The organism is Mesorhizobium sp. WSM4841, from assembly GCF_055811515.1.
Map to the genome: position 1 here is coordinate 186,563 of NZ_JBVVQC010000003.1, position 169,965 is coordinate 356,527.

General features: G+C 62.0%; 156 protein-coding genes, 1 tRNA gene, 2 pseudogenes and 1 riboswitch (1 of these 160 running past the window's edge). Of the genes and pseudogenes, 80 read left to right on the forward strand and 79 right to left on the reverse strand.

Going from position 1 to position 169,965, the window contains the following annotated elements; translation table 11 throughout:
* The 3 genes and pseudogenes from AC0L14_RS04805 to AC0L14_RS04815 form a co-directional block, all read left to right on the forward strand.
* A protein-coding gene (locus AC0L14_RS04805; RefSeq protein WP_473486535.1) for a glutathione synthetase crosses the window boundary here: on the forward strand, positions 1-626 show its 3' portion. The gene continues 421 nt to the left of window position 1, outside the view; 626 of the gene's 1,047 nt are visible here — the last part of the coding sequence; its start codon lies off the left edge, out of view; the stop codon is at positions 624-626.
* A gap of 437 nt (positions 627-1,063) precedes the next feature.
* The gene (locus tag AC0L14_RS04810; protein ID WP_473748782.1) at positions 1,064-1,972 is read left to right on the forward strand and encodes a tyrosine-type recombinase/integrase; all 909 of its coding nucleotides are present in this window, start codon (positions 1,064-1,066) and stop codon (positions 1,970-1,972) included.
* Positions 1,973-1,974: 2 nt separating this feature from the next.
* A pseudogene (locus AC0L14_RS04815) lies at positions 1,975-2,607 on the forward strand (IS91 family transposase); the annotation flags it as partial.
* Between the two features lie 308 nt (positions 2,608-2,915).
* On the opposite strand, the gene AC0L14_RS04820 reads toward AC0L14_RS04815, so the two are convergent.
* Entirely contained in the window at positions 2,916-4,001 is a 1,086-nt protein-coding gene (locus AC0L14_RS04820) for an FAD-binding oxidoreductase (RefSeq protein WP_473748783.1), read from the reverse strand.
* A gap of 87 nt (positions 4,002-4,088) precedes the next feature.
* Positions 4,089-4,946 carry a LysR family transcriptional regulator gene (locus tag AC0L14_RS04825; protein ID WP_473748784.1) on the reverse strand — a complete coding sequence of 286 codons (858 nt, stop codon included), beginning with the start codon at positions 4,944-4,946 and terminating at the stop codon, positions 4,089-4,091.
* 133 nt (positions 4,947-5,079) lie between these two features.
* Here AC0L14_RS04825 and AC0L14_RS04830 point away from each other — a divergent pair, with 133 nt between their 5' ends.
* From AC0L14_RS04830 to AC0L14_RS04855, 6 genes are all read left to right on the forward strand, one after another.
* Entirely contained in the window at positions 5,080-6,162 is a 1,083-nt protein-coding gene (locus tag AC0L14_RS04830) for an amidohydrolase family protein (protein WP_473748868.1), read from the forward strand.
* A 12-nt stretch (positions 6,163-6,174) separates the two neighbouring features.
* Positions 6,175-6,528 (forward strand): Rieske (2Fe-2S) protein, encoded by a 354-nt coding sequence (locus AC0L14_RS04835; RefSeq protein WP_023797723.1) that lies wholly within the window; start codon positions 6,175-6,177, stop codon positions 6,526-6,528.
* A gap of 113 nt (positions 6,529-6,641) precedes the next feature.
* Positions 6,642-8,249 (forward strand): ABC transporter substrate-binding protein, encoded by a 1,608-nt coding sequence (locus AC0L14_RS04840; protein WP_473748785.1) that lies wholly within the window; start codon positions 6,642-6,644, stop codon positions 8,247-8,249.
* A 74-nt stretch (positions 8,250-8,323) separates the two neighbouring features.
* Positions 8,324-9,370 (forward strand): ABC transporter permease, encoded by a 1,047-nt coding sequence (locus tag AC0L14_RS04845; protein ID WP_095488652.1) that lies wholly within the window; start codon positions 8,324-8,326, stop codon positions 9,368-9,370.
* Positions 9,367-10,251: an ABC transporter permease gene (locus tag AC0L14_RS04850; protein WP_473597981.1), complete on the forward strand. Its 885-nt coding sequence runs from the start codon at positions 9,367-9,369 to the stop codon at positions 10,249-10,251. Before AC0L14_RS04845 ends, AC0L14_RS04850 begins: the two co-directional genes overlap by 4 nt.
* Positions 10,241-11,893, forward strand: a complete 1,653-nt coding sequence (locus AC0L14_RS04855) for an ABC transporter ATP-binding protein (RefSeq protein WP_473748786.1) — start codon at positions 10,241-10,243, stop codon at positions 11,891-11,893. Before AC0L14_RS04850 ends, AC0L14_RS04855 begins: the two co-directional genes overlap by 11 nt.
* Positions 11,894-12,226: 333 nt before the next feature.
* Here AC0L14_RS04855 and AC0L14_RS04860 read toward each other — a convergent pair whose 3' ends face one another.
* From AC0L14_RS04860 to AC0L14_RS04870, 3 genes are all read right to left on the reverse strand, one after another.
* The gene (locus AC0L14_RS04860) at positions 12,227-13,258 is read right to left on the reverse strand and encodes an aldose epimerase family protein (RefSeq protein ID WP_473748787.1); all 1,032 of its coding nucleotides are present in this window, start codon (positions 13,256-13,258) and stop codon (positions 12,227-12,229) included.
* Positions 13,259-13,344: 86 nt separating this feature from the next.
* The gene (locus AC0L14_RS04865; RefSeq protein WP_473748788.1) at positions 13,345-14,802 is read right to left on the reverse strand and encodes an NAD-dependent succinate-semialdehyde dehydrogenase; all 1,458 of its coding nucleotides are present in this window, start codon (positions 14,800-14,802) and stop codon (positions 13,345-13,347) included.
* Positions 14,803-15,130: 328 nt separating this feature from the next.
* Positions 15,131-16,078, reverse strand: coding sequence for an AEC family transporter (locus AC0L14_RS04870; protein ID WP_473486546.1), 948 nt, complete (start codon positions 16,076-16,078; stop codon positions 15,131-15,133).
* Positions 16,079-16,245: 167 nt separating this feature from the next.
* Between AC0L14_RS04870 and AC0L14_RS04875 the strand changes: the two genes are divergently transcribed.
* Positions 16,246-16,794, forward strand: coding sequence for a histidine phosphatase family protein (locus AC0L14_RS04875; RefSeq protein ID WP_473748789.1), 549 nt, complete (start codon positions 16,246-16,248; stop codon positions 16,792-16,794).
* Between the two features lie 688 nt (positions 16,795-17,482).
* Here AC0L14_RS04875 and AC0L14_RS04880 read toward each other — a convergent pair.
* Positions 17,483-17,935, reverse strand: coding sequence for a hypothetical protein (locus AC0L14_RS04880; protein WP_473748790.1), 453 nt, complete (start codon positions 17,933-17,935; stop codon positions 17,483-17,485).
* On the reverse strand, positions 17,932-18,171 hold the full coding sequence (locus AC0L14_RS04885; protein WP_473638033.1) for a hypothetical protein: 240 nt from the start codon (positions 18,169-18,171) through the stop codon (positions 17,932-17,934). The genes AC0L14_RS04880 and AC0L14_RS04885 overlap by 4 nt, the downstream gene beginning before the upstream one ends.
* 266 nt (positions 18,172-18,437) lie before the next feature.
* On the opposite strand from AC0L14_RS04885, the gene AC0L14_RS04890 reads away from it, so the two are divergent.
* The 7 genes from AC0L14_RS04890 to AC0L14_RS04920 all read left to right on the forward strand — a co-directional run bounded on the left by AC0L14_RS04890 (position 18,438) and on the right by AC0L14_RS04920 (position 25,272).
* Positions 18,438-18,507, forward strand: a tRNA-Pro gene (locus AC0L14_RS04890).
* A 441-nt stretch (positions 18,508-18,948) separates the two neighbouring features.
* Positions 18,949-20,094 carry a slipin family protein gene (locus AC0L14_RS04895; RefSeq protein ID WP_473748791.1) on the forward strand — a complete coding sequence of 382 codons (1,146 nt, stop codon included), beginning with the start codon at positions 18,949-18,951 and terminating at the stop codon, positions 20,092-20,094.
* 175 nt (positions 20,095-20,269) lie between these two features.
* The gene (locus AC0L14_RS04900; protein ID WP_473748792.1) at positions 20,270-20,551 is read left to right on the forward strand and encodes an acyl carrier protein; all 282 of its coding nucleotides are present in this window, start codon (positions 20,270-20,272) and stop codon (positions 20,549-20,551) included.
* 38 nt (positions 20,552-20,589) lie between these two features.
* Positions 20,590-21,777: a beta-ketoacyl-ACP synthase gene (locus AC0L14_RS04905; protein WP_473748793.1), complete on the forward strand. Its 1,188-nt coding sequence runs from the start codon at positions 20,590-20,592 to the stop codon at positions 21,775-21,777.
* 19 nt (positions 21,778-21,796) lie between these two features.
* Positions 21,797-23,068 carry a beta-ketoacyl-ACP synthase gene (locus tag AC0L14_RS04910; protein WP_473748794.1) on the forward strand — a complete coding sequence of 424 codons (1,272 nt, stop codon included), beginning with the start codon at positions 21,797-21,799 and terminating at the stop codon, positions 23,066-23,068.
* A 142-nt stretch (positions 23,069-23,210) separates the two neighbouring features.
* Positions 23,211-24,239, forward strand: a complete 1,029-nt coding sequence (locus tag AC0L14_RS04915) for a zinc-binding dehydrogenase (RefSeq protein ID WP_473748795.1) — start codon at positions 23,211-23,213, stop codon at positions 24,237-24,239.
* Between the two features lie 37 nt (positions 24,240-24,276).
* Positions 24,277-25,272, forward strand: a complete 996-nt coding sequence (locus AC0L14_RS04920) for a lipid A biosynthesis lauroyl acyltransferase (protein WP_473748796.1) — start codon at positions 24,277-24,279, stop codon at positions 25,270-25,272.
* A 218-nt stretch (positions 25,273-25,490) separates the two neighbouring features.
* Here AC0L14_RS04920 and AC0L14_RS04925 read toward each other — a convergent pair whose 3' ends face one another.
* A complete protein-coding gene (locus AC0L14_RS04925; protein ID WP_473748797.1) occupies positions 25,491-26,360 on the reverse strand; it encodes an SMP-30/gluconolactonase/LRE family protein in 870 nt (289 codons plus the stop codon).
* A gap of 1,507 nt (positions 26,361-27,867) precedes the next feature.
* On the opposite strand from AC0L14_RS04925, the gene AC0L14_RS04930 reads away from it, so the two are divergent.
* Entirely contained in the window at positions 27,868-29,781 is a 1,914-nt protein-coding gene (locus AC0L14_RS04930) for an adenylate/guanylate cyclase domain-containing protein (protein ID WP_473529078.1), read from the forward strand.
* Here the strand turns inward: AC0L14_RS04930 and AC0L14_RS04935 are convergent.
* From AC0L14_RS04935 to AC0L14_RS04950, 4 genes are all read right to left on the reverse strand, one after another.
* The gene (locus AC0L14_RS04935; RefSeq protein ID WP_244602995.1) at positions 29,778-30,305 is read right to left on the reverse strand and encodes a YHS domain-containing (seleno)protein; all 528 of its coding nucleotides are present in this window, start codon (positions 30,303-30,305) and stop codon (positions 29,778-29,780) included. The two genes, AC0L14_RS04930 and AC0L14_RS04935, sit on opposite strands and share 4 nt — an antisense overlap.
* A gap of 300 nt (positions 30,306-30,605) precedes the next feature.
* On the reverse strand, positions 30,606-31,385 hold the full coding sequence (locus AC0L14_RS04940) for an ATP-binding cassette domain-containing protein (RefSeq protein ID WP_473748798.1): 780 nt from the start codon (positions 31,383-31,385) through the stop codon (positions 30,606-30,608).
* A complete protein-coding gene (locus AC0L14_RS04945) occupies positions 31,378-33,633 on the reverse strand; it encodes an ABC transporter permease (protein ID WP_123150748.1) in 2,256 nt (751 codons plus the stop codon). The genes AC0L14_RS04940 and AC0L14_RS04945 overlap by 8 nt, the downstream gene beginning before the upstream one ends.
* A gap of 83 nt (positions 33,634-33,716) precedes the next feature.
* Positions 33,717-34,799, reverse strand: coding sequence for a substrate-binding domain-containing protein (locus AC0L14_RS04950; RefSeq protein ID WP_473549418.1), 1,083 nt, complete (start codon positions 34,797-34,799; stop codon positions 33,717-33,719).
* A 248-nt stretch (positions 34,800-35,047) separates the two neighbouring features.
* Here AC0L14_RS04950 and AC0L14_RS04955 point away from each other — a divergent pair, with 248 nt between their 5' ends.
* Both AC0L14_RS04955 and AC0L14_RS04960 read left to right on the forward strand, forming a co-directional pair.
* Positions 35,048-36,451 (forward strand): selenium-binding protein SBP56-related protein, encoded by a 1,404-nt coding sequence (locus AC0L14_RS04955; protein WP_258116342.1) that lies wholly within the window; start codon positions 35,048-35,050, stop codon positions 36,449-36,451.
* Positions 36,452-37,117: a hypothetical protein gene (locus AC0L14_RS04960; protein WP_473748799.1), complete on the forward strand. Its 666-nt coding sequence runs from the start codon at positions 36,452-36,454 to the stop codon at positions 37,115-37,117.
* Here the strand turns inward: AC0L14_RS04960 and AC0L14_RS04965 are convergent.
* Complete coding sequence (locus tag AC0L14_RS04965) at positions 37,114-37,539, reverse strand: L,D-transpeptidase (RefSeq protein WP_473549420.1); 426 nt, start codon at positions 37,537-37,539, stop codon at positions 37,114-37,116. The two genes, AC0L14_RS04960 and AC0L14_RS04965, sit on opposite strands and share 4 nt — an antisense overlap.
* A gap of 239 nt (positions 37,540-37,778) precedes the next feature.
* Here AC0L14_RS04965 and AC0L14_RS04970 point away from each other — a divergent pair, with 239 nt between their 5' ends.
* The 6 genes from AC0L14_RS04970 to AC0L14_RS04995 all read left to right on the forward strand — a co-directional run bounded on the left by AC0L14_RS04970 (position 37,779) and on the right by AC0L14_RS04995 (position 45,381).
* The gene (locus AC0L14_RS04970) at positions 37,779-39,059 is read left to right on the forward strand and encodes an acetylornithine deacetylase/succinyl-diaminopimelate desuccinylase family protein (RefSeq protein ID WP_473486562.1); all 1,281 of its coding nucleotides are present in this window, start codon (positions 37,779-37,781) and stop codon (positions 39,057-39,059) included.
* Positions 39,060-39,189: 130 nt separating this feature from the next.
* Positions 39,190-40,671, forward strand: coding sequence for an ABC transporter substrate-binding protein (locus AC0L14_RS04975; RefSeq protein ID WP_473486563.1), 1,482 nt, complete (start codon positions 39,190-39,192; stop codon positions 40,669-40,671).
* Between the two features lie 439 nt (positions 40,672-41,110).
* Entirely contained in the window at positions 41,111-42,058 is a 948-nt protein-coding gene (locus AC0L14_RS04980) for an ABC transporter permease (protein WP_473486564.1), read from the forward strand.
* The gene (locus AC0L14_RS04985; protein WP_473486565.1) at positions 42,055-42,924 is read left to right on the forward strand and encodes an ABC transporter permease; all 870 of its coding nucleotides are present in this window, start codon (positions 42,055-42,057) and stop codon (positions 42,922-42,924) included. The genes AC0L14_RS04980 and AC0L14_RS04985 overlap by 4 nt, the downstream gene beginning before the upstream one ends.
* On the forward strand, positions 42,921-44,585 hold the full coding sequence (locus AC0L14_RS04990; protein WP_473748800.1) for an ABC transporter ATP-binding protein: 1,665 nt from the start codon (positions 42,921-42,923) through the stop codon (positions 44,583-44,585). The genes AC0L14_RS04985 and AC0L14_RS04990 overlap by 4 nt, the downstream gene beginning before the upstream one ends.
* Positions 44,586-44,637: 52 nt before the next feature.
* A complete protein-coding gene (locus AC0L14_RS04995) occupies positions 44,638-45,381 on the forward strand; it encodes a CPBP family intramembrane glutamic endopeptidase (RefSeq protein WP_473486567.1) in 744 nt (247 codons plus the stop codon).
* 92 nt (positions 45,382-45,473) lie between these two features.
* On the opposite strand, the gene AC0L14_RS05000 is transcribed toward AC0L14_RS04995, so the two are convergent.
* Positions 45,474-45,905: a tellurite resistance TerB family protein gene (locus AC0L14_RS05000; protein ID WP_123150746.1), complete on the reverse strand. Its 432-nt coding sequence runs from the start codon at positions 45,903-45,905 to the stop codon at positions 45,474-45,476.
* 206 nt (positions 45,906-46,111) lie between these two features.
* Between AC0L14_RS05000 and AC0L14_RS05005 the strand changes: the two genes are divergently transcribed.
* The 4 genes from AC0L14_RS05005 to AC0L14_RS05020 all read left to right on the forward strand — a co-directional run bounded on the left by AC0L14_RS05005 (position 46,112) and on the right by AC0L14_RS05020 (position 48,586).
* Positions 46,112-46,897, forward strand: coding sequence for a TSUP family transporter (locus AC0L14_RS05005; RefSeq protein ID WP_473486630.1), 786 nt, complete (start codon positions 46,112-46,114; stop codon positions 46,895-46,897).
* Between the two features lie 51 nt (positions 46,898-46,948).
* Entirely contained in the window at positions 46,949-47,119 is a 171-nt protein-coding gene (locus tag AC0L14_RS05010; protein WP_084646958.1) for a hypothetical protein, read from the forward strand.
* Between the two features lie 99 nt (positions 47,120-47,218).
* Positions 47,219-48,052, forward strand: a complete 834-nt coding sequence (locus tag AC0L14_RS05015) for a helix-turn-helix domain-containing protein (protein ID WP_473748801.1) — start codon at positions 47,219-47,221, stop codon at positions 48,050-48,052.
* A 114-nt stretch (positions 48,053-48,166) separates the two neighbouring features.
* A complete protein-coding gene (locus AC0L14_RS05020; RefSeq protein WP_473486569.1) occupies positions 48,167-48,586 on the forward strand; it encodes a VOC family protein in 420 nt (139 codons plus the stop codon).
* Between the two features lie 371 nt (positions 48,587-48,957).
* Here AC0L14_RS05020 and AC0L14_RS05025 read toward each other — a convergent pair whose 3' ends face one another.
* Together AC0L14_RS05025 and AC0L14_RS05030 are read right to left on the reverse strand one after the other, a co-directional pair.
* A complete protein-coding gene (locus AC0L14_RS05025; RefSeq protein WP_473748802.1) occupies positions 48,958-50,427 on the reverse strand; it encodes a cobyric acid synthase in 1,470 nt (489 codons plus the stop codon).
* Positions 50,427-51,041 carry a dimethylsulfonioproprionate lyase family protein gene (locus AC0L14_RS05030; RefSeq protein WP_473748803.1) on the reverse strand — a complete coding sequence of 205 codons (615 nt, stop codon included), beginning with the start codon at positions 51,039-51,041 and terminating at the stop codon, positions 50,427-50,429. The genes AC0L14_RS05025 and AC0L14_RS05030 overlap by 1 nt, the downstream gene beginning before the upstream one ends.
* 151 nt (positions 51,042-51,192) lie before the next feature.
* Here AC0L14_RS05030 and AC0L14_RS05035 point away from each other — a divergent pair, with 151 nt between their 5' ends.
* The 5 genes from AC0L14_RS05035 to AC0L14_RS05055 all read left to right on the forward strand — a co-directional run bounded on the left by AC0L14_RS05035 (position 51,193) and on the right by AC0L14_RS05055 (position 57,032).
* A complete protein-coding gene (locus AC0L14_RS05035; protein ID WP_473486572.1) occupies positions 51,193-52,359 on the forward strand; it encodes an isobutyryl-CoA dehydrogenase in 1,167 nt (388 codons plus the stop codon).
* A gap of 11 nt (positions 52,360-52,370) precedes the next feature.
* A complete protein-coding gene (locus tag AC0L14_RS05040; RefSeq protein WP_473748804.1) occupies positions 52,371-52,688 on the forward strand; it encodes a four helix bundle protein in 318 nt (105 codons plus the stop codon).
* Positions 52,689-52,745: 57 nt separating this feature from the next.
* Positions 52,746-53,630, forward strand: coding sequence for a 3-hydroxyisobutyrate dehydrogenase (gene mmsB, locus AC0L14_RS05045; protein ID WP_473486574.1), 885 nt, complete (start codon positions 52,746-52,748; stop codon positions 53,628-53,630).
* Positions 53,631-54,349: 719 nt separating this feature from the next.
* Positions 54,350-56,374, forward strand: a complete 2,025-nt coding sequence (locus AC0L14_RS05050; protein ID WP_473748805.1) for an ABC transporter ATP-binding protein/permease — start codon at positions 54,350-54,352, stop codon at positions 56,372-56,374.
* Between the two features lie 211 nt (positions 56,375-56,585).
* On the forward strand, positions 56,586-57,032 hold the full coding sequence (locus tag AC0L14_RS05055) for a winged helix-turn-helix transcriptional regulator (protein ID WP_473748806.1): 447 nt from the start codon (positions 56,586-56,588) through the stop codon (positions 57,030-57,032).
* Positions 57,033-57,170: 138 nt separating this feature from the next.
* Here AC0L14_RS05055 and AC0L14_RS05060 read toward each other — a convergent pair whose 3' ends face one another.
* The 3 genes from AC0L14_RS05060 to AC0L14_RS05070 form a co-directional block, all read right to left on the reverse strand.
* Positions 57,171-58,550 (reverse strand): aspartate aminotransferase family protein, encoded by a 1,380-nt coding sequence (locus tag AC0L14_RS05060; protein ID WP_473748807.1) that lies wholly within the window; start codon positions 58,548-58,550, stop codon positions 57,171-57,173.
* A gap of 71 nt (positions 58,551-58,621) precedes the next feature.
* Positions 58,622-58,744, reverse strand: coding sequence for a capsid protein (locus AC0L14_RS05065; RefSeq protein ID WP_095494560.1), 123 nt, complete (start codon positions 58,742-58,744; stop codon positions 58,622-58,624).
* A gap of 47 nt (positions 58,745-58,791) precedes the next feature.
* A complete protein-coding gene (locus tag AC0L14_RS05070; protein WP_473529092.1) occupies positions 58,792-60,855 on the reverse strand; it encodes a prolyl oligopeptidase family serine peptidase in 2,064 nt (687 codons plus the stop codon).
* 146 nt (positions 60,856-61,001) lie between these two features.
* Between AC0L14_RS05070 and AC0L14_RS05075 the strand changes: the two genes are divergently transcribed.
* Positions 61,002-61,538: a hypothetical protein gene (locus AC0L14_RS05075; RefSeq protein ID WP_473486580.1), complete on the forward strand. Its 537-nt coding sequence runs from the start codon at positions 61,002-61,004 to the stop codon at positions 61,536-61,538.
* 26 nt (positions 61,539-61,564) lie between these two features.
* On the opposite strand, the gene AC0L14_RS05080 is transcribed toward AC0L14_RS05075, so the two are convergent.
* Both AC0L14_RS05080 and AC0L14_RS05085 read right to left on the reverse strand, forming a co-directional pair.
* On the reverse strand, positions 61,565-62,725 hold the full coding sequence (locus AC0L14_RS05080) for an MFS transporter (RefSeq protein ID WP_473529093.1): 1,161 nt from the start codon (positions 62,723-62,725) through the stop codon (positions 61,565-61,567).
* 126 nt (positions 62,726-62,851) lie between these two features.
* Entirely contained in the window at positions 62,852-64,720 is a 1,869-nt protein-coding gene (locus AC0L14_RS05085) for a phospholipase D-like domain-containing protein (RefSeq protein WP_473748808.1), read from the reverse strand.
* A 227-nt stretch (positions 64,721-64,947) separates the two neighbouring features.
* On the opposite strand from AC0L14_RS05085, the gene AC0L14_RS05090 reads away from it, so the two are divergent.
* The 4 genes from AC0L14_RS05090 to AC0L14_RS05105 all read left to right on the forward strand — a co-directional run bounded on the left by AC0L14_RS05090 (position 64,948) and on the right by AC0L14_RS05105 (position 72,407).
* On the forward strand, positions 64,948-66,525 hold the full coding sequence (locus tag AC0L14_RS05090) for a trimethylamine methyltransferase family protein (RefSeq protein WP_473748869.1): 1,578 nt from the start codon (positions 64,948-64,950) through the stop codon (positions 66,523-66,525).
* A gap of 178 nt (positions 66,526-66,703) precedes the next feature.
* Positions 66,704-69,277, forward strand: a complete 2,574-nt coding sequence (locus AC0L14_RS05095; protein ID WP_473748809.1) for a GcvT family protein — start codon at positions 66,704-66,706, stop codon at positions 69,275-69,277.
* Between the two features lie 90 nt (positions 69,278-69,367).
* Entirely contained in the window at positions 69,368-71,062 is a 1,695-nt protein-coding gene (locus AC0L14_RS05100; RefSeq protein WP_473748810.1) for an ArnT family glycosyltransferase, read from the forward strand.
* 25 nt (positions 71,063-71,087) lie between these two features.
* A complete protein-coding gene (locus AC0L14_RS05105) occupies positions 71,088-72,407 on the forward strand; it encodes a M24 family metallopeptidase (protein ID WP_473748870.1) in 1,320 nt (439 codons plus the stop codon).
* Between the two features lie 6 nt (positions 72,408-72,413).
* Here AC0L14_RS05105 and AC0L14_RS05110 read toward each other — a convergent pair whose 3' ends face one another.
* Positions 72,414-73,256: a phosphate/phosphite/phosphonate ABC transporter substrate-binding protein gene (locus AC0L14_RS05110; RefSeq protein WP_473529097.1), complete on the reverse strand. Its 843-nt coding sequence runs from the start codon at positions 73,254-73,256 to the stop codon at positions 72,414-72,416.
* A gap of 41 nt (positions 73,257-73,297) precedes the next feature.
* Positions 73,298-74,299 (reverse strand): fatty acid desaturase, encoded by a 1,002-nt coding sequence (locus AC0L14_RS05115; RefSeq protein WP_473486587.1) that lies wholly within the window; start codon positions 74,297-74,299, stop codon positions 73,298-73,300.
* A 238-nt stretch (positions 74,300-74,537) separates the two neighbouring features.
* On the opposite strand from AC0L14_RS05115, the gene AC0L14_RS05120 reads away from it, so the two are divergent.
* Both AC0L14_RS05120 and bmt read left to right on the forward strand, forming a co-directional pair.
* A complete protein-coding gene (locus AC0L14_RS05120; RefSeq protein ID WP_473486588.1) occupies positions 74,538-75,380 on the forward strand; it encodes a helix-turn-helix domain-containing protein in 843 nt (280 codons plus the stop codon).
* A gap of 89 nt (positions 75,381-75,469) precedes the next feature.
* Positions 75,470-76,486: a betaine--homocysteine S-methyltransferase gene (gene bmt, locus AC0L14_RS05125; protein WP_473486589.1), complete on the forward strand. Its 1,017-nt coding sequence runs from the start codon at positions 75,470-75,472 to the stop codon at positions 76,484-76,486.
* A 112-nt stretch (positions 76,487-76,598) separates the two neighbouring features.
* Here bmt and AC0L14_RS05130 read toward each other — a convergent pair whose 3' ends face one another.
* The 4 genes and pseudogenes from AC0L14_RS05130 to AC0L14_RS05145 form a co-directional block, all read right to left on the reverse strand.
* On the reverse strand, positions 76,599-78,713 hold the full coding sequence (locus AC0L14_RS05130; RefSeq protein WP_473748811.1) for a vWA domain-containing protein: 2,115 nt from the start codon (positions 78,711-78,713) through the stop codon (positions 76,599-76,601).
* Between the two features lie 2 nt (positions 78,714-78,715).
* Positions 78,716-79,276, reverse strand: a complete 561-nt coding sequence (locus tag AC0L14_RS05135; RefSeq protein WP_473486632.1) for an RNA polymerase sigma factor — start codon at positions 79,274-79,276, stop codon at positions 78,716-78,718.
* 162 nt (positions 79,277-79,438) lie between these two features.
* Positions 79,439-80,127 (reverse strand): annotated as a pseudogene (locus AC0L14_RS05140) (hypothetical protein).
* An 89-nt stretch (positions 80,128-80,216) separates the two neighbouring features.
* Positions 80,217-81,791, reverse strand: coding sequence for a trimethylamine methyltransferase family protein (locus AC0L14_RS05145; RefSeq protein WP_473486592.1), 1,575 nt, complete (start codon positions 81,789-81,791; stop codon positions 80,217-80,219).
* A gap of 270 nt (positions 81,792-82,061) precedes the next feature.
* Between AC0L14_RS05145 and AC0L14_RS05150 the strand changes: the two genes are divergently transcribed.
* A complete protein-coding gene (locus AC0L14_RS05150) occupies positions 82,062-82,760 on the forward strand; it encodes a corrinoid protein (RefSeq protein ID WP_095494578.1) in 699 nt (232 codons plus the stop codon).
* Between the two features lie 1,345 nt (positions 82,761-84,105).
* A complete protein-coding gene (locus AC0L14_RS05155; protein WP_473748812.1) occupies positions 84,106-84,300 on the forward strand; it encodes a hypothetical protein in 195 nt (64 codons plus the stop codon).
* A 169-nt stretch (positions 84,301-84,469) separates the two neighbouring features.
* Here the strand turns inward: AC0L14_RS05155 and AC0L14_RS05160 are convergent, their stop codons facing one another.
* From AC0L14_RS05160 to AC0L14_RS05170, 3 genes are all read right to left on the reverse strand, one after another.
* Positions 84,470-84,838, reverse strand: a complete 369-nt coding sequence (locus tag AC0L14_RS05160) for a hypothetical protein (RefSeq protein ID WP_473748813.1) — start codon at positions 84,836-84,838, stop codon at positions 84,470-84,472.
* Between the two features lie 408 nt (positions 84,839-85,246).
* Positions 85,247-85,462: a hypothetical protein gene (locus AC0L14_RS05165; protein WP_473748814.1), complete on the reverse strand. Its 216-nt coding sequence runs from the start codon at positions 85,460-85,462 to the stop codon at positions 85,247-85,249.
* Positions 85,463-85,742: 280 nt separating this feature from the next.
* Positions 85,743-85,883 carry an EncA/B family entericidin gene (locus tag AC0L14_RS05170; protein WP_473486595.1) on the reverse strand — a complete coding sequence of 47 codons (141 nt, stop codon included), beginning with the start codon at positions 85,881-85,883 and terminating at the stop codon, positions 85,743-85,745.
* A gap of 64 nt (positions 85,884-85,947) precedes the next feature.
* Between AC0L14_RS05170 and AC0L14_RS05175 the strand changes: the two genes are divergently transcribed.
* Positions 85,948-86,577: a DUF1638 domain-containing protein gene (locus AC0L14_RS05175; protein ID WP_473748815.1), complete on the forward strand. Its 630-nt coding sequence runs from the start codon at positions 85,948-85,950 to the stop codon at positions 86,575-86,577.
* 8 nt (positions 86,578-86,585) lie between these two features.
* On the opposite strand, the gene AC0L14_RS05180 is transcribed toward AC0L14_RS05175, so the two are convergent.
* Positions 86,586-87,509 carry an NAD-dependent epimerase/dehydratase family protein gene (locus AC0L14_RS05180; RefSeq protein ID WP_473748816.1) on the reverse strand — a complete coding sequence of 308 codons (924 nt, stop codon included), beginning with the start codon at positions 87,507-87,509 and terminating at the stop codon, positions 86,586-86,588.
* 123 nt (positions 87,510-87,632) lie between these two features.
* On the opposite strand from AC0L14_RS05180, the gene AC0L14_RS05185 reads away from it, so the two are divergent.
* From AC0L14_RS05185 to AC0L14_RS05225, 9 genes are all read left to right on the forward strand, one after another.
* Positions 87,633-88,205 (forward strand): DUF4893 domain-containing protein, encoded by a 573-nt coding sequence (locus AC0L14_RS05185; protein ID WP_473748817.1) that lies wholly within the window; start codon positions 87,633-87,635, stop codon positions 88,203-88,205.
* Between the two features lie 282 nt (positions 88,206-88,487).
* Entirely contained in the window at positions 88,488-89,399 is a 912-nt protein-coding gene (locus AC0L14_RS05190) for a fatty acid desaturase (protein WP_473748818.1), read from the forward strand.
* Positions 89,400-89,639: 240 nt separating this feature from the next.
* Entirely contained in the window at positions 89,640-89,942 is a 303-nt protein-coding gene (locus tag AC0L14_RS05195; RefSeq protein ID WP_473748819.1) for a virulence factor, read from the forward strand.
* Positions 89,935-90,534, forward strand: coding sequence for a methylenetetrahydrofolate reductase C-terminal domain-containing protein (locus AC0L14_RS05200; RefSeq protein WP_095494586.1), 600 nt, complete (start codon positions 89,935-89,937; stop codon positions 90,532-90,534). Before AC0L14_RS05195 ends, AC0L14_RS05200 begins: the two co-directional genes overlap by 8 nt.
* Entirely contained in the window at positions 90,531-91,622 is a 1,092-nt protein-coding gene (locus tag AC0L14_RS05205) for a methylenetetrahydrofolate reductase (protein WP_473486601.1), read from the forward strand. Before AC0L14_RS05200 ends, AC0L14_RS05205 begins: the two co-directional genes overlap by 4 nt.
* A gap of 79 nt (positions 91,623-91,701) precedes the next feature.
* A complete protein-coding gene (locus AC0L14_RS05210) occupies positions 91,702-92,676 on the forward strand; it encodes a methyltetrahydrofolate cobalamin methyltransferase (protein WP_077383680.1) in 975 nt (324 codons plus the stop codon).
* Positions 92,627-94,756: an ASKHA domain-containing protein gene (locus AC0L14_RS05215; RefSeq protein WP_473748871.1), complete on the forward strand. Its 2,130-nt coding sequence runs from the start codon at positions 92,627-92,629 to the stop codon at positions 94,754-94,756. Before AC0L14_RS05210 ends, AC0L14_RS05215 begins: the two co-directional genes overlap by 50 nt.
* Positions 94,757-94,947: 191 nt before the next feature.
* Positions 94,948-95,133, forward strand: coding sequence for a hypothetical protein (locus AC0L14_RS05220; protein WP_473486602.1), 186 nt, complete (start codon positions 94,948-94,950; stop codon positions 95,131-95,133).
* Positions 95,134-95,401: 268 nt separating this feature from the next.
* Entirely contained in the window at positions 95,402-96,385 is a 984-nt protein-coding gene (locus tag AC0L14_RS05225; RefSeq protein WP_473748820.1) for an alpha/beta hydrolase, read from the forward strand.
* 1 nt (position 96,386) lies between these two features.
* On the opposite strand, the gene AC0L14_RS05230 is transcribed toward AC0L14_RS05225, so the two are convergent.
* Entirely contained in the window at positions 96,387-97,286 is a 900-nt protein-coding gene (locus AC0L14_RS05230) for a LysR substrate-binding domain-containing protein (RefSeq protein ID WP_029351948.1), read from the reverse strand.
* Positions 97,287-97,518: 232 nt separating this feature from the next.
* Here AC0L14_RS05230 and AC0L14_RS05235 point away from each other — a divergent pair, with 232 nt between their 5' ends.
* From AC0L14_RS05235 to AC0L14_RS05245, 3 genes are all read left to right on the forward strand, one after another.
* Positions 97,519-97,707: a hypothetical protein gene (locus AC0L14_RS05235; protein WP_077383673.1), complete on the forward strand. Its 189-nt coding sequence runs from the start codon at positions 97,519-97,521 to the stop codon at positions 97,705-97,707.
* A 321-nt stretch (positions 97,708-98,028) separates the two neighbouring features.
* Complete coding sequence (locus AC0L14_RS05240; RefSeq protein WP_163602974.1) at positions 98,029-98,175, forward strand: hypothetical protein; 147 nt, start codon at positions 98,029-98,031, stop codon at positions 98,173-98,175.
* A gap of 293 nt (positions 98,176-98,468) precedes the next feature.
* Complete coding sequence (locus AC0L14_RS05245) at positions 98,469-99,470, forward strand: GlxA family transcriptional regulator (protein ID WP_473486604.1); 1,002 nt, start codon at positions 98,469-98,471, stop codon at positions 99,468-99,470.
* Positions 99,471-99,520: 50 nt separating this feature from the next.
* On the opposite strand, the gene AC0L14_RS05250 is transcribed toward AC0L14_RS05245, so the two are convergent.
* The 4 genes from AC0L14_RS05250 to AC0L14_RS05265 form a co-directional block, all read right to left on the reverse strand.
* Positions 99,521-100,369, reverse strand: a complete 849-nt coding sequence (locus AC0L14_RS05250) for a DUF1194 domain-containing protein (protein WP_473486605.1) — start codon at positions 100,367-100,369, stop codon at positions 99,521-99,523.
* Between the two features lie 128 nt (positions 100,370-100,497).
* A complete protein-coding gene (locus AC0L14_RS05255) occupies positions 100,498-103,059 on the reverse strand; it encodes a GcvT family protein (RefSeq protein ID WP_473486606.1) in 2,562 nt (853 codons plus the stop codon).
* Between the two features lie 279 nt (positions 103,060-103,338).
* Entirely contained in the window at positions 103,339-103,590 is a 252-nt protein-coding gene (locus AC0L14_RS05260) for a hypothetical protein (RefSeq protein WP_473748821.1), read from the reverse strand.
* Positions 103,591-103,609: 19 nt separating this feature from the next.
* Positions 103,610-103,873 carry a hypothetical protein gene (locus AC0L14_RS05265; RefSeq protein ID WP_023798910.1) on the reverse strand — a complete coding sequence of 88 codons (264 nt, stop codon included), beginning with the start codon at positions 103,871-103,873 and terminating at the stop codon, positions 103,610-103,612.
* 184 nt (positions 103,874-104,057) lie between these two features.
* Here AC0L14_RS05265 and AC0L14_RS05270 point away from each other — a divergent pair, with 184 nt between their 5' ends.
* Positions 104,058-104,471: a hypothetical protein gene (locus AC0L14_RS05270; RefSeq protein ID WP_473748822.1), complete on the forward strand. Its 414-nt coding sequence runs from the start codon at positions 104,058-104,060 to the stop codon at positions 104,469-104,471.
* Positions 104,472-104,518: 47 nt separating this feature from the next.
* On the opposite strand, the gene AC0L14_RS05275 is transcribed toward AC0L14_RS05270, so the two are convergent.
* Entirely contained in the window at positions 104,519-107,008 is a 2,490-nt protein-coding gene (locus AC0L14_RS05275; protein ID WP_473748823.1) for a mechanosensitive ion channel domain-containing protein, read from the reverse strand.
* Positions 107,009-107,226: 218 nt separating this feature from the next.
* Here AC0L14_RS05275 and AC0L14_RS05280 point away from each other — a divergent pair, with 218 nt between their 5' ends.
* From AC0L14_RS05280 to AC0L14_RS05295, 4 genes are all read left to right on the forward strand, one after another.
* On the forward strand, positions 107,227-108,486 hold the full coding sequence (locus tag AC0L14_RS05280; RefSeq protein WP_473486610.1) for a sarcosine oxidase subunit beta: 1,260 nt from the start codon (positions 107,227-107,229) through the stop codon (positions 108,484-108,486).
* 88 nt (positions 108,487-108,574) lie between these two features.
* Entirely contained in the window at positions 108,575-108,871 is a 297-nt protein-coding gene (locus AC0L14_RS05285) for a sarcosine oxidase subunit delta (protein ID WP_473486611.1), read from the forward strand.
* Positions 108,868-111,861, forward strand: a complete 2,994-nt coding sequence (locus tag AC0L14_RS05290; protein ID WP_473748824.1) for a sarcosine oxidase subunit alpha — start codon at positions 108,868-108,870, stop codon at positions 111,859-111,861. The genes AC0L14_RS05285 and AC0L14_RS05290 overlap by 4 nt, the downstream gene beginning before the upstream one ends.
* On the forward strand, positions 111,854-112,456 hold the full coding sequence (locus AC0L14_RS05295) for a sarcosine oxidase subunit gamma (protein WP_473748825.1): 603 nt from the start codon (positions 111,854-111,856) through the stop codon (positions 112,454-112,456). The genes AC0L14_RS05290 and AC0L14_RS05295 overlap by 8 nt, the downstream gene beginning before the upstream one ends.
* A gap of 24 nt (positions 112,457-112,480) precedes the next feature.
* Here AC0L14_RS05295 and AC0L14_RS05300 read toward each other — a convergent pair whose 3' ends face one another.
* Complete coding sequence (locus AC0L14_RS05300) at positions 112,481-113,185, reverse strand: nitroreductase (RefSeq protein ID WP_473549472.1); 705 nt, start codon at positions 113,183-113,185, stop codon at positions 112,481-112,483.
* A gap of 298 nt (positions 113,186-113,483) precedes the next feature.
* On the opposite strand from AC0L14_RS05300, the gene AC0L14_RS05305 reads away from it, so the two are divergent.
* Genes AC0L14_RS05305 through AC0L14_RS05325 form a run of 5 tightly spaced genes read left to right on the forward strand, consistent with a single transcriptional unit; the run spans position 113,484 to position 121,095 of the window.
* On the forward strand, positions 113,484-114,077 hold the full coding sequence (locus AC0L14_RS05305) for a helix-turn-helix domain-containing protein (protein WP_473486615.1): 594 nt from the start codon (positions 113,484-113,486) through the stop codon (positions 114,075-114,077).
* A 16-nt stretch (positions 114,078-114,093) separates the two neighbouring features.
* Positions 114,094-116,547, forward strand: coding sequence for a GcvT family protein (locus AC0L14_RS05310; RefSeq protein WP_473748826.1), 2,454 nt, complete (start codon positions 114,094-114,096; stop codon positions 116,545-116,547).
* Complete coding sequence (locus AC0L14_RS05315) at positions 116,544-117,443, forward strand: homocysteine S-methyltransferase family protein (protein ID WP_473748827.1); 900 nt, start codon at positions 116,544-116,546, stop codon at positions 117,441-117,443. The genes AC0L14_RS05310 and AC0L14_RS05315 overlap by 4 nt, the downstream gene beginning before the upstream one ends.
* Positions 117,443-118,624: a pyridoxal phosphate-dependent aminotransferase gene (locus tag AC0L14_RS05320; RefSeq protein WP_473486618.1), complete on the forward strand. Its 1,182-nt coding sequence runs from the start codon at positions 117,443-117,445 to the stop codon at positions 118,622-118,624. The genes AC0L14_RS05315 and AC0L14_RS05320 overlap by 1 nt, the downstream gene beginning before the upstream one ends.
* Positions 118,621-121,095 carry a GcvT family protein gene (locus AC0L14_RS05325; RefSeq protein WP_473748828.1) on the forward strand — a complete coding sequence of 825 codons (2,475 nt, stop codon included), beginning with the start codon at positions 118,621-118,623 and terminating at the stop codon, positions 121,093-121,095. The genes AC0L14_RS05320 and AC0L14_RS05325 overlap by 4 nt, the downstream gene beginning before the upstream one ends.
* A gap of 1 nt (position 121,096) precedes the next feature.
* On the opposite strand, the gene AC0L14_RS05330 is transcribed toward AC0L14_RS05325, so the two are convergent.
* Genes AC0L14_RS05330 through AC0L14_RS05360 form a run of 7 tightly spaced genes read right to left on the reverse strand, consistent with a single transcriptional unit; the run spans position 121,097 to position 127,653 of the window.
* Positions 121,097-121,684 (reverse strand): NAD(P)H-dependent oxidoreductase, encoded by a 588-nt coding sequence (locus AC0L14_RS05330; protein WP_473748829.1) that lies wholly within the window; start codon positions 121,682-121,684, stop codon positions 121,097-121,099.
* Positions 121,684-122,265, reverse strand: coding sequence for an NAD(P)H-dependent oxidoreductase (locus tag AC0L14_RS05335; protein WP_473486621.1), 582 nt, complete (start codon positions 122,263-122,265; stop codon positions 121,684-121,686). Before AC0L14_RS05335 ends, AC0L14_RS05330 begins: the two co-directional genes overlap by 1 nt.
* Positions 122,265-123,662, reverse strand: a complete 1,398-nt coding sequence (locus tag AC0L14_RS05340; RefSeq protein WP_473486634.1) for an FAD-binding oxidoreductase — start codon at positions 123,660-123,662, stop codon at positions 122,265-122,267. The genes AC0L14_RS05335 and AC0L14_RS05340 overlap by 1 nt, the downstream gene beginning before the upstream one ends.
* Positions 123,662-124,969 carry a cytosine deaminase gene (locus AC0L14_RS05345; RefSeq protein ID WP_473486622.1) on the reverse strand — a complete coding sequence of 436 codons (1,308 nt, stop codon included), beginning with the start codon at positions 124,967-124,969 and terminating at the stop codon, positions 123,662-123,664. The genes AC0L14_RS05340 and AC0L14_RS05345 overlap by 1 nt, the downstream gene beginning before the upstream one ends.
* Before the next feature lies 1 nt (position 124,970).
* Complete coding sequence (locus AC0L14_RS05350; protein ID WP_473748830.1) at positions 124,971-125,822, reverse strand: ABC transporter permease; 852 nt, start codon at positions 125,820-125,822, stop codon at positions 124,971-124,973.
* Positions 125,809-126,639 (reverse strand): ABC transporter ATP-binding protein, encoded by an 831-nt coding sequence (locus AC0L14_RS05355; protein ID WP_473486624.1) that lies wholly within the window; start codon positions 126,637-126,639, stop codon positions 125,809-125,811. The genes AC0L14_RS05350 and AC0L14_RS05355 overlap by 14 nt, the downstream gene beginning before the upstream one ends.
* 9 nt (positions 126,640-126,648) lie before the next feature.
* Entirely contained in the window at positions 126,649-127,653 is a 1,005-nt protein-coding gene (locus AC0L14_RS05360; protein WP_473486625.1) for an ABC transporter substrate-binding protein, read from the reverse strand.
* 255 nt (positions 127,654-127,908) lie between these two features.
* Here AC0L14_RS05360 and AC0L14_RS05365 point away from each other — a divergent pair, with 255 nt between their 5' ends.
* From AC0L14_RS05365 to AC0L14_RS05375, 3 genes are all read left to right on the forward strand, one after another.
* Positions 127,909-128,292: a RidA family protein gene (locus tag AC0L14_RS05365; RefSeq protein WP_473486626.1), complete on the forward strand. Its 384-nt coding sequence runs from the start codon at positions 127,909-127,911 to the stop codon at positions 128,290-128,292.
* A 156-nt stretch (positions 128,293-128,448) separates the two neighbouring features.
* Positions 128,449-129,252: a creatininase family protein gene (locus tag AC0L14_RS05370; RefSeq protein WP_473485383.1), complete on the forward strand. Its 804-nt coding sequence runs from the start codon at positions 128,449-128,451 to the stop codon at positions 129,250-129,252.
* A gap of 158 nt (positions 129,253-129,410) precedes the next feature.
* Complete coding sequence (locus tag AC0L14_RS05375; protein WP_473748831.1) at positions 129,411-129,914, forward strand: GNAT family N-acetyltransferase; 504 nt, start codon at positions 129,411-129,413, stop codon at positions 129,912-129,914.
* Positions 129,915-129,982: 68 nt separating this feature from the next.
* Here AC0L14_RS05375 and AC0L14_RS05380 read toward each other — a convergent pair whose 3' ends face one another.
* Both AC0L14_RS05380 and cobD read right to left on the reverse strand, forming a co-directional pair.
* Complete coding sequence (locus AC0L14_RS05380) at positions 129,983-130,492, reverse strand: tyrosine phosphatase family protein (RefSeq protein WP_473485381.1); 510 nt, start codon at positions 130,490-130,492, stop codon at positions 129,983-129,985.
* On the reverse strand, positions 130,489-131,538 hold the full coding sequence (gene cobD / locus AC0L14_RS05385) for a threonine-phosphate decarboxylase CobD (protein ID WP_473485380.1): 1,050 nt from the start codon (positions 131,536-131,538) through the stop codon (positions 130,489-130,491). The genes AC0L14_RS05380 and cobD overlap by 4 nt, the downstream gene beginning before the upstream one ends.
* Between cobD and cbiB the strand changes: the two genes are divergently transcribed.
* Positions 131,537-132,505: an adenosylcobinamide-phosphate synthase CbiB gene (cbiB, locus tag AC0L14_RS05390; protein ID WP_473485379.1), complete on the forward strand. Its 969-nt coding sequence runs from the start codon at positions 131,537-131,539 to the stop codon at positions 132,503-132,505. The two genes, cobD and cbiB, sit on opposite strands and share 2 nt — an antisense overlap.
* Before the next feature lie 26 nt (positions 132,506-132,531).
* Here the strand turns inward: cbiB and AC0L14_RS05395 are convergent, their stop codons facing one another.
* The 5 genes from AC0L14_RS05395 to AC0L14_RS05415 form a co-directional block, all read right to left on the reverse strand.
* Positions 132,532-132,846 (reverse strand): hypothetical protein, encoded by a 315-nt coding sequence (locus AC0L14_RS05395; protein WP_473485378.1) that lies wholly within the window; start codon positions 132,844-132,846, stop codon positions 132,532-132,534.
* Positions 132,847-133,224: 378 nt separating this feature from the next.
* Positions 133,225-133,839 carry a cob(I)yrinic acid a,c-diamide adenosyltransferase gene (cobO, locus tag AC0L14_RS05400; RefSeq protein ID WP_473526670.1) on the reverse strand — a complete coding sequence of 205 codons (615 nt, stop codon included), beginning with the start codon at positions 133,837-133,839 and terminating at the stop codon, positions 133,225-133,227.
* A 1-nt stretch (position 133,840) separates the two neighbouring features.
* Positions 133,841-134,338 carry a bifunctional adenosylcobinamide kinase/adenosylcobinamide-phosphate guanylyltransferase gene (gene cobU, locus AC0L14_RS05405; protein ID WP_473748872.1) on the reverse strand — a complete coding sequence of 166 codons (498 nt, stop codon included), beginning with the start codon at positions 134,336-134,338 and terminating at the stop codon, positions 133,841-133,843.
* Positions 134,339-134,360: 22 nt separating this feature from the next.
* Complete coding sequence (locus AC0L14_RS05410; RefSeq protein WP_473636774.1) at positions 134,361-135,128, reverse strand: CbtA family protein; 768 nt, start codon at positions 135,126-135,128, stop codon at positions 134,361-134,363.
* Positions 135,129-135,143: 15 nt separating this feature from the next.
* Positions 135,144-135,323, reverse strand: coding sequence for a CbtB domain-containing protein (locus AC0L14_RS05415; RefSeq protein ID WP_473485375.1), 180 nt, complete (start codon positions 135,321-135,323; stop codon positions 135,144-135,146).
* 37 nt (positions 135,324-135,360) lie between these two features.
* A riboswitch (cobalamin riboswitch) is annotated at positions 135,361-135,577 on the reverse strand.
* A 351-nt stretch (positions 135,578-135,928) separates the two neighbouring features.
* Between AC0L14_RS05415 and AC0L14_RS05420 the strand changes: the two genes are divergently transcribed.
* Both AC0L14_RS05420 and AC0L14_RS05425 read left to right on the forward strand, forming a co-directional pair.
* Positions 135,929-136,921 (forward strand): acetyltransferase domain-containing protein, encoded by a 993-nt coding sequence (locus AC0L14_RS05420; protein ID WP_473636773.1) that lies wholly within the window; start codon positions 135,929-135,931, stop codon positions 136,919-136,921.
* Complete coding sequence (locus tag AC0L14_RS05425; protein ID WP_473526666.1) at positions 136,918-137,424, forward strand: methyltransferase family protein; 507 nt, start codon at positions 136,918-136,920, stop codon at positions 137,422-137,424. Before AC0L14_RS05420 ends, AC0L14_RS05425 begins: the two co-directional genes overlap by 4 nt.
* An 87-nt stretch (positions 137,425-137,511) precedes the next feature.
* On the opposite strand, the gene AC0L14_RS05430 is transcribed toward AC0L14_RS05425, so the two are convergent.
* Positions 137,512-137,898 carry a MerR family transcriptional regulator gene (locus tag AC0L14_RS05430; RefSeq protein ID WP_023685221.1) on the reverse strand — a complete coding sequence of 129 codons (387 nt, stop codon included), beginning with the start codon at positions 137,896-137,898 and terminating at the stop codon, positions 137,512-137,514.
* Between the two features lie 149 nt (positions 137,899-138,047).
* Complete coding sequence (gene mgtE / locus AC0L14_RS05435) at positions 138,048-139,478, reverse strand: magnesium transporter (protein ID WP_473636772.1); 1,431 nt, start codon at positions 139,476-139,478, stop codon at positions 138,048-138,050.
* Between the two features lie 551 nt (positions 139,479-140,029).
* Here mgtE and AC0L14_RS05440 point away from each other — a divergent pair.
* Both AC0L14_RS05440 and AC0L14_RS05445 read left to right on the forward strand, forming a co-directional pair.
* The gene (locus AC0L14_RS05440) at positions 140,030-141,367 is read left to right on the forward strand and encodes a glycosyltransferase family 4 protein (RefSeq protein ID WP_473748832.1); all 1,338 of its coding nucleotides are present in this window, start codon (positions 140,030-140,032) and stop codon (positions 141,365-141,367) included.
* Positions 141,364-142,137 carry an HAD-IIB family hydrolase gene (locus AC0L14_RS05445; protein ID WP_473748833.1) on the forward strand — a complete coding sequence of 258 codons (774 nt, stop codon included), beginning with the start codon at positions 141,364-141,366 and terminating at the stop codon, positions 142,135-142,137. The genes AC0L14_RS05440 and AC0L14_RS05445 overlap by 4 nt, the downstream gene beginning before the upstream one ends.
* A 22-nt stretch (positions 142,138-142,159) precedes the next feature.
* Here AC0L14_RS05445 and AC0L14_RS05450 read toward each other — a convergent pair whose 3' ends face one another.
* Together AC0L14_RS05450 and AC0L14_RS05455 are read right to left on the reverse strand one after the other, a co-directional pair.
* Positions 142,160-143,875, reverse strand: a complete 1,716-nt coding sequence (locus tag AC0L14_RS05450; RefSeq protein WP_473748834.1) for a GH32 C-terminal domain-containing protein — start codon at positions 143,873-143,875, stop codon at positions 142,160-142,162.
* 332 nt (positions 143,876-144,207) lie between these two features.
* Positions 144,208-145,227: a phosphatase PAP2 family protein gene (locus tag AC0L14_RS05455; RefSeq protein ID WP_473748835.1), complete on the reverse strand. Its 1,020-nt coding sequence runs from the start codon at positions 145,225-145,227 to the stop codon at positions 144,208-144,210.
* On the opposite strand from AC0L14_RS05455, the gene AC0L14_RS05460 reads away from it, so the two are divergent.
* The 3 genes from AC0L14_RS05460 (at position 145,226) to AC0L14_RS05470 (ending at position 147,914) form a co-directional block, all read left to right on the forward strand.
* Entirely contained in the window at positions 145,226-145,549 is a 324-nt protein-coding gene (locus AC0L14_RS05460) for a cupin domain-containing protein (RefSeq protein ID WP_473748836.1), read from the forward strand. The two genes, AC0L14_RS05455 and AC0L14_RS05460, sit on opposite strands and share 2 nt — an antisense overlap.
* A 22-nt stretch (positions 145,550-145,571) precedes the next feature.
* Entirely contained in the window at positions 145,572-146,483 is a 912-nt protein-coding gene (locus tag AC0L14_RS05465) for a dihydrodipicolinate synthase family protein (protein WP_473748837.1), read from the forward strand.
* A gap of 1,206 nt (positions 146,484-147,689) precedes the next feature.
* The gene (locus tag AC0L14_RS05470; protein ID WP_473748838.1) at positions 147,690-147,914 is read left to right on the forward strand and encodes a hypothetical protein; all 225 of its coding nucleotides are present in this window, start codon (positions 147,690-147,692) and stop codon (positions 147,912-147,914) included.
* On the opposite strand, the gene AC0L14_RS05475 is transcribed toward AC0L14_RS05470, so the two are convergent.
* Positions 147,904-148,227, reverse strand: coding sequence for a hypothetical protein (locus tag AC0L14_RS05475; protein WP_473748839.1), 324 nt, complete (start codon positions 148,225-148,227; stop codon positions 147,904-147,906). The genes AC0L14_RS05470 and AC0L14_RS05475 overlap by 11 nt on opposite strands.
* A gap of 91 nt (positions 148,228-148,318) precedes the next feature.
* On the opposite strand from AC0L14_RS05475, the gene AC0L14_RS05480 reads away from it, so the two are divergent.
* The gene (locus tag AC0L14_RS05480; RefSeq protein WP_473748840.1) at positions 148,319-148,573 is read left to right on the forward strand and encodes a hypothetical protein; all 255 of its coding nucleotides are present in this window, start codon (positions 148,319-148,321) and stop codon (positions 148,571-148,573) included.
* Between the two features lies 1 nt (position 148,574).
* On the opposite strand, the gene AC0L14_RS05485 is transcribed toward AC0L14_RS05480, so the two are convergent.
* From AC0L14_RS05485 to AC0L14_RS05525, 9 genes are all read right to left on the reverse strand, one after another.
* Complete coding sequence (locus AC0L14_RS05485; RefSeq protein WP_473748841.1) at positions 148,575-149,456, reverse strand: ATP-dependent DNA ligase; 882 nt, start codon at positions 149,454-149,456, stop codon at positions 148,575-148,577.
* 142 nt (positions 149,457-149,598) lie between these two features.
* Positions 149,599-149,940 (reverse strand): hypothetical protein, encoded by a 342-nt coding sequence (locus AC0L14_RS05490; RefSeq protein WP_473748842.1) that lies wholly within the window; start codon positions 149,938-149,940, stop codon positions 149,599-149,601.
* A 121-nt stretch (positions 149,941-150,061) separates the two neighbouring features.
* The gene (locus tag AC0L14_RS05495; protein ID WP_473748843.1) at positions 150,062-150,598 is read right to left on the reverse strand and encodes a hypothetical protein; all 537 of its coding nucleotides are present in this window, start codon (positions 150,596-150,598) and stop codon (positions 150,062-150,064) included.
* Positions 150,598-150,933: a hypothetical protein gene (locus tag AC0L14_RS05500; RefSeq protein ID WP_473748844.1), complete on the reverse strand. Its 336-nt coding sequence runs from the start codon at positions 150,931-150,933 to the stop codon at positions 150,598-150,600. Before AC0L14_RS05500 ends, AC0L14_RS05495 begins: the two co-directional genes overlap by 1 nt.
* A gap of 102 nt (positions 150,934-151,035) precedes the next feature.
* On the reverse strand, positions 151,036-151,230 hold the full coding sequence (locus tag AC0L14_RS05505; protein ID WP_473748845.1) for a hypothetical protein: 195 nt from the start codon (positions 151,228-151,230) through the stop codon (positions 151,036-151,038).
* The gene (locus AC0L14_RS05510; RefSeq protein ID WP_473748846.1) at positions 151,220-151,717 is read right to left on the reverse strand and encodes a hypothetical protein; all 498 of its coding nucleotides are present in this window, start codon (positions 151,715-151,717) and stop codon (positions 151,220-151,222) included. Before AC0L14_RS05510 ends, AC0L14_RS05505 begins: the two co-directional genes overlap by 11 nt.
* A complete protein-coding gene (locus tag AC0L14_RS05515; protein ID WP_473748847.1) occupies positions 151,714-152,061 on the reverse strand; it encodes a ubiquitination-like system serine protease family protein in 348 nt (115 codons plus the stop codon). The genes AC0L14_RS05510 and AC0L14_RS05515 overlap by 4 nt, the downstream gene beginning before the upstream one ends.
* Positions 152,061-152,717: a hypothetical protein gene (locus AC0L14_RS05520; protein WP_473748848.1), complete on the reverse strand. Its 657-nt coding sequence runs from the start codon at positions 152,715-152,717 to the stop codon at positions 152,061-152,063. Before AC0L14_RS05520 ends, AC0L14_RS05515 begins: the two co-directional genes overlap by 1 nt.
* Positions 152,717-153,580: a glycoside hydrolase family 19 protein gene (locus AC0L14_RS05525; protein WP_473748849.1), complete on the reverse strand. Its 864-nt coding sequence runs from the start codon at positions 153,578-153,580 to the stop codon at positions 152,717-152,719. The genes AC0L14_RS05520 and AC0L14_RS05525 overlap by 1 nt, the downstream gene beginning before the upstream one ends.
* A gap of 312 nt (positions 153,581-153,892) precedes the next feature.
* On the opposite strand from AC0L14_RS05525, the gene AC0L14_RS05530 reads away from it, so the two are divergent.
* Entirely contained in the window at positions 153,893-154,105 is a 213-nt protein-coding gene (locus AC0L14_RS05530) for a Flp family type IVb pilin (protein ID WP_473748850.1), read from the forward strand.
* Positions 154,106-154,242: 137 nt separating this feature from the next.
* On the opposite strand, the gene AC0L14_RS05535 is transcribed toward AC0L14_RS05530, so the two are convergent.
* The 13 genes from AC0L14_RS05535 to AC0L14_RS05595 all read right to left on the reverse strand — a co-directional run bounded on the left by AC0L14_RS05535 (position 154,243) and on the right by AC0L14_RS05595 (position 169,909).
* Positions 154,243-156,006, reverse strand: coding sequence for a hypothetical protein (locus tag AC0L14_RS05535; protein WP_473748851.1), 1,764 nt, complete (start codon positions 156,004-156,006; stop codon positions 154,243-154,245).
* Between the two features lie 9 nt (positions 156,007-156,015).
* Positions 156,016-156,423 carry a putative Ig domain-containing protein gene (locus AC0L14_RS05540; RefSeq protein WP_473748852.1) on the reverse strand — a complete coding sequence of 136 codons (408 nt, stop codon included), beginning with the start codon at positions 156,421-156,423 and terminating at the stop codon, positions 156,016-156,018.
* A gap of 2 nt (positions 156,424-156,425) precedes the next feature.
* Positions 156,426-157,301 (reverse strand): DUF2793 domain-containing protein, encoded by an 876-nt coding sequence (locus tag AC0L14_RS05545; protein WP_473748853.1) that lies wholly within the window; start codon positions 157,299-157,301, stop codon positions 156,426-156,428.
* Complete coding sequence (locus AC0L14_RS05550; RefSeq protein ID WP_473748854.1) at positions 157,298-160,660, reverse strand: GTA baseplate fiber-binding domain-containing protein; 3,363 nt, start codon at positions 160,658-160,660, stop codon at positions 157,298-157,300. Before AC0L14_RS05550 ends, AC0L14_RS05545 begins: the two co-directional genes overlap by 4 nt.
* Positions 160,648-161,055, reverse strand: a complete 408-nt coding sequence (locus tag AC0L14_RS05555; RefSeq protein WP_473748855.1) for a C40 family peptidase — start codon at positions 161,053-161,055, stop codon at positions 160,648-160,650. Before AC0L14_RS05555 ends, AC0L14_RS05550 begins: the two co-directional genes overlap by 13 nt.
* The gene (locus AC0L14_RS05560) at positions 161,055-161,222 is read right to left on the reverse strand and encodes a hypothetical protein (RefSeq protein WP_473748856.1); all 168 of its coding nucleotides are present in this window, start codon (positions 161,220-161,222) and stop codon (positions 161,055-161,057) included. Before AC0L14_RS05560 ends, AC0L14_RS05555 begins: the two co-directional genes overlap by 1 nt.
* 4 nt (positions 161,223-161,226) lie before the next feature.
* The gene (locus tag AC0L14_RS05565; RefSeq protein WP_473748857.1) at positions 161,227-162,294 is read right to left on the reverse strand and encodes a baseplate hub domain-containing protein; all 1,068 of its coding nucleotides are present in this window, start codon (positions 162,292-162,294) and stop codon (positions 161,227-161,229) included.
* Positions 162,295-162,951: a phage distal tail protein, Rcc01695 family gene (locus AC0L14_RS05570; protein ID WP_473748858.1), complete on the reverse strand. Its 657-nt coding sequence runs from the start codon at positions 162,949-162,951 to the stop codon at positions 162,295-162,297.
* Entirely contained in the window at positions 162,948-167,228 is a 4,281-nt protein-coding gene (locus AC0L14_RS05575; protein ID WP_473748859.1) for a phage tail length tape measure family protein, read from the reverse strand. Before AC0L14_RS05575 ends, AC0L14_RS05570 begins: the two co-directional genes overlap by 4 nt.
* Entirely contained in the window at positions 167,225-167,521 is a 297-nt protein-coding gene (locus tag AC0L14_RS05580) for a hypothetical protein (protein WP_473748860.1), read from the reverse strand. The genes AC0L14_RS05575 and AC0L14_RS05580 overlap by 4 nt, the downstream gene beginning before the upstream one ends.
* A gap of 56 nt (positions 167,522-167,577) precedes the next feature.
* A complete protein-coding gene (locus AC0L14_RS05585; protein WP_473748861.1) occupies positions 167,578-168,015 on the reverse strand; it encodes a hypothetical protein in 438 nt (145 codons plus the stop codon).
* A gap of 27 nt (positions 168,016-168,042) precedes the next feature.
* A complete protein-coding gene (locus AC0L14_RS05590) occupies positions 168,043-168,345 on the reverse strand; it encodes a hypothetical protein (protein WP_473748862.1) in 303 nt (100 codons plus the stop codon).
* A 97-nt stretch (positions 168,346-168,442) separates the two neighbouring features.
* Entirely contained in the window at positions 168,443-169,909 is a 1,467-nt protein-coding gene (locus AC0L14_RS05595) for a phage tail tube protein (protein ID WP_473748863.1), read from the reverse strand.
* Between the last annotated feature and the right edge of the window lie 56 nt (positions 169,910-169,965).

The window sequence follows — 169,965 nt, forward strand, 5'->3', positions numbered from 1 at the left end:
ACTTTCCCAAAGCCGTGCGACCGGTCACGCTGATTTCCAAGAGCATCGAAGAGATCCGCGCCTTCATCAAGCAGCAGCCCAAAGGCGCTATCGTCAAGCCACTGCAAGGATCCGGCGGCAGGAACGTCTTCAAGATCGACTCGCCAAAGGACGCCAACCTCAACCAGATCTTCGAAGCGGTCAGCGGGGAAGGCTATCTGATTGCGCAGGGCTACCTGCCCGAAGCCAAGGCCGGCGATGTCCGTCTCTTCGTGATGAATGGAAAGGCGCTGGAACGCGACGGCAAATATGCCGCCTTTCGCCGCGTGCCTGCAAAGGGCGAGGTTCGCTCCAACATCCACGTCGCGGGCACCGCCGAGAGGGTGGAGGTAACGAACAACATGCTTTCCGTCGCCGAGATGGTGCGACCGAAACTCGTTCAGGACGGGATGTTCCTCGTTGGGCTCGATATTGTCGGAGACAAGCTCCTGGAGATCAATGTGTTCACTCCTGGCGGGCTTTCGAGCATGTCGGAAATGTACCAAACAAATTTTGCCGAGAGCGTGATCATCTCCCTCGAAAACAAGCTTTCAATACGAGCCGCTTATCCCGCCTCGATGTCCAATCGAGAACTGGCGGCATTATGAATTGTCGGGGAACCACAAGTAAAACTGTAACGCGACAGAGCGTTCGGCCAAAAGACGCTCTAATGCATGTCGCGCAAAAGTGCGCAGCGGTTTTGCGATAACGACATGCATAAAAACAAGAGCTTAAAGCGCGTCGCATGAATCCGTTCGAACGCGACGCGCTTTAGTGGTGAAATCCTGACGCTTGGTACCGTTTGTGAAAAGCGGAAATGGGTGATTTCGTGCGGTCGATTGCCGACTGGAAACGAGCAACCAGCGCCAAAAGCGGTCATCCACCGCCAGTTCTCGAATGACCGCAGTGAGGCCGAGGAACGAACCCGCTGCGCGGGATGGGCGCGCGCGGTGAGGTAGAGGTCACGATCCGGTTGCCGCGCCCGCATTGAGCGTCGTTCGGCGGCGGCAGAGCATCACAGGCTTCTTCAACAAGGAGCCTGACCATGCCCCATCCTGTTCTCGATGCACAGATCAGCCCGCTGCGCCAACGGTTGATTGACGACATGACCATGCGGCGGTTCAGCCAGGAGACGCAGCGCAACTACGTCCGCGATGTCGGGCGGTTCGCAAGCTTCCTTGGCCGATCGCCGGACACGGCCACAGCGGATGACTTGCGCCGGTTCCAGGTCGGGCAGCAGGAAGACGGCGTTCCCGTGCCGACCATGAACAGCATCGTGTCGGCCCTGCGCTTCTTCTTCACCCACACGCTCGACCGCCCGGACCTGGCGCGCAGGCTGGTCCGCCTGTCGCATCCGCGCAAGCTGCCGGCGGTCCTGAGCCGCGACGAGGTTGCCCGTCTCCTCAACGCCACCACCTGCCTCAAGCACCAGGCCGCGCTGTCGGTCGCCTATGGCGCGGGCTTGCGCGTCGCCGAGGTGTCGACGCTGAAGGTCACCGACGTCGACAGCGAGCGCATGCTGCTGCGCGTCGAACATGGCAAGGGCGGGCGGTACCGCAATGCCATGCTGTCGGCCGACCTGCTTGCCCTGCTGCGCCAGTGGTGGAAGGTCGGGCGGCAACAGGGTGTGATGCATCGCGACGGCTGGCTGTTCCCGGGGCAGCACGCGATGAAGCCGATCAGCACGCGGCAGCTCCATCGCATCGTCGTCGAGGCTGCACAGGCCGCCGACATCGCCAAGCGGGTCGGACCGCATACGCTGCGTCACAGCTTCGCCACCCACCTGCTGGAGGACGGCACCGACATCCGGGTCATCCAGGTCCTGCTCGGGCATGCCAAGCTCGACAACACGGCCCTCTACGCCAAGGTCGCGACCCGGACGGTACGCTCCGTAACCAGTCCGCTCGACAAGCTTGGCCTGTTCAAGCCGGGAGAGATCTCGCCCGACGGCTGAGCGTGCACGCCTCGATCGAGGTCGCCGACATCTTCCGTGCTGCCGGGCCTGCCTACCGGGTCGCCCATGCAGGGCAGCTCAGCCTACAGCAGCTCAAGGTCATGTCGGCAATCGAACTCTGCCGCACCGCAGCGCTCGGCGGCCACGTCGAGGCCTGCGCGGACTGTGGCCAACGGCGGATCGCGTACAACAGCTGCCGCAACCGGCACTGTCCGAAGTGCCAGGGCGCGGCCGCGAGGACATGGCTTGCCGAGCGGGAGGCCGACCTGCTGCCGGTCGGATACTTCCACGTCGTGTTCACGCTGCCGGCCGAGGTCGCCGAGATCGCCTTCCACAACAAGGCGCTGGTCTACGACCTGCTGTTCAAGGCGGCATCGGAGACGATGCTGACGATCGCGGCCGATCCCAGGCATCTCGGCGCGCGCATCGGCATCGCCGCCGTGCTCCACACATGGGGATCGGCGATGACCCACCATCCCCATGTCCACATGATCGTGCCGGGCGGCGGCATCGCGCCGGACGGGAGCCGCTGGATATCGTCGCGGCCGGCCTTCCTGCTCCCGGTCAGGGTACTCGGCAAGTTGTTTCGCCGCCTGTTCCTCACCCGGCTGATCGCCCTCCACGACGCCGGCCGCCCGCGGGTTCCTTCCTCGGGGACTTTCGTACGCCTGCCGGCGCCCGAAACTCTTCACGAATGCTGACTGGCAGCTTTGAGGCTCGGATTATAAGAAGCGGCCCTTCAGGCCCCCGCGGGTACCGACGTGATCTGACCCAATCCGACCATTCCCGCCGCACGATGCCGCCCGAAAGCCGACATTCAAAGGATCCAGCGGCCAAGCGCAGGTTGCCGGAACCGACTCATGAGTGCGCGCGCCGTTTATCCAATCATGTGAGCCACCGGCATGCCCGCAGCGCCGGGCTTGGCCATCAATTCGACATGAGGTCAGAGATCGAGGCAAACGGTGCCTTGCGGCCGGCTGCAGCAAGCCAGCACATAACCAGCCGCCTTCTCTTCAAGGCTGAGTCCTCCAAGGTCGTCGATCACGACGTCACCTGAGAGCTTGACCGTCCGACAGGTTCCGCAAATGCCCTGCTGGCATGCGGTAGGAATGTAGAGGCCGCTATTGCGCGCCGCATCGAGCAGAGTCTCTCCAGGCGCACACAGATGCTCCACGCCAGACCGGGCGAAACGGACACAAGTTGGGCCAGCGGCAGCCGATTTCGGAGGCATGGAATTGCCCACGGCGCCGCCGAAACTTTCCTCGTGATACTGCGAGGGTGCGATGCCGATCTCCGCGACACAGGCCCGAACCGTTTGCATAAACGGCTCGGGGCCGCAAACGTAAGACGTGCGCTGGTGAAGGTCCGGAGCGAGCCGCAAGAGCATGGGGCCGTCGATCCGACCCATAGGGCCCTGCCACGCCGAACCTTCCTGGCTGCAGATGAAGCTTACATCGACATTAGAGAACCGCGCGGCGAGCGCCTCCAACTCGGAGCGGAAGGCGATGTCGTCCGCCGTCCGAGCGCAGTGAATGAAACGGATGTCATGGCCAGATGCCCGGTCGGTTAGCGTCCGCAGCATCGACATAACGGGAGTGATGCCGCTGCCGCCCGAAAGGAAAAGCGGCTTCTCGCATGGTAGATCGTCGAAGTTGAAACGTCCGACCGGCCCTTCGATTTCAATGTCGTGGCCCGGCCGGAGATTGTCGTGAAGCCAATTGGAAACAAGTCCGCCCTTCACCCGCTTCACCGTGATCTGCAGGTCGAGCGGTCGAGTCGGCGGCGACGACACCGAGTACGATCTTGTTACCCGGATGCCGTCGATCGTCAGGTGCAGGACTAAATACTGGCCTGCACTGAAGCTGAACATGTGGCCAGAAGCGGCTGAAAAGACGAATGTTTTAACGTCGTGCGTCTCATCGATGACGCCCCGGCAGCGCACGAACTGTCTTGAGTTCTCCGCCCATTGCCGTTGACGCAGCGCTGGAGCGAAATCGGTGGTCGAAAAGGGAACGTGCGCGTTCATCATTTGACTCTGTTTTGCCTCGGCCAGAATGGCAGCCGGGATACTTTCAAAAAAGCGGCAGATGTCGGCTTTACAATCGGATATTTCGATCTAGCTTTCCATGGACATAACGGCCAGATGGAGCGCGCGAATCCCTCTACGGATGATCGGCTCGTGCTTGCGGCGCGCCAGAATAGCGGTGTGGACGGGCTGCTGAAGCGCGGGCGCACCCTCGACCACAAAAGACGGCCGCTCGGCGGTATACCGCCGAGCGTCGTCACTGCGCATATAGCAAGTGCCACCCATGCGCCGCAGCATCGCTTCGGCGAGCGTTTCCGAGCCCATCGAAAGACGGCCTATCGCCAATTGCGGCAGCGCCTCGGCGTGGGCTTTTTCAAGCGCGACCGTGTAGCCCGGCCGGATATACGTATCCGGGCTGACCTCCGACAGCATCCTGGCCGTCGTAGACACCATCACATATTCTTCGACCATGAGAGGATCGTAGGAGATTTCAGGGAGGTATCGGGGCGCGTATACCACAGCAATATCAAGGTTTCCCAAGCTCAAATCGGAAATCATCTGCGGCGAGTAGTCGGACTCTACGTGAATTGACGATTTCGGCAGCACCTGGAACAGAGTTTCCACCCAACCCGGCAATATCGATCGTGTCATCCCGACCTGCGCAGCGACGCGCAAGGTGCCCTCGAACCGGTTGAATGCCCGAACGTCATGGCGGGCCTGAGACCATGTCGAGAGCATGGCGCGCGCATAGGCTTCGAAACGTCGCCCCGCCGCAGTCGGTTCGGCGCCGGCGCGTCCCCTCAGGAAGAGCTCCGAACCAATGGCCTGCTCCAGGTTCCTGATGCGGGTGCTCACCGTCGACTGCGTGACCCCTAGCCGATCGGCCGTACGGTTAAAATTTCGTGACTCCATGATGTCGAGGAAGGTCTCGATGTGATCCAGCTGCATGTCGCCTCGCAATCGAAAAATCCGATCGTATTACCCCAGATCACAAGCTTGATCAAATAATTCCCAAGGCGGAAGCTGCGATTGAAGAAGCCGGCTAGGTTAGCCGGCCTGCGGCGCCAGGGAGTTGGATAAGGTGTTCATAGTCGATTGCGATTGTCACAATTACTGGTCGAGCGCGACGGTGCTCGAGCCCTATCTTTCCGGCGTCTGGAAAGACATGTTCACAGAAGGCGAGAAAACTGGTCCGAGAGGCGCCTTCCCGCACGGGCACCGTCCGTGGTTTCACCCGCAGGACTTTTCCCGCAAGGACGTCAGGCCCGAGACGGAGGCCGACAATTATCTCATAATGAAAGAAAAGCACCTCGACAAATACAATGTCGGGGCCGCTATCCTGACCGGCGACGAGCCGATCGAAGCCTCCACGCTGGCAAATCCTTATTACGCCAGTGCGCTGGTCAGCGCCTATAACGACTACCAAATCGCCGAATGGCTTCCCAAAGACAGTCGCTTTATGGGTTCCATCATCATCGCGCCGCAGGATCCGCAGCTCGCAGCAGCCGAGATCCGCCGCCTCGGCAACCATCCCCGTATGGTACAGGTTCTGGCCTCCCAAGGCTCGGTCAAACCCTACGGCGATCCGTTCTACCATCCTATTTTCGAGGCTTGCGCCGAAGTCGGGCTGCCATTTGCGATTCACCTGGGCGGCCATGGCGGCATCAATTGGAACGCGGTGGCGCCGGCTCCGACGACCTTTTTCTGGGAGACGCACGCTATTCTTCACATGTCGGCCTTGTCGCACGTGGCAAGCATGATCGCGCATGGCGTTTTCGAAAAATGGCCGGATCTGTATTTCGTGATCATCGAGTGCGGCGTGGCTTGGGTTCCGTCGGTATTGTGGCGTCTGGACGCAGACTACAAAGCGCTGCGTAAGGAAACGCCGTGGCTGAAGATGCTGCCCTCGGAGTATTGCCGGCGCAACATCCGCTTTTCCACGCAGCCGCTAGAGCAGCCAGCGAACGTTCAACATCTCTGGGCCACTCTCGAAGCGATGGACGGCGAGAATACGCTGATGTTTGCCTCCGACTACCCGCATTGGGATTATGACGATGCCAACACGCTGCACATCCCGCCTGCCTGGAGGAGCAAGATTATGGGATTGAATGCGCTCGAGGTCTATAAACGCATTCCCCGCACGCAAGCGGCGAATGCCGCCTGACGGGAGCAGACAATGGCTGAGAAGACATACATTTGCCGGGTCGACGAAATCGAGACCGGGACTCCCTACATCGCCAAAATCCGCAGCCTTTCAGTCGGGGTCTTCCGCATCGGAGATTCATTCCATGCCTTGCTGAACGTTTGTCCGCACCGCGGCGCTCCGCTTTGCGAGGGACCGCAATGCGGAACCACGGCGCCGGTCGACCAAGCGCAATTCATCTATCACCGCGAGAACGAGATCGTGCGCTGCGCCTGGCACGGTTGGGAATTCGACATAAAAACCGGTGCGGCCCTGGTCGATCCGGGCGTACGTGCCCGAACATTCCCGGTCACGGTGGAAGCTGGTGAAATCTATGTAACGGCGTAAGATTTGCGTCGAACCGCGGAAAAACCGAAAGGAGGCAAATCGCCTGAATCCGCCAGATCTGCTCGGTAAATGCCAACAACAAGAATGCGGGAAATCCGCAATGGGAGGAAGCAGTGTCGGAATCTGAATATAAACTGCGCTTGGCGCAAAACCTGATCGGCCGCGGCAAGGTTTCGCGCCGTGATTTCATCCATCTAGGGCTGGCGGCAGGCCTGACGGTCGCCGCCGCAGATATGCTCTTCGTGAGCGTGGCGCGGGCCGCACCCAAGCAGGGCGGCTTCGCCAAGCTCGGCATGGCGCATGGCGCGACGACCGATTCGATCGATCCGGCCGGCTATCCCGATACCTTCACGCAAACCGCCTTTTCGGGTGCCATGTCCAACAGCCTGACCGAGGTCGACGCGAAAGGCAGCATCCAGCCAGACCTTGCCGAGAGCTTCGAGACCTCGGACGACGCGACGACATGGGTCTTCAAGCTGCGCAAAGGTGCGACCTTCCACAACGGCAAGACCATCACGGCGGACGACGTGGTCGCCTCTATGCAATATCACATGGGAGCCGACACCAAATCGGCGGCGAAGTCGCTGCTCGAATCGGTGACTAACATCAAGGCGGACGGCCCGGAAACGATCGTTTTCACGCTAAACAGCGGGAATGCAGACTTTCCCTACATCATGAGCGACTATCACCTTGTCGTCATGCCTGCCAAGGACGGAAAGGCCGACTGGGAATCGGGCGTCCGGACCGGCGCCTTCGTGCTTGAGAACTTCCAGCCAGGCGTCTCGGCGAAGCTCAAGCGCAATCCCAATTACTTCAAGAACGGCAAACCCTATTTGGACGAGGTGGAGTTTATCGCCATTACGGACCTCGCCGCGCGTATGGCCGCGCTGTCAACCGGCGAGGTTGATTATATCGGCCGCGCCGACCTGAAAACGCTCGGCATGCTGAAGCGCAAGCCGAATATCGATATCCTTGAGGTCACCGGCTACGGCCATTACACGCTGCCTATGAACGTGACGGTTGCCCCATTCGACAACCCCGATGTGCGCATGGCCCTGAAATGGGCGATCGACCGCGAGGAAATCGCGCAGAAGATCTTCCTTGGCCATGCAACCGTTGGGAATGACAACCCGATCGCACCGGCTATCAAGTTCGCCATCAATCCGGAGCCGCAGCACAAGTTCGATCCTGAAAAGGCGCGCTTCCATCTGAAAAAAGCGGGTATGGAAAATCTCAAGGTCGACCTTTCCGTCGCCGACGCCGCTTTCGCCGGCGCCGTGGACGCAGCCGCCCTCATCCGCGAGACGGCGGCCCAATGCGGCATCGATGTCAATGTGGTGCGCGAGGCCGAGGACGCCTATTGGGACAATGTCTGGCTCAAGAAACCGTGGTGCGCCTCCTATTGGAGCGGTCGTGCAACGGCCGACTGGATGTTCACGCAGGCCTACTCGGCGGATTCCAGCTGGAACGAGACGTTCTGGAAAAATGCCCGCTTCAACGAACTGCTGATCCAAGCACGCGCGGAGACCGACGAGGCCAAGCGCTCCGCGATGTATGCCGAAATGCAGCAGTTGACGCATGACGACGGCGGCGCCATCGTCCTGGTCTTCAACAATTTTGTCAGCGCCAAGTCCAAGAAACTGGCGCACGGCGAGTTGGCGCCGAACTGGGAGAATGACGGACTGAAGATGGCCGAGCGCTGGTGGGTAGCCAACGCGTGACGTTCGCCAGGCGAGAACCGCCCGCGGCGCGGGCGGTTCGCTCTTTTCAGGGGAAACGCTCGAAGGCACCGCCCATGAATCCGGTCGTTAGGACGGTTCTGCAGCGCCTGGGTCTCGGCCTGATCACGCTGTTCATCGTCACCATCATCATCTTTTCGGCGATTGCCATGCTTCCGGGCGATTTCGCCAAGGCGATGCTCGGGCAATCCGCGACGCCCGAGACGGTCGCCGCATTCCAGCGCGAGATCGGCATCGATCGTCCGCCGGTTGAGCGCTATTTCGCCTGGGTCGGGCAGATCGTGCAGGGGGATTTCGGCTCTTCCTTCGCAAGCCGCACCGGCTACCGGCGCACAGTCGCCGAGATCATTGCGCCCCGGCTCTACAACACGATGTTCCTTGCCGTGATGACCGCCCTTATAGCGGTTCCACTCGCGCTGGGACTCGGCATTCTCGCCGCTCTCTACCGCAATAGCTGGTTCGACCGTGTGGTGAACACGGTGACGCTGACGACGATTTCATTCCCCGAATTCTTCGTCGCCTATATGCTGGCCTATCTCATCATCTCGCGCGACACGTTCATTGGAACCGAATTCGCACAATCCCTGCCCGAGTGGCTCGCGGCTTCGATCAACTGGGTCCTGAACCTGGTTCCCAAATTTCCGACACTGGCGAACATCAGCGACCGAACGCCGTTCTGGGAGCACGTCTGGCGCGCAGCGCTGCCGTCCATCACCCTCACGCTGGTGATTGTTGCCCATATGATGCGTATGACGCGCGTTGCGATTATCAACATGCTGGCAAGCCCCTATATCGACATGGCGCGGCTCAAGGGAATGTCGCCGATGGCAATCGTTCTCAGACACGCCCTGCCCAATGCCTGGGCGCCTATCGTCACGGTAATTGCGTTCAACCTCGCTTATCTCATCGTAGGCGTGGTCGTCGTCGAGGTGGTGTTCGTCTATCCCGGCATCGGCCAATTGATGGTCGATGCGGTGAAGTCCAGGGATGTTCCGGTCGTGCAAGCCTGCGCCCTAATCTTCGCAGCAACCTACATCCTGCTCAACCTGACCGCCGACATCATTTCCATCGCCACCAATCCGAGGCTTTTGCATCCGCGATGACCAGCACCGAACATGTCGTGGCGGTTCCGAGACAGAGGCGCACACGCGCCTCCCGGGTAAAAACCGCACTCAAAAAGGCTCCATTCAGCGCTTGGTTCGGCATCGTGGTCATCCTTGGCTATGTCTTCGTCGCGCTGTTAGCGCCCTGGATAGCGCCGTACGGAGAAACGCAGGTTTTCACCGAGGCTTTCGCGCCTTGGAGCCAGGAGTTCATCGTCGGGACCGACCAACTCGGTCGCGACGTGCTCACCCGGCTGATCTATGGCGCGCGCAATACGATCGGCATCGCCTTCGCGACTACGCTTCTGTCCTTCGCGGTCGGCGTCACGCTCGGTTTGCTGGCCGCGATGTACCGGGGGTGGCTCGACCAGATTCTGTCGCGCGCGGTAGATGTGCTGATGTCGATCCCGAGCCTCATCTTCGCGCTGATGTTGCTATCCATTTTCGGTTCGTCGGTCACCAGCCTGATCCTCATCATCGCCCTGCTCGATTCGACCCGCGTATTCCGGCTGGCGCGCGCGGTCGGGCTGAATGTTGCCGTCATGGAATATGTCGAAGCCGCGCAACTGCGTGGCGAAGGGCCGAGATGGATTCTGACCAAGGAGATCCTGCCCAACGTGCTGCCGCCGCTGATCGCGGAATTCGGCCTGCGCTTCTGTTTCGTTTTCCTCACCATCGCCGCGCTCTCCTTTCTCGGCGTCGGCATCCAGCCGCCGACAGCCGACTGGGGCTCGATGGTGCGGGAAAACGCCACCCTCATCACCTATGGCGACATCACTCCGCTCTTGCCGGCAGGCGCGATTGCCCTTCTCACGGTGTCGGTGAATTTCGTTGTCGACTGGTTCTTGCACGTGACAAGCGGGTTGCGCGATGAAAAGTAAGAATTCTGGCCAACGCGAAAAGGGAACGAAACTCCTCAGCATTCGCAACCTTCACGTCGAAGGGTTTTCCGACGAGCGCTGGCATCCGATCGTTCGCGGCGTGGATCTCTCGCTAAAGCGCGGTGAGGTTCTCGGCCTCATAGGCGAGTCCGGCGCCGGAAAGTCCACTATTGGGCTTGCCGCGATGGGATATGCCAAGCCAGGTTGCCGAATTACGCAAGGGTCGATCCTGTTCGACGGGATCGACCTCCTCGCCATGAGCGAAACCGCACGACGGCGGCTCCGAGGCTCGCGCATCGCCTATGTCGCACAAAGCGCGGCCGCTTCCTTCAACCCGGCGCATCGGCTCCTCGATCAGACCGTCGAAACGGTCGTGGCTCACGGGATCGCCAGTCGCGAGGCAGCGAATCGGGATGCCATCGAGCTTTACCGGCGTCTTCACCTGCCGGATCCGGACACCATCGGCTTCCGCTATCCTCACCAAGTCTCCGGAGGGCAGTTGCAGCGAGCAATGACGGCGATGGCGATGGCCTGCCGCCCCGACCTGATCATCTTCGACGAGCCGACGACGGCGCTCGACGTGACCACACAGGTCGAGGTCCTCGCCTCGATCCGCAAGATTGTCGAAGAGTTCAACACTGCCGCGATCTACGTCACGCATGATCTGGCCGTGGTTGCGCAGATGGCGGACCGGATCATGGTTCTGCGCCATGGCCGTACTGTGGAGGAGGCCGAAACACGCCAGATGCTTGCGGCGCCGACCGCAGACTATACGAGGACGCTCTGGGCGGTGCGAAAGCTAGCCAAACCCGAAGTGCCGGCCGCAGACCATCTGCTCACGATCGATAACATCACCGCCGCCTACGCCGGGAAAGTCAAGGTTCTGCAGGATGTATCGATCAAGGTGCCGCGCGGACGGACAGTAGCGGTCGTCGGTGAATCTGGTTCCGGTAAATCGACGCTCGCCCGCGTCATAACCGGCCTGCTGCCGCCGGTCTCGGGCTCGATCTCGTTTGCGGGACATCGTCTGCCAAAAACACTGAAGGAGAGGCCCAAAGACATTCTGCGCCGCATTCAGATGATCTACCAGATGCCCGACAACGCGCTCAATCCGCGTCAGACCGTCGAGGAAGTCATCTCCCGGCCGCTCGAGTTCTATCTCGGCCTCAAAGGGGCGGCGTGCGACCGCCGCGTTGGCGAACTCATGCACATGATCGAGATGGACGAAAGCTTCCTCGACCGTCTGCCGGGCGAACTTTCGGGCGGTCAGAAGCAGCGCATCTGCATTGCCCGGGCGCTAGCTGCTAATCCGGAGCTCATCATCTGCGACGAGGTGACCTCGGCGCTCGACCAGATCGTACAGGAAGAGATCCTGAAGCTCCTTATGCGGCTGCAACAAGAATTCGGAGTCAGCTATATTTTCATCACGCACGACATCGCGACGGTGCGGGCAATCGCCGACGAAATTGTCGTCATGCACCAAGGCAAAGTCGTCGAGCAGGGGCTCAAGACCGAAATCCTGACGCCGCCGCATGCTCCGTATACCGAACTGCTTCTCTCCTCCGTGCCGGAGATGGATCCAGACTGGCTGACGAAGCTGCTGGAAACCCGGGAGCGCAAGCGGGTCGGCGCGGCGAACTGAATCCCAACCTATTGACCGCTTGAGACTCCGGCTCCAGTTCTCGCGCGAACGTCCGATATTGAGGGATGGCGGGAATCACCGGTTATGCCGCAACCGCGACGTCCAGAATGGTCGCAACAATGTCTCCTTTCAGGCAGTAGCAACGGACACCTCAACGGCCGATATCAGGCGCAAAGCTGCCGTTCGCGGCGTGGAAGACGTACGTCTGCTTTGGGTCATGGGCGTGAATTCGGCCGGTGGCGAACGAACTTCCGCCAAGGGGCCATCTTCCGCCATTCCGCGCCGGTACTAACCGAAGGTCGGCGCAGCAAAAGCCGGTACCGGCTTCCGGGCTCAGGCGCCAGGCAGTCGGAACCGGTATTCCGTCACATGGTGGTAGATCTGGCCCGGCCATAGTGTTGCCTGCGGGAAATACGGCCGGTTCGGCGCGTCCGGCCAGACCTGCGGCTCCAGGCAGAAGCCCGAAAAAGCCTTGTAATGACGTCGTTCGAGCCCCGGCGAAGGCGGCGCCAAATACTGGCCGGTATAGAGCTGGACGCCCGGTTCCGTGGTCCAGAGCTCCATCTCGACGCCGGAAGTCGCGCCTTGCGCCCATGATGCCAGCTTGAGCGGCCCGCGTGTCGAGGCAAGGCAGAAATTCTGGTCGTAGGGGAGCTGGCTGCCCTCGCTTTCCATGCGCAGCGGCCGTGCCTGGCGGAAATCGAACGGCGTGCCGTCGACCGGCTTCACGACGCCGGTTGGAATCAGGTCGCCATCGACTGGCAGATAGGCGCCGGCGTTCAGCATCAGCCGGTGGTCGAGGATGTCGCCGGCGCCGCCGTCATCCAGGTTGAAATAGGAATGCTGGGTGAGGTTGCACAGCGTCGGCTCCTCGCAGGTGGCGGTCACCTCGACGCTGAGCGTGCCGGGGATTTTCAGCCTGTAGGTGCAGGTCACGTCGAGCGCGCCGGGAAAGCCCATCGTGCCGTCGGGATCATGCAGCGTCAGCGTGACAAAATCCCTGCCATGCAGCGAAACCTCCCAAGCCCGGTGCGAAAAACCTTGCGAGCCGCCATGCAGCGTGTGTTTGTCGAGAAAGTTGCGCTCGGTCTGGTAGCGCTGGCCGGCGATGGTGAAACGGCCATCGCGGATGCGGTTGGCGTAGCGTCCGACGACGGCGCCCAAGAAGGCGGTATCCGTTTCATAGGGCTTGAAACTGCTATAGCCGAGCACAAGCGGCGCATCGTGGCCGGCCAGGCGCAGATCCTGGATGATGGCGCCCAGCCCGATGATGTTGGCGGTGAGGCCGCCGCCGCGGATGCTGAAGCGGCGGATGGCCTCGCCAGCTTGCGTCGTGCCAAAAACCTCGCCGTCCTTCATCGCCATGTCCGAAACGCCAGTTGGTTGATCGATCCCGGCTGGCCGCCTTTCGGCCGGCTTGGGTCTGTTGATAGTCGACAGGCCCTACCCGATCAGAGGCCGAGGCCGCCGATGCAGACATATTTGGTGTCGAGATAGTCCTCGATGCCCTGATGTCCGCCTTCCTTGCCGAGGCCCGATTCCTTGACGCCGCCGAACGGCGCCTCAGGCGTGGTGATGAGGCCTTCATTGACGCCGACCATGCCGTATTTCAGCCCTTCCATGACCCGGAAGGCGCGGCCGAGATCGCCGGTGTAGAAATAACAGGCGAGGCCGAATTCGGTATCGTTGGCGAGTGCCACGGCTTCCTCTTCGGTTTCGAACTTGAACACCGGCGCGACCGGGCCAAAGATCTCTTCCTTCATGAAGCGCATCTTCGGCGTCGCATCGGCGATCACCGTCGGCTGGAAGAACGAACCGCCGAGCGTATGGCGCTTGCCGCCGGCGACGACCTTGCCGCCCTTGGCGGTGGCATCGGCGATCAGTTCCTCAACCTTTTCCACAGCCTTCTCGTCGATCAACGGGCCCTGCTGCACGCCATCATCGAGGCCGGAGCCGACCTTCAGCTCGTTGCTGGCGGCGGCGAGCTTCTCGACGAACTTGTCGTAGATGCCGGCCTGAACCAGGAAGCGGTTGGTACAGACGCAGGTCTGGCCGGAATTGCGGTATTTGGCGGTGATCGCGCCGGCGACGGCACGCTCAATGTCGGCGTCGTCGAAGACGAGGAACGGGGCGTTGCCGCCGAGCTCCATCGACACCTTCTTGACGGTGACGGACGACTTCTGGATCAGAATCTTGCCGACCTCGGTCGAGCCGGTGAAGGTGATCTTCTTGACCAGCGGGTTGGCGCAGATCTCGTCGCCGATCTCGCCGGCGGCACCGGTCAGGATGTTGATGACACCCTTGGGGAAGCCGACCTCCTCGGCGAGCGCGCCCCAGGCGAGGCCGGAATAGGGCGTCTGCGAGGCCGGTTTGACGACCGCCGTGCAGCCGGCGGCAAGTGCTGGGCCGAGCTTGCGGGCCAGCATCGAGGACGGGAAATTCCACGGCGTGATGGCGGCAATAACGCCGACCGGCTCCTTGGTCACCAGGATGCGGCGGTCCGCCCAGGGCGACGGCACGACATCGCCATAGGTGCGGCGGCCTTCTTCGGCGAACCACAGGATGTAGGACGCGGCCGAACCGATCTCGCCCTTCGATTCGAACAGCGACTTGCCCTGCTCGATGGTCAGCAGTTCGGCCAGCACATCCTGATTGTCCATCATTGCGTCATGCAGCTTGCGCAACAGCTTCGAACGCTCGAGCGCTGTGGTCCTGCGCCATGTCTTGAAGGCGGCGTCGGCGGCTTCGATGGCGCGGCGCGTCTCGACCTTGCCCGACTTCGGCACGGTGCCGATCTTGAGGCCGGTGGCCGGATTGTTGACGTCGACCGTCTGGCCGCTATCGGCCTGCACCCACTCGCCATTGATAAGATTGGCCTGGCGCATGAAATGGCTGGTTTTCTGAAGCATGGTCTAGCCTCCGTTCGGCGCACTGACGGGCCGCTATCTGGATTTCTTTAGCGGGCGTGCGCATTGACATCGATGCCGGCACGCCTGGAGCCACTGCTCTTTACCTAGGGCAAGCCCCGCAATCAATCGCAAGATGGCATATAGGGTTTGGGCCAGCGCAAGGCGAGGCCAAGTTGCGCTTCTGATGTTGCTTGAGGGTGTGTTCAGGTTCAGGTCAGGCCGCGCCGAGAAGGGTGCGTTCCGAAAATCGGAACGGAGCGTAACGTTTGGGTAAATGAGTACCGGAAGTACTAGGCCGTTCGCCGGCATTACCTAGATATCGACATGCCTATCTAAACACGTGGACCACCACAGTCAGCCAGAACGCCGTGGTGACGACCGCGCAGGCGGTGGCGATGGTCATCTGGTTCGATGCCAATGCCTGGCCGGTGTTGAACTGCGTGGCGATCAGGTAGGAATTGACCCCGGATGGCAGCGCGGCGGCCACAACCGCGATCTTCGCTGACAGCGGCGGCAGGCCGAACAGCCAGACCAGGCCGAGCGCGACGGCCGGCATCAGCATCAGCTTCAGCGCCGACAGCGCCAGCGCCGGCCGCACGTTGCCGGAGATGCCGAAACGGCACAGGCCAAGCCCCATGGCAAACAGCGCGACCGGTCCGGCGATATTGGCCAGCGCGTCGACCAGCCGGACGGCCAGCGCCGGCAATGGCAGGCCGGTGATACGCCATACCCATCCGGCCAGGATGCCGATGATCAGCGGATTGGAGAGCAGCTTTCGAAAGAAGCGCCGGATAATGCGCAGCGGATGCACATGCTCGTCACCGCGGCCAAAGATTTCAAACAGGATGATAGACGCCATGATCATCGTCGGCAGATGCACGGAAATCAGCAGCGACAGCACTTCGAACCCACTTGGCCCGAATGTGCCGAGGACGAACGGAATGCCGAGCAGGACGAGATTGGAAAAAGCCGACGACACGCCGCCGACGACCCCCGCACGCGCGTCGCGCCCGAACACCCGCGTGATGACCAGGTGGCCTGCGGCCCATGTGACTGCGGCGGCCGCGAAATAGGCTCCCCAGAACAACCAGGGCGCGGTGCCGTGGAAATCGGCGTTCACCATGGTGCGGAACAGAAGCAGCGGCATCGCCACCCCGACGGCGAATTCGGCGATGGCCTCGCCCGCCTCGGCCTTCAGATAGCCGGTGAGCCCGGCCAGATAGCCGAGCGCGACAAGGCCGAAGACAAAAAGGACGGTTTCGATGAGTGGAGACATTTTTCTCCTGATAGGCGAGCCGGGATTGCAGCGCAATCGCCCCGCCTTGCGAAGCGGTCCGTTCTCGCAAACAGCCGGGATTGGTCGTGCCTTGTTTTTCAGCCGGCTTTGCCGTCCCTATATGCGGTCACCGGAACCCACCTCCGGTGACCGGAAAAGGACGCCTGATGCTTCGATCTGTGCTGGCTCTATTGCTGCTCGTCATTCCCGCCGCGGCCCATGCGACCGAAGCCGGCTGGGCGCTGTTGCGCGACGGCGGACATGTCGTGCTGCTTCGCCATGCCATGGTCACAGGCACCACCGATCCGGCGAATTTCGACATCGAGAAATGCGCGACCCAGGTCAATCTCTCGACGCGCGGCAAGCAGCAGGCACGCAAGATCGGCGCGCTGTTCGGCGCCCGGGCGGCGCCGATCGAGCGTGTGCTGTCCAGCCGCTATTGCCGCTGCCGCGACACCGCCCGCATCGCTTTCGAAGCAGAGCCCGAGCCCTTCGCCCCGCTTGACCTGCTGAAGACCGACGCGAGCGAGAAAGCCGCCCAGCTCGCTGCGGTCGTGAACGAGATCCGCGGCTATTCCGGCTCCGACAATCTGGTCATGGTCACCCATCTGGAGAACATCGTGGCCCTCACCGGCATCTCGCCGCGTGAAGGCGAAGCGGTGATCGTCGAGCCGCAAGGCGACGGCCTGCGCGTGCTCGGCCGCGTCACCTTTTAATCTGCGCTGGAGCCGGTTGAAGCGCATTGGGTCACGGCTTCCCCTTCAATTTTCTCCGAAGGAAGGCGGAGAAGGGTCGAACCCGGTATTCCGCTTAGGGTACCAGCGCTAGATTTTCACCACTCGCGAACGGCTTTCAGTGCGAGCGTCGCTTGCTGGAGCTGCGTTAGTCAGTCGGAGGCTAATGGTATTTTTAATGGAACGCTAATATACATGGATGCTCGAACGGGCGGCGGCCTGCCAAACTTGAGGAATGCCATGCGAAGATTCTTCTTCACGGCAATGTGTATCGCCGCCGCAACAGCCGCTAACGCCCATGATTGGTACGAAGACAAGGTTGACCCGCAGACGAAATTCCGGTGTTGCGGTGGTTCTGATTGCCGTGCCATACCTCGGTCTTCGGTGCGGTCCAGGATCGACGGTGGTTACACTTACTTGCCGCATAATTTCAACATCCCACGGGACCGTGTGCAGGAATCCCCAGACGGCCAATACCATATCTGCGAGAATACCTATGTCGTAACTAATCAGCTGTATTGGCGCTGCTTTTTCGCACCTCGTGCCACGGTCTCTCTACTTCTCTCACGTTAAGGATTGTCCGCCTCTAGCGCACTGGGTTCGTTCCAGCAACCAATGCGGATGACAGCAAACCACACCCAAGATCGCAGTTAGTTTAAGTTGCCTGGGGCTAAGTTTTCGCCGCCACCAGCCAAGCGTCGATACGGAGCTTCCATCCCTCGATCATGTGCGCGAATGCCTCCTCCGTCAGTTCGGACAGATACGATCTTCCTGCCGTGCTCAAGGCAGTGATAGTATAGGCAATCGACGCCTCCGTGCCTCCGTCAGCGGTCGAGCGGCAGGCCACCTCGACAAATCCGAAACGCGAATCCGGCGTCACCCGGACATAGCGGATGCGATTTGCCACGGGGTCCCAGTCCGTGCAGGCCCAGAGCGTGGTCTCATCACCGTGAGCGGTCCTGAAGACCATGCCCTGGCGCGTCTCCCCGTCTTGTGGATGCAGAAATTCCGGATCCCAGCCGTCCACCCACAGGGTCTCCCCAGTCGGCGTGAACAGCGGAAAGACGCGGTCGACCGGCCCCGAAAGCACGATGCTATGAGTGCGCTCAAGATGGTTCGTCACTCGTCCTCCCCGCTCGTTTCCGAAAAACGGTGGCTGTCTGCCGCACTGAGCTCCAGCCCGTAGATGCGCTTCAATTGGCCGATTGTTTCCAGGGTCGCCGCGGAGAACGGCGTCTGGCCTTCGAAGGCATGCAGCACGATGCCCTCGATGAGGTCACCCAGGCTCATGTCGCGATGCTCGGCCAAGGCCTTGAGCACCTTCACCAATCGTTTTTCTAGGCGCACCCCGGTCTGCACGCGTTCTATCATTCTCACATTTTACCATGGTACGTTGGTACCAACAACCAGTTGCCCCGCGCCAATCGTAGGTGTTGCAAAAATACCACCGCTGAAAGAAGCCGCGTCCAGCCACGACTATGCCGCTTGCGACAACCGGTCGCAGCGGCTATAGGCGCGCTCCCGGTCACGAAAACCGAAGCGAGCACAAAGGTTGGAGCTTTTGCCTCCGCCCGCGCAGCCGGCATTGCCGCCCTGTGTACGGCGCCGTTTCGGGGATTGGGATCGCGGATGTAGCTCAGCGGAAGAGCGCCGGACTGGGTCCGGAGGTCGGGGGTTCAATTCCCTTCATCTGCACTTCGGATAGCTCAGTTGGTTAGAGCATCAGATCGATAATCTGACTGTCGAAGGTTCAAATCCTTCTCCATGGCCTCGAAAGCCAGCACCTTCAGGTGGTGTTATCTGAAACGGTCCGGGGACTGGAATGCGAAAGACCTGACGGACGGCCCACGCCCTTGGGCGCGGGCCGGACCCGAAAGTCTGACGCCATCGGCTCGCGGCCAGGCCCGCGGTGACGATCAAGGCGCACCAATGCCGGCAAGCGAGGTCAAGGCCTCCGGCGCCCGCTTCGGTGCCTCGCGATCCGCTCCCGAAGGCCCGCCACGGGCGGATGCCACCGGTCCCCCGATCATTCGTGCCCGGAGTGAAGCAAGAAGCGACGTGAAACGAGAAACGAAAGGACGATCGACGCATGATTTGACGCCTCGGGAGGGGCCATGCCCGACAGGAGTGAAGACCATGACGACCATTCTCGATAGGATTCTTGGGCGCGAGCGCGTCCTCGTAAGGGAAAACGAACGTGCCATCACGCTCTACAAGGGTGAGATCAAGGCTGTTCTGGTGCCGGGCGAGCATTGGCTCGCCAACCGGCGTCGGAGCCTTGAAGTGTCGCGGCACGATCTGAAGAACCCGGAATTCGTTTCGGCGTACGAGAAGGCGTTGTTCGACAAGCTCCCGGATGCGGCCGCGCGTCATTTCACCGTCGTTCGCACCGGGCGCACGGAAGTTGCAGTCATCGAGCGTGACGGCGGCCTCCATGCCGTTCTGGCGCCGGACCGCAAGCTCGTCCTGTGGACGGATGCCGGACCGTGGAAGGTGACGGTGATCGATACGGCCACTGACCTCGCGATCGATCCGGCTGTGATGCGCCGGCTCGGCCAGGCCCGAAAGGCGGAGCTGATGTCCGTCCATCCGGTCGTGGACGGGCAGGCCGGACTGCTGTTCGTCGACGGCGCTCTCGTGCGGACGCTGACGGCGGGCGTGCACGGCTTCTGGAACGTCGGGCGCATGGTGCAGATCAAGGTCGTCGACCTCAAGCGCCAGTCGCTCGACGTCGCCGGGCAGGAAGTGCTGACCAAGGATCGTGTCACGGTCCGCGTCAACATCGCCGCCGAATACCGTGTCGTCGATGCGGTGCAGGCGGTGAGTGCTGTGAAGGACTTCTCCGAAGCCCTCTACCGCGCCCTGCAATACACCTTCCGCAAGACGCTTGGCGCGCTGACGCTCGATCAGATCCTCGAAAAGAAGGTGACGGTCGATGAGGAAGCCGCCGGGAAGGTCCGTGCCGACATGGCCGAGATCGGGATCGAGGTCAGCGATATCACCCTCAAGGATGTCATCCTGCCGGGCGAGATGCGCGAGATCCTCAACCAGGTGGTGTCGGCCGAGAAGCAGGCCGAGGCCAACGTCATCCGCCGTCGCGAGGAGACGAACGCCACGCGTTCGCTGCTCAACACGGCCAAGGTGATGGCCGAGAACCCGGTGATGCTGCGGCTGAAGGAGCTCGAAGCTCTGGAAACCATCGCCGGCAAGGTCGAGCGGCTGACCGTCCACAACGGAACGGGCGGGCTGCTGAACGACCTGGTCAAGCTCCGCGACAGCTGAGCGGAAGCAACATCATGGGAAGGGCCGCCGGGCCAACTGGCGGCTCTTTCTTGCGTTTACGAAGTGGGTATCCCATCTGCGCCCGGCGTTCAGGCCTTTTCCTGCCCGGAAAAACCGATTAGACAGCGCGCAAACACATGCGGACAGATTCCGCCCGCAACCGAAGGAAAAGCCGTTGTCCACCACGTTCGCCAAAGTCGCCAAGATCATCGCCGACACCAGTGAGATCGATATCGACACGATCACCCCTGAAAGCCACACCATCGACGATCTCGGCATCGACAGCCTCGACTTCCTCGACATCGTCTTTGCCATCGACAAGGAATTCGGCATCAAGGTGCCGCTGGAAAAGTGGACGCAAGAGGTCAATGACGGCAAGGCCTCGACCGACGAATACTTCGTCATGAAGAACCTGTGCGCCAAGATCGACGCACTGGTCATGGCCAAGAACGCCTAAAATGGTTCGTTTTCAAGCCTGACCCACAACAGCCGCCCATGAACGCCCACGACGTCATCATATCAGGCATCGGCCTTGTCTCTTCGCTGGGAGAAGGCCCGGATGCGCATTGGCGCAAACTCGTCCAGCCCGGCCTGGAACCGGTGCTCGAAGCCGCGCGCTTCTCGCCCTACACCGTTCACCCGCTGCCGGAGATCGACTGGAACCTGCAGATCGCCAAGCGCGGCGACCAGCGGCAGATGGAAACCTGGCAGCGGCTCGGCACCTACGCCGCCGGCATGGCGCTGGACGACGCCGGCATCAAGGGCAATGACGAACTCTGCACGACCATGGACATGGTGGTGGCTGCCGGCGGCGGCGAGCGCGACGAGGCGGTCGACGCCGATATTCTCGCCGCCTCGGAAAGCCGCAACGACCGCGACGTGCTGCTCAACGAGAAACTGACAACCGAATTGCGGCCGACGCTGTTTCTGGCGCAGCTTTCCAACCTGCTCGCCGGCAACATCTCGATCGTCCACAAGGTGACCGGCTCGTCGCGCACCTTCATGGGCGAGGAAGGTGCCGGCGTCGCCGCCGTCGAGACGGCCGCCGCGCGCATCCGCTCCGGCCAGTCGACGCATATCCTGGTCGGCGGCGCCTTCCAGACCGAACATTCCGACATGCTGCTTGGCTATGAATTGGCCGGCTACCTGCATCGCGGCCCCTGGAGACCGGTCTGGCAAAGACAGGGCCTGGACGGCGGCGGCGTGGTGACCGGATCCGGCGGCGCGTTTCTCGTCCTGGAACAGCGCGAACATGCGATCAGCCGCGGGCGAAAGATCTATGCCGAACTCGGCCCAGTCATATCCGGACGCGCAAAACGCCGGCAGGGCGAACTCGATGGCGAGATTGCCGCGCTGCTCAGGCAGGCGGCATTGCCGAACGGCGAGTTGCTGACGATTTCAGGCGCTTCAGGTGCCCATGCCGCTACTGCTGCCGAGAAATCGGCGCTCGACGCCAATCCGGCGATTGCAGCACGCGGCTTTTCGACGCTGACCGGCCACATGAAGGAAGCGCAGTTTCCCTTCGCCGTGGCGCTGGCGGCACTGGCTGTCGAGCATAAGGCCGCCTACCCGGCTTTTGACGCCGCCACCGAAAAGCCGTTCAACGGCGTTCCCAGGACCGTGCTTGCAACGGCGATCGGCTATCACCAATTCGAAGGCTTGGCGTTGGTCAACGCCGCCTAAAGGGTGTCAGGATAAAAATATGGCCAATCTGAACGATCACATGGGCAGGCCGATCGTCGCCGTCACCGGTATCGGCGTGGTGACGTCGCTGGGCGTCGGCAAGGCCGACAATTGGGCAGCGCTCACCGCGGGCAAGTCCGGCATCCATCCGATCACCCGCTTTCCGGTTGACCATCTGAACACCCGCATCTCCGGCATGGTCGATTTCCTGCCGTCGAGCTCAAAGGGCGCCAGCCTTCTTACCTACGATCTCGCCGAGATCGCCGCGCAGGAAGCCGTGGCCGAAGCCGGCCTCGATTCGGGCGATTTCGGCGGGCCGCTTTTCCTCGCCTCGCCGCCGGTCGAACTCGACTGGAGCGAGCGCTTTTCGCTCTACAATTCCGACAACCACGACATCGGCGCCGAACGGCTGCTTCGCGTGGCGCGCGGCTTGAAGGAACTGGATGTCTTCGAGACCACCCAATTCGGTTCGATCGCCGACCGGCTCGCCGACCGTTTTGGGACACGCGGCCTGCCGATCACGCTGTCGACGGCCTGCGCCTCGGGCGCCACCTCGATCCAGCTCGGCGTCGAGGCGATCCGCCGCGGCGAATGCGATAGGGCGCTGTCGATCGGCGCCGACGGCTCGGCGACCGCCGAGGCGCTGATCCGTTTCTCGCTGCTTTCCGCGCTCTCCACGCACAACGACATCCCTGAAAAGGCGTCCAAGCCGTTCTCCAAGGATCGCGACGGTTTCGTGCTGGCCGAGGGCTCGGGCGCGCTTGTGCTGGAATCGCTGGAGGCCGCGCTGGCCCGCGGCGTGACCATCCTTGGCATCCTGCGCGGCTGCGGCGAGAAGGCCGACGATTTCCATCGCACCCGCTCGAAGCCGGACGGCTCACCGGCGATCGCGGCGGTTCGCGCCGCCCTCGCCGATGCCGGCTTGGGCGAGGACGAGATCGACTATGTCAACGCCCACGGCACCTCGACGCCGGAAAACGACAAGATGGAGCATCTGTCGCTGTCGACCGTCTTCGGCGAGCGGATCGGCTCGATGCCGATCTCGTCGAACAAGTCGATGATCGGCCACACGCTGTCGGCGGCCGGCGCCGTCGAAGCCGCGTTTTCGCTGATGACCATGCGCGAAAGCGTCATCCCGCCGACCATCAATTACGACAATCCCGATCCGGCGATCGTGCTCGACGTGGTGCCGAACCAGAAGCGCAACGCCGAGGTCGGCACGGTGCTGTCGAACTCCTTCGGCTTCGGCGGCCAGAACACCTGCCTTGTCATGGCGCGGGAACCGGTCTAATGCATGTCGCCCAAAAGTGCGAAGCGGTTTTGGGACAACGACATGCATAAAAAACAAAAACTTAAAGCGCGTCGGCCGAATCCTTTTCAACGCGGCGCGCTTTAAGCGAGCCTTTTCCCGCTCAACAGAACCGACAGGCTCCATGCGCGCATTGCAACTTATCGAGGACCGCCGCCTTGAAACGGTGGACCTGCCGCCTCCGCCGCAGCCTGCGCTGGGCGAAGTGATGCTGCGCATCAAGGCCGTGGCGCTCAATCATATCGACGTCTGGGGCTGGCGCGGCATGGCCTTCGCCAAGCGCAAGCTGCCGCTGGTCGTCGGCGCCGAAGCTTCAGGCGAGGTCGAGGCGGTCGGCCCCGGCGTCTCCAACCTTGTGCCCGGGCAGCTTGTGTCGATCTACGGCGCGCGCACCTGCGGGCTTTGCCGCGCCTGCCGCGAAGGCCGCGACAACCTCTGCAAGCATGTCTCGGGCGTACACGGCTTCCATCTCGACGGCTTTGCGCAAGAGAAGATAAACCTTCCGGCGCGCCTGCTGGTCCCTGCCCCGCCCGGCGTGACCGACATTGGGGCGGCCGTCGCGCCCGTCACCTTCGGCACGGTCGAACACATGCTGTTCGACAATGCCAGGCTGCAGCCCGGCGAAACCATCCTGATCCATGCCGGCGGCTCGGGTATCGGCTCCGCCGCGATCCAGCTGGCGAAGAAAATGGGCTGCACCGTGATCACCACGGTCGGCTCGAACGACAAGATTGACAGGGCGAAGGCGCTTGGCGCCGACCACGTCATCAACTATCGCGAGGACCGTTTCGAAGGCGTCGTGCGCAAGCTGACGAAGAAGAAGGGCGTCGACGTCGTCTTCGAGCATGTCGGCGCCGACACCTTTGCCGCCTCGATGCTGTGCCTGAAACGCGGTGGCCGCCTGGTGACCTGCGGCTCGACCTCGGGCGTGTCGACACAGATCAATCTGATGCAATTGTTCCAGCAGCAGCTGAAGCTGCTCGGCTCCTTCGGCTGCCGCATGCAAAACATGGCCGACGCCATGCAGAAAATGGCGGCGGGGCTGGTTTCTCCGGTCATCGACACCGAAGTCGACTTCGACGGCATCGACGCCGCGCTGAAGCGCATGGAGGGCCGTGACGTGTTCGGCAAGATCATCCTGCGCATCGGCTGACCATGATGTTGCTGTCTAAAAACATCACGGTCTAGGAATGGTCGGCAACGCCTTCAAGAAGCTCCGCCGGGACTTGGCGTTCCGCCACGGCAGGCGGATGCGCCAATTCAACTACTGGTTGCTTGCGCGCGTCGCGATGACGATAATTTGGCTGCTGCGTCTGCTGCCGGTCGACAGCGCGCTCAATTTCGCCGACCGCGCCGCCCGTCGCATTGGCCCGTGGGTGGGGCGCCACAACGTCGCCATCGCCAATCTGCGCAACGCCTATCCGGAAAAGAGCGACCGCGAGATCCAGGCCATCGCGTCCGACATGTGGGGCAACATGGCTCGGCTCGCCGCGGAATACATCTTTCTCGACGCCCTGTTCGACTACGATCCCGCCGCGACGAAACCGGGCCGCATCGAGGTCAAGGGGATCGAGCACTTCGTTCATATCGCCGAGGAACCGAAGCCGCATATCATCTTCACCGGGCATCTCGGCAATTTCGAACTGCTTCCGGTCGCGGCAGCCACTTTCGGCATGAACATCACGGCGCTGTTTCGCCCGCCCAACAACCCCTATCTTGCCGACTACATCCTCTCGACTCGCCGCTCGACCATGGGATCGCTTCTGCCCTCCTCGACCGGGGCTTCATTCGCGCTGGCGGCCATCCTGGAGAAAGGCGGCAATATCGGCGTGCTGGTCGACCAGAAATTCTCGAGCGGGCTCGAAACGACGTTCTTCGGCCGCCCATGCGAGAGCAACCGGGTCCTGGGCACCCTGGCGCGGCACTATGATTGCGATGTCTATCCGGCGCGCTGCGTGCGCCTGCCGGGCAACCGCTTCCGGCTCGAGATCGAGGACAGACTGAAGTTGCCGCGCACCGCCGGCGGCAGTGTCGACGTCCATGCCACCACCCAGCTGCTCAACGACGTGGTCGAGCGCTGGGTGCGCGAGGATCCCGGCCAGTGGATGTGGTTCCACAAAAGGTGGGAGATCAGCGGCCCGCGCGGAAAGCATCGCCGGGCGAGACAGCGCGGCGAAGCCGCCTGAGCGGCAGGACAACGAAACGCAGCGCAGCGCGAATCGATTGCCCTGCAACCGTGGGTAGTCTCAGCTTGACAGGTGACGGCAGTTATGCTAGGAATTTAAGTATAATGCTGATCTGCGCCCGCCCACTGAGGCGGGTTTTTTGTTTCGGCCGGATCGCTCGACCGCCGCCCTGTTCGGCCAATTGGGGAGAGGACAATGCGAGCCTCTTCTCAAGTTGCTCAATCCAATCGAGTTGCGACCAGCTTGCCGTCCATCATCATCGGGATGATTGCCAGCTTCTTTTCTTCCAGAAATTCCAGATCGGCGCTGCCTTGATTGAGGTCCATCAGCAGCTCGACTTTTCCATCCGGATGAATGCGAAAGAGCACCCCTGCGACCCAATCCGTGACCAGCCAATTCCCGGCTCCGTCCGATTCTAGACCATCTAGATTTCCAACAGGCTCGCCGGACCCGATGTCAGAGATAGCCTTCGTGTTCAGGTCAATCGCGATAAGGTGGCCAGGTGTCTTGGACGAAAAATCCGGCTGGATATCGCGACCCCAGCCGGCGACGAGGAGGCGACCGTCTTCGACGCGCAGACCGTTCGGATGCAGAAGATCCTCGCTCTCGAGCCAGACGGAGAGAGCATCATTGTCCAGAACATAAATCCTGTTCGCCAGCATGTCGGAAGCAAAGACACGACCCGCCTCGTCGACAGCGGGATCATTGAGGAACTGAGCGCCTTCTGCAGGCCACGTTCCAGTGATCTGACCGCTTTCGACGTCGACGGCCATAAGCCGATCGATGTCGGTGACGAAAAGCGTATCGCCCTGCATCACCAATCCCTTGGGCGCGTTAAAGCCGGTCACCCACTCGGCTGCCTGCAACTTTCCGTCAGGCGACACCTTCGAAAGGTATCCAACCCCATCCCTGCCGGCGGGGTCGCCAGCAATGTTGGAGACGTAGAAGACATTCCGGTTAGCGTCGAAAAGTACGCTCTCGGGGGCCTTGAACCCGTCAAGCGACCAGACCTCCTCCGCTTTCGCATGTGAACCCGCCAATCCTAGTAGTAGAATTATAAATAAACCTGACTGCAGCCTGATCATCATAGCCTCCCTGTGTTGTTTATCTGACGCGTTCAGGCAAAGTGCAACCGCACATTGCACAGGTGGTTTTGCAACTCTTACGGTTGACGCTTCGATTGCTCTGACGAGTCTGTTTGCCAAGCGGCATCTGCTTAGCCTTGTGAGCTTTATAATTCCCCAGATGAATGCCAGTTCCAACATCCCTGGAAGTCGACGTCGGACACACCTCATCGGCGGTTTGTTCGACCTTGCCAACCTCGGCTCACATGATCGCCGAGCGATTGCCTACCTCTGGTTGCGATGCCGACGCGGGGCCGCCAACGACAGGTCGTGCTTCTGACTAAGGCTTGAATTGCCTCGACAACTCCGAGGCGGGCAGCGGCCCAGAGAGCTGGCACAGATGTTAAAGAGGCCGCTGATGCGCCCCTTCAGTGGTGTTCAGTTCGCCATGAGGGCAACTTAGGGCTGCTCGGGGTTCTCGTCGGCCAGTTCCTGCTCTCGCCGCTCAAGCTGCTTCTGAAGCTCCACCGCTAATGCGAAAAGCTTTGGTGGCAGAGTTTGGTCGGCCTCCATGCTCAATCGCTTACGTAGCTTCCGACGATTATCTTCCGAACTGATCAATTCCCGGAAGGCATGATCCCCATTTCGAGTTGCCATAACGGTTACCTTTAGTTTTGTGCGTAACTCATCGATTACTGAAGAGTTCCATAAAAGGTCCGAAATGTTTGCTAGGAGCTTCCGAGCGATATCAGCTAACTACGCTGGATTGAACGGAAAGCTACGAACAGGCCCAGGGCAGTAGCCGCCTCGACAATAGCCTCGGTTATCTCGTCTTGGATGCGACCAAATCAGGCGCAGCCTGCCGAATTTGGTTCAATGCCGCTTTAATCGAGACGGTGTCCCCATAGTCTGCCCTATTGAGGGTTGCGGTAATCGCCTAATCTAGAACTGGACTGACCCTTTGGACGATGCTCATCCACTTCCCCCCGGATAGCGATGGGGCAACAATAACGTGTCCGAAGCCAACGCGCGAAATTTCGGCTCACGACCCCAAGCGGTCATCTGCGGTGCAGGCGATGAACGTCTCAATTGAGCCCATTCCAGACCTTCCGGTGCATGCACAGCAAAGGGCCTTGCGGCGATACAATGCCTCCGACTTCTGCTATGGTGCATTCCTCGGGCATAGGTGGTCTTAAAGAACGCCGTCGTGGATCGCAAGCTTGCTGCCATTCTTGCTGCCGATGTGCTGGGCTACTCCGCGCTGATGGAGCGTGACGGCCAAGCAGGCGGCCGACGCGCGCATGTGGGCCGGGGTCCATTTTCGCTCCGATGTGGTTGCGGGCCAAAAGATCGGTGAGGGTGTGGCCGAGCAGGTCATAGCGTTCGCGGTTCCACCGCCCCAGCGGTGGGCGCGACGCTCGCCTTCGATTGGGGGCTCCTTGGGGCTAAGCACTACGGAGCCCTAGGTTCCGTAGTGCTTAGCCCAGAGCTATCGGAAAAAGGTGGCCGAAGCGCACGGGGGAGAGTCGGATTGTCAACCGAGCATGTAGAGCGGCGACTTACGGCCATTCTAGCGGCCGACATCTCCGGCTACAGCCGGCTGATGGGCAACGACGAGGAAGGTACGCTCGCCCAGCTGAAGGCGCATCGGCGTGCTCTGGTCGACCGAAAGATCAACGAACACCGCGGGCGGATTGTCAAGACCACCGGCGATGGGATGCTGGTCGAGTTCGCGAGTGTGGTCGAGGCCGTGCGCTGCGCCGTCGAGATCCAGCGCGGCATGGCGGAACGCAATGTCGCGGTGCCGGCAGGACAACGTATCGAGTTCCGCGTCGGCATCAATGTCGGCGACATCATCATCGAGGATGACGACATTTTCGGGGATGGCGTCAACGTGGCGGCTCGCTTGGAGGGGCTCGCGGAGCCTGGCGGCATCTGCGTCTCGGGCCGCGTGCAGGAAGACGTGCAAGGCAAGCTCGACATTGCCTTTGAGGATATCGGCGAACAGAAGCTCAAGAACATCGCTCGGCCGGTGCGCGCATTTCGCGTGCGGCTCGACGCCACGGCCGCTCCGGCGCCCGCCGGCTGGCGCCGGGGATTGTTCGCCGCTCTGGCTCTGATGATTTTGCTTATTGTAGGCGCGCTGTGGGCCGGTCTTGGCTCTGAGTGGAAATTTCTCAGCATTCTGCGCTCTGGCGATCAATTCACAAAGAGTGCTGAAGTCAGCACGAAACCCGCGATCGCCATTCTCCCGTTCCTGAACCAGAGCGACGATTCGGCTCGTCAGTATTTCGCGGATGGATTGACGCAGGATATCATCAACGCACTGGGTCGGTTCTCCGCGCTGACCGTGATGTCGTGGAACGCTGTCTTCCCCTACAAGGGAAAGCCCGCAAGCCCGGAGGAGATCGGCCGCGGTCTCGCCGTCAGCTATCTGGTCGAAGGCAGCGTCCGCCAGACCGGCGACCGCGTGCGGGTCATCGCGCAACTCGTCGACACAAGGCAGGGACAGGTGATTTGGTCTGCACGCTTCGAGGAGGCGCTGGCGGACGTGTTCGCGCTGCAGGACAACATTGTCACTCGCATCGTCAGAGTCCTGGCGATTCGCGTGACCCAGATCGAACAAAATCGGGTGTTCGCGAAGCCAACCGAAAATCTCGCAGCCTATGATTACGTGCTGCGCGCCAGGCCGGCATTGCAGAGCCCGACGCATGCAAACAATGTGGAGGCGCGCGCCCTGCTCAGACGCGCCATCGAGCTTGACCCGAACTACGCTGCTGCATATGCGGCACTTGCCGAAACCTATCACATTGCCAGCTCGATGGGCTGGGCGGAATCGCCAACCGCCTTCCTGAGCCGTGCCGAGGAACTGGCAATCAAGGCGCTGAGCCTTGATGATTCCGACGTGCGCGCGCGCATCACTCTCGGCCACATCCACCTCTTTCGTCAGAGATACAACCAGGCAGAGGTTGAGATCGAGCGCGCCATTGCGATCAATCCGAACGATGCTCACGGCCTCGCCGGGCGCGGCACCATCCTGTTGTGGCTGGGACAGACGGATGCGGCGATCGAGGCCTTGGAGCAGGCGCAGCGTATCGACCCCGATCTCAATGCGATCGATCGCTTTGCGCTGAGCCTGGCCTACTATCTGAAACGGCGTTACGACGCGGCGATCGAACAGGCGGAACTTAGTCTTCGAACAACCGCAGGCGCGAACTTCAGCCGTATCCTGCTGGCGGCCGCCTATGCACAAGACGATCGAGCGGAGGACGCCGCGCGTGTCGTGACGATGATACGCCGCATCGACCCAACCTTCGACCCGCAGGAGTTCGGAACCAAGTTTCTAAGCTCTGGCGATCTCGAACATCTGCGCGACGGATTCCGCAAGGCCCGCCTCTACCCCGTCACAGGCGACCTGCCACCGGCCGAGAGAATGAACCGCTAATGTCCTTGAAGTAGCGCGCGGTTCTGGTTGGCCTTCGCGATGTTCGCAGCAAGGTCCTGCTGGAAGAGCGCGGGTCCCATCGGGGCCGGTTTGCCGAAAATATAAAGCTTTCCGTCGCTGATCAGCCAGTTCTCCGGGTTGGCCTCGTCGAGCTCGCCCAGGGCCAGCGCCATTGCACAAAAATTTCCGAACTCTGGCGCGTAGCGAACAGGATCGGCCTTGAAAAGCTCGCGATGTTCGGCGTTCGCGAAGAGGTAGCGGTGCTCATCCCATTCGTACTCGATCTCCGGCAGCCCGCGCGTGGGGCTTCCGATGGTGAAATAGGCGACCGGGTCATAACCCTTGATCGCCAGCGGAACCGCTTCCGTGGCAAAAGAGGGCATCGAGGTCGCAAACAGGGCGGCTGTGACCGCCAGAACGAGGCGAATGGCATTTCGCCGAGAGACATTGTGCATGGCGAATTCCCTGATTTGACCGTCCCGGGCCGCTACCAGCCCCGCGGCAAGCGAAGCCGTCTGCGTCATTCCGTTCGGGCACTAATTATCGCTCTTGTAGCGCTCGGCCGCAACACGTTTCGGAGATTTTCGGAGTTCGAGTGTGGTGAGGCCAGCGCCCATTGCAGGGGCGCCGGGCTCCATTCTTCGTCTGCTTAGTCCGCATCGCGGTCATCGTGCTCATCGCATTGAGGGACTGCTTCCCACCCTTACCCGACATCCGGCATTCTTCGAGTGAACGACCAATCTCGGGCCACAATCTCGATGGACTTAGAGCGGGTGGTTTTAGCCGCATTTCTGCGACGCCAGCAGAAAAGTGATCCTGATCGGTCAAAGCATTGCCTCATCGGCCGTAAGTGCATGCTCTCGCGTGCCGGAGACGATGATCTCCAGGACCTCATGCTCGTCGGTGTTTTTGATGTAGCGATCGCCGACGTTCTCGCCGCGCTTCAGCACCATCACGCGGTCGCCCACAGCGAAGATGTCAACGAGGCGATGGGAGATGATGATCTGGGCAACGCCCTGCTTCTTCAGTTCCAGCATGGTTTCGAGCAGCCGCTCGGTCGCCATCACCGAGAGATTGGCGGTCGGCTCGTCGAGTATCACCACGCGCGGCTGGAAGGAGATAGCGCGGGCAATCGCCACCGATTGCTGGCGGCCGCCCGAAAGGCTCTCGACCTTTTGATAGACGGAGTTCACGTCGACCTTGAGCCGCTTCAGCACACTGTCGGCTTCCGCGTACATTTTCCGCCGATTGACGAAAAGGCCCCTGAGCGGCCAACGGCCAAGAAAGATATTCTGACCGACATCCATATTCCCGCAAAGAGCGAAATCCTGGTAGATCATCTCGATGCCGGCGTCGCGGCTTTCGTGCGGGCTCTTGAAGTGCACCGGCTGCCCGGCGACGGAGACCTCGCCGGCGTCGCGCTGGTAGGCGCCGGTCAGGATCTTCATCAGCGTCGACTTGCCGGCCGAGTTGTCGCCGACGAGGCCCAGGATCTCGCCGGGATAGAGCACGAGGTCGACGTTGCGGAGCGCCTGCACCGCACCGAAGGCTTTTTCGATGCCCCGCATTTCTACGATCGGTGCAGGCGTGGTCGGGTCACGCATGGGTGGTCTCCGCCGTTTTTGTGCGCCGCGCGAGGCGCGCCCGCAGGCGGCCGAAGATGTTGGCCTGGCGCACCCAGATGTCGATCAGCACCGCCACGATCAGGATGCCGCCGATGAAGACGTTGATCCAGTGCTGCGGCATCGTGAAACCCTGAACGTTGAGCTGCAGCAGCGCCCGAATCAGGGTGATCACCGCCGCCCCGGCGAGCGCCCCGATCACGGTGCCGTAGCCGCCGAAGATCGAACCGCCGCCGATGATCACCGAAGCGATGGCGTCGAGCTCGCGGAACTGGCCGGCCACCGGGTTGAAGCTGCGGAAGTAGGCGACGTTGATGATCCCGGCCATTGTCGCGCAGAGCGCCGCCAGAATAAGCGCGAGAAAACGCACCCGGTTGGTATTGATTCCGGCATAAGCGGCGGCGCGAATATTGCCGCCGGTCGCATAGACCTTCTGCCCGAACGGCATGTAGGCGAGCACGACGCCGGCGATGAGGGCGACGAACAGCATCCAGATGGTCTGGACGCTCACCACCTCGGCGATCGAGCGCAGCAGCCCGTCCGGCAGCGAGATGCGGTAGTGCAGCAGGATGTCGTTCACCTTGCGGCCAAGCAGGTTGTAGCCCTCGGGCCAGCCGGTGAGCTGCTGCCCGGCTACGAACCAGGCGGCGAGGCCGCGGGCGATGTAGAACATGCCGAGCGTGGCGATGAAGGCCGGCAGCTTGAAGCCGACGGTGACGATCGCGTTGACGAGGCCGGCGCACATGCCCGCGAGCAGGCCCATTGCCACGGCGGTCACGGGGTCGGCGCCAAGGACCTTGAGGAAATAGGCGGCGGTGCTGCCGGCGAGAGCGAGCACCGCCCCGACGGAGAGATCGATATCGCCGGCGGCGATGACGTAGGTGAGTCCGATGGTGATCAGCGCAAGCTCGGTGTAGTTGAGCAAGATCGCGAAGCTGTTGGACAGGTTCCACCAGTAGTCCGGCCGGAGCGCGAGGCCGGTCAGCCACAGGAGCGCGGTCAGGATGATGGCGAGCGCGTCGCGCCGGGCGAGGAACTTGCCGAACCCGGTGGCCGACAACGCCATGTCGGTCGCCATCGCCCCCTTGGTCTGCACCCCCTCGATCGCGATGCCGCCGATCTCGTAGGCCGGTGGCGGCGGCCGGTCGCGGAGCCAGGCCCAGAGGCGCCCTGCCACCTGGCGGCGGATGAGATAGGGCTCGATGAGCACCGCGACGACGAGCAGCAGCCCGAGGAACACCGGCACCGCGCCGACCGGTAGCGAGAAAACGGCATTGACCGTGATCTCCTCGTCGCCGATCTTGATGATGCGCGTGATCGGCCAGCCCTCGCGCAATACCTTGTCGAGCAGCACCACCAGCAGGGCGCCAAGGCAGGATCCGGCGACCCGGCCGCGGCCGCCGAGGATCGAGGCGCCGCCGATGATCACGGCGGCAATGACGGTCAGCTCACCGCTGACGCCGTAGAGGGGCGTCACGCCCTTGTCCTGGGCAGCTGACATCAAGCCGGCCAGCGCCGCGCAGAGCGAGGAGATCAGGAAGGCTCGGATGCGCACCCAGTTGGTCGGGATGCCGGCATAGGACGCCGCCTGCTCGTTGCCGCCGGTGGCGAAGGTCTCGTAGCCCCAGCGCGTCTTGGCAAGCACATAGGCGCCGATCACGGCGACAACGAGGAAGATCACGATCTGGTTGTTGAAGCCGAGGAGGTTGGTCTCGCCGAGGTGAAAAAAACCCGGATAGCCGGTCGCCTTGGCAGGGTAGTAGATCGCCTGGCCGTGAGTGAGCGCCAGCACGAAGCCGCGGCCGATGAAGAGGACGGTCAGCGTGGCGATGAACGCCGGCACCTTCAGGATGGTGACGAGCACGCCGTTGATCAGCCCGATCAGCGTGCCGAGCAGCAGGCAGAGGATCGCCGACGTGACGACGCCGAGGTCAAGGAAGTTCGGCGCGAACAGCCTGGCAAAGACGACGGCGACTAGGCCGTAAGTTGAACCGACTGAAAGATCGAGGTCCTTGTTGACGATGACGAAGGTCACTCCGACCGCGATGATGGCAACCCGCGAGGTGTCGCGGAGCAGCGAGTGAAACGCTCCTGTTGACCCGAAGAACGCGGGATTGACGAGAGCGCCGCCGAGATAGAGCAGCAAAAGCAAGGCAACGAGCCCCACCTCCCAGCCGCCGACAATCTGGGACGGCGCACGGCCGAGCGATGTGGTCGCGGTAAGCGCCATGGTCTCTTCTGGTCGATTTCCTGCTGCCGCATTGCGGGAGAGCCTGCGCCCTCCCGCAATGATTTCAGACGTTCCGAGTGGACTCAGTTCTCGAAGCGCTTGCCGACGTCCTCGACGGTCTCCTTCGTCACCAGTTGGGCGCGTGTGTCGAGGTTGGCCGCCGCGATGCCGCGATCGATCTCCAGATAGAGTTGCATGACCGGCCAGAAGCCCTGCAAGAAGGGCTGCTGCCCGAGCGCGCCGGTCAGATCGCCGCTCTTCATCGCATCCTGCTGGGCCGGGCCCAGGTCGAAACCGTAGGCGCAGATCTTGCCGGTCAGTCCGGTCTGAGCGACGGCCTTGGCAAGCGCCGGCGTGAACACGTTGTTGCCGGCGAACGCGCCAACGACGTCGCCGCGCGATTCGAACAGCGTCACGATGCCGTTTACCGGATCATTCGGATTGGTGTCTATACCGGTGTTCTCCGGACCCGCGTCGACCTTGAAGGCATCAAGCTTGCCGGCATCCTTCAAGCCCTTGACGATGGCGTTGAAAGCCGAAGTGACGCGATTGTTCACCTCGATGTTGCCCATTGCGGTCGACGACGGCAGGACGATCGAACCCTTCTCGATACCCTTGTCCGCGAGGCACTTGACGAGCGCCTCGCCGGCGATTGCGGCAGCGGACGCGTCCTGGCCGGTGTGGCCGATGCCGCTGCGGTTGAGGAGCGTGCCGTCAAAGGAATTGGTCGTAGCGACCGGTATGCCCTTCGCCTCGGCGGCCTTGACGATGTCGTTGTAGGCGCCGACCTGGGGCGTTGTCATGATCAGCCCGTCGATCGTCGGATCCTGCACGATCTGGTTCAGGATTTCGATCTCGCGGGCAGGGTCGTCGGTCGGCGATTCCGAGCCGAGCAGCAGGACCTTGGCGCCGATCAGGTTGCCGGCGACGGTCGCGCCGACATAGACCGGATCGAAGAACCCATTGCCGGCAGTGTGTGTCACGATAGCGAAAGTGAGGTGACCATCGGCCGAATGGAAGTCCTTGGTAGCGGGGGCCTCCTTTGCGGCTTCTTCGAAGCTGTAGCCGCCGACCGCCTTGTCGACGCCGCCCGATTGTGCGTAGGCGTTCGATACGCCGAGCGATAACGCCGCGGCACACGCCGCGAGCGAGAAAATACGTTTCATGATTTTCCTCCCTTGCAACCAACGGTCGGAAGCCGTTCGGGCGCATTCATTCAGGATTCCGAATGCTTCCTCCCACCCCGTATATTCTGCCCAAAGCCTGCCCACGTAAATAGTGCTAGCGCGACGCGGTGTCAGACAGACGAGGAGACTTGGTGTATTATGATCCCTACCTGGGCCGCATTTCAAAAGGGAGCGACACAGAGAGCACCAAGAATAAAGTTTCACAAACGCGTAGGGAGGATACCGCGATGAATCTGCGACCAGACCCCACATTCTATGCGTCACCGAAGCTGGCTATGGAAGGGCCGCCGGAAACTCTGGCCTACACGTTGATGCTTAGCCCGGACTTCTCGCAACCCGACGGCCTGGCTGTGGTGAATGTCGATCCAAATTCGCCGGATTTCGGCAAGATCGTCCACACTGTGATCATGCCAAACAAGGGCGATGAGTTTCATCACTTCGGCTGGAATGCGTGTTCTTCGGCGCTATCACCACTGACTGGCCACGCCTTTCTGGAGCGTCGTTATCTGATCATTCCGGGCATGCGTTCGTCGCGCATCTACATAATTGATGTGAAGGGCGGGCCGACAGCCGCCAAGATTCACAAGATCATCGAACCCGCAGAAGTCTTTGCCAAGACGGGCTATTCACGCCCGCATACGATCCACTGCGGACCCGAGGGCATCTATGTCTCGACCCTGGGCGGCGGCGGCAAGGACGGTACCGACGGTCCTCCGGGCATTTTCATCATGGATTGCCAGACCTTCGATGTCATTGGCCGCTATGAGATAGATCGTGGCGCCCAGGACAAGCACTACGATTTCTGGTGGAACCTGCCGCGCGACTACATGGTCAGTTCCGAATGGGCCCTGCCGCCGCAGTTCGAAAACGGCATCGTCCCGGAGGATCTACTGTCCAACAAGTACGGCCACCGCATGCATTTCTGGGATCTGCGTGCGCGTAAGAACATTCAGACGATCGATCTGGGCGCCAATCACCAAATGGCGCTCGAAATCCGCCCGGCGCATGATCCAGTCCAGCAATACGGCTTCTGCGGCGTTGTGGTCGATACCACCAATCTCGAAGGCTCGATCTGGACTTGGTGGCGCGACGCAGATGGCAAGTTCCAGGCCAAGAAGACGGCGATCATCCCGCCTCAACCGGCCAATGCCGACGATCTGCCGGATCTTCTGAAGGGTTTCTCGGCGGTGCCCCCGCTGGTCACCGACATCGACCTCAGCCTCGACGACAAATATCTCTACGTGGCTTGTTGGGGTACGGGTGAAATGCATCAATACGATGTCAGCGACCCGATGAAGCCGGTTCTGGCGGGCAAGGTCGAACTGGGTGGGATCGTCAAGAAGACCAAGCACCCCTGTGGCAAGGTCTTCGGCTATGGGCCACAGATGGTCGAGATTAGCCGCGACGGCAAGCGTGTCTATTGGACCAATTCGCTCTATTCGACCTGGGACGATCAGTTCTATCCCGGCGAGCGCGGCGGGGCTATGGTGAAGGCCGATGTTGGCGCCAATGGTGGCCTGACGCTCGACACCAACTTCTTCGTCGAGTTCCCCAAAGGCTATCGAACGCACCAGATCCGACTTGAAGGCGGCGACTGCTCTACCGACAGTTTCTGCTACCCATCGGTCTAGGTGTCGCCCGAACTCCTTTCGACCACAGCCGGCCTCTGGTTTGCTGTGGTCGCCAGCGGGATTTACCATGGCGTAAACCCGGGTATGGGCTGGCCGCTTGCTGTTTCGGCCGCCCTGATGGAACGGCGAGCCTATGCGCTGCCGGGCGCACTCCTGGCGCTGGCGTTCGGGCATCTTGTCGCCATGACGGTGGTCCTCTTGCCCTTCGCGCTGATGACCGTGCTGGTTGATTGGCAAACCGAGATCCGCGTTGGCGCAGGTCTAATTGTCGTCGCGCTCGGAGTCTGGCTGCTCTTCAACCGGCGGCATCCTAGATTTCTGGCGCGCGTGCCGCCGTCGCGACTGGCGCTCTGGTCCTTTCTGGTCGCCGTCACGCATGGCGCCGGCCTGATGCTGGTGCCGATCTACCTCGGCCTGTGCGGCGTCGTTGAAACGGATGCTGGGCACCGTGCCGCGACCGCCCTCATTGCACGAACTGCAGCGCTCTCGATCGGCGTGGCAGCGGTCCACACCGGCTCGATGATCACTGCGGGCGGCGCTTTGGCCTTCGGCGTCTATCGGTGGCTGGGATTAAGGTTTCTTTCGAAAAGCTGGTTTGATCTAGATGTGATCTGGGCGCTAAGCCTAGTTCTGGTCGGGGCGATCGGCGTGTTTTCCGCGCTCTAGTTGGTCACCACGATCCGCGTGTTACGGAAGCCGGCTTGCCGCACCATCGAATAGAAGGCGGCGGCATTCGCCGGGTGCAGCCGCACGCAGCCATGCGACGCCGGGCGCCCGAGAGATTTTACCGCGCCGGTGCCATGGATGGCGTAGCCGCCGCGGTAGAATACCGAATGAGGCATCGGCGACATGTCGTATTTGCGCGAATACCACATCCGTGCCGTTCGTTGCGGCCGGTAGCTGCCGCGCGGCGTGATATAGCCTTTGCGCGCCGTGGATACGCGCCATCGGTAAACCGCCTGACCGTATCTTACAGTCATCGTCTGCGACGACACGTCGATCCTTGCAACCAGCTTGGCTGCCCAGCCCTCGACCGATGAACCGAGCAGCGTCGTTGCCAGTGCCGCTGCCATGAAAACGGTTTTCATGCGATCAAACCCCTTTGACTGCCCTTGCCTGCTTGCCTTCACGCAATTCTTCATCTTTTTAATCGCAAGTGAATGAGGTAACCACACACCTCTGACGAATTCACCAATCCAAAGCAGCGAATTTGAACGATTTCCCGCGATAGTTGCCGTGACGACACGTAACCACGTAACTAGGGCGCGACCCGCCATCAGGCTTGCCAAAGCGCATCATTGGCTGCTCAATTCGCCGAATGAACGAAATGAATGAACGGCTCCTGAAAGCGGTCGGTGATCGGGTCGACGACCTGGTCGCGTTGACCGCGGACCTGATTCGCTTTCCGACCATCAATCCGCCCGGCGAAGCCTATCGGCCATGCGCCGAATACGTCGGAGCGCGGCTGAAGAAGCGCGGTTTCGAAGTCGAATTCATCCGCGCCGAAGGCACGCCCGGTGACACCGATCGCTACCCGCGCGTCAATGTCGTCGCCCGCTTCGATGGCCGCTCGCCCGGCGCCTGCGTGCATTTCAACTCGCATATCGACGTGGTCGAAGCAGGCGACGGCTGGAGCCTCGATCCCTTCGCCGGCATCGTCAGGGATGGCAAGGTCTATGGCCGCGGCGCCTGCGACATGAAGGGTGGCCTGGCCTCGTCGATCATCGCCGCCGAGGCCTTCATGGAGGTCTTCCCCGACTTTCCGGGCGCCATCGAAATATCGGGCACGGTAGACGAGGAGTCCGGCGGCTTCGGCGGCGTCGCCCATCTGGCAAAGCTCGGCTATTTCTCCAAGCCGAAGGTCGACCACGTCGTCATCCCCGAGCCGTTGAACAAGGACCGCATCTGCCTTGGCCATCGCGGCGTCTGGTGGGCGGAGATCGAGACCAAGGGGGAGATTGCGCACGGCTCGATGCCGTTCCTCGGCGACAACGCGGTGCGCCATATGGGTGCCGTGCTAAAGGCCTTCGAGGACGAGCTGTTTCCGGCGCTCGACCGCAAGGTCACGCGCATGCCGGTCGTGCCCGACGGGGCCAAGCGCTCGACCATGAACATCAACTCGATCCACGGCGGCCAGACCGAGGATTTCCGGCCCGGCCTGCCCTCGCCCAACGTCCCCGATTCCTGCCGGCTGACCATCGACCGCCGCTTCCTGCTCGAAGAGGACCTCGGCACGGTCAAAAGCGAGGTGACCGATATCCTCGACCGGCTGAAACGCGAGCGCAAGAAATTCGACTACGAGATCCGCGATCTCATGGAGGTGCTGCCGCTGATGACCGAGCGCGATGCGCCGGTGGTCAAGGCGGTGGCGCAAGGCATCATGGAGATATTCGACCGCGAGCCCGACTATGTGATTTCGCCCGGCACCTACGACCAGAAGCACATTGCCCGCATCGGTCACATCTACGACTGCATCGCCTATGGCCCGGGCATCCTCGACCTCGCCCACAGGCCCGACGAATGGGTGGGGATATCAGACATGGTCGAATCGGCCAAGGTGATGGCGATCGGGCTCAACGTGCTGCTTAGGGGCGCGGGCGCTCGGTAGTCGGTGATGGGCGAAAAAACATTCCTGCCGGCGCTGCCGGAAAACACGAAACGCAATTTACTCGTTGGTGAAATCACGCTTCTATCCACCGGGTTTTGAGCATGTTTTTGAGCATATCGGGAGTTGCACGATGAAATTGTGGAAAACCATTCTCACCGCCGCGGCCCTGGTGCTGTCTGCCGGAACATCGGCATTTGCCGCGCGGACCGATCTGGTCATCGGCATTACGCTCGAACCTCCGCATCTCGATCCGACCGCAGGTGCTGCGGCGGCGATCGACGAAGTGCTTTACGCCAATGTGTTCGAGGGGCTGACCCGCATCGGTCCGAACGGCGATGTGCTGCCGGATCTGGCCGAAAGCTGGATGATTTCCGACGACGGCAAGGTCTACACCTTCAAGCTGCATACCGGCGTCAAATTCCATGACGGCACCGACTTCAATGCCGACGACGTGAAATTCTCGCTCGACCGCGCCCGTGCCGACAACTCCGTCAACGCACAAAAGGGCCTGTTCGCCGCCATCGATACGGTCGATGTGGTCGATCCGGCGACGGTCAAGATCACGCTGAAGAACCCGCAAAGTTCGTTCCTCTACAATATGGGCTGGGGCGACGCGGTCATCGTCGCGCCGGAGACAGCCGACACCAACAAGGAAAAGCCTGTCGGCACCGGCCCGTTCAGTTTCCAAAACTGGGCCAAGGGCTCGTCGATCACGCTGATCAAGTCCGACACTTACTGGGGCGCCCCGGTGTCCCTCGACAAGGCAGAGTTCCGCATTGTTCCCGATGCCGCTGCCGCTGTGCCGGCATTGCTTTCCGGCGACATCCAGGCCTTTCCCTTCTTCCCCGCTCCCGACAGTGTCGCCCAGATCAAGGACGACCCACGCTTCAAGGTGGTGATCGGCGCGACCGAGGGCGAAACCATTCTCTCGATCAACAACAAGAAGCCGCCTTTCGACAGACTGCAGGTCAGGCAGGCGATTTCGTTTGCGCTCGACCGCAAGGCGATCATCGACGGCGCCTCGGCCGGTTTGGGTGTGCCGATCGGCTCGCATATGTCGCCCGCCAACAAGGCCTATGTCGACCTCACCGGCCTCTATCCGCACAATGTCGAGAAAGCCAAGGAACTCTTGAAGGAAGCCGGTCTGGAGAACGGCTTCAAGGCGACGCTGAAACTGCCGCCGCCTCCCTATGCGCGGCTTGGCGGCGAGATCATAGCGTCGCAGCTTCGCGATGTCGGCATCGATCTGCAGATCGTGCCCGTGGAATGGGCGCAGTGGCTGGACCAGGTCTTCACCAAGAAGGACTACGACCTGACCATCGTCTCCCACACCGAGCCCAACGACATCGATATCTATTCGCGCAAGGATTACTACTTCAACTACGACAACCCGACCTTCGACAAGATCATCGCCGATCTGAGCCTCACCTCCGATGAGGCCAAGCGCATGACGCTGCTCGGCGAGGCGCAGAAGATACTGGCCGACGATGCCGTAGTCGGCTTCCTCTACGAACTGCCGAAAGCCGGCGTCTGGGACGCCAAGCTCGAAGGTTTTTGGGAAAACGCCCCGATCCAGGCCAACGACCTGACCAAGGTGAAGTGGACGGAGTGAGGGGCTGCTGGCCAAAGGGGCGAAGCTTGCAGCCGGTGGCACCCCCCTCTGTCCTGCCGGGATGCCTGGCCCGAGCCGCAGGGCAATCGCTTCAGTTCTGCGCTGCCCCTCATCGCCCTGCCGGGCACTTCTCCCCGTATAGTGACGGGGAGAAGGACGCCTTCGCAAAGGATTTCGCCAATCTCCAGCGTTGCAGAAGGGGTGCCAAGGTTGCGGCCAGCCCCCTTCTCCCCGTCACTATACGGGGAGAAGGTGCCGGCAGGCGGATGAGGGGCGGCGCCGGCATTAACAGTTGGCCGGTCGAGCGCTATCTTTTGTCTGAAGCAACTGCCCTGCCGAAGCCCGTGGCTCGGGCCGGCGCGTCCGGCAGGACAGACGGGGACGTGAAAGAGCACTGTCGCCCGATCTTTGCAGGCAACACAGCGGTTCCTCAACGTCCATGACCGCCTATCTCCTCAAGCGTCTTGCCATCGCGCTCATCACGCTGGTTCTCGCCTCCATGGTGGTCTTTGCCGTGCTGGAGATCATTCCCGGCGACCCGGCGCGGCTGATGCTTGGCATGAACGCCAGCGCCGACCAGGTCGAGTTGCTGCGCAACCAGATGGGCCTCAACGCACCCCTTGCGCTGCGCTATCTGCACTGGGCCGGCGGCTTGCTGAGCCTCGATTTCGGCCGCTCCTACACCTATTCGGTGCCGGTCATCGACCTGGTCCGCGAGCGCGTCGTCGTCTCGCTGCCGCTGGCCCTGATCGCGCTGGCGCTGTCCACCATCATTGCCATTCCGGTCGGGCTGTTTTCAGCCGGCCGGCACGGGCGGGCCGGCGACACGATTGCGATGGGCGCCGCACAGCTTGGCGTCGCTGTGCCGAACTTCTGGTTTGCGCTGATGCTGATCTACCTCTTCGCCGTCTGGCTGCGGCTGGTGCCGGCAGGTGGCTTTCCGGGATGGAGCGCCGGCGTCTGGCCGGCGCTGAAATCGCTGATCCTGCCGGCGATCGCGCTCGCCCTGCCGCAAGCGGCGATCCTCGCCCGCGTCACCCGCTCGGCGCTGATCGAAGTGCTGAACGAGGACTACATCCGCACCGCCCGCGCCAAGGGCCTGCCCTTTCGCGCGGTGCTGTGGCGGCACGCGCTGCGCAACGCGATGATCCCGGTGCTGACCATTCTCGGCCTGCAGTTCGCCTTCCTGCTCGCCGGCACCATCATCATCGAGAACGTCTTCTACCTGCCCGGCCTTGGCCGGCTGGTATTCCAGGCGATCACCCAGCGCGACCTGATCGTCGTCGAAAGCGTCGTCATGCTGCTGGTTGCCGCCGTCATCGCGGTCAACCTGCTCGTCGATCTCTCCTATGCGGTCGTCGATCCGCGCCTGAGAAGCCGCCAATGACGCTGCGCTTCGACATCCCAGAGGAAAATTTTGCCGACATCCTCGTCAAGGCCTTCACCAACCGCTCGTTCCTCGCCGGCTTCGCCATCACCGCACTGGTGGCAGCGGTCGCTATCGTCTCGTTCTTCTGGACGCCTTTTGACGTCACCAGGCTGATCATCGCCGACAAGACCCAGGCACCCTCGCCGGCGCACTGGTTCGGCACCGATCATTTCGGCCGCGACATTCTTTCCATGATCATGGTCGGCGCCCGCAATTCGATCGCCGTGGCGCTGGTCGCTGTCGGCATCGGCATGGGCGTAGGCGTGCCGCTCGGCGCCTTCGCCGCGGCGCGCGGCGGCATCGTCGATGAAGCGGTGATGCGGCTGAACGATCTCGTCTTCGCCTTCCCTGCCCTGCTGTCGGCGATCATGATCACCGCCATCTTCGGGCCGGGCGCGCTCAACGCCATCATCGCCATCGGCATCTTCAACATCCCGGTCTTCGCCCGCGTCGCCCGGGCCGGTGCGCTGGCGATCTGGCCACGCGAATTCATCCTCGCCGCGCGCGCCGCCGGCAAAGGCAAAACGCTGATCACGCTGGAGCATGTGCTGCCCAACATCGTCAGTTTGCTCCTGGTGCAAGGCACCATCCAGTTCGCGCTCGGCATCCTGGCCGAAGCCGGGCTTTCCTATGTCGGGCTCGGCACACAGCCGCCGATGCCGAGCTGGGGCCGGATGCTGTTCGACGCGCAGACCCGCATGGTGGCGGCGCCGTGGATGGCGATCTTTCCAGGCATGGCGATCGTCGTCACCGTGCTTGGCCTGAACCTGCTCGGCGACGGTATTGCCGACATCCTCGACCCTAAATCGCGGCGGCAGCGATGAGCCTGCTCGAAATCGAGCGATTGTCGCTAAGCATCGGCGATACGCCGATCCTGAGGGATGTCGAGCTCTCCGTCGCGCCCGGCGAGGTGATGGGGCTGGTCGGCGAATCCGGCTCGGGCAAGTCGATAACGGCGCTGACGGTGATGCGGCTTCTGCCCTGGGCGGCGCGCGCCACCGGGCGCGTCGTCTTCGACGGCATCGACATCCTTGCGGCCAGCGAAGACCAGATGTGCGCGCTGCGCGGCGACGATATCGGCATGGTTTTCCAGGAGCCGATGACGGCACTTAACCCGGTCAAGACCATTGGCGAGCAGGTCGCCGAAGGCATCCGCTGGCACACCAGGGCAAGCCGCGCCGACGCCGAGGACCGCGCGCGAAAAATGTTCGACCGGGTCGGCCTGCCGGCGGCACAGTTCCCGCTGTCGCGCTATCCACACGAGCTTTCCGGTGGTCAGCGCCAGCGTGTCGTCATCGCCATTGCCTGCGCGCTGAAGCCCAAGCTGCTGATCGCCGACGAGCCGACGACGGCGCTCGACGTCGTGCTGCAGGCGCAGATCCTCGACCTGTTGCGCGACCTGGTCGCAGAGAGCCGCATGGGCCTGCTCTTGATCTCGCACGACCTCGCGGTGGTGGCCGAGATGGCGGACCGCATCACCATCCTGCGCCACGGCGAAGTGATGGAGGCCGGCGACACGGCGCGCACTTTGTCTGAGCAGCTCCATCCCTACACGCGACAACTGGCGCAGGCCTCGATGCATGTGCCGGCGCGTGCCAGGACACACGAGGTCGGCCAAGACAACCCCCTGGTCCAGGCTGCCAAACCTCTTCTTCAGGTGGCCAAGCCTCTTCTTCAGGTAGAGAGCGTGACGCGGGACTATCCGGGACGGCGCAAATCGTTGCTGAAGCGCGCGGCCCCGATCCGCGCCGTCGACGATGTCTCGTTCTCGATTGATCCCGGGCAGTCTGTGGCGCTGGTCGGGAGTTCCGGTTGCGGCAAGTCCACGCTTGCCCGCATGGTCCTGGCGCTGGACGGGCCGACATCGGGAACGATCCGGTTTCGCGGTCAGGTCATCACCGGCAAGAGCGAGGCTGAGCTCAAGCCGGCGCGACGCGACATGCAGGTGGTGTTCCAGGACCCTTACGGCTCCTTCGATCCGCGCCAGAAGGTCGAAAAACTGGTCGCCGAGCCACTGCATGTCCTGGAGAAGAAGCCGACGGATGCGGAACGGCGCGAGATGGTGGCAAAGGCCTTGCACGAGGTCGGCCTTAGTCCACGCGACATGGACAAATATCCGCACGAGTTTTCGGGTGGCCAGCGCCAGCGCCTGTCGATCGCCCGCGCCATCATCACCCGCCCCAAGCTGGTCGTCGCCGACGAGCCGGTCTCGGCGTTGGATGTCTCGATCCGCGCCCAAATTCTCGACCTGTTCGCCGAGCTCAACCAAAAGCTCGGCGTTGCCTATCTATTTATCACCCACGATCTGACCGTTGCCCGCGCCATCACCGACCAGGTGATGGTCATGCATGACGGCAAGATCGTCGAGCGCGGCAGGACGAGCGAGGTTCTCGACCATCCGCAGTCCGAAGCCGCCAAGGCGCTGGTCGCAGCCGCTCCCGATTTGCATCGGGCGATCGCGAAACGGCTGCAGGAACAGGGGTGAGCGGCTTCGTGGCACGGCTAATTCGTCGGGCGCACGGGCGGGAGAATGGCTATTGACAGCCAACAGTTCTGAAACGCGCGAAGGGCCTGAGCCTCCTCCACTGGGCCTGGGCGGCTCTGCTGCGCTGTTCGGGGCGGGTGCTCTGCTGCTGTTCCTGGTAACGCGGATAGCCGTCCCAACGTTCGTCTCCGCTAGCGGGGCTGAGACTGTGGTGATGTGGTTCTTGGCCGCAAGCATCATTCTTTTTGGCCCCCTGCTTCTCACGGCTGCCCTGCTATTGCATCGAGAGCGGAGACAAGGAAGGCTGGTGTCGTTGGGCGCGCGGCTGTGGCTTCGCACTATGAATGGCGGCGATTGGCTCTGGGCTATTGGAGGGCTGGTGGCTGTCAGCGTGCTGACCGGCGGCATCGGCGCGGCGCTCCGGATGCTGCAAGACGGGAAGACTCTTCATCCCTCGTTCATGGCTTTCGAGCCGCTAGGTCCTGGGCGGTACTGGATTCTCGGCGCGTGGCTGCCGTTTTTTGTACTGAACATCGTTGGGGAAGAGTTTGTCTGGCGGGGTGTCGCACTGCCGCGGCAAGAGGTTGCCTTCGGGGGGTGGGCTTGGCTGGTCAACGGGATAATGTGGTTACTGTTCCACGCTGCCTTCCCTTGGCAAGTCCTGTTGACGCTCGTGCCGATCACGTTGCTCCTGCCCTACGTTGTCCAGCGGCGTCGCAGTACATGGGCCGGGATCGTTATCCATGCCGGGTTCGGGGCGATGGGCTTCCTGGTCCTAGCATTCGGGCTCGCCTAAGCGGCGCTGCTCTCGTAATCAGTTACGACCCGACTCGCCTCCAAGGGGCGGCGACGCTTCCATGGCCCATCAAATCGTTATCACACGATGCCTCAGCCTTGCGGCTTCACCACATCGGCAGGGCTGATTTCGAGCAGGTCGAGCGTGCGCCGCAAGAGCTGCATCTCGCTCCCGGCAAGTTGCGAATCGGCCTTGGCGATCTCGGCCATGTGGCGGGCGAGCAGCTTGCGCCGTTCGATGTCGAGGTCGCGGAACTGAGCGATGGCTTGCGAGCTGTTGGTCTCGTAGCCGAATTCGTTGAGATATTCGATGACGCTGTCGATGCTGGTTTCGGGAATGCCGAAGGCGTCCCGGCAGATACGCCTGAAGGCGGTCATTTCGCTTTCGCTGACCGACCCATCGGCCAGGATCATGCGAAACAGCATGAGCAGTTCCGCCGACAGTACAGGATCGTCCGCGACCTTGCGCACGCCGGGGTCGCCTTCGAAGATCGAGCGTATCTGGTCCAGCAAAGCGAATGACATCAGCGTCCCTTTCCGATTCGTCAAATGCATGTCGCTCAAAAGTGCGCAGCGGTTTTGAGATAACGACATGCATAAAACAAAAGAGCCAAGCGCGTCGCGGCGCGCTTGGCATAGGTAGCGCGGAATCGGCCTTGCGCAAACGGGTCGGCTGTGGTTCGAACGCCCACATCTTCCCGCTGGCCAGAAGCCCTTCCCGCAACCATCCGATGTTCGATCTCGCCACCCAGACCGTCGTCATCCTCGGCGTCGCCGCCTTCGCTGCCGGCTTCGTCGATTCGATTGCCGGCGGCGGCGGCTTGATCACCATTCCAGCACTGCTGCTGGCGGGCTTCTCGCCGGTCGAGGCGCTGGGGACCAACAAGCTGCAGGGCATGTTCGGCTCGGGGTCGGCGACCATCCACTACGCCGCCAAGGGCCATGTCGATTTGCGCCGGCAATTGCCTTCGGCCCTGTTGGCGCTTGCCGGCAGTGCTCTCGGCGCTTTGCTGGCGACATTCGTGCCGGGCGACCTGTTGCGGGCTCTTCTGCCGATCCTGCTGATCGCCATCGCGCTTTTCTTCGCCCTCAAGCCAAACATGGGCGACGTCGACCGCGCCCGGCGCCTGTCGCCGTTCCTGTTCGGGCTGATCCTGGTGCCGATTGTCGGCTTCTATGACGGCCTGTTCGGGCCGGGGGCCGGTTCCTTCTACATGCTGGCCTTCGTCACCCTGGCCGGCTACGGCGTGCTTAAGGCGACGGCGCATACCAAGCTGCTCAACTTTGCCTCCAACATCGGCGGCTTCATCGTCTTCGCTGCTGCCGGGGTCGTCTACTGGAAGATCGGCCTGATGATGGGTGTCGCCCAGTTTCTCGGCGCCCGTGTCGGCGCCAGCCTCGCCATCCGCAATGGCGCAAAACTGATCAAACCGCTGCTGGTGATCGTCTGCCTGGCACTGGCCAGCAAACTGCTGGCCGATCCGGCGAACCCGCTGCGCACGCTGATTGGTGTGTGACGACGCGACTGATACTATGCGGTTGTACGAATCATGTTGGAGGAGCCACGCATGAATCTCAGTGCGCCTACGCAGCTTATTTTTATCATATCCCTTGTTATCGCCCTCATCGGCCTGCTCGCCGCTCTCGGCGTTCTTGCATTCATTCCTCTGGCCGCGGTGTGGATCGTCCTCATCGCTTATATCGTGCTTGCTGGCGGCTGCCTGGTTCGCGGCGCTTAAGCACTCAGACCTCAGGCAACTCGGAGCGCCCGGCCACAAGCCGGGCGCTTTTGATTCTGAGGACTGGTCTGTTAGACTCCTTGGGCGGAAGGAAAGCTCATGCCCGCCGAGAGCGAAGACGGAAGCCGCCATGAAATTCCCGGCCTCGGCCGGGTCGAGATGGTGCGGCGTGCGCCCGGCCCTCGGCTCCACGGCTCAGTCACCGACATCTGCGGTTATCGTGAAACCGCGCCCGGCCGCTTCCGCAACGTCGAATATGCATCGCTGACCGTGCCGCTGGTCATCAGCTTTGCCGAACCCTTCGCAATCGGGCTCGGCAAGAATCCAGGCAACAATGACCGCTTCGCCAGTTTCGCCGCCGGCCTCTATGCCGGTCCGGTGGTGATCGAATCCTTCGGCGGCGCCTGCTGCGTCCAGGTCAATTTCACGCCGCTCGGCGCCCGACGCTTCTTCGGCCTTCCGATGAGCGAACTGACCGATCGCATGGTCGGCCTCGACGATGTGCTTGGCCCCGAAGGGATCGCGCTGCGCGAAAGACTTGGTAATGCGCGCGACTGGACCGCACGCTTCGCCATCGCCGAGACGTTCGTCGCCGCACGGCTGACTGAGGCCCGGGAAACGCCGGCCGAAATCGCCTGGGCCTATGACAGGATCATCGTCTCAGGTGGCCGCATTCGCGTCGCATCGCTCGCCGACAGGCTGGGCTGGAGCCGCAAGCATCTCTCGGGAAAATTCTCCAATGCGATCGGCGTCGGCCCCAAGACGCTGTCGCGCATCGTCCGCTTCAACCGGGCGCTCGGCCTGTCAAGGCAGGACAAATCCGGTTGGGCTGATATCGCCGCCGATTGCGGCTATGCCGACCAGGCGCATCTGGTGCGCGAATTCCGCGACCTTGCCGGCGAAACGCCGACGACGCTTGCCGCCCGGCCATAGGTTCTGAAACGCCCCTTGCCACGCCCAGTGGGCGCACGGGTAACATTTCTTCAAGACGTGCGAACAGCTTTCGCCCAGACTGGGTTATCGACAATCCAATTGAAGGAGATCGCCATGACCATGTCAGTCGAACCGCCCAGGCTCTATCCCACCTTGCGCTACCGCAATGCCGCGAAAATGATCGACTGGCTGGGTGAAGCCTTCGGCTTTGCCGTTCATGCCCGCTACGGCGAAGGCGACATTGTCCATCACGCCGAACTGACTTTCGGCTCCTCGATGATCATGCTGGGCACTGCACGCGACGACAAGTTTGGCCAGATGATCGGTGCACCGGGCCCGGGTGGCGGCAGATCGATCTATGTTGCCGTCGACGATGCCGATGCCGCTTATGCCAGAGCAAAAAAGGCCGGCGCCGAAATACTGGAAGAACTCACCGACCGCGATTATGGCAGCCGCGAGTTCATCTGCCGCGATCCGGAAGGCAATGCCTGGTCGTTCGGCACCTATTGGCCGAAGGCCGGTGAAAAAGCGTGAACTGGTAACGCTGCACAGGGAATGTGACGGTTGAGGGCCTGTTGGCGGCCAAGGTTTCACCGTTCGTTTCGGTCAATTATCATAAACATTCGGGATTGGTCGAAGCCTCCCCAACTTCGTCATCCCCGGGCGAAGCAGGAGCGAAGCTCCGTCGCGGAGACCCTGGGATCCTGCCATGACAACCTCGCAAGGCGCGGCGACCCAGAACCGAGCACCCTCCGTCGAGTTCCTTCGCAGAGGGGGTACTGTCCTGGGTACTGTCCCTCCAGCGTTCCGAAAGGTCCCGCACCGCAGGTAACGGCAGGATCCGCCAGGGCATGCGGTTCGTCAACGTAACATCTGACCTGTCAAAACTTCTGCGCGCCGAGGAGCTACCGCGCCAGACCAAAGATGGCGTCGCAGTCGAGGTGGGTCTCCAGTTCGGCTGCGACCTCGTCCAGTGCCCGTTCGACCTCGGCGCGATAGTCGATGCCGCCGCCTTTGACGCCAAGGTTTTCCAGGAATTTCGCCCGAAAAGCGTCAGCGGAAAACAGCCCGTGCAGATAGGTGCCCGACACCTTTCCGTCGACTGAGACAGCGCCGTCAGCGGCGCCGTTGATGACGGTGGACGGCCGCAGCGTGTCGGGACCGGTGGTGCGGCCGAGATGGATCTCATAGCCTTCGAGCGGCAGGTCGAACTGCAGCGAGCGCGCGCTGACATTGCGCACCGTCTTTTCCGGCTCCATCACCGTTTCGACGTCGAGCAGGCCGAGCCCTTCCGTCTCGGTAACGCTGCCCTCGATGCCGTCGGGATCGCGCACGACACGGCCGAGCATCTGGAAGCCGCCACAGATGCCGACGACGTGGCCGCCGCGCTTGCGGTGGGCGACAAGGTCGTGGTCCCAGCCATTGTCGCGAAATCTCAGGAGATCGCCGATCGTCGACTTCGAGCCGGGAATGACCACCAGCCCGGCATCCTCTGGCAAGTGCTGGCCGGGCGGAACGAACACCACCTCGACTTGAGGCTCGGCCTTGAGCGGGTCGAGATCGTCGAAATTGGCAATGCGCGAAAGCACCGGCACGGCGACCTTCAGCGCGCGCTTCTCGCCGGAAGCCAGGCGTTCGAGCACCACCGAATCTTCAGATGGCAACCGCGCCGCCGCCTTCAGCCACGGCACAACGCCAAAACAGCGCCAGCCGGTGAATGTCTCGATCGCCTTGATGCCGTCATCGAACAGCGAGACATCGCCGCGGAACTTGTTGATGAGATAGCCGACGATCATGCGCCGGTCCTCTTCCGGCAGGATCAGATGCGTGCCGGCGACCGAGGCGATGACGCCGCCACGATCGATGTCGCCGACGAGGATCACTGGCACATTGGCGCGCGTGGCAAAGCCCATATTGGCAATGTCTCGGCTTCTGAGATTGATCTCGGCCGGCGAGCCGGCGCCTTCGACGATGACGAGGTCGGCGCCCTCGCCGACCTTGGCCCAGGAGTCCAGCACGGCATCCATCAGCCGGCCCTTCAGCGCCTGGTAGTCGCGCGCCCGCGCCTCGCCGAACACCTTGCCCTGCACCACAACTTGCGCGCCGACATCGGTCTGCGGCTTGAGCAGCACCGGGTTCATGTGGACGGAGGGCACAACGCCACAGGCGATCGCCTGCAGCCATTGGGCGCGACCAATCTCGCCGCCGGAGTTGTCGCCCGGAATGTCGGCGACGGCGGCGTTGTTCGACATGTTCTGCGGCTTGAACGGCCGTACCTTCAGCCCACGGTTCCTCGCCGCGCGGCACAGGCCCGCGACCAGCACCGTCTTGCCGACATCGGAGCCCGTGCCCTGCAGCATGATTGCTCTGGCCATTAATTCCTGCCCTGTGAAACGCTGCCGGTGATCGTGGATTTCGCCGCCAGCGGCCCGCCGCGCCAGATGTAGAGCGCCAGCAGCGGCTGCTTGCCGGTGCGCATCGCGTGACTGATATCAGAGGCATGGTGGATCACCTCACCCGCCTCGCGCCTGCGAAATTCGGCTTCGCCAATGCGCCATTCGGTGCCGCCGGTCAACGGAATGTAGATCTCCTCGGCGACGTGGTGATGATCGGGATAGACGATATCAGGTCCGAGGATCAGCAAGCCGGCCGCGACCTCGTCGTTGACGAAATGGCCGCGCGTACCGAAGACCTCCAGCCAGCCGTAATTGTCGATGAACGTCTTGCCGAAATCCGCCTCGCTGTAGGTCTGGCCCCATCTCAGATCGCCGCGACGCTCCGCAAGCAGCCGCGACAGCGGCCTGGCACCTGCCGGAGCGAGCTCGACGATGCGGTCGAGCTGGCGCAGGCAGGCGAGCGGATGCGGCTCGAGCGGACGCGCCGGCATGGCCCAGCCGATCCGGGCCACCGCATCGCGCACCAGCGCATCATCGAACCCGTCGAGATAGGCATGAAAACACTCGAGCAGTTCATCGAAATTTGTCGTCACGCCTTGCTCCGCACACGCATTCGCGCACAGCCGCTCCCCAATGGTTGGATGGAGACGGTCGGCTTGCGCGGCGGCATCATTGGTCTAGATTGGACGGCGCGCAAAGCCAAAAACGACAGGCCAGCCGGCCGAAGACATCAGGGAGCACGCTATGGACGCCGCTGTCGATGCGGGTACCAGCCAGTTCGAACTCAACGAGGACCAGCGCGCCATCCAGGAGATGGCCGAAGCCTTCGCTGCCGACCGCGTCGCACCGAACGCTCTCGACTGGGACCGCAACAAGCATTTTCCGGCCGACGTGATCCGCGAGACGGGGCCGCTCGGCCTTGGCGGCATCTATGTCCGTGACGACGTCGGCGGCTCGGCACTCGGCCGGCTCGACGCCGTGCTGATCTTCGAGGCGCTTTCGCGCGCCGATCCGGCCTTTTCATCCTTCATCTCGATCCACAACATGGTGGCGTCGATGATCGACCGCTTCGGCAGTGACGAGCAGCGCCAGCGCTTCCTGCCGAAGCTGACCTCGATGGAGTGGCTGGCCAGCTATTGCCTGACCGAGCCGGGTTCGGGATCGGATGCGGCAGCGCTGAAGTCGCGCGCGGTGAAGAGCGGTGGCGACTATGTGCTGAACGGCGTCAAACAGTTCATTTCGGGCGCCGGCGACAGCGACATCTACATCGTCATGGCGCGCACCGGCGCCGACGGGCCGAAGGGCATTTCCACCTTCGTCGTGCCGAAGGATGCGCCCGGCCTGTCCTTCGGCACCAACGAGCACAAGATGGGCTGGCACATGCAGTCGACCCGCCAGGTCGTCTTCGAGGACTGTAAGGTGCCGGCGCAAAACCTGCTCTCGGCCGAAGGCGCCGGCTTCGGCATCGCCATGGCCGGGCTCGACGGCGGCCGGCTCAACATCGCCGCCTGTTCGCTGGGCGGGGCGCAATCGGCGCTCGACAAGGCGCTGTCCTACACCGCCGAGCGCAAGGCCTTCGGCGCCAAGATCAACCAGTTCCAGGCGCTGCAGTTCAAGCTCGCCGACATGGAGACCGAGCTGCAGGCAGCACGCATCTTCCTCTACGCCGCCGCCTCGAAGCTCGACCGCAAGGCGCCGGATGCCTCGAAATGGTCGGCGATGGCCAAGCGCTTCGTCACCGACATCGGCTTCAACGTCGCCAACGACGCGCTGCAACTGCATGGCGGCTACGGCTATTTGCACGACTACGGCATTGAGAAGCTGGTGCGGGATTTGCGCGTCCACCAGATCCTCGAAGGCACCAACGAGATCATGCGCGTCATCATCGCACGCGCCCTGATCGGTCGGTAAGGCAGTAGGCGATGGATCTGGCCGTCACCACCTACTCCTTGACCAAGGCATGGCCAAAAGAGGAATTGTATGGGTTGACCAGCCAAATCCGCCGCTCAGCAACCTCTATCCCTGCCAACATCGCGGAAGATTATGGCCGAGACAACAGAGGCTCTTATCAGCAATTTCTCCGGATTGCCCAAGGGTCGCTGAAGGAGTTCGAGACGCACCTCCAGATCGCTGAACGCATTGGCCTTGCTAGGCATGATCAAGCTTATCAGATCCTGTTAGCGACCGAGGGCATCGGAAAAATGCTTCGCCAACTTATTAGCAAACTCGCGCCCGAATAGGCTGCCTACTGCTACTGCCTACTGCCTACTGCCTTACCCAAACCACGGAGTGCCATTATGACCACCATCGCCTTCATCGGCCTCGGCAACATGGGCAACCCGATGGCCGCCAATCTCGTCAAGGCGGGATATGCAGTGCACGGCTTCGACCTGATGCCGGAAAATCTCGTCATCGCCAGGGACCATGGCGTCGTCGTCATGGCCAATGCCGTTGCCGCGGTGAAGGAGGCCGATGTGGTCATCACCATGCTGCCGGCCGGCAAACATGTCCTGTCGGTCCACGAGGACATCGCGCCCAAGGCGAAAAAAGGCGCGCTGTTCATCGATTCCTCGACCATCGACGTCGAATCGGCACGAAAAGCCCACGCCATTGCCGCCAAACATAAGCTGCTGTCGATCGACGCGCCGGTTTCCGGCGGCACCGGCGGCGCCGCAGCCGGCACGTTGACCTTCATGGCCGGAGGCTCGAAGGAAGCCTTCGCCAAAGCCGAGCCAATCCTCAAGCCGATGGCCGGCCGTATCGTCCATTGCGGCGACGACGGCGCCGGACAGGCGGCAAAGATCTGCAACAACATGATATTAGGCATTTCGATGATCGGTGTCGCCGAAGCCTTCGTTCTGGCCGAAAAGCTCGGCCTGTCGCATCAGGCGCTATTCGACGTCGCCTCGACATCCTCCGGCCAATGCTGGTCACTGACCACCTACTGCCCGGTGCCCGGACCGGTGCCGACATCGCCGGCCAACAATGGCTACAGGCCGGGGTTTGCCGCAGCACTGATGCTGAAGGACCTGAAACTGTCGCAGGAAGCCGCGCAAAGCGCCGGTGCGGTGACGCCGCTGGGCGCCGAGGCCGCCCAGCTTTATGCGTTGTTCAATGCCCAGGGCCATGCCGGCGCCGATTTTTCCGGCATCATAAATTTCCTGCGCGGTACCCCGGCCTAATGCATGTCGCCCAAAAGCTCGCCCTCGGGCTTGACCCTGGGCTTGACCCGAGCGTGCGCAGCGATTTTGAGACAACGACATGGGATAAAAACAAGAACTTAAAGCGCGTCGCATGAGTTCCTTCAGACGCGCCGCGCTTTAAGCCTTGAACTCGACTGGGCTTTTCGATTTCCCGGCAAAGAGAAACATCGCAAATTTAGATTTGCTTAAACTCTCGATAACCCCCCGGTAACGATGTGCCTGTAAAACGGAATGCGAGGCGGCATATCGCATCCGCCCGGCGCTCCGGATCAGGTCTCGCGTACCGGAGCCCGTAAGTTTCGCAAGTGTTCTGGTAGCGAAGCGCCATGCGTATCTGGCAAAGCCGCGTTCCCGATGGAGCGCGGTTTTTGCGTTTCGCATTATTCAAGGACAGTGAGACGATCGCCCTGGCGCGTCTCCAGATGGTCGTCTGCCTCGTGGCGGCGGTCCTGACCGACGTCGACCCACAGGTGGTAGCTCCAATGCTCCCCAGCGCGAGGGTTCGGTGAGCGATCTGAGATTACCTGACTCCCGAAGCTCGTCAGTCCAGTCGACAGGACTATCGACAGCATCACGAAGTGGCAGCAGATCAAGGAAGACGCCAAGAACGACGCCGACCACATCCGCGCCGACGTGGAGATCAAGCGGCTTGAGCGGACCTCATGAAACCTTCTGATTTCTAAGCCGTTATCGCCGGTATGTCCGGGGCTAAATTCAAGCCGAAATCGGTCTCCAAATCACGCGATGCCGAGAAGTCGCGCCAGGAGAAGCAGTCGACTGTCGAAGTCGCGTCTGAGATCGTCGGCGCGGCGCCGCCGCCGCTGGATTTCATCGAACCCGATCCGGAGCTGGCTCCTGAGGAGGTCGAGCAGGCGCGCAAGAGATACTTGCTGAGGCGTTTCTGGACCAGCGCGCGCGGTTACTGGGGCCGCGGAGGCGATAGGCTCGCTTGGCCGTACACGATCGGGTTATTGCTCCTGATCGTCATCAATGTCGGCTTCCAGTATGGGATCAATGTCTGGAATCGCGCAATTTTCGACGCCCTTGAGCAACGCAATGCTCGCACCGTCTATGTCCTGAGCGCCGTTTTTGTGCCGCTCGTGCTCGGAAGCGGAAGCCTTGTCGTTGCACAGGTCTTCCTTCGCATGACGATTCAGCGCCGCTGGCGTTCCTGGCTCACCAACGCGGTCATCGCGCGTTGGCTTGCAAGCGGCCGCTACTTTCAGTTGAATCTCGTCGGCGGCGACCACCAGAACCCCGAAGCCCGCATCACGGAGGATTTGCGGATTGCCACCGAATCCCCCGTCGACTTCATCGCCGGTGTCATCAACGCGTTTCTGTCGGCCTCGACCTTCATCGTGGTGCTCTGGACGATCGGCGGGGCCCTGACCCTGACGATCGCAGGTTCGACCGTGACCATTCCCGGCTTTCTCGTCATCACCGCGGTATTGTATGCCGCGATCACATCCACCTCGATGGCGGTCATTGGCCGCCGTTTCGTCCACCTCTCCGAGGAAAAAAATCAGGCGGAGGCCGAATTCCGCTACACGCTGACGCGCGTGCGGGAAAACGGCGAGAGTATCGCATTGCTCGGCGGCGAGGAGGAGGAGCGTAGCGGCATCGACAAGACGTTCGCCCATGTGCTCAGGCAATGGGCGCTCCTTACCGGTCAGCACATGCGCACAGCGCTGGTGTCGCAGGGGGCGAGTCTGTTTGCGCCTGTCGTGCCGGTTTTGCTTTGCGCTCCAAAGTTTCTCGAAGGCAGCATGACACTTGGACAGGTAATGCAGGCTGCTTCTGCCTTTGCCATCGTGCAGGGCGCGTTCGGATGGCTGGTCGACAACTACCCCCGTCTCGCCAATTGGAACGCCTGTGCACGGCGCATCGCCTCGCTGATGATGTCGCTCGACGGGCTCGAGCGCGCGGAACAGAGCAACACCCTGGGACGCATAAAGCGCGGCGAAACTGCAGGCGATGCGATGCTCAGCCTGAACAATCTGTCCGTGTCGCTCGACGACGGCACCGCCGTGGTCAAGGAAACCAAGGTCGTAATCGAACAAGGCGAGCGGGTGCTCGTCGCCGGCGAATCCGGCTCAGGCAAGAGTACACTGGTGCGGGCCGTCGCAGGTCTGTGGCCGTGGGGTGGCGGCAGCGTCAACATCCACGCCGACAGACGGCTATTCATGTTGCCGCAACGGCCCTATGTCCCCATCGGGACGCTTCGCCGCGCAGTCGCCTATCCAGGCGCCGCCGATCGCTGGACGCTGGACAAGATCAAGGCTGCCCTCGACAAGGTCGGACTCGATTATCTGAACGACAAGCTCGAGGACGACGCGCCATGGGACCAGACCTTGTCGGGTGGCGAAAAGCAGCGGCTCGCCTTCGCGCGTCTTCTGCTGCACAGCCCCGATATCATCGTGCTGGATGAAGCAACGTCAGCACTCGATGAAAAGAGCCAGGACAAGATGATGGAGATGATCGTTCACGAATTGCCGAAGGTCACCATCATAAGCGTGGCGCATCGCACCGAGCTGGAAGCCTTTCATAGCCGCAAGATCACATTGGAGCGGCGCGAGGACGGCGCAAAGCTTGTCAGCGATATCGATCTTGTCCAGCGCAAGAGAAGACGGAACTTGCTTGTGCGATTTATGGGGCGCCGGCGCGCCGCACCGAAGCGCAGCACGACGTTGAGCAAAGCGGCGCTGCCCGAGACAAAAAAGTAAATCCGCCGGTTGCGTCTTGTCAGGCTGGCAACTTCATTTGTTTTCGAAGGCTCTAATCGAAGGCATTTGCGGGACAAAGCGGCGGAGGAAGTGCGTCGACGTGCCTGTTTGCTGGCCGCCGCCGGCCTTCGCATTCATTTTTTGATGGAACGTCGACGAGCGATCAGATACTATCATTTTAGGAGTAAGTTACTATCACAAAGATATCAACATGAAGGATCTTTCGAACCAACCCTGTCTGATCGCTCGCAGTCTTGCCTTGGTAGGGGATGCATGGAGCATGCTGATCATGCGCGATGCGCATGCCGGGCTCAGTCGTTTCGACGAATTCCGCAAGAGCCTCGGTATAGCCCCGACTATGCTGACCAGCCGGTTGGCAGCCCTGACGGAGGAAGGGCTGCTGGAGAAACGGCGATACTCCGAGCGGCCGCCGCGCGATGAATACGTGTTGACGCAGGCTGGTCAGGATCTGCTTCCAGTGCTGTTCTCACTCGTCGCTTGGGGAGGCAAGCACCGCGGTGGAGGCAATTTCACCCGGTTCTTTGACGCAGAGACAGGATCCGAAATCGACCCGATTAGCATCGACCGTTCGACCGGAGCGCCGATCGGCACCCGTCCCATTCAGATTGTTATGCCCAAGTCCACAACCAACGAGTAAGTAGCGCGGTCTATCGGCCCTTCGGATCACTTGTTGAAGTCGACGAGACACGCCCCGCCGGCACCAGTCGATGTAGACCGGCAGAATGCGGCATTCAAACGCCGGACGTCCGGTTGGACGCCCGGCGATCGTTCTGTCTTATTGCTTGCGCAAATCCGCTTGCGCCAGATCAAGCGCCTTGGCGATACGGCCGCAGGCCATGTCGATCGTCTCACGCGTCCAGATCAACGGCGGCGACAGGATCATCGTGTCGCCGGTGGCGCGCAGCATCATGCCTTGGACAATTGCGTGATCGCGGACAAGCACTGCCGCACTCCCGGCCGGCAGGAAGCGCTCCTTGGTCGCCTTGTTCCTAACGATCTCGATCGCCCCCATCAGCCCGATCGAGCGCACCTCGCCGACCAGATCGTGACCGCCGATGTGCTCCTGCAGCGCCTTGGCGAAATAGGGTCCGGTGTCGTTCTTGACCCGATCGACCAAACCTTCCCGCTCGATGATCTCGAGGTTTTTCAGCGCCACGGCGCAGGCCACGGGGTGGCCGGCATAAGTATAGCCGTGATTGAACTCGCCGCCCTTCTCGACCAGCGTCGCGGCGATGCGGTCGCCGACCAGCAATGCCGACAGCGGCTGATAACCGGAGGTCAGCGCCTTGGCGGTGGTGATCGTATCGGGCTCGATATCGAAGGTCTGAGCCGCGAACCATTCGCCGGTGCGGCCATAGCCGGTGATGACCTCGTCCAGCATCAGGAGGACATCGTATTTGCGGCAGATGCGCTGCACTTCCGGCCAATAGCTCATCGGCGGAATCTTCACGCCGCCTGCCCCCATCACCGGCTCGCCGATGAACGCGGCGACCTTGTCGGCGCCGGCTTCGAGGATGGCGTCCTCGACGGCCTTGGCCGCGCGCAGGCCGAAATCATGGTCGCTTTCGCCGGGCAGAGCCAGCTCGTAGGCATAAGGCATCATCACATGGACGATGTTGGGAACCGCGCCGTTGAGCTGCTTGTGCATCGGCTCCATGCCGCCCAGCGACGCACCGGCGATAGTCGAGCCATGATAGGCTGTCTTGCGCGAGATGATGCGGTTCTTCTCCGGCTTGTCTTCCAATGCCCAATAGTGGCGGACAAGGCGCAGCGCCGTGTCGTTGGCCTCCGAACCGGACGAGCCGAAGAACACCTGGTTGACGTGCCTCGGCGCCAGTTCCGCCAGCTTTTTGGCCAGCAGCACCGGCGTCGGGGTCGAGCATTTGAAGAAGGAGTTGTAGTAAGGCAGTTCCTTCATCTGGGCGTAAGCCGCGTCGGCCAGCTCATCGCGGCCGTAACCGATGTTGACGCACCACAGCCCGGCCATGCCGTCGAGGATTTCCGTCCCTTCGGAATCGTAGATGAACGGACCGTTGGCGCGGGTGATGATGCGTGAGCCGGCCTCTCGCATCTCCTTGTGGTCGGTAAACGGATGAAGGTGATGCGCAGCATCGATCTGCTGAAGCTGCTTCAGCGAATAATTCTGATAGGTCATGTCCGATCTTTCCTCTTGAACCAATCCGGCAATTGCAGATCAATCCAGCAATTGCAGCGGGGGCGGATTCGTCAGAGGAAGGCGGGCGGCGAATAGCCGATGCGGGCGCAAAGCCGCAAAAGCTCGGCGCGAAGCGTGCGCGGCGACGGCGTCACCGCCACCCCAAATGCGCAACATGTCCTCACCCGAGCCATGGGCTTCACCTTAGGCGGTCTGATGCGATCAGTTCAAGCCGTTCAGTTCAAGCCGTTCCGTTCAGCGTCCGTTGTAGGAAGACATACTTCATCGCCGCCTGTGCCGCTTGCGGCCGGCGATCGCCGCGCCCGCCATGGCCGCCCTCGGTCTCTTCGAAGAATAGCGTCTTCGTGTGGCCGACAGCCTGCAGCCGCCCGGCCATCTTGCGCGCATGGCCGGGATGGACCCGGTCGTCGGCGGTCGAGGTGGTCAGCAGCACAGGCGGATAGGCAGCATCGGCCTCGACATGCTGATAAGGCGAGTAAGCGGCAAGCCACTCGGCCTCTTCAGGCTTCGCTGGATCGCCATACTCGGCTATCCAGGATGCCCCAGGCGGCAGCTCGGTATAGCGCAGCATGTCGAGCAGCGGCACGTCGATGATCACCGCACCGAAAAGCTCCGGATGCTGGGTCAGCGAAACGCCGGTCAGCAGGCCGCCATTCGAGCCGCCCTGGATGCCGAGCGTGGCCGGCGTGGCGATGCCGCGTTTCACCAGGTCTTGCGCGACCGCTATAAAATCGTCGAAGGCATTCTGGCGATTGGCCTTGAGCGCGGCCTGGTGCCAGTTCGGGCCGAACTCGCCGCCGCCGCGGATATTGGCCTGCACATAGGCATTGCCTTTTTCCAGCCACAGCCGACCGCGCACGCCGGCATAGCCTGGCAGCAGCGGCACTTCGAAGCCACCATAGCCGTAAAGCAGCGTCGGCACCGGCCCGTTCTGATCGCGCCGCCTGACGACGAAGTAAGGGATCTCTGTGCCGTCTTTCGAGCGTGCCTCGAACTGTTCCGAGACAAGGGACGACGCGTCGAAACGTGCCGGCTGCGCCTTCACCGTCGCAAGCGTCGCAGCATTGTCGTCCGACCAGATGATCGAGCTCGGCGTCAGGAAATCGGTGAAGGAGAAGGAGACGCTGGAGCCGAAACGCTCGGCGTGGCTGATGCCGACATTGCCGTTTTCAGGTAAGGCTACCGGCTCCAGTGACCAGCCGCTGCCGCTGCGATCGCAGGCGACGACCTTGCCGCGCACATTGTCCATCAGATTGATGAACAACCGGTCTTGCGTGCGGGCGACGCCGGCGATCGAAACACGATCCGCCGGTTCGAGCACGGTTTCGACAGGTCCCAGCGCATTGGTTTCGATCCAGCGCGCGAAATCCAGTGAATAGAGGCCGTCGGGTCGGCACAGCGTGCCGTCCGGCGCCGTCCACGGGCTGCGCACCCCGAAGACGAGCTGATTCCTGAACAGCATCGTGTCGGTGACGTCGTCCGGCAGCGGGATGCGCCTGTTTTCGCCGGAAGACAGACGCAGAAAGCTGTGCGAGGCAAAGAAATCGAGCGTCCGGGTCAGGAACAGATGCCGCTTGTCGCCGTCGAATTCGAGGGAACCGCCGGCAGCGAGATCCTGCTTCTGCGCCTCGAAGATCGGCGTCGCATCCTCCAGCCTGGTGCCGCGCTGCCACAGCTTGACCACGCGCGGATAACCGGACTGGGTTTTTTCGTCCTCTTCGAAGGCAGCCGAGACGATGACCGTGTCCTTGTCCAGCCAGTTGAAGCCCGACTTCGAGGCGGGCGCGCGAAAGCCGCCCTCGACAAAGGACTTGGTGTCGATGTCGAATTCGCGCATCTCACTGGCGTCGCCGCCGTCCGGCGACAGGCTGAGCAGGCAGCGGCTGAAGTCGGGGTAAAGCCGGCTGGCGCCGCTGAACACCCATTTCACGCCCTCTTTCGCGGACAGACTGTCGAAGTCGATGATCGTCTCCCAATCCGGCTTCTCGGTCTTGTAGGAAGCGACCGTCGTGCGCCGCCAGAGGCCGAGCACATTGGTCTTGTCCTGCCAGAAATTATAGACGTGGCCGTTGAGCGCGGAGCCGACCGCAATGTTGTCTTCGGCGGTCATCAGGTCGAGTGCGGTTTGGAAGTAGGCCTGGTAGGACGGATCGCCCTGCAATTCACCTGTTGTAGCCTCGTTCTGACGGTGAACCCAGTCGAGCGCTTGCTTGCCTGTCCTGTCCTCCAGCCAGAGAAAGGGATCTTCGTCCGCCGAATTCGGCTGCGTCTTTGTGTTCGACATCGTCAAATGGTCTCCGATAAATTGGTCAAGTTCGGTGCCGCAAACATCGGCATGGCGCTATCAACATTCAATTGGAACACGTAAAATCGACGGATCTCCGCAGTTGCGATAGCCAAGCCTTCAGTGCGGACGGCAAGGGAAACTTCATGCAACGTCTCTACATCGCGACTGAGAGATTTGGCCCTTCCGATGGTACCGAATGGAGGAACTACATCGAGTGGTCAGGCCTCAGCCAGTTGACCGAGGTCGTCACGCTCGACGGAATGCTGTGCCCGTTCGCGCTCCCAGAGACCAAGGAGAGCCACTGGCCGCATATTGTTCAAGAAGACAATATGCTCAATTTCTTCTTGGACCTGGATTTCCTTCTTTCGGAACTGGCCGATACGGGCAACCTCAACATCCTTGGCGTGATCCGGAGGCCAACGGTCGATGTGCGCTCGCTTGATTGGGACGGGTTTGCCTTCATGGGCTACGAGTTGCTGGACAAGGACGTCAGCATCAGCGCATTGACCAATTGCGGCGGATTCCCCGACGTGTTTGCAAATGCAGAACTTTCCAGTGTCGGGCTGATAGATGACTTTGATCGCGCGGCCGAAATTCGGGATTTGCTGCATGAAATGCACCCCGAAGAACATCATGCCGACTGTGACCTCTGGGCTGTTTTCAGACGGCAGGGCAATTAAGCGACTGCACTGCGCCGATAGATGCCTCACGCCGTCCGCCGACGCAAAACCGTGGCAACCGCCAACGCCAGGCAAATCGCGCCAAGCGTGATCGGCAGGCCGTCCGCACCGAGAATATCCATGGCGCCGCCCGCCAGCGGCGGCACGGCGATGCCGCCGACGCCCCACATCAGCGAGAAGGCGGCATTGCCGGCGACCAGCGCCGAGCCGGTGAACCGCTCGCCAAGCTCGATGATCGACATCGTGTAGATGCCGTAGGAGACTGCACCCCAGATAAAGACGCATGGCCAGATCAGCGGCGTCTCGATGAGAACCGGCAGCAGCACGCATCCGAGCAGCGTTAGCGATACACAGATAAATCGGACCAGACGCGCCGTCAGCCGTTCCGCCAGCAGGCCGAGCGGCACCTGCATGGCGATGTTGCCGGCGATCATCATCGACAGCAGCGCCGACATGCGGGTTTCCGCGATGCCATAATGCGCTCCGTAGACCGGCAGCAGCGCCAGCACCGCCTGTTCGAAACCGGCGGCCACGACGACCGCCGACAGCAGCAGCCATGCCATCGGCATGAACCCCATGACCGAAACCCGGTGCCCGGCCTCATCGACCTTCGGCAGCCGTCGCAGCACCAGCGCCAGGCAGGCGCCGCAAAAAACGAATGCGGCGATGCCGACGAGAAACGGCGGCCATCCTTCGGTGCCGACGGCAAGCAGGCACAGCGGGCCGGCGGCGAAGCCAGCCGAAATGACCGTGGAATAGATCCCCATCACGCGGCCGCGGCGCAAGGGTGGCGCCAGCGCGATCACCCAGATCTCGCTCAGCACATAGAGTGGATTGGTCACCACGCCGATCAGGAAGCGCAGCGGAAACCAGAGATAGACATTTTGCGTCCAGCCGATCAGCGCCAGCATGATCGCGGAAAGCGCTGCGCAGGTGAGCGCCGTGCGCCCTGCCCCGAACCGGCGCGCCAGCGCCGGGATGAGCGGCGACGAGACGATAAAGCCGACCGGCGTCATTGCCGCCGAAAGGCCGATCATGGCCGGCGAGACGCCCTGGCGCTGCAGGATGAAGCTCAGCAGCGGATAGCTCAGCCCTTGCGCGATGGCGAACACCGAAACGGTGGCGATCACGCCGGTGATCGCCGCCCACTGCATCGTCTCGCCGCTGTTCTGTTCCGCCAGGTCCATGATCCGCACCAATAAGAACCTGCACGATTAGCGTTTCGGCGCCGTGCCGGGAAGCACCGGCGGCAAGAACCGCTTGCGCCAGCCAGAGCATGACTTGTTCAAGAGTCCCCGGCGCCATTCAGACCACTACGGAAAATACCGGGCAATCGCCCCCTTCCTGCCCTCCGCGTAAGGCTTCAGCCACTTGTCGTCGATGGAGAGCCCATCATTGTCCGACGGTCCTTCTCCAATCGTTCTGCGCCAGGCGCGGAACTTGTAGTGGTCGAACACGTCGAGCATATGCACCGCAAAGGCCGCAGCGAACGTCTTGTCGCCTTCTACAATCACCACGTTCTCGTCGTTTTCATAGGACGCCTTGTAGCCAAGGTTGTGGCTGCCGGCGATGACGGTCGCGTTGTCGGCCATCGGATCGATGATGACGATCTTGTCGTGCACGATCGCATGGCCGACGGTCAACACTTCCGCCTGGAAATCCCGCGCAACGGAGGTCCCCGTCAGGTTGGCCGCCCTGACGATGGAGACGTTCGGCGCCTCCCAGACCTTCTCCGGAAAGACAAATGGCGATTTGCCGTCCTTGTTCGATCTGTTGGTGACTGGATCCCTGGTCGGGGCAACATAGTTGGGCATGGCGGTGTGATCGCTGATTGCGCCTTGCACGATCAGTTTTGGATTCGCCGTCGCCGCCGCGACCGCCTGATCGACGACCGAATTGTTGCCAAGCCGCGAAGGATTGAACACGAGAAAGAGCACCGCCTCCTTCGCCGCCTTGATCCGTGCGAAAACGTCTTCGAGATCGACAGGCCGCACCGAGATGTCCTTTTTGCTGCGGTCGGGATCGTTTGGCGAGAACCAGATCGTGGTCCCATTGACATGGTTCGGTGTGCGATTCTTCAGGCGAAACGGCTTGCCTTGCTTCTGCGCCACACGTCCGGCGGCGCTATCGCTCGCCGGCGGCGGGAACACGTCGGCCTTCATCCGCTCCCAATAGGCATCGAACACTTTGGCCATGGCAGGGTCGTCGCGGATGAAGGCGTTGTTGGACTGTCCGCAAATGCCCGTCGACGTCCAATTGGTGCTGCCAGTCATCACCGCTTGCGGGTTGCCCTGGGCGTCGCGGTAGACGGCAAACTTGTTGTGGCCGATATGGTTGTTGTTGAACAGACGATCGGTCAGCACGACGCCGGCGTCCCGCAGCCGCTTTCTGAAGGGCGCGTTGCCCGCGTCCCACGCCTTCGTTTGTTCATCCCTGCCCGAATTCGAAAGAATGACGTCAACGAGATCCTTGGCGTCGATGATAGCGTCGCACAACTCGTCATCGCCAAGTTCATAGAGGGCAAGCCTGACGGTGCCGCCCTCGGCCTTGGCCCGTTTCATCAGGCTGGTGAGCACATCCGGAACCTCGCCGTGAAGATAGGCGCGCATCTTGCTGCCGGGACGCTGAAGCTCGGCCCTGATCTTATCGCGCTGCCCGACTTTGATGCCGGCATCTTCCAGGGCGCGCGACAACCATTGCGTCGAGAGCACGCCGTTGGTGAAGGCGAGCCTCGCCTTGCCGAACATCGATCCCAGGAAGATGGTCGGGCTGACGGCACCTTGTCCGAGATAGCCGAGCGGCCGAGCCGCTCCGGTATAGGCTTTCTCGGGGCGCACCGGCACCGGATCGAGGCCGGGGCGCATGTCGCCGACCGGACGCACCCGGTAGGCGACCATTTCGCCATCCGGCCTGATTTCGAGGCTGTCGCGGCGCCGCCGCACCGTAAGATCGCGCCAGAACGTCTTCTGCACCGGCCAGACGCCGGTATCCTGCGGAATCCAATCCCTGTTCCGTTGCCCTTTGAAAGGCACCCAGGACGCCAGACAGCGTTCCTCGCCGGTGCCGGGATAGATGCGGACGATTTCGAAGCCGAGACAGCCGTCGATCATTCCGTCAATATCCCAGGCAATGAAGGCGACTTCGTTGTTGGTCGCTGCACGCACGCTGACAACATCCGACACGAAAATAGTCTCCCTCAGCACGGTTTTATTCAATGTACTTACTCAATATGACGTGATCGCAACGTGACATGTTTCACAGTTCGGACACAGACCTGGTTTCGCCCTGGTGCGTCCGGCTGGCGAACGTCCATGTCGCTTCCCTCGTCCTAGTGGTCGCCGCCTCCGCAATGGCGGGACGGCCGGCGGTCCATTATGCCGCCGCACTGTCGCAGCGTACGAGGACTATCATGACCGCCGCCCTTCATCCCGCCGAACCGGCATTGGCAAACGACCGCGCCCGTCGCGGCGGCCGCGCGGGAAAGCGCGCCGGCGGATCGGCGGCGTTCGAGCAGCCGCCTTTCCGTCAGCTGAAAATCCCGCTGACCCCAACCAGGCTGGTTTCCGACGACGAGTTGGAATCGATCCATCTCGCCTCGCTGCGTGTTCTTAGGGAAATCGGCGTCGACGTGCTGCACGACGAGGCAAGGCGCATCATGAAGGCGCATGGCGCGGATGTCCGCGAAGGCAGCGAGCGGGTGCGCTTCGACAGCGACATGATCCTCGAGCTGGTTTCCCACTGCCCGTCGGAATTCATCATCCATGCTCGTAATCCGGCGCACAATGTCCGCTTCGGCGGCGACAACCTGATCATCTCGATGATGGCGTCGGCGCCCAATTGTTCCGACATCGATCGCGGCCGCCGGCCGGGCAACCAGCAGGACTACCGCAACTTCCTCAAGCTTGCGCAGATGCACAACATCCTCAATTGCACGGGCGGTTATCCGGTCGAGCCGATCGATATCCATCCGTCCGTCCGCCACCTCGAATGCATCCGCGATCTGAGCGTGCTCACCGACAAGGTGTTCCACATCTATTCGCTCGGCAAGGAGCGCAATGTCGACGGCATCGAGATCACCAGGATCGCGCGCGGCATCAGCGACGAACAGCTTCTTGAAGAGCCGTCGGTGTTCACCATCATCAACACCAATTCGCCGCTCAAGCTCGACGTGCCGATGATGGAAGGTATCATCCAGATGTCGAGCAAGGGCCAGGTCGTCATCGTGACGCCGTTCACCCTGTCGGGCGCCATGGCGCCGGTGACCATCGCCGGCGCGCTGGTGCAGCAGAATGCCGAAGCGCTGTCCGGCATTGCCTTCGCCCAGATGGTGCGCAAGGGCGCGCCAGTCGGCTATGGCGGCTTCACCTCCAACGTCGACATGAAGTCCGGCGCGCCGGCCTTCGGCACGCCGGAATACATGAAGGCGCAATTGGTCGGCGGCCAACTCGCCCGCCGCTACAACATCCCCTACCGCACCTCCAACACCTGCGCCGCCAACACGGTCGACGCGCAGGCGGCCTATGAAAGCGTGTTCTCGCTGTGGGGCGCCATCCAGGGCGGCGGCAATCTGATGATGCATGCGGCCGGCTGGCTGGAAGGCGGCCTGCGCTGCTCCTACGAGAAGACCATCCTGGACATCGATCTGCTGCAGATGGTGGCCGAGTTCCTGACCCCGCTCGACCTCTCCGAGGAGGCCCTCGGCTTCGACGCCATCCAGTCCGTCGGTCCGGGCGGCCACTTCTTCGGCACCCAGCATACCCAGGACCGCTACAAGACCGCTTTCTATTCGCCTATCATCTCCGACTGGCGCAATTTCGAGACCTGGGCGGAAGCCGGATCGCCGACGGCTATCGAAAAAGCCAACCGGGTGTGGAAGGAGCGGCTGGCTACTTATGAAGAGCCCTACATGGACCCGGCTATCCGCGAGGAGATCAACGCCTTCGTCGACAAACGCCGGTCCGAAGGCGGCGCGCCGACCGATTTTTGACCATCTGTATTGGTTTGATGAACAGTCGACCCCCACTCCGTCGAGCTTCGCTCGACACCTTTCCTCCGTTCGACGGGGTAGAGGAAGGGCGTGAGATTATTCCAGCCGGCGCCCTTCTCCGCTTTGTTTTCAGGCCCCGCTCACTCGATTCAATCTCTTCAAAAACGGAACTATCTTCATGAAATCTCATGCAAAAGCGGTTGTCATCGGCGGCGGCGTCGTCGGCTGCTCGGTGCTCTACCATCTGGCCAAGGCCGGCTGGACCGACATCGTGCTGATCGAGCGTTCGGAGCTCACCTCCGGCTCGTCCTGGCATGCGGCGGGCGGCTTCCATACGCTCAACGGCGATCCCAACGTGGCCAAACTGCAGGCCTATACGGTGCAGCTCTACAAGGAGATCGAAGAGCTTTCCGGCCAGTCGTGTTCGCTGCACCTGACGGGCGGCGTGATGATGGCCGACACACCCGAGCGCATGGATTTTTTGCGCCTTGCCCACGCCAAGGGCCGCTATCTCGGCATGGATACCGAGCTGATCACGCCGTCCGAGGCCAAGGCGATGTTCCCGCTGATGGACGAGACGAATTTCGTCGGCGCCATGTGGGATCCGGTCGAAGGCCATCTCGACCCTTCCGGCACCACCCACGCCTACGCCAAGGCCGCCAGGAAGATCGGCGCCGAGATCGTGCTGCGCAACCGCGTCGTCGAGCTGACGCAGGAGGTCGACGGCACCTGGAACGTCGTTACCGAACAAGGCACGGTCAAGGCTGACCACGTCGTCAACTGCGGCGGCCTGTGGGCGCGCGAGATCGGCCGCATGGTCGGGGTCGAGCTGCCGCTGCTTGCCATGGAGCATATGTACCTTTTGACCGAGCCGATGCCGGAGGTCGAAGAATTCAACAAGTCGACCGGCCGCGAAATGATCGGCGTTATGGACTTCAAGGGCGAGATCTACACCCGCCAGGAACGCAACGGCATCCTGCTCGGCACCTATGAAAAAGCCTGCAAGCCGTGGTCTCCGGTCAACACGCCGTGGGATTTCGGCCACGAATTGCTGCAGCCCGACATCGACCGCATCGCGCCGTCGCTGGAGATCGGCTTCAAGCATTTTCCCGGCATCGAGAAGGCCGGCATCAAGCAGATCATCAACGGTCCCTTCACCTTCGCGCTCGACGGCAATCCGCTGGTTGGCCCGGTGCAGGGCCTGACCAATTTCTGGTGCGCCTGCGCCGTCATGGCCGGTTTCTCGCAGGGCGGCGGCGTCGGGCTGGCATTGTCGAACTGGATGGTCCATGGCGATCCCGGCTTCGACGTTTGGGGCATGGACGTCGCCCGCTTCGGCGAATGGGCGACGCTGCGCTACACCAATGCCAAGGTGCGCGAAAACTATTCGCGCCGCTTTTCCATCCGCTTTCCCAACGAGGAATTGCCGGCCGCCAGACCGGCGCAGACGACGCCGCTCTACGACACGATGCTGGCCAACAATGCCGTAATGGGCGACTCGTGGGGCCTCGAAACCCCGCTCTGGTTCGCGCCGAAAGGCACGGAGCCGAAGGATATCGTTTCGTTCCACCGTTCCAACGATTTCGGGCCGATCGGCGAGGAAGTGCGCACCACCCGCGAGAAGGTCGGCGTCACCGAGATCGCCAACTTCGCCAAATACGAAGTGTCCGGGCCGGGATCGGAAGATTTCCTCAACCGGCTGATGACCAACCGCATGCCGAAGATCGGCCGCATCGTGCTGACCCCGATGCTGAACGAGTTCGGCAGGCTGATCGGCGACTTCACCATCGCCAAGGCTGGTGAAGAGCGCTTCATGATCTGGAGCTCGTCGGCGGCGCAGAAGTATCACATGCGCTGGTTCGAGAAGCACCTGCCGAGGGATGGTAGCGTCCGCATCCACCGCTTCGACCAGACGCTTGTCGGCCTCTCGATCGCCGGGCCGAGATCGCGCGACCTGCTGCAGAAGCTTGTTGACGTGGATGTCTCGACCAAGGCTTTCCGCTTCATGGATTTCCGCGAGATGGCGGTCGGCGGCGCGCCCTGCATGGTCAATCGCATCACCTATACCGGCGATCTCGGCTACGAGATCTGGATGGCGCCGGCCTACCAGCGCCTTGTCTATAAGGCGATCAAGGATGCCGGTGCAGAGTTTGGCCTCGTCGATTTCGGCATGCGCGCCTTGCTCTCGATGCGCCTGGAAAAGAATTTTCCGACCTGGTTTCGCGAGCTGCGCCCGATCTACGGGCCGTTCGAAGGAGCAATGGATCGCTTTATCAAGCTCGAGAAGAACGATTTCATCGGACGCGAAGCGGCGGCCAAGGAACAGGCAGAAGGGCCGAAACTGCGCCGTGTCTCGTTCATCGTAGATGCCGCGGATGCTGACGTGATGGGCGACGAGCCAATCTGGGCCAAGGTCGGCGGCAAGGATTTTGGCACGGTGGAAAAGCCGCATGGCTATGGCGCGCCGCGCTTCGATATATCAGGCAAGGAAGTGCGCGGCTCCATGGCCGCGGAAGGCGCCTCGGCCGTGCGCGGAATTGTCGACGGCGACTGGCGCGTGGTTGGCTGGATCACCTCCGGCGGCTATGCGCATTACGTCCGGAAATCGATGGCGCAAGGCTATGTGCCGGTCGCCTTGGCCGAGAACGAGAGCGCCGGACTGTTCGAGATCGAAATCCTCGGACACCGGCGGCCAGCCCGCATCAATGTCGAGCCGCCCTTCGACCCGAGCGGCGAGAAGATGCGGACCTAGAGCACCGGACCCAAAGGCCAGCCCTCGCGCTTGACCCGGGGGTGGGACCGATTTGGGAAATCCGATGCTAGAACAAAAGAGAGAGCGACGGTGCGATTCGACTTGCCTGCCCGCCGCTCCGGCAGCGATCAGGGCTGCCACATTGTGCGGGGCATGGTCTTCATGCTAGCGGAGCCGGCAGCAACTGGCACGGGCGATGAGAACTCGTTGAAGTATTCGATGAAATGGGACGAATGGCTTGCCGAGAGCAGAATCGGCCCCTTCCCGGCGGCGATTGTCATGGTCGCCGCTTACTTGGCCTTGCAAACCATCATATTGTCCGTTCTGGCCACTTGGGCAGGAACTGGCGTCGGCGTCGATGACGCGGAGCAACTGATTTATCTTCCCTATCTTTGGGCTGGATATGGCGGCTCGCAACCACCTCTCTACACTTGGATCAACTGGCTGGCCGCGCAAATTTTCGGCACCAGTATTTTCACGCTGAAGCTCGTCAAATACTCCGTGCTGTTCCTCGCCGCCTGCAGTGTGTTCGCCGCCATGCGGCAGTTCGGCTACACGAAAGCGACGGCAGCGGCGGCCATGCTGGGACTTTTCACAATCCCGCAAATCGCCTGGGAATCACAGCGCGCCTTGTCGCATTCGGTCGCCGTTGTCGCCTTCTGCGCGCTGCTGCTGCTCGCGATGGCTAATCTGATCGAGCGGCGAAGCGTGATCGCCTATGCGATGTTTGGCTTGGCAACGGCTGCGGCAATTCTTGCCAAATACAACGACGTATTCCTGGTGGTAGCGCTTGTTGCGGCGGTGTTGTCGCTGCGCGAGTTGCGCGGCGCGATCCTCGATCCGAAATTCGCAATCAGCGTTGCGGTAGCGATATTGGTGCTGGCGCCAACCACATATTGGAGCCTCATGCATCCTGCCGATTTGCTGGCGAGAGGCGAGAAGTTCGGAATAGACCTACAGCAGGGGCGCATGACGGCCACGGCCATCGGCGCCGGCAAGTTTATCATGGGGACCTTCAATTTCGCTGTCTTGCCGGCGCTCGTTTCCGCGCTGGCTTTCGCGCTGGTGGGGTTCCGTTTCTCTGAGCGTCCCCCCAAGGCTCCGGCCAGGGAAGTTCTCTTGTGGCGTACCTTGGCGCTCGGCTTGGCCATGCTGGCGATACTTGTGGTGGCCACCGGCGTGACGGAGGTCAAGGCCCGTTGGCTGGTGCCGGTCCTGGTCATCTTGCCACTGGCGACGGCCGCCTACATGGAACGGCTCTCACCACGCGGCAGGGACGCCCAGCTCCTGGTGATCGCGGCCGGAGCGATCATCGCCGTTCTGCTCGCGCCCGCCACTTGGTACTTCCAGATAAACGGGACCAGTGGTCTCTCGCGGATGATCCGGGTGGATTACCCGGCCCTGTATCGCCAGCTGACTGCTGACGGGCCGGTGAAAACCGCAATATCCGACGGTGCATGGGTCGGAAATCTGCGGCTGGTCGACGAAAAATTGGTCGCGCTTAACCAGGAAGTGCCGAATTTCGACAGGCTGGTGCAAGAGCCGGCCGTACTCGTCTGGCTCGACCACGACGATCCGCGGCCGGTCATTCTGGATCAGCTCAAAAAAGCCGGCCATGAGCCGGACGGCCAACCAAGGCAAATCATGGTTCCGCTATTGCCTAGCACCGACAAGTCTGCCCGGCCCGGCGCGTATATAAGATTGAAGAGAGCGGCTGCGGAAAAAGCCACAGCGCCCGAGGAAGGCGTTAGCAAAGGAGCCGAGGGTGGACAGGAACCCGACTGATCGGCCTCCTCGTCACCGCAGGATCATGCCGTTCGAGCCGGACGAAGCAGGCTCCATCGATGCGTTGCGCCTGAAGTCGCGGCGGAAGGCCGCTGAGCTCAACCAGCATGTGCTGGGCTACGGCGCACTGGCGGAAGCCGAGTGGCACGCCGCCGGCATTGCCGCCCCCGACCTGCCCGCCATGCGTCAGTACCGGCTCGACCGCATCCGCGCCGAGCTGAAGCGCCGCGACTATGCGGGGGCCCTGTTCTACGATCCGATCAATATCCGCTACGCGACCGACTCGACCAATATGCAGCTCTGGGTCGCGCACAATCCGACAAGGCATTGTTTCGTTGCCACCGAAGGCCCGGTGGTGCTGTTCGACTATTTTTCCTGCGAGCACCTTTCCGACCACTCCGGCGTGGTCGACGAGGTGCGGCCGGCAGTGTCGTGGATGTATCTCTACAGCGGCGAACTGACCGAGCAAAAGGTCCGCCGCTGGGCGGCCGGCATTGCCGATCTGGTGAGGGAGCATGGCGGCGGTATCAGCCGCATCGCCGTCGATCACATCAATCCCGAGGGCGTCGAAGAGCTCGCCCGCCTCGGCATCTCGATCGGCAATGGCGAAGCGCTGATGGAAAATGCACGTCTGATCAAATCGCCCGACGAAATCCTGGCCATGCGCCGGTCGATCGTCGCTTGCCAGGCGGCAATGGGCGAGATGGAAGCAGCATTGAGGCCAGGCATTTCCGAAAACGAACTGTGGGCCGAACTCCACCGCGGCAACATCGCGCGTGGCGGCGAATGGGTCGAAACCCGGCTCCTGACGTCCGGCCCGCGCACCAATCCCTGGTTCCAGGAATGCTCGTCGCGAACGATCGAAGCCGGCGATCTCGTCGCTTTCGATACCGACCTGATCGGCCCCTACGGTTTCTGCGCCGACCTGTCGCGCACCTGGCTCTGCGGCGACACCGAGCCGTCCAACGAGCAACGCGACCTGTTTCGCATCGCCGCCGACCAGATCGCCCACAACATCCGCCTGATGCAGCCGGGCATATCCTTCCGCGACCTTGTCGAACGCTCGGCGGTGCCGCCCGGAGATTGCTTCCCGGCGCGCTACGGCGTGCTCTATCACGGCGTCGGCCTGGCCGACGAATACCCGACGCTGCCGCATGCGATCGACTGGACTGAAGACACGCCCGACGGCGTGCTCGTGTCAGGCATGGTGCTTTGCGTCGAAAGCTATATCGGCCGGCTTGGCGGACGCGAGGGCGTCAAGATCGAGGAGCAGATCCTGATCACCGAAACCGGCAACGAGCAGCTTTCGACCTATCCGCTCGACGAGCGGCTGCTCGGCGGCTGACTGTTTTTATGCGATCGCCGCGACTGCCTCACGCAGCGCCACCACGATCTTTTCCGGTGTCGCTCTGGCAGTGATGAACGGCAGGCCCTTGCGCCGCCTTGTCCAGCCAACGGCCGCTACCTTCTGTGCCGCAGGCTCGAAGCGCCGCGCCAGCGCCCAGCTCTGGCAGTCGATGGCCGCGACATCGGCCTTGCCCTCGGCAATGGCGACGATCGAGGCGCGGTGGCCACCGCTTTCGCTGCGCTCAGAGAAGATGTTCAGGCTTTCGCCCAGCGCCTCCAGGTCACGCGTCAGCCCGACGAAGCCCGACATCGAATCGGAGTGGTTGAAGGTGAAGCGCATGTTGCGCAGCAGGTCGAGAGAAACAAGAGGGCTGCCGTCATCAGGTGCTCGAACAGACGGCGAGCCGTCCGCGCGCATCACGATGGCGCTCGAATAGAGTTCGCCCTGCCCGCCCTCGTATGCGTCGTAGCTCGGCTGGCCGACCACCTGGACATGCTCCGACAGGCCGAGTTCCATCGGCCCCCAGCAGGTCTGTGCGAACAGCAGCGCCGGATGCAGCCAAAGCCCGTGAAAATCCAGCTCGTCCGGCGGCAGCGTCGCCGGATCGGGCGCGATCACCTTTCCGGCGGCGTCACGGATGCCGCCGTCTACAGGCCACAGATCGGCATTGACGCGAGCGATGGTCTGCGGCGCGTCGATGCCTCTTTGCCGGAAGGCATCACGCAGCCGTGCCCATTGGGCATCGACCTCGCTCCGCATTTCGGGCCAGTCATACATCGGCAAGGCGGCAACGAAATCGCTCGTGCCGGGATTTTGGTCGCTACGCTGAGAAACTGACGAGACCATTGACGCGCACCTGGGCATCGCCGCCGGCGATGCCGCAAAATTCATTCTTTCGGCGGCTCGGCGGGCACCGGCGCACTGCCAAGCCCATTGAGGCTGCGCGCCCTGACGCGCGGCTTGAACGCCCGGCCCGGTTCCGGCGTGCGCCGCAGCACCGGGTGGACGATCGGCTCCTTCGCCTTGAACGCATAAGCCTTGAGCAGCGCGAAATAGTTTGGATAGGCGTAGCCATTGTTCATTCGTAGCCACTCGTCACGGCGCTCGCGAAACAACTTCGGCAGCCGGTACCAAGCCACCGTCGGGCTCTTGTGATGCACGAAATGCAGATTGTTGTTGAGGAACAGCAACGACAGCGGCGAACGCTCGACAATCACCGTTCGGCCTTCCGGATGCTCCGACCATTGATGCTCGGCGAAGGTACGGATCGAGATCAGCGACTGGCCGAGCCACACCGGCACTAGCACGTAGAGCCACAGCGGGATGCCGAAGCCGAACTGCACGACCGGCAGCACCACGGCGAGGCCGATGGCGTGCAGCAGCCATGCCTTGCGGATCACCTTGTCGCCGGCAAGCATCTGCTTGGCATCGTCGATGAAGAAGCCGGTGCACGACAGCCACGGGCCGAGAATAAGGCGGCCGATCATGGTGTTGTTGATTTTCAGCAGGAACTTCATCGCCGGCGGCAATTCGTCATGGTGCCACAGCGCCTTGTAGTAGCTTTCAGGATCGTCAAGCGGATCGGTCAACCGTTCGTCGGCATGGTGGCGCAGATGAATGGTCTTGAACCGGCGGAACGGCCAGACGAGGCCGATCGGCAGGAAGACGATAGCTTCGTTGAGCTGCGCATTGCGGGTCGGATGGCCGTGCAGGACTTCGTGCGCCAGCGAGGATTGCAGCGCAGCCATCAAGGCCAGAACGACGAGCGCCAGCAACGGATAGGACGGCCACAGGAACAGGCCGGCTGCGAGCCATGTGCCGTAACAGAAGAACGCGAGAAACACGGTCGGCCATTCGATGGCCGGTGCATTGCGTCGTCTGTTATTCATGCTCGTCATGGATCGACCACTGCCCTTCCAGTCGCCGGAACCGTTTTTGATTCCTGACAGTATTGTGTCAGGAGCGTTGACATGCTGCAACGCGACAAAGCGCACAAAATGTTGCGATTGCGCATTTTAAGTCGCATATGTTATTTATTGTAAACGAGCTGGCGGATTCATTTACGCCTGAGGTGCCACTTTGGCGAACTCGGCGGAATTTTTTCCTCCCAATGGCCGGAATGACGATATGGACAAACGCGACCTGTCGACGATCTTTCGGGAGCGCCTGAAAATGCTCCTGACACGATCCGACTTGAACCAGTCCGCCTTCGCGACGGCGGTGGGCATCGATCGCTCGGCGCTTTCGCAGCTGCTGTCCGGCGCCTCGACACGCCTTCCCCGCGCCGAAACGCTGCTCAACATCGCCGCCGAATTCAAGGTGTCGCTCGACTGGCTGCTCGGCCTCAGCCAGGACGAAGGCGTCACCGGCGAAATCCGCGAGAGCCTGGAGATCGAGGAAGCGCCCGACGGCTTCGACCGCACGCTGCTGGCCAAATGGCATGCCGAGGCTGCGGGCACGAAGATCCGTTACGTGCCCGCCGGCATTCCCGATCTTCTGCGCACCGAGGCGCTTGTCGACTACGAGGCTGGTATTGCCAACAAGAGCCGCGAGGCGCAGGCCGGTGAGACGCAGTACCGCATCGACTACAACCGGCGGCCGGAAACCGACATGGAAGTCTGCATGCCGCGCCACACGCTGGAGATCTTTGCGCGCGGACTGGGCGTCTGGGACCGTTTCCCTGAGGCCGACCGCCACCAGCAGCTTCTTCACATGGCGACGCTGCTCGACGACCTTTATCCCACCTTCCGCCTGTTTCTCTATGACGGCCGGATGCGCTACTCGATCCCCTACACTATCTTTGGGCCTTATCGCGCCGCCATCTATGTCGGCGACATGTATCTGGTGCTGAACGCGACCCAGCCGGTCCGCACGCTGACCAGCCATTTCGACAATCTGATCCGCGCCGCCGACATCAACGCACATGAGGCGGCCAGCTTCACGCAAAGGCTGGCGGAAATGCGATTTTAACGGCTTGTTTACCACGCCGACATTGACGCCATATAAAGATTTCTTTATATCCTTATCTCGACAAAGAATTCCCGGAAGGCGTATTTCCAATGACCAATCCAATTGACGCGCTGCTTGCCGAAAAGGGCGTTCTGCTTGCCGATGGCGCCACCGGTACCAATCTGTTCGCCATGGGGCTCGAGGCTGGCGAGGCTCCAGAGTTGCTGAACGAGACGGCTCCCGACACCATCACCAGTCTGCACCAGAACTTCGTCGATGCCGGCGCCGACATCATTCTCACCAACTCCTTCGGCGGCACCCGCCACCGGCTGAAGCTGCACCATGCGCAGGACCGCGTGCATGCGCTGAACAAGCGCGCCGCCGAGATCGCCCGCGCTGTCGCCGATAAAGCAGGCCGCAAGGTCATCGTGGCGGGCTCGGTCGGCCCGACCGGCGAGTTGCTGGTGCCGCTCGGCGCGATGACCTATGACGAGGCGGTCGAGGCCTTTGCCGAACAGATCGAGGGCCTGAAGGCCGGCGGCGCCGAAGTCGCCTGGATCGAGACCATGTCGGCGCCGGACGAGATCCGCGCCGCAGCCGAAGCCGCGATCCGCGTCGGCCTGCCCTATACCTATACCGGCTCCTTCGACACCGCCGGCCGCACCATGATGGGGCTGTTGCCGAAGGACATCCATGGCGTCGCCGATGGGCTGCCGCAGGCGCCGCTCGGTGTCGGCGCCAATTGCGGCGTCGGCGCCTCCGACATCCTCGCTTCGCTGCTCGACATGACCGAGGCGAAGCCGGAGGCGACGGTGATCGTCAAGGGCAATTGTGGCATTCCGGAATTTCGCGGCGCAGAAATCCATTATTCCGGCACGCCCGAACTGATGGCCGACTATGTCAGGCTGGCCGTCGATGCCGGCGCCAAAATCGTCGGCGGTTGCTGCGGCACCTCGTTCGCCCACCTCGCCGCCATGCGCAAGGCACTCGACGCGCACACCAGGTCGGATCGCCCGACCGTTGAGAAAATCGTCGAGCGCATCGGCCCGATGCGCAACAAGCAAGCCACAGTCAACACCGTCGAGACCAGCGAAGCCCGCCGCGAGCGCCGGCGTAGCCGCGCCTGACAAATGTTGAAAAAGGCCGGCAAGGTTTTCCTTGCCGGCCTGTCTCACCCGCCCGTGTGTCGGTTTCCCGTATCAGGACGATTCCATCTGAGGAAACCGGCCGTCATCACCATTACCGGTTACCGCCGAGCGCCGAGGCAAGGCGCACCAGCGAGAGGAACTCGGACCGGTACCCAAACGGGTCGGCTCCCCGGGCGGCAGTGGCAATCTCCAGGATCTTGTCGTAGCCGAACTTCGCGGTCGCATCCTCGTCGCGCAGCTTCTGGCCGAAGGCCGCGACGGCAACGGAGAAACGCTGGTCGGTGCTGGCCTGGTCGAAATCAGCCACTTCATTGGCCGATGTGACCGGCGTGGTGATCAGCTTCGAGGCACCCTCATTCGGCAACTTGTAGCGGATCTTCACGAACGCATATTCGTCGGCATTGGCGACGCCGCCATTGTTCACTGCAGCCTGGCCGTAGCGCAGCGGATCGATTTGCTCGCCGCCGTTGCCTTTCGGCGTGATCTCGTAGATCGCAGTGACCGAATGGCCGGAGCCGATCTCGCCGGCATCGACGCGGTCGTTGTTGAAATCCTCGCGGTTCAAGGCGCGGGTCTCGTAGCCGATCAGCCGGTATTCCGAGACTTTTTGCGGGTTGAACTCGACTTGGATCTTCACGTCCTTGGCGATGGTGAACAGCGTCGAAGACGCATCCTCGACCAGCACCTTCTCCGCCTCGGCCAAAGTGTCGATATAGGCGGCGGTGCCGTTGCCGTTCTGGGCGATGGTCTGCATCATCTGATCGTTCAGATTGCCGCGACCGAAACCGAACACCGACAGGAACACGCCGGTCTTACGCTTCTTTTCGATCAATCGCTTCAGATCGTCGTCGTCGGTCTGGCCGACATTGAAGTCGCCGTCCGTGGCCAGCATCACGCGATTGATCCCGTCGTTGACAAAGGATTTCTGCGCCAGCCTGTAGGCTTCCTTGATACCCGCCTCGCCGGCAGTGCTGCCGCCGGGCGCCAACGTGTCGATGGCATTGAGAATCTTGTCCTTCTCCGAAACCTTCGTCGGCTCCAGGACAGTGCCGGCATCGCCCGCATAGGTGACGATCGAAACCGTGTCGTCGGGCTTCAATTTGTTGACCAGAAGCCGGAAGGCGGACTGCAAGAGCGGCAACTTATCCTGCTCGTTCATCGAGCCCGACACGTCGATCAGGAAGACCAGATTGGCCTTGGGCTGCTCGGCCGGCTTCGCGTCGAAACCTTTGATGGCGACATGCATCAGCCTGGTGTGCTCGTTCCACGGCGTCGGCATGACGCTGACGGTCGAGTTGAACGGCGTCGAGGCAACGTCCGGACCTTTCCAGTCATAGGGGAAGTAGTTGATCATCTCCTCGACGCGGACCGTGTCGGCCTGCGGCACAACACCATCCCTGAGCGAACGCCGCACGAAGGAATAGGAGGCAGTGTCGACGTCGATCGAAAAGGTCGACACCGGGTCTTCGAGCGCGGCACGCACCGGATTGCTCTTGAAATCCTCGACGCGGTCGCGGTTTTGCTCCTGCGGCAGCATCTGGTCGGCCGGGGCGGTCGAAGGCTGAGCCATCAACTTGGATTGGGCCACAGTACCGGTCACACGGCCAACCCGCGCGGCGCCATCGGCTGCAGGAGCCGCGGTACTTGAACCGCCAGCCAGCGCCTCGCGAGGCGAGGGCTCGGGCGCATTGCGAGCCACCATATCCTGCTGCACCAGGCCACCCATCGCGTTCGATTCGGGCTTCGGCGGCGATGCCGGCGCAAGCGCCTCGGCTGCGTCGCGGCTTTCGACGTCGGCATCGGCTTTCTTCCGCTTGTCGGCCTCGGCTACGGTGAGCGGCCTCACCGTTGCCGGGCCTTTAGCCACTGGTTTATCGGCCAGCGTTTCACTGATCTTCTCGTCCCCACCGGAATGGAACGGCTGCTCCTGCAGCATATAGATGGTGACGTATCCGGCGATCGGCAGGACGATGAGCCCGGCAATGGCCGGGGTGGCGAGGAGTTTCTTTTGCATGATTTCGCTCCAGAGCTTTTGTGCTCGCTCTGTGAGACGAAGCCCTTTCGCCGATCCTTGGGCGGCAGGTGACGTTTTTTCGTCCAGGTCGTAAGCCCGCATGGCGGCCTCGAAGGCACGCGCCTTCGCGTCGGTGCCCGGTGCCGGTGCTGCGATGTCGCGCAGCCTGTTGAGTTCGTTGTCGTCAACCATGATCACACTTCCCCGGCTGAAAGCATGAGCGTCTTCAGCCGTTTCTTCGCTTCATGGATGTGCCAGGAAACCGTCGACTCCGAGATGCCCATCGCCTCGGAAGCGAGTGCGTGGCTCAGCCCTTCGCCATAGACGAGCAGCACCGCGTCGCGCTGCTTGTCCGGCAGCATCCGCACCGCCGCCCAAAGCGCCTCGGCTGGATCTTCGGGCTCGGCCGGGGCCTCTCCCGAGATCAGCTCATAAGCCCCGTAGGCTTCGGTCTTGATCGTCTCGCGGACGGTTTTTCGCATCATGTCGCGTGCCGCATTCAGCGTCATGGTGTAGAGCCAGGTGGTGAAGGCGCCGCTGCCATGATAGTCGCGGATCGCCCGGCCGAGCCGAACGCAGACTTCCTGGGCGATATCCTCGGCGTCGGCCTTTTTCCCGCACCAGCGATACGCGGCGCGATAGACGAAGTCATAGTGCCTTTCGAGCAATTTGCCGAAAGCCCCCCTGTCTCCGCCCTTCGCCCGACCGATCAGCTCGGCGTCGGAGGCTTCGCTTTCATCCAGCATCAGCGCCATCATTTGCCTGTTGGACGAAGGCTAGCGGCGATTCCTTGGGCAATGGAAAGAATTTTTTTGTCAGCCGTCAGACGACGACCACGGTCGCGCGATATCCACGCAGGCCAACAGGGCAAGTCGCAATGGGGCAACCCCTGCAAATCCGTGCGGCATTCGGCGACGCTACAGGCTCGCGAACGCGGTCATGTGGAAGGCTTGAACCTGTGGTGGATAGCGATAGGCCGCGCCGTAGGGACAGGCGTTGCGGTCGAGACAGCCGCCGGTCCGGCAAGGCGCGCCGTTTGCCCACGCACATGCGCCAGACATGTTCCATGCGCGAAACCATCTGCAGAATAGGCACCGACCGGACAAGATTTCAGGCAAGGTTTGTCGAGACATCCATCGCAAAGGTGAATCACGTCGCGGGCTTCTGGAAGCGCTATTTCGTCCTCGAACAGCAGCGCGCCGCGATAGGCGTGCCAGAGCCCGTATTGCGGATGCATGAGGATGCCGAGCGGCGACGGCCGCAAGCCCTCCGCCCGCATCGCCCATTGCTGGAACGGCAGATACGGCCTGTCGGAGGGCGAAACCGCCCGCGCCCCGAATGTCTTCGCCACCGCGCCGATGACTTCGCGCGACCAGGTGTCGAGCGGATTGGCAACGGTCTGCAATTGACTCTCCCGCCAGCGCAGGAAATGCGGCCATGGCGCGGCGCCCGCCTGCCCGACCAGCAGGACGGATTTGGCGACAGCGCCGGAGAGACCGGAGGGTGTTTCCTCACCGCCTGCAAAATTGAAGCCGCCGCGAAGCATGAGGCCGGAGGCGGAAAGCGCTGCCGCCATATTTTCGATCAGGCTGCGCTCGAGGATCATCCCTTCCTGTCCGGCTCGGAGAAGGCGCTCCGCCAGACTTCCTTGTGGATGATGTTGGCGACTTTAGCCCCGCCTGACTCGGGCTCCTTTCAGGTGAAGGCGTCGGCCATCGACGCCTTCTTCCTGGCGATGAACTCCTTCAGCCCGTCGTCAATACCCTGATCGAGATGCGGCGCCTCGTAGCTTTCCAGCCAGCGGCGGGCGAGTTCGTTGGCGCGCTGCGGCGCGGTTTTTTCGCCCTCGGCCAGCCACTGCTCGTAGGAATTGTTGTCGGCGATATTGGAACGGTAGAAGGCGGTCTGGAAATTGGCCTGGGTGTGGTCACAGCCGAGATAGTGGCTGCCCGGACCGACCTGGCGGATGGCGTCCATCGCCTGGCCGTTTTCCGACAGGTCGACGCCTTCGGAGAACTTCTGCGTCATGCCGAGCTGGTCGATGTCCATCATGAATTTTTCGTAGCAGGAGGCGAGCCCGCCCTCGAGCCAGCCGGCCGAGTGCAGCACGAAGTTGGTGCCGGCAAGGATCGTCGAGTTCAGTGTGTTGGCGCTCTCATAAGCCGCCTGCGCGTCCGGTATCTTCGAAGCACACAGCGAGCCGCCGGTGCGGAACGGCAGGCCAAGCCGGCGGGCGAGTTGCGCCGCACCATAGGAGACGAGCGACGGCTCCGGCGTGCCGAAGGTCGGCGCGCCCGACTGCATCGAAATCGACGAGGCGAAGGTGCCGAACAGCACCGGCGCGCCCGGCCGGATCAGCTGCGTGAACGACGCGCCGGCCAGCACTTCGGCCAGAACCTGGGTCAGCGTGCCGGCGACCGTCACCGGGCTCATTGCGCCGGCGAGAATGAACGGCGTGACGATACAGGCCTGGTTGTGGCGCGAATAGACTTTCAGCGCGCCCAGCATGGTCTCGTCGAACACCATCGGCGAGTTGGCGTTGATCAGGCTGGTCAGCACCGTATTGTTCTCGACGAAATCGTCGCCGAACACGATCTTGGCCATCGCAACCGTGTCTTCGGCGCGCTCCGGCGCGGTGACCGAGCCCATAAACGGCTTATTCGAATATTTGATGTGGCTGTAGATCATGTCGAGATGGCGCTTGTTGACCGGCACGTCGACCGGCTCGCACACCGTGCCGCCCGAATGGTGGATCGACGGCGCCATATAGGCGAGCTTCACGAAATTCTGGAAATCCTCGATCGTCGCATAGCGCCTGACGCCATCGAGGTCGCGCACGAAGGGCGGGCCGTAGACCGGCGCGAAGACCGTGGCGTTGCCGCCGATCTGCACCGAACGTTCTGCATTGCGGGCATGCTGGGTATAGACGGACGGCGCGGTTTTCAAAAGTGAGCGGCAGAGCCCCTTCGGGAAATGCACGCGCTCGCCCTTGACGTCGGCACCGGCTTCTTTCCAGAGTTGCAGCGCCTCGGCGTCGTCGCGAAAGATGATGCCGATCTCCTCGAGCACCGTGTCGGTGTTCTTCTCGATCAGCGCCAGCCCTTCCTCGTCCAGCACCTCATAGACGTTGATCTTGCGCTTGATGTAGGTGAGCTGGGTGCCGGGGCCGCCACCCGAGCGCGCCGCCCGCCGGGCAGCGGCGCCACCGCTGGCGGCGCGTCCGCGCCGCGCGTTTGACGCTTCCTGGTCGACCGCCGTGTTCTCACTCATGATCGTTCTTCCCTGACTTTGTTCTGGCGCAATTGTTACGGCCGCATATCGCGGCTTCTGGCCGGATCGTAGTCATGCACCCTATTCGAAACGGCCCGCCAGCGCCAACGCCTGTCGCAAAATCGACAAGAATTCCAATAGATTTGCAGTCGCTTTCCTTTTGCGGGAAGTCGCAAATCAGCTATGGACGCAAGCCTGTAGCGGGTTAGGTATTGACGTGATATTTGAGGCCCCGCAACTGTATCCGTGCGGCAAGGAGCTGGATTAAAAATGGCCGACGACGAGATCATCCTTTCCGAGCTTTCCGACGACGAGCTCGTGCAGCAGATGCACGACGATCTTTATGACGGGCTGAAGGAAGAGATCGAGGAAGGCACCAACATCCTTCTCGAGCGCGGCTGGGCGCCTTACAAGGTGCTGACCGAGGCGCTGGTCGAAGGCATGCGCATCGTCGGCGAGGATTTTCGCGACGGCATCCTGTTCGTGCCGGAAGTGCTGTTGTCGGCCAACGCGATGAAGGCGGGCATGTTCATCCTGCGTCCGCTGCTCGTCGCCACCGGCGCGCCAAAGCAGGGCAAGATGGTGATCGGCACCGTCAAGGGCGACATCCACGACATCGGCAAGAACCTTGTCGGCATGATGATGGAGGGCGCCGGCTTCGACGTCATCGACCTCGGCATCAACAATGCGGTGGAAAAATATCTCGACGCCATCGAGCAGCACCAGCCCGACATCATCGGCATGTCGGCGCTGCTGACGACGACCATGCCCTACATGAAGGTCGTCATCGATACGATGAAGGAAAAGGGCATCCGCGACGACTATGTCGTGCTGGTCGGCGGCGCGCCGCTCAACGAGGAGTTCGGCAAGGCAGTCGGTGCCGACGCCTATTGCCGCGACGCTGCCGTGGCGGTCGAGACCGCCAAGGACTTCATGAAGCGCAAGCACAACGTCCGCGCTTCGGCCTGAGCTTTTTAACCAACTCCCCGCAGGGACTGGCCCGGTGCCGTCGGCCCCGCGCGCCATTGACCTCGGCGGCAAGCTCGCCACTGGATTCTCGATCGGCATAGGCATTGCCGTCGGCATGGCGCTGGCTGGCTAGCTATTGGGAAGCACGGTACTTCCGCGATCACGCCATACCCACGGTCCCAACCTGTGTTAGCTTATTCGTGCGGCGGACCCCAACGCCGCCCGGCCGGCGCCCTACAAGGCACTCTACCCCAACGCCCCCCAAAGCGGCGCCGGCCATCCCCTTATCTGGCGTATCGCACTGACAAGGAGAAGCCCGCGCTCCTCCTCTGAGCGCGGGCCGATCGGGCTGCGGGCCCGATCTGCAGCGGGGGCCAAGCGGGGATAGGCCCACTGCTCCCAGATAACTGTTAGAAACTCCTAATGTTCCGCTTGATCAGCACCGCAAAACGGAGGCGGGATGCCGGTCACTCTTCCTCCCGTTAGGCACCAAATTGACTCTAGGCTCATCCGGTTTGATGACTAAGGGAACGGATCATGACCATTTTACTAAATTAGAAATGTTGCATGGAATGACCTATAGTTCGGCCCAACCGGCGAACGGACCCAATTGCCCGCTGGTTAGGCCCGGCGGCCAGCTTGTCGCCCCCGATTGGCTGTCGGGCCGTCTTTCAAACGCCCCGTTTGGCCCAAACGATCGACAAGCGGAACCTTGCCGAGGTGCTGCATCATCATCTCCCCGACCATGAGCCGCTGCAGACCAAACAATAGGTTCCGCCAGCCTCTCGACATGGGGGCAAAATGCGGCTCCTCATTGTCCGCTGGCCTGCCTTGCCCTTCGGATGTCCAGCATCAGGAACATGCTGACGAACAGTGTTCGTTCGAATGATGCTATTCCGTTGCCTTGAGCGTAAGTTTTTGGTCAGCCAGCACAGCGCCTCCTCTTAAGCTAGCTGGTCAAGGCCCAGCGGCCTCCAGCTGCCAGTCCCCCTCGCAACCAAGCCGCTGGGCCGTTCCCGCTAGAGCGAAGCGCGTTGTCTCGTCTATCAGCAACCTCTTGACGTGGCGGCGATCACAGCCACTGTGCGAAGGCGGTAAGCGAGGGACCGCGTAAGCGTCTCCATCCCCTCCTACGAATTCCGGCACTCCATCCGCGATTCTACAAAGGTCAAGCGCGGCCAGCATATTGAGCTTTCTGGCGAGATTACGCGCATAGACGAGGAGGCCGGCAAGGTGACGATCGACCTTGGATCGCTGGTTACGGTGGGTTTGGATAAGGTCAGGCGGGTGGAGAAATACCCGCCGCAGGAGCGCAAGAAGCCGCTGCGTGACATGGTGCGCTAGCATGGAAGTCCAACAGAACATCCGCAGCGCCTGGGCCGCCCTCAAACTGGTTCGCATGGCTTTTGAACAGACCTGCCGGCCCGGCTTGCTTCCGAGCGCGGAAGCAGTTTTGTTGCTATTCGGATCCGAGCCTGTCCATGAAGGCGAAGCCCTTGCCAAAGCCATCATTGAGACGGTTGAAAGGCTGGCCCGATGATTCGCCTTGAATCAGTGCCGCGACGAGGAGCGAGCAATCGAGCTCCTCCGGAAACGAAACATTCAAGTCACTCTGAGTTGCCATGCGAAGGGATTTCAATCTTGCCGTCTTTGCGGCGCGTTCGGCGCGCTCAGCCTCAGCGATTACCTTCGCGGAGCGCCTAACTGTGCTATTTCCCAGCCAACACATCTATTCGATCCAGCAGAATTCCGATGCGCCGGTCATGCCCTGACTCTTTGAGATTGTCGCCGTTCATTGTGATGAAGTCGGTTTCGATCGATGAGGTTAAACCTGCACTCCAGCCATGCGCGGGCCGATCGCCTTGGGAATAGCCGTTGGCTTGGCGCGCGCCACCTAAAGCCGACCCTTGGGCGCGCGTCTGGTCTCCGATTGGCAACAAACGCATTGTTGACTCTGGGAGGAGTGGAAAAATCGCGCTACGACAATCGAACTGGCCAGTGGCGAAAGCGCGCTGGACCCCGCCGACACTGGCGACCTTCGCGCGATGCGACTTGGTGGGCGTCGGTTGCTGCGGCAAGCGCAATCCTGATCGGCCTGATCGCCCTCAAAGGCGGATCTCCCTAGGCGCACTGCAAACGTTCATTTGCCACCACCCTAGGTGCCATAGCCACCACGCCAACATCACCTGTTGCTGCTTGCTCGTCGCGGCGTTGCAATGGGCTTATGGGAATAGCCGTTGGGATGGCGATCGCAGGATATTTAGATATTTCGCCCGCGCGGCTGGGGGATGGCAGACCAAGGAGGAGACCGAAGCATAAGTACGACAGCCCGTACTTATGCTATACCAAGCCGAGGCGGCGCGCGACGCTGACATGTCTTGACATCAACAAGCAACAGCGCCCCGCAGCGAACATACCGGTGAAACTTTGGACGGGAAGTTGAGCGCGGCAAGCCTCGCTCGGAGCGTTCGGGCGGGTTGAAGCGCCTATTCTGACTCTTTTGCCTCTTCCTTTTTCAGGATCGGCGTGTCGGCAGTTGTCGGCGTATTTGCGACGCTTGCGACTTTGGTCTGCTGATCTACGCTTGCAGCTTTGGTTTGCTGATCTACGGAAGCCGTCGTTTTAGTGTGGCCAACACATTCCGCTGCGGCGCCGGACACCGAAAGGCCCAGAGCGGCGACAACTAAGAGAGCGGTCTTCATCCTATGGCTCCTAGCTTCTAGCTTCGTTGTTGAGGGTACCAGAAAGGATTAACGGCATATCCCCCGCTCGAAAAGTCAACTTTTCGTGCCCGCCCCAACGAAAATAATTGCAATAGGCGGACACGACGTCCGCGCTTCGGCCTCATCTGGGCGAATTCGGCATGGACCAAAAACCGATCCGCGCCTTGCAGCACGACTTTCTTGTTCCCAGATGTTACAAGGACTTAATGCGCATCGCTTGAACTATCTTGAGAGCAATGCGCGTTGGCGAGACTGCGGATCAGGGGTTCTCGACCGTGTCCTCAACCGCGTTGGCTGTCGATTTGACGTCCCTGCCGACGCCACGGATGGTGTTGGCACAGGCCGAAAGTGCCAGGGCGCAAGCGAGAATTGCGATCGGTGCAATGCGTAGCGGTTTCATGAATGGTATCTCCCTCAACAGATAGATTCGTGGGACAGCAACGAAAATCGGTTAGACTGGTTCCATGAGCATTGCGCGAAAGCTACAACCCGATCAAGGCGACAGGCTGCTTGTCATCGCCTGCGGGATGATTGCGCGCGAAGTTCTGGCCGTCAAGGAGCAGCTGGGCCTCGACCATCTCGAGCTGACCTGCCTGCCGGCGGAGTTCCATTTCTACCCGGACCGCATCGCGCCGGCCATGGACAAGGCAATCGAGAAGGCCAAGGCGGACGGCTATAGAAACATCTTCGTCGGCTATGCCGATTGCGGCACCGGCGGCCTGCTTGACCGCGTCTGCGAGAAGCATGGCGTCGAGCGCATGGCCGGTCCGCACTGCTTTGCCTTCTACCAGGGCATGGACACCTATGCGAAGGTCGCCGACGACGACATGATGTCGTTCTACATGACCGATTTCCTGTGCCGGCAGTTCGACGCCTTCTTCATGAAGCCGCTCGGCCTCGACAGGCATCCCGAGCTGATCAAGGACTATTTCGGCAATTACGAGAAGCTGGTCTATATCGCCCAGACCGACGACCCGGAACTCGACAAGGTCGCCGAGAAGGCGGCGAAAATGCTCGGCCTCGCCTATGAGCGCCGCTCGACCGGCTATGGCGATCTGACGACGGAGCTGGCCAGCGCCGCGGCACACAGCTGACCGTTCGATCAGGCGGCACCATCTTCCGCTGCAAGCCCGGCGAGCACAGCGGCAAAGCTCGTCTTGCAGACGAAGCCCAGCCTGTCCCGCGCCCGCGAGGCGTCGTAGACGCGGTCGATCGAGGAAAACATCGTCCAGCCCTTTCGCGCATAGAGCGCCGGAAATTCCGGAAAATAGCGGGCGACGACGGGCGGCGCGTCAGCGATCAATGCCTCGCAATCATCAGGCCGGAACGGCGTTGGCGCCGAGATGATGAAGATGTCGAAGCCTAGTTGTGGCGCCTTCTCCAGCGCCGCGACATGGGCCTCGGCGGCATCTTCCACCGTCAGTCGGCGGAACAACAGCTCATTGACCTTGGTGTTGGCGTCCGACTGCTCGATCGCATGCGCCATGTCGTCTGCTTCGGGAAAGAACCGGGCAGTGCGCAGCACGATCACCGGCAGTGCGGACTGGATGTGATAGAGGCGGCAAAGATGCTCGGCCGAAAGCTTGGTTACGCCGTAGATGTTGCGCGGCTCGGGCGACACGTCTTCCGTCAGCCAGGCGGCCCTGCCCGCACCGCCGGTCAAGCCGGCGCTTATGGCTTTCGAGACCATCAGCGAGGTCGTCGACGTGAAGATGAAGCGCTGAACGCCTGATGTCACCGCCGCGTCGAGCAGGTTGAGCGTGCCGCGCACATTCGTCTCGATGAAATCCTCATTACGGTTGTGTTCGATGTCAGGCTTGTGCAGCGCGCCGCTGTGGATGATCGCCTCGATGCGGTTTTCCCTGACCGTCCGCATGACCAGATCACGGTCGGCGACCGAGCCGATCACCTGCGTTTGCGCCGACGGGGCGGGATCGAGGCCGATGACGCCATGGCCAAGAGCCCGCAGGCGCGGCGCTAGCGCGCTGCCCAGCCAGCCTGACGATCCCGAAAGCAAGATCCGCATCGGCGAAATCACGATTTTTAACCCGATCGCTGTTAAGCACGGATGACAGGTCGCCGCGAACGGGTAAGTTGTATGCCAAACGAGAAAACAGGCTGATCCAGCTTTCGACTAGGAAACGCACCGATGGTCGCTCGCCTCCTGATTGCCGCAGGCGTTGTCTGCTTCGCTCTGCCCGCGCTCGCCGATGGCGAGGTGCAGAAGCTGATCACGCCCGCCGACAAGGTGCGGCTCGACAAATATGACGAGACGCGCAAGGCAGCCCTTGACGAAGCCAGGGCTGGCGACGCCGCCGATATCAAGCAGCTCGACGCCTTGCTGGCAAAGCCGTTGGTCTCGTTTTCCGACAAGGACCTGACCGGCAACTGGCAGTGCCGTACCATCAAGGCCGGCGGGCTGAGTCCGCTCGTCATCTATGGCTGGTTCAAGTGCAAGGTGAGCGACGACGGTTCGGGCTGGATGCTGGAAAAAATCACCGGTTCGCAGCGCACCAAGGGACGTTTCTTCGACGACGGCGAAAAGCGCTCGATCTATCTCGGCTCCCTTTCTGTCAACGACGATCCTGCAAAACCCTATGGCGGCGGCCCACAAAGCGATCAGGTCGGCTATGTCTTTCGCAACAGCGCCAACGAATGGCGCATCGAGTTCCCGGCGCCCTATTACGAATCGAAGCTCGACATCCTTGAATTCAAGCGCTGAGCCCGCGATCCCTAGCTTGCGGCGTGCTGCGGCAGGTGCGCGGCAAGCCTGAGGCAGGCGATACGATTTCAAGCTACGCGCTGCGGCAGGCGGCATTCTCACGCGATAGCATCGAGGCGGTCAGGGATGCGCAGCCGGCAAGTTTGCCACATCATATCCCGGCCTGCCCTCGAAACAGTGGTCATCCGACGATCTGGTTCTATTTCTGGACCGGCGTAAAACCGGCGTCTGTTAACGAGCACCGATTTACCGGACAGCGCCCCGGCGATAAGCTTGGCCCCCATGAGCGAAAACGACCACCGCACCATCATCGCCAGCCTTTCGGTCGAGGATCGTCGCGACCTCACCGCCAAACTGGACAGGCCCGGCATTGTCCGGCTGGCCGTTCACGGCGGGCTGGTTGTCGTGCTGGGCGTGCTGATCGCCGCCCGCATTCCGTTGTGGCCGGTTCTCATGCTGCCGCAGGGAATCCTGATCGTCTTCTTCTTCACGCTGTTGCACGAGACCATCCACGAGACGGCATTTAGGACGCCGTGGCTCAATCGCGCCATCGCCGCCGTGACCGGTTTCCTGATCCTGCTGCCGCCGGCATGGTTCCGCTATTTCCATTTCGCGCACCACCGCCACACGCACGATCCGGACAATGATCCCGAACTGATGGCTCCGAAACCGGAGACCATAGCCCAGTACCTGCGCTATCTCTCCGGGATCCCCTATTGGAGCGGCATGGCGCGCGTGATCGTCGTCAACGCGGCCGGCCGCAACCGCGACGGCTTCGTGCCTGACAAGGGCCGCGACAAGGTGATTTCGGAAGCACGTTGGTTTCTGATCGCCTATGCGGTGCTGCTGGCGGCCTCCCTGGCCGTGCAGTCGGCGCTGCTGCTGTGGGTCTGGATTGTGCCGGTGCTCGTCGGCCAGCCGTTCTTGCGGGCCTATCTGTTGGCCGAGCATGCGCTGTGCCCGCATGTCGCCAACATGCTCGAAAACACCCGCACCACCTTTACCACACGGCTGGTACGCTTCGTGGCGTGGAACATGCCCTACCACTCCGAGCACCATTCCTATCCGGCCGTTCCCTTTCACCGCCTGCCGCGTTTCCACCAGATTGTCGCCGAACATCTGCGCACGACCGAGCAAGGCTATATCCGCTTCCACAGGAAGCTTGTCGGCAGCTTCGATCGTCGCGCCGGCTGATCCATACCAAGCCAAATACCAAAAACTTTCATCTTTCCCTTGTGGCCTTCAATCGCGTCGCTTTTGAATGCGCGCGCGTCGTCCCATAACAAGCAGCCCAACAGCGCTTCCGGCAATGCTCGAAACCACTGCATCGGCCCGAAGATCGATCTCCGGAAAGCACGATGCAGCTGAGTCAAAGTGGTAGAGCGTCCTTTGTCCACCCGATTGGACGCACGGCCTCTACGGGAGCAGGAATTCATGGCCGATCTGATCGTCGTCTACTGGCGCGACATCCCCGCCCAGGTCATCGTCAGGAAAGGCCGGCAGAACGCCAAGCGCGAACTGCCGCTGCGCTTTACCGAGGCGATCGACATGTGCGCGATGCGCACCGGCGCCGGCGGCACCGACGACTACCTGGCCGAATGGCGCAAGGCCGACCCCGTGCCGGTCAGCGACGATCTTGAAGGCGAGGCCGAAAAAGCCTTTCAGGACATCGACGCGAAATACGACCGCGAGCGGCTGGTCGCTCTGGTCAAGGCGGGCGGAAAAGAAGATGTCTGAAACGACCCCGGCGATTACCCAGGCCACTCTGGTCAAGAAGGCAGCGCCGAAATCCGACTACAAGCCGGCCGACGTGTCGCCGCAGCGGCGCGTGCAGCGGTCCTTCGCTGTCCGGCTGTGGTCCGTCCGCCACTCGCGACTGCTCGAATGGTTCTACGCCAGGTTCTCCGACATGTTTTTGCTCCTCCATCCGCTATGGAAGGGCATCGGTTACGGCCGCGTCGAAGGTCCGATCAAATTCGTCGAAAAACGCGTCAAGGGTTTTATGTTTGACTGCCGCATGTGCGGCCAGTGCATCCTTTCCTCTACCGGCATGTCATGCCCGATGAATTGTCCCAAGCAATTGCGCAATGGCCCTTGCGGCGGTGTGCGCGCCAACGGCAATTGCGAGGTCGAGCCTGATATGCCGTGCGTCTGGGTCAAGGCCTGGGAAGGTTCGCGAAACATGGTGCATGGCGACAAGATTCTCGACGTGCAGAAGCCGGTTGACCAGTCGCTGCGTGAGACGTCGGCATGGCTGCGGGTGACCGCACAGGCTGCCGCCGCCCGCGAAGCCGCGCGCAACGCTCCGAACACCGGGGCACCGGCATGATCGGCCGCCAGCCCGACGAGAACCCGGCCGGCATCCATCTGCCGCTCGACCCCCTGCCCGGCCACACCTCGCGCGGCCGGCTGGAGCGCGTCCTGAGACGCGGCGAGTTCGCCGTGACGACCGAGCTCAACCCGCCCGACAGCGCCGATCCGGAAGACGTCTACAACCGCGCCAAGATCTTCGACGGCTGGGTCGACGCCATCAACGCCGTCGACGCGTCGGGCGCCAACTGCCACATGTCGTCGGTTGGCATCTGTGCGCTGCTGACCCGCATGGGCTATGCCCCGATCATGCAGATCGCCTGCCGCGACAGGAACCGCATCGCCATCCAGGGCGACGTGCTAGGCGGGGCGGCGATGGGCGTCGCCAACATGCTGTGCCTGACCGGCGACGGCGTGCAGGCCGGCGACCAGCCAGGCGCTAAGCCGGTATTCGATCTTGACTGCATGTCGCTGCTCGAAACCTGCCGCATCATGCGCGACAACGGCAAGTTCCTGTCCGGCCGCAAGCTGACGACGCCGCCCCAGCTTTTTCTCGGTGCGGCGATCAACCCGTTCGCGCCGCCGATCGATTTCCGCCCCTACCGGCTGGGCAAGAAGATCGCCGCCGGCGCGCAGTTCGTGCAGAGCCAGTACTGCTTCGACGTGCCGATGTTCCGCACCTACATGCAGCGGGTCCGCGATCTCGGTTTCACGGAAAAATGCTTCATCCTGTGTGGCGTCGGGCCGCTGGCCTCGGCCAAGACCGCCAAATGGATCCGCTCCAACGTGCCGGGCATTCATATCCCCGACTCGATCGTCAAGCGGCTGGAAGGCGCCCAGGACCAGAAGAAAGAGGGCAAGCAGCTCTGCATCGACATCATCAACGAGGTGAAAGAGATTCCCGGCGTCTCCGGCGTCCATGTGATGGCCTATCGCCAGGAGGAGTACGTCGCCGAGATCGTCGATGAATCGGGCGTGCTGAAGGGCCGCCAGCCCTGGAAACGCGAAATCCGCCGCGACGACCAGCTCGTCGCCGAGCGGCTCGACCACATATTACACGACGAGATCACCGAAACGCAGGTCGACATGGTCAAGACCGCGCATTGATGGCGCGGACGGTCACCATTCGCTTGATCGAAATCAGAAACGATATAAAGAAGTCTTTATATCACGAGGGAGAGATTTCATGACCCGGACGATCGTCGCCTCGGCGACACGAGAAATCATTATCGGCTTCGACCAGCCCTTCTGCGTGATCGGTGAGCGCATCAATCCAACCGGGCGAAAGAAGCTCGCGGCTGAGATGATCGCAGGCAATTTCGATACCGTCATCAGGGACGCACTGGAACAGGCCGCCTGCGGCGCGACCATGCTCGACGTCAATGCAGGCGTCACCTCGGTCAACCCGAACGAGACCGAACCCGGCCTCCTGGTGCAGACGCTGGAGATCGTGCAGGGGCTGGTCGACCTGCCGCTGTCGATCGACAGTTCGGTGACCGCCGCGATCGAGGCGGCGCTCAAGGTCGCCAAGGGCCGGCCGCTGGTCAATTCCGTCACCGGCGAGGAAGAGAAGCTCGAAGCCATCCTGCCGCTGGTCAAGAAATACAATGTTCCGGTTGTCGCCATCTCCAATGACGAGACAGGCATTTCGATGGATCCGGATGTGCGTTTCGCCGTCGCCAAGAAGATCGTCGAGCGCTGCGCCGATTTCGGCATTCCGGCGCATGACGTGGTCGTCGACCCGCTGGTCATGCCGATCGGCGCGCTCGGCGACGCCGGCCGCCAGGTCTTTGCCCTCCTGCGCCGGCTGCGTGAAGAGCTCAAGGTCAACACCACCTGCGGCCTGTCAAACATCTCGTTCGGCCTGCCGCATCGCCACGGCATTAATGCCGCCTTCATCCCGATGGTGATCGGCGCCGGCATGACCTCGGCGATCATGAACCCGGTGCGGCCGCAGGAGATGGAGGCGGTGCGCGGCGCCAATGTGCTGAACGGCACCGACGAGAACTGCACCAACTGGATCAGGACCTACAAGGACTACAAGCCGGCCGAAGGCGGCCAGGCGATCGCGGCGCCCACACAAGTCAATGCGCCGGGCGAAGGCAATGGCAATGGCGGCCGCCGGCGCGGTGGCCGTGAAGCCCGTATGGCCCGAGGATAAGCGCGCAATCGTGAACTCTCCTGCCAACATCACCGATCCGCTCGTGCTGTTCATGCCGTCCGGCAAGCGCGGGCGGTTTCCGGTCGGCACGCCGGTGCTCGATGCCGCACGCCAGCTCGGCGTCTATGTCGAGAGCGTGTGCGGCGGACGCGCCACTTGCGGGCGCTGCCAGGTCGAGGTGCAGGAAGGCAATTTCGCCAAGCACAAGATCGTTTCCTCCAACGACCACATCTCGCCCAAGGGCGCCAAGGAAGAGCGCTACGAACGCGTGCGCGGCCTCCCCGAACGGCGCCGCCTGTCCTGCTCGGCGCAGATCCTCGGCGATCTCGTCGTCGACGTGCCGCAGGACACGGTCATCAACGCGCAGACCATCCGCAAGGACGCCGACACCCGGGTCATCGCCCGCGATTCGGCAATCCACATGTGCTATGTCGAGATCGAAGAGCCCGACATGCACAATCCATCAGGCGATCTCGATCGCCTGAAGATCGCGCTGATGAAGGACTGGGGGCTCAAGAGCCTCGATTTCGATTTCCATCTGTTGCCGCAGGTGCAAGGCATCTTGCGCAAGGGCAACTGGACCGCGACCGCCGCCATCCATAAGGATGCCGAAAGCGAGATCGCGCGGGTCATCTCGTTGTGGCCCGGCCTCAAGAACGAGGCTTACGGGCTTGCCTGCGATATCGGCTCGACCACCATCGCCATGCATCTGGTGTCGCTGCTGTCGGGCCGCGTCGCCGCCTCGTCGGGCACGTCGAACCCGCAGATCCGCTTCGGCGAGGATCTGATGAGCCGCGTTTCCTATGTGATGATGAACCCGGACGGCCGCGAGGGCATGACGGTCGCGGTGCGCGAGGCGATCTCTGGTCTCGTTGATAAGGTTTGCGCGGAAGGCAACGTCCAGCGCAACGACATCCTGGATTCCGTCTTCGTCGGCAATCCGATCATGCACCATCTGTTCCTCGGCATCGACCCGACCGAACTCGGCGGCGCACCCTTCGCGCTGGCCGTCTCGGGTGCCGTGCACATCAAGGCGTCGGATATCGGCCTGAAGCTCAACCAGGGCGCCAGGCTCTACATGCTGCCTTGCATCGCCGGCCATGTCGGCGCCGACGCGGCGGCGGTGACACTGTCGGAAGGCCCGCACCGCCAGGACGAGATGATGCTGATCGTCGACGTCGGCACCAATGCCGAGATCGTGCTCGGCAATCGCCAGCGGGTCGTGGCGGCCTCCTCGCCCACCGGTCCGGCCTTCGAGGGCGCTGAAATCTCGGGCGGCCAGCGCGCCGCCCCCGGCGCCATCGAGCGCGTCCGCATCGATCCCGACACGCTGGAGCCGAAATACCGCGTCATCGGCTCGGAACTGTGGTCCGACGAACCCGGCTTCCTCGACAGCGTGCAGGCAACCGGCGTCACCGGTATCTGCGGCTCCGGCATCATCGAGGTGGTCGCCGAAATGTATCTGGCCGGCATCATCTCCGAGGACGGTGTCGTCGATGGCGGGCTCTCCGCCCGCTCGCTGCGGGTCACCGCGAATGGCCGCACCTTCTCCTACGTGCTGAAGGAGGGTGAACCCAGTATCACCATCACCCAGACCGATGTGCGCGCCATCCAACTCGCCAAGGCGGCCCTCTACGCCGGCACCAAGCTGTTGATGGAAAAGCAGCATACTGATCATGTCGATCGCATCCACTTCGCCGGCGCCTTTGGCTCCTTCATCGATCCGAAATACGCAATGGTGCTGGGACTGATCCCCGACTGCGATCTCGACAAGGTCTCGGCCGTCGGCAACGCCGCCGGTGCCGGCGCGCGCATGGCACTCTTGAACCGCGGCTATCGCCGCGAGATCGAGGAAACGGTGAGCCGGATCGAGAAGATCGAGACCGCGCTGGAGCCGAGATTCCAGGAGCATTTCGTCTATGCCATGGCGCTGCCGAACAAGGTCGACCCGTTCCCGAAACTATCGGCGGCGGTGAAACTGCCACCGCGCAAGACCGTCAGCGAGGACGGCATTGCCGGCGACGCCACCCCGCGGCGGCGTTCGCGCGAAGGCCACGCGGCCCGGCGCGGCCGGGGGTAGCATCCCGCTGCTAAAAGCTGCACTTCGCCCTCATTCTCGTTTGCATGCAAATGTTTCCGGATCAGCTCAAACTGAAACAAGACGCTGTATTCCGTGAAATCCACCAGATACATGCACGGCGCATTTAACCGGCATCGAACGGCAGGCAGGAAATAACTTTCAGCCGCCGCAGCACTTCAAGGGAGATGAAGATGTCGATGTTCGAGAGCCTCGGCCGCTTTGGTGCGGCCATCAGGCATGCGCACAACAGGAACAGGTCGGTCCGGGCCCTGAACAGCCTGCCGCCCGAAATTCAGAGGGACATCGGCTGGCCCGTGTCGCCGCGCGAAGACCCGCAGGTCACCTCCCCGGCCCTGCTTCTGGGTTCGGCGCGCTGATGACCTTCGCCGACAAATGCAAGCTGCTGGCCAAGCGCCGGAGCCGTCATGCGGCTCCGGCAGCAAGCGACAGTCGGCTGCGCGCCGCACTGCTGCCTCCGCGATGAGCGTTGCGGCGGCACATGGGCAATGACCACCGCCGGTCTTGCTTATGGCTGAATCACACAACCGTGTTGAAACCGTGCAAATCTTGACATTCTGGGCGAAGGCACGATCTTCGATAGCGAGGGGTTCTCTTAGTCGGCTCAGCCGAAGTCCGTGTGTCCGCATGCCCAGTATCAAAAGCCACGTCGTTTCCTTCGTGCTCAGGTATAGCCGCAAGAAAGCCTTTTCCAGCCCGGAAAACCTGCAGCGCTGGATCGCCTATGCGCGCAAGACGGAGAACCACCAGCCGCCCGCCTCGCTGCGATCACGTTTCGAGATCACGACGCGCAGCGTTGACGGCTTTCCCGTCTACGAAATCGCGCCCAAGGCCGGCGAGCGAAAGCGTATCCTCTACCTGCATGGCGGCGCCTATGTCTTTCAAATCACGTCCTATCACTGGGGGCTGATCGCCGATATGGCCGACCGGCTGGGCTTCGGCATCACCGTGCCGATCTACCCCATTGCTCCCGAACACGATTTCCACGCCATGTTCGGCATGGTCGGCGAGGTCTACCGCCAGATGCTCGACGAAGCGGAAGCGCAAGACATCGTCTTCATGGGCGATTCCGCCGGCGGCAACATGGCCGTGGTGCTGACCATGATGGCCGCGGAAGAAGCCCAGCCCTTGCCGTCGCGCCACGTGCTGATTTCGCCCGGCCTCGATTTGTCGCTTGCCAACCCCGAAGTGTTCGAGGCGGAACGCTACGATCCGTGGCTGGGAATTCCTGGCGGGCTGGAGGCGGTCCGGCTCTACAGTGCCGGCATAAATCCCAGCGACTGGCGCATCAGCCCGCTTTACGGTGACCTCTCGGTGTTGCCGAAAACGCTGCTTCTGACCGGTTCGCGCGATATGCTGACCCCCGACAATCTGGTCTTCGCGCAAAAGGCCCGTGCCGCCGGTGTCGAGATAGAGGTCGTCCACGAGCAAGGCATGTTCCATGTCTGGCCGCTGATCGACATGCCAGAAGCGCGTCGCGCGCGAGACAGCATCGTGGCGTTTTTAACCAGCGAAACCGAGAGCTATCACGCCAAGGCCGGCGAATTGGCGCTGCAAAGGACAGATCGCGACGTCACCGCTCACAACCTGGCTGCGCCGTTGAGGTCCTGAATCAAAATTTCCCGGTTTCCCTGAACACTTCGAAGGTCGCACGGATGTGGTCGGCGACCGCCTTCACCGGCGCGCTGGCGTCCGGCGCCACGACCATGGCCAGATTGTAGGTGCCGATATCCGGCATGCCGTCCTTCGGGCAAAGCTCGACCATGTCGCTGCCGAGGAACGATTTCGGCAGCGGCGCCACCGCGAGGTCGGACATGATTGCGGCGCGCTGGCCGGCCGTGTGCGCGCTCATATAGGCGACGCGATAGTTGCGGCCCTCACGGCCGAGCGCTTCGAGCGCCCCGGCCCGCCAGGCGCAGCCCTCTTCCCACAAGGACACCGGCAGCGGTTCGCGCAGATGCGCGCAGCCACCCTTGGCGCCGGCCCAGACGATCGGTTCGGTGAGCAGCACTTCGGCGCCGAGTGCGCTGGTCTTGTAGGAATTGGTGAGCAGCGTGATATCGAGCGCCCGGTCGTCCATGCGCCGGCGCAGATTGCTGCTCTGGTCGATGGTGACGTCGACCGCGATCGAAGGATGCGACTGCGCAAAACGCTTCAGCACATGCGGCAGCACGCGCTCGCCATAATCGTCCGGCGAGCCGAGCCGCACCACCCCGACGATATCGGGGATGATGAACTTCGATACCACCTCGCGGTTGATCGACAACAGCCGGCGGGCGTAGCCGAGCAGCATCTCGCCATCCGTGGTCAGCGTCACCGAGCGCGCATCGCGCGCGAACACGGAGCGGCCAAGAATGTCCTCCAGCTTTTTGATCTGCATGGAAACGGCCGACGGCGTGCGGAAGACGGCATTGGCCGCGGTGGTGAAGCTGCCGGTCTCGGCGATTGCCACGAAGGTGCGCAAGACGTCGAGATCGAGCAGCGGCAACGGATGATTGAGTGGGGCGTTCATCGGGATCCACCTTCAATTTTTCTGATGCAAACCATCATTCCATTTCGTTTGATTGAACATCACTTTGGGAGGATAGTCAACTCCATCGAAGGCAGACGTATCGAAAGTGCCTTGAAACGGCCCATGACACGGATCTGCAATCGACACGAAATGAAGCTGAAACAAACCTGAAGTAGCGCTTCGTGTGCGGAGCGACCGGCAAACTCCCGGCTCAACGTAAAGGAGAATGAAAATGTCCATCCTGTCATCCATCGGCCGCATCGCGACCGAATTCAGCGCGGCTCGCGCCCGCTACCAGACCGAACGCGCCATCCGCTCTCTGCCGATCGAACTGCAGAAGGATATCGGCTGGCCCGAAGCCGCCGACACCAAGACCGGCACTCGCCATGGCGTTGGATCCTGGGCTGGTGGAGCAAAATAGATCGTGTGTAGTCAAAGCTGAAGGCCTGCCGCGCAGATCATGTCCGGCAGGCCTTTTTATTTGTAATCAAATGTTTTTTGGAGCCATGTCACCGCCGCATGGCGCATATGAACAGGCTGCATAGCAGCCCATATTTCGAGCTAACGCCCTATAAATAATCACAAATCTTGCCAGTTGCCAAAATTTGTCACATTCCGTGTCGCTTTTCATATCAAGTGGTTCGCTTTTGCGATTTAGTTTCCCCTCACGTAAGCCTATATCAGCGCCAGCCAACGAGCTGCCCCACTCCATCAAGCGAAGGCGACCCGTCTGAGCAACCGAATGGAGATGATGATGAAGCTTTTTGCCCGCCTTTTTTCTCGCCGTGAAATGAACCTGACGACCGCGCTCGAGCGCCAGCGCCTTGCCAACACCATGCCTGGCCAGACCGGCGCCGTGGCCGCCGCGCGCCTCGGCTTCGTCGCCTGATCTGACAAGCTCGCAAGCGGCGCTCCCTGCTGCTGCTTCGAAGTTGATCACAGCGCCGCTTCGGTTTTGCCGAGGCGGCGTTTTTTTGTCATGTGCCGACCACATGCCGCATATTTTGCTCAATCCGGCGGCATGTTGGGACCGTCAACGTATAGCGATTGCCCATTTGCGACCCGTGTCGCAAATAAAGTCTTTCCGTCGCCGCCTAGCCAATTGACAGGAAAGGTTTTTCCTGATGTCGCTATGCTGATCGCGACATCCTGTTCGCGCCATTGCAGCGTGAGGGCTACCCTGTGAACGTCGTAAATCATCCGGTCAGGCGATCGTTTGTATTCTTCCTGGTCCCCGATTTCACCATGATCGCATTTGCGACGGCGCTCGATCCGTTGCGCTCGGCCAACCGGATGCTCGGCTACGAGGCCTACCGCTGGCGGCTCGCCAGCATCGACGGCAAGCCGGTGCGAGCCTCGAACGGCGTCGAATGCGCCGTCAACACTTCGCTGGAGGACGAACGCAAGAAGATGTCCGGCCCCGAACGGCCGAACATGGCGGTCGTCTGCAGCGGCATCAATGTCGAGCGCTACCAGAACAGATCGGCCTTTGCCTGGCTGCGCGAGGAATACAACCGCGGCGTCGCCATCGGCGGCCTGTGCACTGGCGCGCATATACTGGCTTCCGCCGGCCTGTTGTCCAACAAGCGCTGCGCCATTCATTGGGAAAACCTGCCGGGCTTTTCCGAGGCGTTCCCGAAGGCCAATGTCTTTGCCGACCTCTTCGAGATCGACCAGAACATCTATACCTGCGCCGGCGGCACCGCGGCGCTCGATATGATGCTGAAGCTGATCGGCGACGATTTCGACGACAACCTCGTCAACCGGGTCTGCGAGCAGGTTTTGACTGACCGCGTACGCAGCCCGACCGATCGCCAGCGCCTGCCGCTGCGCGCACGCCTTGGCGTACAGAACTCCAAGGTGCTGACCATCATAGAATTGATGGAGGCAAACCTGTCCGAGCCGCTGTCGCTGATCGAGATCGCCGATCACGTTGACCTGTCGCGCCGGCAGATCGAGCGCCTGTTCCGCACCGAGATGGGACGATCCCCTGCCCGCTATTATCTGGAAATCCGCCTCGACCGGGCCCGGCACTTGCTGATCCAGTCATCGATGCCGGTGGTCGAAGTGGCGGTCGCCTGCGGCTTCGTCTCCGCCTCGCATTTCTCCAAATGCTACCGCGAGCTCTATGCGCGCTCGCCGCAGCAGGAGCGCGTCGATCGCAAGCAGTTGCTGGTCGCGTAGACGCCATGCCTCCCGGCGAGGAGCTCGCCAAGTCTAGAGGGTCCGATACTCTAGCGACTGTCGAACATCCAGCTTCGGTCGCGCCACATTTTCTCGCCGACCAGGCAGTCGGTGGCCGGCTTGTCTTGCGCCAGCACGACCGGCAGATGCGCCGCTTCTTCCGCCGCCCATCGCGGTGAGTCAGGCCCGGCAAGCTCGAGCACCAGCTTGCGGCGGATCGCTTCGGGAAACTGCGTCCACTCATTGACCGGGATCATGAACGCGCCGGGCCCACCGATGACGCAGTCGGTGTAGTAGCGGTCGAGATAGTTGACGTCGTAGACGCTGGTGAAGCCGCTCCGGGTCATCAGCGGCAGGCCATTGATGGTGATGCCTTGCTTGACCAGCCCGTCACGGGTGATGTCGACGGGAGCACCTTGATTGTTGGGGCCATCGCCCGAAATGTCGATGACGCGCTTGACGCCTTGAAAGCCGCTTTCGGCGAAGAGATCGCTGCCGAATTGCAAGGCACCGGAAATCGAGGTGCGCCGGGCGCTGTTGGGCATATGGGCGGAGAGTTGCTCGACCACCCGCTCCGCGTCGGCACGATTGGCGATTACCGTCCACGGCACGATGACATGCTGCCAGGTCGTGCCGGCCCATTCGACATAGGTGACGGCAATCTTGCCATAGGCGCCATCGGCGATGGCCTGCAAGACCGTGTCGTGCGTCAGCGCCGCGACATAGCCGCGTCGCTGGATTTCGAGTTCGGCCGGCGACATCGAAAGCGAAACGTCGACGGCTAGAACCAGCTCGATGTCGACAGGCTCGGCGGCGCGGGATTCCGGCGTCAGCCAAGGCACCAGCGCAAGCGCGGCCGTAGCAGAGAGGAGATGTCTTGCGTGGGGAAAAGCAGACATGCGGTAAGGTAAGCGAGAATCGTCGTGTCATAAAGCGAAAAGCCCGGCGCCGGGCTAAGTCTTTGCGTTCACGTTTTTGCGAACCCGCCCCTTACCCTCCTGCGGGAGGACCCGTAGACAGTCAACGCTTAGCTGCGTGGATTGAGGTTCTCCGGATCGTAGAGCGGTCTGTAGCCGACGGCGGCCACTTCGACCGGGTATTTCTCGCCGAAATATTCGACAGTCAGCTTGCGGCCCTCCTGGCAATACGCCCAGGGCAGATAGGCGAGCGCAATGTTCTTGCCGATGGTCGGGCCGTAGGCGATCGAGGTTGTGAAAGACCGGCGGCCGAGTTCGTCGACCAGCGTCTCACCCGTTTGCGGGTCCATCACCGGCATCGTGCCGACGGGATGACGGGCAACGCCCCTGGAATCGATATTATCCGTCATGACAAGCGTGCAAAGCATGGCCGGCTGATGCGCGCGGGCGCGATATTCCAGATGCTTTGCCTTGCCGCTGAAATCAGCCTCCTTCACCTTCGGGCGGGCAAGATCGGCCTCCAGCAGATTGTACTCGGTCAGAAGGTCGGCATTCTGCAGGCGCAGGCTCTTCTCCATGCGGCGGCTGTTGGCATAGGTCTCGACGCCAAAGGCCATTACGCCGGTCGAACGCAACGCGTCCCATACGGCCAGCCCGTCTTCGTATCGCATATGCAGTTCCCAGCCCTGCTCGCCGACATAGGAGATGCGGAAAGCGGTCACGTCCTTTCCGGCGATCCTGACAGGCTTGATTGCCGCAAAGGCAAAGTTCTCCGGCGTCAGGCCATCCGGGTCCTCGACGACCTTCTGCAAAGTCGAGCGCGCGTTCGGACCCCAGATGCCGATGGTCACGTATTTTTCGGTCACGTCGGTGACGGTGACGTCGAACCCTTTGTCTTCTGCCGTCCGCCGCATGTACTGGAAGTCGCGCGGGCCGGCATCTGCGCCGTCGATGACCCGGCAGCGGTCGGCCATGCGGATGACCGTCAGGTCAGCGCGCACCATGCCGTGATCGTCGAGGAAATGGGTGTAGATGCCTTTGCCGATATTGCCGTCGCCGCCGATCTTGGCCGCGCACAGCCACTCCATCAGCGCGACATGATCCGGACCCTCCACATCGTACATCGCGAAGTGCGACAGGTTGACGATGCCGCAATCCTCGCTCATTGCGAGATGCTCGGCGTTGGAGACGCGCCAGAAATGGCGGTTGTCCCACTCGTTTTCGCGTACCGGCACCCGGTTGCCGTATTTTTCGAGCAGGTGCTCGTTGGCGGCATAGCCATGGGCGCGCTCCCAGCCGCCGAGCTCCATGAAATAGCCGCCGAGTTCCTTCTCGCGCTCCCAGAAAGGCGAGCGGCGCACGTCGCGGGCCTTGGAGAAGGGCTCGCGCGGATGCACCGCCGGATTGTAGACCTTCATCGCCGTTTCGGTGCAGCGGTCCCAGATGAACTGCTCTTGCGTCTGGTGCGGATAGAAGCGCGAATAGTCGATGGCATGATGGTCAATCGACGTCCGGCCGTCCGTCATCCAGTCGGCGATGAGCTTGCCCATGCCGGGGCCGTCCTTGACCCAGATCGCGACGGCATACCAGAGGCCCCGCACCTTCTGGCTCTCGCCCATGGAGGGGCCGCCGTCTGCCGTCACCTGCAGAAGCCCGTTGAAGGAATGGCTCTCATTGTAGCCCAGTTCGCCCAGGATCGGCGTCAGTTCCATGGCCCGCTCGAGCGGGGCGAGGATCTGTTCCATGTCGAGGTCGCGCTGCGAGGGCGAAAGACGGGCCTGGTCCTTCTCCAGAAGGTCGCGCGGATGGCAAAGTCGCGGATTGGTCTCTTCGTAGTAGCCCCACTCGATCTGCCCGCCTTCGGCGGTCTTGGGATCGCCGGTGTCGCGCATGTAAGCCGAGTTGCCTTGGTCGCGCAGCAGCGGCCAGCCGATCTCCTTGCCGGTGCCGGCGAACTCGGTGTACGGCCCGAAGAAGGTGAGCGGATGGTCGATCGGCATCACCGGCAGGTCCTCGCCCACCATTTCCGCGATCAACCGGCCCCAGATACCCGCGCAAACAATCACATAGTCGGCTTCGATGGTGCCGCGATCGGTCACCACGCCCTTGATGCGACCGTTCTCGACGATAAGCGACCTGGCCGGTGTGTTGGCGAAGGATTTGAGTTTGCCGGAGGCTTCCGCCTGGTCGACCAGCTTGCCGGCGACCGTTTGCGAGCGCGGGATGACGAGACCGGCATCGGGATCCCAGAGGCCGCCCTGCACCATCTCTTCTTCGATCAGCGGGAACTTCTGCTTGATCTCGGCCGGTTCGATCAGGCGGGCACGCGTGCCGAAAGCCTTTGCCGAGGCGATCTTGCGCTTGATCTCCTCCATGCGATCATCGTCGCCGACGCGGGCGACCTCAAGGCCACCGATGCGGGCGTAATGGCCCATCTTTTCGTAGAAATCGATGGAGTAGAGCGTCGTCCAGCAGGACAGGAAATCATGGCTGGTCGTGTAGCAGAAGTCGGAGGCGTGCGCCGTCGAGCCGATATCGGTCGGGATGCCCGATTTGTCGATGCCGACGATGTCGTCCCATCCGCGCTCGATCAGGTGGTGGGCGACCGATGCACCGACAATGCCGCCCAGCCCGACGATGACGACCTTCGCCTTTTCCGGAAACCCTGCCATTGCCCGCGACTCCAAAAGTGCTGCTGCGGGCGCCCGCACCCGCTTGATCGGCGCACAATATGCAGGCGACGGCCATCGTGCTACCGCCTGTTTGCGACACGCTGCAGGTGCGGCGCGACCCCGGCGCATAACCCGAAAAATCGGAACCGATTTCCACTGGGATTATGCGCAGAAAAAACTCTACGGCGTCCTGTGCGCGTCCAAAAGGACGCGTGGCACTGGTGTTGAGAGATCAGCTGCTTCAAGGGAAAATGATGCGCGCCAGGCTGGAGGCGGAACTCATGATCCATTTTTTGGAACGACGTGCAACACTGCGGGGCGACGCCCTTTGATGCTCGCCCACAGCGCCTTGAAGGGACCGGCGAGCAGCAGGAACGGTGGGATCAGATTGGGAAAGTAGATGCGGGTGTCGTGGGCCAGCACCCCGAGCACCAATGCCGTAAACAGGACGCCGGGCGGAGCGGGAATCGTTAAGTTTCGATGATCCGAAACCATAAAAGGCCGGGCAACTGCCCGGCCTTCGAAAGACAAGTCGTCGTTTGATTATGCGTTACTTGATACGGGCGACGCCGCCTGAGATTTCGATCGTTTCCGAACCGGTCAGCGCCTCGAGGTCGCCATTCGGCATGGTAACGAAACAGCCGGTCGGGCAGAATTCCGCGGTTTCGCCGGCGGCCAGCGCCAGCTCCGTCTTGCCACCGCCTTCGGTCACGACGAGTGTGCGGGTCTCGGCGTCCTTGTTGGTCGCGCTGGCGGCGAAGGCTGAACCGCCCACGGCAAGAAAAGCAATGGCGGCGACGAGAGACTTCCACATTTGCAATATCGGTGTTTCCACCGCCTCTGTTGCATTTCGCAAGGCATTCTCGCCCTTTGCATGTGAGCTTATATGAGATGCAAGCTGAACAGCAACTGAATGCCGCATTCATGCCGCAATTGGTTTTCGGAACGTTCAGCCGAAGCGCCGTGTCGTTCCACAGCAGTGTTGGGAATTGAAATAGATGAATGGCAAAAAGCCTTATCCATACCCGCCGCACACCAATCGTGAACTGGAGATGATGCTTGCTGGGGCCAAGCCCTTAGCGATGTTCGCCCACGAGCGCGTGGACGGCTTTGAAAAATCCGATGCATTGGCCTCGCCACCCATGTTGCAAATGGAACGCTGTCCGAGCATCTCCGAACTTTCGAAGCAAAAGGACCGGGAGGAACCCGGCTCAACATCGACTATTATTTCTACGCCCGCGAGGGCGAAGCATGGAGAGTGGAAGCCTTTTCGCTGCTTCTCGAGCTTCTACACCGCGGCGCCTGGTGCCCGCAGTTGGAATGGCTATCGGGAAAGCTCCTCGGATACACTGACGAGCAGAACCGGCATCACCTCTCAAGAACCTATCCGTCAGATCAACTCGAGCACATAAACTTCTAGGGTGATCCGCCATCCACGCTTTTGCTTGGATCTCAGCCTTCAATCGGGATCCGGCTTGCGGGTCTTGCGCCCGGATCTAGCCAGGCGTTTCGTCTCGGCCACAGCTTCAGCCGCCGCGCGTTCCTGCTCGGCGAATTCGGCCTCGATCTGATCGTCATCGATCGGCCATGCCTCATGCTTCTTGGCCTCGACGACGGCGCGCGGCGCCGATGGAATTTCGATATGCTGGTCGGCGAACTCATCGAGGACGGCAAACCGGATATCGTTCTGTACGATGTTGCCGTTCATCACGTCGGCCAGGAACACACGGATTTCGAATTCGAGAGCGGCCGGCCCGAAATTGGTGAACAGCACGAAGGGTTCCGGATTTTTCAGCACCAGCGGATGGCCGCGCGCAATCTCCAACAGCACAGCATGGGCCTGCTTGACGTCGCTGCCGTAGGCGACGCCGACCTTGATGTCTATGCGCCCGAGCTTGTTGCGGTGCGTCCAATTGCCGACGGCATTGTTGATCAGGTTTGAATTGGGCAGGATCACCGACTGGCGCTGGAACGTCTCGATCTCGGTAGCGCGCACGCTGATCTTCTTGACCGTGCCGCTGATCTCACCGGCGACGATCCAGTCGCCGACCTTGAACGGCCGCTCGGCCAAAAGGATCAGACCGGAGACGAAGTTGGAGACGACATTTTGCAGGCCAAAGCCGATACCGAGTGACAGGGCGCCCGCGACAAGCGCCAGGTTGGAGAGATCGATGCCCGCCGCCGACACGCCGACGAGCGCTGCGAGCGCCACGCCCGCATAGCCGACCGCCAGCCGGATTGAGTTTCGCACGCCGGTATCGACTTTGCCGCGCGCCATCACCGAGCCATCGAGCCAGCCCTGGAACCAGCGCGTCAGGAAATAGCCGATGATGAAGACAACGATGCCGGTCAGGATGCCGGTCACCGAGATCGTCACCGAGCCGATGGTGAGGCCCGTCGCCAGCTTGTAGGCCCAGGCCTCGATGTCGCCGGGCTGGAAGCCCCACATCAACAGGATCAGCGGCAGGAACACCAGCACGATCATCAGGTTGATGGCGACGCTGACGACCAGGCCGAGCTGGTCGAGCGCGGACTCCTCGTAACTGGAATTGGTCGATAGCCAGCGCCCGATCGACGTGTTGGCAAAGCCGCCTTCCTCGCTGATCGCCCGCGCCGACAGGAAGCCGATATAGGCGGTGACCAGAATGGTTCCGGTGACCACGACCTGCAGCGAGACGAAAATGGCAAGGCCGATATAGCCGAGCAGCGCCGTGGCAATGGTGAAAAGGCCGAGCGCGACAGCGGTGTAGCGCAGCCACGCCGGCCAGGGACGCCAGCTTCCGTCGGCGGCCTTGAACGGTTTCAGCAGCCCCATCAGGATCAGGATGACGCCGACGATAACGGTGCCGACAAAACTTCTGGCGATGGTCAGCGACAGCGGCGAGCCCATCTTGTCGTTGACGACCGACAGGAAATTGTTGACGCCGATCACCACCGCCATGGCGGTCGTCAGCCGCACCAGCCAGCGGGCCGGACCCGATTCAACGGGTATCAGCCGCCAGTTCGGCAGCCGCGGTTCCAGCGCCGCATTGGTCAGCCGGTTGACGCAGAACACCACCGCGATGACCGAAACCAGCGCATTCAGGAAAACGCCAATGTCGCCGCGCAACACGTTGTAGTAGTTGAAAAAGAACACCGTCGAGACCAGAAAGACGCCAACCGCCAGCGTCGGCAGCAATGTCGACCAGAACGCCACCGACAGCCGGCTGAGATAGGAGGGATCTTCGACGGAAGGGTCAGCTTCGAAGACACGCCCGAACAGGCGCCGCCCACCGACAAAAAGTACCGCCGCCAGGGAAAGTGCCGTCAAGGTCGCGGCCAGCACGGCCTGGAACTTGAACTTGAAGGCGAAGGTCAGCCACGATGACACCGCCTTGTAGAAGCCGGTAAATTCACCGTTCGCATCGGAAATGACCTCAGGGCTCAGAGCGTCGGACAGCACGTAGCGCTTGGTGAGCAGATTGCGAAACAGCTCGCTGCGCATATTGGCGATCTTGGCGATGAGGCCGCTGATGCGGATCGACAGGTTTTGCGCCGCGGCGATGACAGCATTGATCTCGGCCTTTTCGGACGCCAGCGCCTGGCGTTCGCTGGTCACGATGTCGGGTTCTGGCGGCTGGCCCGCGGCCGGAGGCGCCCCGATCTGATCGAGCCTCGCGTTGATCTCCGAAAGGCGCGGGCGGAAGGCAAGCGCGCTGTTCAGCGCACCTCGCGACATTTCCTCGAGCTGCAGGCGGATATCGACAAGACTGGCGTCGTCGTCACCGTCCTCCTGGATTTTCTTTTCGAGATTGTCGGTCCTCGTCGTCAGGTCCTGCAGGATTTTCTGCTGGTCGGCGACTACTCCGGAGACAGCCTGGTCAAGCCCCTGCGCCGCCGCATCAAGCGACAGCGGCGCCGAGGCGACGATCGCCAGGACCAGAACGAAGCGGAGCAGTCGGAAAAGCATGATCGGTTGGCGACTCACAGGCGGCAAGGTGTTCTAAAGCTCGTCCTTGATAAAGACGCTCATACCAGGGAGCAAGCCGTCCCGCTCTGCTCGTCGATCTCGGCGTCGGCCAGTCGAAAAGCGATGGCGCAATATTGGCTTTGCGGCAGCGGCCTGCTCTATAGTGTGCCGCATCGCCCAAAACGGATGACAAAAAGCCAGAACGGATAACAAAAAGAATGGCGGAATATTCGGCCTTCTCGCTTCTCAAAAACGCGCTGACCGGCAACAAGGACTGGAAACCGGCCTGGCGCAAGCCGGACCCGAAGGCGTCCTATGACGTGATCGTCATCGGCGGCGGCGGCCATGGCCTGTCGACCGCCTACTATCTGGCCAAGGAGCACGGCATCACCAATGTCGCGGTGCTGGAAAAGGGCTGGCTCGGCTCCGGCAATGTCGGCCGCAACACGACGGCCGTGCGCTCCAACTATCTGCTGCCGGCCAACACGCGCTTCTACGAACATTCGATGAAGCTGTGGGAGAACCTCTCGCACGACCTCAACTACAACGTCATGTTCTCGCAGCGCGGCTGCCTCAACCTCGCGCACACGCCTGCCCAGCTCGACGATTTTGCCCGCCGCGGCAACGCCATGCGCCATCTCGGCGTCGACGCCGAACTGATGACCACGGCCGAGATCGCACGCCTGGTTCCGGCGCTGGACGTCTCCGCCACGGCGCGCTTCCCAATCGTCGGCGGCCTGATGCAGCGGCGCGCCGGCACCGCCCGCCACGATGCCGTCGCCTGGGGCTATGCGCGCGGCGCCGACCGTCGCGGCGTCGACATCATCGAGAATTGCGAGGTCACCGGCTTCCTGCGCGACGGCGACCGCATATCAGGCGTCTCGACGTCGCGCGGAGAGATCCGCGCCAGGAAGGTGGCGGTCGCGGTGGCCGGCAGCACCGGGCAAGTCATGCGGCTCGCCGGCATCGATACGATGCCGATCGAGAGCCATGTGCTGCAGGCCTTCGTGACGGAATCGCTGAAGCCGTTCATCAACACGGTCCTGACTTTCGGCATGGGCCATTTCTATATGTCGCAGTCGGACAAGGGCGGCCTTGTCTATGGCGGCGATCTCGACGGCTACAACAGCTACGCCCAGCGCGGCAGTTTGCCTGTTGTCGACGAGGTGATGAGCGAGATGCTGGCGCTGTTTCCGGCTCTCGCCCGCGTTCGCATGCTGCGCTCCTGGGGCGGCGTCTGCGACATGTCGATGGACGGCTCGCCGATCATCACCATCGGCCCGCTGCCGGGCATGTATCTCAACTGCGGCTGGTGCTACGGCGGCTTCAAGGCGACGCCGGCCTCCGGCTGGTGCTTTGCCTGGACCATCGCCAAGGATGAACCGCACGACATCAATGCGCCGTTCACGCTCGATCGCTTCCATCGGGGCCTGGTGATCGACGACAAGGGCCAGGGCCCGACGCCGCGGCTGCATTAGACCATGATCCCGAACCGAAGGTCAGCGTAGCAAAAAGTGGAAACCGGTTTTCGGCCAAGACCATGGTCAAACGAGAAGATACAATCGCATGCTGATTACCTGCCCCTATTGCGGCCCGCGCGACGTCATCGAATTCACCTATCAGGGTGACGGCAACCGCGAGCGCCCTCAGCCTGGCTCGCAGAACCTCGATGCCTGGAACGCCTATGTCTACGACAGGTTGAACCCGGCGGGCGACCACAACGAGATCTGGCAGCATTCCGGCGGTTGTCGCGCCCATCTCAGGGTTGTGCGCAACACGCTGACGCACGAGATCTCCAGCGTCGCCTTCACGCGCGGCGACCACAAGTCAGCTGCTCGGCACAAGGCGGAGGGCAAGACATGAGCCCGCGCCGCACCGATGCCGGTGGCCGGATCGACCGGCTGCGGACCATCCGGTTCACCTTCGACGGCACGCCCTACACCGGCCATGCCGGCGACACGCTTGCCTCAGCGCTGCTGGCCAACGGCGTCACCCTGTTCGGGCGCTCGTTCAAATATCACCGCCCGCGCGGCGTGCTGACATCAGGCGTCGAGGAGCCGAACGCCCTGGTGACGGTATTGCGGGACGAGGTTCGCGAGCCCAACATCGCCGCGACCATGGTCGAGATCTATGACGGGCTGACCGCTGTCAGCCAGAACCGCTTTCCATCGCTGGCCTGGGATGTCAGCGCCGCCAACCAGCTCGGCGGCAGGCTTCTGTCCGCCGGCTTCTATTACAAGACCTTCATGGGACCCGCGATCGGCCCGCTGAAGAGCACGCGTTTCTGGATGTTCTGCGAGCATTTCATCCGTCGCGCCGCCGGTCTCGGCCGCGCCGGGACCGCTGCCGACACGGCACGTTATGAGCGCATGAACGCCTTCTGCGATGTGCTGGTGGTCGGTTCCGGTCCGGCCGGACTGATGGCCGCCAGGGCAGCCGCCGATCAGGGCGCGCGCGTCATCCTCAGCGAGCTCGAACCGCGCTTCGGCGGTTCGGCCAACTGGTCGGGCGAGACGATCGACGGGATGCCCGGGGCGGACTGGGCAGCGCGAGCCGCTGGCCAGCTCGAAGCCTATGACAATGTCCGCCTGCTGCCGCGCACCACGGTCTGGGGCTATTACGACGGCAACGTGCTCGCCGCGCTCGAACGGGTTACCGACCACAAGGAGAGGCCCGGCAAGGGCGAGCCGCGCCATCGCTACTGGATCATTCGCGCCAAGTCGGTGGTCCTGGCCACCGGCTCCTTCGAGCGGCCGCTGGTGTTTCCGGGCAACGACCGGCCAGGCGTGATGCTGGCCCAAGCCGCCGAGCGCTATGCCAACGAGTACGGCGTGCTGCCGGGCCACAGGATCGCGCTCTTCACCAACAATGACAGCGCCTATCGCTCCGCCCTGGCGCTGAAGAAGGCCGGTGCGGCGATTGTCGCCATCGTCGACGTGCGGCCGGAGCTTTCGAGCGAGATGCGCGAGCTCGCCGATGAAGCGGAAGCCAAAATCCTTTCCGGTCACGCCGTGGTCGCCACCGAAGGCGGCAAGGCGCTGTCCGGCATCAAGGTGCAGCGCTTCGACATGGTCAACGGCGCGCTTGCCGGCGAGGCGCGCAGCATTCAAGCCGACTGCCTGCTGATGTCGGGCGGCTGGTCGCCGACCATCCATCTGGCCAGCCAGGCCGGCGCCAAGGCGGAATGGAATGCCGCCCGACAGGCCTTCCTGCCACCGAAGCCAACACAGCAGTGGATTGGCGCCGGCGCCTTCACCGGCAGCTTTTCCACCGCCGAGGCAATCGCCGAAGGCCGCGCCGCCGGCCTATCCGCGGCGGGTGGAACGGGTACGCCAGCGGCCTTGCCGGTCGTCGAAGCCGCACCTGGCGATCCCGATCCGGCGCCGGTGTTCGAGATCAGGGCCGATGGAAAAAGCTTCGTCGATTTCCAGCACGATGTGACCGCGGAGGATGTGCGGCTTGCGCATCGCGAAGGCTTCATCTCGGTCGAGCATCTGAAGCGTTACACCACGCTCGGCATGGCGACCGACCAGGGCAAGAGCTCCAACATACCCGGCCTAGCCATCATGGCCGAAGCGTTGGGCAAGCCGATTCCCGAAGTCGGTACGACCCGTTTTCGTCCGCCCTTTTCGGCCGTGTCGATCGGCTCGCTGGCCGCCGAACGGTTCGGCGACCTGAGGCCCGAGCGGCTGACGCCGATGCATGACTGGCACGTCGCCAATGGCGCAACCATGTATTCGGCCGGCCTCTGGTATCGCCCGATGATCTACGGGCTTTCAGGCGAGACGATCGAGCAGGCCTATGTGCGCGAAGCCAGGGCGACGCGCGAGAGCGCCGGCATCGTCGACGTCTCGACACTGGGCAAGATCGCCGTGCAAGGCCCGGACGCCGCGGAATTCCTCGACAGGGTTTACACCAACATGTTCTCGACATTGGCCGTCGGCAAGGCCCGCTACGGGCTGATGCTGCGCGAGGACGGCCTCGCCTTCGACGACGGCACGACGTGGCGGATCGGCGAACAGGACTTCCTGATGACCACCACCACCGCCAATGCCGGCAAGGTGATGCAGCATCTGGAGTATTTCCTCGACGTCATCTGGCCGGAGCTGAAGGTCCATGTCACCTCGGTGACCGACGAATGGGCGGGTGCGGCGATCGGCGGGCCAAAGGCGCGAGCCATTCTTGCTGCTTGCGTCACCGGCACTGCCGTCGACAATGCCGCACTGCCCTTCATGGGCATCGTGCACGGCAAGATATCGGGTGTGCCGGTGATGATCTGCCGGCTTTCCTTCTCCGGCGAAATGGCGTTCGAAGTTTACTCCGGCGCCGGCTACGGCACCCATGTCTGGGAAGCGTTGATCGAAGCCGGCAAGCCGTTCGGACTGGTGACTTACGGGCTTGAGGCGCTGGGCACGATGCGCATCGAAAAAGGCCACGTCACCGGCGCCGAGATCGACGGCCGCACCACGGCGCGCGACCTGCATCTCGACTGGATGCTGTCCAGGAAAAAGCCCTTCATCGGCTCGGCGATGATGGATCGCGAGGGCCTGATCGCGCCCGGCCGTCTGGAACTCGTCGGCCTGGTTTCGCTGGACAACCAGCCGCTCAACGGCGGCGCGCACATCGTCGAGGCGCTTGACGAAGCCAATCCGCACGATTCCATCGGCCACATCACAGCTTGCTGTTATTCGCCGGCGCTCGGCAGGTACATCGCGCTCGGTTTGGTCAAGGACGGCAAGGCGCGGCGCGGCACGCGCGCCCATATCTCCGATCCCTTGCGCAACCGGTTCGGCCCGGTCGAGATCGTCTCCAACCACTTCTTTGATCCGGACGGGAGCCGCATGCATGGTTGAGCGCCAATCACCGATTGAGTTGGCACCGCTTGAGCCGGAACTGCGCACCGGCTCGCACGGCGATTTCGAACACGGCGTCGATGTCATCCTCTCCGAAACCAGGCCGGGGACGATCCTGCAGCTCGCTGCCTGGCCGGGCCAGGAGAAGGAGTTGATATCAGGTATCCGCACTGTTACCGGCCTCGCTCTGCCCGATGGCGCCGGCGCCGGCAGCACCGACGGCGTGAGGTCGGTGTTCGGCTTTGCGCCGGGAAAATTCACTGTCGTCGATGAGGCCGAAGGCCTGGCATCGGCCTTTGCCAATGTCGTCACCCCGGCGATCGGCACGGTGACCGACCTGTCGCATGGCCGCACCGCGATCCGCATCGCCGGACCGAAGGCCGAATGGGTGCTGGCGAAATTCTTCGCCATCGACTTCGCGCTGCCGGCCTTCCCGGTCGGTGCCGGCCGCTCGACCATGCATCATGACGTCTTCGCGCAGATCCAGCGCACCGGCGCCGACCAGTTCGACATCTATGTATTCCGCTCGTTTGCGCGCTCGTTCTGGAAGGCGCTCTGCCATGCCAGCGAGGAAGTCGGTTACGAGGTACAGTAGACCGAGAACGGCGTATCGTCACCCTCACTTGGCGAACGTCACCCACTCTTCCAGCGGCGCGCGGTCGGTGCGGAACTCGTTTTCGGGCTTGGACGTGTCCTCATGGCCGAGCGCCATGCCGCAGACGACGATCTCCTCGTCGGGAATGTTGAGCACCGGCCTGATCTGCTTGTGATAGGGTGCAAAGGCGGCCTGCGGGCAGGTGTGCAGGCCCCTGCCCCGTGCCGCCACCATGATGTTCTGCAGGAACATGCCGTAGTCGATCCACGATCCCTTGTTCAGCCGCCGGTCGACGGTGAAGATCATGCCGACCGGCGCATCGAAGAAGACGAAGTTGCGGTCGTGCTGCGCGCGCATCCTGTCCACCTCGCGTCGGCCGATGCCGAGCACGCCGTAGAGGCCGAAGCCGTTGGCCCGCCGCCGGGTGAGATAGGGTTCGAAGAACTGGTCGGGATAGTAGCGATACTCGTCCCACTCGGCCTTTTCGGCGCGGATGCCGGAGTTGAGGATGGCGTCAGTGATCTGCTGCTTGACCTCGCCTTTGGTGACGTAGACCCGCCAGGGCTGCATGTTGGTGCCCGAAGGTGCACGCGCGGCAACAGAGAGAATGGCGCGGATCGTCTCGTCATCGACCATGTCGGGCAGGAAGGCACGCACCGAACGGCGCGAGGTTATCGCCTCGTCGACGATCGCCGCATCCTTGGCAATTCGGGTGTTGTTTTCCAGCATGGGCCGTCCTTAGCGCATGACCCCGGAAACCGGAAATCGGTTTCCGGAAAAGATCATGCGCAGTCTAGAAATGATAGAGCGTCCTTTGCGCGTCCAATTGGACGCGCGGCGCTCTATCGTGGGTCTCAACCGGACGCCCCTCAACTCGCCGTTCGTAGCCGAGCCCTTTGCCTGAACCGTCAAAATGGCGCAAGTAAATCTTGGGGCTTCATGAAAATACTATTGATTTTTTCACGAACTTGACTTCTCATGAAATTCGCCCCGTATTTTTCACCAAAAGGGCTTTTCACCAAGAGAAATGGCTTTGCCCTCAACCGCCATCAGATCGGAGCAGGAAAACCGCGAACGGCTGCTGGCCGGCGATATCAGGGCGCTGCGCCGGGCGCGCGGGCTGACGCTTGCCGAGATTGGCCTGAAGCTCGGCCGCTCCGTCGGCTGGGTCAGTCAGGTCGAGCGCGGTCTGTCGATCCCATCGCTTAGCGATCTCAGAGCCTTCGCCGAATTGTTCGGCGTGCCGGTCAGCCTGTTCTTCAGCCACGACGTGCCCGTCGAGAACGAGCGCGGCGTGGTCGTGCGCGCCGGCAGCCGCCGCACGCTTGGTACAAGCGATTCCGGCCTGGTGGAGGAGCTTCTGTCGCCCGATCTCGGCGGTAGCTTCGAGATGCTGCGTTCGGTCTTCGCGCCGGGTGCTGAACTGAAGACCGAGGCGCGCCGGCCGACGGAGGAAGCCGGGTATGTCGCTTCCGGCAGCTTCGACATCGAGATATCAGGCGTCTGGCACCGGCTTGGTGAGGGTGACTCCTTTCGCTTCGACGGCAAGCCGTTCCGCTGGCGCAATCCTGGAGCGGAGCCGGCGGTAGTCATCTGGGTGGTTTCGCCACCCGTCTATTGAAGGTTTGGAGAAGAATATGGCCGGTTTGCCGACCACGGCACGTGTGGTGATCATCGGAGGCGGTGTCGTCGGTGCCTCCTCGCTCTACCATCTCGCCAAGGCGGGCTGGACTGATTGCGTGCTCTTGGAAAAGAACGAGCTCACCTCCGGCTCGACCTGGCATGCGGCCGGCAACGTGCCGACCTTCTCCTCGTCATGGTCGCTGATGAACATGCAGCGCTATTCGACCGAGCTTTATCGTGGGCTGGCCGACAAAGTCGGCTATCCCATGAACTATCACGTCACCGGCTCGCTCAGGCTGGCCCATACGGCCGAGCGCATGCAGGAGTTCCAGCGTGCCAAGGGCATGGGCCGCTATCAGGGCATGGACATCGACGTGGTCGGGCTCGACGAGATCAAGCGCCGCTACCCGTTCATCGAAACGCATGAGCTGAAGGGCGCGCTCTACGATCCGAACGACGGCGACATCGACCCGGCGCAGCTGACCCAGGCGCTGGCCAAGGGCGCTCGCGACATGGGCGCGACGATCATCCGTTTCTGTCCGGTCATCGGCGTGCGCCGCGAGAAGGACGAGTGGGTGGTCGAGACCGCGCAGGGCGAGGTCCGCTGCGAGATCGTCGTCAACGCCGCCGGCTACCGCGCGGCTGAAGTCGGCAAGATGTTCGGCCGCGACGTACCGATGATGGTGATGAGCCATCAATATATCCTGTTCGAGGAAATCCCCGAATTGGCCGCATGGTCGAAGGAGCAAGGCAAGAAACTGCCGCTGCTGCGCGACGTCGACACCTCCTACTATCTCCGCCAGGAAAAGAACGGGATGAATCTCGGCCCCTATGAGCGCAATTGCCGTGCGCATTGGGTCGGCCATAACGACCCGATGCCCGATGATTTTTCGTTCCAGCTGTTTCCCGACGATCTCGACCGGCTGGAGGACTATCTGGCCGATGCCGTCGCCCGCGTGCCGATCCTCGGCACCGCCGGCCTGTCCAAGGTCATCAACGGCCCGATCCCCTACGCGCCGGACGGCAACCCGCTGATCGGGCCGATGCCCGGCGTGCCGAACGCCTTCGAAGCCTGCGTGTTCACCTTCGGCATCGCCCAGGGCGGCGGCGCCGGCAAGGTGCTGGCCGAATGGGTGACTGAGGGCCAGACCGAATGGGACATGTGGTCCTGCGATCCGCGCCGCTTCACCAGCTTTGCCTCGGCCCCGGATTACTGCGTCGCCAAGGGCATGGAGATCTACGGCAACGAATACGCCATCCAGTTCCCGCGTCATGCCTGGCCGGCTGGGCGCGACCGCAAGCTGTCGCCGATCCACGATCGCATCAAGGCGCTCGGCGCCCGCTTCGACGCCTATAATGGCTGGGAGCGCGCCACTTGGTACGCGCAGGCCGGCGACGACGTCTCGGAAGCCGCGACGCTGACCTTCCGCCGCGATGGGCCCTGGCAGCACCGCATCCGCGAAGAATGCCTCGCCGTGTGCGACGCCGCCGGCATTTTGGATCTGCCTGGTTTTTCCCGCTTCAAACTCGACGGTCCGGGCGCTGCCGAATGGTTGAGCCAACAGGTTACCGGGCTGGTGCCGAAACCGGGCCGCATCGGCCTCGTTTATTTCGCCGACGACAAGGGCCGCATCGTCACCGAAATGTCAGTGGTGCGGCACGACGAGAATTTGATGACGCTGATCACCGCCGCGGTGGCGCAGTGGCATGATTTCGAGTGGCTGAAATCCCGCATGCCGAAGGACGCTTCCTTCAAGCTGATCGATCGGACGGAGGTATACGCCACGCAGGTCCTCGCCGGTCCCAACGCGCGAAAAATCCTCGCCGATGTCTGCGCCGCCGACCTTGCTCTGCCCTGGCTGACGCACCAGGAGACGACAATCGCCGGCCGTTGGGCAAGGCTTATGCGTGTGTCCTTCGCCGGCGAACTCGGCTGGGAAATCCACACCAAGGTCGACGACACCGCCGCCATCTTCGACGCCGTCTGGGCGGCTGGCCAGAAGAATGGCCTGAAGCCGTTCGGCATGTACGCGCTGGATTCGCTGCGGCTCGAAAAAGGCTACCGCGCCTGGAAAGGCGACCTGTCGACCGACTATTCGATCCTGCAGGGCGGGTTGGAGCGTTTCGTGAAATGGGACAAGCCGGAATTCCGCGGCAAGGCGGCACTGCAGAACGAGAAGCAGCAGGGCGTCAAGAAGCGTTTCGTCGCGCTGGTCGTCGAAAACCCCGGCGACTGCGATGCGCCCTATATGTCGACTCTGTGGCATGACGGCCGGATCGTCGGCGAGACGACGTCCGGCGGCTGGGGTCATCGCATCGACAAATCGATCGCGCTCGGCATGCTGCGCGCCGATCTTACTGAGCCGGGAACCGCGGTCGAGGTCGAAATCTTCGGCGAGCGCTTCAGGGCAATCGTGCAGAAGGACGAACCGCTGTGGGATCCAACGAACGAGAGGTTGCGCGCGTGAAGACTGTCATTCTCACCGATGGCGGCATGGGCCAGGAACTGGTACGCCGCAGCAGCTCCGAACCCACCCCGCTATGGTCGGTCAGGGTGCTGATCGACGAACCGGACCTGGTGCGCGACCTGCATGCGGAGTTCATCCGGGCCGGTGCCCGCGTCGTCACCATCAACACCTATTCCGCGACGCCCGAGCGGCTGGCGCGGGAGGGCGCGGAAGAGCTGTTCAAGCCGCTGCAGAAGCGCGGCATAGAACTGGCAAGGCAAGCTCGCGACCAGGCCGGCGATGCGGCCATCGCCGGCTGCCTGTCGCCGCTGTTCGGCAGCTATGCACCGGCACTGACGATCTCCTTCCAGGATACGCTCGACATCTACCGCCGCATCGTTGCCGAGCAGGCTGACGGCGTCGATCTGTTCCTGTGCGAGACCATGGCGTCGGCCGAGGAGGCGCGCGCCGCTGTCACCGCGGCTTCGGAAAGCGGCAAGCCGGTGTGGGTGTCGTGGACGCTTGCCGATCACGGCACGCCGCGCCTGCGCAGCGGCGAAGCCATAGCGGCTGCGTCGAGCGCTCTCGACGGGCTGCCGGTCGCAGCTAGACTGATCAATTGCTGCCGGCCCGAAGCGATCGCTGCAGCGCTGCCCGAACTGATAGGCCTCGGCGGTCCGGTTGGCGCCTATGCCAACGGCTTCACCTCGATTGATGCGCTCAAGCATGGCGGCACCGTGGAGGTGCTGCACGCCCGCCACGACCTCGATCCGCATGCCTATGCCGGCCAGGCGATCGGCTGGGTCGAGGCCGGCGCCAACATCGTCGGCGGCTGCTGCGAAGTCGGACCGCCCCATATCGCCGCCCTGCGCGACCGGCTCGAACAGGCCGGCTACGAAATTTCGGGAGTAGCATAATGCCCAGACCATCATCGCGCATTTCCGGCATCGTACCTTCCGGCAAGGACGGCTGGGAGGTTCATTCCGCCGCCTGGGCGCGCAAGCAGGCCGGCGAGGACATCATCATGCTGTCGGTCGGCGACCATGATTTCGACACGCCGGCGCAGACGATCGAAGCCTGCGTGACCGCGGTTCGCGCCAGCAACCACCACTATACCCCGCTTGCCGGCATTCCGCGCCTGCGCAAGGCAATGGCGGCCGCCTCGACCGCCTGCACCGGCATTGTGACCGACTCCGATCAGGTCATCGCCACGCCAGGCGGACAAGCAGCGCTGTATGCGGCGGTGCAGGCCGTTCTCGACCAGGGCGACCATGCCATCGTGGTCGCGCCCTATTACGCGACCTACCCCAACACGTTCAGTGCAGCGGGCGCCGATTTCACGGTGGTCGAGACGCCCGCCGAGGATGGTTTTCAGCCGCGAGAAGCCGACATTCGCGCGGCGCTTCGGCCGAACACGCGCGCCATCCTCATCAACACGCCGAACAACCCGACGGGTGCTGTCTATTCGCGCCAGCGGCTTGAAGAGCTGGCGCAGATCTGCCGGGAATATGACCTCTGGCTGCTGTCGGACGAGGTCTATTGGACGCTGGGCGGTGGCGAGCACATCTCGCCGCGTTCGTTGCCCGGCATGGCGGATCGCACGCTGGTCATCAATTCCATGTCGAAGAGCCACGGCATGACCGGCTGGCGCATGGGCTGGCTGACCGGGCCCGAAGAGATGATCTCGCTGCTGACCAGCCTCAATCTGGTGACGACCTACGGCCTGCCGGCCTTCATCAGCCTCGCTTGCGCCGAGGCGCTGGAAAACGGCCACGGCGTCAAGGAAATTGCCGAACGCTATGCTGCAAGGCGCACCATCGTCCTCGATGCCATGCGCGGCATGAACAACGTCACCGTGCGCGGCTCCGAAGGCGGCATGTATGTCATGCTCGACATCTCGGCTCTCGAGCCGGACGACGAGAAATTCGCCTGGGCTCTCCTCGACAAGAAAAAGGTCGGCGTGATGCCGGGCTCAAGCTTCGGCGAGGCGGCCGCCGGCCATATTCGCGTCAGCCTCTGCCAGCCCGAGGCGGTGCTTTTGGAAGCAGCCACTCGCTTGCGCCGCTTTGCTTCCAGCTATCGCCGTGAGGCTGCATGAGCGCCCTGCCCCCCAAAACCATTCCGACCAAAGTCATCCCTACGAAAGCAAGGGCCGTCATCATCGGCGGCGGTGTCTCGGGCTGCTCGGTCGCCTACCATCTGGCCAAGCTCGGCTGGACCGACATCGTGCTGCTCGAACGAAAGCAGCTGACATCGGGCACGACATGGCACGCCGCCGGCCTGATCGGCCAGTTGCGCGGCTCGCAGAACATGACGCGGCTGGCGAAATATTCGGCCGATCTCTACATCAAGCTGGAAGCCGAAACCGATGTCGGCACCGGCATGCGCCAGGTCGGCTCGATCACCGTGGCGCTGACCGAGGAGCGCAAGCACGAGATTTATAGGCAGGCGTCTCTCGCCCGCGCCTTCGATGTCGACGTGCGCGAGATTTCGCCTGGTGAAGTCAAGGAGATGTATCCGCATCTCAACATTTCCGATGTAGTCGGCGCCGTGCATCTACCGCTCGACGGCCAATGCGACCCAGCCAATATCGCCATGGCGCTGGCCAAGGGTGCGCGTCAGCGCGGTGCGACGATCGTGGAAAATGTGAAGGTCACGAAAGTCCATACCAGGGATGATCGCGTCACCGGCGTTTCCTGGACGCAGGGCGACGAGCAAGGCATGATCGAAGCCGATGTCGTCGTCAATTGCGCAGGCATGTGGGCGCGCGAGCTCGGGCGCCAGAACGGCGTCACCATCCCGCTGCATGCCTGCGAGCACTTTTACCTCGTCACCGAACCGATCCCCGGCCTGGCCCGCCTGCCGGTGCTGCGCGTGCCGGACGAATGCGCCTACTACAAGGAAGACGCCGGCAAGATGATGCTCGGTGCCTTCGAGCCGGTGGCCAAGCCCTGGGGCATGGACGGCATAAGCGAAGATTTCTGCTTCGACCAGTTGCCCGAGGATTTCGGGCATTTCGAGCCGATCCTCGAAATGGGCGTCAACCGCATGCCGATGCTGGCCAGCGCCGGCATCCACACCTTCTTCAACGGTCCCGAGAGTTTTACCCCCGACGACCGCTACTATCTTGGCGAGGCGCCGGAGCTTTCCGGCTACTGGATGGCGACCGGCTACAATTCGATCGGCATCGTCTCCTCCGGTGGCTCCGGCATGGCCCTGGCGCAATGGATCAACGACGGCGAGGCACCCTTCGACCTGTGGGAGGTCGATATCCGCCGCGTCCAGCCGTTCCAGAAGAACCGCCGTTATCTGAAGGAGCGCGTCTCCGAGACGCTCGGCCTGCTCTACGCCGACCATTTCCCGTACCGTCAGATGGCGACCTCGCGGAACATCAGGCGCTCGCCACTGCACGAACATCTGAAGGCGCGCGGCGCGGTGTTCGGCGAAGTCGCCGGCTGGGAGCGCGCCAACTGGTATGCTAGGCCCGGCCAGGAGCGCGAGTACCGCTATTCCTGGAAACGGCAGAACTGGTTCGACAACCAGCGCGACGAACATCTGGCGGTCCGGAACGGTGTCGGGCTGTTCGACATGACCTCCTTCGGCAAGATCCGTGTCGAGGGCCGCGATGCCTGCGCCTTCCTGCAAAAGCTTTGCGCCAATGACATGGACGTGGCGCCGGGCAAGATCGTCTACACCCAGATGCTCAACCAGCGCGGCGGCATCGAGAGCGACCTCACCGTCTCGCGCCTGTCGGAAACCGCCTTCTTCCTCGTCGTGCCCGGCGCGACGCTGCAGCGCGATCTCGCGTGGCTAAAAAAACACCTCTCCGATGAATTCGTCGTGATCACTGATGTGACCGCTGCCGAAGCCGTGCTCTGCCTGATGGGTCCGGATGCGAGGAAGCTGATTCAAAAGCTGAGCCCGAACGATTTCTCCAACGAAACCAATCCATTCGGAACGTTTCAGGAGATAGAAATCGGCATGGGGCTGGCCCGTGCCCATCGTGTGACCTATGTCGGCGAACTGGGTTGGGAGCTTTATGTCTCGACCGATCAGGCAGCCCACGTGTTCGAGGCGATCGAGGAGGCCGGCGCCGATGTCGGCCTGAAACTCTGCGGCCTGCACACGCTGGATTCCTGCCGCATCGAAAAGGCGTTCCGGCATTTCGGCCACGACATCACCGACGAGGACAATGTGCTGGAGGCAGGCCTCGGCTTCGCAGTGAAGACCGCCAAGGGCGATTTTCTTGGCCGCGATGCCGTGCTGAGGAAGAAGGAAACCGGATTGAACCGGCGGCTGGTGCAGTTCCGCCTGAAAGACACGCAACCGCTGCTCTTCCACAACGAAGCGATCCTGCGCGACGGCAAGATTGTCGGCCCGGTCACCTCGGGCAACTACGGCCATCATATCGGCGGCGCTATCGGCCTAGGCTACGTGCCGTGCCAAGGCGAGAGTGAGGCGGATGTGCTGTCGTCGTCCTACGCGATCGAAATCGCAGGCGAGCGCTTCGCCGCCGAGGCATCGCTGAAGCCGATGTATGATCCGAAGTCGGAACGGGTGCGGATGTAGCTCAAAACCGCTCCAGCTTCGTTCGCACTTTCTCCACAAACGCCGCCCTCGTCTTCGGTGTCGATGAGTCCATCAGGTAGTGCGCCAGAAAGAACGTCCTGCAGCGGGTGGCGCAGAGCGCCCGCATGCCGCGCAGGATTGTCTTGCGTCCCGGCTGGCCGACGACGACGCTCCACCAGGTCGGTGCGCCGCAGGTCGTGATCACCCCTATCTTCGTCACATGCCTCATCAGCGACTGGATCCGCCCATTGCCGGCCGGCAGCCGGAAGGCGACGTCGGTCGCCCAGACCCGGTCGAGCCAGCCCTTCAGCATTGCCGGCAGCCCATACCACCATGTCGGATAGATGAAGAGGATTGCCTGGGCCCAACTGAGATTTTCGATATGCCGCTTAAGCGCCGGATCCTGCGGGGCGTGCTCATTGTAGGAGCGTCGCTCGCCGCAGCCCATGACCGGATCGAAATTCTCCGCATAGAGGTCGAGCAGCCGCACCTCCCAGCCCCTCGCCTTCAGCACCTCGATGGCACTATCCCGGATCGAGGCGCAAAAGCTTTCGGGCACAGGATGGCAGTAAACCACCAGGACCCGCATCAGAACGCTTCCATGCTGGCCGCGACCTTCGCTGTGAATCTCTTCCGCGTTTCATCGGTCGACAGGTTCATCGAATAATGTGCGAGATAGGACACGGAGGCACCTGGCTTGACCGCGGCGCGCAACACACGCTTGACCAGCTTGCGCGGCGGGTCGCCCATCAGCATGGCGTGGAACTGGCTGCCGCCATAGGTGGTGACCGCCGCCAGCTTGCGGATGTTGTGCAGCGACGGCTGTACCTTGCCATTGACCAGCTTGAACGAGACGCCAGGCAGGAAGACGCGGTCGAAAAAGCCTTTCAGGATCGCCGGATAGCCGAAGTTCCACACCGGAAACGACAGCACCAGCGCCTCTGCCCGCAGCAGGCGCTCGACATAGGGCGCTGCCGGATCACCGGCGCCGCGCTCGTCGTGATAGCCGAGCCGCTCGGCCCGCGTCAGCCGCGGATCGAAATTCTCGGCATAGAGATCGCAGTCGTCGACCGCGTGGCCGGCGACCGTCAGCCGCTCGACGATCACCTTGTGCAAACCGGCATTGAAGCTGGTCTCGACCGGATCGGCGTAGAGAACGAGGATGTTCATCACCCCGCCTTCTGCAACCCCTTGAACAGGAACGACTTGCCCGAGCGATAGTCGTAGTCCGGGTTTTCCCAGGCGATCATCTTGCCCGGATTGAGCAGCCCTTGCGGGTCTGTCTCGCGCTTGAAGGCGAGCTGCACCTCGTCCGTCTGCTTCATACCGCCCTCTTCCAGCGTGTAGCGGTGCGGATTGAAAACCCAGCAGCCATTGTCCTCGTGGATGCGGATGATCTCGTCGAGCCGCTCCGCCGTTGTGAAGCGCACCAACGGCAGCCCGGCCACGCCGATCGCGCCGTCGAAGCGGATGAATTCGAGATGTGTCGGCACTTCGTCGCCGAAGCGGTCGATCATCGCCTTGACGTAAGCGAGGTGATCCGGCGAAGGATAGCGGGTCTGCAGATAGGTAATATCAGGGTCGACCCTGATAGCGCGCAGCGTCGTGTGGTTCCAGGTCAGCTCATAGGCCGGCGGCAGGCCCTTGAGATCGGCCTCCTTGTCGGCGCGGAAGACGATGTCGCCCTTGCTGCGTCCCGTGAGGGCGACAAAGGCGTCCATCGCCTGCGGCGCGATCATGCAGACGACGATGCTTTGCTCGCGCCGGAAGAACCTTTGATGCCGCTTGAAATAGTCATAGGGGATCGGCGCGGCGATCGGCGTGATCAGCTTCGCCAGAATGCCGTCCTGGATGGCCAGGTCATTGCCGAAGCCGGCCGCATCCATGAAGTCGTCGAAGCCGACGATGACGTCGATCCAGTCGTAAGCAGCGGTCAGCGGCATCTCGACCTCGGTGATGATGCCATTGGTGCCGTAGGCGTGCATCACCTTCAGCACCTCCTCGCCGGTAAGGTCCATGATGCGAGGCTCCGCCTCCATCGTCACGGTCCGCAGCCGGATGACATTGCCGAGGTCGCGCAGGCCACCCCAGCGGATCGAGCCGACACCGCCCGAACCGCCGGCGACAAAGCCGCCTATGCTCGCCGTGTTGTAGGTCGATGGCGACATCCGCAGCTCCTGGCCGGAATGCGCGCGCGTCGCTCTGTCGATCTCGGCGAGGACCGCACCCGGTCCGGTCACGACGCGGCCGGGCGCGATCGTCTTGACTGCATTCATCTCGGCGAGATTGAGGACGACGCCGCCGGACAAAGGCATCGCCTGCCCGTAATTGCCGGTGCCGCTGCCGCGCGGCGTCACCGGAACGCCATGCCGGTGGCAAGCGGCAAGCACACGGATCACCTCGTCTTCCGTCATCGGTGTCACGATCATGTCGCCGGCGACATGGTCGAGCTGCAGCTTCAGCACCGGACTGTACCAGTAGAAGTCGCGGCTCTTCTGCTGGACGATCGCCGGATGGTCGTCGATCTTCAGACCGTCGAGATCGCGTTTCAGGGCAGCCAGGTCCATCATTCCACCATCAGATCATCGAGTTCGGCATAATCGGGCAAGCAGCGTTCGATGGCGCGACCCTCGCGTACGACGATGCGATCCGATTCGGGCCGCGACAGCAATTCCGTCCAGTTCCGTCCCCTAAAGACGACGAAGTCAGCAGCACCGCCGGCGGCGAGCGTGCCGAAGCCATCGAGCCGCATCACCTGGGCTGGTGTCGAAGTCACCGCTTGCGGCCAGTCGCCGACCGGGTGATCGAAATGCAGGATGCGCGTCGCCATGCGGTAGACCTCCAGCATATCGAGATCGCCATAGGCGTAGAACGGGTCTCGGGTGTTGTCGGAGGCGACGGCCACAGGAATCCCGCGCGCCTTCATCTCGTGCAGCAGCGTTATCCCGCGCCAGCGCGGCGTGGTCTTGTCGCCGCGCCGGTCCTGCAGATAGAGATTGCACATCGGCAGCGACACCACGGCAAGCCGCGCCTTCGCCACCTTGTCCAGCGTGTCGAGCACATCGAGATCGGGCTGGCGTGCCAGCGAGCAGCAATGGCCGACAAGGATGTTTCCCTCAAAACCGTTCCACAGGGCCGCCTCGGCGATCTTCTTCAGCGAGATCGCCGAAATATCATCGGTCTCGTCGGCGTGGAAATCGAGGTCGAGGCCATGCTTGATTGCCTGCGCGAACACCTGGTCGAGAAGCTCTTCCAGGTCCGGCAGCATATAGGTGACGACGCCGAGCACACCCTTGGCCGCAGCGACGCGTTTGGCCAGTCTCTCGAACCATTTCTTGTCGCGCACGCCTTCGATGCCGAGCAGGCAGGCCGCCTGCAGTTCGATGCGGCCACGCCATTTCTCCCGTATCGTCTCGAACACCGGCCAGGAGATCTCTTCCTGCGGCGCGACGCTGTCGAGATGGGTGCGCAGTGCCCTGGTGCCGTGCGCATAGGCGGAGCGCAGTGAAAAATCCATGCGGCGGGCGACGTCGTCGGCGCTCCAGCGGGCGACACGGTCGGCGCCGGTTGCGTTCAGCGCGCCCATGAATGTGCCGTCCGGATTGGGTTTTCGAGGCCAGATATGGCCCTTGTCGATGTGCGTGTGGCAGTCGACGAAGCACGGCATAACGATGCGTCCGCCGAGGTCGACGGCCTCTGCGGGTGTATTGGACTGGCGATGCGCGATAATGCTGGAAATCCTGCCGTCGGCGACGGCGATGTCGGCGAGCGCAAACCCATCGCTGTCATAGGCAGCGGAGAGTCCCGGCGTCAGGGACGCATGAAGCCGGGCGTTGGTGAGATGATAAGGACCAGAGGCCGGTATCTCCAACATTTCATCGCTCCTGCTTCAGCGCGCTCTCGTGCCAGCGCCGCAGGATCAGATGCGAGATCAGTGACAGCACCAGGAAGATCAGAATGCCGGTGAACGAGATCAGGATCAGCGCCGCGAACAGCCGCGGTGCGTTGAGCCGGTAGCCGGCCTCGATGATGCGCGAGGCAAGCCCAGACGACTGGCCGGTGGCCCCGGCGACGAACTCCGCCACCACCGCGCCTATCAGCGACAGGCCGCCGGCGATCTTCAGCCCGCCGAGGAAATACGGCATCGCTGCCGGCAGGCGCAGGTAGCGCAATTGCTGCCAGCGGGTTGCGCCGTTGAGCTTGAACATGTCGCGGAGGTTGCGGTCGACGGAGTTGAGGCCAAGCGTGGTGTTGGACAGGATCGGGAAAAAGGCGACGATCCAGGCACACAGCAGGAGCTTCGTCGTCTGGTTGTCGACATAGATATTGATCAGCGGGAAGATCGCGACGATCGGCGTCACCTGCAGGGCGATGGCAAACGGGAAGAACGACATCTCGACCCATTTCGATTGCGCAAACAGCACCGCCAGCCCGACCCCGCCGATGACGGCCAGAAGCAGGCTGAGGAAGGTGATCCTGAGCGTCACCAGCAGCGAGGAGAACAGCAGCCCGGCATCGTCAAACAGCGTTTGCAACACCACGCCGGGGCGCGGCAGGATATATTTCGGGATGCCATTCCAGACGCAGATACGGTCCCACAGCCAGATCGCCAGGATCATGATCGCCAGCGGCAGCACCCATCGGCCAATCCGCTCGAGCCGCTCCTGGCGCACGCGACGCGCCTCCTCGGGGTCGAGTGTCAGAGTTTGCTCTTCAATGGCCGTCATGATGGGGCCCGGCGGTTGAGTTGATGGCGCCGATCAGCACATCGGACGCTTGGCGGCAGAGCGCGGCATAATCGGGCGAGGTGCGGAAGGTTTCATTGCGCGGATAGGGCGCATCGATGGCAAGTTCCCTGAATACCCGGCCCGGTCGCGCTGCCATGACAACAACGCGATTGGAGAGGAAAACGCTTTCGAAGACGCTGTGGGTGACGAAGACGACGGTAAAACGCTCGTCCTGCCACAGTTCCAGGAGATCGTTGTTGAGCTTGAAGCGGGTGATCTCGTCGAGCGCCGCGAACGGCTCGTCCATCAGCAAAATACGCGGCTTGGTCACCATGGCGCGGGCGATCGAGACGCGCATCTTCATGCCGCCGGACAGTTCGCGCGGCACGGCATTCTCGAAGCCGGTCAGGTGAACCCGCGCCAGCATCTCCATCACCGCCGGCGCAGCCTTGGCTCGCGACACGCCCTTCAGGCGCAGCGGCAGCCAGACATTGTCGAAGACATCGGCCCAGGGCAGCAGCGTCGGCTCCTGGAAGACGAAGCCGATATTCGAGCGGTCGAAGGCGCTGCTGCCGCGCCAGTCGAGCAGGCCGGAGGTCGGCGTCGCCAGACCCGCAATGAGGCGCAAGGCCGTCGACTTGCCGCAGCCGGACGGGCCGAGAAGGCTGAGGAAATCGCCTTCCCTGATCGTCAGGTCGACGTCGCTGAGCGCTGTCACGCCGTTGGAAAAGACCTTGCCGACGCCGCGCAGCGCCAGCAGCATCGGACCTTTGCCCGATGCGCTTGCCGGCGCTTGCGCCACTTTCTCCTGCATCATGCCTGAGCGCTATTTCTTCAGGTCGAGCCCGACGCCCTTGTTGACGAAGGCCAGCGTGTAGGACTTCTTGATATCGACGCCGGCCGGCACGACCTTGGCCTTGACCATCTTGTCGTAGAAGCTTTGGATGCGTGCGTCGGTCATCGCGCCGATGCCGAGTTTTTCCGTGTCGCCGGAATCGACGATACCGAATTTCTTCATCTGCTCGATCGAAAACGCGATCTGCTCATCCGTCATATCCGGATTTTCCTTCTTGATCATCTCGTTGGCGGCCTTGTTGTCGCCGTAGAGGTAGCTGTACCAACCCTTGGCCGAACCATCGACGAAGCACTGTACGACCTCGGGCCGCTTGTCGATCGTCTCCTGCATGGTCTCGACCGTGGTCGCATAGGTGTCCCAGCCATAGTCGGCCAGCAGGAACTGGTTCGGCGTGAAACCGCCCTGCTTCTGGACGGCGAACGGCTCCGAGGTGACATAGCCTTGCTGGATCGACTTCTGGTTGGCGATGAAGGGCGCCGGATTGAAGGTGTAGGGCACGCGTTTGGCGGCATCGAAACCGAGTTCCGTCACCATCCACTGGAAGAAGGTCTGCGCGCCCTCGTCGCCGAGGATGTACTGCTCGGCGTTTTTCAGATCCTCCCATTTGTCCAGGCCCTGGCCAGGCTGGGACATGATGACCTGCGGATCCTTCTGGAAGTCGGCGGCCACGACGCGCATCGGAATGCCCTGCTGCACGGCGTCGAACGCCGACAGCAAATTGCCGCCCATATAGAAATCGATCTTGCCGGCGAGCAGCAGCGGCCGGCCGCTGACCTGCGGGCCGCCTTGCATGATCGTCACGTCGACGCCGCACGCCGCATAGGTGCCGTCCGCCACAGCCTGGTAGTAGCCGCCATGTTCCGGTTCGGCCAGCCAGTTGGTGCCGAAGGTGACCTTCTCGTTCGCTGCTGCGCTCAGCGTACTTGCGGCAAGCAGCACGATCGCACCCGCCGAGATCTTAAATTTTCCGTCCATCCACACCACCCTTTATTGGCTCCGGCGCGCCACGCGCCGGGCTCGACACCATCGGTTCAAAGAAGCAAGACACATGCCATCGCCGGGACCGCCCGCCTGCGCAACAGTCGTGCGCGAAGGCCGGACGGGTCATGCTGTACCGAAGGCATCGTGCCTATTTTTTGAACGCCTGTCCACAATCGCCCTGATAGCATGCACTGCATCTTGAGGGGGCCGCCAATCCGGCTTTAGGCTCACATCAGATTGGAGATTTCCATGTTCAAATTCCTGACGCCGAAGTCGATCAAGCCGCCCTTCGCCCGCTATAGCCATGGCGTCGAGGTACCGCCCGGCAAACGGCTGGTGCTGTGTTCGGGCCAGGTCGCCATCACTCCGGACGATCAGATCCCGGAGGATGCCGGCGCACAGGCCAAACTCTGTTTCGGGAATATCGCCGCGATTCTCGGCGACGCCGGGCTTGGACTTTCCGACATCGTCCGCATCAACGCCTATGTCACCGACCGCGCCTTCCTGCGACCCTATATGGACGTTCGCGACCGCCTGTTCACCAGCCCGGCGCCGGCTTCGACGCTGATGATCGTCTCCGGTTTCGCCCGGCCGGAATTCAAGGTCGAGATCGAGATCATCGCGGCAGGGTGAAGGCTGAGAATCGACAGGCCAGTGATCTCAAGTTACACGACAAAGGCTGGTGCTGCCCCTCGTCCGCCTGGCAATCCCCCTCTCCCCGTCCTTCACGGGGAGAGGGTAAGGGTGAGGGGCAGCGCAGACGAGCATTCCGTATCTTCGAGGTTCAAAATGGCCGGAACAAACAAACGCGTGTGGTGGGGCGACTACCGGACCACCGAATACGCCACCATCGATCCGGAGGCGACGATCGCGGTTCTGCCGGTGGCGGCGATCGAACAGCACGGGCCGCATCTGCCGGTTTCGACCGACACCTCGATCATGAACGGCATGCTCGAAACGGTGATCGCTCGCTTGCCCGGCGATCTCGACATCCGCATCCTGCCGGTCCAGGCAGTGGGCAAGTCGAACGAGCACCTGCATGCGCCGGGAACCCTTACTCTGCCGCCGGCGACCTTAATCGAGGCCTGGACCGAGCTTGGCCTGTCGATCGCGCGGGCCGGGTTAAGGAAACTGATTGTCGTCAACTCGCATGGCGGCAACGAGGAGATCATGGGCATCATCACCCGCGAATTGCGCGTGCGGGCGAAGATGCTGGCGGTGAAGACAAGCTGGCAGCGCTTTGGCCGGCCGGCCGGCATGTATACAGAGCTTGAGGACCGCCACGGCATCCATGGCGGCGACGTCGAGACCTCGCTGATGCTGCATTTCCGGCCGGATCTGGTCGACATGGCAAAGGCCGACAATTTCGTGTCCAACGTCGCCCGCGCTGAAAAGGAATTTTCGCTGCTGCGCCACACCGGAACGCACGCCTTCGCCTGGATCGCCACCGATCTCAACCCGAACGGCGTGGTCGGCGACGCCAGCATTGCAACGGCCGAAAAAGGCAGGCTTACCGCCAACCATCAGGCTGACGGTTTCATCAGCCTGTTGAAGGATGTGCGCAAGGCGAAGCTGGCCGACTGGCTGGCCTAGGGGTCTACTTCAGGTCAAGGTGAGCCGAAATGCGGATTTCTGCACACGCCCCGCTTGAGGTTCACGGCAGACAGCCACTTTTGATGGCGCTAGTTTCCAGACCGTGCGTAAAGTAAAGTCTCGCCGGTTGTTGCTAGTCTCACATCCGTGGGTGCGCGATGGTTGTCGTCACAAAGGCACTGACGCTTGCTGACTTCCATGAAGCCCGCGCACTCATCGCGGAGATGGGTCAATGGGACGTTGCACAATGCGGCGTGCACGGTCTTCCGTCGGAAGACGTGATTTCCGCCTACTATTCTGACGATGCCGCGAGCTTGTTGGAAAAGTGCACCTTGCCCAGCACAGGGATGTACCTCGCTCGGATTGGCTCTGTGGCCTTGGGCTGCGTCGGCCACGTCAGCCATGGAGATGTTGCCGAGGTCGTTAAGCTCTTCGTGCGTCCTGAAGGACGAGGAAAAGGCGTAGGAGCCCGCCTCCTTGCGACGGCGCTCGATGCTATCGAGCAGTCCAAGTTCGCAAAAGTGAACCTGGTGACAATTTCATTCATGACGAGTGCTATCACTCTTTACCGCAAGTTCGGCTTTCAAGAGTGCGCACCGTTCGAACCAGCACCGAAGGGCTTGGAGGAGGCTACGCGATACATGGAAAGGGTCACCAAATAGTTTGGACGGCTGCCGTGAAAACAAGCGCAGCCCAGCCCGATCGGGACGGATCAGGCCTCTGACCAGAATCAGCCGTCTATCTTCAACGCAAAAGGCGTGCCTTCGAAGGCCTCCGCGCCGCGCCCGATCGCCTCGATCGCGCGGATCATGCGGCCGTTGCGATCAAGAAGCGCATCGGCGACCGCAACCAACCGCGGATTGGGTGTCGCCGTCGGCGACAGCGCGCGCAGCGTCTCGGCCAATTCAACCTCGCAGCGCTTCGGCGCCAGTGCTGCCGCGATGATGTAGGCCGAGGCGGTCGACCGGCTGATGCCGGCATAGCAATGCACGACCAGCGGCCGCGCCCGATCCCATCGGCGCGCGAAATCGAGCAGGTTGCGGACATGGATTTCGCCCGGCATGGTCATGCCCTCTTGCGCCACGGCAATGTCGTGCATGACCAGATGCAGATGGTTTTCCCGGGCGATCGAGGCCGGCCGCGTCACCTCGGTACCGGCGGCCAGCAGGGAAAGCAGCCGCTCGGCGCCGGTCTTCGCGACGGTTTCCTCGACTTTTGACAGCGAACAGACATGGATCATTGCTTGATCTCCTTGGTGTCGCGTTGTTGCGCCCAGTCGGCAAGAGCCAATTCGAGTCGCTGCCATTCCTCGTCCCCGCCCGGCAGCCCGGCGCGCAGCACATGCGGCCGGTCGGAGAAATGGCGGAGCAGGATGCCGCGCTCGCCAAGCACCGAAAACAAACCGGCGGCGTCCGCCAGCCTGATATAGCGGAACAGCGTGGTGCCGCCGGCAACAGCAACGCCGAAGCGGCCGAACAGCGCATCGACCCGCGCGGCATCCTCGGCCAGACGGCGCCGCATCTCGACCTGCCAATCCACGTCGGCAAGCGCGCGGATGCCATATTCGAGCGCCGGTCCGGCAACAGCCCACGGTCCGAATTGCGCCTGTAGCCGTTCGACTGTCAGCGCGTCGGCCAGTGCAAAGCCAAGCCGCAGGCCGGCGAGGCCAAAGAACTTGCCGAAGGAGCGCAGCACGACCATGCTGCCTTGCTCGACATCGCCGGCCAGGCTTTCCGCGCGCGGGCCGACATCCATGAAGGCTTCGTCGACGACCAGCACTCCGCCTTTGGCGCGCAATCTTCCGGCAAGCCCAAGCAGCTTCTTGCGTTCGATGACGCGCCCGTCCGGATTGTTGGGGTTGACGACGATGGCGAGGTCGGCTCCTGCCAGGGCCTCGAAATCGTCGACCTCCATCACCGCATGACCGACGATCGCCGCTGCCCGCTGATGTTCGGCATAAGTCGGCCCAAACACCAGCGCCTTGCCGGGGCTCGCCAGCGAGGCGACGCGCGGCAACAGGATCTGCGTGCCCGGTGCCGCCACCACATTCGCTGCCGATGGCGCGCCATAGGCGCTTGCCGCGACGTTGGCCAACTCACGGGCGCGCGAAGCTTCCGGCAATCTTGACAGAGCGGTGGCGGGCGGCTCGAAAAACGGGTAGGAGTGCGGATTGATACCGGTCGAGAGGTCGACGAAGGGCTGCGGCGCATTGGGAAAAAGCGCCAACGCCCGGCCAAGGCTTCCGCCGTGATCCAACACTGCCGCCGCTCCATCAAGAGACTTCATGTCGATCCTGATCGCTTTCCTGTCACTGGTTGTTGAATTCGCTGTCGGCTACCCGGGCTGGCTGCTTGGCGCCATCGGCCATCCCGTCACCTGGTTCGGTAGGCTGATATCCTTTCTCGACCGCAGGCTCAACCGCGCCATTGATTCCGACGCCGTCCGTCGTCGGCGCGGCATTGATGCACTGCTGATCATCGTGCTGGTGCCGGCCACCATCGCTTTCGCGGTTGAAACCGTGCTTTCGGGCATTCCAGCCGGACTGGTCCTCACGGCAATTCTGGCGACATCGCTGCTGTCGCAGAAGAGCCTGGCCGAGCATGTCGAGCAGGTGGCCGACGGACTCGACAATGGCGGGCTCGACATCGGCCGTGCTGCCGTTTCACGGATCGTCGGCCGCGATCCGAAAAAGCTCGACAAAGCCGGCGTCTGCCGCGCGGCGATCGAAAGCCTGGCCGAGAATTTTTCCGACGGCGTCGTCGCGCCCGTCTTCTGGATCGGCGTCGGTGGGCTGGCCGGCGGCGTCGCCTACAAGGCTGCCAACACCGCCGATTCGATGATCGGCCACCGCACGCCGCGCCACGAGGCCTTCGGCCAGGCGGCAGCGCGCTTCGACGATCTGATCAACCTGCCGGCGTCGCGGCTGACCGCGCTGCTCATCGTGCTGGCCGCCTTCTTCGTCAAAGACGCCGATGCCGGCAACGCCTGGCGCACAGTGCTGCGCGACGCGAAAAAACACCGCTCGCCCAACGCCGGCTGGCCTGAGGCCGCGATGGCCGGCGCGCTCGGGTTGGCGCTCGCCGGGCCGCGCTCCTATGACGGCGTCATGGTCGACGATGCATTCATGGGCGAAGGCGGCCACCGCGATGCCGAGAGTGTCGACATCAGGCGGGCACTGAAACTCTACCGGGTAGCCGACTTTCTGCTGATCGCGCTGTTCGGCTTGCTGTCGGTGATTGTTATCGCTGCGTGACGCCCGAATGGGTCGGCAAACCCGACCTACCAAGTAACACGGACTTCCTTTGCGCTTGGATCGGCTGCCTCGCCAAACCTTTTGATCGCGTATCCACCGGCAGCTACGGGAAAAGATCTCAATACGGGTTCGACTACAACAAAAAGTCGTTCAGCGTTTGGCCCATACATGTAGAGGATGCATTCGCCCTCACCAAACAAGTCACCGTCAAACTCGCCGACCGACGCATCCTCGATAGCTTTCTCTAGCCGATCCTCGAGCGCGTAAATGGATTCGCGTTCTTGCGACGCTCCAAATTGACCGTCCTTCAGAAGAAGATAGACGATTACCGCCTGTTCCACGAACAATCTCCAGCTTGCCTAGCGATCAGAATTCTATCCCCTGCCATAAGGCGGGCGCCGAAACTCTACAGGGTCGCCGACCTAGTGCTGACGCGCTGTTCGGGAGATCTCGGCGGTCGTCATTATGGCGTGATCGACGCTCGAGATCGAGCGCAAAACAAAAACCCGCCTCGCGAGCGGGTCGGCGGTGCGAATCAGCACTATAGAAGAATCAGTATCATAGCTGCCGGCACAAAGCAAGAACAATACAGCTTGAGGTTGTCGAAAACCGCAGGTGAGATCCGATCTCCCCCGCAAGGGGAGATCGGCAATTTTACCAGCGTCACCGCCACCAGCACCGCAATGCTTGAGGGTGCCCTGCCGAAGCGCAATCACCCCTCAGAATTCAATCCCTTGCTGCGCCTTAACGCCGGCGGAAAAGTGATGTTTGGTCACGCCCATCTCGGTGACCAGATCGGCGGCATCGACCAGCGCCGGTTTGGCGTTGCGGCCGGTGACGACGACATGCAGGTTTTCGCGGCGCCCTTTCAGCGACGCCACCACTTTGTCGAGATCGAGATAATTGTAGCGCAGCGCGATATTCAGCTCGTCGAGCACCAGAAGGCTGATCGATGGATCGGCCATCAGTTCGAGCGCCTTGGCCCAAGCGGACTCGGCGGCGGCGATATCGCGCTTCAGATCCTGCGTCTCCCAGGTGAAACCCTCGCCCATCGTGTGCCAGACGACCCGGTCGCCGAAGGCGGCAAAGGCGTCCTTCTCGCCGGTGTGCCATTTGCCCTTGATGAACTGGACGACGCCGACGCGCCTGCCGTAGCCGAGCATCCTCAGCGCCAGCCCGAAGGCGGCAGTGGTCTTGCCCTTGCCGGGCCCGGTGTTGACGATCAGCAGCCCCTTCTCGACCGTCTTTGCCGCGACCTCTGCGTCCTGCACCGCCTTGCGCTTGGCCATCTTGGCGCGGTGGCGTTCCTCGTCCCTGTCGTCGATATCGGTCATCTCATTTCACCTTGAGCGGCAGTCCCGCCACCATCAGCAGCACTGTGCCGGCGACGGCCGCGACCTGCTGGTTGAGCCGGCCGGCGGCATCGCGAAACCGGCGAGCCAGCGCATTGTCGGGCACGATGCCCTGGCCAACCTCGTTGGAAACCACGAACCATGGCCCGCGCGGCCGCGACAGCACATCGGCCAGCCCTCGGCATTCGGCCTCAATGTCGCGTTCGGCCAGCATATGGTTGGTCAGCCACAGCGTGAGGCAATCGACGAGGACAGGCCGGCCGTCAGGCAACGCCTCAATCGCGCCGACGAGATCGAGTGGCGCGTCGATGGTCGTCCAACCCTCGCCGCGCCGCGACCGATGCAGCGCGATACGCTCGCGCATCTCGTCGTCATAGGCTTGCGCCGTAGCGATATAGGCCCACGGCGCCGGACAGGCCGTCACCAGTCTTTCGGCATGCGCGCTCTTGCCGGAGCGCGCACCGCCGATGACCAGGGTCAGCTTGCCGCCGGGAGCAGCGCGATCAGGCAAAGCTGTCGCGCAGGCCGGTCGTGCTGCCGGTCAAGCGGCCGCGCACCACGCCGACGACGGCGCCGAGCACCAGCCAGAACACCAGATTGGTCAGTGTCACCGCCACCACGAACTGGTGGTGCAGGGCTTCCGGGATCGGCGATTCAAAACTGTCGGGCTGCGGCGCGCCGACGATATGCGGCGCCACGATCCACGCCACGGCAAGCAGCGCCAGCGGCAGGGATTTGCGAAAGGCGAGCAGCCCAAGACCGGCCGCTGTCGCTACCACAGTTGCCGTCCACCAGATCTGGCGCTGGGCGAGATCGGCAGCCGGCATAGCCGGCAGTTCGGGAGGCAGGCCAAGGTTCGGAGCCAGCGTGAACACAGCAAAGCCGGCAAGGCCCCAGAACAGGCCCTGACGCCAATTGCCGATGCCGCCGGCGAACTCCGAAGCGGCGACCAGGATCAGCGCAAAGCCGATGCCGGTGACGACGTTGGCAACGACGTTGAAGGCGAAGCGCTCGAAACCGTCGGCCGGCGCCCAGCCTTCGTCTTCCGCAGCCGGAGCGGCCGGTTCGGCGCTACTCATGGCATTGGCGTCCGTGGCGTTCGCGGCCGGCGCCGCGGCGTGGTCATGCGTGTGGCCACCGCCGGCCTGCTCGTAGACTTCCGCCTTGAGAATGAGCGGCACGGTGGCGTAGGCCTGCATGCAGGCGAGAACGACGCCAGCCACAAGCCCTGCGATCGCCGCGATGAACACGACGTTGCGAAACAGTGTCATGATGTCGGCCCCTCGTCAGTGGCAGGGAAACGCCATCGAATGGCGATAGTCGTGGGCGGCATTGTGGACCGCATCGATATGCGAGAAGCCGACAAAGCCCATGACGAAAATGCCGAGAAATGCAGCAAGCGCCAGCTGCACGAAGCGCGACTGCGAGGAGACGGAAGCGACGAGCGAGACGGAAGCGGTATTCATGTCTTGTCCTTTCGCCCTCCACCCGAGGGCATAGAAATCAGTTCTCCTGTCGCCGGCAGGTCTCCTGGCTCGCGGATCAGCGCCCTTCCCCACCTTCCCGAAGAAGCTCTTCCCGAAAGAAACTCTTCAGTGGCATATGGAGAGGACTACCGCACACAGTTGCGGGGGCAGCCACGGCATTGGGCGAATTTTGCCCTTACCGCATTCCCTTTAGAGCGCCGTGCGTCCGAATGGACGCACAAAGGACGCTCTAACACTTAGACTCTGCGCATGACCTTTCCGGAACCGATTCCGGTTCCGGGTTCATGCGCGGTTCCAAACGGAACCGACGACAGCCGCGACTATAGGCAGAATCGCCGTGCCCGGCAAACCAAATTCCGCCAGCTACCAGCGCGAATGCGCCGTCTCTGGAACCAGCCGGCCGGCGCCACGAGGCCGGAGTGCTGATGCCCGAGGAATATGGCCCGCATCGCTTCTAATGGGTGCGTCAGCGGCATACGGCGCTTTCACCGACGCCCTGAGCATCAACGGGATTTGGCCCTGTCTTCTTTTGTCTGGGGCAACCATGATAGTCGTCTTGCAGTGCTGAATCAGATTGCGAGACCATGAGCATTTCTACGCCGACCGTTCAGGACCGATCCAAGCGCATCATCGCCATCGACGTCGCCCGCGGCGTCGCTTTGCTTGCCATGGCGAGTTACCATTTCACCTGGGATCTCGAATTCTTTGGCTACACCGATCCCGGCCTGACCGCCTTCGGCTGGTGGAAATTCTACGCGCGCTGCATCGCTTCGACCTTTCTGTTCCTGGTCGGCGTCAGCCTGTTCCTCGCCCATGGCAAACTGATCCGCTGGGACGGCTTCTGGAAACGCTTCGCCATGGTCGCCGGGGCGGCGCTCGCCATATCGGCTGCCACGAGGCTTGCCACGCCGGACAGTTTCATCTTTTTCGGTATCCTGCATGAGATCGCGCTCGCCAGCCTGCTCGGCCTGGCGTTCCTGCGGCTGCCGGCGCTGCTGACGCTGGTTATGGCAGCTTTCGTCATAACCGCGCCGCTCTACCTCAGGTCCGAGACCTTCGACCATCCGGCCCTGTGGTGGGTCGGCCTGTCGGCAACCAACCCGCGCTCCAACGATTATGTCCCGCTGTTGCCATGGTTCGGCGCTGTGCTTGCGGGCATCGCGACGGCAAAACTCGCCTCCGCCTCCGGCCTGCTGACGCGGTTGGCAGGCCTGACGCCCGGCAGCTGGACAAATCCGCTGGTCTTTATCGGCCGGCACAGCCTCGCCTTCTATCTGATCCACCAGCCGGTGCTGATCGGCTCGATCTGGCTTTTTTCGCAAGTCATGCCGGCACCGGTCGAGACCAGGCAGGTCACCTTCCTGAAAGAATGCCAGACTTCGTGCGAGCAATCGCGCGACACGGAGTTCTGCTCCAGCTATTGTGTGTGCATGCTCGATACACTCGAGGGCGAGGCCACGCTTGATCAGCTCTACCGCAACGACCAGGCTGCGGAATGGAAGGCACATCTCGACGAGCTCGCCGGCGCCTGCACTGCCAAAGCCGACAGCACTTTGATGGAGGGAGGAGCACAATGACCGACCATCAACAGAAACCTGGGCAACAGAAACCGGGGCAGCCGAAACCGGGGTTTATACCGTGGCCGCCGCTGATCTATGTCGCGGCCATCGCCGTCAGCATCGCGCTTGGCTTGCTCTATCCGCTGCCATGGATCGGCGGCCTTCTGGGCGACATCCTGTTCGCGGCCGGCTGGGTGGCATTGTTCGGCGTCGTCGCACTCTGGTTCACGGCAATCCGCACCATGATCCGGGCAAAGACGACGCTCCACCCAAACGCCGTGCCGGATCACCTGGTCACATCTGGCCCCTTCGCCGTCAGCCGCAACCCGATATATCTGGCCAACACGCTGCTGATGATCGGCGTCGCCCTTATCTCGGGGATCGTATGGTTCCTGCCGCTGGCGATCATCGCCGCCTTCGCAACGCAGAAGATGGCGATCGAGGGCGAGGAAAGAGTTCTGACGGCGAAATTCGGCAAGAAATACCGGGATTACGCTAAAAAGGTGCGGCGCTGGATTTGAAGCGTGCGGCAAGGTCTTTTTAAGAATTCGCTCTGGCAGAAAACCACACTAGCTGGCCGCCAGAGTAGAATTGTCAAAAAAGGCCGCTCACGTGTTGACGCCGAGCTCCACCAATCGCTCGACGCAGGATTCCTCGGCCTGATCGAGTTCCGCCAGCGTCTCTTCGAGGTCGCGGCGCTTCTGGCGCAGATCCTCGCGCTTTTCCTCGATGCGTTTGATCATCAGGTTGAGCTGACCGACCTCCCCGGGCGGCTCCTTGTACATCTGGATGATTTCGCGGATTTCGTTGATCGAAAAGCCGAGCCTCTTGCCGCGCATGATCTGGCGGATGAGATGCCGGTCCGACGGGCGAAACAGCCGCGTGCGGCCGCGCCGCACCGGCTGCACCAGCCCTTCGTCCTCGTAGAAGCGCAGCGTCCGCGTCGAAACATCGAATTCGCGGGTCAGTTCGGTTATCGAATAATATTCCCGCATCGTCACTCCAAAAGCCCGGATAGCGGCGCGATCGCCCATTATGCGGCGATGCCCTTCATTCACAAAAGGGCTCGTCCCGCACCGGAATCGACCGGCAGCTCTCCATCGAAACCTCGCACGCAACTTACGTAAAAGTCAATTGAAGGGCCTTATCCGGCTCCCGCGCCCAGATGCAGCCACCAGGTGGCAAGGCTAAGGAAGGCGAGGAAACCGATAACGTCGGTAATCATCGTCGTGAAGATTGATGATGAAATCGCCGGATCGGCGCCGAGCCTGTCGAGGAACAGCGGAAGCAGAATGCCACCGAGTGCCGCAGCCAGCATGTTGACGATCATCGCCGCGGCAATGACGAAACCGAGATCGGGATTGTGAAACCAGAAGCCGGCGACCAGCCCGAGGATCGTTGCAATGACCATGCCATTCAGCAGGCCGACCACAACCTCGCGGCGAATGACGCGACCGGCATTGTAGATATCGAGGTCGCGTGTGGCGAGCGCGCGCACGGTCACTGTCATCGTCTGCGTACCGGCGTTGCCGCCCAGCGAGGCGACGATCGGCATCAGTGCGGCAAGTGCGACCATTTCCTCGATCGTTGCACCAAACATACTGATCACCGAGGCCGAGATGAAGGCCGTACCGAGATTGACGAGCAGCCACGGAACGCGCGAGCGCGAAGTCGAAAGAATGCTGTCCGACAGTTCTTCGTCGCCGACACCGCCCATGCGCAGCAGATCCTCCTCGGCCTCCTGCTGGATGACGTCGACCACGTCGTCGATGGTCAGCACGCCGACCAGCCGCTCGTTCTCGTCGACGACGGCGGCGGAGAGAAGGTCGTATTGTTCGAATTCGCGCGCTGCCTCTTCCTGGTCCATCGTGGCCGGAATGGCGTGCCTGGTCTCATGCATGACCTCTTCGACCTTGATCGAGCGCTTAGTGCGCAGGATCTGGTCGAGATCGATGGCGCCGAGCAGCTTGAAGCTCGGATCGATGACGAAAATCTGGCTGAAGCGGTCGGGAAGGTTATTGTCCTCGCGCATATAGTCGATGGTCTGGCCGATCGTCCAGAACGGCGGCACCGCGACGAACTCCGTCTGCATGCGGCGGCCGGCGGTCTCTTCGGGATAGTCGAGCGAGCGGCGCAGCCTGATCCGCTCGGTGAACGGCAGTTGCGACAGGATCTCGTCCTGGTCTTCCTTTTCGAGATCCTCAAGAATGTAGACCGCGTCGTCGGAATCGAGATCCTGCACCCCCTGGGCAATCTGCGCGTTGGGCAGACTGTCGACGATGTCGCGGCGGATCGCCTCGTCGACCTCGGTCAGCGCGGAAAAGTCGAAATCGGCGCCCAACAAGTCGACCAGCGCGCGGCGTTGTTCGGGATGAAGCGCCTCGAGCAGATCGCCGAGTTCCGATTGGTGCAGGTCGTCGACTTCACGCTTCAGCGTCAGCGTGTCGCGATCGGCGATCGCTGCGCCGATCTGGGCCAAGAACGACGACAGAATGGCGCCGTCCTCGCCATAAATGTCGGCATGGCTGCCCTCAGCGGCCCTGGCGCCGGTCGTCTGTTCGTCCTGGCTTTCCACCAGCGCCTCCCGCCATCAGAATTCCGGAAAAGGTGCCTGTCACGTCTAGAACATTGGACCCAGAAGTGGAAACCGGTTTTGGGAAAAATCCGATGCTCAAACACAAAGATAGTGCGGCGGCACGATTCGACCTGAGAGTCCGCCTCTATGGCGCAACGCGTGGAATATCAAACGAAATACGCCCTTCCCCACCGTGGAGCGAAGGCTGGTGCAACCGGATCGCCCGACAGACGTTGATGCCGCACTCGGCCCTCTCCGCAAGGACGCGAAGGCTCAGGCGATGAGGTCAGAGACCAACGGGCGCAAGGGATGACAGACTGATCGAATTGGCAGCCGTTGGACACCGTAAATCCTCGAAGAACCGTCGAACGTCGATTCCAGGCAACTCGGTGACCGAAATATGCGACAGAGCCGGTTTGCCTTACCATCACGTCAAATGCGTTGACCTGAGCGCATGCTCGGAATTTGCGAATGGAGGGTGGAATCCTTATAGTTGTGAATTGGCGCACGCTTTCGACTGCGGGCGTGCAGAATCGTAGAGAAGGATACAGATGCCGGACGTCAACTCGGATGCGGCGACACCTCGAATTGCACTCATTTCAACCCACGGCTACGTAGCTGCCAACCCACCACTCGGCGCGGCCGATACCGGCGGACAGGTGGTCTACGTCCTGGAACTTGCAAAAAAGCTGGCCCAGTTGGGCTATGCCGTCGATATCTGGACGCGGCGATTTGAAGACCAGCCTCCTGTCGATGAAGTGGCAGACGGGGTTCGTGTCCTGCGTGTCGCCTGTGGCGGACGCGATTTTATTCCGAAGGAATATCTTCACCGCCACCTTCTCGAGTGGTGTGAAAACGCGCTGCGCCTGATTCGCAGGGAAAACCTCTCCTACGACTTCATCAACAGCCACTACTGGGATGCGGGCGTGGCGGGGCAGCGACTGTCGGAAGCGCTCACTATCCCGCACATCCATACGCCGCATTCCCTCGGCATATGGAAGCAGCGCCAGATGAAGACGGACTACCCGGACAAGGCCGATACATTCGAGGCCGAGTTCAATTTCACCGAGCGCATAAAGCACGAGACGATCATCTATCGAAGCTGCGCCATGGTGATTGCAACAACGCCGCCGCAGGTGGATATGCTGATCGAGGACTACAGTCTCGAGCGCGACCGCGTGCACATGATCCCGCCCGGTTACGACGACAACCGGTTCTTCCCCGTCAGCGAGGCGTCTCGCCGGTTGATCCGCCATCGGCTCGGCTTCGAAGGGCGAACGATCCTGGCGCTCGGCCGGCTCGCCACCAACAAGGGCTACGACCTGCTGATCGATGCGTTTTCCGTGGTGGCGCCGCGTGTGCCGGATGCGGTCCTGAGGCTCGCTGTCGGCGGCGAGAACATGGACGAGCAGGAACAAAAGATCCTGAACCAGCTCAAGGAACAGGTTGAACAGCTAGGCTTGCAGGACCGTGTCGTCTTCTCAGGCTATGTTGCCGACGAGGATCTGGCCGACACTTATCGGGCGGCGGACATGTTCGTCCTGTCAAGTCGCTACGAGCCGTTCGGCATGACCGCGATCGAGGCGATGGCCTGCGGAACGCCCACCGTGGTTACGATCCATGGCGGCCTCTATCGCGGGATCAGCTATGGCCGACATGCGCTCTTCGGTGATCCGTTCGACAAGGAGGATCTCGGCATCACCATCGTCAAGCCTATGAAGCACCCGCGCCTCTACGGTCGCCTGGGCCGCATGGGTGCGCACAAGGCGCGCAGCCTGTTCACCTGGACAGGTATCGCGCAGCAACTGGTCAGCCTTGTCGAGGGACGTCCGGTGTTGAAGGCGGTCGACGACCATGATTGGGACGAGCCGTGGAACGACGGCGATTGAAACCGATCGCGCTTCTTTCGAGTGATCTCGACGGAACTCTGGCGGGCGATCCGCCGGCGACGTCACGCTTTCGGTCAAAATGGGAAGCGCTCGATCCCGAGCACCGGCCGGTTCTCGTCTACAACAGCGGTCGTCTGGCCGACGACATTTTGAACTTCGTCGATGAAGTCGCCCTGCCAGCGCCGGACTACGTGATCGGCGGTGTCGGTACGATGCTCGCCGGTCCGCGGCACGCCTCGCGCCTCGCACATTTTACTGATTTGAGCCACTTTACCCAGAGGTTTTCGGAAGGCTGGTCTCTTGAAAAGGTCGATGCGGTGCTCGGATCGCTCGAAGACACCGTCCGTCAACCCGACGGCTATCAACACGCCTTCAAATCGAGTTGGTTCCTGCTCGACGCAAGTCCGGAAGCCCTTGCCAGCATCGAGCGTGCTCTGGCCGAAGCCGGCCTGTCGGTGACGATGGTTTATTCGAGTGGACGCGATCTCGACATCCTGCCGCGTTCAGCAGACAAGGGGCAGGCGCTGGCCTGGCTCTGCAATGAACTCGGCATCGGTCTGGATGAGGTGGTGGTCGCCGGCGATACCAACAACGATCGCAGTATGTTCGACCTGCCGGGTGCGCGTGGGATTGTCGTTGCCAATGCCCTTCCCGAACTGCTTGACATGGCGCGGGACAACCCGCTGATTTACAGCGCGAAGAAACAGTTCGCCCTTGGCGTCGTCGAAGGCCTCGCTCATTGGTCGGTGTTTGCGGACGCCCGATCCTGAGCTGAAAATATTGATCTCCCTGTCAAGGTTTGAGCGCCCATACCGTCGCGTGTAGAACGGCCCCCGTCTCGGCGATGAGACGTGCCGATTGTACCGGCTCAAAACCGCTGATCCGCTTCGTGCCAGCCCAACGGCCGCGATCCGCGAAAACCTCGATCGATCCGTAGTCGAGGAATATCCGCAGCCGTTTTGGACGGGCTCCCTTGGCGATATAGTGAGGAGATTCCGCTGCGCCGCCGTCTTCATGACAAATGGCAAGTCCCTCGTCGTCAACCACAACTTCAAGTCGGACAGTTGGATGTTGGAGTTTCAGGCGGAAATGGGCACCCGGCCTTTCCAACTCGAACAGGATTTCGACCGCGCCATTGATAAAGCTTACCTGTTCTCCGGCTGCGAGGCGTGTCCGGTCCAGAATATGGCTCCGCAGGCTCTCGGCTGCTCCGATGGGCGGGGTATGCAACTCGCCTGCAGATAGATGGATGCTGCGAGGCAACGTCATGGCAGTGGGGAAATCGATCGCCGGTCCGGTATCGGCCCAGTTGGCAAGCCATCCTATACCGACAATGGCATCACCGTCGACGAAGGCCTGGAAGGCGTAATTATCTGTCCCGAAGTCCAGTTCCTGTTCGAATTCCTTGGCAAACGTCCGACCATCGAACCAACCGACAATGGCTATTGTCAGGTTCTTGCGCCGGGTGGACTGGTCCTCACTGTTCATCAGCCCGAGAATTAGAACCCAGCGCGTCGCGGGATCGGTCGCAGGCCCGTCGAGCGGCAGCAGACAGGGACATTCGATCGCCGTCGTCCGATAGTGTTTCTCGACCAGAAGCTTGCCGATATATGTCCAGCCGGTGGCGGCCGTATGGTCATGGGTTTCGTAGAGCAGGACAACGCCGCCCTCATCGCTCTGGCTGCCCAGCAGCATTTTCCAACGGCCATCCGGTCCCTTGAAGACGTACGGGTCGCGAAAATCGGTGGTCAATCCCTCGTCAAGCGGGCGGTAGGGCAGGATGACGTCGGCATTTCCCGCCGTGATAAGGTCGCTGGAAGTGGCGGTGAGCTGGATTTGCTGCTCTGGGATACGGTCCTGTACCTGCTCGGTGAAAAAGACGCGAATACCCGGGCCATCGGCAAGCGGGACGGCTGAGCCGGAATATGCACCGCCCCGTTTGTCGGGCCTTGCGGTAAGATCTTCCGACGGGAACAGGAAGATGGGCATGTGACGCCACCGCAAATAGTCGGAAGATACGGCGTGGCCCCAATGCATCGTATTCCACCGAAGTCCATGGGAATAATGCTGGTAAAAGAGATGTGGGCGACCTCCAAACCGACCGAATCCGTTTGGATCGTTCATCCAGCCGAACGGCGGGCGAAAATGATAGCTGTCAGGGATGTTCGGCGGCGCATTTCCGGGATTGGTGTGGAGAACTGTAATGCCTGTCTCCAGCACGTCGGCCAATGCGAACCAGTAGGCAACCGATACCGAGGTTTGATCCGTGTCGTAGTCCAGTTCGACACTGCCGCCGCCGAAGACGTGAAAAATTCTGAATTCATACTCTTCGGCGTTGGTAACGCTCACTTCGCCGAACTTGCCACGGACATTGGAAAAAGACAGCGAGCCCGGAGCGTCCGGCTTGGTCGCCTTAATCCAGATATGGAACGTGGCGTTGACTGGCAGGTCGGCATGCAGGCTTCGAATGGTGTCCCCTCCTGCAATCCTCACCTGGATGTCATTCATAAGGATGGCTCCGTTCCGTGCGGCTTTCCCGGACAGATCGAGTATCAAACCGGGTTCTCGACCTCGAAATGCGTTGCAGAAGGTTAAGGCTGGATTTTGACTTTGGCAAAGTCATTCCCCGGATCGACAGTTTCTTGACTTCAATCGCTGCGCGGATCGCGCCTGATCTCGCGGCCGAAGAAGGATGACAGCCCGGAGAGCATGATTGCATTGTCCGACAGCGCAAGACTTCTCTTTTCCGCGAGTTTCGACCTCGCGGATTTGTCGTCCCATATGCAGAGGGCGGCGCCCAGTTAACCAGCGCTGTGCCCCTGGCTGACATTGCCAGGCACCTAACCTTCTATGGGTTGGTGTATCGCAAACTGTGTCTCGATCTGCGCTGGCTGGCGTCCGGTCGCCCACCAGATCGCCGACACCACGATAATGGAGACGTAGCCGTCAACAGCGTAGTGCCATCCGGTATATACCGAACCGTACATTATCAGGGCTGCGAACATCCAACCGAGAATACCGAGCCAGAGATTGAGGGAAGAAAGCAGATAGGCATTCAGTGTGGCAAAGGCGACGTGCATGCTTGGCATGGCCGAGATGCCACCGCCAAGGTCTGGCCGGCCGCTCTGATAAGCCGTCAGAAGATATGCAGCGGGCTCCCGCACCATGTGGCTATAGTCGAGACCGTCCATGGCGGCGTTGAGTCCGCTGAAGCGGTCCTCGCCAACAATCTGGTGGTAGTAGATCGGCCCGACCGATGCCAGCGCCAAGGCCAGCACAGTGCCGAGGATGGATAACGTCAGCGCGGCTGCCCAGAGGTAGCGGACGCGGCCAATCTTGTCCGACCAGAGAGACACGAAAAGCATCGTGCCGAACCACTGGAAAAACCAAATGACCTCATAGCTGTTGAAGACGACGATCGACCAAATGTTGCTGTCGAGCCTGTGCGTGAGTTCCCACGGCGCTGCCCCGTGCAACCATTCATCCAGATCGGCTAACCAGTTGTCCGCATAGAATGGAACGACGGACGGGATGGCCATCTTGTAGGTAGAGAACGCGGTCAAGCTGGCGAAGAAGAACAGCAGCACCAGCAAACAGCCACGCCAGCGCGCTCGGACCAAATCTACGGCGTAGCGAGTTGGTTTTCCTCGACCATAAATAAGCGCAGCGGAACAGACACCAGCAACAAACAAGATCGGAATACCGGCGGCGAACTTCTGGGCATAAACCAGCGTTAGGTGGAAGAAAGACTGTGGACTTATTGCAGACGCGCACATCACGTAGATTGCTAGAAAGAAGGCAAGGCGCAATGACCATTTTGTCGATGGACTGTAGTCCCCTGCCTCCGCAATTGAGATCATGCTAATTTACCAAGGTTCAAATGCCGACATCGGTGGCATTATGAATGTGATAGCGAAGCAAGCTTACCATGCGGTTACTTCAATGCCTGGCTGGCACTCAAAAGATGGCTCCGTTTCGCACTGGCACGACAACGAGCAGATCCTTGTCATGGTATCGGGCATGTGTAAGCTCACCATTGACGGCAAGATCTTCGACGCACATCCGGGCGACCTTCTTTTCTTTCCCGCCGGCCCCGCCATTGCGCATTACGAAATCTTCGCGCCCGCCCGTCCGGACCAACTGCCGGGTTGGATCGGACCATCGGTCCTGCGCTACGACTGAAAGCTGAATTTAGGAGGATCTCATGGCCATCGGTCCTGACACCAAAGGTGTCTACACCATTGCCCCGACGCCGTTCGAGGCGGATGGCAAGATCGACTGGGAATCACTTGATTCGATGGTCGATTTCTACGAGCGCTGCGGCGTCGATGGGATGACAATCCTCGGCATCATGGGTGAGGCCCCGAAGCTCGACGCCGGCGAATCGCTCGAGATCATCAAACGTATCGTGGCGCGCACTAAGCTGCCGGTCATCGTCGGCGTCTCTGCCCCTGGCTTCGCCGCCATGCGCAGCCTTGCGCGCGCCTCGATGGAGGTTGGCGCGCAGGGCGTGATGATTGCGCCGCCGCCGGCGCTGCGCACCGACGACCAGATCGTCACCTATTTCCGCAACGCATCCGAAGCGGTTGGCGAGGATGTCCCTTTCGTCCTGCAGGACTATCCGCTGACCCTCTCGGTCGTCATGACGCCGGCCGTCATCCGCCGCATCGTCACCGACAATCCGGCCTGCTTCATGCTCAAGCACGAGGACTGGCCGGGCCTGGAGAAGATCAGCGCGCTGCGCGGCTTTCAGAAGGACGGCTTGCTGCGGCCGCTGTCCATCCTCACCGGTAATGGCGGCCTCTTCCTCGACTTCGAGATGGAGCGCGGCGCCGATGGCGCGATGACCGGCTACGCCTTCCCCGATATGCTGGTCGACGTGGTGAAACTGTCTGCCGCCGGCGAGCGCGACAAAGCGCACGATCTTTTCGACGCCCACCTGCCCTATCTGCGCTATGAACAGCAACCCGGCGTGGGACTTGCGGTACGCAAATATGTGATGATGAAGCGGGGTGCCATCGCGTCCGACGCCCAGCGCAAGCCGGGCAGTGCGTTGTCGGCGGCGGCCAGACAAGAGGTCGACTACCTGCTCTCGCGGCTGGAAAGCCGCGTCTAGAGCGCTTGCGTCTCGATGGAACCAAAACCGCGCTCTAACTCTTTGTTTCAACGCATTTTGTCGAACGCCAGACGAAGACGTTTTGGCTGCCTGATGCTCTAGCTTTCGTCTTCAGCTTTTTGACTTTTGGTCGCGGGCGTGAGCCTCGACCGAGGGCGCATTGACGCCGGGTCCGGTCGGCGAACGGGCCAAGGGGAGCGAATGGCACCACCGGACTGCGCTACGGGCCAGGATCCGCAGAGCCTCGGCTCGTGCCTGGCGCGCCCTATGCTCCAGGGCCAGCAGATCCAAAGGACCCTGCCGCTGCCGCCAGGTGAACAGAAGATCATCGGTTTCTCGGGTTTGCCGATCCTTGTTCGGACACATCGGTGTTGTCCCTCCCGGCTCGTTGGGAAAAAGCGATACCGAACCGAGTCAGCGGCTGGATCGCTGATAGCCGGCGTGTTTTCGGCGCGAGCCGTAGCGCTTCTCGTAAAGCGGTCGCAGCAGCGACTGAATGTCAGGATCTGACACGCGCCTGTCTGCGGTTCTTGCCGAGCTCTTGATTCCCTTGATCTGTCCATCGAGGGTCCGGCGTACGTCGTGCGGAAAGATGCCGTTTCGATACATCGCGCTCTCCTGATTGACGAAAGTGTTGGGGCGATAGTCGGAGGGCAGCACTACGGAATGATTTCAAGGAGGAGGAATTTGATTACAGTTGTAGAACGAGGGCGGCCCGCACTACTGCGAGAAGGCATCCGCACGGCGCCAGCACCAATGCCGCGTGACCGCTTGCGTGAAAAGCGCACTTTTGCCTGAGGATTCCCGAGGACCCGCTTCGCGGCACAGTTCGGTCTTTGAAGCAGCTGGCATTTGATGACGGGGCAAACCACGCGGTCAGTGCGCGGCATTCCGCGCCCAAACCATCCGCAGATACGCACAGTGTTTCAGCTTGCACAAACAGGTCCAGGAGGGACTGCAGGGAAACGGCAATTTGCGCAACAAAAGTAGCGGCTTATCGGATAAAACTGGTGCGGTCGAGATGCACCCGCACCTGCGTGTGCTTTTGAAATCATTGGCGAATTCGGCAAAACCGGAAAATTTGTGGCACAATAGGTGGCGCAATTGGTGGTACGCGAAGGTGCGGCAAAAGGGCATGTCCGGTTTGCGACATATTCAGCTTGGAAGGGATGCCTCGAATGACCGAATTCCACATCCGGATTGACGATGGCCCCCGTCCAGGTTTTCAACGCTCGCACTGGCATTTACAGCCATGCGGTGATGGAAGCCTTCGGCGTCTTGGGTTTGCCATACCCATGCAGCGTCGAAATATGGGTGCCGCACCTCGTCGAGGCGGGCTACGGCCCCTACTTCTATCGAATCGCCGATTTCATCGACATGGCCGGCAATGTTTACGGTTGCCCGTCCGTCATGGTGATGGTCAATAGTTAACGCCCTTCCCTCGCCTTCCGATAAGGCCCCTCACGTCCACGCGTTTCAGATCGTCGTAGTCGGGAGTATAAGTCAGGCCGACCTGCTTGCCGCCGCACCTGGCGCATTTCAGCTTTGGAATGAGATCATCCGACATCGCCGGCGCGTCAGGGCCGAGCTTGGCCTTGATCGCCTCCAGGTCGAGCGCCTGATTGTGGTGGCATTTTGGGTTGTGGCAAAACGCGAGGAGCCGCATCTTGCCATCGATCAATGATTGTACTGTCCAGCCTTTCGCCATCCGGTCGATATAGCGCTGGCCCTTGACGAATGCCAAGCCCGCGCCATCATCCCGGTTTGGAGGGGCTCCTAATCATCAGCGAGCGCGGCCTCTAGCCGCACACGGCAATCTGAAAAGGCAGTTCGACATGAAACCTGGACTACTTGAAGAAGTTCCCTGGTCAAATGACTCCATCACGGCTTACGACAGAGAGCATTTCACCATCTACTGTCAGATCCTCAACTACTGCGCCGACGACGCCAGCGTAGAGGAGATGGCCGAGCGCATTCTCGGCATCGACCCGGCTCTTGAACCGGTCCGCGCGCGCAATGCTGTCCGCAGCCATATCGACCGGGCGAACTGGATGGTGACGACAGGATCCAAGTACCTGTTCGCCGACTGAGCTATTCCTCATCGCTAAAGCCGAGCAGCGATGCATGGCGTATGTGGCTGTGATCGCCACGAAGATGCTTGATGCGCAGCTTGACGCCAGGCTTGACCCACTGCGTCGCCGGCCGCTTCTTCATGCCCCTTGGCGGCGGGCCGGCGTGTTCCTGGACCCGCTTCCACAGCCGTTCGCGGATATCCAGCGGCAGGGTGATGAAGGCAGAGCCGACATATCGCCTTGTGTCGGGCTCGGCCAGCAGCGCAAACGCCGCCTTGCCGCTCTCGCGCTGCACGCCGAGCAGCTCTAGCTCGCTGACGACAAAGCTCTTGGTCTTCAGCCATTGCCTGGTTTCGCCGCTGCGGTACTTGCTGCCGCGGCGCTTCGAAACCATGCCTTCCATCCCCGCCTTGTCGATCAGGTAGAACAGCGCATCCGATTCTCCCGGCATCGCCTCGCTGAACTGGATGCGTTCGCCAGGCCTGATCAGCCCTTGCAGGATATCGCGGCGCTCCTCGACGCCGAGCTCGCGCAGGTCCTGGCCGTTGAGGTAGAGCAGGTCGAAGGCGACGAGATAGAGATCATGCTGGCGCTGGGTGATCGCCTTCTGCAGGGCGGCGAAGTCGGGCAGGCCGGCCTCGTTGGTGACGATCGTTTCGCCGTCGATGATGGCGCTGTCCAGGCCGAGGGCCCTGGCGGCCTCGACTAGGTCGCGAAACTTGCTCGACCAATCGATGCCGGTCCTGGTGTAGATGCGCACATCGTCGCCGTTGATGACGATTTGCGAACGGTAGCCGTCGAGCTTGACTTCGTGGATCCAGTCACCACCGGAAGGCGGCTCCGGCACCCGGGTCGGCAGCATCGGCGGTACGAAGGTCAGCCGGCCTTTGCCATTTGGCATACGCTACTCCACACGAACGCGACTCAAGCGGTAGCTAGGCATTCGGTTCCGAGGATACGAAAAATTCGACTCAAAACGCAAAAAGCCCGCCGCTTTTCGGAGCGACGGGCCATGTTGATTTTTGCGACCAGATTTGATGAGGCTATGCGGCTACTGCCGCCACCTTCGGTTCTTCGCGTGGCGGCCAGAAGCACTGGCGCGCATTTTCGCCGATCGATGTCGACGTGACCCAGAACAGGTCATTGCCGTCCAGCATCAATTGACCGTTGAAAGCAGACGTGTCCGAATCGCCCCAGACCTTGGTGATGATCAAGGGGAAAACGTCTCCCTCCTTGAGGTCATTCCCGACATGGACCTGAGCGCCGGAGCGGATCGCGTGATGCCACGGCAGCTTTTCTCGGGCGTCTTTGCGCCGCTGGTTGATGGCAATGGCGTCCTGTCCAGACACGCGATAGAGTACAATTCTTCCGATGGTGGGTTTCATTGGATTTTCCTTTCCATGAAGCAACGGCGTTCAGCCGCAGATCCGCGACGCGGATTCGGTAGCCGGCCTCTGCCGGCGAAATTGGGATTGCCCGGAAACCGCCGGGCGCGGATTGGGAAGGTCAGCCTGGCGGAGGCTCGGGCGTCAGTGGCTCCAGCTGTGCCGGTGCCGGCACGATGTCGAAATAGACTCTTGGCGCCAAAACCTCGATCGGGAACGCCAGCTTGTGCAGGATGTTGCAAACGTACGTGAAGCGCGCGTCATAGTACGCCCGGCCAACGGATACCGCCAACGGGATCGTCACGGAGCGCTGGTAGGTTTCCCGGCCTTCCGGCGGATAGGCGTCGATCAGCGGATGCCGGTCGACGGTGTAGGTGGCCGGAACGTGAACGTCGCCGTTCGAATCGGTCACATAGCGCTCGACGGTCGAGGCGCAGATCCGGCTCCGGACGACCGTGTACTGGATGTCGAGCACTCCGCCCTGCGGCACCTCGGGCGTCAGGACTGTCGCCTTCTCGAAGGCGATCGGCGGTTCCCTGTCGAGAATGGATGAGAGCACGCTGGCGAGGCCAACGCCGGCGAAGGCGGCCAGGATGAACACTGTGGCGGCCGTCACATCGACCTTGCGCCGGAAGCGTCCCCACGACCGCCGCAGCATCAGTGCTTTCCCCCCGATGCGCCGAAATAGGCCATGACCTGGTTGACCGCGACCAGCGCGCCGGCGACGTACAGCAGCAGCTTCATCGACGTCTTGGCGATCCAGGTCGTGCGCGTATACAGTTCGACGATCGTGAAGCCGGCCTGGAACTTGTCCTGCTCCAGAGCGAGAAACAGATCCAGCCGGTCGCGCTTGAATTTTGGCAGATGTCCCGCCCAGATCAGCGCCGTTCGCTCTTCTGTGGTCAGCCGGTCCAGCCATCCTACCGTCTCCGGATCGAGATCGAGGAGCCTGCGTGGAAGCGCTGCTTTTTCGGCATCATCATGCTCCGTCATTCATCGCCCCCGAAGCCCCAATGCACTGCTTTCAAATTGACAGGAACGCGATCGCCGCAAGGCAGACCGCGGCGAAGATCAGCATAACCGCAAGCCAAAGCTTCATTGCGTCAATGCCTTGATGGTCAGAGCCTTGGCGTGGTTGCGGCGCTTGCAGTCGCCGGAGCGGCGCCGGTCTTCGGCCCACAGCCGGCTCGCCTCGTCATAGGGGATGAAGCGGTGCGGGACGTCGACGACGCCGGCGCATTCGGCAAGCACGCTCGGATCGACATGCTGCTTCGGCGGTTCAACGGCCAACGGAATCGATACCGATCGACAGCCTGGCGGGGATGCCGCCCCGAGGCTTGCAAGCGCCAGCAGTGTTATCATGGTCTTGTGGGCCAAGGTCTTCGTCCTTCTGATCTCTGATCGCCTGCTCGAGGTCGGCGATGCGAACCGCGTCGGTGTTCTGTTGGTCGACATAGGCCTGAGCCGCGGCGTCGATCTCTTTCTGCTTCATCTCCGCCTTGGCAGCCATCAGGGCGAGCGCCCTTCGCTGCTGTTCCTGCCAGAACAGGCGTTCGGCGAGCTGGCCGGCGGCGTATTCGCGATCGACACGGCCGTCGACCAGGCTGGCCAACGCCGGCCCGGCATAGGGGATGTAGCGCAGCGGCCCGATCGGCACGCCCTCGTAGATCAGGATGACGCCGCCGGCGACGACGAGGGGCAGGCCGACGCGGGAGGTTGCGAAGGTCCAGACTGGGCCGAGGACGGCCAGCACGGGGGCGAGGAAGGCCAGGATCATGGCTCGCCGAGCTCCTCGTCGAAGGCGCGCAGCGCGACCGTCTGACCGGCTAGCGCATGCGTGCAGTCACCGAGGAACTGAACTTGGCCATCTGTGATGAAGGAATGGCAGACGTCAGGGATCAGATTGCCGGCGGCATCACGCTCCCAATCACCTGTCCATTTGCCATGTTCATCCCTGACGATCTTATGTCCAGTCACGAGTACCGACGGCTTGAACGTTGGCCGCTCGTAGTTGCCGTTAAAACTCCAGCTCGGGCCAACGACGTGAGCTTCGTCGCAGCCCGGGCACCAGAAAAACAACCGGCCGCCTTCGCCTGTCCGGAGAATGCCGCGCGCGCCCATCAGCAGTCCCTCAAAACGCCGTGATGCAGGAAGCCATGGAAGCCGGGAACGGCGATCGATCCGGCGCCGGCCGAGCAAGTGTTGCCGTCCTTGCCGACATGCAGTGTGCCGTCCTCGGGGCGACCATGGCGCACCCAGCAGAAATGGTCCCCATCGTCCGGTTTCGTGCAGTTGCTGGCGCGGCTGTCGATGTGCCAGTCGCGATTGCCAGGAAGCTTCACAACAAGCGATCGATGATCGGGCCCTACAGTGTGGCCGCTCCCCGTCGGGCCGTCCTTGCGGCGCTCGGAGATCCACCACGCGTCCCAGCAAGCACCGACAGGTACCTTGTCGAGAGTCGAGCGTGCGCCGGTCGCTTCGCAGACATAGATTTGCTTGCCGAAGAGCTGATACGGATCTTCGGCGCCAAACGTTCTGCCGCATGCATCGCAGAGTTTAGGCCAACGCGGGTCGCGTTCCGGCGGCTTTCGATTGTTTCGGTCGCCGGAGATGTAGCCAGAGTCGGTGTAGAGGATGTCGGCTTCGCCCAGTTCGAACTTGGCGTTGCAGTAGCTGCCCGTAACCGAGCACTTGTGCGTGTCGCTCGACGTATACCGGCGAAGCCACAGGCGCTCGCGATCGGTCGGCTCCCACCACGATATCTTGTATTCCGTCATCACAGCCCCTCATGCTTGGCGATAAACAGCCGGTCGCGAAAAATGTAGACAACCAGTCCGACGACCGCGACGAACAGCACCAGCGTGATCAGCGGGATGCCGATCAGGTCGGCGATCGAGCCGCCGCTTTCGAGCGTGTAGGCCATCTGCGGCACCACTTCGGCCGCCTGCCCGACCACGCCAAGCGTGCCCAGCCCGCCGGCGGCGAGCGATGCCTTGCCGATATTGGAGGTCGAGGCACCCTTGGCGCCGATCTCTGAAACGCCATCGTCGCCCCAGATCGCCACCGCCTTGCGGAAGGCGGCGCGGCGGTCGGCCAGGCCGTTGTAGCCGCCGTTGACGATCTTGGTGACGGCGCGGATATCGTTGCGGTCGGCCGGCTTGCTGCAGCCGTTTTTCTGCCAGAACGCGATTGCCGCCTTGATGCCGATCGCGGGATCTAGCAGCGCGTCAGGATCCTTGACCAGATCGACGCCGATCATGCGACCGAGCTGGCGGTAGTTGTCCTTGCCCGTGATCTGCTTCGGCCCGCGGCCGCGGTAGAGCCAGCCGTCGTTCGGGCCGGTGTTGCCCATACGACCGCCATAGACCTTGTTCGCCAGCGCCTTCGGATTGTTGGCGAACGGCTGCGCCGAAGCCAGCGTCGGAAAGCGGTTCGGCCACACCTGCGTCAGCCGCCTGGCCGAATAGCGCAAATTTTCCTCGACGCTGCGAAAGCCGCCGCTCTCAACGTACATCTGCGCCATGAAGTGGCAGAGCCGCAGCGGGGTGTCGATCCCGGCGCGCTCGAGATCGGCATCGGCGATCGCTTTCAGCAGCGCTGGATTGCCGCCCGGTGCAAAGGCTTTTAGCTGAACGAGCATGGCAGTTCCTCTCCGCCCTCGCCCGGGCAGGTTGTTGAATAACGGGATATATCTGTTGGAGATGAGCGATGCGCTTTGGGCAGGCAACGCAAGACTGTCTGTATCTATGGTAAATACACCGAAATTGCTCGACGAATCACATACTTACCTTGTCAACGTGCCGCCTTTGCAAGTGATGCTAGTTAACGATCCGTTAAAATCCCTTTGACTCAGTACATTAGCAGGAACAGGATCATCGTCAGGACGAGGGGTTCAAGCAGAGTTTTCCGCAACTGCCCCGTCCATTTTGGGTAAAAGGGGAGTGCGTACAACATGAAAAAGCTTATCAGCATGGCCAAGCAGTTCCGTGATGAAGAGTCCGGCGCTGCCATGGTCGAATACTCTATCCTCGTCGGCATCATTGCGGGCGCGGCAATTCTGGTGATCGTTGCCATCGGCCTGTGGGTCAATGGCCGGTTCTCCGACCTGTGCGCCGATCTTGCGGCTGCGGCAGGCACCTGCACAGACGCTGGCGTCGGCAGCTAATACGTAGATAAGCGCGCTCCTGTCACTGAACCCGACGAGCGCGTTAACAGTGGAGAGACAACCGGCTTAATAGCTTCGGCTGGTTCATCTCCACTGACCAAGAAGGGGCTGGCGTTTCGTCGCGCCGGCTCCTTTTCTTATGTGAGCGTCACTTTCGGATCGATGTAGAAGGTCGAAGAGGCTTTGGCCGCTTTGACGGTGCAAAGTATCCAACCCTTCTGTTGTGGCGTGAAGGACTTGGAAAGCTTGAACGAAGCCGTCGAGCCGCCCCATGTTTCGGAACTTGAAGTCTGCGCAGCGGCAGTAGCAAGAATGTCTGCCTTGCTGTCGTTGACGAAGGATGCCTGCGGCGATGATCCGCTACCAAGATATTCGACCTCAAGCCACAACTCGTCGTCATTTGGAATGGCTGCTGCGCGACACTCAATGGTTGCCGTCACTGACGATCCTGTCGTGTCATTCCAGATAACAATCGGAGGGCTATCCAAGGGGAGATACCAACCGGAGTTGGCCGACGTGACCATCTTCCATGAGGTGGGCGTTGTCCCGTCCGATGCGCCGCCTGTGCGGACGATGGTGGTTTCCTCATCGACGGTTCCAGTGAACCGTGTGCGATTGACATTGTAGTTGACGCCAGCGGATCCAGATCGGTAAGCGTCGAACTCGAAAGTACCGTGGGCGGCGGGAACTGCGCTTTTCGTCACGGCGGCATCAAGCTTGCAATCAATCATCTGGAAACGACCGCACCCAGACAATGTATTCCCGCATATGGTTTTCCCAGATCCGGCAGCACTGAGATCGACACCCTTCAAGATAATGTCTCCTGCGCGGCCGGAGACCCAATTGAAGAGTGTGGTGGGGATAGTTCCCAAGAGTGCGGATGCCGTATTCTTCCATCGAAGGATCGGCTGGCTTTGGCACAAGAAACCCTGCCCTACGGCACCAAATGACGCCGTCGTGTTTCTGAGTTCAACATAGATTGAGTTCAGGGCACCGTTGCCAAGCTGAATGGCAGCGGAGGCGCTAGTGGCGACAATCCTAAGCGAGCAGTCCTCGAAAACGTTTGCGGAGCTGGCCGTGTTGCTGATCTGTATAAGCGCCGCGCCAGCGCCGGTCCCGCAATTGAAGATGATGCCCTTATATAAACCATAGCCAGGAAAGGAGATATTGCTTGTCCCTGTCGTCGTGACGGTAGCTGTCGATCTGAGATCGGCTGACACGGGTGGTCTTGATCCCGCTTGGTCGACGCATATGACGGGCGTTTGCGCGTTTGGCGTACCGGCTGGTGACATTGTGAGGCCAGTCGATTGCGTTTCGGCGTGGTTGTCTCCGACGTAAATCACGGTGGCCGCCTGCGCAGCATTTTGAGCAGCGGCAATCCTTGCATGTGGTGCCTGCCAGCCGGTGAAGTTGCCAACTACGCCAAGGCTGGTCCACGTCACCGTGTTGTCGGCAGTCGTCGTCCCCGCCGTATTCGAAAAGGCAGGCTCAGACCCGTTGCCTGCAGTGCCGGCCGTCGTGCAAATCTGGTAACTCGCAGCGTTGTCTCGCTTGACAACCTGTCCCAGAGTAATGGCTGTATTCTTGATCGATGTCCAGTTTGGTGTGCTGGCGACGTCGCCATTTACGGCCGCGACGCCAGTGCATTCCTGCCAGGTAACGGTATTATCCGTAGTCTTGGTGCCTCGCGTCGTCACCCACGTCGGCTCCGTCGTGGCATGCGTGGTGCCGCCAACAACGGCGATGAAACAGCGCTCGCTGCCGACAGCTGGAGCGGCCAACTGCCTGCGGATGGCCCCAGCAGCAATGGACGCGCCAGTCGCCCATGCCGTCACGCCGTAATAGCCGGTCGATGAGCCGTTGCCGAAGTTGGTGTACAAAGCATTGTCGACTAAAGCCATTTGGCAAACCTACAGTTCGTTGATGAAGCCGCCAGGCAGCATCGATTGGCGCGGCCCATCGCTATTGATGTATGCCGGCGGAACCATTGCCTGGCGGGTGGCACCGGAGACAGCGACCGTGATCGTGAATTGAGGCAAGTCCGCAGTCGCGCCGGCCCCATCGGTAACCCTCACCGACAGGCTTGCATAAGTGCCCGGCGTCGTGGGCACCCCCGAAACCTCGCCCGTGCCGGAATTAACCGTTATGCCGGTCGGCCATGAGCCTACAAGCGAATACGTGTATGGCGTGGCGCCGCCGCTCGCCACGGCAAAGAAACCGCTATAGGCGCTATCCTCGGTCGCCGAGAGCACCGGCGTCCCGCTGATGGAAAGCGCGCCTGCGACGCCAAAGCCGATGAGCTGGTTGACGCGCAGCATGTCTAATTGTCCGTCGCGGCATTGGTCGTATAGAAAACCTTGATCGAGACGAGGCGCGCATCCTCGCCCATGTCGTCATTGGCATCGGAGACGTCGCGGAATATCCGGAAGAACACGATGTCGCCGTCGGCTGGCGAACCGCCAACGGTGAGCGCCGCGCTCTCTGCTGTCACCAGAATCTCGGCTGCACCAGACTGGGCATCATCGGTCACGACGATCGGCGTACCCCATGAGGCATCGATCGCCTCGTTGTCTGATACCGCAACGGCCTGCAAGCCCCAGGCGACCCCGTCGGTGTCAGTTGCAGTGGTCGTCCACCAGACCTGGAAGCTGAGCGTCCCCTTGTTCCACGATTTGGGAAAGCAGATGTTGAAGTGCGCATATTCATCGGCCGACGCGTCGAAATCGAGGACGCTATAGTTGATCTTGTTGGAGGTCGACTCGATGTGGCCGGTGGCGGCGCCGGAAGTGGTGGCCGCGCCCATGGCTGAAGCCGGGATTGTGATCGTCTGCTTCCCGCTAATGCCGGCGCTGGCTGTGATCGGCGTCCAAGTTCCACCGACATCGTAATAATAGAACGCATCCTCGTCGGAGGCATAGGCCTGCATGCCCGCGAGCGCGGGCAGGAACAGCCACGCGGCGTTGTAGTAGATCGCGATGTTTTCATCTTCGCCGGTGAAAGCGCCGGTGCCGGCGGTGCCGACGACATAGATATCGCCCTCGGCCGGCGAGCCAGGAGGCGCGTTGTCGAGGACCGATACCGCACCGAACAGACATGCGCCGGCCTCGAGCTTTGCGATTGCCTCGTTGACGGTCACCGAACGGTCGACTTGCGTCGCGGAGAGCTCGGTGATGCCGAGACGGTTGGAAACGGTCATGCAGCTTCTCGCATTTCGATGCCGGCGCCATAGACTGCGGAGACCTGAGCGACGCCGAACTCAAGGGAGGTTTGGGGGGAGCCGAAGTCGGTGGTCTGGTCGGCTGCGGTGTAGGTGTAGGTGCCGGTCGTCGCGTCGTAGCTGTTCACCAGCACGCCCGAGCCGTCGTAGATGTTGACGGCATAGGTCTCGGTCGCCTCGCTCAGCGGCGGGTCTTCCGGGCCATCCTCCGGCCATGCCTGGCCGAGCCGGTCGCGCCGGTTCCATGTCAGGATCCAGTCGCCGGTCCCGGAGTCCAGAACCGCGCTGACGAGCTGCGGCGACCATGGCCGCAGCCCCTTGCCATAATTGGTGAAGGTGACCGCCCCGGTGGAATCGAACACCGTCGAGGTCGGCACAGCAACATAAATACGCGACAGTGTACGATCGCCCTCTAGGCTCCGCGTCATGGCCTGGTCGTCGAGGTGATAGACAATCGCACCGGCGACATGACCGGGCATCGCGAACTCGGTGCCCTTCAAGCCGCGAAGCAGCGTCGACAGCGTCCATGTGCCGTCGAGATTGTCGACGACAGAAGCGGCCCGAATATATTCCCAATCGCCGACCGTCGGGTTCCAGACCGCGAAACCGTTCGTGGTTTCACTGCCGAGAAGCGCTGCCTCGCTGACGCTGTCCGGCGCGTCCCCGGCTGGCACCGCGATGTTGAAGGTCGTGGCACGATCCCAGGCGCCGGGATGCGGCCGATCGGGCAGTGCATCAAGCGCGATGCCCCTGATCATGCCGTTGACGAAGCCTGCCCACGGCGCATAGGTGGCACCGGCGTCTTCCGAACGATAAATTGAGGCGGAGCGAAAATTGCCGTCCGAGATCACCGCGACGCCCGAGTAAAAACCATCATTGTCATCGGCGGAACGCAGCAGGTGACCATCGATCAGCACCGGCGTCGCGTCGGCGGGTCCAAGCAACGTGTCGACAACATAGGGCGTTGGCTGTCCAACGGCTTCCGAGGTAAAACTGTCGCCGCGCTTGCGGAACTCCATCTCGATGACGGTATCGCCCGACATCTTGGTGAGTACCGCCTTGGCAATCCTGCCCTCGTCAAGCGGCAGGTCGACGACCAGGCCGGGATGGAGGTCCATGTGCTTCGGCCCGACCGTGGTCTTGTAGACCGTGGCGGCATCGAGCAGCGAATTGAACATGACGTCTGCCACCTTGGCGGCGTCGTCGTCCTTCAGCACCTGGGCGGTCGAGAACTCCAGCGGGCGTTTGCGGCGGACCTTGATCGGCGCCCCGGTCTCATCTGCCTGCGATGGCTCGTCGTTGAATTTCTGGTCTTCATCGGTCGTGCCGGCCTGAGCGCCGATGCGATAGGCGGCATCGTAGCTCTGATAGGTGATGATGACCTGCTCGGGCATGTCCAGCGCCGAAGGATATTCCTCGGAGACCGAAACCGGGTCCGGCTCCGCGTTGAGCGCGACCCCGACCTCATAGATCGCCAGCGTGCGAAACGATGCGGTCTCACGCGGGAAGAAGGTCTGTACGCCGTCGATCTGGGCGAAGTCGACGAAGTTGACGCGGGCCAGATCCTCGATGACGCCACGCGGCGGCGTGCCGCCCCGATCGCCGTAACCGTAGATTTCGTATGGCACCGCAGAGGCGTCGGCGACGAGACCGGCGAAGCGGCATTCCGCTTCGAGGACATCGGCCAGCGGCACCGGCTGACGCTGCGCGCGCGGCAGATACCATATCTGCGTCGGGTCTGTAGGGAGGTTCGAGGCCGTGAACACGGCCTGCCAGCGCTCGTTGAAGCCAACGAAATAGTATTTATCTTCAGCCTTGTCGGTCCACGTCGTGGCACTGGCGTCGATCTGCTGCACCAGCCCAAGGTCAGAGACGCGATAGATGTAGATGTCGTTCCTGTCGTCGCCGGACTGCACCTTGATGCCGATCTGATCGGACGCGATCTTCATGCGCTTCGACAGCATCGGATCGGTGTAATGGAGCCCACCGGCGAAGTTGTTCACCTTCGAGCGAAGCAGCGTCGACAGGTCCGGGGTGTAGACGTAGATGCTGCCATTGATGTCGGTGACGATGACGGAATCACTCTCCTCGTCGTAGAAGCACGCCCTAGCGTTGCCCGACAGAACCGACAGCGTCACCTGACTGGCGGTGACGATGGGCGCAGTCCAATCGATGACGATGATATCCTTTGTGGCGTTGAACACCCAATCGGTGCAGGCATAGAGCCTGGTGGGCGAAGCACTCAGCGACTTGGTGCTGTCGATGCCGATCAGCTCAACGGTCCAGCTTGCGCTATAGCCCATGCCGACACTGGTCAGCAGCGTGAGCGTCCGGTTCGAGCCGTAGACGAACAGATAGTTGACGCCACCGAAGCTGATGTCATCCATCGATGTCCAGATGACAGGACTGTCAGGCCCGACCTCTGCGACGTCCTGCTCAAAGGCGCCCGTGGCGGCATCGAAGATGCGGACACCAGGAAATAGGCTGTAGCTGACGACGACCTTGTTCAACGCGGTGATGTGCACGCAAAAGGCGTCGTGCGGCAGGGTGTTGACCGCGATGACGTCAGCACCTGGCATGCGCTCGATGTACAGGGTCGTACCATCTGCGTTGACGAAATAATCGCCGAAGCAATCCGTGCGCTGTGGAGCTTCGGCGGCCGTTGTCGGCGTGACGCTGCTCGTCGCCAAGGCTTGCGCCTGGGTGAGCTCGCCCTCGATGTTCGGCACGCGGATGCCGAACTCGTCCAGCGGCAGGTTTTTTATGACGACATAGACGATGCCGGGCCACGCCGGCACCATGCCGGCGCCGCGATCCGCCTCGATGTCGGGATCCGGTTCCTGCGTATCGGTGCCAAGATAAAGCGTGAATGTCGCACCCTTGGCGGCGCCGACGCCCTTGCCGCCATTGTCGATCGCGTCTTGCAGCGCTTCGGCGGAGACGTCGAAAATCAGCTTGTCATCGGCCCAGATGCGCGGAATCCCCGAGGCCGGCCCATTCCAGGCGAAGGCGACGGCAAAGGTCGCGGTGTAGGAATATTCGGTGACCTCTGGTCCGAGCGCCTTGCCCTGGCGATACGTTCGGACGTGCTCGTCGACCTTGTCGGCCTTGAGCCAGATCACGGCGCCGGCGGTTCGGATGGCGCCATGCCAGCGGGTGAGCTGCTCGCCATAGCGCGAGGTCTGCGCTTTCAGGCTTTCGGCGCGCGGCCCCTTGATCTTCTGCGGGAAGAAGTAGGCGATGGCGAGATTGATGCCGATGCCGACGGCCGTCGTGACGATCGAACCGAGCAGGCCGCCGCCGACCGCGGCACCGGCGAGCGGGGCTATGAAGGCCATTTCGGCCTCCAAAGCATCAGCGGCGGGAACTGCAGGCCGGTGTCGACGACCTTCGAGCCCGCGCCCAGCGCCTGGATGACGCGCTTAGGCCTCAGATCCTCGACCTCGGAAACAATCGCCATGTGCAGCGTCTGCGTCGTCTTGAACAGCACGACGTCGCCGATCTCGGGCGCGCCGACGCGATCGCAGAACTGTTCGAGATACCGGCGCGCCTGGCGATAGTCCTGCAGCCGGCCATAGTCGGCCGTCAGCGGGGCATCAATGCCGACGGCGCGCATCGACAGCACGATCAGCCCGACGCAGTCCAGCCCACGCTCCGTGCGGCCCTGGTGGACCCAAGGCACACCAAGGAAGCCGCGCGCCGCGGCAACGAAGGCATCCGCGCCCATGGTCATTAGACGATTTTCACTGGCACCGGCGCCGTGTTGTCAGCGATCGTGCGCAGACAGAGCAGCGCTTCGACCAGGAGGCTGAAAGCGATCACCTTTGCCTTTTGCTCATCCTCGCCCTCGATGCACTGCGCGAGTTCATTGCAGGCTTCCAGGATTTCCTTGTGGGTCATGGCGTCAGCCTTTCGGTGCGGTGGCGGTGATGTTTTCACCGGCGAGGAAATCGAAACCACGGAAGCGCAGCGTGAGGGTGCGCGAGTTGTTGGCGTTGTCATGCTTGGTGATGCAATCCTCGACGCGGCGATGCCGGCAGCCGACCAGCGCTTCGAACGTGTCGCCGACCCCGATGTCGTCATAGGCGCCGTTGTGCAGCACCAGCGTTCCCGTTCCATTGTCGGAGCGCACGCGGCGCGTATCGCCGGCATTGTCGCCGGTCAGGAAGGTGATGAAGCCCTCGCCAAAATAATCGGCGGCGACGGTGATCCCCGTCGCGACAATGGTGCGGCGATCGGCAGATGCCGTCACCGTGCCGATCAGCCGGCGGGCGCGGATTGCGGTCCACGTCACGGTGCCGTCGACGACGGTGCCGTCAAGCACGGTCGGCCAGACCGGTTCCGCGACATCGCTGGTGCCGGCAACTGTCGCCTTGAACCAGAAGATGCCGGTGCCGGTCAGCCGCTGGACGAGCCCGCCGAGAGCATAGTCAGCCTCCGCTGACCATGCGTTGGCACGGGTCGGAATGCCGCAATCGAGATCGCCATAGGAATTGGAGCAGTTCGCGGAGAGCGTCACGCCGACCGGCTGCTCCAGCCGCTTCTCGGTGCCCATCATCTCGATGCGGGAGACCAGCCCATCGATGCCGAACTGACCGAGATCATAGGTGCAGTAGAGCCAGGGATTGATGAGATCGTTCGGCAGGACATAGCCGATGATCGCCTGGGCGTTGTCCAGGCGACCGCGGCGGATGTCGCTCGCGGTCAGTGAGACCGCACCAAGGATGATCTTGAAATCGCGGTCGTCGATCGGCGCATTGGCTTGCGCTGAAAACGCTGATAGCTCCTGGAACTGGATCGGCGAGAACGTTTCGATCCCTTCGCCGTCGAGATCGACGTCAAGCGGCTCATCCCATTCCGTCAGCGCGATCCTGGTGCCGTTGGCGAGGATGATGAGAACGATCACCGGCAGCGCGAAGGCTTCCGAATTGATCGCGGCAAGCACGCTTGCAGGAACCGTTCTTCCCGGCATTCATAGCACCTCGACCAGCGGAATCGACGGCACCGAACCGACGCGGAAGAATTCCGCGACATGGCTGAGGTCATTGGTGTCGAAGCGGACCTTTTCGCGGAACTTGAACCCGGCGGTGACATTGTTGACCCCAACGGCGGGCTCGTTGCCGGCCGTGAAGGTGACGACGCCGGTCGTGTAGCTGACCGTATAGTGTGTCGTTTCCGTCTGGGTGACGCCACCGACGGCGATCAGCAGTGTACCCTGCACCGGCAGGTAGATGTTTCGATCGATGGCGATGACCGTGCTGCCGTCGACCAACAGCACCTTGTATTGCTTCTTGAGTTGGAACACCGCCGTGGCGCCGTCACCGCTGCCGATGATGGCATCGGTCGCCGTTGGGGTATCTGCCGGTTTGCAGCTCCTGTCATCAAGAAGATTGGTGATTGAGAACGAATGGGTCGGACCGTCCATCACCTCGAAAAACGAGAGAACGTCGTAGACGTCGTTGATAGTGCGGATGTTCTTGCCGATATTGCATCGCCGCAGCCGGCGCGAGCGACGCGAACGGCGCTGCTCGTGTCCTGTCGGGCCGCGGGCGATGTCGACCAGGCTGACGGGGGCGAACTCACTGCCCTGCGAGATCGTGCCTGGCAGAGCGGCATTATAGAAGGTCATGCCGTCCTCTGCAGGCGTTCAAGCGCACGAGCGTTCTTGGTCGCGATCTGGTTCTGACTGGCCGGAGCCGCCGGGTTCTCGCGGAAGATGAAGTTGTTGGTCTGGTTGATGGTCTGGGTGCGACCGGAGCCCTGATCCCACGTCGCGGTAGCATCAGAACCGCTACGCCGGCCGCCCCATTGGTCATTGGAGGGTTCATAGCGCCGGCGCGGCCGCACTCGGCCGCCGTCGGCATAGCCGGCATAACCGCGCCGCATGCCTTCGACGACATCGATGCCGCCGGCGCGGGCTATATCATCCTGCGACCAGACGATCTCGTCGCGGTGCACGATGCCGGCCGGCTCGTTGCGACCACCTCGCCCGGTGTAACCGCCGCTGTCGAACAGGCCCCACGATCCCGACAGGATGTCGCTTGTCGCCGCCGGCGACATCGAATTCATGAAGTTGAAGGCGCCCCCCATACCACCGAACATGCTGGAGAGACCCTGGAACCACGAGGATCCGCCACCGCCGCCGGGGGCGAGGAAACTGCCCAGATTCTGGCCGATCTGGCTTAGGCTGCCGGCGAAGGAAGTCAGGTTGCCAACCGCGGCACCGCTGCTGCTGGCGAGATTTCCAACGGCGCTGCTTGCGTTGTCGGTGACGCCACCGAGCTTCGAAAGCGCGTCGTTGAACTTGTCGACATATGCCGAGCCGGTGGTGCCGAGCATGTCACTCTTGCCGGCGCCGCTCGACAGCGGCCCGCCGGTGAACCAAGCCGAAGCGGCATCCTGCGGATTGCCATATTTCGACAGATACTTGCCGAACTGCTGTTCGAAGATCGCATCCTGAGCCGCCGGGTTCGACATGAACTCGCTTTGCGACATCGGCGAGCCGAAGGCCTCCTTCGACCATGACGGCAGGTTTGAGCGCATGATCTGGTAAGCGCCGAGCGCCTGGTCGCCGCTCTTGAGCACCGGCCCGAGCGCCGAATAGCCGCCCGAGCCGGCGCTCTCGATCATCTTGATCGCCGATGCGTATTGACCGATGCTGCCGGTGAGACCACCACCACCAAGAACGCTGGCAAAGCCTCCCGCCGGCGAGAAGATGCCGCCGAGACCGCCGGATGTGCCGAACGCCTGGTCTATTCTATTCTGGATGAGATCTTGTGCCGAGCCTCCGGTGCCGAAAGCCTGATCAATGCGGTTCTGGATGTTGTTCTGGTTGGCCGCGACGCCATAGCCGAGGATGTCGGATAGCGTCGTGTCTGCCTTGAAACTCGAGCTGCCAAGCTTCGATAGGATATCGCTGAGGCCCCCGCCGACGCCGCCGACCGGCGACCCGTTGACGAAGACTGTAGCGGCCTGCACCTGCATCGATGCGACAGACTGCCCGCGCCCGCCGAACAGGTTGCTGAAGATCGAAGACAGCCCACCACCAGATGAACCCGGCTGCGATCCCGGCTGCGAATTGCTGTTCCCCGAGAACAGGTCGCCGAGCAAACCACCGCCAGCCGAATCGCCGCCGAACAGCGAGTTGAAAATGCCGTCGATCCCCTGGTCGATCAGCTTGTCGGCGATCTTGGTCAGCGCATTTTTTGCCGCATCGCCGAAGCTTTCCCAGAGCGACTTGCCCTGTTCGAGACTGGACCGCATGTCGCTGAAGAAGCCCTTGAAGGTATCCTTCGTCTCCTGCAGCGCCATGTTATAGCGCATCATCTGCGCTTCTTGGGAGTTGAGATCGATCGGGAGCCCAGCGCTCTTCAAGGCTGAAGCGATCTGCTGGTCCGTCGAGTTGCGCAGGATCTGCGAGCGCTCAAACAGGAGATCGGCCTGCATGGATGCCTTCGCCATAGCCTCGGCGTTGGCGGACGCCGCTGCCGTGCTGGCTCGCATCGCGTTGGCTTCCTGCCCATAGAGAGGGATGCCGAGCTTGCGTATTTCCTGTTCGGTCTTCAGCGCCGCGATCGAGCGATCACGGGCCAGGGTGTTCTCGCCGACGAGCCCAAGCTCGGCGCGCTGCAGTTCGAGATCCCGCTCCTGGCCCTCGACAATATCGCGCGCCTGCTGAAGCGCGCGCAGTTTGCCGTATTCGGCGGCCTTTTCCTTGATGCGGGCGATTTCGGCTTCATCAGCGGCGAGACCTTTGCGCGAGGCTTCTTCACGAACCTGCTGCTCAAGCTCAAAGGCCATGCGCAGGCCTTCGACTTCGGCTGTCGTCTTGCCGATCAGTTCGACGTCGAGTTTCGCCGAGGCAAGGGTCTGGTCGAGGGAACGACGGCGCTGATCCTGCGCATCCTTCAGTTCCATTTGCTGGCGCTGAAGCTCTTCCAGACGGGCGCGTTCGACGCGGGCCTCGAGACCGCCACCCTCGTCAGATCGCGATGGGTATCTGGCGCGCTCCTGACGCTCGATCGCGGCCAGTCGCTCCGCGTTCGTGCGGGCACGCTCCATCTGCTGGCTTGCCTCGAACTGCTCCTGTTCGCGACCCTCCTGAACGTTTCGCGTTCTGACGTATCGGTCAAGAGCCCGCAAATCCTTGAGTCCGGGGCGCGTGTTCTCCTGATCGATCTTGCGCTGGACCTCCATGACAAGCTCCAGTTGCCGCGCCGCCTGCGCCGCCGCGCCGCCCATCTCGTAGAGGCGATCACGTATCTCGCTGTACGTCTCAACTTTGATGCCCGTGCCTCTAACGAGCTCGTCTACGAAGCCGCGAAACGCGCCTGGTCCGGTGTTGGCGATCTGGTCTATTGACTGGAAGAAAGCGTCAAAGTTCGCCTTGCCGTCGCCCTTGGCCTGTGCATCTATCTCCTCGCGAAGCTTCCGGATCGGGTCGGTGAATGCGGCGAACTCTGGAGCGACGTCGAGGCTGTTGTCGCCGAGCATCCCGAACGTCATGAGATCTGTGGGCTTCGTACTGGCACTGAACCGCTTCTGCTCCAGACGAATCTGGGCTTCCAACTCCTTCTCTGAGCGACGCTCGGCGGCCTCAGATGCAGCAATGGACTTCCGCTGGAGCTCATCAGCGCTGATGCCCGCCATGTGATAAGCGTCAGTGATCGCCTTGATGGACTCGGCGTTTTTATGGAGGCTTGCCTCCAACGCCTTTGACTCCTCCTCGCCGGAAGTGAAGAACTGGACCGCAGCTGCGGTCGCTGCGGTCAGACCAACGGTAATCAGCATCGTCGGGTTTATGAGCGACATCAGGCCGGCGCCGAGCGCCTTCAGCCCACCGCCATCGGCCATCGCCATTGCAAGTTGCGGACCCTGCTGGAGACCGACAGCTAGCGGCGCCTGCCCCAGCGCGGACATCATGGCGATGTCCTGAATCTGGTATGCCGCGTTCATGCCGCCGGGGCGCGCGAGCCCGCCTTGGTTGGCGGCACGGTTGCGGGCCATCGCCTGGGCCTGCGCGAGCTCATCGGCAGAAATGGCACCCTTCGTCGCCAGCGCAGAGTATTCGGCCAGTTCGGCGTTGACGCGGTCCTGTGCCGCCGCCAGCGGGTTCAGCTCGGCACGAAGTGCAGCGACGCGCGACGCCATCTGGTCGGCCTCGCGCCCGGCTTCCTCGAACACGGACGCCGACGCCCGGGCGGATTTCCCCGAATTCGCCATCACCGATGCGTTGAACTGGTCGGCAAAGATGGCGCCGGACTGTTGGGCCCGCAGCCGCGCAATCTCGTCCATTCGCGAGAACTCAGCCTCGAACACCGACGCCGAGGCGCGCGCGCCGGAGGCCGGCGTTGCCGCGACGCCCAGAACCGTATTGAAGCCGCCTTGGTTGGCTGCCGCGATCTGACGGCTGTTTTCGGCGGCTTGGTCGGCACGGGCCTGCGCAATCAAGGCGGCGTGCGCCGCAGCGGCCTGTGCCAGAGCGACGGCCTGACCCTCGATCTGAGTATTCGCCATGCTGACGGCGGCGGCGAGTTGTGTCTGGCCCTTCGCAGCCAGTTCGGAAACGTCAGCGCTAAGCCCAAGTTTCTGGTTCATGCCGACGAGGAGCCGTGTCGCACCATCGATATCGGTCTTGCCGCTTTCGAGCTGTCGCCCGATCTGGCGCAACCCCTGCTCGAAGCGCTCCTGGTTCTTGTAGCCGTCGAGATACTGGCGCGACAGGCGCGCCAGGCTGTCGCCGGCCGTGCTGATCTTGGTGTCGGTCTGGCCGAGCGCAGCGCCAACCGCCTGGGCCGACGCCGTCATCGCCCGATCGGCGGCGATCTTCTGCTCGGCGCCGGTCTTGTACTTCGAGGCGTCGATCTCGGCGGCAACGCGGAGGCTGGAAAGCGCGATGTCGTTCACTTGGCAGCCTCCTTTCTCTTTTCAGCGACGTGCATCAGCCATTCGTCATCGATGTCGGTCACGAAGGTCTGGAACCGATCGAAGGCCTCGCCTTCGATGCCATAACGGCGAGCGTAGGCGTCGATGGCGAGGAACCCGATTGGGGTTTCGCCGCCACCTTCCGTGTATTGGCGGTCATACCGAAGCACCTGCCAGGCGCGGCGATAGAAATCGTGCCAACGCTCATATCTGGCTTCGGCCGGCCGGGTCGGCAGGGATTCCACCGGCACTTCGTCCGGGTATTCCCTGTACAAATCGGCCAGCCATTTGTGATGGCCTCCCCGCTCCAGATCGTAGCGGAAGGCCGCGGTTAGTTTTTTGAGGCGGCTTCCTCAAACTCGACCTTGCGCTTGCCGACGAGCCCGGCGCACCAACGCACCATGGCGCGGATGACGCGATGCTCTTCCGCGGTGAGGACCGAAACGACGATCTCGGGAGAATAGGAGACGTCGAGACCCCTCCAGCCGAGCAGCAGGAACTCGACGGCCAGTCTGCCCTCGGCCTTCGCCTGCGCTTCTGCAGGGATGGTGCCGCTCGGAAAAAGTTGCCGCAACTTCTCGAGTTCCGCCTGGTAGGCGGCGGCATATGGCGGATAGTTGATCGAACGCGTGAGGAAGGCGAGCCCCGGCAGCGGCACCTGCTCATAGGGTTTGTCGGGGTTGAGACCGGGCCATTCCTTGGGCTCGATCCAGTCGCCTTCACGTTCTTTGACGAGGTCGGCAGCCAAGCTGGCCAGCTTGATGTTCATGTCGGAGGTTCCTTTGTCGGAAGGTGTTTAGTTGCCGGACACGGTCGGCGTGCCGTCTTCAGCGATCTCGACACGAGTGCCGCCGCGGAATTCTATGGCCGCGATCGGCAAATATTCGCCGGTCACGGGGTGCTTGGTCTCGAAGACCGTTTTCGCCGGAGCGAGGTCGATCGCGATGAAGGCGAGTTTCGCGCGACAGGTGACATCCTCACCGATTTCGAAGGTGACCCCGCGCTCGATTGCGAGGACCCGGGTGATGTCGTCGCCGGTCTTTGCGTCGGTGATCTTTGTGTTGTGACCGATACCGGTCGTATTCTCGAAACGGAGCATGTGTCGGATATCCCTTGTTTCGGAGGGGTGGCCGAGCGTCCGACAACGCCCGGCCGTGCTGCGCGCAACATCGTCCCGGTGCCGGCCGGGATCTCGCTTATTCGTAGTATTCGAGGCGATCGAGCATGACGTGGGATGACGTCAGCGTGTCCTTCGACGCCATGCCGGTCAAAGGCAGCTTGGTGTCAGTGTTCTTCGCCGTCGCGTTGGTCTGGCCTTCGGTGTAGGTGAGCCGCGGCACCGCCCAGATCATCGCCTGGCTGTTCTTGGCGATGCGAAGGTTGATGTTCGTCGCCGTACCGGCGAACAGCTTAGCCATCAGCGCGTTGGAGCCGAAGTAGGTTCCCATTGCCGCGGTGACGTCGATGGAACCCTTGCCGATGTCCTCGGCGCCGACGAGACCATCGGAACGGATGCCGCCGATCATGCGCAGATTGTTCTTGATGGTGAGCGTGATCGATTCGATGAAGTTCGGTCCGCCGACGACAGTCCCGTTTTCGGCGATGCGGCCGACGTTGACCGCGGCCGCCATGATGGCGTTCGTGGTCGCCGCATCCGGCGAGGAATCGAGTGACGTTGTACCCTGCTCGCCCGTGAGGCCAGAGAACGTCATGGTCCAGGTCGCGATCTGCTCCTTGACGAAGTTGAAGACGCCCTGGTCAACGGTCTTGCCGCGCTGCGCGATGTAGGTCGGCACGCTTTGGTCGAGAAAGCCGCGTTCCAGCGTTTGGCTGAGCGTGAGGAGACCATTCTTCAGGGTGTCACCGAAAAACACCTTGAGCGTCTTGCCTGTGCCAGCATCGGTCGTCCAGCCGGTCGGCAGATTGTCGAGCGTCAGCGCGGTGGCAGCGATAGCGGTGATGCGGGCCCAGCCGTTGCAGGCCGCGGTTGCGAACTTGTCGCCAGTGGCGGTGCCGCCGATCTTGACCCACTGGCCGACGGCGAGCCCCATCAAGGTGAAGTTGAGCGCCGTCGAGGTCAGGCCGCCGGCCGCGGCGACGATGTCGCCCGAGGCGCCCTGGAAGCCGACGACCTTGATGCGGGCGGCGGCCGGCGGAGCGGCTTCGGTGACGAAGCCAGCGCCGAGGAACACCGGTGCGGTGGCATGGCCTGTCGTGCATTTGAAGACGCCGTTGTTCAACGGATCCGTAAAGCCGGTAAACCTCGCGATCTGACCGGCGACGAAAGCGGCGCCAGTGAGGCAGGTGACGACGTCCGTGGTGCCGGTCAGGGCCGTGATGACGCTGTCGGCAGTGCCGTCATTGTCACGCGACGGGGTATCGACCCAGTTGTTGCAGAACAGCGATTCCAGCCAGTCCGAGAACGGAGACCCTGTCGGCGGAAACGACAACTCGCCATTGATCGGGCCATCGTTCATCTCGTTGACCTTGATCGGGTCGGAGTTCATGCGATCGTCGCGGATTTCCTCCGAATTGACGAAAACCGGGGCGAAGCGCAGCGTCTCACCCTTCAGGCGTGCGGTGCGCATGCGCGGCGTGGTCGGCGTGGTTCCGAGGGTCGCCTCCCGGACGTGAGTGAGGCGCAGGCGATTTGCGTCCGACATGACATTTCTCCATGGCAAATAGCGCCGCGGTCAGGCCGGGCGGGCAGGTTTCGGGG

Excerpts from the sequence above, each read along its gene's own strand:
- AC0L14_RS04810 (WP_473748782.1), top strand. The coding sequence starts at position 1,064 with ATGCCCCATCCTGTTCTCGATGCACAGATCAGCCCGCTGCGCCAACGG.
- AC0L14_RS04820 (WP_473748783.1), bottom strand. The coding sequence starts at position 4,001 with ATGATGAACGCGCACGTTCCCTTTTCGACCACCGATTTCGCTCCAGCG.
- AC0L14_RS04825 (WP_473748784.1), bottom strand. The coding sequence starts at position 4,946 with ATGCAGCTGGATCACATCGAGACCTTCCTCGACATCATGGAGTCACGA.
- AC0L14_RS04835 (WP_023797723.1), top strand. The coding sequence starts at position 6,175 with ATGGCTGAGAAGACATACATTTGCCGGGTCGACGAAATCGAGACCGGG.
- AC0L14_RS04845 (WP_095488652.1), top strand. The coding sequence starts at position 8,324 with ATGAATCCGGTCGTTAGGACGGTTCTGCAGCGCCTGGGTCTCGGCCTG.
- AC0L14_RS04850 (WP_473597981.1), top strand. The coding sequence starts at position 9,367 with ATGACCAGCACCGAACATGTCGTGGCGGTTCCGAGACAGAGGCGCACA.
- AC0L14_RS04855 (WP_473748786.1), top strand. The coding sequence starts at position 10,241 with ATGAAAAGTAAGAATTCTGGCCAACGCGAAAAGGGAACGAAACTCCTC.
- AC0L14_RS04860 (WP_473748787.1), bottom strand. The coding sequence starts at position 13,258 with ATGGCGATGAAGGACGGCGAGGTTTTTGGCACGACGCAAGCTGGCGAG.
- AC0L14_RS04865 (WP_473748788.1), bottom strand. The coding sequence starts at position 14,802 with ATGCTTCAGAAAACCAGCCATTTCATGCGCCAGGCCAATCTTATCAAT.
- AC0L14_RS04870 (WP_473486546.1), bottom strand. The coding sequence starts at position 16,078 with ATGTCTCCACTCATCGAAACCGTCCTTTTTGTCTTCGGCCTTGTCGCG.
- AC0L14_RS04875 (WP_473748789.1), top strand. The coding sequence starts at position 16,246 with ATGCTTCGATCTGTGCTGGCTCTATTGCTGCTCGTCATTCCCGCCGCG.
- AC0L14_RS04895 (WP_473748791.1), top strand. The coding sequence starts at position 18,949 with ATGACGACCATTCTCGATAGGATTCTTGGGCGCGAGCGCGTCCTCGTA.
- AC0L14_RS04905 (WP_473748793.1), top strand. The coding sequence starts at position 20,590 with ATGAACGCCCACGACGTCATCATATCAGGCATCGGCCTTGTCTCTTCG.
- AC0L14_RS04910 (WP_473748794.1), top strand. The coding sequence starts at position 21,797 with ATGGCCAATCTGAACGATCACATGGGCAGGCCGATCGTCGCCGTCACC.
- AC0L14_RS04915 (WP_473748795.1), top strand. The coding sequence starts at position 23,211 with ATGCGCGCATTGCAACTTATCGAGGACCGCCGCCTTGAAACGGTGGAC.
- AC0L14_RS04920 (WP_473748796.1), top strand. The coding sequence starts at position 24,277 with ATGGTCGGCAACGCCTTCAAGAAGCTCCGCCGGGACTTGGCGTTCCGC.
- AC0L14_RS04925 (WP_473748797.1), bottom strand. The coding sequence starts at position 26,360 with ATGATGATCAGGCTGCAGTCAGGTTTATTTATAATTCTACTACTAGGA.
- AC0L14_RS04935 (WP_244602995.1), bottom strand. The coding sequence starts at position 30,305 with ATGACGCAGACGGCTTCGCTTGCCGCGGGGCTGGTAGCGGCCCGGGAC.
- AC0L14_RS04940 (WP_473748798.1), bottom strand. The coding sequence starts at position 31,385 with ATGCGTGACCCGACCACGCCTGCACCGATCGTAGAAATGCGGGGCATC.
- AC0L14_RS04945 (WP_123150748.1), bottom strand. The coding sequence starts at position 33,633 with ATGGCGCTTACCGCGACCACATCGCTCGGCCGTGCGCCGTCCCAGATT.
- AC0L14_RS04950 (WP_473549418.1), bottom strand. The coding sequence starts at position 34,799 with ATGAAACGTATTTTCTCGCTCGCGGCGTGTGCCGCGGCGTTATCGCTC.
- AC0L14_RS04955 (WP_258116342.1), top strand. The coding sequence starts at position 35,048 with ATGAATCTGCGACCAGACCCCACATTCTATGCGTCACCGAAGCTGGCT.
- AC0L14_RS04965 (WP_473549420.1), bottom strand. The coding sequence starts at position 37,539 with ATGAAAACCGTTTTCATGGCAGCGGCACTGGCAACGACGCTGCTCGGT.
- AC0L14_RS04970 (WP_473486562.1), top strand. The coding sequence starts at position 37,779 with ATGAATGAACGGCTCCTGAAAGCGGTCGGTGATCGGGTCGACGACCTG.
- AC0L14_RS04975 (WP_473486563.1), top strand. The coding sequence starts at position 39,190 with ATGAAATTGTGGAAAACCATTCTCACCGCCGCGGCCCTGGTGCTGTCT.
- AC0L14_RS04980 (WP_473486564.1), top strand. The coding sequence starts at position 41,111 with ATGACCGCCTATCTCCTCAAGCGTCTTGCCATCGCGCTCATCACGCTG.
- AC0L14_RS04985 (WP_473486565.1), top strand. The coding sequence starts at position 42,055 with ATGACGCTGCGCTTCGACATCCCAGAGGAAAATTTTGCCGACATCCTC.
- AC0L14_RS04990 (WP_473748800.1), top strand. The coding sequence starts at position 42,921 with ATGAGCCTGCTCGAAATCGAGCGATTGTCGCTAAGCATCGGCGATACG.
- AC0L14_RS05000 (WP_123150746.1), bottom strand. The coding sequence starts at position 45,905 with ATGTCATTCGCTTTGCTGGACCAGATACGCTCGATCTTCGAAGGCGAC.
- AC0L14_RS05005 (WP_473486630.1), top strand. The coding sequence starts at position 46,112 with ATGTTCGATCTCGCCACCCAGACCGTCGTCATCCTCGGCGTCGCCGCC.
- AC0L14_RS05010 (WP_084646958.1), top strand. The coding sequence starts at position 46,949 with ATGAATCTCAGTGCGCCTACGCAGCTTATTTTTATCATATCCCTTGTT.
- AC0L14_RS05015 (WP_473748801.1), top strand. The coding sequence starts at position 47,219 with ATGCCCGCCGAGAGCGAAGACGGAAGCCGCCATGAAATTCCCGGCCTC.
- AC0L14_RS05020 (WP_473486569.1), top strand. The coding sequence starts at position 48,167 with ATGACCATGTCAGTCGAACCGCCCAGGCTCTATCCCACCTTGCGCTAC.
- AC0L14_RS05025 (WP_473748802.1), bottom strand. The coding sequence starts at position 50,427 with ATGGCCAGAGCAATCATGCTGCAGGGCACGGGCTCCGATGTCGGCAAG.
- AC0L14_RS05035 (WP_473486572.1), top strand. The coding sequence starts at position 51,193 with ATGGACGCCGCTGTCGATGCGGGTACCAGCCAGTTCGAACTCAACGAG.
- AC0L14_RS05040 (WP_473748804.1), top strand. The coding sequence starts at position 52,371 with ATGGATCTGGCCGTCACCACCTACTCCTTGACCAAGGCATGGCCAAAA.
- mmsB (WP_473486574.1), top strand. The coding sequence starts at position 52,746 with ATGACCACCATCGCCTTCATCGGCCTCGGCAACATGGGCAACCCGATG.
- AC0L14_RS05050 (WP_473748805.1), top strand. The coding sequence starts at position 54,350 with ATGTCCGGGGCTAAATTCAAGCCGAAATCGGTCTCCAAATCACGCGAT.
- AC0L14_RS05055 (WP_473748806.1), top strand. The coding sequence starts at position 56,586 with ATGAAGGATCTTTCGAACCAACCCTGTCTGATCGCTCGCAGTCTTGCC.
- AC0L14_RS05060 (WP_473748807.1), bottom strand. The coding sequence starts at position 58,550 with ATGACCTATCAGAATTATTCGCTGAAGCAGCTTCAGCAGATCGATGCT.
- AC0L14_RS05065 (WP_095494560.1), bottom strand. The coding sequence starts at position 58,744 with ATGGCTCGGGTGAGGACATGTTGCGCATTTGGGGTGGCGGTGACGCCG.
- AC0L14_RS05070 (WP_473529092.1), bottom strand. The coding sequence starts at position 60,855 with ATGTCGAACACAAAGACGCAGCCGAATTCGGCGGACGAAGATCCCTTT.
- AC0L14_RS05075 (WP_473486580.1), top strand. The coding sequence starts at position 61,002 with ATGCAACGTCTCTACATCGCGACTGAGAGATTTGGCCCTTCCGATGGT.
- AC0L14_RS05080 (WP_473529093.1), bottom strand. The coding sequence starts at position 62,725 with ATGGACCTGGCGGAACAGAACAGCGGCGAGACGATGCAGTGGGCGGCG.
- AC0L14_RS05090 (WP_473748869.1), top strand. The coding sequence starts at position 64,948 with ATGACCGCCGCCCTTCATCCCGCCGAACCGGCATTGGCAAACGACCGC.
- AC0L14_RS05095 (WP_473748809.1), top strand. The coding sequence starts at position 66,704 with ATGAAATCTCATGCAAAAGCGGTTGTCATCGGCGGCGGCGTCGTCGGC.
- AC0L14_RS05105 (WP_473748870.1), top strand. The coding sequence starts at position 71,088 with ATGCCGTTCGAGCCGGACGAAGCAGGCTCCATCGATGCGTTGCGCCTG.
- AC0L14_RS05110 (WP_473529097.1), bottom strand. The coding sequence starts at position 73,256 with ATGGTCTCGTCAGTTTCTCAGCGTAGCGACCAAAATCCCGGCACGAGC.
- AC0L14_RS05115 (WP_473486587.1), bottom strand. The coding sequence starts at position 74,299 with ATGAATAACAGACGACGCAATGCACCGGCCATCGAATGGCCGACCGTG.
- AC0L14_RS05120 (WP_473486588.1), top strand. The coding sequence starts at position 74,538 with ATGGACAAACGCGACCTGTCGACGATCTTTCGGGAGCGCCTGAAAATG.
- bmt (WP_473486589.1), top strand. The coding sequence starts at position 75,470 with ATGACCAATCCAATTGACGCGCTGCTTGCCGAAAAGGGCGTTCTGCTT.
- AC0L14_RS05130 (WP_473748811.1), bottom strand. The coding sequence starts at position 78,713 with ATGGTTGACGACAACGAACTCAACAGGCTGCGCGACATCGCAGCACCG.
- AC0L14_RS05135 (WP_473486632.1), bottom strand. The coding sequence starts at position 79,276 with ATGGCGCTGATGCTGGATGAAAGCGAAGCCTCCGACGCCGAGCTGATC.
- AC0L14_RS05145 (WP_473486592.1), bottom strand. The coding sequence starts at position 81,791 with ATGAGTGAGAACACGGCGGTCGACCAGGAAGCGTCAAACGCGCGGCGC.
- AC0L14_RS05150 (WP_095494578.1), top strand. The coding sequence starts at position 82,062 with ATGGCCGACGACGAGATCATCCTTTCCGAGCTTTCCGACGACGAGCTC.
- AC0L14_RS05155 (WP_473748812.1), top strand. The coding sequence starts at position 84,106 with ATGGAAGTCCAACAGAACATCCGCAGCGCCTGGGCCGCCCTCAAACTG.
- AC0L14_RS05165 (WP_473748814.1), bottom strand. The coding sequence starts at position 85,462 with ATGAAGACCGCTCTCTTAGTTGTCGCCGCTCTGGGCCTTTCGGTGTCC.
- AC0L14_RS05170 (WP_473486595.1), bottom strand. The coding sequence starts at position 85,883 with ATGAAACCGCTACGCATTGCACCGATCGCAATTCTCGCTTGCGCCCTG.
- AC0L14_RS05175 (WP_473748815.1), top strand. The coding sequence starts at position 85,948 with ATGAGCATTGCGCGAAAGCTACAACCCGATCAAGGCGACAGGCTGCTT.
- AC0L14_RS05180 (WP_473748816.1), bottom strand. The coding sequence starts at position 87,509 with ATGCGGATCTTGCTTTCGGGATCGTCAGGCTGGCTGGGCAGCGCGCTA.
- AC0L14_RS05185 (WP_473748817.1), top strand. The coding sequence starts at position 87,633 with ATGGTCGCTCGCCTCCTGATTGCCGCAGGCGTTGTCTGCTTCGCTCTG.
- AC0L14_RS05190 (WP_473748818.1), top strand. The coding sequence starts at position 88,488 with ATGAGCGAAAACGACCACCGCACCATCATCGCCAGCCTTTCGGTCGAG.
- AC0L14_RS05195 (WP_473748819.1), top strand. The coding sequence starts at position 89,640 with ATGGCCGATCTGATCGTCGTCTACTGGCGCGACATCCCCGCCCAGGTC.
- AC0L14_RS05200 (WP_095494586.1), top strand. The coding sequence starts at position 89,935 with ATGTCTGAAACGACCCCGGCGATTACCCAGGCCACTCTGGTCAAGAAG.
- AC0L14_RS05205 (WP_473486601.1), top strand. The coding sequence starts at position 90,531 with ATGATCGGCCGCCAGCCCGACGAGAACCCGGCCGGCATCCATCTGCCG.
- AC0L14_RS05210 (WP_077383680.1), top strand. The coding sequence starts at position 91,702 with ATGACCCGGACGATCGTCGCCTCGGCGACACGAGAAATCATTATCGGC.
- AC0L14_RS05215 (WP_473748871.1), top strand. The coding sequence starts at position 92,627 with ATGGCGGCCGCCGGCGCGGTGGCCGTGAAGCCCGTATGGCCCGAGGAT.
- AC0L14_RS05220 (WP_473486602.1), top strand. The coding sequence starts at position 94,948 with ATGTCGATGTTCGAGAGCCTCGGCCGCTTTGGTGCGGCCATCAGGCAT.
- AC0L14_RS05225 (WP_473748820.1), top strand. The coding sequence starts at position 95,402 with ATGCCCAGTATCAAAAGCCACGTCGTTTCCTTCGTGCTCAGGTATAGC.
- AC0L14_RS05230 (WP_029351948.1), bottom strand. The coding sequence starts at position 97,286 with ATGAACGCCCCACTCAATCATCCGTTGCCGCTGCTCGATCTCGACGTC.
- AC0L14_RS05235 (WP_077383673.1), top strand. The coding sequence starts at position 97,519 with ATGTCCATCCTGTCATCCATCGGCCGCATCGCGACCGAATTCAGCGCG.
- AC0L14_RS05240 (WP_163602974.1), top strand. The coding sequence starts at position 98,029 with ATGGAGATGATGATGAAGCTTTTTGCCCGCCTTTTTTCTCGCCGTGAA.
- AC0L14_RS05250 (WP_473486605.1), bottom strand. The coding sequence starts at position 100,369 with ATGTCTGCTTTTCCCCACGCAAGACATCTCCTCTCTGCTACGGCCGCG.
- AC0L14_RS05255 (WP_473486606.1), bottom strand. The coding sequence starts at position 103,059 with ATGGCAGGGTTTCCGGAAAAGGCGAAGGTCGTCATCGTCGGGCTGGGC.
- AC0L14_RS05265 (WP_023798910.1), bottom strand. The coding sequence starts at position 103,873 with ATGTGGAAGTCTCTCGTCGCCGCCATTGCTTTTCTTGCCGTGGGCGGT.
- AC0L14_RS05270 (WP_473748822.1), top strand. The coding sequence starts at position 104,058 with ATGAATGGCAAAAAGCCTTATCCATACCCGCCGCACACCAATCGTGAA.
- AC0L14_RS05275 (WP_473748823.1), bottom strand. The coding sequence starts at position 107,008 with ATGCTTTTCCGACTGCTCCGCTTCGTTCTGGTCCTGGCGATCGTCGCC.
- AC0L14_RS05280 (WP_473486610.1), top strand. The coding sequence starts at position 107,227 with ATGGCGGAATATTCGGCCTTCTCGCTTCTCAAAAACGCGCTGACCGGC.
- AC0L14_RS05285 (WP_473486611.1), top strand. The coding sequence starts at position 108,575 with ATGCTGATTACCTGCCCCTATTGCGGCCCGCGCGACGTCATCGAATTC.
- AC0L14_RS05290 (WP_473748824.1), top strand. The coding sequence starts at position 108,868 with ATGAGCCCGCGCCGCACCGATGCCGGTGGCCGGATCGACCGGCTGCGG.
- AC0L14_RS05295 (WP_473748825.1), top strand. The coding sequence starts at position 111,854 with ATGGTTGAGCGCCAATCACCGATTGAGTTGGCACCGCTTGAGCCGGAA.
- AC0L14_RS05300 (WP_473549472.1), bottom strand. The coding sequence starts at position 113,185 with ATGCTGGAAAACAACACCCGAATTGCCAAGGATGCGGCGATCGTCGAC.
- AC0L14_RS05305 (WP_473486615.1), top strand. The coding sequence starts at position 113,484 with ATGGCTTTGCCCTCAACCGCCATCAGATCGGAGCAGGAAAACCGCGAA.
- AC0L14_RS05310 (WP_473748826.1), top strand. The coding sequence starts at position 114,094 with ATGGCCGGTTTGCCGACCACGGCACGTGTGGTGATCATCGGAGGCGGT.
- AC0L14_RS05320 (WP_473486618.1), top strand. The coding sequence starts at position 117,443 with ATGCCCAGACCATCATCGCGCATTTCCGGCATCGTACCTTCCGGCAAG.
- AC0L14_RS05325 (WP_473748828.1), top strand. The coding sequence starts at position 118,621 with ATGAGCGCCCTGCCCCCCAAAACCATTCCGACCAAAGTCATCCCTACG.
- AC0L14_RS05330 (WP_473748829.1), bottom strand. The coding sequence starts at position 121,684 with ATGCGGGTCCTGGTGGTTTACTGCCATCCTGTGCCCGAAAGCTTTTGC.
- AC0L14_RS05335 (WP_473486621.1), bottom strand. The coding sequence starts at position 122,265 with ATGAACATCCTCGTTCTCTACGCCGATCCGGTCGAGACCAGCTTCAAT.
- AC0L14_RS05340 (WP_473486634.1), bottom strand. The coding sequence starts at position 123,662 with ATGGACCTGGCTGCCCTGAAACGCGATCTCGACGGTCTGAAGATCGAC.
- AC0L14_RS05345 (WP_473486622.1), bottom strand. The coding sequence starts at position 124,969 with ATGTTGGAGATACCGGCCTCTGGTCCTTATCATCTCACCAACGCCCGG.
- AC0L14_RS05350 (WP_473748830.1), bottom strand. The coding sequence starts at position 125,822 with ATGACGGCCATTGAAGAGCAAACTCTGACACTCGACCCCGAGGAGGCG.
- AC0L14_RS05355 (WP_473486624.1), bottom strand. The coding sequence starts at position 126,639 with ATGATGCAGGAGAAAGTGGCGCAAGCGCCGGCAAGCGCATCGGGCAAA.
- AC0L14_RS05360 (WP_473486625.1), bottom strand. The coding sequence starts at position 127,653 with ATGGACGGAAAATTTAAGATCTCGGCGGGTGCGATCGTGCTGCTTGCC.
- AC0L14_RS05365 (WP_473486626.1), top strand. The coding sequence starts at position 127,909 with ATGTTCAAATTCCTGACGCCGAAGTCGATCAAGCCGCCCTTCGCCCGC.
- AC0L14_RS05370 (WP_473485383.1), top strand. The coding sequence starts at position 128,449 with ATGGCCGGAACAAACAAACGCGTGTGGTGGGGCGACTACCGGACCACC.
- AC0L14_RS05375 (WP_473748831.1), top strand. The coding sequence starts at position 129,411 with ATGGTTGTCGTCACAAAGGCACTGACGCTTGCTGACTTCCATGAAGCC.
- AC0L14_RS05380 (WP_473485381.1), bottom strand. The coding sequence starts at position 130,492 with ATGATCCATGTCTGTTCGCTGTCAAAAGTCGAGGAAACCGTCGCGAAG.
- cbiB (WP_473485379.1), top strand. The coding sequence starts at position 131,537 with ATGTCGATCCTGATCGCTTTCCTGTCACTGGTTGTTGAATTCGCTGTC.
- cobD (WP_473485380.1), bottom strand. The coding sequence starts at position 131,538 with ATGAAGTCTCTTGATGGAGCGGCGGCAGTGTTGGATCACGGCGGAAGC.
- cobO (WP_473526670.1), bottom strand. The coding sequence starts at position 133,839 with ATGACCGATATCGACGACAGGGACGAGGAACGCCACCGCGCCAAGATG.
- AC0L14_RS05410 (WP_473636774.1), bottom strand. The coding sequence starts at position 135,128 with ATGACACTGTTTCGCAACGTCGTGTTCATCGCGGCGATCGCAGGGCTT.
- AC0L14_RS05415 (WP_473485375.1), bottom strand. The coding sequence starts at position 135,323 with ATGAATACCGCTTCCGTCTCGCTCGTCGCTTCCGTCTCCTCGCAGTCG.
- AC0L14_RS05420 (WP_473636773.1), top strand. The coding sequence starts at position 135,929 with ATGAGCATTTCTACGCCGACCGTTCAGGACCGATCCAAGCGCATCATC.
- AC0L14_RS05425 (WP_473526666.1), top strand. The coding sequence starts at position 136,918 with ATGACCGACCATCAACAGAAACCTGGGCAACAGAAACCGGGGCAGCCG.
- AC0L14_RS05430 (WP_023685221.1), bottom strand. The coding sequence starts at position 137,898 with ATGCGGGAATATTATTCGATAACCGAACTGACCCGCGAATTCGATGTT.
- AC0L14_RS05440 (WP_473748832.1), top strand. The coding sequence starts at position 140,030 with ATGCCGGACGTCAACTCGGATGCGGCGACACCTCGAATTGCACTCATT.
- AC0L14_RS05450 (WP_473748834.1), bottom strand. The coding sequence starts at position 143,875 with ATGAATGACATCCAGGTGAGGATTGCAGGAGGGGACACCATTCGAAGC.
- AC0L14_RS05460 (WP_473748836.1), top strand. The coding sequence starts at position 145,226 with ATGCTAATTTACCAAGGTTCAAATGCCGACATCGGTGGCATTATGAAT.
- AC0L14_RS05455 (WP_473748835.1), bottom strand. The coding sequence starts at position 145,227 with ATGATCTCAATTGCGGAGGCAGGGGACTACAGTCCATCGACAAAATGG.
- AC0L14_RS05465 (WP_473748837.1), top strand. The coding sequence starts at position 145,572 with ATGGCCATCGGTCCTGACACCAAAGGTGTCTACACCATTGCCCCGACG.
- AC0L14_RS05470 (WP_473748838.1), top strand. The coding sequence starts at position 147,690 with ATGGCCCCCGTCCAGGTTTTCAACGCTCGCACTGGCATTTACAGCCAT.
- AC0L14_RS05480 (WP_473748840.1), top strand. The coding sequence starts at position 148,319 with ATGAAACCTGGACTACTTGAAGAAGTTCCCTGGTCAAATGACTCCATC.
- AC0L14_RS05485 (WP_473748841.1), bottom strand. The coding sequence starts at position 149,456 with ATGCCAAATGGCAAAGGCCGGCTGACCTTCGTACCGCCGATGCTGCCG.
- AC0L14_RS05490 (WP_473748842.1), bottom strand. The coding sequence starts at position 149,940 with ATGAAACCCACCATCGGAAGAATTGTACTCTATCGCGTGTCTGGACAG.
- AC0L14_RS05495 (WP_473748843.1), bottom strand. The coding sequence starts at position 150,598 with ATGCTGCGGCGGTCGTGGGGACGCTTCCGGCGCAAGGTCGATGTGACG.
- AC0L14_RS05500 (WP_473748844.1), bottom strand. The coding sequence starts at position 150,933 with ATGACGGAGCATGATGATGCCGAAAAAGCAGCGCTTCCACGCAGGCTC.
- AC0L14_RS05510 (WP_473748846.1), bottom strand. The coding sequence starts at position 151,717 with ATGATCCTGGCCTTCCTCGCCCCCGTGCTGGCCGTCCTCGGCCCAGTC.
- AC0L14_RS05515 (WP_473748847.1), bottom strand. The coding sequence starts at position 152,061 with ATGGGCGCGCGCGGCATTCTCCGGACAGGCGAAGGCGGCCGGTTGTTT.
- AC0L14_RS05520 (WP_473748848.1), bottom strand. The coding sequence starts at position 152,717 with ATGACGGAATACAAGATATCGTGGTGGGAGCCGACCGATCGCGAGCGC.
- AC0L14_RS05525 (WP_473748849.1), bottom strand. The coding sequence starts at position 153,580 with ATGCTCGTTCAGCTAAAAGCCTTTGCACCGGGCGGCAATCCAGCGCTG.
- AC0L14_RS05530 (WP_473748850.1), top strand. The coding sequence starts at position 153,893 with ATGAAAAAGCTTATCAGCATGGCCAAGCAGTTCCGTGATGAAGAGTCC.
- AC0L14_RS05535 (WP_473748851.1), bottom strand. The coding sequence starts at position 156,006 with ATGGCTTTAGTCGACAATGCTTTGTACACCAACTTCGGCAACGGCTCA.
- AC0L14_RS05540 (WP_473748852.1), bottom strand. The coding sequence starts at position 156,423 with ATGCTGCGCGTCAACCAGCTCATCGGCTTTGGCGTCGCAGGCGCGCTT.
- AC0L14_RS05545 (WP_473748853.1), bottom strand. The coding sequence starts at position 157,301 with ATGACCGTTTCCAACCGTCTCGGCATCACCGAGCTCTCCGCGACGCAA.
- AC0L14_RS05550 (WP_473748854.1), bottom strand. The coding sequence starts at position 160,660 with ATGGCCTTCATAGCCCCGCTCGCCGGTGCCGCGGTCGGCGGCGGCCTG.
- AC0L14_RS05555 (WP_473748855.1), bottom strand. The coding sequence starts at position 161,055 with ATGACCATGGGCGCGGATGCCTTCGTTGCCGCGGCGCGCGGCTTCCTT.
- AC0L14_RS05560 (WP_473748856.1), bottom strand. The coding sequence starts at position 161,222 with ATGACCCACAAGGAAATCCTGGAAGCCTGCAATGAACTCGCGCAGTGC.
- AC0L14_RS05565 (WP_473748857.1), bottom strand. The coding sequence starts at position 162,294 with ATGCCGGGAAGAACGGTTCCTGCAAGCGTGCTTGCCGCGATCAATTCG.
- AC0L14_RS05570 (WP_473748858.1), bottom strand. The coding sequence starts at position 162,951 with ATGACCTTCTATAATGCCGCTCTGCCAGGCACGATCTCGCAGGGCAGT.
- AC0L14_RS05585 (WP_473748861.1), bottom strand. The coding sequence starts at position 168,015 with ATGAACATCAAGCTGGCCAGCTTGGCTGCCGACCTCGTCAAAGAACGT.
- AC0L14_RS05590 (WP_473748862.1), bottom strand. The coding sequence starts at position 168,345 with ATGCTCCGTTTCGAGAATACGACCGGTATCGGTCACAACACAAAGATC.
- AC0L14_RS05595 (WP_473748863.1), bottom strand. The coding sequence starts at position 169,909 with ATGTCGGACGCAAATCGCCTGCGCCTCACTCACGTCCGGGAGGCGACC.